Here is a 225,704-nt window from a genome sequence, read left to right as displayed (position 1 = left end):
AGGTCGGTCTTCAGCGCCAGGTGCGACATGCCGATGATGGCGTTCATCGGCGTGCGGATCTCGTGGCTCATGTTGGCGAGAAAGTCCGCCTTGGCCCGCGCCGCCTGCTCGGCCAGGGCCTTGGCGCGCGCCATGGCCTCCTCGACCTCCTTGCGCACGGTGATGTCGCGGCCGGTGCCGACCAGCCCGAGCAACTGCCCGCGGTCGTCGTAGAAGGCCACCCGCAGGGTGTCGTAGAGCACCCGCCGACCGTCGGCGTGGTCCAGCCAGGTCTCGTTTTCCAGCGGCGCGCGGCTGGCCAGGGCGCGGCGGTCGAGGCCGGCACGCTCGCGGCTGAGCGCGGCGTCGAACAGCTGCTCGTCGCGGCAGCCGACCAGGCTCTCCGGGCTGCGCGCGAAGATCGCCGCGAAGGCCTGGTTGCAGCCGCGGTAGACGCCGTCGCTGTCCTTGAACCAGATCGGATCGGGGATCGCATTGACCAGCGCCAGCAAGGTGCTGCGCTGGCGCCTGGCCTCGGCCTCGGCGCGCTGGCGCTCGGCGATCTGCACCGTCAGGCGGCGGTTCCACACCAGCACGAAGACGATCAGCGCCAGCAGGCCGAGGGCGTAGGGCCAGCCCACCTGCAGCGCTTTGCGCCAGTTGAACTCGGTCAGCGGCGGCAGCCAGCGATCGCGGATCGCCTCGCGCTCCTCGCGGCTGAGGCTGGCCAGGGCGCGGTCGAGCAGATCGACCAACTGCGGCAGGTCGCGGCGCACGCCGAAGCGGATCTCGCTGCTGCTCAGCCCCGATTCGCCGCGCAGCTCCAGGTTGGCCAGGTTGTGCCGGCGGATCAGGTAGCTGGCCACTATCATGTCGCCGACGTAGGCCTCGGCGCGCCCGGACGACACCGCGCGCAGGGCCTCCTCGGTGTTCAGGGTCTCGACGAACTCGATGCCGGCCACCTCGTCGCGCAGCAGTTGCTGCAGCACGTAGCCGCGCTCGATGGCCACGCGCTTGCCGGCCAGGTCGGCGACCTGCTGCACGCGCACCTCCGGGCGGCTGAAGATCAGGCTGCTGCTGATCAGATAGGGATCGCTGAAGCGCATCCAGCCCTCGCGCTCGGGAGTGCGCGCCACCGACGGCAGGATCTCGATGCGGCCCTCGCGCAGGGCGGCCAGGGCCTGCTCCCAGTCGTCGAAGTAGACCGCGTCGATCTCCACCCCCAGGCGTTCGCCGAGCAGGCGCAGGTAGTCGGCGCTGATACCCTGATAGCGGCCGTCCTCGACCATGTCGAACGGCGGCCAGCCGGCGCGTTCCACCCCCACCAGCAGCTGCGGGTGCTGCGCCAGCCAGTGCTGCTCAGCCTTACTCAGCGGCAGCGCCGCCAGTGCCGGCGCCAGCGCGCCCCACAGCAGCAACGCCAGCGCCCAACGAGCGTAACGCGCCATGCCTGCATCCCCTTGCCGGCCGTCGATGGGCTGTAAGCCTAGCCCGGCTTTGAAAGCGCATTACGGATTGGCAGCGCACGGCTGCGGGCCGACAATCGAAAGCATCAGGAGGGAGGCCCCATGCTCGACACCGACCACTGCTGGCAAGCCGTCTGCGCCCGTGATGCGGGCCAGGACGGGCGCTTCGTCTTCGCCGTGCGCAGCACCGGCATCTACTGCCGGCCCAGTTGCCCGGCGCGGCGGCCGCGGCGCGACAACGTCAGTTTCCACGGCGATGCGGCCAGCGCCGAGGCCGCCGGCTTCCGCCCGTGCAAGCGCTGCGCGCCGCAGGGGCAGAGCCCGGCGCAGCAGCTCGACTTCCTGGTCGCCGCCGCCTGCCAGCTGCTGCGCGGCGAGCAGCGCCTGAGCCTGGCGCAACTGGCGGCGCGCATCGGCCTGTCGCCCTCGCACCTGGCCCGCGCCTTCAAGGCCCGTACCGGGCTGACGCCCCATGCCTGGGCCGCCGCCCAGCGGCGCCAGCGCCTGGAGGCGCAACTGGGCACGGCGGACAGCGTGCTCGATGCCGCCCTGGCCGCCGGCTATTCCGGCACCCGCGCCCTCTATGAAAAGCCCCAGGCCATGAGCCCGGCGCAGCGCCGCCAGCGCGGCGCCGGCGAACGCCTGCGCTACGCCAGCGCCCCCTGCCCGCTGGGCCAGATGCTGATCGCGGCCAGCGCCAAGGGCGTCTGCGCCCTGCTGTTCGGCGACGACGCGCAGGCGCTGCGCGAGGAGTTGCGGCAGCGCTTCGCCCTGGCCCATCTCGAAGAGGACGACCTAGGGTTGAGGGATTGGCTGCAGCAGGTGCTGCAGCAACTGGACGAGCCCGAGCGGGCCGCCCAGCTGCCCCTGGACATTCGCGGCAGCGCCTTCCAGCAGCGGGTCTGGCAGGCGCTGCAGACGATCCCGCCGGGGCAGACGCGCAGCTACGGCGAACTGGCCGGCCAGCTGCACAGCCACCCGCGCGCGGTGGCCCGCGCCTGCGCCAGCAACGCCATCGGCCTGCTGCTGCCCTGCCACCGCGTGGTGGCCAGCGACGGCAGCCTCAGCGGCTACCGCTGGGGCCTGCAGCGCAAGCGGCGCTTGTTGGAGCAGGAACAGTCGTAGGGCATCGCGGGGTCTCGGTGCGCGCGGCGCACCAATCCTCCCCGGGCGCTACACCAACATCGCCTTGGCCACCTCGTTGCGTGTGCTGCGGCCCACCAGTTGTTCCACCAGGCACAGGGCAAAGGCCAACGCCGTACCTGGCCCCTGGCTGGTGATGCAATTGCCGTCGACCACCACCGCCTCGTCGACGAAGGTGCAGCCGGAAAGACGCTCGCTGAATGCCGGGTAGCAGGTCATTCGCCGCTGCTTGAGCACGCCGTACTGCTGCAGAGCCAGCGCCGGCGCGGCGCAGATGGCGGCAAACAGCTCGCCGGCCTTGGCCTGCTGGCGCACCCGCTCGGCCAGCGGTTCGAAATCCGCCAGGTGCTGGGCGCCGGGCATGCCGCCGGGCAGCACGATCAGGTCGAAATCCTGGGCCAGCACGTCCACCAGCATGGCGTCGGCGGTCAGCCGCGTGCCGCGGGCGCAGGTGATCATGCGGCGTTCCTCGATGCTGGCCACCAGCACCTCGATGTCGGCGCGACGCAGCACGTCGATCAGGGTCACGCATTCGAGGTCTTCGACGCCGTCGGCGACGGCGATCAGCGCACGCTTGCTCATATCTCAACTCCTTCAGGCAGGAAACGAAACTGTCCGCCCGGTCATAAAATGAGACGACAGGCCATAAATTCACCGGGGAAAACCTTGCTGCTATGATGCGCGGCTTTTGCGCAAACGGGCAATTTTCCGGCACGGATATGCTTAGCTTGCTGCACATCACTTTCGGCGCGTTCGCGCCTCGGGGGAGCCCACCATGCTGGAAAAACTGTTCCAACTCAAAGCGCACCACACCAACGTGCGCACCGAGGTCATCGCCGGTCTCACCACCTTCCTGACCATGGCCTACATCCTCTTCGTCAACCCCAACATGCTGGCCGAGACCGGCATGGATCACGGCGCGGTGTTCGTCGCCACCTGCCTGGCGGCGGCCATCGGCTCGGCGGTGATGGGCCTGTTGGCCAACTACCCGATCGCCCTGGCACCGGGCATGGGCCTCAACGCCTTCTTCACCTACACCGTGGTGATGACCATGGGCTACAGCTGGCAGACCGCCCTGGGCGCGGTATTCCTCTCCGGCGCGATCTTCTTTCTGCTGTCGATCTTCAAGATCCGCGAGTGGATCATCAACAGCATCCCGCTGGCCCTGCGCGCCGGCATCGCCGCCGGCATCGGCCTGTTCCTGGCGATCATCGCGCTGAAGAACGCCGGCATCGTGGTCGATCACCCGGCCACCCTGGTCGGCCTCGGCGACCTCAGCCAGGGCGGCGCCCTGCTCGCCTGCCTGGGCTTCTTCGTCATCGCCGCGCTGGCCTATCGCAAGGTCACCGGTGCGGTGATGATCGGCATCCTGCTGGTTACCGGCCTGTCCATCGCCCTGGGCCTTTCGGAGCTGCCGGGCGTGGTGTCGATGCCGCCGTCGCTGATGCCGACCCTGCTGCAGCTGGATATCGCCGGCGCCCTGGACATCGGCCTGATCAGCGTGATCTTCGCCTTCCTCTTCGTCGACCTGTTCGACACCTCCGGCACCCTGGTCGGCGTGGCGCAGAAGGCCGACCTGCTGGACAAGGACGGCAAGATGCCGCGCCTGGGCCGCGCGCTGATGGCCGACAGCACCGCCACCATGGCCGGCGCCGCGCTGGGCACCAGCACCACCACCAGCTATATCGAGTCCGCCGCCGGCATCAGCGCCGGCGGGCGCACCGGCCTGACCGCCTGCGTGGTCGCCGCGCTGTTTCTGCTCAGCCTGTTCTTCGCCCCGCTGGCCGGTTCGGTACCGGCCTACGCCACCGCGCCGGCGCTACTGTTCGTCGCCGTGCTGATGATGAGCAGCCTGGCGCAGATCGACTGGGACGACCTCACCGTCGCCGCCCCGGTGGTGGCCGCCGCCCTGGCCATGCCGCTGACCTTCTCCATCGCCAACGGCATCGCCTTCGGCTTTATCGCCTGGACCGCGGTCAAGGTGCTGTCCGGGCGCTGGCGCGAGCTGAACCCGGCGATGTGGATTCTCTCCGCGCTGTTCGTCGTCAAGCTGGGCCTGTTCGCCTGATCCCCCTTTCGCCGACGACCGGCTGCAACGCCGGTCGCCGACCGCTTTAGAGTGTTGCCATGAGCGCCCCCGTATTCGACCCCGCCACCTACGCCGCCCAGCTCGCCGAGAAAGAGCAGCGCCTGATCGAACTGCTGGCCCCCTTCGCCGCCCCCGCGCCCGAAGTGTTCGACTCGCCGCGCGAGCACTATCGCCTGCGCGCCGAGTTCCGCCTGTGGCGTGAAGCCGGCCAGCGCCACTATGCGATGTTCGCCCCAGGCGACAAGCACACGCCGATCCTGCTCGACGAGTTCCCCATCGCCAGCCTGCGCGTCAACGAGCTGATGCCGCGCCTGCGCGCCGCCTGGCAGGCCAGCGAGGCGCTGTCGTTCAAGCTGTTCCAGGTCGAGTTCCTCACCACCCTGGCCGGCGATGCGCTGATCACCCTGGCCTATCACCGCCCGCTGGACGACGCCTGGCAGGCCGAGGCCGAGCACCTGGCCGCCGAGCTGAACGTCAGCCTGGTCGGCCGCTCGCGTGGCCAGCGCCTGGTGATCGGCCGCGATTACGTCGAGGAAGAACTCACCGTGGCCGGACGAACCTTCCGCTACCGCCAGCCGGAAGGCGCCTTCACCCAGCCCAACGGCGCGGTGTGCCAGAAGATGCTGAACTGGGCCCATGACGCCCTCGGCGAGCGCGACGACGACCTGCTGGAGCTGTACTGCGGCAACGGCAATTTCACCCTGCCGCTGGCCACCCGCGTACGTAAGGTATTGGCCACCGAGATCAGCAAGACCTCGGTGAACGCCGCCCTGGCCAACCTGGCCGATAACGGCGTGGACAACGTCGAACTGGTGCGCCTGTCCGCCGAGGAGCTGACCCAGGCGCTCAACGAGGTGCGCCCGTTCCGCCGTCTGGCCGGCATCGACCTGAAGAGCTACGACTTCGGCAGCGTGTTCGTCGACCCGCCGCGCGCCGGCATGGACCCGGACACCTGCGAGCTGACCCGGCGCTTCGAGCGCATCCTCTATATCTCCTGCAACCCCGAGACCCTGGCCGCCAATATCGCCCAGCTGAGCGACAGCCACCGGGTGACGCGCAGCGCGCTGTTCGACCAGTTCCCCTACACCCACCATATGGAAGCGGGAGTGTTGCTGGAAAGGCGCTGAGTGGTCGTTCGCCCGTAGGGTGGACAACGCGAAGCTTGTCCACCGCCGACACTCGTGGTGGAAAACGCTGCGCGGTTTTCCACCCTACCCGGAGAGCGGCAGCCTAACGCTCGACACCGCGCAGCGCCCACCATGCCAGCCCCGCCGACACCACTTCCAGCAGCAGCGCATAGAGGTTGAAGGTCTGCTGCGCGCCGCCGTCCAGCCACAGGCCGGCGATGCGCGCCAGGGCCAGCACGGCGTAGAGCAGCACCAGCAGCGTCAGCGCCGGGCGCAGCAGCTCGCCGCGCAGCAGCGCCAACAGCAGGTAGGCGGCCAGGCCCAGCTGCAGGCCGCCGTAGTAGGCACGCACCTCGGTCACCGCGGCATTGCTCATCAGCAATGCGCCGCTGTAGCTGGCCATGGTCTCGGGCTGGATGAAATAGGCCAGGCCCAACCCAGCGAGGGCGGCGATCTGGATCAGCAGGACGATGCGGGCGAGCAGCATGGGCAGGCTCCTGATCGTGGACGACTGCAGGCAGGATAGGCGCCACCGGTCGCGACGCCTAGTCGCAGTCGCTTGGGTCAGCCGCGCCATGGCGCTATGCTGGACGCCCGTTTTCCAGGAGTTCTGCCATGCGCCGCTCGCTGCTCGCCCTCTGTCTCTTCACCGGCCTAGCCCAGGCCGGCGACGCGCTGACCATCGACGTGCACCGCGACGCCAACTGCGGTTGCTGCAAGGCCTGGATCGCCCATCTGCAGTACAACGGCTTCACCGTCAACGACCATGTCGAAGCCGACATGAGCGCGGTCAAGCAGCGCCTCGGCGTGCCGCCGCGCCTGGCCTCGTGCCATACCGGGGTGATCGACGGCAAGTTCGTCGAAGGCCATGTGCCGGCCGCCGAGATCCTCAAGCTGCGCCAGCGCCCGGACCTGCTCGGCGCCGCCGTGCCGGGCATGCCGGTCGGCTCGCCCGGCATGGAATACGGCGACCGCGTCGACGCCTATCAGGTGATCGGCCTGGACCGCGAGCGCCGCGACCAGGTGCTCGCCGACTATCCCGGCAACTGAACAGGAGCCGAAGCATGCGCTGGCGCAAGGCGAGACGCAGCGACAACGTGGTGGACGCCCGCGGCCGCCCGGGTGGCATGCGGGTCGGCGGCAAGGGCCTGAGCCTGGGCGGGGTGGCGGTGATCGTCATCGTCGGCCTGCTGATGGGCCAGGACCCGCTGCAGATCCTCGGCCAGATCGCCGGCCAGGCCACCCAGACCAGCCAGGTCGGCCTGCCCCAGGGCGCGCCGCCGGCGGCCAACGACGAGCACAGCGAGTTCGTCCGCGCCATTCTCGGCGACACCGAGGACACCTGGCGCGAGCTGTTCCAGAGCGCCGGCCAGCAGTACCGCGATCCCAAGCTGGTGCTGTTCTCCGGCGGCGTCAACTCGGCCTGTGGCTTCGCCAACTCGGCGGTCGGCCCCTTTTACTGCCCGGGCGACCAGCGGGTCTATCTCGACCTGACGTTCTTCCGCGAGCTGGAACAGCGCTTCGTCGCTGCCGGCGACTTCGCCCAGGCCTACGTCATCGCCCACGAAGTCGGCCACCACGTGCAGACCCTGCTCGGCGTCTCGGCCAGGGTCAACGCGGCGCGCCAGCGCGGCGAACGGGTCGAAGGCGACGGCGGCCTGCTGGTGCGCCAGGAGCTGCAGGCCGACTGCCTGGCCGGGGTCTGGGCACACCACGCCCAGCGCCGCCATGCCTGGCTGGAGGAGGGCGATCTGGAAGAAGCGCTGAACGCCGCCAGCGCCATCGGCGACGACCGCCTGCAGAAACAGGCGCGCGGCCAGGTGGTGCCGGACGCCTTCACCCACGGCACCTCGGCGCAGCGGGTGCGCTGGTTCCGCATGGGCTTCGACAGCGGCCAGCCGGGGCGCTGCGATACCTTCAAGGTGGCGCGGTTGTAGAGATCTCGTGGGAGGCGACCGGCGTCACCGGATCGCGGCTAAAGCCCCTCCCACAGAACATGCCGCTCCCGACCGTGCTACCAATCAGCCAAGATGCGCCAGCAGCTCGGCACAATCACGCGCATGCAGCCCGGTCAGCTCGGGCCAGGGGTTGTCCGGCAGGTTGACCAGCACAGCGCGCGCACCGGCGGCCTGGGCGCATTCCAGGTCGAAGCGGTAGTCGCCGACCATCACCAGCTCGCTCGGCGCCACGCTCCAGCGTTCGGCCAGCTGCAGCAGGCCGCCGGGATGGGGCTTGGGCGGCGCCTCGTCGCGGCCGAGGATATCGGCGTCGGCGAAACAGTCGGCCAGGCCGATGGCGGCCAGCGTCAGCAGCGCCAGGGGATGAGCGTTGCGGGTCAGGATGCCGAGCCGGCAGTCGCGCTCGCGCAGGGCGCGCACCAGCTGCAGCGCGCCCGGCGCCGGCTGCGCGGCCAGGGCCAGTTCACGTTCGTGCTGCAGCAGCCAGGCGTGCTTGGCCGCCGCCACCTCGGCCGGCAGGGCGGCGAGGTGATGGAGGATGTCGTCGTCCTGGGGAATGCCCAGCGCCCGCTTGATCGCCGGGAAGTCGTGCACCGCCAGGGTCAGGGTGCCGTCCATGTCGAACACCCAGTGGCGCGCCGTCGCCAGCTGCCTCATTTCCAGTCTTCCCGCACGCGGGTCAGGCCTTCCTGGGCCGCCGAGGCCACCAGTTCGCCCTGGCGGTTGTAGATGCTGGCGCGGGAGAAGCCGCGGGCGTTGCCGGCCCAGGGGCTGTCCATGGCGTACAGCAGCCAGTCGTCCAGGCGCAGGTTGCGGTGGAACCACAGCGAATGGTCGAGGCTGGCGACCTGCATGAACTTCTGGAACACCGACACGCCATGCGGCTGCATCGAGGTGGTGAGCAGGTTGAAGTCACTGGCGTAGGCCAGCAGGTACTTGTGCAGCTGCGGGTCGTCCGGCAGCTCGCCGGCGGCGCGGAACCACACGTACTTGACCGGCTCGCAGGGCTCGGGGGCGAAGGGATTGATCAGGGTCACCGGGCGGATCTCGATCGGCTTGTCGCTGATGGCGCGCTCGCGCAGGCGCTCGGGGATCATCGGTGCGACCATCCGCGCCAGTTCGGTTTCCGATTTCAGCCCCTCGGGGCCGGGCACCTCGGGCATCGGGCTCTGGTGGTGGAAGCCCTCCTCGTCGGACTGGAACGAGGCGCTGCAGAAGAAGATCGGCTGGCCCTTCTGCACCGCCACCACGCGGCGGGTGCTGAAGCTGCCGCCGTCGCGGGTACGCTCGACCTGATAGACCACCGGCAGGCTGGCATCGCCCGGGCGCAGGAAGTAGCCGTGCATCGAATGCACATGGCGCTCGGCGGCCACCGTCTGGCTGGCCGCGGAGATGCACTGGCCGAGCACCTGGCCACCGAACAGCTGGCGGAAACCCAGGTCCTGGCTGCGCCCGCGGAACAGGTTTTCCTCGATCTGCTCCAGGCTGAGCAGCGCCACCAGATCGTCGAGCACCTGGGTCATGGGGTCTCTCCTTGCACAGGGGGAATACGGGGTTGCGGGTAGGCCGGCAGGGAGGTCAGGCGTTCGTCCCATACGGCGCGGCCAAGGGTGAAATGGTAAAGGCTTTGCCAGCCGCTGTCGGCAGCGCCGAGCAATTCGTGCAGCGCATCGTCGAAATAGCAGCCGATGCCGGTGGCCGACAGCCCGGCCGCCTCGGCTTCCAGATAGAGCAGCTGGCCGATCTGCCCGCACTCCCAGTAGAGCCTGGGATAGCGCCAGGCGCCATCTGTCAGGGCATCCTCCAGCCGCGCCAGCATGGCCAAGGCCAGGCAGCCGTCGGCGGCGATGTCCTGGCCGCAACTCAGGAACCTCGCCAGGCCGCGGGCATCGCCTTGGAGCAGGCGGTACAGCGGCAGCTCGTCGTCCACCCGTTGCCACAGATAGTCCTCGCGCAGCGCCTGCACGCCGCGGCCGCTGCGATCCAGCCAGTACAGCCCCGGTGTCAGCCCCTGCACGCGATGGACGAACAGCAGCAGGTCGATGGCCGGCGGCTCGCCGGTCGCGGCGAAGGGCACCGGCGACTGCGCCGGCAGCAGGCGCCGCAGCCAGGCCAGCAGCAGCTCGGCCTGGATGCCGCTGCGCCCGTCCATGGCCTGCGCGCTGCGCCGCCGGTGCAGGAGCGGCCGTAGCGGCAGACCGGGATTGTCCGCGCGCACGACGGCCGGCTCGGTAGTCCAGGACACCGGCGGCAGCGCCGGCGCCCGGCATAGTTCATGTACCCGTTGCAGCTCGGGCCAGTGGCGATAGTCGCGTGACAGGCGATTGGGCGTGCCCTGCAGTTGCAGCTGCGCGAGGTCATCGAGCAGGGTCTCGGGAACACGGAACTCAGACTCCTGCGCCGGGCCTATCCACAGCAGGCAGTCGCCGCATTCCGCCTCGTGAAAGCCGCTGCGATCCAGCCCCAGCAGGCCGTCGAGCCGCGCCTCGGCCACGCCGCGCAGCAGCCGTACCTGCCAGCCCAGCGCACTGGCGGCGATGGCGATGGCCGCCAGCGCGTGGCCGAGGTCGTGCTGGCAGTAGCGGTAGGCGCGCTCGCCATACTTCCAGGCCTCGCGCCAGGGGATGCTGGCCAGGCCGAGCAACAAGCCACCGGCCGGCAACGCTGCGGCCAGCCGCTTGCCCAGCGCCTCCGACAGCTCGGCGCGCACTTCCAGGCCGTGCCTATCCGGCGCGTAATGCGCCAGCAAGCCGTGCTTATCGAGCGCGCCGGGCGGCAGCAGCAGATAGGCCTCGGTCGGGTGCAGGTTGCCGGACGAGGGGTTGACCCGCAGCGCCCAGCGACTGCCGCCGGCCGCCTTCCAGGCGGAAATGGCCAGGCTGTCGTAGAGCAGTTGCGCGACGCTGGCGTGATCCAGTGGCGCGGGCGGCATCGGCGCCCCGGCGAATGCCGCGTCGTACGCCGGCCCCTCTTCCAGCGGGCGATGCCAGAGTTCGATCAACGGCGCACCGGCGTAGCGGCGAAACGGCGCCGGCTGGGTGGCCCAGTCCAGCTGCCCCGGCCCCGGCGCGAAACGCTCGGGCGCATGCTTGCTGAGTCGGTGATAGGCGAGCACGTCCATCATCGCTGCGCCTCCCACTGCGCGCGGCGGATGCGATAGAGCACATGCGGCTGCAGCGGATGGCCGTCCGGTACGCGCGGATGGCGGAAATCGCCGCTCTCGTCACGTTGCATACCGATGGCGCGCATCACCGCCTGCGACGGCAGATTGGCCGGCACGGTAAAGCTCACCACCTGCTCCAGGCCGAGCCGCTCGAAGGCCACCGCCAGCGCCGCGCGCGCCGCCTCGCTGGCGTAGCCCTGACGCCAGTGGGCGCGGGCCAGGCGCCAGCCGATCTCCACCGCCGGCACGAAAGGCGCATCGAAGCCGACCTGGGCCAGGCCGGTGACACCGATCAGTTCGCCCGTGTCGCGCCGCTCCAGCGCCCAGAAGCCATAGCCATGCGCCTCGAAATGCTCGCGGATGCGCGCCAGCAGCTGCGCGCTCTGCGCGGCGTCCAGCGGTGCGGGAAAGTGGCGCATCACCTCGGCATCGGCATTCAGCGCGGCGAAAACCGGCAGGTCGGCGTCGCGCCAGGCGCGCAGCAGCAGGCGCGGGCTGTGGGTCTCGATAGGCGGCATGGCGGCTCGCTTGAGTAGGGAGGAAGGCTGCGGCCATACTCGGTCGCTCGATTCGTTGATACCTATTCTATGCCGCTACCGCTGGTCTACCACGAGGACTACAGCCCGCCCTTCCCCGCTGGGCACCGTTTCCCCATGGAAAAATTCCGCCTGCTGCGCGATCACCTGATCGCCAGCGGCCTGACCACCGACGCCCAGCTGCAGCGCCCCGCGCTCTGCCCGGTGGACATCCTCGCCCTGGCCCACTGCCCGGACTATATCGCCCGCTACATGGCCGGCGAGCTGGCGCACGAGGAGCAGCGCCGCCTCGGCCTGCCCTGGAGCGAGGCGCTGGCGCAGCGCACGGTGCGCGCCGTGGGCGGCTCGCTGCTGACCGCCGAGCTGGCGCTGCAACACGGCCTGGCCTGCCACCTGGCCGGCGGCACCCACCACGCCCACTACGACTTCCCCTCCGGCTTCTGCATCTTCAACGACCTGGCGGTGATCGCCCGCTACCTGCTGGAAGCCGGGCGGGTGCAGCGGGTGCTGATCTTCGACTGCGACGTGCACCAGGGCGACGGCACCGCGCGGCTGCTGGCCGAGGTGCCGGACGCCGTTACCGTGTCGCTGCACTGCGCGCAGAACTTTCCGGCGCGCAAGGCCGAGAGCGACTGGGACATCCCCCTGCCGCGCGGCATGGGCGACGCCGACTACCTCAGGGTGGTGGACGACAGCCTCAACTACCTGCTGCCGCTGTACCAGCCGGACCTGGTGCTCTACGACGCCGGCGTCGACGTGCACCGCGACGACGCCCTCGGCCATCTGCAGCTCACCGACGCCGGCCTCGCCGCGCGCGACGAGGCAGTGCTGCAGCACTGCCTGGGCCGCGACATCCCGGTGCTCGGCGTGATCGGCGGCGGCTACGCCAAGGACCGCGCCGTCCTGGCCCGCCGCCACGGCATCCTGCATCACAGCGCGCACAAGGTTTGGAACGCGCTGGGGCTGGGCTAGCCGCCGACGTGCCACTGGTCCCCCGGCAACATCCGCTGACACCCTGCGCCACCACGTCGCCTGGGGCCTGGGCGCCAACTTGGGTATGATGCCGGCGAGTCCGTCGTGCGAGTCCACCATGCGCCGTCTGTTGCCCCTGCTTCTGTTGCTGCTCGTCTTCCCGGCCGCCGCCGGCCTGTTCGATCAACGCCCCGCCGCCGCGCCCATCGGCGCCACGCTGAACAACAGCGGCGATTTTCTGCCGGTGCGCGAAGCGTTCAAGCTGAGCCTGATGAGCAGCGACGCCGAGGCGCTGACCCTGCGCTTCGTCGCCGCCGAGGGCTATTACCTCTACCGCCACCGCTTCAACTTCGCCGTCGAGCCAGGCGATCTCGCGCTCGGCCAGGCCGAACTGCCGCCGGGCCAGGCCAAGCACGACGAGTACTTCGGCGACGTCGAGGTCTACTACGGCGTGCTGGATATCCGCCTGCCGCTGGCCAACCCGGAGCAGCGCCCGCTGCGCCTGCAGGTCGGCTACCAGGGCTGCGCCGACAAGGGCCTGTGCTATCCGCCGGAAACCGAATTCATCGAGATCGGCGAGCTGCCCACCGTTGCCGCACCCGACAGCCCCACCAGCGCGCCGGCCGCGGGCTGGAACTGGCAGGAGCTGGCGCTGTTCTTCCTCGGCGGCCTGGCCCTGACCTTCACCCCCTGCGTGCTGCCGATGCTGCCGATCCTCTCCGGCGTGGTGCTGCGCGGCCAGCTCGGCGGCCTGCGCAGCCTGACCCTGTCGCTGGCCTACGTGGTGCCGATGGCCGTCTGCTTCGCCCTGCTCGGCACCCTGATGGGCCTGTTCGGCGCCGGTCTCAACCTGCAGGCGCGGCTGCAATCGGCCTGGGTGTTGGTGCCCTTCGCCGCCTTCTTCGCGCTGTTCGCCCTGGCCATGTTCGGCCTGTTCGAACTGCGTCTGCCGCGCGTGATCAGCGAACCGCTGGACCGCCTGGCGGGCAAGACCCACGGCGGCTCCCACCTCAATGCCGCCCTGCTCGGCGTGCTCTCCAGCCTGCTGGTCAGCCCCTGCGTGTCGGCGCCGCTGGCCGGCGCCCTGCTCTATATCAGTGCCAGCGGCGACGCCCTCGGCGGCGGTCTCAAGCTGCTCGCCCTAGGCCTGGGCATGGGCGCGCCGCTGGTGCTGTTCGCCGTCGGCGGCGGCGCCCTGCTGCCGAAGAGCGGCACCTGGATGGTCACCGTGCGCAACGCCTTCGGCGTGCTGCTGCTGGCGGTCTCGGTGTGGCTGCTCGAACGGGTGCTGCCGGGCAGCCTCAGCCTGGCCTTGTGGGGCCTGCTGGCCGGCGGCGTGGCGGTGTTTCTCGGCGCCCTGGAGTTCGGCCCCAAGACCCACCGGCAGAAGCTCGGCCAGATCGCCGGCCTGGCCCTGCTGGTCTATGCCCTGGCCAGCTGGGTCGGCGCCCTGCAGGGGGCGAGCGATCCGCTCAAGCCGCTCGGCCAGCTGCAGGCCGGCACCGGCGCGGCGAGCGCCAAGGGCGGCGCCTGGCTGACCCTGAGCAGCCCGGCCGAACTGGACGCCGCGCTGGCCGAGGCCAAGGCTGCCGGCCAGCCGCTGCTGCTGGACTGGTACGCCGACTGGTGCATCAGCTGCAAGGTGATCGAACGCGAGGTGTTCGGCTCGGTCGAAGTGGGCAGCAAGCTCGGCGACTGGCGCCTGATCCGCTTCGACATCACCGAGAGCAACGCCGCGCAGCGCGCCCTGCTCGACCGTTATCAGCTGTTCGGCCCGCCGGCGATTCAATTGTTCGCCGGCAACGGTGACGAATGGCTCGATCTGCGTGTCGTAGGTGAGGTCGATGCCGCCAGCTTCGCCGCCCGCCTGGATCAGGCCAGCACGCGCTAGGCACCCTGCTCAGCCTGGCAACGACCGAAACCACCGCTATAGTCATATTTTTGCCGCAAACGCCGGGCATCGTGTCGGCTATTGCTGACATCGGGCCAGCTGCGGCATAGTCCTGCGCAGCTCGAACAACAAGGAACGCGACCATGGCCACCCTACTGGTGCTGCACGGCCCCAACCTCAACCTGCTGGGCACCCGCGAGCCAGACAAATACGGCGCCACCACCCTGGCCGAGATCAACCAGGACCTGGAACGCCGCGCCCGCGACGCCGGCCATCACCTGCTGTACCTGCAGAGCAACGCCGAGTACGAGCTGATCGAGCGGATTCACGCAGCGAAAGGCGAAGGTGTCGACTTTATCCTGATCAATCCCGCCGCTTTTACCCATACCAGCGTCGCATTACGTGACGCGTTGCTGGCGGTGAGCATCCCATTCATCGAAGTGCACCTGTCCAACGTGCACAAACGTGAACCATTCCGCCATCACTCCTACTTCTCCGACGTTGCGGTGGGGGTGATCTGCGGCCTTGGCGCCAGCGGTTATCGGCTGGCCCTGGAGGCCGCGCTAGAACAACTTGAAACTAAACGACCCTGACCTCACCGGGAGTTGAATCGCTATGGATATCCGTAAAGTCAAGAAACTGATCGAGCTGCTGGAAGAATCCGGTATCGACGAGCTGGAGATCAAAGAGGGCGAAGAGTCCGTACGCATCAGCCGCCACAGCAAGCAGCCGGCCTACGCGCCGCAACCGGTCTACGCCCAGGCGCCGGCGCCGGCCGCCGCCCCGGCAGCCGCCGCTCCCACCGCCGAGGCCGCCCCGGCCGCCGCGCCGAAGCTGAACGGCAGCGTGGCCCGCTCGCCGATGGTCGGCACCTTCTACCGCGCCGCCTCGCCGACCTCAGCCAACTTCGTCGAAGTCGGTCAGAGCGTGAAGAAAGGCGACATCCTGTGCATCGTCGAAGCCATGAAGATGATGAACCACATCGAGGCCGAAGCCAGCGGCGTGATCGAGTCCATCCTGGTGGAAAACGGCCAGCCGGTTGAGTACGACCAGCCCCTGTTCACCATCGTTTGATGCGCGGGGAGCCTGCAATGCAGAAGCTGGAAAAAGTCCTGATCGCCAACCGTGGCGAAATCGCCCTGCGCATCCTGCGCGCCTGCAAGGAGCTGGGCATCAAGACGGTGGCCGTGCATTCCACCGCCGACCGTGAATTGATGCACCTGGGCCTGGCCGACGAGTCCGTCTGCATTGGTCCGGCGCCCGGCGCACGGTCCTACCTGAACATCCCGGCGATCATCAGCGCCGCCGAAGTCACCGGCGCCACCGCGATCCACCCGGGCTACGGCTTCCTCGCCGAGAACGCCGACTTCGCCGAACAGGTGGAGAACTCCGGCTTCGCCTTCATCGGCCCGAAAGCCGACACCATTCGCCTGATGGGCGACAAGGTGTCGGCCAAGAACGCCATGATCAAGTCCGGCGTGCCGGTGGTGCCCGGCTCCGACGGCCCGCTGCCGGAAGACGAGGAAGAAGCCCTGCGCATCGCCCGCGAAGTGGGCTACCCGGTGATCATCAAGGCCGCCGGCGGCGGCGGTGGTCGCGGCATGCGCGTGGTGCACAAGGAAGAAGACCTGATCAAGTCGGCCAAGCTGACCCGCACCGAAGCCGGCGCGGCGTTCGGCAACCCGATGGTCTACCTGGAAAAATTCCTCGGCAACCCGCGCCACGTCGAGGTGCAGGTACTGTCGGACGGCCAGGGCAACGCCATCCACCTGTACGACCGCGACTGCTCGCTGCAGCGCCGCCACCAGAAGGTGATCGAGGAGGCCCCAGCCCCCTACATCGACGAGAAGGCCCGTGCCGAGGTGCTCAAGCGCTGCGTCGACGCCTGCATCGAGATCGGCTACCGCGGCGCCGGCACCTTCGAGTTCCTCTACGAAGACGGCCGCTTCTACTTCATCGAGATGAACACCCGCGTGCAGGTCGAGCACCCGGTCACCGAGATGATCACCGGCTTCGACATCGTCAAGGAGATGCTCAGCATCGCCGCCGGCAACAAGCTGTCGATCAAGCAGGAAGACGTGAAGATCCTCGGCCACTCGGTCGAGTGCCGGATCAACGCCGAGGACCCGGACAACTTCATGCCCAGCCCCGGCAAGGTCAAGCACTTCCATGCCCCGGGCGGCAACGGCGTGCGCGTCGACTCGCACCTGTACAGCGGCTACAGCGTGCCGCCGCACTACGACTCGCTGATCGGCAAGCTGATCACCTTCGGCAAGGACCGCGACGAGGCCATGGCGCGCATGCGCAACGCCCTCGACGAGATCGTGGTCGACGGCATCAAGACCAACGTGCCGCTGCACCGCGACCTGACCCGCGACAAGGGTTTCGTCAAGGGTGGCGTGAACATCCACTACCTGGAAAAGAAACTGGGTATGGACAAGCACTGAGACTTGGGTCTGCTGCACCGACAAGGGCTGCCATCTGGCGGCCCTTGTCGTTTCCGGCCGGCGGCCGAACTGGCAGCCCGCCCATCCGTTCAAGTAAGCTGCGCGGCCAAACGCCCCGCCGCATCGTTCATGAGGTTGCCCATGCCCTGGTTACAAGTCCGTCTCGCCATCACCCCGGAGCAGGCGGAGACCTACGAGGACGCCCTGCTCGAGGTCGGCGCCGTGTCGGTGACCTTTATGGACGCCGAGGACCAGCCGATCTTCGAGCCGGACCTGGGCACCACCCCGCTGTGGTCGCACACCCACCTGCTGGCCCTGTTCGAGGCCGATACCGACGAGACCGCGCTGCTCGCCCACCTGCAGCTGCTGTGCGGCGGCGCCCTGCCGGAACACCATGTCGAACGCATCGAGGACCAGGACTGGGAGCGCAGCTGGATGGACGGTTTCCAGCCGATGCGCTTCGGCCAACGCCTGTGGATAGTGCCGAGCTGGCACGCCGCACCGGAGCCGGAGGCGGTCAACCTGCTGCTCGATCCGGGCCTGGCCTTCGGCACCGGCACCCACCCGACCACCGCGCTGTGCCTGGAATGGCTGGACGGCCAGGATCTGGCCGGCTGCAACGTGCTGGATTTCGGCTGCGGCTCGGGCATCCTGGCCATCGCCGCGCTGCTGCTCGGCGCGCCGCAGGCGGTCGGTACCGATATCGACCCGCAGGCGCTGGAGGCCTCGCGCGACAACGCCTCGCGCAACGGCATCGATCCGGCACGCTTCCCGGTCTACCTGCCCGCCGACCTGCCGCAGCAGCCGGCCGAGGTGGTGGTGGCCAATATCCTCGCCGGCCCGCTGGTCTCCCTGGCGCCGCAGATCGGCGCGCTGGTCAAGCCGGGCGGGCGCCTGGCGCTGTCGGGCATCCTCGCCGAGCAGGCCGAGGAAGTGCGCGCCGCCTACGCAGACGCCTTCGATCTGGATCCCACAGCGGAAAAGGACGGCTGGGTGCGCATCAGCGGCGTCAAGCGCTGAACCCCTGACCATTGCGTTAGACTAACCGCCTCGAGTTATCGGACCCGCGCATGAGCGAAAGCCACGTCACCCAGTGCCCCCATTGCCGCACCAGCTTCCGCGTCAGCCAGGCGCAGCTGGCTGCCGCCCATGGCGCGGTGCGCTGCGGGGCCTGCCTGCACGTGTTCAACGCCGCGCAGCAGTTGTTCGGCACGCCCAGCGCTGCGCCCACGACCGCCCCGCCGGCAGCAGCCGGCAAACCACAGCCAGCGGCCGCCGGCAAACCGGCCAAGGCCGCCGACGACACCCTGTGGATTCACGACGACCTCGACCTGGATGGCCTCGATCTGGACGAGGAACTGGCCAAGCTGGAGGAACAGGAACAGCAACTGTCGCAGCAGTTCCTCGCCCTGGAGCGCGCCCCGCGCTACAGCGAACGCTTCGACAGCGATGAAGCGCCGAGCCGCGACGCGCCGCACGACGAGGCCTGGGCCGAAGCCCTGCTGCGTGACGAGCCGGTAGAACGCGAGCGCGACAGCTTCGCACTGCAACCTACCGAAGAGCAGCCAGAGCCCGCCGCCGCTGAGCCCAAAGCAGCCAGCGAATTCGCCGCCCCCGTCACGCCCCGCGAGCAGCAGCCCAGCGCCGACGAGCTCGACGAACCGAGCGAGCCGCGCCTGGGTAGCCTCGACGACGAACCGGACGAGCAAGAGCGACAGGATGAAGACCTGCGCAGCGAGCGCGAAGAACCCAAGGCGGCGCGCAGCGAGCCGGGCCTGCGCGAGGAACGCCTGTTCGAACTGGACGACGAACCGCTGCAACTGGACTGGCGCCAGCCGCAGTCGCGCCCCTGGGGCCGCTGGTTCGCCTGGAGCCTGCTCAACCTGCTGGCGGCCGGCGGCCTGCTGGCGCAGTACGCCGCCTACAACTTCGACGAGCTGGCGCGCCAGGATCGCTACCGGCCCTGGTTCGAGCAACTCTGCCCGAGCATCGGCTGCAGCCTGCCGTCGAAGGTCGACATCAGCCAGATCCGCAGCAGCAACCTGGTGGTGCGCAGCCACCCGGAGTTCTCCGGCGCGCTGATCGTCGACGCCATCCTCTACAACCGCGCGCCCTTCGCCCAACCCTTCCCGCTGCTGGAAATGCGCTTCGCCGACCTCGGTGGCCAGCTGGTCGCCAGCCGCCGTTTCAAGCCCAGCGAATACCTCGCCGGCGAGCTCGCCGGGCAGAGCGAAATGCCGCCGCAGACGCCGATCCACATCTCCCTGGACATCCTCGACCCGGGCACCCGTGCGGTGAACTACAGCCTCAGCTTCCACTCGCCGGAATAGCCTGCAGGCGGCGCGACAACTGGCCGCAGGCCGCCTATCGAACTCTTGGCGATAAGCCCATAGCTGTTCAGAATTTGTTCAAAACAGCCTTTATCCGGTCATCCAGAGCGGGTATCATGCCCACCCTTTTGCGAGCACAGCCCACCATTGTTTCCCCCTGCGGAAACCGTGGAGGACAGCTGTTGATCGCCCCATTGTCTCAACTGCGAACCAACAAGCAGGGACGCCCCATGTCGGCCCCACGTATCGGCCCCTACACATTGCCCAATCGGTTGATCCTGGCCCCCATGGCCGGCGTCACCGATCGCCCGTTCCGCCAGCTGTGCCGCCGCCTCGGCGCTGGCCTGGTGGTGTCGGAGATGGTCACCAGCGATGTGCGCCTGTGGAACAGCCGCAAGTCCAGCCTGCGCCTGCTGCATGCCGGCGATCCCGAGCCGCGTTCGGTGCAGATCGCCGGCGGCGACCCGCAGATGCTCGCCGAAGCCGCGCGCAAGAACGTCGAGCTGGGCGCGCAGATCATCGACATCAACATGGGCTGCCCGGCCAAGAAGGTCTGCAACAAGGCTGCCGGCTCCGCCCTGCTGCGCGACGAGCCGCTGGTGCGCGAGATTCTCGCCGCGGTGGTCGGCGCGGTGGACGTGCCGGTGACCCTGAAGATCCGTACCGGCTGGGATCGCGCGAACAAGAACGGCGTCACCGTGGCGAAGATCGCCGAAGATGCCGGCATCGCCGCGCTGGCCGTGCACGGCCGCACGCGCGCCGACCTCTACACCGGCGAAGCCGAGTACGACACCATCGCCGCGATCAAGCAGGCGGTGTCGATTCCGGTGTTCGCCAACGGCGACATCGACTCGCCGCAAAAAGCCCGCGCCGTACTCGACGCCACCGGCGCCGATGCCCTGCTGATCGGTCGTGCCGCGCAGGGCCGGCCGTGGATCTTCCGTGAGATCGAGCATTATCTGCGCACCGGCGAAAGCCTGCCGGCGCCCGGCCTGCTCGAGGTGGAACGCATTCTGCTAGAACACCTGGCCGCCCTGCACGCCTTCTACGGCGACGAGATGGGTGTGCGCATCGCCCGCAAGCATGTCGGCTGGTATCTCGCAACCCTGCCGGGCGCCAGGGAGTTTCGCGCCCAGTTCAACCGTCTGGACAGTACGGACGCACAGTGCGCCCACGTTCGCGCGTTTTTCCGCGAACGGCACAACGATGGAAACGAGGTGGCCGCATGACGTTGATGACAGAGACCTTAGTGAGTGGAACCGCACCCGTGAGTGACAACACCAGCCTTAAACAGCACCTGAGCACGCCGAGCGACGAGGGCCAGACCCTGCGTGGCGCCGTGGAAAAGGCGCTGCACAACTATTTCGCCCATCTCGAGGGCGCGGACGTCACCGATGTGTACAACCTGGTGCTCACCGAAGTGGAAGCGCCGCTGCTGGAAACCGTCATGAATTACGTGAAAGGTAACCAGACCAAGGCCTCCGAGCTGCTCGGCCTGAACCGCGGCACGCTGCGCAAGAAGCTCAAGCAGTACGACCTGCTGTAAGCGAATCCCCGGAAAAGGGCGGCCGAGTGCCGCCTTTTTTCACTGTTTTCCTGTTCCGATGGACTTTGCCATGACCGACCAGACCACCCGCCTCCCCGTTCGCCGCGCCCTGATCAGCGTCTCCGACAAGACCGGCATCCTCGAGTTCGCCCGCGAACTGGCCACCCTCGGTGTCGAGATCCTCTCCACCGGCGGCACCTACAAGCTGCTCAAGGACAACGGCGTAGCCGCAGTGGAAGTGGCCGACTACACCGGCTTCCCGGAGATGATGGACGGCCGGGTGAAGACCCTGCACCCGAAGATCCACGGCGGCATCCTCGGCCGTCGCGCGCTGGACGGCGCGGTGATGGACGAGCACGGCATCAAGCCGATCGACCTGGTGGCGGTCAACCTCTATCCCTTCGAAGCCACCGTGGCCAAGCCCGATTGCGACCTGGCCGATGCCATCGAGAACATCGACATCGGCGGCCCGACCATGGTCCGTAGCGCGGCGAAGAACCACAAGGACGTCGCCATCGTGGTCAACACCGGCGACTACGCCGGCATCGTCGAGTCCCTCAAGGCCGGCGGCCTGACCTACGCCCAGCGTTTCGACCTGGCGCTCAAGGCCTTCGAGCACACCGCCGCCTACGACGGCATGATCGCCAACTACCTGGGCACCATCGACCAGGCGCGCGACACCCTGTCCACCGAAGGCCGTGGCGCCTTCCCGCGCACCTTCAACAGCCAGTTCATCAAGGCGCAGGAAATGCGCTACGGCGAGAACCCGCACCAGAGCGCGGCGTTCTACGTCGAGGCGAAGAAGGGCGAGGCCAGCGTTTCCACCGCCGTGCAGCTGCAGGGCAAGGAATTGTCGTTCAACAACGTGGCCGACACCGACGCCGCGCTGGAATGCGTGAAGAGCTTCGTCAAGCCGGCCTGCGTCATCGTCAAGCACGCCAACCCCTGCGGCGTGGCCGTGGTCCCGGAAGACGAAGGCGGTATCCGCAAGGCCTACGACCTGGCCTACGCCACCGATACTGAGTCTGCGTTCGGCGGCATCATCGCCTTCAACCGCGAGCTGGATGGCGAGACCGCCAAGACCATCGTCGAGCGCCAGTTCGTCGAAGTGATCATCGCCCCGAGCATCAGCGCTGCCGCCCGTGAAGTGGTGGCCGCCAAGGCCAACGTGCGCCTGCTCGAATGCGGCGAATGGTCGGCCGAACGCGCTGCGGGATGGGACTTCAAGCGCGTCAACGGCGGCCTGCTGGTACAGAGCCGCGACATCGGCATGATCAAGGCCGAAGACCTGAAGATCGTCACCCAGCGCGCGCCGAGCGAACAGGAAATCCACGACCTGATCTTCGCCTGGAAAGTGGCCAAGTTCGTCAAATCCAACGCCATCGTCTATGCCAAGAACCGCCAGACCGTCGGCGTCGGCGCCGGCCAGATGAGCCGCGTCAACTCCGCGCGCATCGCCGCGATCAAGGCCGAGCACGCCGGCCTGCAGGTGCAGGGCGCGGTGATGGCCTCGGACGCCTTCTTCCCGTTCCGCGACGGTATCGACAACGCGGCCAAGGCCGGCATCACCGCGGTGATCCAGCCCGGTGGCTCGATGCGCGACAACGAAGTGATCGCTGCCGCCGACGAAGCCGGCATCGCCATGGTGTTCACCGGCATGCGCCACTTCAGGCACTAAAATCGGCCGCACTGAAGCCGGCATCTGCGTTGTTGCCCCGGGTTCCGCCAATGCTCATTGCCAGTCGGCAACTCCGCTGGTCGAAACCTGGGGCGCCTAGCATCTACCGGCTTCATCGCGACCTCGGAATTCGTAGGGTGGATAACGCTTGGCTTATCCACCAAACGGGCCACCGGCCCGCCTCCATTGGGAGAGAGACATGAACGTACTGATCATTGGCAGCGGCGGTCGTGAACACGCCCTGGCCTGGAAAGTGGCGCAGGATCCGCGCGTCGAGAAGGTCTTCGTCGCCCCGGGCAACGCCGGTACCGCGGTGGAAGCCAAGTGCGAGAACGTGGCCATCGACGTGCTGGCCATCGAGCAGCTCGCCGACTTCGCCGAGCAGAACGTGCAGCTGACCATAGTCGGCCCCGAGGCACCGCTGGTGAAGGGCGTGGTCGATCTGTTCCGCAGCCGCAAACTGGATATCTTCGGCCCCACCGCTGCCGCCGCCCAGCTGGAAGGCTCCAAGGCCTTCACCAAGGATTTCCTGGCCCGCCACCAGATCCCCACCGCCGACTACCAGAACTTCACCGAGATCGAGCCGGCGCTGGCCTACCTGCGCGAGAAGGGCGCGCCCATCGTGATCAAGGCCGACGGCCTGGCCGCCGGCAAGGGCGTGATAGTCGCCATGACCATGCAGGAAGCCGAAGACGCCGTGCGCGACATGCTCGCCGGCAACGCCTTCGGTGAGGCGGGTTCGCGCGTGGTGATCGAAGAGTTCCTCGACGGCGAAGAGGCTTCCTTTATCGTCATGGTCGACGGCGAGCACGTGTTGCCGATGGCCACCAGCCAGGACCACAAGCGCGTCGGCGACGCCGATACCGGCCCGAACACCGGCGGCATGGGCGCCTACTCGCCGGCGCCGGTGGTGACGCCTGAGGTGCACCAGCGGGTGATGGACGAGGTGATCTACCCCACCGTGCGCGGCATGGCCAGCGAAGGCAACGTCTACACCGGGTTCCTCTATGCCGGGCTGATGATCGACAAGGCCGGCAAGCCCAAGGTCATCGAGTTCAACTGCCGCTTCGGCGACCCGGAAACCCAGCCGATCATGTGCCGCCTGGAAAGCTCCCTGGTGCTGCTGGTCGAGGCCGCGCTGGCCAAGGCGCTGGACAAGGTCGAAGCGACCTGGGACCCGCGTCCGACCGTGGGTGTGGTGCTGGCCGCCGGTGGCTACCCCGGCGACTACGCCAAGGGCGATGTGATCGAAGGCCTGGACGACGCCGCCCAGCTCGACGGCAAGGTGTTCCACGCCGGCACCAAGCTTTCGGACGGCCGGATCGTCACCGCCGGCGGCCGCGTGCTGTGCGCCACCGCCATCGGTCGCACGGTGGCCGAGGCCCAGCAGCAGGCCTACCGCCTGGCCGAGAAGATCCGCTGGAACGGCATGTTCCACCGCAACGACATCGGCTACCGCGCCATCGCCCGCGAGCGTGGCGAAGGCTGATCGCCGCCAGGGCATATGACGCAGGCCGGTGGCCGCCAGGGATGGCAGGCCACAAAAATGCCCGCCTACGCCATATTCTCCCGAACAAATGCTTGGCTATAATCCGGCCACTCATTTAGAAGGGATTTGCCCGTGCGCCGGCTCAGGATTGCCATCGGACTATTCGCCAGTTTGCTGCTGCTCGGTGTCAACCTGACAGCCTGCGCCGGCACCGCTCCGACAAGCCCGCAGGGCTGGTCCTACCTGATCGACGCCAGCGCCCGCCTGGGCCTGGAAGAGGTGCGCGCCCAGCGCCAGCAGTTCAAGCCGCTCACTAAACAATCCTTCACCTTCCCGCCCAGCCAGCACGCCGTCTGGTTGCGCGTCGAGCTCGCCGCGCAGCAGCAGCCGACCTGGCTCTGGGTGTTCTCGCCACGGGTGCAGTACCTCGACTACTACCTGCTGCGCGACGGCCAGCTGGAGCAGAACCTGCACACCGGCGAGGCCATGCCGCTGGAGTCGCGCCCGCTGCCCTCGCGTTTCTACCTGATGCCGCTGCCCAACGACGGCCAGGCGCGCGTCGCCTATGTGCGGCTGACCTCCAACCACCCGCTGATGACCTGGTTCAAGGTGATGGACCAGGCCGAACTGGTCAGCCTGGAAAAGCCCGCCTACCTGTTCGGCGCCCTGTTCGGCGCGCTGCTGCTGCTGACCCTGTACAACCTGATCCGCTTCTTCTACAGCCGCAGCGCCAGCAGCCTGTGGCTGGCCGGGGTGAATATCGGCCTGGCGGTGTGCTCCTCGGCCAACCTCGGCATCTTCGCCCAGTGGCTGCCGAGCCTGAGCCACAACCAGTCGCTGATCGCCGACCTCTCGGCGCTGTTCGCCGCCTTCAGCGGCCTGGCCTTCGCCCTCAGTTTCGTCCGCGGCACGCCGGTGCAGGCCAGCCCGCTCAACCGCCTGCTGCAGGGCAACGCCCTGCTGCTGCTGGCCTACGCCGTCACCGTCGCCCTCACCGGGCTGCTCTGGTACAGCTCGCTGGTCTACCTGCTGGTGGCGCTGAGCACCCTCAATCTGCTGCTGGTCAGCACCCTGCACTGGCGCGCCGGTTACCAGCCGGCGCGGCTGATCGCCGTGGGCATGCTGGTGTTCAACCTAGGCTTCGGCTTCTTCATTCCGGTGTTGCTCGGTTACGACCAGCTCAACCCCGGCTGGCTGGTGCTCGGCGTATTCAGCGTCGCCACCCTGGCCGGGCTGATCCTCAGCGTGTCGCTGACCGAGCGCCAGCGGCAGATCCAGCGCGACACCCTGGACGAGCGCACCGCGCTGGCCGCCAGCAGCGCCGAACTGCGCGCCAAGGCCGAGTTCCTGGCCAAGATCAGCCACGAGATCCGTACGCCGATGAACGGCGTGCTGGGCATGACCGAGCTGCTGCTGGGCACGCCGCTGTCGGCCAAGCAACGCGACTACGTGCAGACCATCCACAGTTCGGGCAACGAGCTGCTCACCCTGATCAACGAGATTCTCGACATTTCCAAGCTAGAATCCGGGCAGATCGAGCTGGACGACGTGCAGTTCGACCTCGGCGCGCTGATCGAGGACTGCCTCGACATCTTCCGCGCCAAGGCCGAGCAGCAACGGGTGGAGCTGATCAGTTTCATCCAGCCGCAGGTGCCGCGGGTGATCAGCGGCGATCCGACGCGCCTGCGCCAGGCCCTGCTCAGCCTGCTCGACAACGCCTTCAAGCAGACCGACGAGGGCGAGATCCTGCTGGTCGCCGCGCTGGACAGCAGCGACGGCCAGCATCGCCTGCGCATCGCCGTGCAGGACAGCGGCCGTCCGCTGCTGGCCGAGGAGCGCGACGCCCTGCTCAACGCCGAGCTGCACAGCAAGGACTTCCTCGCCGCCACCCGCCTCGGCGGGCGCCTGGGCCTGATCATCGCCCGTCAGCTGGTGCGCCTGATGGGCGGCGAGTTCGGCATCCAGGGCAGCGGCAACCAGGGCTCGACGCTGTGGCTGACCCTGCCGCTGGACGCCGCCCGCCTGCAGCAGCCCGAAGCCGACCTGGACAGCCCGCTGCAGGGCGCGCGCCTGCTGGTGGTGGACGACAACGACACCTGCCGCAAGGTGCTGGTGCAGCAGTGCAACGCCTGGGGCCTGCAGGTCAGCGCCGTGCCGTCGGGCAAGGAGGCCCTGGCCCTGCTGCGCACCAAGGCGCATATGCGCGAATACTTCGACGCGGTGCTGCTCGATCAGGACATGCCGGGCATGACCGGCATGCAGCTGGCGGCCAAGATCAAGGAAGACCCCAGCCTCAACCACGACATCCTGATCATCATGCTCACCGGCATCAGCAACGCGCCGAGCAAGGTGATCGCGCGCAACGCCGGGATCAAGCGCATCCTGGCCAAGCCGGTGGCCGGCTATACGCTCAAGACCACCCTGGCCGACGAGCTGGCCCAGCGCCCCAACGACAGCCAGGTGCAGGCCGCGCCGACGCCGGTCAGCACGCCGCTCGAGGTGCCCGGCGACTTCCGCATCCTGGTGGCCGAGGACAACAGCATCTCCACCAAGGTGATCCGCGGCATGCTCGGCAAGCTCAACCTGCAGCCGGACACCGCCAGCAACGGTGAGGAAGCCCTCAGCGCGATGAAGGCGCAGCACTACGACCTGGTGCTGATGGACTGCGAGATGCCGGTGCTCGACGGTTTTTCCGCCACCGAACAGCTGCGCGCCTGGGAGGCCGCCGAACATCGCCCGCGCACCCCGGTGGTGGCGCTCACCGCGCATATCCTCAGCGAACACAAGGAACGCGCCCGCGCCGTGGGCATGGACGGCCACATGTCCAAGCCGGTGGAGCTGTCGCAACTGCGCGAGCTGATCGAACACTGGATCGCCGAACGCGAACTGCGCCGCCAGCGTGACGCACTGCCAAACTGATCGTCTCCTTCCCCCAGTTTTCTGCGAGCCTGCCGCCATGGCCTCCGAGTTGTTCAGCCTGTACCTGAAGATGTTGGTGCTCTACAGCCCCTTCTTCGTGCTGTCGTGCTTTATCGGCCTGAGCCGCGGCTACACCCTCAGGGAGCGCAAGCGCCTGGCCTGGAAAGTGGCGCTGGCCACGCTGATCGCCAGCGTGCTGCTGTACCTGTTCGGCAGGCACATCTTCACCCTGTTCGGCATCACCATCGACGCCTTCCGCATCGGCGCAGGCAGCGTGCTGTTCATCTCCGCGCTGGGCATGGCCCAGGGCAAGCCCGCGGTGCAGAGCGACAACGTACAGCAGGACGTGACCATAGTGCCGCTGACCATTCCGCTGACCGTCGGCCCCGGCACCATCGGCGCGCTGCTGCTGATGGGCGCCAGCCAGCCACACTGGGACGACAAGCTGGTGGCGGTGGTGGCGATCTTCTTCGCCAGCCTCACCGTCGGCGTGGTGCTGTACCTGTCCAACCAGTTCGAGCGCCTGCTCGGCGACCAGGGCCTGCAGATCGTCAGCCGCCTGATGGGCCTGTTCGTCTGCGCCCTGGCGGCGCAGATCATCTTTACCGGGGTGAAGAACTACCTGGTGCCGTAATCCGCAGAGCCTGCCCCGGATTTCATCCGGGCTACGCCGCTCTCTTCTGCACCATATGCTTGCAACAACGCTCTGGCTCGGTGCATGCCGCTCACCCGGCAGAGCCTCACGCGCCCTAAAAACTCACTAAGCGACTGAAATTAAAAGCTTTAAAAGAAATGGCACTGACATTGCTCTGCTGATCCCAACTTGGATACAAGATGGAATCTCAGCGCATGTCCGACGCCCCGCTCGCCTTCACCCTCACCGACTGGCAACAGGCCTACCGCGACGGCCAATCCCCCTTTGAGCTGCTGCACGCCCTGCGCCGCGAACTGCGCGCCGGCGACAGCGCCTGGATCGCCCTGGCCAGCGAGGCTCAGCTCGATGCCCAGCTCGATGCCCTGGCCACCGCACTGGACGGTGCAGCCGGCGACCCGAGCAAGCTGCCGCTGTACGGCGTGCCCTTCGCCATCAAGGACAATATCGACGCCGCCGGCTGGCCCACCACCGCCGCCTGCCCCGAGTTCGCCTATAGCGCCGAGGCGGATGCCACAGTGGTGGCGCGCCTGCGCGCCGCCGGCGCCATCCTGATCGGCAAGACCAACCTCGACCAGTTCGCCACCGGCCTGGTCGGCACCCGCTCGCCCTATGGTGCGGTGCCCAATAGCTTCAACCCGGCTTACGTCAGCGGCGGCTCCAGCTCCGGCTCGGCCAGCGTGGTCGCGCGCGGCCTGGTGCCCTTCGCTCTGGGCACCGACACCGCCGGCTCCGGCCGCGTGCCGGCCGGCTTCAACAATATCGTCGGGCTCAAGCCGACCAAGGGCTGGCTGCCCAATACCGGCCTGGTGCCGGCCTGCAAGACCCTGGACTGCATCTCGGTATTCGCCCTGACCGTCGGCGATGCCCTGGCCGTGGCCACTATCGCCGGTGGCTATGACGCCGCCGATCCCTACAGCCGCCAGAACCCTACCAGCGCCAAGGTCGGCATGCCGGCCCAGCCGCGCCTGGCGCTGCCGGCCAACCCGGAATTCTTCGGCGACGCGCAGAACCAGGCCGTCTACGAGGCCGCCCTGGGCAAGCTGCGCGAACTGGGCGCCGAGCTGGTGGAGATCGACTTCGCCCCCTTCCGGCAACTGGCCGAGCAGCTCTACCAGGGTTCCTGGGTCGCCGAGCGCACGGTGGCGGTGGAAGGCGTCGACCCGGCGCATATCAACCCGGTGGTGCGCGGCATAGTCGCGGGCGGCCACAACTACAGCGCCTGCGACGCCTACAAGGCCGAATACATCCGCGCCGAGCTGAGCCGCCGCATCAACGAGGCCCTGGCCGGTTTCGACGCCCTGGTGGTGCCCACCTCGCCGACCATTCGCAGCCTGGCCGAGATGGACGTCGAGCCGGTGCTGTACAACAGCCAGTTCGGCACCTACACCAACTTCACCAACCTCGCCGACCTGTCCGCCCTGGCCGTACCGGCGGGTCTGCGCGCCGACGGCCTGCCGGCCGGCATCACCCTGATCGCCCCGGCCTGGCACGACCAGGCGCTGGCCGCCTTCGGCCAGCGCTGGCAGCAGGCCGTCGCTCTGCCGCTGGGCGCCACCGGCAAGCCGCTGCCGGCGCCAAAACCAAGCGACAAACCGGCGCCGGGTTGCATCCGCGTCGCCGTGGTCGGTGCGCACCTGACCGGCATGCCGCTGAACTTCCAGCTCACCAGCCGCGACGCCGTGCTGGTGGAGCAGACCAGCAGCGCCGCCAGCTACCGCCTCTTTGCCCTGCCCGGCAGCGTGCCGCCCAAGCCGGGCCTGGCGCGGGTCGCCGAGGACGGTGCCGAGATCATCGTCGAGCTGTGGGACGTGCCGCAGGCGCGCTTCGGCGAGTTCGTCGCCGAGATCCCGCCGCCGCTGGGCATCGGCAACCTGCAGCTGGCCGACGGCCGCTGGGTCAAGGGCTTTATCTGCGAGCCGTATGCGCTCGCTGGCGCCCGCGATATCACCAGCTTTGGCGGCTGGCGCGCCTTTATCGCCAGCACCCAGGCCTGAGCACAAGCATGTCGCGCGCCGTTTCACGCCCGCAGAGTCTGGCCGAGCGCATCTACGCCCAGCTCAAGGACGACATCTTCGAGTTCCGCCTGATGCCCGGCGACCGCTTCTCCGAGGGCGAGGTGGCCGAGCGCGTCGCCGCCAGCCGCACGCCGGTGCGCCAGGCTCTGCATCGCCTGCAACGCGAGGGTTTTCTCGAGGTGCACTTTCGCAGCGGCTGGCAGGTACGCCCGCTGGACTTCGCCCACTTCGACGAACTCTACGAGCTGCGCGTCGTCCTCGAACTCGAGGCCGTACGCCGGCTGTGCCAGCGCCCCAACGACGAACAGCCCGCTGCACTGCAGGCGCTCGAGCGCACCTGGTTGGTGCGTAAAGAGGCGCAATTGCAGGACGGCGCCGCCGTTTCACGCCTCGACGAGGCCTTCCATTGCCAATTGCTGGAGGCCGCCGGCAACCGCGAGATGGCCCGCGTGCACCGCGAGGTCAGCGAGAAGATCCGCATTCTAAGGCGCCTGGATTTCACCCAGGCGCAGCGCATCGAGCTGACCTACGCCGAACACGGGCAAATTCTCGAAGCGATCCAGACTCGGCGCCTAGAAGAGGCACAGCAATTGCTCAAGAGCCATATAGAGGTCAGCCAGGCAGAGGTGCACAGCATCACCCTGCACAAGCTGTACGGCGCTCGCCAGCGCGTGCAGCCGATGCCGGAATAGCCGAGCCATGACCTTCACTGCATGACCAATAACAACGCTGTCCACTTACTCACATCTGTGAATGGAGATCGCACCATGCAACGTCGCAGCCTGATCAAGGCCTTTACCCTTTCCGCTTCCATCGCCGCCATGGGCATGACCTGGACCGTACAGGCGGCCGAGACCATCAAGGTCGGCATCCTGCATTCGCTGTCCGGCACCATGGCGATCTCCGAAACTTCGCTGAAAGACATGGCGCTGATGACCATCGACGAGATCAACGCCAAGGGCGGCGTGCTCGGCAAGCAGCTCGAGCCGGTGGTGGTCGACCCGGCCTCCAACTGGCCGCTGTTCGCCGAACGCGGTCGTCAGCTGCTGACCCAGGACAAGGTCGCGGTGACCTTCGGCTGCTGGACCAGCGTGTCGCGCAAATCCGTGCTGCCGGTCTATGAAGAGCTCAACGGCCTGCTGTTCTACCCGGTGCAGTACGAAGGCGAAGAGCTGTCGCCCAACGTCTTCTACACCGGCGCGGCGCCAAACCAGCAGGCCATCCCCGCGGTCGAGTACCTGATGAGCGAGGACGGCGGCGCCGCCAAGCGCTTCTTCCTGCTCGGCACCGACTACGTCTATCCGCGCACCACCAACAAGATCCTGCGCGCCTTCCTGATCAGCAAGGGCGTCGACGAGAAGGATATCGAAGAGGTCTACACCCCCTTCGGCCACAGCGACTATCAAACCATCGTCGCCAACATCAAGAAGTTCTCCGCCGGCGGCAAGACCGCGGTGATCTCCACCGTCAACGGCGACTCCAACGTGCCCTTCTACAAGGAACTGGCCAACCAGGGCCTGGAAGCCACCGACGTGCCGGTGGTGGCCTTCTCGGTGGGCGAGGAAGAACTGCGCGGCATCGACACCAAGCCGCTGGTCGGCCACCTGGCCGCCTGGAACTACTTCCAGTCGGTGGAAAACCCGGTCAACACCGAGTTCGTCAACAAGTGGAAGGCCTATGCCAAGGCCAAGAACCTGCCGGGCGCCGACAAGGCGGTGACCAACGACCCGATGGAAGCCACCTACGTCGGCATCCATATGTGGGCCCAGGCCGTGGAGAAGGCCGGCACCACCGAGGTGGACAAGGTGCGTGAGGCCATCTACGGCCAGACCTTCGAGGCGCCGAGCGGCTACACCCTGACCATGGACAAGAGCAACCACCACCTGCACAAGCCGGTGATGATCGGCGAAATCCAGGAAGACGGGCAGTTCTCCGTGGTCTGGGAAACCGACAGCCCGATCCGCGCCCAGCCGTGGAGCCCCTATATCGAAGGCAACGACAAGAAGCCGGATTACGCGGTGAAGTCGAACTAAGGCAAAAGCCCCTCTCCCCCTGTCCCTCTCCCGCAAGCGGCAGAGGGGCAGCGGCCCGCGCAGGGAGAGGGTCGCTGTAGCCCGGATGCAATCCGGGAAGACCGCGCCCGGATTGCATCCGGGCTACGCCAAGGACACCCCCTTATGCCCACTGCCCTTACCCGAATTCTGCTCGGCCTGTTGCTGCTGCTACCTCTGGTTGCCAGCGCCAATGAGGCCGACGCCTTCGTCGCCGCCAACCCGGCCAAGCAGGCCAAGCTGCTGCAGGACTGGGCCGCCGCGCCCGTGCCTGAACGTCTGCCGCTGCTGCAGGCGCTGCAACAGGGCCGCGTCGCCGGCGACGCCGACAAGCGCGCCTTTATCCACCAGGCCGGCACCTGGCAGGCCGCCGACGGCCAAGCGGAGCCCAACGGCACGCCGCGCAAACTGCGCCTGAACAACCGCCTGCGCGGGCTGATCGCCAGCGCCCTGGCCAGCCATCAGTTGCTCGACAAGGATGCCGCCGTCCGCCTCGAGGCCGCCAAACAGCTGCAACGCAATACCCCGCCGCCCCTGCTGCCGCTGCTGGAAAGCCGCCTGAGCATCGAGGCCGACGAGGCCGTGCGCGACGCCCTGACCCTGGCCCTGGCCAACCTGCAACTGGCAGCCGAGGATCCGGCCGTGCGCCTGGCCGCCGTGGAGCGCCTCGGCCAGACCGGCGACCCGCTGGCGCGCACCCGCCTGGAGGCCCTGCTCGATGGTGAGGAAAGCGACGCCGCCGTGCGCAGCGCCGCAGAAAAGAGCCTGGCCCAGGTGAAGAACAAGCTGCTGGTCGGCGAGCTGCTCGGCCAGGCCTTTAGCGGCCTGTCGCTGGGTTCGATCCTGCTGCTGGCGGCGCTGGGCCTGGCCATCACCTTCGGCCTGCTCGGGGTGATCAATATGGCCCATGGCGAGATGCTGATGCTCGGCGCCTACACCACCTACGTGGTGCAGCTGCTGTTCCAGCGCCTGGCCCCGGAAGCCCTGGCCCTCTATCCGCTGGTCGCCCTGCCCATCGCCTTCCTGGTCACCGCCTGCATCGGCATGGCCCTGGAGCGCACGGTGATCCGCCATCTGTACGGTCGCCCGCTGGAAACCCTGCTGGCCACCTGGGGCATCAGCCTGATCCTGATCCAGCTGGTGCGCGTCACCTTCGGCGCGCAGAACGTCGAAGTGGCCAACCCCTACTGGCTGTCCGGCGGCGTGCAGGTGCTGCCCAACCTGGTGCTGCCCTACAACCGCATCGTGATCATCGGCTTCGCCCTGTTCGTGGTGCTGCTGACCTGGCTGCTGCTGAACAAGACCCGCCTGGGCCTCAACGTCCGTGCCGTCACCCAGAACCGCAATATGGCCGCCTGCTGCGGCGTGCCGACCGGCCGCGTCGATATGCTCGCCTTCGGTTTGGGTTCTGGGATTGCCGGCCTCGGTGGCGTGGCCCTGAGCCAGATCGGCAACGTCGGGCCGGACCTGGGGCAGAGCTACATCATCGACTCCTTCCTGGTGGTGGTGCTCGGCGGCGTCGGCCAGCTGGCCGGCAGCGTCACCGCCGCCTTCGGCCTGGGCGTGCTGAACAAGTTCCTCGAACCGCAGATCGGCGCCGTGCTGGGCAAGATCCTGATCCTCGCGCTGATCATTCTGTTTATCCAGAAGCGGCCCCAAGGGCTCTTCGCACTCAAGGGACGGGTGATCGACTGATGACCATGCCACTCAATCAAACGCTGCTGGCGCGCGCCAGCGCCAAGCTCGGCCCGCAGGTCTCGCTGGCCATCGGCCTGCTGGTGCTGGCCGTGCTGATCGCCATGCCGCTGCTGCACCTGCTGCCGGCCGACCACGCCCTGCATGTCTCGGCCTACAGCCTGACCCTGGTGGGCAAGATCCTCTGCTACGCCATAGTCGCCTTGGCCCTGGACCTGGTCTGGGGCTACGCCGGCATGCTGTCGCTGGGCCACGGCCTGTTCTTCGCCCTCGGCGGCTACGCCATGGGCATGTACCTGATGCGCCAATCGGCGGGCGATGGGCTGCCGGCCTTTATGAGTTTCCTGGCCTGGAGCGAACTGCCCTGGTACTGGTACGGCACCAGCAATTTCCTCTGGGCGCTGTGCCTGGTGGTGCTGGCGCCCGGCCTGCTGGCGCTGGTGTTCGGCTTCTTCGCCTTCCGCTCGCGGATCAAGGGCGTGTACTTCTCGATCATGACCCAGGCGCTGACCTTCGCCGGCATGCTGCTGTTCTTCCGCAACGAAACCGGCTTCGGCGGCAATAACGGCTTTACCGGCTTTACCCGCATCCTCGGCTTCGATATCACCGCTGCCGGCACCCGCGCCGCGCTGTTTATCGCCACCGTGGCCCTGCTGGTCGGCAGCCTGTACCTGGGCTTTCGCCTGGCGCGCAGCAAGTTCGGCCGGGTGCTGACCGCATTGCGCGACGCCGAGAATCGCCTGATGTTCTGCGGCTACGATCCGCGCGGCTACAAGCTGTTTATCTGGGTGCTCTCTGCCGTGCTATGCGGCCTGGCCGGGGCGCTCTATGTGCCGCAGGTGGGCATCATCAACCCCAGCGAGATGGCGCCGACCCAGTCCATCGAAGCCGCCGTCTGGGTCGCCCTGGGCGGGCGCGGCACGCTGATCGGCCCGCTGCTCGGCGCCGGCCTGGTCAACGGCATGAAGAGCTGGTTCACCGTGGCCTTCCCCGAATACTGGCTGTTCGCCCTGGGCGCGCTGTTTATCGTGGTCACCCTGTTTCTGCCGAGGGGCGTCGTCGGCTTACTGAAGAAGGAGAAGGAGCAATGAGAACCGCCCCCGTCCCCGAAGCCATGCTCGAAGCCGCCTTCGATCCCACCGGCCTGGCGCTGGATACCGGCAAGAACGTCGGCAAGGGCGTCAACGTGCGCCACGGCACCATCCTCACCCTGGAAGCGATCAACGTCAGCTTCGACGGCTTCAAGGCGTTGACCGACCTGACCCTGTATATCGGCGTCGGCGAACTGCGCTGCATCATCGGCCCCAACGGCGCCGGCAAGACCACCATGATGGACGTGATCACCGGCAAGACCCGCCCGGACAACGGCGTGGCCTACTTCGGCGAGCAGTACGACCTGACCGCCATGAGCGAGGTGCAGATCGCCCAGGCCGGCATCGGCCGCAAGTTCCAGAAGCCGACGGTGTTCGAGGCGCTCTCGGTGTTCGAAAACCTGGAGCTGGCGCAGAAGACCAACAAGTCGGTGTGGGCCAGCCTGCGCGCGCGCCTGTCCGGCGAGCAGAAGGACCGCATCGACGAGGTGCTCGCCACCATCCGCCTGGACGCCTCGCGCCACCGCCCGGCCGGCCTGCTCTCCCACGGCCAGAAGCAGTTCCTGGAGATCGGCATGCTGCTGATGCAGGAGCCGCACCTGCTGCTGCTCGACGAGCCGGTGGCGGGCATGACCGACGCCGAAACCGAGTTCACCGCCGAGCTGTTCAAGTCGCTGGCGCGCAAGCACTCGCTGATGGTCGTTGAGCACGATATGGGCTTCGTCGGCAGCATCGCCGACCACGTCACCGTGCTGCACCAGGGCCGCGTGCTGGCCGAGGGCTCGCTGGAACAGGTGCAGAACGATGAGCGGGTGATCGAGGTGTATCTCGGTCGATAAGGGATTCGTAGGGTGGATGACGCTTTTTTTCATCCACCAATGGCATCGCACGGTGGATCGATAGCGCGCGAGCTACGCGCCCCGCTCCACCCTACGCAAAGGACATCGACATGCTGCAAGTTGAACAACTCCACCAGTACTACGGCGGCAGCCATATCCTCCGTGGCCTGTCGTTCGACGTGAAGGTCGGCGAAGTCACCTGCCTGCTCGGCCGTAACGGCGTGGGCAAGACCACCCTGCTCAAATGCCTGATGGGCCTGATCCCGGCCAAGGACGGCAGCGTGCAGTGGGAGGGCCAGGCCATCACCGGCCACAAGCCGCACCAGCGCGTACAGGCCGGTATCGCCTACGTGCCGCAGGGCCGCGAAATCTTCGGTCGCCTGACGGTGGAGGAAAACCTGCTGATGGGCCTGTCGCGTTTCCCCGCCGGCCAGGCCAAGGCCGTGCCGGAATTCATCTACGAGCTATTTCCGGTGCTGCGCGAGATGAAGCATCGCCGCGGCGGCGACCTGTCCGGCGGCCAGCAGCAACAGCTGGCCATCGGTCGCGCCCTGGCCAGCCAGCCGCGCCTGTTGATCCTCGACGAACCCACCGAAGGCATCCAGCCCTCGGTGATCAAGGAAATCGGCGCAGTGATCAAGAAACTCGCCGCCCGTGGCGATATGGCCATCCTGCTGGTGGAGCAGTTCTACGACTTCGCCGCAGAGCTGGCCGACCAGTACCTGGTGATGAGCCGCGGCGAGATCGTCCAGCAGGGCCGCGGCGAGAATATGGAAGCCGAGGGCGTACGCGGGCTGGTGGCCATCTAGTAGGGTGCGCCGCGCGCACCGCCGCCCTCTCGGGTCAGCGCAGTCCAGACGCGCACGGCGCCCCCACGCACCGAATTGGTTCGAGGCACGCCTCTTGCTTGCCCACTCGGTCAACTAATGCGCGGAAATCTTTGCCCTGTCATGAACCTGCCTGTCGCCCCGTTCACGCCGAGCTGGCCCGCCGAGCTGGAGCTGGCCTACGCACGCCACGGCGAACGCACCACGCCAGTGCAAAGGCGCCACCTCGGCCCTCTTAGGGTGCAGAAGCACCTCTATGCCGAAGGGCCGCAAGTCTGCCAGCACATCATCGTCCATCCGCCCGGCGGCATCGCCGGCGGCGACCGCCTGGACATTTCCGCCCATGCCGGCGAGGGCACCTGGGTGCAGCTCACCAGCCCCGGCGCCGCCAAGTGGTATCGCGCCGCCGGCGTCGCCCGCCAGGAGCTGCGCCTGAGCGTCGCGGCCGGCGCCACCCTGGAATGGCTGCCGCAGGAGACCATCGTCTACGCCGGCGCCCAGGCCGAGCTGCACACGCAGATCGAGCTGCACGGCGACGCCCGCCTGCTGTACTGGGACATCGTCGCCCTCGGCCGCCCCGCCGCCGCCGAGCGTTTCGCCAGCGGCCACTTCCAGGCCGCCCTGGATATCCGCCGCGACGGCCAGCTGCTGTGGCACGAGCGCCAGCGCGTAACCGGCGGCGACGGCCTGCTCGACTCGCCCGTGGGCCTCGACGGCCAGCCGGTATTCGCCACCCTGCTGGCCAGCGGCGAAGTGGACAGCGAATTGCTGGAACGCTGCCGCGAACTGAAGATCGACGGCGTGCGCGGCGACCTCAGCCAGCTCTCGGGCCTGCTGATCGCCCGCTGCCTGGCCAGCGAGGCGCTGCAGGCGCGCGCCTGGCTGATCGCCCTGTGGCACCTGCTGCGCCCGGCGCTGCTCGGTCGCGAGGCGCTGCTGCCGCGCATCTGGAGTACCTGACGGATGTAGGGCCAAGGCACGCGCCTTGGCTACCCCAATGATTGCGGCGGCTGCGACAGGCGGTCGCCCAGAAACGGAGTCACGAGATGGATCTGAGTCCACGCGAGAAAGACAAGCTGCTGATCTTCACCGCCGGCCTGGTGGCCGAGCGTCGCCTGGCCCGCGGGGTCAAGCTCAACTACCCGGAGGCCATGGCCTATATCTCCGCCGCCCTGCTCGAAGGCGCCCGCGACGGCCGCACCGTGGCCGAGCTGATGCACTTCGGCACCACCCTGCTGAGCCGCGAGCAGGTGATGGAGGGCGTGCCGGAGATGATCCCGGAGATCCAGATCGAGGCCACCTTCCCCGACGGCACCAAGCTGGTGACCGTCCACCAGCCGATTGCCTGAGCCATGAGCTATTCGATACATGACGCCGGCGAGGCCGACCTGCCCGGCATTCTGGCCATCTACAACGATGCGGTGCAGCACACCACGGCGATCTGGAACGAGACCCTGGTGGACCTGGCCAACCGCCGCGCCTGGCTGGCCGAGCGCACGGCGGCGGGCTTTCCCGTGCTGGTGGCGCGCGCTACCAGCGGCGAGGTGCTCGGCTATGCCAGCTACGGCACCTGGCGCAGCATCGAAGGCTTTCGTCAGACCGTCGAGCACTCGGTGTATGTGCGCAGCGACCAGCGCGGCCAGGGCCTGGGACCTGTGCTGATGCAGGCGCTGATCGAACGCGCCCGCGCCGCCGCCCTGCACGTCATGGTCGCCGCCATCGAGTCGCAAAACGCCGCCTCGATCCGCCTGCACCAGCGCCTGGGTTTCGTTACCACCGGGCAGATGCCCCAGGTCGGCCGCAAGTTCGGCCGCTGGCTGGACCTGACCTTTATGCAACTGATTCTGGAGTGAACCGCCCATGATTCCCGGCCAATACCAGATTGCCGACGGCGAGATCGAGCTCAATGCCGGCCGCCGTACCCTGACTCTTTCCGTGGCCAACAGCGGCGACCGGCCGATCCAGGTCGGCTCGCACTACCACTTCTTCGAGACCAACGATGCGCTGATCTTCGATCGAGCATCCACGCGCGGCATGCGCCTGAATATCCCGGCCGGCACCGCGGTGCGTTTCGAGCCGGGGCAGAGCCGCGAGGTGGAGCTGGTCGATCTAGCCGGCGCGCGCCGGGTATTCGGCTTCGCCGGCCGGGTAATGGGCGACCTTTGACGAGTAGGGTGTCGCGGGGCCGCCTGGGCCATGCGCGCCACAAACAACGCGGATAGCGATGGTGCGCACGGCGCACCCAACGGGACGAACCAATGAAGATCAGCAGACAAGCCTACGCCGATATGTTCGGCGCCACGGTCGGCGACAAGGTGCGCCTGGCCGACACCGACCTGTGGATCGAAGTGGAAAAGGACTTCACCACCTATGGCGAGGAAGTGAAGTTCGGCGGCGGCAAGGTGATCCGCGACGGCATGGGCCAGGGCCAGCTGTGCGCCAAAGATGTAGTCGACACCCTGATCACCAACGCGCTGATCATCGACCACTGGGGCATCGTCAAGGCCGACGTCGGTCTCAAGGACGGACGCATCGCCGCCATCGGCAAGGCCGGCAACCCGGATATCCAGCCCGATGTGACCATTGCGATTGGCGCCGGCACCGAGGTGATCGCCGGCGAGGGCATGATCCTCACCGCCGGCGGCATCGACACCCATATCCACTTCATCTGCCCGCAGCAGATCGAAGAGGCGCTGATGAGCGGCGTCACCACCATGATCGGTGGCGGCACGGGACCTGCCACCGGCACCAACGCCACCACCTGCACCTCAGGCCCCTGGCACATGGCGCGCATGCTGCAGGCCGCCGATGCCTTCCCGATGAACCTGGGCTTCACCGGCAAGGGCAACGCCTCGCTGCCCGAGCCCTTGATCGAGCAGGTCAAGGCCGGCGCCATCGGTCTGAAGCTGCACGAGGACTGGGGCACCACCCCGGCGGCCATCGACAACTGCCTATCGGTCGCCGACCAGTACGACGTGCAGGTGGCGATCCACACCGACACGCTGAACGAGTCCGGCTTCGTCGAGACCACCCTCGGCGCCTTCAAGGGCCGCACCATCCACACCTACCACACCGAAGGGGCCGGCGGCGGCCATGCGCCGGATATCATCAAGGCCTGTGGATTTCCGAATGTGCTGCCCAGCTCGACCAACCCGACCCGGCCGTTCACCAAGAACACCATCGACGAGCACCTGGACATGCTGATGGTCTGCCACCACCTCGACCCGAGCATCGCCGAGGACGTGGCCTTTGCCGAGAGCCGTATCCGCCGGGAAACCATTGCGGCGGAGGATATCCTGCATGACCTCGGCGCCTTTTCCATGATCAGCTCCGACAGCCAGGCCATGGGCCGCGTCGGCGAGGTGATCACCCGCACCTGGCAGACCGCCGACAAGATGAAGCAGCAGCGCGGTCCGCTGCCGGAGGACGCGCCGGGCAACGACAACTTCCGCGCCAAGCGCTACATCGCCAAATACACCATCAACCCGGCCATCACCCATGGCATCAGCCACGAGGTGGGTTCCATCGAAGTGGGCAAGTGGGCCGACCTGGTGCTCTGGCGCCCGGCCTTCTTCGGGGTGAAACCGACGCTGATCCTCAAGGGCGGGGCGATTGCCGCCAGCCTGATGGGCGACGCCAACGCCTCGATCCCCACGCCGCAACCGGTGCACTACCGGCCGATGTTCGCCAGCTACGCCGGTAGCCGGCATGCCACCAGCATCACCTTCATCAGCCAGGCCGCGTTCGACGCCGGCGTGCCGCAGCAGCTCGGCCTGCAGAAGAAGATCGGCGTGGTCAAGGGCTGCCGCGAGGTGCAGAAGACCGACCTGATCCACAACGGCTACCTGCCGAACATCGAGGTCGACCCGCAGAACTACCAGGTCAAGGCCGACGGCCAACTGCTCTGGTGCGAGCCGGCCGAGGTGCTGCCGATGGCGCAGCGCTATTTCCTGTTCTAAAGCGGGAGCCAGGCTGGACTCGGCAGGCATGTAGGTTGGCACTGAGGTGGCTGGTGCTGAACGTAGGTTGGCGCTGAGGTAGGTTGGCGCTGAGCGCAGCGAAGCCCAACAGGGAGCACGCAGTGCTCCGCCCGACGGTCTCACCCCCCCGTTGGGTTTCGTCGCAAGCTCCTCAACCCAACCTACCGGATACCCCCCAACCTCGACAACGCAACTACACTGACGCGAACGACAACCACACCAAGGACGGTGAACATGCGTTATCGACGCGCCCGGGTGGCGGGCGGTACCTACTTCTTCACGGTCACGCTGGCCGATCGCTCGCAAGACCTGCTAACCCGTCATATCGACGCCCTGCGTGCGGCATTTCGCGCGGTGCATCAGCGTCATCCCTTTCGCATCCCGGCCATCGTGGTACTTCCGGAGCACCTGCACTGCATTTGGCAACTGCCGCAGGGGGACTGCGCTTACCCGACCCGGTGGGCCCTGATCAAATCCGGCTTCTCCCGAGCCCTCGACGACTGCGAGCCTGTTTCCCTGTCGCGCCACCTCAAACGCGAACGCGGCATCTGGCAGCGACGCTACTGGGAACACTGCATCCGCGATGCCGACGACCTGCAACGGCATATCGATTACATCCACTTCAATCCGGTCAAGCACGGTCACGCCCGATGCCCCGCAGAATGGCCGTTCTCCTCCATTCACCGGCATATCGCCCAAGGCCTGTTACCCGTCGACTGGGCCGGAGGCGGCACCTGAACTGCAAAAAGCGCCGCCTGCCGCCGGACACAGGTTGGTGCTGAGCGTCGGTTGGTGCGTAGGTTGGCGCTGAGCGCAGCGAAGCCCAACAGGGAGCACGCAGTGCTCCGCCCGACGGTCCCAACCCCCGTTGGGCTTCGTCGCAAGCTCCTCAACCCAACCTACCGCTGAAGCGGCCGACAGTCCTGCCCCCGTTGGGCTTGGGCGCAGGCGCCTCGACCCGCCGAATGCGCCACAACCGTATCTAGCCCGCCCGTCGCTGGCTCCAGGCCAGGCACAGGCCGCTGAGGATGATGATGGCCATGCCGGCGATGCCGCCGGCGTCCGGGGTGTGGGCGAAGAAGAGCATGCCCAGCAGGGTGGCGATGACGATCTGGCCGTAGGTGAAGGGCGCCAGGCTGGCCGCGCTGGCGAAGCGGTAGGCGTGGGTCAGCAGCATGTGCCCGGTCATCGCCAGGGCGCCGAGCGCCGCCATCAGCAGGCCGTGGGAGAACTCCGGTAGTTGCCAGACCCAGGGCAGTGCCAGGCTCATCAGCAGCGCGCCGAGCAGGCTGGTGAGAAAGTTGCTGGTGGCCGGATGGTCGGTGGCGCTCAGGCGTCGGGTGAGCAACTGGTAGAGGCCAAAGCACAGCGCCGCCGCGAACGGCAGCAGGATTGCCGGGGTGAACAACGCGCCGCCAGGGCGCACGATGATCAGCACGCCGAGCAGACCGCAGCCCACTGCCAGCCATATCCCGGCGCCGATCTGCTCCTTGAGCACGAAGGCCGATAGCAGGATCACCACCAGCGGCGCCAGGAAGATCACCGCCGTCGCCTCGCCCAGCGGTATGTAGCGCAGTGCACTGAAGAACAGCAGGCTGATCGCCACCAGGCTCAGGCCACGCGTCAGTTGCAGCCAGGGCCGCCGGGTGCGCACCAGGTCCCAGCCCAGGCGCGGGGCGAACAGCACCGCCATCAACAGGGTCTGCGCCAGGTAGCGCGCCCACACCACCAGCAGCACCGGGTAGAGCTGGGTCAGGGATTTCGACAGGGCGTCGTGGCTGGCCAGCAACAGGCCGGCGGCGAGGATCAGCAGGATGCCCAGGCCCGGGCGATGGGAAGTCGGCACGGAACAAACCAAACGAATAGTTAGCAGGCTACCAACTCTAGCGAGCATTCGCCGCTTTGCCCAGGGGCACCACGCCTCCGACCGGACCGTCCATCGAACGCCCGTCGGCAAACCCGAGCGGGCGCCAGCGGCCGTCCATGGCGGGACTATAGTGAAAATCCATCCCTCCGATGGGAGATCGACCTCATGCGCCCGCCCTCGCCGTCTTGCCGCCTACTCGGCGGCCTGTTGCTGCTCAGCCTGCCCCTCGCCCAGGCGGAAACACTGACGCCCCTGCAGGGGCAAAGCCCGGAGCAGATTCAAGCCGATATCGCCAGCTGCCAGGCCCATGCCGGCGGCAGCCAAACGCAGAGCGGCAACGACGGCGTCGGTGGCGAGCGCCTGCGCGGCGCGGCCAAGGGTGCCGCGGTGGGTGCCACGGCGGCGCAGATTCGCGGCAATCGCCACGACGAGGTCTACGACCGGGTGGACGACGATATCAAGCAGGAGTACCGGCAGAATCAGGCGCGCGACGCGGCGGCCGTCGGTATGGCCGTGGGAGGCTCCAGGCAGCGCCAGGAGCGGCGCGAAAACCGTCGCAACGACAGCGCCGGCGACAACGCGCAGCAGGCCTATATCAATTGCATGAGCGGGCGCGGCTACTCCGTCACGCCCTGATCAGCGCAGCTGACTGTCCTTGCTGCCGCGCCTGTTGTAGCCGCTGAAAGCGGCCTGCTCGCGGTCGTGCTCGGCCTGGCAGGCCACGCACAGGCGTACGCCGGGAATGGCCTGGCGGCGCGCCTCGGGAATCGCCGCGCCGCATTCCTCGCAGTGGCGCAGGCTCTCGCCTTTCGGCAGCTGGCTGCGAGCGCGCGCCACGGCGTCCTCGATGCTGCTGTCGATCTGTTCCTGTACCGCCGTGTCGCTCGCCCAACCGCCTGCCATCGTCTGTCTCCTCGCCCCCACCAGACAGATATGCGCCCACGGCGGGCGAAGTTCAAGAGCAGCCCGTCGTCACTCCTTGACTTCCATAAACTCACGGGCCCAGACGATATAGTCCTCGGGCAGGCTGTACTTGTGGGTCAGCTCGGTGGCGTTGAGATCGCCCGGCTCGATGCCGCGCTGCTCGCGCAGGCAGTCGTAGGTGGCCTTGATCGCGGCGAAGTAGGCGCCGTGGCCGTTGACCAGGATGCGCACGCCGAGCCGCGCCAGGCGGGCGTTGTCGCGCAGCTGCGGGTTGCCGTAGGTGACCAGCATCAGCGGCACGCCAAGGCCGCCGGCGATCTGCTCCAGGTGGGCGAAATCCTTGACCCCGACCAGGCAGATGGCGTCGGCGCCGGCGGCCTGGTAGGCGCGGGTGCGGCGGATCACCTCGTCGACCTCGAGCACCCCGGCGTGGCTGCGGGCGATGATCGCCAGCTCCGGATCGATGCGCGCCTCCAGCGCCGCGCGGATCTTGCCGACGCCCTCCTCGACCGAGATGAGGTCGGTGGACTTGCGGCCGAACTGCGCCGGCAGCAGGGTGTCCTCGATGGTCAGCGCGGCCACCCCGGCACGCTCCAGTTCGACCACCGTGCGCATCACGTTGAGCGCGTTGCCGTAGCCATGGTCGGCGTCGGCGATCACCGGCAGGCGCGCGACCCTGCCGATGCGCGTGGCCTGCTCGACGAATTCGCTCAGGCTGATCAGGGCGAAGTCCGGCGCCCCCAGCACCTGCAGCGAGGCCACCGAGCCGCCGAGGATGCCGACCTCGAAATCCAGGTCGGCGGCGATCCGCGCGGACATCGGGTCGAACACCGAGGCGGTGTGGTAACAGCGGTCGGAGGCCAGCAGCGCGCGAAAGGCGCTGCGCAGTTGGTGGTGGGAGGCGCGTTGCAGGATGGGCATGGTGCGTATTCCAGTCAGGTGAATCGCGGATCGGCTGTAGGGTTACCCGGATAGACGCGACGAACCGGGGCGCAGGACACCGACATGCGCCACCGCTGGCCGAGCGGCGTCACTCGGCGCGCTGCGGCAGGAGGCGTGCCGCGCGCTCAGTCGTCGCGCAGCAGCTCGGCCAAGGTCTCGGCATCGACCCAGGGCAACCAGTGCCGGTAGATGCGTTCCAGGCTGCCGTCGCGGCGCATCTCCAGCAGCGCCTGCTGCCAGCGCTCCACGCGCCGCGCATCGGTCTGGCGGGAGAAGGCGATGTAGGAATCGTTGGGCATCAGGTCGAACTGCGCCTGCAGCTGCTCGGCCTGCATGCCCTGTTCGGCCAGCATGCCGTCGAGGGTCAGGCTGTTGGCGAGCAGCAGCTTGACCCGGCCGTGGCGGAACATACGCAGCATGTCCTGCGGCGTCGGCACACCGTAAAGGTTGTCCAGGCCCAGCTCGGTCAGCAGCTCGTAGGAGTACCACTGCTTGGGCACGGCCAGGGGACCGAGACGGCGCACGCCGTCCAGGTCGGCGACGTGCAGGCCGTCCGCCTTGCGGCTGTAGAAGCGCGTATGGCCGCGGGCGATGGGGCCGACCCAGTGGAACAGCGCCTCGCGCGGCGCCGTGCGCACGGTGGAGAACAGCGCCGTATCGGGTAGCCGGCGAACCTGGTGGTAACCGCGCGTCCAGGGCACCACTTCGATGCGCGCCGACTCGCCGGTGCGGCGGATCAGTTCCTCGACCACCGCCACCGCCATGCCGCTCGGCTGGCCGTCCTCGAGGTAGCTGAACGGCCGATAGTCCTCGGTGTACAGGCGCAGCTCGGCGGCCAGGGAGGTGGCCAGGCTGCAGAGCAACAACAGGACACAGGCTTTGCATTTCAGGGTCATCAGCGGCCACCGACTGAGGCGCGCCCCACTGCAGGATTAGGAGCGACCAGGCGCACGATGATAAACGCCTGCCCGGCGCATCACCAAGGCTGCTCGGCGGCGGCGGCGTTGACCAGCTCCGCCGCAGTCAGCACGCGCGGTTCGGGCAGCAGCTGCAGGCGCGACGCCGCCGGTTCGCCCTGCAGCGCCTGTCGCCCAGCTGTCGGCTCATACTTTTTCACATTCCAACCGACGGTCGGGCTAGCCCTGGCGCGCCGGGCAGGCGATCATCGGGCCTCCTACGCAGACTCCAGACGTTATGACCGCTACCACCGACAGCCGCATCCCGACGCACAAGCCCCGCCCGCTGATCGACCTGGCCATCAGCATCCTGATCCCCTCGTTCATCCTGATGAAGCTCAGCGGCGACGAGCGCCTCGGCGCCGACGGCGCGCTGCTGCTGGCGCTGGCCTTCCCGCTGGGCTGGGGCGCGTTCGAGCTGATCAAGTACCGCAAGTTCAACTTCATCGCCCTGCTCGGCCTGATCAGCGTGGCGCTGACCGGCGGCATCGGCCTGCTGCACCTCGACACCCAGTGGCTGGCGGTCAAGGAAGCGGCGATCCCCGGGCTGATCGGCATCGCCGTGCTGGTCTCGACCCGCACCCGCTACCCGCTGATCCGTACCCTGCTGTTCAACAAGTCGGTGCTCAACGTCGACAAGATCCACCAGCGCCTGGAACAGGGCGGCCACCTCGAGCACTTCGAGACCCGGCTGATGCGCGCCACCTACTGGCTCAGCGGCACCTTCTTCTTTTCCTCGCTGATGAACTACGTGCTGGCCAAGTGGATAGTCGTCAGCCCGGCCGGTACCGAGGCGTTCAACGACGAGCTGGGGCGCATGACCCTGCTCAGCTACCCGATGATCGCCATCCCCTCGATGATCATGCTGATGGCGATCTTCTACTACCTGTGGAAGACCATCCACGGCCTCACCGGCCTGAGCCTGGAAGAGATCATGGCCCACCCGGGTCAGGAGTCGCAGTCCTGATTCCCGTCCGCGCCGGCCGCCCGGTCGGCGCAACGCCACGATGCTGAGCCTGTCCGCCTACCCGGCCCTGTTCCTCTCCGCCTTCGGCGCCGCCACCCTGCTGCCGCTGCAGTCGGAGGCCGTGCTGGTGGGCCTGCTGCTGCACGGCGAACACGCCCTCTGGGCCCTGCTGCTGGTGGCCACCTGCGGCAACGTGCTGGGTTCCTGGATCAACTGGCTGCTCGGCCGCTCCATCGAGCGCTACCGGGAACGCCGTTGGTTCCCGGTCAGCCCGGCGCGCCTGCAGCAGGCGCAGGCCTGGTACGCCCGCCATGGGCGCTGGTCGCTGCTGCTGAGCTGGCTGCCGGTGATCGGCGACCCGCTGACCCTGGTCGCCGGGGTGATGCGCGAACGCCTGTGGGTGTTCCTCGCCCTCGTCAGTCTGGCCAAGGCCTCGCGCTACGCGGTGCTGGCCGCGCTGACCCTGCAGCTGAGCTGAACGCGCGCTAAGCCGGCCGCCAGATCGTCTCGGGACCGATGGCGGCCAGGTCGCGGCAGCCGGTCAGGGCCATGGCCACTTCCAGTTCGCCGCGCAGCATCTGCAGCACATGGGCCACGCCCACCGCGCCGGCCGCCGCCAGGCCGAACACATAGGGCCTTCCCACCAGCACCGCATCGGCGCCCAGGGCCAGCGCCTTGAGCACGTCGCTGCCGCGGCGGATGCCGCCGTCGAGCAGCAGCGGCACTTGCTTCTGCACCGCGGCGGCCACTTCCGGCAGCGCCTCGATGGTCGCCGGCAGGCCGTCCAGGCTGCGCCCGCCGTGGTTGGAGACGATCAGCCCATCCATCCCCGCCGCCAGCGCCTGCTCGGCATCGGCGCCGCTCATGATGCCCTTGAGCAGGATCGGCAGACGGGTCAGCCCACGCAGCCAGGCCAGATCGGCCCAGGTCGGCGCCGCCGCCAATAGCGGGCCGCCGAGCAGCAGGCTGCGGGCATCGGGATCCGCCTGGGCCTGCAGCGGGCGCATGCCGCGCAGGTTGACCGCCTCGACACCCGCCGGCAGGGCGAAGCCGGCGCGCTGCTCGCGGTTGCGCACGCCGCTGACCGGCGCATCCACGGTCAGCACCAGCGCCTGGTAGCCGGCCGCCTCGGCGCGGCGCACCAGCGCCGCGGTGAAGTCGCGATCGGGCTGGATATACAGCTGGAACCACAGCGGCGTCTGCGCGGCGGCGGCGATAGTTTCCAGTTCGACGCTGGCCTGGGTGCTGACCAGCATGCCGGCGCGCACCGCGCCGGCCGCCAGCACGCTGGCCAGCTCGCCGTCGGGGTGGGCCAGCTGCTGATAGGCCACCGGGGCGAGGAAGATCGGGTGGTCGAAGTCCTGGCCGAACAGGCGCAGGCGCGTGTTGCCGCCGCTCAGATCCCGCAGTACGCGGCTGCGCAGGCGCAGGCGGTCGAAGGCGGCGCGGTTGTCGGCCAGGGTCAGCTCGTCGGCGGCGCCGCCGGCCAGGTAGGCCCAGGCCTGCTCACTCAGGCGCTCGCGGGCGAAGCGCTCGTAGTCGGCCAGCGCGGCGATTTCTGCGGGTATCTGCTGCAGTTTGGGCAAGGGCATGGGAGCCTCTCCGCGAGTTGTTGGTCGCCCGGATGCCATCCGGGAAATGCGCGCCAGCTATCCCCGGATTGCATCCGGGCTACGGGTCGAACGCTCAGGTCTGCGACCACTGGCGCAGCAGGTTGTGGTAGACGCCGGTCAGGCGCAGCAGCTCGGGGCTGTCCGGCAGTTGCTGGCGCAACGCCTGGATGCTGTCGTCCAGCTCCAGCAGCAGGTTACGCTGCGACTCCTCGCGCACCAGGCTCTGCACCCAGAAGAAGGCGGCCAGGCGCGCGCCGCGGGTCACCGGCTCGACCCGGTGCAGGCTGCCGCTGGAATAGAGCAGCAGATGGCCGGCGGGCAGCTTGACGCGCTTGTCCTGCAGCACCAGCTCGCCGCCGTCGTACTCGTCCGGCTCGCTGAGGAACAGGGTGGCCGACAGGTCGGCGCGGATGCGGTGCGGCGTGCCCGGCACGCTGAACACGGCGCTGTCGATATGCGCGCCGTAGCTGCCGCCCTCGGCGTAGCGGTTGAAGCGCGGCGGCAGCACCTTGAGCGGCAGTGCAGCGGCCATGAAACGCGGGCTCTGGCCGAGCTGGGCGAGGACGAACTCGGCCAGTTGCTGGGCCAGCGGATCGTCCTGGGCCAGTTGCTGGTTGGCCTTGACGCCGACCGCCTGATGCCCGGCGCTGTGCCGACCGTCCTGCCAGTTGGCGGCCTGTAGCGCGGCGCGACACTGGCGCAGCTGCTCGGCGCTCAGCAGATCGGGGATATGCAGCAGCATGGGTGAGGTCTCCAGGGCGGCTCGCCGTTGGCGCAGAATTCTAAAGAGAGCGAGGCCACTATGACAGCCATGCCTGGCGCTCGCTCCTGCTACAGGCAAACGCCCCGGCCGCTGGCGCGGTCGGGGCGTTGCCACAGGCACTTGCGCTTAGAAGCGGAAGTTGGTGCTCAGGGTGAAGGTACGCGGGTCGCCCAGCAGCACGCGGCGACCGTTCCAGTTGCTGGAGACGGCGTATTCCTCGTCGGTCAGGTTGTCGACGTTCAGGCGCACATCGAGGTTCTGGTTGACCTCGTAGCTGGCCATGGCGGCGAAGGTGGTGTAGCTCGGCAGCTTGCCGTACAGGCCGTTGGCGACGATACGGCTGGCATCGTCCGGGCGGCCCAGGTAGGACGAACCGACGTGCTGCGCGCCCAGGCCCAGGGTCAGGCCGACCGGCAGGCGGTAGGTGGTCCACAGGTTGCCAGACACCTTGGGGGTGAAGGCCAGCTCGTCGCCGTCGGTGCGCAGCGCAGTGCCGTAGTCGCCGGCGTTGGCGCGTCGACGCACCTCGTCCAGATAGGCGCTGTGCTTGCGCTCGCTGTCCATGAAGACGATGCCGCCGTAGACGTTCCAGGCCTCGGTGATCTGGCCCGAGGCGCCCAGCTCCAGGCCCTTGACCACCTGCTCGCCGTAGCCCTTGAGGCTGTCGCTGGTCTCGCCGGCGTCGCGGCCGGTGATGGCCACGTCCTTCTTCACCGTGTAGAACAGCGCTGCGGTGGTGGACAGGCGCTTGTCGAAGAAGTCCCACTTGGTGCCGACTTCGTAGTTGTGCGCGCGCACCGGATCGGCGCCCGGGACGAAGCCGGGGAAGGCCTGGCCGTTGACCCGCGAGATGTCCGGGTTGGACAGGTAGGAGCCGGGCGGCTGGGTGGACACGCCGTAGGCGGCATACAGACTGCCGTTCTCTGCCGGCTTGTAGACCAGGCCGAGTTTGCCGCCGATGCTGAACTCGCGGTCGTCGAAGCCGTCGGCGCCCACCGCGGCGCCGGTCTGGACGTTACGGCTGCGGATATCGACGTCGTACTGCTCCAGGCGCAGGCCGCCGGTCAGTTGCCACTGCGGGGTGAACTCCAGGGTGTCGTAGAGGTACAGCGCCACGGTGTCGACGGTCACGTCGCTGCGCTCGCGCAGGCGGCTGTGCTTGGAAGCCGGCCCGCTACGCTCCCAGTCCGGGTCGAAGATATCGACGTTGCCCGGGTTGACCTCGGCATAGGTGCCGGCCTCGGACTCCTCGCGGGTCAGCTCCAGGCCGGCGGCCAGGTTGTGCTTGATCGAACCGGTGGCGAACTGCGCCGAGAGGTTGGTCAGGTTGCTCAGGCTGGTGTTGACCCGGTCGTAGAACTGGGTGTCGGTACGCAGCTGGTCGCCGCCCAGGTACTGGAAGGGCAGGGTGTAGCGCGCCTGGCGGTCGACGCGCGCCCAGCGGGTCTGGTTGCTCAGGGTCATGCCGGTGGACAGGTCGTGTTCCAGACGCACCAGCAGCGCATCGCTGGTGGTGTCGTCGAAGTCCGACTTGAGGCCGTAGAACTCGTCGCGGTCGACCCCGGACAGCGCCGGGTTATAGGGCGTGTCGCCCTTCATGCCCTTGACCGACGCACCGGAAACACCCCAGTCCGGGCGGTCGTTCATCTGCACGTGCTCGTAGGCGAAGATCGCGCGGGTGTCGGTGCCCAGGCCGAAGGCCAGCGACGGCGCCAGGCCCCAGCTGTTCTTCTCGGCGTGCTCGCGACCGGCCACGCCGCTGTCTTCCACCAGCAGGTTGAGGCGGAAGGCGGCGCTGTCGTGGATGATCTGGTTGGTATCCAGGGTGGCGCGGCGGCGCGCCTCGGAATCGTACTGATCGAAGCCGAAGCTGGCGCCACCGGCAATGAAGCTTTCCAGGGTCGGCGTCTTGGTCACCAGATTGACGTAGCCGCCGGCGCCACCGCGGCCGTTGTCGGCGGCCGGGCCCTTGGCCACTTCCACCTGCTCGACGTTGAACACGTCGCGGGTGTAGCTGCCGTTGTCGCGGGCGCCGTCGATGAAGATGCTGCCGCTGGTGTCGAAACCGCGCAGGCTGAAGTTGTTGGTGCCGCTGGCGAAGCCGTTCTCACCGGCGTTGAAACTGATCCCCGGGGTGTTTTTCAGCACCTCGGTGAGGGTGCGCGCGTTCTGCTCGCGAAACAGCGCTTCGGGAATGATGTTGATCGTCTGTGGGGTATCCAGCAGCGCCGCGGTCTGCTTCGGCGAGGACGCCTTGTCGACCTTGTAGCCCTGGTCCTGCTGGCCCTGCACGGTGACGTTGTCCAGCTCCACTGCACTGTCCTGAGCCACGGCGAAGCCGGACGCCAGGGCCAGGCCGACGGCCGAAGCCAGCAGGCGACGCTGGGGAAGAGGTGCACGCTTGTTATGCTTATCGCTCACGAGAATCACTCCAGATAAAAACTGCGCGCGATAGTAGATGAGATTCAGTTGCAATCAATCTTTACGAACGATTTACAAAGGAGAATTTGTAACAAATATGTCACTGACAATCGCGTCTAGCCAACAGCGCGCTCTGGAAAGGGGTTTACAGCCGAACCGGGGGAAAGCGCAGAAGCCCGGCGGCAGAAATGACAACGCCCACACAAGGTGGGCGTTGCTGACCAGGCAGGTCGCTTACAGGTAGTAGGACTTCAGCGGCGGGAAGCCGTTGAACTCCACCGCGCTGTAGCTGGTGGTGTAGGCACCGGTGGACAGCCAGTAGAGGCGGTCGCCGCTGGCCAGGTTGAGCGGCAGGCCGTACTTGTAGTGCTCGTACATGATGTCGGCGCTGTCGCAGGTGGGACCGGCGATCACCACTTCCTCCATCTCGCCCTTCTTCTCGGTCCAGATCGGGAACTTGATCGACTCGTCCATGGTTTCGATCAGGCCGCTGAACTTGCCGACGTCGGCGTAGACCCAGCGCTCCACCGCGGTGCGCGACTTGCGCGCCACCAGCACCACTTCCGAGACCAGCACGCCGGCGTTGGCAATCAGCGAGCGACCCGGTTCGAGGATGATTTCCGGCAGCTCGTCGCCGAAGTCTTCCTTGAGGAAGCGAGTGATCTCTTCGGCGTAGGTTTCCAGGTCGTTGGTGCGCTGGATGTAGTTGGCCGGGAAGCCGCCGCCCATGTTGATCATCTGCAGGGTGATGCCGTCCTCTTCCTTGAGGCGCTCGAAGATCACCTTGACCTTGGCGATGGCCGCGTCCCACACGTCGATGTCGCGCTGCTGCGAACCGACGTGGAAGGAGATGCCGTAGGGCACCAGGCCCAGCTGCTTGGCCAGGATCAGCAGGTCCAGGGCCATGTCCGGCTGGCAGCCGAACTTGCGCGACAGCGGCCAGTCGGCGCTGGTCGAGCCTTCGGTGAGGATGCGCACATAGACCTTGGCGCCCGGTGCGGCCTTGGCGATATTGCGCAGGTCGGCCTCGGAGTCGGTGGCGAACAGGCGCACGCCCTTGTCGAAGAAGTAGCGGATGTCGCGCGCCTTCTTGATGGTGTTGCCGTAGCTGATGCGCTCGGGACCGACGCCAGTGGCCATCACCTTGTCCAGCTCGTAGATCGAGGCGATGTCGAAGCTCGAGCCCTTGTCGCGCAGCAGCTCGATGATCTCGACGGCCGGGTTGGCCTTGACCGCGTAGTAGACCTTGGCGAACGGGAAGCAGTTGCCCAGCTGATCGTAGGCATCGCTGATGATCTGCCGGTCGATCACCACGAAGGGGGTTTCGTGCTGATCGGCGAACGCCTTCATGCGGGCAAAAGTGGCGGGTGCGTAATAGTCTTCGACCTTGATCGACATGCTGGTGACTCCAATGGCAAAACCGGGAACACATTGATTCGGGCAGCAGAACCGCTTACAGGTTCCGCCACGTGTCGGGGCTGGCCGCGCGTTGCTCCGGCCTGAACGTCTGACAGTTTCCCCACTTTGGTTCGCCTACTTCCCAAGGCATGTCGCCGAGCATCACCGGTACCGACCTGGCCGGCCGGCAACCTCTCGTCGTCAGTACTTGAGCCGGATGGATCGTTTCCAGCATGGACGTTCGGGCGCGGACTTTAAGACCATGCGCCCCTCAGATCAACCGGAAATTTCATCGTTCCGGATATCGCACGAAATGCCCGGAAATGCTGAACGGGCGCGGCCTGCAGCCGCTTGCCCGGCAGGCGAACTCCCTGCTGCAAAACAGTCTAGAACAGCCTCAAGTCAGCGCCATGACCAGGCCGGAGGTCGGCTTCGCAAAACCCGATCCGACAATCCGCAGCGGCGCGACAAGCTGCCGGCGGCTCGCCACCGAGGTGCAGGCACCCGCACGGCGCTTGCTGTATACTTCGCGACCAATTTTTCGCCCCATCTTCATCCAGGTTCAGCCCATGACCACCCAGGCCGCCGAAGTCGCCAAGCGCCGTACCTTCGCCATCATTTCCCACCCGGACGCCGGCAAGACCACCATCACCGAGAAGCTGCTGCTGATGGGCAAGGCCATCGAGGTCGCCGGCACGGTGAAGTCGCGCAAATCCGACCGCCACGCCACCAGCGACTGGATGGAGATGGAAAAGCAGCGCGGCATCTCCATCACCACCTCGGTGATGCAGTTCCCCTACCGCGAGCACATGATCAACCTGCTCGACACCCCCGGCCACGAAGACTTCTCCGAAGACACCTACCGCACCCTGACCGCGGTGGACAGTGCGCTGATGGTGCTCGACGGCGGCAAGGGCGTGGAGCCACGCACCATCGCCCTGATGGACGTATGCCGCCTGCGGGATACTCCGATTGTGAGCTTTATCAACAAGCTCGACCGCGACATCCGCGACCCCATCGAACTGCTCGACGAGATCGAGGCGGTGCTGAACATCAAGGCCGCGCCCATCACCTGGCCGATCGGCTGCTACCGCGACTTCAAGGGCGTGTACCACCTGTCCGAAGACAAGATCATCGTCTACACCCCGGGCCACGGCCACGAGCGTACCGAGGTGAAGATCATCGAGCACCTCGACTCCGACGCGGCCCGCGCACACCTGGGCGACCTCTACGACCACTTCGTCGACCAGCTGGAGCTGGTCCAGGGCGCCTGCCACGAATTCGATGCCGAAGCCTTCCTCAAGGGCGAGATGACCCCGGTTTTCTTCGGCACCGCGCTGGGCAACTTCGGCGTCGACCAGGTGCTCGACGCCGTGGTCGACTGGGCCCCGCGCCCGCTGCCGCGCGCCGCCCACGAACGGGTGGTGGAACCGATCGAGGAGAAGTTCAGCGGCTTCGTGTTCAAGATCCAGGCGAACATGGACCCCAAGCACCGCGACCGCATCGCCTTTATGCGTATCTGTTCGGGCAAGTACGAGAAGGGCATGAAGATGCGCCACGTGCGGATCAAGAAGGACCTCAAGGTCGCCGACGCGCTGACCTTCTTCTCCAGCGAGCGCGAGCACCTGGACGAGGCCTTCGCCGGCGACATCATCGGCCTGCACAACCACGGCACCATCCAGATCGGCGACACCTTCACCGAAGGCGAGAGCCTGGGCTTCACCGGTATCCCCCACTTTGCCCCGGAACTGTTCCGCCGCGTGCGCCTGAAGGACCCGCTGAAATCCAAGCAGCTGCGCCAGGGCCTGCAGGAGCTGGCCGAGGAAGGCGCGACCCAGGTGTTCTTCCCCGAGCGCAACAACGACATCATCCTCGGCGCGGTCGGTGTACTGCAGTTCGACGTGGTCGCCAGCCGCCTGAAGGAGGAATACAAGGTGGAATGCGCCTACGAGGCGATCAACGTCTGGTCGGCGCGCTGGATCGACTGCAGCGACGAGAAGAAGCTCAAGGAGTTCAAGGACAAGGCCTACGAGAACCTCGCCGTCGACGGCGGCGGCCACCTCACCTACCTGGCGCCGACCCGGGTCAACCTCAGCCTGATGGAAGAGCGCTGGCCGGAGATCAAGTTCCGCGCGACGCGTGAGCATCACTGATCGGCGGTGAACCCACGACCCTCCCCCCCTCGCCGGGCCCCCATCCCTCTCCCTTATAGGAAGAGGGATGGGGTAAGAGGGGCCTACGCCGCCGCCCCCACCGCCAGCGGCGGGGCATCGGCGCGTTTGATCACGGCATAGACCACCCCGGTGAGCAGGCTGCCGGCGACGATGGCCAGCAGATACGGCAGCGCCTGGTTGATCGCATTGGGGATCAGCAGCACGAACAGCCCGCCGTGCGGCGCCATCAGCTTGCAGCCGAAGTACATCGACAGCGCACCGGTCAGGGCGCCGCCGGCGATGCTGGCCGGGATCACCCGCAGCGGGTCCTTGGCGGCGAAGGGAATCGCCCCCTCGGAGATAAAGCACAGCCCCAGCACCCCGGCCGCCTTGCCGGCCTGGCGTTCGCTCTGGGCGAACTTGCGCCGCGCCAGCAGGGTGGCGATGGCCATGCCGATCGGCGGCACCATGCCGGCGGCCATGGTCGCCGCCATCGGCGCGTAGCTCTGCGAGGCCAGCAGGCCCACGGAGAAGGCGTAGGCGGCCTTGTTGATCGGTCCGCCGAGATCGACGCACATCATGCCGCCGAGCAGCAGGCCGAGCAGAATCGCATTGGTGCTGCCCATACCATCGAGGAAGGCGGTGAGCCCGGCGAGCATGCCGGCCACCGGGCTGCCCACCAGGTAGATCATCACCAGGCCGGTGAACAGGCTGGCGACCAGCGGGATGATCAGGATGGGTTTCAGCGCCTCGATGCTGTCCGGCAGGCGCAGCCAGCGGGCGATGGCCAGGGCCGAGTAACCGGCGAGAAAGCCGGCGATGATGCCGCCGATAAAACCGGCGCCGAGCGAACTGGCCAGCAGCCCGCCGATCATCCCCGGCGCCAGCCCCGGGCGGTCGGCGATGGAGTAGGCGATATAGCCGGCCAGCAGCGGCACCATCAACTGGAACGCCGTCTCGCCGCCGATCTTCATCAGCGCCGCGGCCAGGCTGCCCTCCTCCTTGAACGCCTCGATGCCGAAGACGAAGGACAGGGCGATCAGCAGACCGCCGGCCACCACCATCGGCAGCATATAGGACACGCCGGTGAGCAGGTGCTTGTAGGGCCCGGCCTTGGCACCGGGCTGGGCCGCGGTGGCGCCCTCGGCCGGCGTCGCCTCGCTCAGCGGCCTGGCCTCGGCCAAGGCGCGCTCGAGGGTCTGCTGCGGCTGCTTCAGCGCCACCCCGGTGCCGCAGCGATAGACCTTCTTGCCGGCGAAGCGGGCGGTGTCCACCTCGATATCGGCGGCCAGCAGCACCGCGTCGGCGGCGGCGATGGCAGCCTCGTCCAGCAGGTTGCGCGCGCCCACCGAGCCGCGGGTCTCCACCTGCAGCTCGAGGCCCATGCGCGCGGCCGCCTGCTGCAGCGCCTCGGCGGCCATAAAGGTGTGCGCCACCCCGGTCGGGCAGGCGGTCACCGCCACCAGACGGGGTCGGTCAGCGGCCACGGCCGCGGCCTGCTCGGCGTAGGGCTGGGCGCGCTCGGCCGCCTCGCGCAGGAAACGCTGCGGATCGGCCAGCGCCTCGGCCGGGGTGGATTGCAGCAGGCGTTTGCCGACGAAGCGGCTCAGCGGCAACTCGCCGGTCTTGACCACCAGCACCAGGTCGGCGGCGGCGATATCCGCCTCGCTCAGCGGCGCGCCGATGGCGCGGGCGTCGTGCACCTCGACGCGGGTGCTCCAGCCCAGGCGCTCGGCGGCGGCCTGCAGCAGACGCGAGCAGAGCACGCTGGTGACCTGGCCGTTGGGGCAGGCGGTGACGATCAGCAGGTTCATGGTGAAAGGCCTCTTATTCTTCTAGGGACTGCAGCTGCACCGCCGCTTCCAGGCGCGCCAGCTGTTCGCGATCGTGGATGCCGAAGCCGACCTGGGTCACCGCCTGGGCGGCCACCGCGGTGGCCAGGCGCAGGGTGCGCTCGGCCGGCCAGCCCGACAGCACACCGTGCAGGCTGGCGGCCAGCAGCGAGTCGCCGGCGCCGACCGTGCTGGCCACCGCGACCCGCGGCGGGATGGCGCGCAGGGCGATGCCCGGGCCGTGCCAGTCGACCCCGGCGGCGCCGCGCGACAGCAGCACGTGCTCGATGCCCTGGGCGCGCAGGCCCCGCACCGCCGCGGCGAGGTCGCTGCCGCAGGCTTCGGCCAGTTCCTCCTCGTTGGGCTTGACCAGCCAGGGCGCCACCGCCAGCGCGGCGCTCAATGCCGCGCCGCTGCTGTCGACCGCCAGCGGCACGCCGCTGGCCCTGAGCCGGCGCAGCAGGCCGGCGAACCACTCAGGCGCAACCCCGCGCGGCAGGCTGCCGGCTACGACTATGGCGTCGTGGCCGGCCAGCAGCGGGGCTAGCTCCTCGAGCAACTGCTCCAGGTGCTCGGCCTCGACCTGCGGACCGGGGCCGTTGAGGTCGGTGATGCGCCCGTCGGCCTCGGCCAGCTTGATATTGCTGCGCGTCTCGCCGGGCACGCGGACGAACAGGTCGTGGAAGCCGCGCCGGTGCATCAGGGCCTCGAACGGCGCTGCGTTGGCGCGACCGAGAAAGCCGGCCACGCTCAGGCTGTGGCCGAGGTCGGCGAGCACCTGGGCGACGTTCAGGCCCTTGCCGGCGGCGTGGCTGGCGAAGCCGTGGCAGCGGTTGACCACGCCGGGCTGCAGTTGGTCGAGGCGCAGGGTCAGGTCCAGCGCCGGGTTCAGGGTCAGGGTCAGGATGCGCGCCATCAGTGCACCTCCGCGACCAGCGTGCGCACCGCGGCGGCGCTGTCCAGCGCCAGCGCCTGCTCGGCCAGCGCGCGCGCATGGCGGCTGTCCAGCTCGCGCACGCGCGCCTTGACCAGGGCGATGGCGCGCGGCGACACGCTCAGCTCGTCGACGCCCAGGCCGACCAGCAGCGGCACCGCCAGGCGGTCGCTGGCCAGCTCGCCGCACACGCCGACCCACTTGCCCTCGGCATGCGCCGCCGCCACCGTCATGCCGATCAGCCGCAGCACCGCCGGGTGCAGGCCGTCGGCCTGGGCCGAGAGGGTCGGGTGGCCGCGGTCGATGGCCAGGCAGTACTGGGTCAGGTCGTTGGTGCCGATGCTGAAGAAGTCCACCTCGCGCGCCAGCACCGGCGCCAGCAGGGCCGCCGAGGGCACCTCGACCATGATGCCGAGCTGCAGGTCGGCCAAGGGGATTTCCTCGCGCAGACGCAGGACCATGTCGCGCGCCACCCGCCACTCCTCCACCGCGCCGACCATGGGGAACATGATCCGCAGCGGACGCCCCTCGGCCGCGGCCAGCAGCGCGCGCAGCTGGGTTTCGAGGATATCCGGACGCTGCAGGCTGAGGCGGATGCCGCGCACGCCGAGGAAGGGGTTTTCCTCGGCCGGCATCGGCCAGTAGGGCAGCGGCTTGTCGCCGCCGACATCCAGGGTGCGCACCACCAGCGGGCGACCGCCCAAGGCGTCGAGCACGCGGCGGTACTCGACTTCCTGGGCCGCCTGGCTCGGCGCCTGGGCGTGTTCCATGAACACCAGTTCGGTGCGCAGCAGGCCCACCGCCTCGGCGCCCAGAGCCACCGCCTCGGCGGTCTCGCCGGCGGCGCCGATATTGGCCGCCACCTCGACGCGCACGCCGTCGCTGGTCACGGCCGCCTGCAGGCGCGCGGCATGCGCCTGCTCGCGGCGGCGCTGCGCGGTTTCGCGCTCGCGCAGGGCCTGCTGGCGAGTCGCTTGATCCGGCGCCACGCGCAGCAGGCCGCTGTCGCCGTCCAGCAGCAGCGGCGTGCCCTGGGCCAGCGCCAACACCGCCTCGCCGGCGCCAACCACCGCGGGAATGCCCAGGGCGCGGGCGATGATGGCGCTGTGCGCGGTGGCGCCGCCGCGCGCGGTGAGGATGCCGGCGACGCGCTGACGGTCCAGGCTGGCGACATCGGACGGCGCCACCTCGGCCATCACCAGCACGTAGGGTTCGTCCGGCTCGCCCGGCAGCTCGACGCCGCACAGCCGCGCCAGCACGCGGCGGCCGATGTCACGCAGGTCGGCGGCGCGCTCGGCCAGCAGCGCGTCGTGCAGCGCCTCCTGACGCTGCGCGGCGGCCTCGATCTCGGCCTGCCAGGCGGCCTCGGCGCTGGCGCCGCGGGCCAGACGGGCGTCGACGTCCTCGCGCAGCGCCGGATCGTCGAGCATGGCCAGATGAGCGCTGAAGATCTCGCGGATGCTGGCCACCCCGGCGCCATCGACCATCCGTTGGATCTCGCCGCCGATGGCCGCCAGTACCGCATCCAGCCGGCGCCGCTCGCTAGCGGCGCCCTGGCCCTGCTCGGCGTAGTCGAAGCGCGGCAGCACCCGCACCAGCGCCGGGCCCATGGCGATGCCCGGCGAGGCGGCCACCGCCTGCAGGCGGCTGCCGGCCGGCGGCGCCTGCAGCGGCACCTGCGCGGTTTCGTCGGCTGCTGGCTCCTGCGACGCTACTGGCAACGGCTCGACCGCCTCGCCCAGGCCGCTCTCCAGCGCCGCGCGCAGCGCCGGCAGGGCGTCGTCGGCGATGCCCGGTTCGGCGCTGAATTCGAGGACCTGCCCACGCCGCGCGCCGAGGGCGAGCAGGCGGCTGAGGCTCTTGGCCGAGACGCCGGCGCCGTCGTCGCCGGCCAGGCGCACGCGGATCTCGCCGGCGAAGCCCTGCGCCAGTTCGCTCAGAATCTTGGCCGGCCGCGCATGCAGGCCGTGGGCGTTGGCCAGCGGCAGCTGCACGCTGGGCCAGTCCGGCGCCACCTCGCCGCCGAGGGCCTCGATCACGCTGCGGCTGCTGTGCGCCTCGCACAGCTCGGCGGCGCGCCCGCCGATCAGCACGTCGCACAGCCGTTCCAGCGCCTGACGATGCGCCTCGCCCTGGCTGGCCAGACAGAACAGGCCCTTGAGCGGCTCGCCGCGAAAACTCAGGGGCGCCGCCGGGGTGACGAAGGCCAGCCCCGGCCGCTCCACGCCCCGTTCGCTGTGCAGCCACCACAGGCCCTCGCCCAAGGGCAGCGGCTCGCCGCGGGCCAGGCTGAGGGCGAAGCCGGAGGCCGCACAGCCGGCCTGCTTGAGCAGTCGCGCGCCCTGCCAGAGCAGCTCGTCGAAATCCTCGACCGGCAGGCCCAGGCCCACCAGTTGGCCGTCCAGCGCCAGCGCCTGCGGCGCGCCCTGCAGCAACTCGACGATCTGCTCGGGCGTGCGCGCCGTGCGCAGCGCCTGGCTCAAGTCGCCCTCGCCGAGCGCGCGGGTGAGCAACTGCAGCAGGTGCAGGTGCTCGTCGGACTGCGCGGCGATGGCGATGGCCAGGTACACCTGCTGGCCGTTGCCCCAGTCCACGCCGTCGGGGAACTGGATCAGGCAGACGCCGGTGCGCAGCACCTGGTCGCGGGTCTGTGGCGTGCCGTGGGGGATGGCGATGCCCTGGCCGAGAAAGGTCGAGCCCTGCGCCTCGCGCGCCTGCAGGCCGGCCAGGTAATCCGCGGTGGCCAGGCCGGCGGCGGCCAGGGCCTCGCCGAGCATGGCCAGCGCCGCCTGTTTGTCCGCGGCCTGACGGCCCATCTGGATCTGGCTGGCGTCGAGTTCGAGCATGGAAATGTCCTCCGGCAGGCGAGGTATCCGAGTCATGCGGCCACCCGGATTCGCGATCTTGTTCTAAGCCTAGTTGATGAAAGCGCTTGCTGAAACGTTTCATCTAGCGCTGGCACCTTATCCCAGAATCGGCGATCCTTGAAGCCCGATCGTCGTCGACAGCCTGGAAGCCCCGTGAAACTCAGCGATATCGCCCGCCTGGCGCAGGTCTCGGTGACCACCGCCAGCTACGTGATCAACGGCCAGGCCGAGCGCCGGCGCATCAGCCCGGCCACGGTGGAGCGGGTGCTGGCGGTGGTCGAGCAGCACGGCTATCGCCCCGACCAGCAGGCCGCCGGCCTGCGCCGCGGGCAGAGCCGCTGCCTGGGCTTCATCCTCCCCGACCTGGAAAACCCCAGCTACGCGCGCCTGGCCAAGCTGCTGGAGCAGAAGGCCCGCGCTGCCGGCTATCAATTGCTGATCGCCAGCTCCGACGACGACCCGCACAGCGAGCGGCAGTTGCTCGAACTGTTCCGCTCGCGCCGCTGCGACGCGCTGATCGTCGCCAGCTGCCTGCCGCCGGACGATCCGCTGTACCGTCGCCTGGTGGCCGGCGGGCTGCCGGTGATCGCGGTGGACCGCGCGCTGGACCCGGCGCATATCCGCTCGGTGGTCAGCGACGACGAGCAGGCCGGCGCCCAGCTCACCGCCAGCCTGCTCACGCCGCCGCCGCGGCATATCGCCCTGCTCGGCGCGCGCCCCGAGTTGGTGATCAGCCAGGCCCGCGAGCGCGGCTTTCGCCAGGCGCTGACGGGCTTCGCCGGGCGCATCAGCGTGCTGCACGGCGAGCAGTTCAGCCGCGCCAGCGGCCAGCGGCAGATGCAGGCGCTGCTGGCCGAGGCCGGCGCCCCCGACGCCCTGCTCACCACCGCCTACGTGCTGCTCGAAGGGGTGCTCGACGCCCTGCGCGAACGGGCGCCGCAAGCCTGGCCGGCGCTGCGCCTGGCCACCTTCGGCGACACCCAGTTGCTGGATTTTCTGCCGCTGCGGGTCAACGCCATGAGCCAGCAGCACGAGCGCATCGCCGAACGGGTGCTGGCCTGGGCGCTGCAGGCGGTGGAGCAGGACGACTACCGCCCCGGCATCGAGGCCATCGACCGCAGCTTCAAGGCGCGGCTGTAGAGCCCGGAGAAGGCGCCGGTAGAAGCCCGCTGGCGGGCGATCGAGCACAGATCGCCGGCCAGACCAGGCGTTCCCGCAGCGCCCACGATCAAGCCAGGCCGCTCAATAAACGACCAGCCGAACCAATGCCGCGCCGGCTCTGCGTCGGCGCCATCGGCGCACAACTTATGCACAGCTTGCTGCACCGTTACTGTGGGTTAAGCGATTGAATCGGCTGGCAAATTTCTGCGCGCCTGGCATCTGCCGGACAAATCGCCGATGCTTGCCCCATGCGCCTGATCGACACCCACACCCACCTGGATTTCCCCGACTTCGACGCCGACCGCGCCGAGGTGCTGGCGCGCAGCCGCGCCCTAGGCGTCGAGCGCCTGGTGGTGCTCGGCGTGTACCAGCCCAACTGGCAACGGCTGTGGGATCTGGTGCAGGCGCAGGAGGGCCTGTACGCCGCCTTCGGCCTGCACCCGGTGTATCTGGAGCAACATCTGCCCGAACACCTGGGCGAACTGCGCGCCTGGCTGACGCGCCTGGCCGGCCATCCGCGGCTCTGCGCGCTGGGCGAGTTCGGCCTGGACTACTACCTGGACAGCCTCGACCGCCAGCGCCAGCAGGCGCTGTTCGAGGCGCAGCTGGCGCTGGCCGCCGAGTTCGAACTGCCCGCCCTGCTCCACGTGCGCCGCGCCCATGCGGCGACCATCGCCACCCTCAAGCGCTTTCGCCTCAAGCGCGGTGGCATCGTCCACGCCTTCGCCGGCAGCTACGAGGAGGCGCGCGAATACCTCAAGCTGGGCTTTCGCCTCGGCCTCGGCGGCGCCGCCACCTGGCCGCAGGCCAACCGCCTGCGCAAGGTGCTCACGCAACTGCCGCTGGCGGCCATGGTGCTGGAGACCGACGCCCCGGACATGGCCCCGGCCATGCACCCGAACCAGCGCAACAGCCCCGAGTACCTGGCGGACATCTGCGCCGAGCTGGCGGCGCTGCGCGGCATCACGGCCGAGGAACTGGCCGCAGCCAGCAGCCGCAATGCCTGCGAATTGTTCGGCTGGACTTAAAACGCCGTAGGAGCCAGCGTGCTGGCAAGGCTAGGCGCCCCGCAGCACCCATGGGGGGCACTGTCGTTGTAGCCCGAATGGAATCCGGACTCAGACGCCAAACCATCCCGGATTGCGTCCGGGCTAAGACTGGTCGTGGGTTAGCTCGAATATCCGTAGGAGAGGCTTTAGCCGCGACTACAACCGCTGAAAGCTCGCCGCTAAAGCACCTGCCACACGCGACCCTACACCCGAAACGCACCGATCAGTTGCTTGAGCCGCGAGACCAGCTCGCTCAGCTCGCGACTGGCCTGCTCGGTCTGGCTGGCGCCGGCGGCGGTACGTTCACCGGCGTGGTTGATCTCGACGATGTTCTGGTCGATGTCGTGGGCCACCGCGGTCTGCTGCTCGGCGGCGGCGGCGATCTGCTGGTTCTGGTCGACGATCAAGCCCACCGCGCCAAGGATGTTCTCCAGCGCCTGCTGCACCTTGGCCGACTCGCTGACCGTGCCATCGGCCATCTGGTGGCTGGCGTTCATCGCCTTGACCGCCGCACCGACGCCGCCCTGCAGCTTGGCGATCATCGACTCGATTTCCTCGGTGGACTGCTGGGTGCGCTTGGCCAGGTTGCGCACCTCGTCGGCCACCACGGCGAAGCCGCGGCCCTGCTCGCCGGCACGCGCCGCCTCGATGGCGGCGTTGAGCGCCAGCAGGTTGGTCTGCTCGGCGATGCCCTTGATCACGTCGAGTACCTGGCTGATCGAGGCGCTGTCGCTGGCCAACTGGTTGATCACCGCCACCGACTGGTCGATCTCGCCGGCCAGACGCTGGATGGCGCCGACCTGGGTCTCGACCAGGGCGCGGCCGCTGACCGTTTCCTGGTTGACGCTCTGCGCGCTGCCCACCGCGGCGGCGGCGCTGCGTGCCACTTCCTGGGCAGTGGCGGACATCTGGTTCATCGCCGTGGCCACCTGCTCGATCTGCGCGCGCTGGCCGGCCACCGCCTGGTTGCTCTCGCCGGACACCAGCTCGACGCGGTCGGCCTGGCCTTCGACTTCGCCGACGGTGTGGCCGACCCGTTCGATCAGGTCGTGAATACGCACCACGGTCTGGTTGAACACCTGGCCCAGTTCACCCAGTTCGTCGCGGCTCTGCGCCTGGAAGCTCACGGTCATGTCGCCGGCGGCGACCTTTTCCATCACCTGGCCGAGGGTCTTCAGGGTGGAGCGGGTGGAGACGTAGAAGCCGGCGTAGAGGTAGAGAATCAACAGGAACACCACTACCAGGGCCGCCACCAGCAGCACCATCTGCGCGCGGTTGTCATTCAGGCGCTCGCTCAGCTGGCTGTCGAGGAAGGCCAGCAGGCCGTCGTTGAAGGCGTGGGTCTTGGCCATCTGCTGGCTGACCTGGTCGTAGAATTGCGCCCAGGGCGTGTCCAGACTGTCGGCGATGATCACCTGATCCTCGAACAGCACGGCGCTGTCCTTGAGGGTCTGCCGGCTGGCCTCGGCCAGGCTGCCCAGGCCGTTCTGCGCGGCGACGTTGCCGGCCAGCGCTTCCTGCAGGTTGAGGCCGTACTCGGCGTGCAGCTTTTCCAGTTGCAGCAGCAGGTCGTCGAACTTGGTGCTGGCCGCGGAGTTGAGGAAGCCCTGGCCCAGGGAGTAGGAGCCGATGGCCCGGCCCTGGCTGAGCACATCGGTGACCTGCGGGGTGACGTTGGCGATCAGCTCGGTGATCTGCCGCACCTGCCGCTGCGGGTCCTGGCTGAGGCCGGCCTGGCTGGCCACCAGCTTGATGAACACCTGGGAGGAGCCGAGCAGCTTCTCGACTATCACCGTCTTGCTCTGCAACGAGGTCTCGGCCTCGGCACTCTTCAGTGCGGCGAGCATCTCGTCGCGCTTGGCAACGAACTCGGCGGCCTGCTCGGCATCGCGCACCACCGGCTCGAGACCTTGCAGGCCGGCGTCGAGCGCCTGCTGCAACTGCTTGATGCGCTCCTCCAGATCGCCGGCCTGACCGGACTGGCCGATCATCGCGTTGATCTGCACCAGGTCGTTGAGGCTCTCCAGATCGCGGCGCAACTGCAGGCTGTCGCCGAGCAACTCGAGGCTTTCCAGTGCGCTCTGGGTGCCGACGAACTGACGATAGGAGTCACGCACCAGGTAGAAGTTGGTGACCAGCATGGGCAGGAAGAACAGAACGCTGATCAGGCTGAACTTCATGCCGAAGCTGAGGCGATTCATCAGCGCGATGGCCGGATACAACACGGTCTTCACTAGACGTCTCCAGTTGCCATTATTGTTATGGGTGTTGCCTGGACCGCCGCCGAGCCTCTCATGGGCTGACGACGGCGTCCTGTGCAGCCCGATCTGTATGTGAGTAGGCGCCGTCTATACAGGCAGGCAGTGAGACGGACATCACGAAAACAGGATCGACCACGGCCTCCTATATACCCGTTATCGACGCCGATCTCTGTAACTTAAGGTTAAGCGTCCGCCCCTGGGGGATTAGGCTCGCCATCCGTCGCCTGGATTAGCCGCAGGCGTAATCCGGGCCATGCAAGCGCCGCGGATTTCGGGTTCCGCGTTGATCGCCGATTGCGCTCAGACCAGTAGCACCCACAGGGCGTAGCCGGCGTACCAGACCACCGCGGCGCGGATCAGCAGCTGCCAGAGCTGATCCAGGGTATCGACGCCCGCCTCGCCCAGCACCGGCGCCGGCATTTCCCCGGCGGCCCGCCCGGCCTTGATCACCAGCTGCGCCGCGGAAATGTCCCAGCTGAGCAGCTCGTGCAGCAAGGCACGGCTGACCGCGACGAAATTGCCGACCAGGGCGAAGCTGGAGGCCAGCACCCGCGCAGGCAGCCAGTCGAAGGCGTGCCGCAGCTGCACCGCGCGTTCGCGCAGCGCCGGCTGCTCGGCATGTTCGGCGCAGAGCGCCAGCAGGCGATAGGCCAGGGCGGCCATGGGCCCGAGCAACAGGTACCAGAAGATCACCGCGAAGAAACTCTGGTAGGCCTGCCACAGCAGATGCCCCTGCACCTGCTGCAGGAGTTCGGCGCCCTCCTCCGGCTGCAGCGCCAGGTCACGCTCCACCACGTGGTAGGCCGCCTGCCCGTCACCGCGGCGCCAGGCGTCGCGAAACGGCCCCAGCGCGGTCAGCAGATCGCCCCGTCCTAGGCTGTAGATCAGCACCAGCAGGTGCACCGGCAGCGCCAGCCAGCCGTAGGCCACCGGTTCGAGCACCAGCAACACCAGGCCCAGCGCCAGCACCGGCACCAGCACCAGCGCCGCCAGGCACAACCAGGGCGCCTGCTGCAGGCTGCCCTGCTGCAGCCGCTGCAACTGGGCCAGCCAGGGGCCGTCCTGCTGGATGCGCAGGCGCCAGGCGGAAAACTTCTCGACCCACAGCACCAGCAGAATCACCAGAAAACTCATCGTACTTCTCCTTTAATCCTTGAGCGCTGCGTGCAGACGCGACCAGTCGAAGGCCGGCCCCGGGTCGGTCTTGCGCCCGGGCGCGATATCGCTGTGGCCGCGAATGCGCTGCGCCGAAAGCGCCGGGTAGGCGGCCAGCAACTGGCGCGTCAGCTCGCCCAGACAGGCATACTGGGCATCGGTGTAGGGCTGCTCGTCGGTGCCTTCCAGCTCCACGCCGAGAGAAAAATCGTTGCAGTTGTCGCGCCCCTCGAACCAGGACTGCCCGGCATGCCAGGCGCGATCCAGGCAGGAGACGAACTGGGTCAGCGTACCGTCGCGCTCGATGAAGAAATGCGCGGAGACCCGCAGCGTGGCGATCTCGGCATAGAAGGGATGCTCGTCCAGCGGCAGGCGGTTCTGGAAGAACGCCTGCACCTTGCTGGTGCCGAACTGCCCGGGCGGCAGGCTGATGTTATGCACCACCAGCAGCGATACCTCGCCGCTTGGCCGCGCATTGAAATTCGGCGAAGGGCAATGGCCAATGCCCTGGAACCAGCCGGTGGAGGGATCAAGCTGCATGGGGCGCTCCTGAACGAGGCCCCACTCTAGAGCAGCCAGCCGCAGCGGCCAAGGGCGCGCAAGGATTGGAAAAGATTCGGCCCGGAAATCGGGCACGTGGCTTCGTAGTGGTAGATTGGGCTGAGGAGCCCGCGACGAAGCCCAACATCAGCGCACGCCGCATCAGCATCACCAGGGCCACATGAGTGGCCCGGCAGAACGCCTCAGGCGTTCTTCAGCTTGCGCAGATTGCCGATCACCGACTCCAGGGCGCGGTCGAACAGCAGCGCGTCGTCGAGCAGGCGGATGGCGTTGCGGCGGAACTCCACGGCCAGGCCGGTGCGGGTTTTCTCCAGCACCTTCATGCCGGTGCGGTTGACGAAGACGAACTTGCCGGTGGGCTTGATGATCGCTGCCAGCTTGCAGCGCAGCTTGTGCTCGTCGTCTTCCTGAAGCTCGACCCAGCTGCCCACGCGCAGGTTGTCCACCTGCAGCAGCGCCTCGTCGTCGTCCGGCAGCGCCACCTCCGGCTCCTGCGGGCGGGTCTGGCCAGGCGCCAGGAGCACGATCTCCTCGACCACCTCGACCATCGCCGGTGCGTCGTCGGCCGCCTCGGCCGGCGGCAGTTCCAGCAGTGGCGCCTCGATACCGGCGTCGGCCTGGGTGCTCGGCACCTCGCCGACTTCGACCTCCGCGACCGCGCGCTTGAAACGCTGAAAGGCCTGCACGTGCAGCATCTCCAGCTGGCTGAAGAACTCGCTGGTGGAGAAGGGATCGAAGGCCGCGCTGGCCATCCCCTCGCGCAGCGCCTTGAGCAAGCCGGGCACCAGTTCCAGCAGGCGCAGGCGCGCCTCGGGATCTTCGTGCGGTGCCACGCTCCAGACCAGGTCGTCCATGGTCTGCAGAGCGGCCTGCCATTCCGGCGAATGCACGCCGTGCTTGAGGCAGGTGAGCATCAACACCTTGCTCCAGGCCTCCTGCAGCAAACGCACCACCACCTCGGGCAGGGTCTTGCCCAGCAGCCGCTCGTTCAGTGCATGCTCCACCTCACGGCGGGCCAGCTCGGCCTTGGCGCTGCCTTCCTCGGCATCGCGGGTGCGCTGCTCGAGCAGCTCGCTGCGCCGACGCTCGTCGCCGGTAAAGGCCATGAACTCGGCGAGCAACTCGGAGAAGATCGCCGGATCGTCGACGAAATCGTTGAGCAAACGCTGCACCACCTGCTCGATCTTCTGATACAGGCTGTCGCGCTGGGCGTCGCCCTGATCGCCCCAACCCAGGGCCGCCGAGGCGATCTCGTTGAGCAGCCGGCGTGCCGGGTGGCTGCCGCGGCTGAAGAAGGTCTTGTCCAGCACCGCGACCTTGAGCATGGGAATCTGCAGGCGGCCGATCAGCGCCTTGAGCGAGTCGGGCAGGGTGCGGTCGTCGAGGATGAACTCGAATAGCATGGACACCAGGTTGATCACGTCTTCGTCGACTTCGCCAACCACGCGCGCTTTGCCGCTCTTGGCGCTGGCGCGCACCAGCAGCTGTTCGAGCTGATCGCGCAGGTCGAAATCGGCGACGCCGACCTGCGCCGGCGCGCGCTGCTGCATGTGCGACAGCAGGCGCATCAGGTCGTTGCTGGAAATCGGCAGCGCATCGGTCACCTGGGCGCGCCTGGGCATCGCCGTACCGCGTACCTGGGAGAGCAGCTCCTGCAGGGCGGCGAACACCTCACGCACGCCCTCGTCGGCCCCGTCCAGCAGCGGAATGCTTTCTTCGCCGGCGGCATGCGCGGAGGCGGCCGCACGTTGCGGCCGCCGCGGCAACGCGGACTTGAGTTCAGGTAGTACGCCGACCGCCACCAGGGTCTGATTGGCTTCGGCATAAAGCTGATCACAGCCGCCTAGCACGTACTTTTCGAACAGCTTGAGGATGATCAGCTTGACCTTGATCTCCACACCCAGGCTGCTACAAGCGTCGAGGAAGCAGGCACTGAGCAGGGCTGGCCCGAGCGGGTTGCCCTTGTCGTCGAGTTTCTTGCTGATCACCGCATTGAGGCGCGTGGTGAGGTGCCCGAGGGCGACGCCGTCGCGGCTCATCACCTTGGCCACCATGGCATCCAGGGCCACGGTTTCTTCCAGCTCGTCATCCTGCACCAGGCTCAGGCTGTCGAACGACGCCGTATCCAGCGCCGGCTGCGGCTTGCCGATCTCGTATTGGTTGAGGTTGGAGAAGGCCTCGAAGACCTTCTGCAGGAAACCGCGCTCGATATTCTTGCGCTTCAGGCGCAAGTCGCGCATGGCTTCGAAAAAGGCGTTCTGCTCAACATTGCTGGTCGCCCGGTCGGCCATCTCGAAGAGGCTGTCGTCGGCATTCTCGAACAGGCTCTGCAGGCTCTGCCTGAGCTGTTGCGCGGCTTTGTCACGCACCTGGATCAGCGCCACGGGCAGTCTTCCTACCGGCGATGTTGGCGATTGCGCAGCGGCGGCCTTGTTCAGGGGCACCACCTTCGCGTCGGTTTTCATTTCAATCTCCTGCAGACTGCCCGTACTTGGGCCATCTGGTCTGCACAGCATCAACCGAGCGTCATCCGTAACATCAATAAAATGGCGTCAAAAAATCGAAAAGCAAAGGCATTATAGAGCGCTCGCTCCCCGAACCAAGCCCATTCTTCCACTTCCATGAAACCGCTCACAAATGCGACACCGACACGCCCAACGACCGCCATCGACCGCTGGGCGCATAGAACAGCGTAACTGTCGAAACGCCAGCACGCTGCACCGATGGTCGGCTGCCCCTATAATCGCCGCACCCCTGACCCGGAGCCGACCATGCCCAACCTGACCCTCGCCGACCTCACCGCCGAAATCGAGGCCAATGTTCGCCGCGCCCTGGCCGAGGACATCGGCAGCGGCGACATCACCGCCCAGCTGATTCCCACCGAGCGCCTGGCCAGCGCCCGCGTCATCACCCGCGAGGCGGCGGTGGTCTGCGGCACGGCCTGGATCGACGCGGTGTTCCGCCAGCTCGACCCGCGCGTGGCGGTGCACTGGCAAGTGCAGGACGGCGAGCGGGTCAGCGCCGAGCAGACCCTGTTCAGCCTCGAAGGCCCGGCCCGCGCCCTGCTCAGCGGCGAACGCAGCGCGCTGAACTTCCTGCAGACCCTGTCGGCCGTCGCCACCCGCTGCCGCCACTACGCCGACCTGGTCGAAGGCACCGCGGTGAAACTGCTGGACACTCGCAAGACGCTGCCCGGTCTGCGCCTGGCGCAGAAATACGCGGTGACCTGCGGCGGCTGCCACAACCACCGCATCGGCCTGTACGACGCCTTCCTTATCAAGGAAAACCATATCGCCGCCTGCGGCGGCATCGCCCAGGCCGTGGCCGCCGCCCACCACATCGCTCCGGGCAAGCCAGTGGAGGTGGAAGTGGAAAACCTGGAAGAACTGCGCCAGGCCCTGGCAGCCGGCGCCGATATCGTCATGCTCGACGAACTGTCGCTGGCGGACATGCGCGAAGCCGTGCGCCTGACCGCCGGCCGCGCCAAACTGGAGGCCTCCGGAGGGATCAACGACAGTACCCTGCGCAGCATCGCCGAGACGGGCGTGGACTATATCTCGCTGGGCACGCTGACCAAGGACGTCAAGGCGGTGGATCTGTCGATGCGGTTGGCACTCTGAGCGGCCGCACAAGACCGATGCTGGATTATATGCATCATTTTACAGGAGCCAGCCTGGCGCCAATCAGAGGATCAAAGGCATCGTTAGCAGGCTAGTTCCTACGGCGTTTCGAAAGTGTCCGCGCCAAGGAAGCCCTGAAATAGCCGTCATACCCGCGCAGGCAGAAATCTAGAACCTGCGTAGTCCCTGGGCTCCCACCAAGGGGTAGAACCCCATCACCGTCACTTTAGCCAGAAGTAATCTCTTCACCGTCGACCTCGTCGTGTTCGACCTTGTTACCCACTTCCTCATCATGGGTGCCAGGTACGCCGAATACCTGCGGGTATTGTCTCTGCATCTCCTGCAGTTCGAACATTGCCGGCAAGTGCCTCCTTTGTCCGTAACCGTAAAGCCGATGAAATAGCCTCAACTGCTCACGCGCCGCATTGGTTTCACCGTTGAGCCCTAACGCAAGCACGTAGCGAAGCAAACCGGAGATGCTCGGGTAGCGATATACCACCTTACGCATCGCCTCCAACTCAGATGCACTCATCTCTGATGTTGGCGGGGTTCGCGCAAAACGAATGAACTCGCGCAGCTGACTCAATAGAACAACATCAGGGGCGGACTGCATCGCCTTCAGCTGACCAACACGCGCCAACTCCATTCGCAACAACCGATGATCCTGCTCGACTACTTGATACTCTCGCCAAAACCAGCCAAACAAACCCACACACAGCGATAGAACGACACCAATCAGCAAGCGTGGAACTACAAATTCGAGTACCTGACGCCTCTCGGCTGCAGCCACCCCCAAAAGCAACCCCAACGGAAAAAGCAAATATGCATATTCATATGGAAACTCGACAATGGAGTGCACCAGAACAAAGCCTGCAGCAAGCAAAGCGAACATACTTTCAGCGCTGCGGGCGAACCATCCAACCCTAAGCAACCAAACAGCAATGCCGAGAATGATCAACCCGCCGACTAACGGCCCATTCCAGACCATCAGATCAAGCATTAGATTGTGGCCATTCAGGGAGATAGAAGGCGCCGAGTAATTCAGCGCACCCTGCATTTGCGCAACAGCAACCTGATTCCAGCCATACCCCCACCAAGGCCCGAGCCATATGTCCTGCCAAAGCTGCGACCAGATAATCAGGCGCTCGTTAGCTGAACCCAAACGAACAACACCACCACCGGACTTAGAAAAGAACTCAAGAGCAAATAGATACGATGCATAAACCCCAAACCACCCAAGCAGCCCTCGCATGCTCAAGCGTGGCTTATAGACATAGGTCTTCGCACCCCAAAATATGATTACTGCAACTGAGGCAAGCAGCGGAGCACGCGACTGAGTCAGCGCCACACCAAATAAAAGAAAACTGGCCAACAACCCAGCTGCGAGAGGGCCTACCAGGTGCTTTTCGTAAACATACAACACCCCGGAAATTCCCAGACACAGAAGAGTTGCCAAATTATTGGGCTGCCCAAGGTTGGCAAATGGGCGCGCACCCGGGGGCAAATCAGCCACCCAGACAGTACTCTCAGCACTACCCGACAAGAGCAACCACTGGCGCAAGGCAATCCAAGTAGACAAGACCGCACCAATAGCAAATAACACGGCCAACAACCGTATAAAAAAATCGCGACTCTCTGGGCGTCCCGCCAAGCTGTAACCAACCTGCAGCATCAGTGCAAAACCAAGCAGATACACTGACGCAATCCATGCGTCGCCAGCAAAGTAAATCACTCCAAAGGCCAGCTGAAGCAGTGGTATCACCGGCAACAAAAAGAAACCGAGTAGCGCCAGCGAAAACTTGACCTGACCAGCTTGCAGCATCGCCGCCACTAGCAGCAAGCCGGCAAAAAAGACCAAAAACTCCTGATAAGCGACCGCCCACGGCGAGAAATGTATAGGAAGAAGCCAAGCCACCAGCAAGGTAACAGCAGCCAACATAAGCAACCACTGAGCACCCTTGTACAAACTCATAGCTAGCATCACTGCAATCGCCACTTATAAAAACGCCCCACACTAGGCGGGGCGCTAATTAACAGCTAGATCAAATGCGTCATTCGGCACAACCAAAAAGATCAAGCTTGCCAAATGGCCCACAGCCCAACATCTAGATTACTTGCAGCTACCCGGCATCCACTCAACAGGAGTACCAGTGCAAGCCCAGCTCTGAATAGGGGTGTTGGTATTTGCAGCAGGAGTGGGAGTCAGGGTAACAGTAACAGCCTGACCACTAACAGTCCCCGAAGCAACGACTACACCAGCGGCACTGACAGTGACACCAGTAACAAATTGCGTTGTATTGCTTGAGGCACACCCATCAAAGCTGGTGGCAGTAAAGGTTGAGGCACTCTGATTGACCTCGGACACACAGGTGCGCGCACCACTCGCCGCAAGCACCACCTCAGAGGCCCGAGCACGATTGGTATAGTCCTGGTACGCCGGCAGGGCGATAGCGGCCAGAATACCGATGATCGCTACCACGATCATCAGTTCGATCAAGGTAAAACCTTTCTGAGCTTTCATTGTGTTCTCCTAGTTGATTAAAGGTCAGCGACCTGCCCCTGCCGCAGCATAAGCCGTGCCAACCTCCGCAACCTATCGTTTCCTGGCAGATTCCCAGCCGACGCACCATCAACCCAGACCGAAAGCCACAAAAAGTGACCCAATACGTCACCTCGCCACCCGTGCATGGCCAGCCTCTATAACTCCTGCTATAAGGCAGCGATCAGAAGAGCGAGACGGGCATGAACGAACCCACAGTCATCCTTTCCGGCCTGGCCAGGCAAATGGTCGTCGCCGAACTGCTGGACGAAAAACAGGCCCAGCAGGCTCAGACGCAGGCACAACGTAACAAGGTGCCATTGGTTACCTACGTGGTGCAGAACAAGCTGGTACGCGGCCGTGACCTCGCAGAGCTGGCCGCCGAGCAGTTCGGCGTCGCCTTTCTCGACCTCAACACCATCGACCGGGACAGCCAGCCCCGCGAGCTGGTCAGCGAGAAGCTGATTCGCCAGCACCGCGTACTGCCGCTGTGGCGCCGCGGCAACAAGCTTTTCGTCGGCCTGTCCGACCCGACCAACCACCAAGCCGTCACCGACGTGCAGTTCAGCACGGGCCTCAATACCGAGGCGATCCTGGTCGAGGACGACAAGCTCGGCGAAGCTATCGACAAGTTCTTCGACACCGCAGCCACCGGCCTGGAAGAGCTGGCGGACGTCGACCTGGACGGGGTGGATGTCCAATCGGTCAACGACGACAGGCAAGACGACACCTCCGGCGGCGATGCCGACGACGCCCCGGTGGTGCGCTTCGTCAACAAGATGCTGCTCGACGCCATCCGCGGCGGTTCCTCGGACCTGCACTTCGAGCCCTACGAGAAGGTCTACCGGGTGCGTTTTCGTACCGACGGCATGCTGCATGAGGTGGCCCGCCCGCCGATCCAGCTGGCCCCACGCCTGTCAGCCCGCCTCAAGGTGATGGCGGCGCTGGATATCTCCGAGCGGCGCAAGCCGCAGGATGGCCGGATCAAGATGAAGATCTCCAAGACCAAGGCCATCGACTTTCGCGTCAACACCCTGCCCACCCTGTGGGGCGAAAAGATCGTGATGCGGATTCTCGACCCCACCAGCGCGCAGATGGGCATCGACGCGCTGGGCTACGAGCCGGAGCAGAAAGACCTGTATATGGCCGCGCTCAAGCAGCCGCAAGGCATGATCCTGGTGACCGGCCCCACCGGTTCGGGCAAGACGGTGTCGCTCTACACCGGCCTAAATATCCTCAACACCGCGGACGTGAACATCTCCACCGCCGAAGACCCGGTGGAGATCAACCTGGAGGGCATCAACCAGGTCAACGTCAATCCCAAGCAGGGCATGGACTTTTCCCAGGCGCTGCGCGCCTTTTTGCGCCAGGACCCGGATATCATCATGGTCGGCGAGATCCGCGACCTGGAAACCGCCGAGATCGCCATCAAGGCCGCGCAGACCGGGCATATGGTGATGTCGACCCTGCATACCAACAGCGCCGCGGAAACCCTCACCCGCCTGCGCAACATGGGCGTGCCCTCGTTCAATATCGCCACCTCGGTCAACCTGATCATCGCCCAGCGCCTGGCGCGCAAGCTGTGCACCAGTTGCAAGAAGGAAATCCAGATACCCCGCGAGACGCTACTAGAGGAAGGTTTCCCCGCAGACAAGATCGGCACCTTCAAGCTCTACGCCCCGGTTGGCTGCGACAACTGCAAGGGCGGTTACAAGGGCCGCGTCGGTATTTATGAAGTGGTTAAAAACACGCCCAACCTGCAGCGGATTATCATGGAAGACGGCAACTCCATCGAGATTGCCGCGCAGATGCGCAAAGACGGCTTTAATGATCTACGCACCTCGGCCCTGGTGAAAGCCATGCAAGGCGTGACCAGCCTCGAGGAAGTCAACCGCGTGACCAAGGATTAACCATGGCAGCAAAAGCGCTCAAGACCAGCACCTTCAGCTGGGAAGGCAAAGACAAGAAGGGCGCCACCGTCAAGGGCGAGATCAGCGGCCAGACCCCGGCGCTGGTCAAGGCGCAGCTGCGCAAGCAGGGCATCAACCCGACCAAGGTGCGCAAGAAATCGGCCTCCCTGTTCGGCGGTGCCGGCAAGAAGATCAAGCCGATGGACATCGCCCTGTTCACTCGGCAAATGGCAACCATGATGAAGGCCGGCGTGCCGCTGCTGCAGTCCTTCGACATCATCGGCGAGGGCTTCGACAACCCCAACATGCGCAAGCTGGTGGACGAGGTGAAGCAGGAGGTCGCCGCGGGCAACAGCCTCGCCGCCTCGCTGCGCAAGAAGCCGCAATACTTCGACGAGCTGTACTGCAACCTGGTGGAGTCCGGCGAGCAGGCCGGCGCCTTGGAGAACCTGCTGGACCGTATCGCCACCTACAAGGAAAAGACCGAAGCGCTCAAGGCCAAGATAAAGAAGGCGATGAACTACCCCATCGCAGTGATCGTGGTGGCGGTTATCGTCTCGGCCATTTTGCTGATCAAGGTGGTGCCGCAGTTCCAGCAGGTGTTCGCAAACTTCGGCGCCGAGTTGCCGGCTTTTACCCTGATGGTAATTGGCCTTTCGCAGACGCTGCAGGAATGGTGGTTCATCATTCTGCTGCTGATGTTCGCCGCCGCCTTTGCCTTCAAGGAAGCACATAAACGCTCGCAGAAGCTCCGCGACTCGGTCGACCGCGGCGTGCTGAAGCTGCCGATAGTCGGCGACATACTCTACAAGTCCGCCGTGGCGCGCTTCGCCCGCACTCTTTCGACCACCTTCGCCGCTGGCGTACCGCTGGTCGATGCATTGGACTCGGTGTCCGGCGCCACCGGCAACGTGGTGTTCAAGAACGCCACCAACAAGATCAAGGCCGACGTGTCCAGCGGCATGCAGCTGAACTTCTCCATGCGCAGCACCGGCACCTTCCCCAGCATGGCGGTGCAGATGACCGCCATCGGTGAGGAGTCCGGCGCCCTGGACGAGATGCTCGACAAGGTCGCCAGCTTCTACGAGGAAGAGGTCGACAATATGGTCGACGGCCTCACCAGTCTGATGGAGCCGGTCATCATGTCGGTGCTGGGCGTGCTGGTGGGCGGTTTGATCATTGCCATGTACCTGCCGATCTTCCAGCTGGGCGCCGTGGTCTGATGTCGCTTTTCGAGTTCCTGGCCAGCCATGCGCTGGCCTTTTCTCTGTGTGCCGGCCTGCTGGGGCTGCTGATCGGCAGCTTCCTCAACGTAGTCATCTACCGCCTGCCGCAGATGATGCAGCGCGACTGGCAGAGCCAGGCGCGTGAGGTCCTGGAGTTGCCGCCGGCGCCCAAGGCGCAAACCTTCAACCTGGTTTTGCCCAATTCCAGTTGCCCCAGCTGCGGCCATGAAATCCGCCCCTGGGAGAATATCCCGCTGATCAGCTACCTGTTCCTGCGCGGCAAGTGCTCGAACTGCAAGGCGCCGATCAGCAAACGCTACCCGCTGGTGGAGCTGGCCTGCGGGCTGCTCTCCGGCTATGTCGCCTGGCATTTCGGCTTTACCTGGCAGGCCGGCGCCATGCTGGTGCTGGCCTGGGGGTTGCTGGCGATGAGCCTGATCGACGCCGACCACCAGTTGCTGCCCGATGTGCTGGTGCTGCCGCTGCTGTGGCTGGGACTGATCGTCAATTACTTCGGCCTGTTCACCAGCCTGGAAGACGCGCTGTGGGGGGCGATTGCCGGCTACCTGAGCCTGTGGTCGGTGTACTGGCTGTTCAAGCTGATCACCGGCAAGGAAGGCATGGGCTACGGCGATTTCAAGCTGCTGGCCATGCTCGGCGCCTGGGGCGGTTGGCAGATTCTGCCGCTGACCATCCTGCTGTCGTCGCTGGTCGGCGCGGTGCTCGGAGTAATCATGCTGCGCCTGCGCGGCAGCGACGCCGGCACGCCGATCCCCTTCGGCCCCTACCTGGCCATCGCCGGCTGGATCGCCCTGCTCTGGGGCGATGCGATTACCGGCAGCTATCTGAAGTTCGCCGGGTTCTAGCCTTGGGGTGCGCCGCGCGCACCAACCAGCCGGTTCCGCCAGAAGCCTAGGCTGGACAGGCCGCCAGGCTTGTCCAGCGCGGAACCGGCAATGGTGGACAAGGCGTCGCCATGTCCACCCTACCCATTCATGCAGTTGCCTTCGCTTGTGGCTTGAGGCTTGCCGCTGGCGGCTCCCTACCCCTACCCTTGCGCCACCCGAATCCAAGGACTTGCCCATGTTGCAATGGATGACTCGCCCGGGCTGGCCCGGCCACCTGCTCGCACTCGGCGCCGGCGCCCTCACCCCGCTGGCCCTCGCCCCCTTCGATATCTGGCCCCTGGCCCTGCTGTCGATCGCCCTGCTCTACCTGGGCCTGCGCGAGCTGCGCCCCGGCCAGGCGGCGCTGCGCGGCTGGAGCTATGGCTTCGGCCTGTTCGCCGCCGGCACCAGCTGGGTCTACGTCAGCATCCATGACTACGGTGCTGCCTCGCCGGCGCTGGCCGGTTTCCTCACCCTGGGTTTCGTCGCCGGTCTCGGCCTGTTCTTCGCCCTGGCCGCCGCGCTCTGGGCGCGCTGGCTGCGCCGCAGCGAGGCGCCGCTGGCCGACGCCCTGGCCTTCGCCGCCCTGTGGCTGGCTCAGGAAGTGTTCCGCGGCTGGTTCCTCACCGGCTTTCCCTGGCTCTACGCCGGCTACAGCCAACTGGACGGGCCGCTGGCCGGCCTGGCGCCGCTCGGCGGGGTCTGGCTGATTTCCTTCAGCCTGGCGCTGTCCGCGGCGCTGCTGGTCAACCTGCCGCGCCTGCGGGCGCGCAAGGCCTTCCTCGCCGTCGGCCTGGTGCTGCTGCTGACGCCCTGGGTCGCCGGTCCGGCGTTCAAGGATCGCCCCTGGACTCGTCCGGCCGGCGACAGCCTGACGGTCGCCGCCGTGCAGGGCAACGTCGAACAGAACCTGAAATGGGACCCGGCCCAGCTCAACGCCCAGCTGGCGCTGTACCGCGACCTCAGCTTCAGCGCCGAGCGGGTGGACCTGCTGGTCTGGCCGGAAACCGCCATCCCGGTGCTCAAGGATCTGGCGCAAGGCTATATCGGCGTGATGGATCGCTTCGCCCGCGAGCAGGGCAGCGCGCTGATCACCGGGGTGCCGGTGCGCCAAGCCAATGAACGCGGCGAGCTGCGTTACTACAACGCCATCACCAGCTTCGGCGACGGCCAGGGCACCTACCTCAAGCAGAAGCTGGTGCCCTTCGGCGAGTACGTGCCGCTGCAGGAGGTGCTGCGCGGGCTGATCGCCTTCTTCGACCTGCCGATGTCCGACTTCGCCCGCGGCCCGGCCGAGCAGCCGCCGTTGCTGGCCAAGGGTTATCGGGTGGCGCCCTATATCTGCTACGAGGTGGTCTACCCGGAGTTCGCCGCGGCGCTGGCGGCCGATAGCGAGATCCTGCTGACGGTGAGCAACGACGCCTGGTTCGGCACCTCCATCGGCCCGCTGCAGCACCTGCAGATGGCGCAGATGCGCGCGCTGGAGGCCGGCCGCTGGATGATCCGCGCCACCAACAACGGCATGACGGTGGTGATCGACCCGCAGGGCCGCATCCAGTTCGAGCTGCCGCAGTTCGAACAGGGCGTGCTCTACGGCGAAGTGCTGCCGATGGCCGGGCTGACACCTTACCTGCAGTGGCGCATCTGGCCGCTGGCGATCCTCTGCGCCCTACTGCTGGGCTGGGCGCTGCTGGCCGGGCGCATGGCCAAGACGGTCTAGCCGGCCGTCTCGGGGGATAAGGCTATGCCTGTGTTAAGCGCTGGGAGTGGGCGCAAAGGCCGTAGGGTGGGCTCTAGCCCACGCCAACCACCCTTGGTGGGCTAAAGCCCACCCTACAAGGCCAAAGCGGATCGCCGCGCGGCGCCCCCTACGCCAGCACGCCGGCTCAGGCCAGTTCGACACGGTTACGGCCCTTGCTCTTGGCCTGGTAGAGGGCGTCGTCGACCCGCTTGTAGAAGGCCTCCGGCGAGTCGTCGCACAGCGGCAGGTAGTCGCCGACGCCGATGCTGCAGGTGATCGACAGGCTCAGCGCCGGCAGCTGCAGCGGCTCCTGCTCCAGTTCGCGGCGAAAGCGTTCGGCCAGGTGCAGGGCCTGCTCCAGGCTGGTGTGCGGCATCAGCACGGCGAACTCCTCGCCACCCAGGCGCAGGAGGATGTCGCTGTCGCGGCGAAACACCTTGCGCATGCGTTCGGCGAACAGGTGCAGGCAGAGGTCGCCGGCGCTGTGGCCGTGGTGGTCGTTGACCTGCTTGAACCAGTCGATATCCAGCAGCACCAGGGCCAGCGGGCTGTGCTGGCGCCGCACGTAGACCAGCCAGTTGGCCAGCAGCACGTTGAACTGGTAGCGATTGCCCAGCCCGGTGAGGGCGTCGGTGCGGCTGCGCTGATCGAGTTCCTCGCTGTGCTGGCGCAGGCGCATCTCGCGCTCCAGGCCGATGCGGTACTCGCGGTGCCAGCGGTAGAGAAACAGCATCATGTAGGCCAGGTAGATCAGCAGCGCCACCGATTCGGCCGGCGCGTCGCGCTCCTGCCAGAACTTCACCACGGTGGCCGGCAGGTAGATCAGCAGCATGGCCAGGGCGCAGGGGCCGCGGCGCATCGGGTAGGTGAAGGCCATCGCGGTGGCGAACACCACCACGTTGAGCATCACCATCAGGTGCGAGACGTCCAGCGCCCGGCTCAGCTCCACCCCGGCCAGCATCAGCCCCCAGAGCAGCGCCTGCAGCAGCATCAGCAGCCAGTGCTGGCGCAGCCAAAGCTGCAGGCCGATCTCGCCGCACTGCTCGCGAGGTTCGTGAAGGATGCGCAGAGCGACGAACAGCAACAGCAACAGGCCGCCGGCCAGCCATAGCCAGAGGTTCTGCGTCGGCGAGCGGCTGGTCAGCCACAACAGGCACCAGGCCAGCAGGTAGTAGAAGCCGCCGAAACGCGAGCGCGCGTGCACGTCGTTCGCCTCGCGCCACAGCTTGAAGGCACTGCTGGACATCTTCACTTCAGGCTGCATGACACGCGCTCCGACCACTACAGCATCAGCCTAGTCGAGTGATAGCGTTTTGCCTCGTCTTGACCTCGGCGCCTCTCGAAGGAGCGAGCTGGATTCACGCAAACTACTCGAAGGGTTGCCGTGCTCAGGCGTACACCAGGCGATCGCGCCCCTGGGCCTTGGCGCGATACAAGGCGCGGTCGACCCGACGGAAGAAGGCCTCGGCTTCGGCGTCCTGTTCGACGTCGAAGCTACCGACACCGAGGCTGGCGGTCAGCGGCAGTAGCTGCTCGCCCAGGCGCAGGCCGTCGCGAGCCAACTCCTGGCGGAATTGCTCGGCCATGGCGGCGGCATGCGCCAGGTCGGTGTTCGGCAGCAGCACGCCGAACTCTTCGCCGCCCAGGCGCAGCAGGGCGTCGCCGTCGCGACGGAACACCTCGCGCAGGCGCTCGGCGAAGGCGCTGAGGCAGGCGTCACCACAACTATGGCCATACTCGTCGTTGATCCGCTTGAACCAGTCGATATCCAGCAGCACCAGCGACAACGGCTCACCGCGGCGCTGGGCGCCGGCCACCAGGCTGGGAAACAGGTTGTTGAACTGGTAGCGATTGCCCAGCTGGGTCAGGCTGTCGGTGCGGCTGAGCAGGTCGAGGCGCGCCTGCTGCTCCAGCAGTTTGAGTTCCAGGGCCAGAGTGGCCTGGTATTCGCGGTGACTGCGGCCGAGCACCAGCAGCAGGTAGCTCAGGTAGCAGGCCAGGGTCACCAGCAGCGCGCGCTGCTGCGGCCACTCCAGCGCCAGCACGACCAGACCGGGCAGGTAGAGCAGCGCGATGGCGAGCATGGCGCGGCGCTTGCGCATGGCGAAGTTGAAGGTCATCGCCGTGCTGAAGGCGACGGTGGCCAGGGTGGCGATCAGCGCCGAGTCGGCGAACTCGCTGCGGTACAGCGCCCAGGCGTGGGCCTGGCCCCAGCACAGCGAGGTGAGCAGCAGCAGGCCCCAGTGCTGGTCGAGCCAGCGCTGCAGCTGTTGCGGGTTGTCCAGCGGGCCGGGACGGTGCAGCTGACGCGACAGCAGCAGGACGAAGAACAGCGCACTACCCCCCAGGCCGACGGCGAGCAGGCCAGCGGGGTCGGCGCTGAACAGCCAGGTCAGCAGCCAGGCCAGCAGGTAGTAGAAACCGCCCAGACGGGTCCGAATGCGGGTGTCTTGCACTTCGCGCCAGAGGGCAAAGGCGGCGGGATGGCGCGGTACTTCGGCGTCGGTCATGGCGTTTGTGATCACAGCAACTACTGGCCTGAGCATAGCGCCTTTTGCCGAGCAGCGAGATATCGAACTGCCAGTATCGTTGCGCCGCCCGTCTGCCGGCGCTCAGCGCAACAGCAGCAGCGGGCTGACGCTGGTCTGCAGCATATGGCTGGTGGTGCTGCCGACCAGGAACTGGCGGATGCGCGAATGGCCATAGGCACCCATCACCAGCAGGTCGATGTCCTGCTCGGTCTGGTAGTCGTGCAGGCTCGGCTCGACCTCGCCGGCGCGGATCGCCAGCTGCACCTGATGGCCGCCGGCGACCAGGCGCCGCTCGGCCTGCTGCAACTGGGCGCGAGCGGCGTCGCTGTCGGCGCCGACCATCACCACATGGATCGGCAGGCCCTGGAACAGCGGGCTGGCGGCGAGCAGCTCGACGCCCTTGTCGCAGGTGGCGCTGCCGTCGTAGGCCAGCATCAGGCTGCGCGGCGCCCGGAACTGGCCGGGGCTGACCAGAATCGGCCGATGCAGGGTGCGGATCACGCTTTCCAGCTGGCTGCCCACCAGTTGGCTGACCGCGTCGCTGGTCTCGCCCTGGCGGCCGATCACCAGCAGACGGATGTCGTTCTCCAGCTCGCGCAGACTGTCCACCAGATCGCCATGGCGCTGGCGCAGCTGCGGGTTGGCCACGCCGTCGCGCTGGACGCGTTCCCTGGCCGCCTCCAGGGCCAGGCGACCTTGCTCCAGCCCCAGCTTGCTGCGCCGTTCGTCGAGTTCGGCCAGTTCCTGCAGCAGCTGCTCGCGGCTGCCCAAGGCGATATTGCCGGACAGGTCGCTGCGCGGCGGGTACTGCTTGTGGTCGAGCACATGCAGCAGGGTCAGCGGCGCGCCCAGACGCAGGCTGGCCCAGGCGGCGTAGTCGCACACCGCCGGGGACGACAGGGAACCGTCGATGCAAGCCAGTACCTGGGTCATGGTGGTTGCTCCTCTCGCTCAAGTCCGGCCTCAACGGCTCGCGGCATCACCTTAGCAACCCCGCCCTCGAAGTCAAAGGCGGCGCGCAGCCGCCAGGCCCGGCTAACACCCGGTTACCTTTTGCCCCAGAGCCCCGACCGAACACATGCCGCAGCGCCCGATCGAACGCCAGCCTCTTGCGAGGCCGGCAGGCGCGTTCAACTGCAACACAGGGCCGCCATACTGCCGTTTTCCCACCTGTCTGCGAGCGCTTTAGCGATGCTGTCCGCTGCCAAGGGGGTGCTAGGAAGGCTACCTGTCGTCAGCCCATGGAAATGGGCACTGTTGCTATTCGTCCTGCTGATGGTCTATCAGGTGCGCGCCCTGCATCTGGACGACCGCCTGTACTTCTGGATCAAGACCAGTTGGCACGAAGAGGCCTGGGAACACCGCAGCCTGTGGCTGCCGGAATACCGCGTGAGCATCGAGGCCAAGGCGGTGGCTGGGGTGACGGACAATTTCTCCGGGCTGAGCTACGACGACGACCGCGACCAGCTCTGGGCCGTGGTCAACAACCCCGAACAGTTGCTGCGCCTGAGCCCGGATGGCGAGTTGCTCGCGCGCTACCCGCTGAGCGGTTTCGAGGACGTCGAAGGCGTCACCTACCTGGGCGACGGCCTGTTGCTGCTGGCCGAGGAACGCCAGCACGGCCTGGTGGCGGTTCAGGTGCCGGAAAAGCCGGGGCCGCTGTTTCGCGAGGACTACCGGGCGCTGACCCTGGGCATCGGCCTGGGCGGCAACCAGGGCTTCGAGGGGCTGGGCTACGACCGCGCCGGCGACCGCCTGTTCGTGGTCAAGGAACACTCGCCGCGCAAGCTCTACGAAATCCGCGGCCTGAAAAGCAGCCTGGCCGGCGACTTCAACCTGGAGATCATCGACCGCCAGGCCTGGATCGAACGCAAGGTGTTCGCCACCGACCTGTCGTCCGTGCATTTCGACGAACGCACCGGGCATCTGGTGCTGCTCAGCGACGAATCCCAGCTGCTGATCGAGCTGGACGGCGCGGGCCAGCTGATCAGCTTCCGCTCCCTGCTGCAGGGCTTCGCCGGCCTGGGCAGCAGCGTGCCGCAGGCCGAGGGGGTGACCTTCGACAAGCGCGGCAACCTCTACCTGGCCAGCGAACCCAACCTGTTCTACCGCTTCGAGCGCGACTGACCCAGCCTTGCCGGGTAGGTCGGGCGGCGCTCCGCTCTAGCCCACGCCACCGCCCGTGGTGGGCTGAAGCCCACCCTACGCGTTGTCCCCACTCCCAACTCTTGCCTTTGCAAGCGCCGGCAGGCTCAGCCGCGGCGAATCAGCCAGATGCCGGCGACGATCAGCAACAGGCCGGCAACCTTGCCCAGGCTGATCGGCGCCTGGCGAAAGCCGGCCCAGCCGAAGTGGTCGAGCAGCAGCGCCATGCCCAGCTGGCCGGCGATCACCAGCACCATGAACAGCAGCGCGCCGACCCGCGGTCCGGCGAAGGCGGCGGTGGCGATGAAGAAGGCGCCGAGCAGGCCGCCGCTCCAGTGCCACCAGGTCAGCCCCTTGAGCGCGGCGAAGCTCGGCGCCTCGCGCTGCACCAGCACCATCAGCAGCAGCGCCAGGCCGCCCACGGCGAAGGAGATGAAGGCCGCCGCCAGCACGCTGGAAACCTGCTTGGCCAGCTGGCCGTTGATCCCGGCCTGCAGCGGCAGGAAGGCGCCGGCGACCAGCGGCAGGGCGAGCATCCACCAGGGTATGGCAGGCATGGCGATCTCCAGCAGAACACGAGCGCGCGATTATGCCGCAAATCCTGTCCGCCCCGTCAGCCCACGGAGGCCGGCGGCATCACAGCGGCTTGCTGAACTGCAGCAGGGCGACCCGCTGCTGGCGGTGATCGCGACGCTCCACCAGGGCGCTGAGCGCGTAGCCCAGGCGCGGATAGAGCAGCAGCCCGGCGCTGTTGGCGTTGAAGCAGGACACGCGCATCTCGCGGGCCTTGAAGTGCTGACGGGCGAGCGCCTCCATGGCCTCGATCAGCCGCTGCGCCACGCCCTGGCCGCGCGCCCAGGGCGCCACCATGACGTTGCCCAGGGCGCAATACTCGCCGTGCTGCCACTGGTAGAAGTTGGCGAAGCCGGCGACCCGGTCGTCCAGGCAGACCACCGTGCTGTCGCGGCGCTCGGCCATGGCCGCGGCCAGTTGGCCGACGCTCAGCGGCCAGCTGGCCTTGGGGTAGCAGTAGAAGAGTTCGTCGGCGTTCTGCGGGAAGGTCACCACCGCGGCGAGGTCGGCGGCCTGCGCCGGGCGGACGGTGAAGCTGGAGGTCGTGGGCATGGCGGGACCAGTCGGGGAAGGAGATGCCGAGCCTAGTGGGTCGTCTGGCAATAATCCATCGCGCCGCGATTCTCCGCGACAGCCTGATGACCTCAGCGTGGCGGATACTGCGCCAACACCTTGGCCACGGTCTCGCGGATCGCCGCGGCGCGCTCGGCCGGGCTGGGAGCGTTGTTGCGCAGCACCTGCCGGGCGCTGCCGCGCCAGACCAGCTTGCCGTCGCGGCCGTCGATCAGGTCGATCTGCAGGGTGCCGACCTGGTAATCCAGGGTGCGCGTCTCGGTGTAGGCCGGGCCGCCCCAGTAGCCGCCCCAGGGCCCGCCCCAGAAGCCGCCGTGGTAGGTGCTGACCTGGCTCTGCTTGTTCTCCACGATCAGCGCCGCCCGCACCCGCAAGTCGGCCGGGGTGCCGCCGGCGGCCGGACGCAGGCCGCGCTGGTCGAGCTGTTCGGCGGTGGCGTCGCGGATGCGCTGCTCGGTGAGATCGCTGTGCAGCCGCGGGTCGTTGGGGCTGTAGGTCAGCGCCGGCTCCTGCCAGCTCCAGCTGCGGTAGGCAGCAAAGTCGCGGCTGGTGTCGTAGTCGCGCTCGACCTGGATGCTCTGGCAGGCGGCCAGCAGCGCCAGGGCCGGGAGAATCAGTAGACGCGGGAACATGGTGGTTTTTCCTCAGCCATCAATAGGGCGGGTAACCGCGCAGGGCGGCCTTGACCGCGGCGCGCAGGGCATCGGCGCGCTCGCTCTGGCTGCCGCCGCTGCGCGCCTCGCCGCTGCCGCTCCACACCGGCTGGCCGTCGCGGCCGTCGAAGAACTGCACGTACACCACCGCCACTTCCTCTTCGTAGGTGCGCACCAGCGGCACGCTGCCCCAGGCGCCGTAGCCATCCCAGTGCCGGCCATGGCCGTAGTAGGCGCCATAGTCGTCGTAATACTGGCGCAGGCGCCGCTCCAGGTTGAGCGAGGCGCTGACCTGCAGGTCGCCGGGCTGGCCGGCCGGCGCCGGACGCAGGCCGTGCTGGTCGAGGCCGCTGCCGAGGCTTTCGGCCAGCAGCTCGCTGCCGGCCCAGGCGCTACCCGCCGGCAGCTGGCCGCCCTGCCAGCTCCAGTTGCGGTAGCGTCCGTAGTCGCGCGGCGGCGCCGGGTAGGCGCTGCGGTCGAAGACCTGGGCGGCCTCGGGCGGCGCCGGCGGCATCGGCAGGGATTGCGCCTGGTAGGGATTGGGGCTCTGGCAGGCGACCAGCAACGGCAATGACAGGATGGCGATGGCGGTGCGCATGGTGTTCTCCGTGGTCGCGCGCGGCATACCCAGTGGTTTCAGGCTACGCCCGGCCTGCCGCGGCGTCCATCGCGGCCGATCAGAGCGGCCGGCACAGCCAGTGCAGGTAGCGCCCCAGCCCGGCGAAGCTGGGGTGGCGGCGGTAGGCCAGCTCCATTTCCAGCAGGTCGAGCAGCTCGGCCTTGGCCTGGAATTCCTGCGGCATGTAGTCGTGGAACACGCGCACGCCGCTGCGGCTTTCGACCTGCCACTGCGCACCGAGTTGCGCCGCCAGCTCGCGTGGGTCGAGCGGGCGTTGCGGGGTCAGGCTCTGCCCCTCGCCGGCGAAGCGCTCCTTGCGCAGCTTGCGGAAATGGCCCTTGAGCAGGTTGCGGTAGACCAGCGCGTCCTTGTTGTAGAAGGCCAGCGACAGCCAGCCGTCCGGCGCGACCAGCTGGTGCAGCACCGGCAGGATCGCCGCCGGCTCGGCCAGCCATTCCAGCACGGCGTGGCACAGCACCAGGTCGAAGGGCTGCTCGAGCTGGCCGAGCAACTCCTGCCAGGGCGCCTGGATAAAGGTGGCGGCCTGGCCGGCCTCGGCGAAGCGCTGGCGGGCGCCGTCGAGCATCGGCGCGGCCGGCTCGGCCAGGGTCAGCTGGTGGCCGCGCTGGGCCAGCCACAGGCTCATGTGGCCGAGCCCGGCGCCGACGTCGAGCACCCGTAGCGGACGCTCGGGCAGCGCCTCGGCCAGGTCGGCCTGGAGCACGGCGAGGCGGATGGCGCCCTTGGCGCCGCCGTAGATCTTCTCGGCGAAACGGGTCGCCAGCTCGTCGAAGTGGCGGTCGCTCATTGGCCGAAGCGCCGTTCGCTGTCGGCCAGCTTGGCCCGCACCACCTGCTCCATGTCCAGACCCAGTTCGCTGCACAGCAGCAGCAGGTAGAGCACGATGTCGCCGACTTCCTGGCCGGCGTGGGCGAGCTTGTCCGCCGGCAACTGGCGCGATTCGTCCTCGGACAGCCACTGGAAGATCTCCACCAGCTCGGCCATTTCCACGCTGGCGGCCATGGCCAGGTTCTTCGGGCTGTGGAAGCGCTTCCACTGGTTGCCGTCGCGGATGGCGTGCAGACGGGCGGTGAGTTCGGGCAGGTTCATGACGGGCTCCTTTCGAGCCGCATAGCTTCGGCTCGAACGGGGCGTGCTGCAAGCGGCGCTTGACCGGCGCGTAGCCCGGATGCAACCCGGCAAAGGTGCATCCCGCCCCCCCGGATGGCATCCGGGCTACGTCAGGCTTGCAGCGGCTGCCAGCTGCCGGCCATATGCGCCACGTCGCCCGTGCCGAGCAGGCGGAACTGGCCGCTCGCCGCGGGTTCGCTGGCCTGCAGGGCGACATGCGCCGGCAGCAGCAGCGGCTTCTGAAAACGCACCTCCACCTCGTAACCCGCCAGCGGCAGCCGCCCCTGCAACTCGGCCAGGCAGCGCGCCTTGTTCCACAAGCCATGGGCGATGGCGCGGGGAAAGCCGAACAGCTTGGCGCTGGCCGCATACAGGTGGATCGGGTTGTAGTCGCCGGCCACCCGCGCGTAGCGCCGCCCGGTATCGGCCGGCGCCGCCCAGTCGGCCAGCGGCGCCAGCGGCAGCGGCGCCTGCTCCGTGCGCGGCGGCGGCTGGCCATCCAGGCGCAGGGTGCGGCAGAGGATGCGGCTATCGCCCTCCCAGAGCAGGCCGAGCTGGTCTTCCAAACGGGTGATCAGGCTGAAGCTGGCGCCCTTGTCGTGCGCCTGCAGGTCGGCCAGTTGCACGCCTGCCTGGAACGGCCCCAGGCCGCCGAGCGGGCGCAGCACGCGGATGCGGTTTTCCAGGTGCACCAGGCCGAGCAGTGGGAAGGGAAAGCGGTGGTCGGTGAGCAACTTCATCTGCAGACCGAAGGCGAGGAGATGCGGGTAGACCGGCGGCAAATAGGCGCTCTCGGCGATGCCGCAGACCTGGCGATAGCGCGCCAGGTGCGCCGGGCTGACCTCTACCGGGCAGCGCAGGCCCAGCTGCGGCAGGCGGCGGCCAGTCACCCGGCGCCGCAGGGCGGCGCGCAGGAACAGGCCGGGCAAGGCCGGCGGGGCGTTGAGGTCGAGCCAGTCGACGGCCATGGGCAAACTCCTCGGCAAATGAATGCAGCAGCTTAGCCGCCCCGCTCGTCCCGACATTGGCTGCGCTGCCCGCCTCTGCGGCAAGCCAGTCAATCCGTCTGCCGCGCCGGTTTGCGCCATGGCCTCTGCTGCCCCTAAGATGGCGGCGCCTCACGGATAACAAGAAAACCTAAAAAAATGCGTGATCTGACCGACGATGTGGCGCTGATGCGCCCGGTAATCGATGCCTTGCGTGCCAGCGGAACCGACCCCGACCGGGTGTTGGCGCGCGTCGGCCTGCCGCCCGGCGGCCTGCCTGCCGGACGCTTCCCGCACAGCGCCCAGGCGCTGTTCTGGAAAGCCGCCAGCGAAGAGTGCGGGCAGGAGCATGTCGGCCTGTTCCTGGCCCAGCACCTGCCGGCCTTCCATGGCCTGCTGCTGGAATACCTGTTCCTCTCCAGCGACACCTTCGGCAGCGGCCTGCGCCACGCCCTGCGCTACGTGCGCCTGCTCTCCGACACGCTCAACGCCGGCCTGCAGGTGCAGGGCGAACGCGCCGTGCTCAGCCTGGGCCTGGCGCCCGATACGCCGCGGCACTTTCCGGAGATGCTCGCCGGCGCGGTGATCCGCCTGTTCGACGCCCTGACCGAAGGCGCATTCGTCGCCCGCGAGGTGCGCCTGATGCATGCCGCAGGCGCACCGGCGGCGCGCTACCAGCAGGTCTACGGCTGCCCCGCACGGCTCGGCGCCGAGGACTACGCCCTGGTGTTCGACGCCGCGGTGCTGGACAAGGCCTCGCGCCATGCCGCGCCCGAACTGCTGCGCATGCACGAGTCGCTGGCGCGCCGGCAACTGGCCGAGGTGGAGCGCCTGGACCTGGTGCGCCAGGTGCGCGAGCTGATCGGCGAGCTGCTGGTCGATGGCGGCGCCACCCTGGAGCAGGTGGCGGCGCGGCTGAACATGCCGGCGCGGCGCCTGCGCGAGCGCCTGGCCATGGCCGGGGTGCGCTTCAACGACCTGATCACCGACTACCGCTGCCGCCTGGCCAAGGAGCTGCTGCTGAAGACCGATGAGCGCATCGAAGTGATAGTCGAGCGCACCGGCTTCTCCGAGCCGAGCACCTTCTACCGCGCCTTCAAGCGCTGGGTCGGCGAGACGCCGGTGGAGTTTCGCAAGCGCGGCAAGGCGTAAGGCGACGTTTCGCTCTGGTGGGCTGAAGCCCACCCTACAACCGACGCCCTCCTGGATGGGCCGGGCGGCGCTCCGCTTCAGCCCACCAATTCCACTCAGGCGCCCAGCAGACTCTGCCCGCACACCCGCAGCACCTGCGCGGTCACCGCGCCGGAGCCGGGCTGGGCGAACCAGGCCACCGCTTCGGCGACGTCCTGCGGCAGGCCGCCCTGGCTCATCGAGTTCATCCGCCGTCCGGCCTCGCGGATGCCCAGCGGGATGGCGGCGGTCATCTGCGTCTCGATAAAGCCCGGCGCCACCGCGTTGATGCTGATGCCGCGCTTGGCCAGCGCCGGCGCCCAGGCCTGGGCCAGGCCGATCACCCCGGCCTTGCTCGTCGCATAGTTGGTCTGGCCGAGATTGCCGGCGATGCCGCTGATCGAGGCGATCAGCACCACGCGGCCGTTGTCGTGCAGCTTGCCGGCGTCCAGCAGGGCCTGGGTCAGCAGCTGCGGGGCCTGGAGGTTGACCGCGATCACCGAGTTCCAGAACGCATCGCTCATCTTCGCCAGGGTCTTGTCGCGGGTGATGCCGGCGTTGTGCACGACAATGTCGACGCCGTCGGGCAGCGCCTCGACCAGGCGCTGCGGCGCCTCCTCGGTGCAGATATCCAGGGCCACGCCGCGCCCGCCCAGGCGCGCGGCCAGAGCCTCGAGCGCTGCGGCGGCCGGCGGCACGTCGAGCAGGATCACCTCGGCGCCGTCGCGCGCCAGCACTTCGGCGATGGCCGCGCCGATGCCGCGCGAGGCGCCGGTGACCAGCGCCTTCTTGCCGGCCAGCGGCCGCGTCCAGTCGCGCACCTGCTCGGCGCAGGCCCCCAGGCGCAGCACCTGGCCGGAGACGTAGGCGCTCTTCGGCGACAGGAAGAAGCGCAACGCGCCTTCCAGCTGCTGCTCGCCGCCCTTGCCGACGTAGAGCAGCTGCACGTTGCCGCCGCGGCGGATCTCCTTGCCCAGCGAGCGGCTGAAGCCTTCCAGCGAACGCTGCACGCTGGCGGCGACCGGGTCCTTCAGCGATTCCGGCGCGCGCCCCAGCAGCACCACCCGCGGGCACTGGCCCAGGCCCTTGAACGCCGGCTGGAAGAAGTCGCGCAGCTCGATCAGTTGCTCGAAGCGGGTCAGGCCACTGGCGTCGAACAGCAGCGCCTTGAGCTTGGGGCCGTGCTCGGCGGTCCAGCGTGGCAGCTCCAGCTGGCCTTCGCGGGCGGCGAACAGCTGATCGGTGAGCTTGTTGGCGAAGGGCTGCACGGCCTTGAGCAGGTCACCTTCGCCGCCGAGCAGCAGGGCGCCGTCCACCGGGCGCATGCGGCCGGCCAGCCAGCGCTCCAGGCGCAGCGGCGCCGGCAGGCCGAGGGCGCCGACCAGGCGGCGGCCGGCGGCGGAGTTGGCGAAGGCGAGGTAAGGGTCGGACATGAACGGGCTCCTGTGGGCGAATCAAAGAACGTGTCTACGATTTCGCGAGCTAGAGCCATGCAAGGCGAAAACAGACGAGGACGCGGAGTTTACGAGTTGTAAATGAGCAGTCCGAGCCTGTTTTCAACGCAGCAGGGCCGACGCGCAGCAGATCGTAGACACGTTCTAAAGTCGTGCCACTCTACGCAGTGACGGACCAAGCGCAATTGACCGCACTGCCTGGGGCCGCGGCAAGGCGGCCAATGCAGATGCGGCGGCGCGCGCTAGCCTGTAGTCCAAACTTTATTAGCAAGGAGTCAGCATGGCCCAGCTACGCCGGGTCGCCATAGTCGGCGGCAACCGCATCCCCTTCGCCCGCTCCAACACCGCCTACGCCACGGCGAGCAACCAGGAGATGCTGACCAGCACCCTCGAGGGCCTGGTGGAGCGCTTCAACCTGCACGGCGAGCGCCTCGGCGAGGTGGTGGCCGGCGCCGTGCTCAAGCACTCGCGCGACTTCAACCTGACCCGCGAATGCGTGCTCGGCTCGCGCCTGGCGCCCGAGACCCCGGCCTACGACCTGCAGCAGGCCTGCGGCACCGGCCTGGAGGCGGCGCTGCTGGTGGCCAACAAGATCGCCCTGGGGCAGATCGACTGCGGCATCGCCGGTGGCGTCGACACCACCTCCGACGCGCCGATCGGGGTCAACGAGGGGCTGCGCAAGATTCTGCTGGAGGCCAACCGCGGCAAGCGCACGCTGGACAAGCTCAAGAGCCTGCTGCAGATCCGCCCGCGCCACCTGGCCCCGGCCATCCCGCGCAACGGCGAGCCGCGCACCGGGCTGTCGATGGGCGAGCACTGCGAGCTGATGGCGCAGCGCTGGGCGATTGCGCGCGACGAGCAGGACCAGCTGGCCCTGGCCAGCCACCAGAAACTCGCCGCCGCCTATGCCGAAGGCTGGCACGACGACCTGCTCACGCCGTTCCGCGGCCTGACCCGCGACCAGAACCTGCGCGCCGACATCAGCGCCGAGAAGCTCGCCAGCCTCAAACCCTGCTTCGAGCGCGGCCCGCGCGGCACCCTGACCGCGGCCAACTCCACGCCGCTGACCGACGGCGCCTCGCTGGTGCTGCTGGCCAGCGAGGACTGGGCCAAGGCGCGCGGCCTGCCGGTGCTGGCCTACCTGCGCGACGGCGAGGCGGCGGCGGTGGATTTCGTCCAGGGCCAGGAGGGCCTGCTGATGGCGCCGGTGTACGCCGTGCCGCGGCTGCTGGCGCGCAACGGCCTGAGCCTGCAGGACTTCGACTACTACGAGATCCACGAGGCCTTCGCCGCCCAGGTGCTGTGCACCCTCAAGGCCTGGGAAGACGCCGACTACTGCCGTGAGCGTCTGGGCCTGGACGCGCCGCTGGGCGCCATCGACCGCAGCCGGATGAACGTCAAGGGCAGCTCGCTCGCCGCCGGCCACCCCTTCGCCGCCACCGGCGGGCGCATCGTCGCCAACCTGGCCAAGCTGCTTGCGGCGGCCGGGCAGGGCCGCGGGCTGATCTCCATCTGCGCCGCCGGCGGTCAGGGTGTGACCGCGATCCTGGAAAAGTAATCCAATGTCGGTGAGCGCAAGTCATCGCGCTCACAGGATGTAAGCAACTCCGTGAATTGGGGCGGCCCGCGCGATGCGCGGCCGCCTATTTTTTTGGCCTGCCATTCCTGGTGGCCAGTCTGCGGGCCGTCGCTGCGCGACGGTGAAGGATGCTCCCGGCGTGTTTTTGCCCGGCCGTGCCGCCCACCTGCAGGGTTTCGCGGGGCCGCCTGGGCCGTGCGCACCGCCCATACCCCAGCCTGCGGTGGCCTGCCGCGCGGCAAATCACCACAGCGTCAAGCGCGCCCAGACCCGCTAGTCTTTTCGATGTGGATTGATCCAGGTCAATACAACCTTCGTGGGTTTGCGCCTGCGGGCCATTGGGCCCGACCTCCGCTGCGCCTCGCTCGACAAGAACAATTGCGCCTTGCTGTGACTCCAACGCCTGGAGTCTGTGGCCCGGCAGACCGTGCCGGGTCCGAGATAACCTGTATGAGGATGTGCCATGTTCGGTTTAGAGGCGCTCGATCTCGCCCGAATCCAGTTTGCCTTCACCATTTCCTTTCACATCATCTTCCCCGCCATCACCATCGGTCTGGCCAGCTACCTGGCCGTGCTCGAAGGTCTGTGGCTGAGAAGCGGCGAGACGGTGTACCGCGACCTCTACCACTTCTGGGCGAAGATCTTCGCGGTCAACTTCGGCATGGGCGTGGTCTCCGGCCTGGTCATGGCCTACCAGTTCGGCACCAACTGGAGCGCCTTCTCCGACTTCGCCGGGGCGGTCACCGGCCCCTTGCTGACCTATGAGGTGCTCACCGCCTTCTTCCTCGAGGCGGGCTTCCTCGGCGTCATGCTGTTCGGCTGGAACCGCGTCGGCCCGGGCCTGCACTTCTTCTCCACGCTGATGGTGGCGATAGGCACGCTGATTTCCACCTTCTGGATTCTCGCCTCCAACAGCTGGATGCACACCCCGCAGGGCTTCGAGATAGTCGACGGCCGGGTGATCCCGGTGGACTGGTTCGCCGTGGTGTTCAACCCCTCCTTCCCCTACCGCCTGGCGCATATGGCCACGGCGGCCTTCCTCGCCACCGCCTTCTTCGTCGGCGCCTCGGCGGCCTGGCACCTGCTGCGCGGGCGCGACAACCCGGCGATCCGCAAGATGCTGTCGATGGCGGTGTGGATGGCGCTGATCGTCGCGCCGGTGCAGGCCTTTATCGGCGACCTGCACGGCCTCAACACGCTGAAATACCAGCCGGCCAAGATCGCCGCGATGGAAGGCCACTGGGACAACAGCAGCGGCGAGCCGACCCCGCTGATCCTGTTCGGCTGGCCGGACATGGAACGCGAGGAAACCCGCTTCAAGCTGGAGATTCCCGCGCTGGGCAGCCTGATCCTGACCCACAGCCTGGATAAGCAGGTGCCGGCGCTGAAGGAATTCGCGCCCGAGGATCGGCCCAACTCCACCATAGTGTTCTGGACCTTCCGGGTGATGGTCGCCATGGGCCTGCTGATGATCCTGGTCGGCCTCTGGGGCACCTGGCTGCGCTACCGCGGCCGGCTGTTCGCCTCGCGGCCCTTCCTGCACCTGGCGGTGTGGATGGGCCCGTCCGGCATCCTGGCCATCCTCGCCGGCTGGTACACCACCGAGATCGGCCGTCAGCCGTGGATCGTCCAGGGCCTGATGCGCACCGCCGACGCCTCGTCCGGGCACAGCTTCGCGCAGATGAGCCTGACCCTGGCGCTGTTCGTGGTGGTCTACTTCGCCCTGTTCGGCGCCGGCATCGGCTACATGCTGCGCCTGGTGCGCAAGGGCCCGCGGATCGACGAGGGTCAGGAAGTCACCCAGGGCGGCCCGGGCCAGCCGCGCACGCCGTCGCGGCCGCTGTCGGCGGCGCAAGAGGACTTCGACGACACGCAAACCGATCTGCCGGGCGGGAGGGCCTGAACATGGGTATCGATCTTTCGCTGATCTGGGCAGTGATCATCGCCTTCGGCGTGATGATGTACGTGGTGATGGACGGCTTCGATCTGGGCATCGGCATCCTCTTCCCCTTCGTCCGGGACGAGGGTGAGCGCGACGTGATGATGAACACCGTGGCGCCGGTGTGGGACGGCAACGAGACCTGGTTGGTGCTCGGCGGCGCGGCGCTGTTCGGCGCCTTCCCGCTGGCCTACGCGGTGGTGCTCGACGCCCTCTACCTGCCACTGATCCTGATGCTGCTGGGGCTGATCTTCCGCGGCGTGGCCTTCGAGTTCCGCTTCAAGGCCAAGGCGGCCAAGCGTCATCTGTGGGACAAGGCCTTTATCGGCGGCTCGCTGACCGCGACCTTCTTCCAGGGCGTGGCGCTGGGCGCCTATATCGACGGTTTCGAGGTGGTCGGGCGGACCTATGCCGGCGGCGCCCTGGACTGGCTGACGCCCTTCTCGCTGTTCTGCGGCCTGGCGCTGATCGCCGCCTACGCGCTGCTCGGCTGCACCTGGCTGATCATGAAGACCGAAGGCCGTCTGCAGTTGCAGATGCACGATCTGGCGCGGCCGCTGGTGTTCGTCCTGCTGGCGGTGACCGGCATCGTCAGCCTGTGGACGCCGCTGGCACACCCGGAGATCGCCGAGCGCTGGTTCAGCCTGCCGAACCTGTTCTGGTTCATGCCGGTGCCGGTGCTGGTGCTGGTCTGCACCTGGGCGCTGCTCAAGGCGGTGGCGGAAAACGCCCACTACTCGCCCTTCCTGCTCACCCTGGTGCTGATCTTCCTCGGCTACAGCGGCTTGGGGATAAGCCTGTGGCCCAACGTCATCCCGCCGTCGATCAGCATCTGGGAAGCCGCCGCACCGCCGCAGAGCCAGGGCTTCATCCTGGTCGGCGCGCTGTTCATCATCCCCTTCATCCTGATGTACACCGCCTGGAGCTACTACGTGTTCCGCGGCAAGGTGACCCAGGAAGACGGCTACCACTGAGGGCACGCCATGCACGATGCCGAAAAGAAACCGCTGTGGCAGCGCCTGGGCTGGCTGGTATTGATCTGGGCCGCCAGCGTGCTGGCCCTGGGCGCGCTGTCCTGGTTGCTGCGCCTATTCATGCAGGCGGCGGGGATGGGCACGCCCTAGCTCAGCCGCCGGACTCACCCTGCAACTGCTCGAGCAGCAGTTGCAGCTGGGCCAGGCGCGCGCCGGGGTCGTCCTGCTGCAGCACCTGCAGCTTCTGCCCCGGCTCCAGCGGCAACAGGTAGGCCAGCTGGTTGGCCAGTTGCGCCTGGCCGACGGCCACGCCGCCCATGCCCAGCGAGGCGACCAGCGGGTGTTCGGCCAGCGCCGCCAGCAGCGCGGCGAGGTCGGCATGCTCGGCCAGCAGCGGGCATTCCGCGGCCTCATCCAGCCAGTCCACCTCGGCGATGGTCAGCTGATCCGGCAGCACCTGGGCACTGCGCACCCGGAAACGCCGACCACCTTCGACGCGAATCCCCAGCAGGCCGTTGGGCCGCTGCTGGAAGTCACGCACCAGCGCCTCGCACCCTATGGCGGCAAAGCTGCTGGCGGCCTCGCCGACCTCCTCGCCCTCGACTATGCAGACCACGCCGAAACCACTGCCCTGCTTCATGCAGCGGCTGATCATGTCCAGGTAGCGCGCCTCGAAGATCTGCAGATCGAGCATGCAGCCGGGGAACAGCACGGTGTTGAGCGGAAACAGCGGCAGATTCATCGTCACCTCACAGCAGCAGAACAATCGCCAGCGGCAACAGCACGGCGGTGATCACGCCCATCAGGCTCATGGCCAGGGCGGCGAAGGCGCCGCACTCGTCGCTTTCCTGCAACGCCCGCGCCGTGCCCACCGCATGCGCGGTGATGCCCAGCGCCATGCCCTGCGCCGCCGGATGGTGGACCCCGCACAGGCGCAGCAACGAGGGCCCGACGATGGCACCGATGACCCCGGTGATCATCACGAACACCGCCGCCAGCGCGGCGATGCCGCCGATCTGTTCGGCCACCAGCATGGCGATTGGCGAAGTCACCGATTTCGGCGCCATGCTCATCAGCATCAGCCGCTCGGCGCCGAACAGCCAGGCCAGCCCGGCGCCCAGCACGGTGGCCAGGGTGCCGGCGAGCAGCAGGGTCAGCACGATCGGCCAGAACAGCTGGCGGATGCGTCGCAGGTTGAGGTACAGCGGCACCGCCAGGGCCACGGTGGCCGGGCCGAGCAGCAGGGTCAGGGCCGCGACGCTGCTCCTGTACTCGGCGAAGCTCAGGCCGCAGACCAGCAGGATGCCGATCACCGCCAGCATCGACACCAGCACCGGCTGCAGGAACACCCAGCGGGTGCGCTCGTAGGCGGCGATGGCCAGCTGGTAGGCGCCCAGGGTGATGCCGATACCGAACAATGGGTGGTGGGTCAGCGCCTGCCAGGCGCCCTGCCAGTCCGGACTCATGCCTGCTCCCGGCACTGCTGGCGCTCGATCAGTTTCTGCATCAACCAGCCGGCGAAGGCCACCGACAGCAGCAGCGACAGCAGCAGCGCGCCGACCACCGCCCAGAAGTCGGCGAGGATGTCGCCGGCATAGGCCATCACCCCCACCGCCGGCGGCACCAGGATCAGCGGCAGGTACTTGAGCAGGCTGCTGGAGGCGACGCTGAGCGGCTCGCCCACCTCGCCGCGCAGCATGAGGAAGACGAACAGCAACAGCATGCCGATGATCGGCCCGGGCAGCATGGGCAGCAGCAGGACGTTGAGGGCGGTACCGAGCAACTGGCACAACACCAGCCAGGACAGGCCGCGAAGCAGCATGGGCAAAATCTCCGAAAGGTGCGATGCCGAATGGCGGAAGCTGTTTGCGCTCTCCAACGCAGCAAAGCCGCCGCGCAGCAGATCGCCAACGGGTTCTCAGGGGTATTCGGGCATCTTCAAGGACATGCCGGCCATTATAGGCGCGATGGCCGCGCGATGGCCCCTGTCTTGCTTCGCCTGCCGCGCCTATGCCGCGTCATTCAGTGCGGCGAGCCAGGCTTGACCCGGTGCCGGCCTCGTGATGATCTAGCCGGCAAGGGTTCCACGCAAAAACAACAACACCCGCGTCCTCAAGGAGGAACTATGCCGTTCGTACCCGTAGCAGAGCTCAAGGACTATGTTGGCAAGGAACTCGGCAAGTCCGAGTGGCTGACCATCGACCAGCAGCGCATCAACCAGTTCGCCGAATGCACCGGCGACCACCAGTTCATCCACGTCGACCCGGAAAAGGCCAAGCTGACCCCCTTCGGCACCACCATCGCCCACGGTTTCCTGTCGCTGTCGCTGGTGCCGATGCTGATGGAAGGCATCATGATCATGCCCCAGGGCCTGAAGATGGCGGTGAATTACGGCCTCGACAGCGTGCGCTTCATCCAGCCGGTGAAGGTCGATTCCAAGGTGCGCCTGACGGTGACCCTGACCGACGCCAACGAGAAGAACCCCGGCCAGTGGCTGCTCAAGGCCCGCGCCGTGCTGGAGATCGAAGGCCAGGAAAAACCGGCCTATATCGCCGAACCGCTGACCCTCTGCTTCGTCTGACCCCTCGCGGCGGGCTCCGCCCCGCCCTTCGCCGAAGCGTGCGGCGCAGCAGCGCAAGCGCCCGCGCTTGCGGCATACTGCCGGCAATGCCCCGACCCGGACGTCTGCCATGAAGCCGCTTGCGCTGCGCCTACTGCCCCTCTGCCTGACCCTGCTGCTCGGCGGCTGCGACGAGGCGCGCAGCCTGCTGCCGGCCGATGCCGTGCTGCCCGACGGCGCGCAGTACCGCGGCGAGATAGTCGACGGCCTGCTGCAGGGCCCGGGGCGTCTGGACTACCGCAACGGCAGCTGGTTCGTCGGCCAGTTCAAGGACGGCCAGCTCGACGGCCCCGGCGAATGGCAGGGCCCGGGCGGCGAACATTACCTGGGGGAATTTCGCCAGGGCATGTTCCACGGCCAGGGCACCCTCACCTACAGCGACGGCAGCCGCTACCAGGGCGGTTTCGCGCGCAACCGCTTTGCCGGCGAAGGCCTGCTGGAACAGGGCGACCAGCGCTACCAGGGCGAGTTCGCCGACGACCGTTTCCACGGCCTGGGCAAACTCGAAACGGCCGACGGCAACAGCTTCCAGGGCCAGTTCGTCAACGGCCAGCCGGAAGGCCAGGGGGTCCGCCGCGACGCCTACGGCAACCAGTTCAGCGGGGTGTTCAGCCAGGGCCAGCTCAACGGCCAGGGCAGCTTCAGCAACGCCGAGGGCGACACCTACAGCGGCGGCTTCAAGGACAGCGAGTTCCACGGCAAGGGCCGCTACCAGAGCGCGGCCGGCGACGTCTGGAGCGGCGAATTCAGCGCGGGCGTGCTCGACGGCCCAGGCGAGTACATCGGCAGCGACGGCAGCCGCTATGTCGGCCAGTTCGAGGAGTGGCGCTACCAGGGCGAGGGCCTGCTGACCCTGGCCGACGGCAGCCACTACCAGGGCCAGTTCGTCGCCGGCGACTATGCCGGCAACGGCACCCTGACCCTGGCCGACGGCAGCCGCCAGGCCGGCACCTGGCAACGCGGCCGGCGCGTGCGCGACGAACAGGGCCAGGCCCTGCCGGATGCCCTGGAACTGGGCCTGCTGCAGCAGGGCCGACTGCTCGACGAGGCCATCGCCGCGCTGCCCGCCTCCACCCCCGCGCGCGAGCTGTACGCCCTGACCCTGGCCGGCGACGGCAAGCAGAGCGTGTTCATGCGCGAGGCCGACTACGTCAGCCGCCTGCTGCGCGAGCGCTTCGGCGCCCACGGCAGCATCAGCCTGATCAACCACCGCGACCACCTCGCCGACCGCCCGCTGGCCACCCGCGAGAACCTCAGCCGCGCGGTGCAGGCCCTGGCCGAGCGCAGCGGCGAGGAAGACCTGGTGTTCATCTACCTGACCAGCCACGGCTCGCGCGAGCACGAGCTCAACCTCGACCAGCCGCGCCTGCAGCTGGCCGACCTGCCCGCCAGCGAGCTGGCCGCGCTGCTCGCCCCGCTCAAGCAGCGGCACAAGGTGGTGGTGATCTCGGCCTGCTATTCCGGCGGTTTCATCCCGCCGCTCAAGGACGACAAGACCCTGGTGATGACCGCCGCGCGCGCCGACCGGGTATCCTTCGGCTGCAGCGAAGAGAACGACTTCACCTACTTCGGCCGCGCCCTGTTCGCCGAGGCCCTGGGGGAGACCGACAACCTCGAACGTGCCTTCGAACTGGCCAAGGAACGCGTCGCCGAACGCGAACAGGCCGACGACTATCAACCCTCCGAACCGCAGATCTGGGCCCCGCGCGGCGTGCTCCAGCACTGGCGCAGCCTGCGCCAGAGCCAGGCCGAACGCGCCCTCAGCGCCGTGGCCAGCAACGACGCCAACGACTAAGCTCAGCTGTAACGGACAAGAGACAACTGCATGTACCTGACCCCGCAGCACATCCTGCTCGCCGGCGCCACCGGCCTCACCGGCGAACACCTGCTCGACCGCCTGCTCAGCGAACCCACCGTGGCCCGCGTGCTGGCGCCGACGCGCCGGCCGCTGGCCGCCCACGCCCACCTGGACAACCCGGTGGGCGAGTTGGCCGAGCTGCTGCCGCAGCTGGCCGGGCCCGTTGACACCGCCTTCTGCTGTCTGGGCAGCACGATCAAGCAGGCCGGCTCGCAGGAGGCCTTCCGCGCCATCGATCACGACCTGGTTCTGGCCTTCGCCCGCCGCGCCCGCGAGCTGGGCGCACGGCATCTGCTGGTGGTCAGCGCCCTCGGCGCCGATCCCAATTCCTCGGTGTTCTACAACCGCGTCAAGGGCGAGACCGAACAGGCGCTGAAAGCCATGGACTGGCCGCAACTGACCATCGTCCGCCCCTCGCTGCTGCTCGGCGCGCGCCGCGAGTTCCGCCTCGGCGAACGCCTGGCCGCGCCGCTGCTGCGCTGGCTGCCGGGCAAGTACCGCGGCATCGAGGCCTGCGCCCTGGCCCGCGCGCTGTGGCGCCTGGCCCTGGAGGAAGAGGATGGCGTGCGCGTGATAGAGTCCTCCGACCTGCGCCGCCTGGGGCGCTGACGCCGTGGACGAAGCAATGCAACCGACAAGCCTGATCGAAGCCCTGCAAAACGCCGACATGCTGGAGATCGACGGCCTGCACGCCTGGCAGTTCGACCTCGACACCGAACTGCTGGCCCAGGTCAGCTCCGGCTCCGGCAGCGCCGACAGCGCGACCAAGCCACTGCTGCAGGTGCACTGCATCGACGGTCGCGAGCGCCGCCTGTGGCAGTTCTCCCTGGCCGCGGTGCAGGCCGCCCGGCACGTCGCGGAGGACGACAGCTGGCGCCTCGACGGCAGCGACGCGAGCCACAGCCTCAAGTGCTTCGCCGCCTTTCGCGGCGACAACGAGACCGACGACGCCGACGAGGCCTAACCGTGGGCCTTTACGAGCGCCATATCCTGCCGCACCTGATCGATTTCGCCTGCGGCATGGGCGAGGTGATGAAGGTGCGCGCGCAGCTCGTGCCCCTGGCGCGCGGACGGGTGCTGGAGATCGGCATCGGCAGCGGCCTCAACCTGGGGTTTTATGATCCGCAGCGCGTCGAGAGGGTAGTCGGCGTCGACCCGTCCGCCGCAATGCAGGCCCTGGCCAGAAGCCGCGCCGCCGCCTGCGCGGTGCCGGTGGAAATGATCGCCCTGGAACTGGGGCAGATCCAGGCCGAGGACGCCAGCTTCGACGATATCGTCTGTACTTTCACCCTGTGCACCATCCCCGACGCCGTGGCGGCCCTGCGCGAGATGCGCCGCGTGCTCAAGCCCGGCGGCCGCCTGCTGTTCGGCGAGCACGGCCTGGCCCCGGACCTGCCGGTGCTGCGCTGGCAGAAGCGCCTGACGCCCTGGTGGAAACCGCTGGCCGGCGGCTGCCACCTGGACCGCGACATTCCCGCGCTGATCGAAGCCGGCGGCTTTCATGTCCGCCAGCTGGACAGCGGCTACCTCAAGGGGCCGCGGCCGATGACCCATGTCTATCGCGGCTGGGCCGACTAGCAGGGGCCGTTGAAAAACCACCTACGTTTTTCAACGGCCTGCCAAGCTCGCATCCTCGCCGCGGCAGGCCATACTGCAACTCAGGTTGTTGGACCTCCACCGAAGGGAAGCCGACTCGCGCATGAAGCCCGCCACGCCGTCCATCCGTCTCCGCCCGTTCGCCCTGTGCCTGGCCCTGCTGGCGGGTGCCTGGCCGCTGTTGGCCGAGGCGCGTACGGTGCGCGTCGGCCTGTATGCCAACGAGCCGAAGCTGTTCCAGAACGATGCGGGCCAGCCCGCGGGCATTCTCGGCGAGCTGCTGCTGGCCATCGCCCGCGAGGAGGGCTGGCAGCTGCAGCCCGTGCCCTGCGCCTGGCAGCAGTGTCTGCAGCTGGCCCAGGACGGCGAGATCGACCTGCTGCCGGACGTCGCCTTCAACGAGGAGCGCGCCCGCGTGCTGGACTTCCACCGCGTGCCGTCGCTGTTCAGCTGGTCGCAGCTGTACAGCCACGAGGAAGTGCAGCTGCGCAGCGTGCTCGACCTGCGCGGCCTGCGCATCGCCGCACTGGAGGGTTCGATCCAGTACCAGTACCTGCAGAACCTGCTGTACAGCTTCGGCCTGCAGGCGCAGATGATTCCGCTGCGCGACCTGCGCCAGGGCTTCGAGCTGGTGGTGGCGCGCCAGGCCGATGCGGTGGCGGCCAATCATCTGTTCGGCGACTTCAACGCGCCCAGCTACCGCCTGACCGGCACGCCGATCATGTTCCAGCCGGCGCAGCTGTTCTACGCCACGCGCAAGGGCCGCAACGCCGACCTGCTGAGCGCCATCGACCGGCATCTACAGGTCTGGCAGGACGCGCCCGACTCGATCTACTACCAGGTGCTGCAGCGCTGGGGCGGCGAGCAGGCGCGCTGGCGCGTGCCCACCCTGCTCTGGTGGGGCCTAGCGACGCTCGGCCTGCTGCTGGCGCTGGCCGTCGGCGGTGGCCTGCTGCTGCGCCGCCAGGTGGCGGACAAGACCCGTCACCTCAAGGCCAGCGAAGAGCGCCTGAACACCATCCTCGACAGCGTCGAGGCCTACATCTACATCAAGGACCCGCAATTTCGCTACCAGTACGCCAACCGCAAGGTCTGCGAGCTGTTCGGGCTGCCGCCGGCGCAGGTGATCGGCAAGACCGACGCCGCCTTCTTCGACGCCGAGACCGTGCTGGCGCTGCAGCACAACGACCGCCGCGTGCTGCGCGGCGAGCGCATGGAAACCGAGGAAACCAACCGCTCCTGCAACGGCCGGCGCGAACGCACCTACCTCTCGGTCAAGCTGCCGCTGCGCGCCGCCGACGGCAGCATCTATGCCCTGTGCGGCATCTCCACCGACATCAGCGAACACAAGAAGAACCTCGAGCAGATTCACCAACTGGCCTATTACGACGCGCTGACCGGCCTGCCCAACCGCCGCCTGCTGCTCGAACGCCTGCAGTTCGCCCTGGCGCGCAGCGCGCGCAACCGCCGCGAGGGCGCACTGCTGTTCATCGACCTGGACAACTTCAAGCAGCTCAACGACACCCTCGGCCACGACATGGGCGACCTGCTGCTGCAGCAGGTCGGCGATCGCCTGCTCGATCAGCTGCGCCAGGAAGACAGCCTGGCGCGCCTGGGTGGCGACGAGTTCGTGCTGATGCTGGAGAACCTCGACCCCGAGCCGCAGGCCGCCATCGCCGCCATCGAACAGGTCGCCGACAAGCTCCTGCGCGCCCTGGCCAAGCCCTTCGAGCTGCCCGGACACAGCCACGACAGCAGCGCCAGCATCGGCGTAGCGCTGTTCTCCCAGCCCCACGACCGGCCGGAGGAACTGCTCAAGCACGCCGACCTGGCGATGTACGAAGCCAAGGCCGCCGGGCGCAACACCCTGCGCTTCTTCGACCCGCGCATGCAGCAGGCGCTGACCGCCCGCGCCGCCCTGGAACACGAGCTGCGCCGCGCCCTGGCCGACGGCCAGCTGCTGCTGCACTACCAGCCTCAGGTCGACCAGCACGGCACACTGCTCGGCGTCGAAGCGCTGGTGCGCTGGCAGCACCCGCAACGGGGTCTGGTGCCGCCGGGCGAGTTCATTCCGCTGGCCGAGGGCTGCGGGCTGATCCTGCCGATAGGCCGCTGGATTCTGCATAGCGCCTGCCGCCAACTGGCCAGTTGGGCGCAGGACCCGGGCCAGACCGGGCTGACCCTGGCAATCAACGTCAGCGCGCGCCAGTTCCATCACCCCGATTTCGTCGCCGACGTGCTCGCCGCCCTGACGGAAAGCGGCGCCGACCCGCAGCGCCTGGAGCTGGAGCTGACCGAAAGCCAGCTGGTGCAGGACATCGAGGCGCTGATCGGCAAGATGGGCCAGCTCAAGGCCCACGGCGTGCGCTTCTCGCTGGACGATTTCGGCACCGGCTACTCCTCGCTGAGCTACCTCAAGCGCCTGCCGCTGGACCAGCTGAAGATCGACCGCAGCTTCGTCCACGACCTGCAGGGCAGCGCCAGCGACACCGCCATAGTGCGCACCATCCTGGCCCTGGGCCAGGCCCTGGAGCTGCGGGTGATAGCCGAAGGCGTGGAAAACCAGGCGCAGCGCGACGCCCTGCTGCGCCTGGGCTGCCATTACTTCCAGGGCTACCTCTACGGCGCCCCGCAGCCGGCCGAGCAACTCGGCCTGCACGGCACGACGCCGGCCAGCGTGCGCCAGGGCGCAGGCCTGCAGGGCTGAGGCGTCAGGTCGTCTCGCGCAGCGCCAGGCCGTCCACCAGGCCGGCGGCGATGGCCATGCCCACCAGCTCCGCCAGCGTCTCGGCCTGCATGCGCTTCATCACCCGTGAGCGGTACAGGTCGACGGTCTTCACGCTGATATCGAGCTGCTCGGCGACTTCGCGGTTGGTGTAGCCGCGCACCAGCGGCAACAGCACGTCACGCTCGCGCGGGGTGAGCTGGTCGAGCCGCGCCTGCACCTCGGCCAGACGCGGATCGTGCCGGGGCCGGGACGGACGGCGATCCAGCGCCTGCTGCACGCTGTCGAGCAACAGCTGCTCGTTGTAGGGCTTCTCGATGAAGTCCACCGCGCCGGCCTTGAACGCGCGCACCACGATGGGCACATCGGCATGGCCGCTGACGAAGATCACCGGCAGGTCGATGCCGCGCGCGCGCATCTCCTCCTGCACGTTCAGCCCGCCCATGCCCGGCATGCGCACGTCCAGCAGCACACAGGCGTTGGCGCTGGGATCGCAGGCGTCGAGAAAGGCGCGCCCGCTGGTGAAGGGCACGCCGCTCAGGCCCACCGATTCCAGCAGCCAGAGCGTCGAGTCGAGCATGCCCTGGTCGTCATCGACCACGTAAACCCGTTGTTGCATCCCTGTGCTGCTCCTCTTGTTGTTATGACTCTCGTTGCTCGCGGCTACTCGTCCCTGCCCAAGGGCAAACGACACTCCAGACACAGCCCGCCGCCCTCGGCCGGGAAGGCCTCCAGCGCCCCGCCAAAGCCTTCGACGATGCTGCGGCTCATGGACAGGCCGAGGCCCAGGCCGTCCGCCTTGCTGGTGTAGAAGGGGGTGAACAGCTTGGCCAGTTGCTCGTCGCTGACGCCCGGCCCCTGGTCGATCACCCGGATCATCAGGCTGCCGTCGCCCTCCCCCGCTTCCAGACGAATCTGCGACGGCGCTCCCGGATGCTGATCGCGGTTGGCCTCGATGGCGTTGCGCAACAAATTCAGCAGCACCTGCTCCAGCAGGACGCGGTCGGCGAATACCGGCGGCAGATTGTCCGGCAAGACGTCGCTGACCGCCACCTGCGCCGCGCCGGCCTCCCAGTTGCACAGACGCACCGCCTCGCGCGCCACCTCGGCCAGGTTCAGCGCCTGCATGCGCCGCTGGCCCTTGCGCAGGAAGGCGCGCAGGCGCTTGATCACTGCCGCGGCGTGATTGGCGTGCTCGGTGATGCGCGCCAGGCCCTGGGCCACCTTGTCCGCACCGGCCGGATCGCCACCGACGCCCTGCAGGTAGCGCTGGCTGGCGCTGGCGTAGTTGACCACCGCCGCCAGCGGCTGGTTGATCTCGTGGGCGATGCCCGAAGCCAGTTCGCCCAGGGTGATCAGCCGCGTGGTGTGCGCCAGTTCGTCTTCCAGGCGGCGCTTGTTCTCCTCGGCCTGGATGCGCGCGGTGATGTCGCGCGACACGCTGACCACCTCCACCACCGCGCCGGTGTAGGTTTCGCGAATGGCGCGGCTGGCGGTCTCGAACCACAGGTAGTGGCCGTCGCGGTGGCGGATGCGGTAGGTCATGGTGTGGTAGCCGTCCTGCTCCAGCGCCTCGCGCGCCTGCTTGGCCTGCTGCAGTTGGTCCTGGGGATGCAGCAGGCCGTCGACCGCCAAGCCGCGCAGTTCTTCCGGCCAGTAGCCGAGCAGCGTCCAGCAGGCCGGCGAGGCATCGAGAAACACGCCGTCCGGGGTATGACGGGAAATCAGGTCGGTGGTGTTCTCGGTGATCAGCCGGTACAGCCGCCGCGCCCGCGCGGCCTCGCGCTGCTCGCGAATTTCCTGGGTCGCCTCGCGGCAGCGCGCCAGCACCCGCCGTTCTGCCACATCGGGGATAAAGCTCCAGATCAGGCTGCGCTCGCCGTCCTGCGCCTCCACCGCCTCGATGGCCCGGCATTGCTCCAGGCAGGCGCGCACCAACGGCACATGGTTGACCGGCAACAGCGCGCCGACCTGGGCCAGCGCGCGCTCGCCGAGCAGCGCCTGTAGCGCCTGGTTGAACTCCAGCGGGCGCGCCCGCTCGTCGAGCAGCAGCGCCGGCTGCGGATCGGCCGACAGCAGCGGCGCACTGCGGCTCATGCCACCAGCCAGGCCGACCAGTTGCGCCAGCAGCTCGCGCAGCCAGGGCAGCCACTCCAGGCCGGCGTCTTCGTCCACCTGCAGCAGCAACAGACCGGCGCCCCCCTCCTCCAGGCTCAGCGCCAGCGCCTGACCGTGATGAATGGCGGCACGGCGCAGGCGCCCGGCCAGCCAGCAGGGCAGCTGACGCACAGCCTCCAGGCTGAGGCAGGGCTGCGTCGTCAGCGCGTCGAACAGGGCCTGATCGCTGGCGGCCAGCGGATCCCCCTGCCCCGGTGGCAAACGCGGTCCGCCATCGTCCTGGGCATAGGTGCGACTGGCCGGCTGCCAGGCCAGGTACCAGGCCTGGCGCACCTGCGGGCAGCCCAGCACGGCGCGGCGCAAAGCGGCCGCCCGCTCGTGGAGGGATGGCGCTTCGCGCTGGATACGCAGCCAGGCCTGCAGCGGCACGGCCGCTCGATCGCTTGAAAGACTCATATAGTAATTATTCTATAAAACCTTGGTACATCTTCCATAAAAAATAGAAATGACCTATAAATCATCGCCAGCAAGCTTCGGTAATGCCTGCATCATTACCGGAATAACCAGAGCTAACAATCAGCCAAAGGTGTATCCGCCATGTCGATCTACGAGCAGGGTCTCGGCCGCGCCGCCGTCAACCATGTCGCCCTCAGCCCCCTGAGCTTCATCGAACGTACCGCGGCGGTTTACCCGCACTACCCGGCCGTGGTGCATGGCTCGATCCGTCGCAACTGGGCCGAGACCTACGCGCGCTGCCGGCGCCTGGCCTCGGCGCTGGCCGGCCGTGGCATCGGCCAGGGCGACACGGTGGCGGTGATGCTGCCGAACATCCCGGCCATGCTCGAAGCGCATTTCGGCGTGCCGATGATCGGCGCGGTGCTCAACACCCTCAACGTGCGTCTGGATGCCGAGGCCATCGCCTTCATGCTGCAGCATGGCGAGGCCAAGGTGGTGATCGCCGACCGCGAGTTCCATGAGGTGATCCACGCCGCCATCGGCATGCTCGACCACCCGCCGCTGGTGATCGACGTCGACGACCCCGAGTACGGCGAGGGCCAGGCGGTCAGCGAGCTGGACTACGAGGCCTTCCTCGCAGAGGGCGACCCCGCGTTCGCCTGGCAGTGGCCGACGGACGAGTGGCAGGCCATCAGCCTCAACTACACCTCCGGCACCACCGGCAACCCCAAGGGCGTGGTCTATCACCACCGCGGCGCCTTCCTCAACGCCATGGGCAACCAGATGACCTGGGCCATGGGCAACCACCCGGTCTACCTGTGGACATTGCCGATGTTCCACTGCAACGGCTGGTGCTACCCCTGGACGGTCACCGCGCTGGCGGGCGTGCATGTGTTCCTGCGCCGCGTCGACCCGGCGAAGATCCTCACCCTGATCCGCGACGAGCAGGTCACTCACCTGTGCGGCGCACCCATCGTGCTCAACGCCCTGGTGAACATGCCGGCCGAGGCCAAGGCGGCCATCGATCATCCGGTCAAGGCCATGGTCGCCGGCGCCGCGCCTCCGGCCAAGGTGATCGGCGCGGTGGAGGAAATGGGCATCCATGTCACCCATGTGTACGGCCTGACCGAGGTCTACGGCCCGGTGACGCTGTGCGCCTGGCACGCGGAATGGGACGAACTGCCGCTGGAGGAGCGCGCCACCATCAAGGCGCGCCAGGGCGTGCGCTACCCGACCCTGGAAGGGGTGATGGTGGCCGACCCGAAGACCCTGGAACCGGTGCCGCGTGACGGTCAGACCATCGGCGAGATCTTCATGCGCGGCAACACCGTGATGAAGGGCTACCTGAAGAACCCCAGCGCCACCGCCGAAGCCTTCGAAGGCGGCTGGTTCCACACCGGCGACCTGGGCGTGTGCCACGCCGACGGCTACGTGGAAATCCGCGACCGCCTCAAGGACATCATCATCTCCGGCGGCGAGAACATCTCCACCATCGAGGTCGAGGGCGTGCTCTATCGCCACCCGGCGGTGCTGGAGGCGGCGGTGGTCGCCCGTCCGGACGAGAAATGGGGCGAGACGCCCTGCGCCTTCATCACCCTGAAGACCGGCCAGCAGGCCAGCGACGCCGAGATCATGGCCTTCTGCCGCGAGCACCTGGCCGGCTTCAAGGTGCCCAAGACCGTGGTCTTCACCCAGTTGCCCAAGACCAGCACCGGCAAGATCCAGAAGTTCGTCCTGCGCGATATGGCCAAGGCGCTGTAGAAGCGACCCTCTCCCCCGGCCCCTCTCCCGCTGGGAAGGGGTGAATGAACCGTTTGCACAACAACAAGAACCGGCCCAGGCGGCCGACGGAGACCCCTCATGCAAATCTTCCAGCGCCGTGACGGCGACGAACAACCGTACTGGCCCCTCGGCCCGTTCAAGCTGCGCCTGCCCTTCGTGCATTACCGCTGGGAAACCGCGGAGATGCTGCAGGCGCTGATCATGTTCGTGGTCAGCCTGGCGATGATCCCGCTGCTGGAGAAATACCTCGGCCTGCCCTACGACGTGGCCCTGGCCTACGTGGTGGTGTGCGGTATCGGCTTCATGCTGCCGGCGCTGCTCGGCGTACCGCTGGTGCCCGGCTGGATCACCCCCGGCATTCCGGTGGTGCTGCTGTTTCTCGGCGACTTCGAACCCGGCCCGCAGGCCATCCAGGCGCTGTTCGCCCTGCAGTTCCTGGTGTTCGTGATCTTCCTCTTCCTCGGCGTCACCCGCCTGGGCAGCGCGCTGGTGCGGCTGATCCCCAACTCGATGAAGGGCGGCATCATCATCGGCGCCGGCATCGCCGCGCTGATGGGCGAGATCAGCGCCGGCGGCCGCCTGGCCAACACGCCGATCTCCCTGGTCCTCGGCAGCCTGATCTGCCTGTACCTGATGTTCTCGGTGTCGTTCAAGGGCCTGACCGAGCGCGTGCCGCTGGCGCGCAAGATCGTCAACTACGGCATGGTGCCGGGCATGCTGATCGCCATATTCATCGGCATCGCCGTGGGCGAGTACAAGATGCCGGACGTCAAATGGGGCATCACCGCGCCGGCCTTCGGCGAGATGTGGAACTACCTGCCGTTCAACGTCGGCTTCCCCGGCCTGGACGTGTTCCTGCTGGCCGTGCCCACCGCGGTGATCGCCTACGTGATCGCCTTCGGCGACATCATCGTCGGCCAGTCGCTGATGCAGCGCGCCGATGAACTGCGCACCGACGAGGTGATCGAAAACAACGTCGACCGCATCCACCTGGTGACCGCCATCCGCAACGCCCTGCACGCCCTCTTCGCGCCCTACCCGGGTCTGGCCGGCCCGCTGTGGACGGCGGTGGCGGCGACCATGGCCGAGCGCTACAAGTACGGCCGCAAGGCGATGGACTCGATCTACAGCGGCGCCGGCACCTTCTGGATCACCGGTTTCGCCGCGCTGTTCATGCTGCCGCTGGTCAGTTTCTTCCAGCCGGTACTGCCGATCGCCCTGTCGCTGACGCTGATCCTCACCGGCTACATCTGCCTGATGGTCGGTTTCGAGCAGCTCAACAACAACACCGAGCGCGGCATCGCCGGCACCATGGGTGTGGTGCTCGCCGTCTACGGCGCGGGCTGGGGCCTAGCGGCAGGCGCGGCGCTGTACATCCTGGTCGAGCGTACCCATCTGCTTAAATTCACCAGCATCAAGGACAAACCGAACGAAGCGGCCGAGGCCGACTGAGTTCATTCGTTCACCCAGCGCCGCGCCTGTCGCGGCGCCTCCGCTGTCGAGGTTGCACCATGCCCGAATTCAACGCCCCGCTGCGCGATATGCGCTTCGTCCTCCATGAAGTCTTCCAGGCTCCGAGCCTGTGGGCACGTCTGCCGGCCCTGGCCGAAACCGTCGATGCCGACACCGCCGATGCCATACTCGAAGAAGCGGCCAAGGTCACCGGCAGCCTGATCGCTCCGCTGAATCGCAGCGGCGACGAGGAAGGTGCCCAGTGGGAAGGCGGCGACGTGCGCACCCCGGCCGGTTTCCGCGAGGCCTATGCCACCTACACCGAGGGCGGCTGGGTCGGCCTGTCCGGCAACCCGAATTACGGCGGCATGGGCATGCCCAAGATGCTCGCCGTGGCCTTCGAGGAGATGCTCTACGCCGCCGGCTCCAGCTTCGCGCTGTATTCCGCGCTGAGCTCCGGCGCCTGCCTGGCCATCGACGCCCACGCCAGCGAGGAGCTGAAGTCCACCTACCTGCCACCAATGTACGAAGGCCGCTGGGCCGGCTCCATGTGCCTGACCGAGGCCCATGCCGGCACCGATCTGGGCATCATCCGCACCCGCGCCGAGCCGCAGGCCGACGGCAGCTACAAGGTCACCGGCAGCAAGATCTTTATCACCGGCGGTGAGCAGGATCTGACCGAGAACATCATCCATCTGGTGCTGGCCAAGTTGCCGGACGCACCGGCCGGGCCGAAGGGCATCTCGCTGTTTCTGGTGCCCAAGGTGATGGTGGGTGCCGACGGCAGCCTCGGCGCGCGCAACGCGGTGAGCTGCGGCTCCATCGAGCACAAGATGGGCATCAAGGCCTCGGCTACCTGCGTGATGAATTTCGACGGCGCCACCGGCTATCTGATTGGCGAAGTGAACAAGGGCCTGGCGGCGATGTTCACCATGATGAACTACGAGCGCCTGTCCATCGGCATCCAGGGCATCGGCTGCGCCGAGGCGTCCTATCAGTCGGCGGTGGCCTATGCCCGCGAGCGCATCCAGAGCCGCGCCGCTACCGGCCCGGTGAACCACGACAAGATCGCCGACCCGATCATCGTACACGCCGACGTGCGCCGCATGCTGCTGACCATGAAGGCGCTGAACGAGGGCGGGCGGGCCTTTGCATGCTACGTCGGCCAACAGCTCGACCTGGCCAAGTACACCGAGGACGCCAGCGAGCGGCAGAACGCCGAAGCGCTGGTGGCCCTGCTCACCCCGGTGGCCAAGGCCTTCTTCACCGACACCGGCCTGGAAAGCTGCGTGCACGGCCAGCAGGTGTTCGGCGGCCACGGCTATATCCGTGAATGGGGCCAGGAGCAGCTGGTACGCGACGTGCGCATCGCGCAGATCTACGAAGGCACCAACGGCATCCAGGCGCTCGACCTGCTGGGGCGCAAGGTGGTGGCCAACGGCGGCGCCGCGCTGCGCCTGTTCGCCGCCGAGGTGCGCGACTTCGCCCATGCCCATGAATCGCCCTTCGGCGAGCGCCTGGTCGAAGCGCTGGAACGCCTGGAAGCGGTCAGCGGCTGGCTGCTGGAGCAGGCCAAGAGCGAGCCCAACGCCGTCGGCGCCGCCTCGGTGGAGTACCTGCACCTGTTCGGCTACGTCGCCTACGCCTACATGTGGGCGCGCATGGCCGCCGTGGCGCAGAACAAGCAGGGCGAAGACCAAGCCTTCTACGGCGCCAAGCTGGCCACCGCCGAGTTCTTCTTCGCCCGCCTGCTGCCACGCAGCCTGAGCCTGGAGGCGAGCATTCGTGGCGGCAGCGCCCCGCTCTACGGCCTCGCTGCCGAGCAGTTCTGAAACCTTTGAGCGTGTTGCGCGGCGTCCCTCTGCAAGGCGCCGCGCCTTTTTATTACCCGTAGCCCGGATGCAATCCGGGGACAGTCGGCAGGCCTCTCCCGGATTGCATCCGGCTACAATCTCCGCCGCACCTCGGCCCATAACAAGAGTCCTCCCATGCGAACCCTGACCACCCTGACCGGCAACAGCCAGAAACTCGATGGCGGCGCCATGTTCGGCAACGCGCCCAAGGCGCTGTGGCAGCGCTGGATGCCGGCCGACGACCTCAACCGCATCGACCTCGGCTGCCGCGCCCTGCTGGTGCAGGAGGACGAGCGCAATATCCTGGTGGAAACCGGCATCGGCGCCTTCTTCAGCCCCGAGCTGAAGCAGCGCTTCGGCGTGCAGGAAGAGCGTCACGTGCTGCTCGACAGCCTGGCGGCCGTGGGCCTGAGCGACGCCGACATCGATATCGTCGTGCTCACCCACCTGCACTTCGACCATGCCGGCGGCCTGCTCGCCGCCTGGCAGGAGGGTCAGCCGGCGCGCCTGCTGTTCCCCAACGCCCGCTTCGTCAGCGGCCGCCGCCAATGGCAGCGGGCGCGCCAGCCCCATGCCCGCGACCGCGCCTCCTACATCCCCGAGCTGCTGGACCTGCTGGACGCCAGCGGCCGCCTGCAGCTGATCGACGAAACCGAAAGCTGCGAGCTGCTCGGCCCCGACTGGCGCCTGCACTGGAGCGACGGCCACACCCCGGGCCAGCTGCTGCCGGAGGTGGCCATGCCGGGTGGGCCGGTGGTGTTTCCCGGCGACCTGATCCCCGGCGCGCCCTGGGTGCACCTGCCGATCACCATGGGTTACGACCGCTTTCCCGAAGGCCTGATCGAGGAGAAGGAAGCCCTGCTGGCCGACCTCGTCGCCCGCGGCGGGCGCCTGGTGTTCACCCATGATCCGGAGGTGGCCATGGGCCGGGTAACGCGCGACGAAAAAGGCCGCTACGGGCTCGATGAAGCGGTAAAAGCGGCACATCTGCTGGCAAGTTGAGGCCAAGCGGTCTTGACGGCCTCGGCAGGCGGCGCGAGCATGGCCGCTTCGCTCGGCCGCCCGCCGAAAACCGCCGCGACCATTCGACAGCCCTGGGGAACCGCCTTATGAGCCTGGCCTCCGTTCGTGCCTTCCTCGCTGACAAAGCGCCCGACATCCACATCATCGAGCTGCCCTCCAGCACCGCCACCGTGGCCCTGGCGGCCGAGGCACACGGCGTATCGCCGGGGCAGATCGCCAAGACCCTGGCCTTTCGCATCGCCGAACGCGACGTGCTGATCGTCGCCCGCGGCGATGCGCGCATCGACAACCGCAAGATGAAGGAATGCTTCGGCGCCAAGGCGCGCATGCTCGATGCGCAGACCGTGGTCGAACTGACCAGCCATCCGGTCGGCGGCGTCTGCCCCTTCGGCCTGGCCACGCCGCTCAGCGTCTACTGCGACCGCTCGCTGCTGGCCTTCGCCGAAGTGCTGCCGGCCGCCGGCGCCACCCACAGCGCCGTGCGCATCGCCCCAGAGCGCATGGCCGAGTTGGTCGACGCCGAGTGGATCGATGTGTGTATGGAAGTGGAAACCGAGCCCTGCCTCTGATGGCCAAGCTCAAGGTGTTCTACAACAGCGCCTGCCCGGTGTGCGACGCCGGCATCGCGGCGCAGCGCAAGCGCATGCAGGCCGGCGGCGACTGCCCGGTGGAATGGGTCGACGTGCACCGGCAGCCGCAGACCGTCGAGGAGCTGAACCAGGCTCTGGAGCCGGTGCGCGAGCGCCTGCACCTGCGCGACGAGCAGGGCCAGGTGCTGGTCGGCGTGGACGCCTTCGCCGCGCTGTTCCGCCACACCCGCGGCCAGCGCTGGCTGGCCCGCCTGCTGCGCCTGCCCGGCCTGCATTGGCTGGCGCAGCGCGCCTACAACCTGTTCGCCCGCGCCCTGTATCGCTGGAACCGCTGGCGCCGGCACTGGTAGCGCGGCCCTACAGCCCGCCGCTGACGCCCAGGCTGATCCCCAGCGCGGTGGCCAGGGAGAACGGCAGCAGCAGGGTATCGAGCAGCGCGCTGGCCGGCAGGTCCAGCCCCGGGTAACGCGGCGCCTCGGCGCCGAAGCGGTCCAGCGGGCAGCACCCCCCATTGATGGCATACCAGTCCAGCCGCGTGCCGGCATAGACCACCGGTGCATCGACCTTGGCCGCATCCAGGGTGCGCACCGTGGCGCAGCCGGTCAGGCTCAGCAACGCCAGAGCGAAGACGCTCAGGCGCAGGCCGCTAATCATCCGACACCAGGTGATGCTCGCCCCAGCGCGGCAGCATGTCCTGGGGTATGCCCAGGCAGTTGAGGATGCGCGCGACGACGAAGTCCACCAGATCGTCGAGGGTCTGCGGCTGGTGATAAAAACCGGGCGAGGCCGGCAATATGGTCACGCCCAGGTTCGACAGCTTGAGCATGTTCTCCAGGTGGATGCTCGAATACGGCGCCTCGCGCGGCACCAGGATCAGCTGGCGGCGCTCCTTCAGCGCCACGTCGGCGGCGCGCTCGATCAGGTTATTGCAGGCGCCGCTGGCGATGGCCGACAGGGTGCCGGTGCTGCACGGCACCACCACCATGGCGGTCGGCGCACCGGAGCCGGAGGCCGCCGGCGCCAGCCAGTCCTCCTTGCCGTAGACGCGGATCTGCCCCGGCGCGGCGCCGGTGTATTCGGTGAGGAACTGGGCCATGGCCTGCGGCTTGGCCGGCAGCGCCACGTCGGTCTCGGTGGCCATCACCAGCTGCGCGGCCTTGGAGATCAGAAAGTGCACCTCGCGCTCCTCCTGCACCAGGCAGTCGAGCAGGCGCAGGCCGTATTGCGCGCCGGAGGCGCCGGTCATCGCCAGGGTGATGCGTTCGGGGCCTGACATCTATCCCTCCAGGGCCTTGGCCAGTTTGCCGTGCAGGCCGCCGAAGCCGCCGTTGCTCATGATCACCACCTGGGTGCCGGGACGCACCAATGCTTTGACACCGTCGATGATCGACTCCAGCGAGTCGCATACGCGGGTCGGGTTACGCGCCTGCGCCACGCTGGCGGCCAGATCCCAGCCCAGGTTCGGCGGCGCGTACCAGAACACCGCGTCGGCCTGCTCGGCGGACTCGGCCAGGCCGTCGCGATGGGCACCGAGCTTCATCGAGTTGGAGCGCGGCTCGATCACCGCGATCACCTGGGTCTCGTCCCCCACGCGCTTGCGCAGGCCGTCGAGGGTGGTGGCGATGGCGGTCGGGTGGTGGGCGAAGTCGTCGAAGACGGTCACGCCACCCACTTCGGCGACTTTCTCCATGCGCCGCTTGGCGTTGACGAACCGGCCCAGCGCCTCGATACCCAGCGCCGGCACCACGCCGACGTGACGTGCCGCGGCCAATACAGCCAGCGCATTGGCGACGTTGTGCTGGCCGGTCAGTTGCCAATCCACCACGCCCTCGACCTTGCCATCGAAGCTCACCTCGAAGCGCGAACCGTCGGCGGCGAGCAGGCGCGCCTGCCACTGGCCGCCTTCGCCTGTGGTCTGCACCGGCGTCCAGCAGCCCATCTCGATCACCCGCGCCAGCGCGCTTTCGCCGGCCGGATAGATCACCAGCCCCTCGCCGGGAATGGTTCGCACCAGATGATGGAACTGCCGTTCGATGGCCGCCAGATCGGGGAAGATATCCGCGTGATCGTATTCCAGGTTATTGAGGATGGCGGTGCGCGGGCGGTAGTGGACGAACTTGCTGCGCTTGTCGAAGAAGGCGCTGTCGTACTCGTCGGCCTCGACCACGAAGAAGGGCGTGCCGCCCAGGCGCGCGGAGATGCCGAAGTTCTGCGGCACGCCGCCGATCAAAAAGCCCGGGCTCATGCCGGCATGCTCCAGCACCCAGGCCAGCATGCTGGAACTGCTGGTCTTGCCGTGGGTGCCGGCCACCGCCAGCACCCAGCGCCCTTGCAGGACGTGATCGGCCAGCCACTGCGGGCCGGAGACGTAGGGCAGGCCCTGGTTCAGCACATATTCCACCGCCGGATTGCCGCGGCTCATGGCATTGCCCACCACCACCAGATCGGGCGCCGGCTGCAGGTGCGCCGGATCGTACCCCTGCATCAATTCGATGCCCTGGGCTTCGAGTTGGGTGCTCATGGGCGGGTAGACGTTGGCGTCGGAGCCGGTGACGCGGTGGCCGAGTTCCTTGGCCAGAACGGCCAGCGAGCCCATAAAGGTGCCGCAGATGCCGAGAATATGGATATGCATGAATGCCCTCTGAAGATGGCCACACCGGGCCTGGACGCGATGGCGGCAGGTTAGCACAGCGCCCGCCGGGCGACTGCTGCGCCCTGTTCAGACCGAGGCGCGAAGACCAAGTTGCTCCGCAGCGAAAAATCAAACGCTTGCTTGGATTGCGCTTTCAACTGGCTTTGAGGCAGCATCGCCTGGCCTGCTGGCACAACAGCTGCATCGTCACTCCAGTCCAACCACAGAAGTCGAGGCCCGCCATGCGCATCGTCCAAGCCACCCTGGAGCACCTGGACCTGCTGACCCCGCTGTTCGTCAAATACCGCGAGTTCTACAACGAACTGCCCTTCCCCGAGTCGTCGCGCAAGTTCCTCGAAAAGCGCCTGCGGCGCAAGGAATCGGTGATCTACCTGGCGCTGGCCGACGACGAGGACAAGCTGCTCGGCTTCTGCCAGCTCTACCCCAGCTACTCCTCGCTGTCGCTCAAGCGCGTGTGGATTCTCAACGACATCTATGTCGCCGAGGACGCCCGCCGCCAACTGGTGGCCGATCGCCTGCTGCAGACCGCGAAGAAGATGGCCAAGGACACCAACGCCGTGCGCATGCGCGTGGCCACCAGCCGCGACAACGAGGTGGCGCAGAAGGTCTACGAGTCCATCGGTTTCGTCGAGGACGAGCAGTTCAAGAACTACGTGCTGCCGATCAACGCCGACTGAGCCACCTCAGCCCAGACTGAGCAGCAGACCCAGCAGCAGCGGCAGGGCAAACAGCCCCAGCAACGCCAGGCGCGCCGGGCGCAGCGGCGGACGCGAGCGCCGCGCGCTGCGGCGGCGCTCGAGCGACTGCTGCAACGCCTGCTGCAACTCCGACAGCGCCTCGAAGCGCGCCTGCGGCTGCGGCGCCAGGGCGCGCGCCAGCACGCCATCCCAGCCCGGCGGAATGCGCGCGGCGAAATGCGCCAGCGGCACGTAGCAATGGCCGGGGCCGACCTCGCTGCGCGCCACCTCCGGCCATTGCCCGCACAGCAGCCAGTAGGCCAGCGCCGCCAGCGCCAGTTGATCGGCGCGGCCATCCACCGCCCGCCCAGCGCGCAGTTCCGGTGCCAGCGGCACCGCTTGTGCCGGCAGCGGCTGGCGCGCCACGCCCGGCAGGATGGCGGCGTGTTCCGCCAGCAACAGCACCCGCCCGTCGTCGCCGAGCAGGATTTGCCTGGGGTTCAGCCACAGCCCCTGCATGCCGCGGCGCTGCAGCGCGCGCACGGCGCCGATCAGTTGCGTCAGCAGGGTCAACAGGGTCTGCGCATCCGGCGCGCCATGAGCCGCCGCCCAATCCACCAGGCTGCGCATGCCGGGCGGCGGCGCGGCCAGCGCCAGGTAGGCATGGCTGCGCGCGCGCAGCGGCGACAGCACCTGCGCCAGGGCGCGCTGCGGGCTGCGGCGCAGGGCCCATTCGCGCTGCCAGAAAGCCTCGTCGGCGTCGCGCTCGGCGAACCACAGCAGCGCCTCGCGCCCGACCTCGTCGCGAGCCAGGAACAACCGGCCCGGCGGGCCGTAGGGGCAGCCGCGCAGCAGCGTCCAGCCGTCGATCTGCAGGCCGGGTGCGACATCGACCAGCGCCGTACGCTGCGGCGTCACCGGCGTCGGCGGCAAGCCGCCACCGGCCCCCGGACAGAGCAGCACCGCCGCCCCCGGCGCCTGCAGCAGCGGTCGCAGTGCCTGACCCAGGCCCGCGCCGGCGAGCGTCCCGACGCCCTGGCACAGCGGCTGCAGGTCGCCGACCGCGAGTAGCGGCTGCGGCGCCAGCAGCAACAGCTCATCCGTGCGCAGCGTCAGGCCGTGCTGCACCAGCGCCAGCTCGGCCTGAGCGCCCAGGGCCATGCCGTCGCGGCCGACCAGCGTCTGCACGCCGGCGCCGTGCACTCGCGCCAGGCCGATGCTGCCGGCCTGGAGGAACTGCAACGCGTCGCCCTGCACCAGCAGCAGTCCGGCATACAGCTCGGCAATGCCCTGCCCGGCCTGGCGCCGGCGAAACAGCTGCAGATTGAGCGCCGCCAACACCTGGCGCGCGGCCTGGGGCTCGCTCCAGCCCTCCGGCGTGCAGCGGTAGTCGGCGAACAGGGCATCGAGATGCTGCTCCAGGCTTTGCACCACATCGGGGCAATGGCGCGCCCAAAGCAGCGCCACCAGCAGCAGCGGCGGCCGCCCCTGGCGTCCGGCCAGCCACATGGCCCGGGCCCGCGCCGCCTGCTGCGGCAAGTCCAGCCCGGCGCCGAGGGCCAGGCTGAGCGTGGGGTGTTCGAGCAGTTGCAGCGTCATGGCCGGCCCTCCTGCGCAAGCAGCATCCTGCCCGGTCGTTGCAGGCTTTATGCCGACTTGTGGCAGGCGCCCGCGCCGCTTAAGGTGGCCGCATCTTCCCTGCGAGCCTTTCAGCATGTGGTCCTTCAAGGCCTGGCGCCGCCAACGCACCCTCGAACGCAACCCGATCGATCCGGCCCACTGGGCCGAGGTGCGCCGTCGCCTGCCGATCCTCGACGGCCTGGACGAGGCGGAATTGCAGCGCCTGCGCGAGCGCGCCGCGCTGTTTCTCGCCAGTAAGCGCCTGACCGCCCTGCCCGGCGTCGAGCTGGGCGCGGTCGAGCGCCTGCTGCTGGCCGCGCAGGCACAGCTGCCGCTGCTGCACCTGGGCGATCTGGACTGGTATCAGGGCTTTCACGAGATCGTGCTCTACCCCGATGACTTCCTCAGCCCGCAACGCCACCGCGACGCCAGCGGCATCGAACACGAATGGGACGACGCACGCAGCGGCGAAGCCTGGCAGCAGGGGCCGGTGATCCTCGCCTGGCCCGGTGTCGAGGCCAGCGGCGGCTGGGAAGGCTACAACCTGGTGATCCACGAGCTGGCGCACAAGCTGGACATGCTCGAAGGCAGCGCCAACGGCCTGCCGCCGCTGCACCGCGACATGCGCGTGCAGGACTGGGCCCACGCCATGCAGAGCGCCTATGACGCATTGAACGCCGAGCTGGACGCCAACCCCGAGGCGGAAACCGCCATCGACCCGTACGCCGCCGAAGACCCGGCGGAATTCTTCGCCGTGACCAGCGAATACTTCTTCAGCGCCCCGGATCTGCTGGCCGCGGCCTTTCCCGAGGTCTACCGGCAACTGGCGCTGTTCTACCGCCAGGACACCCTGGCCCGATTGCAGCGCCTGCAGGCGGAACACCCCGACTACGAGACGGTCGAAACCGCGACCAATGGCTGATTCACGTGGCGTAGTAACGCCATGCGAATCCGCCTATAATGCGCCCCACTTTTTTGGCCCTTCCTGGGAGTTCCCCCATGAGCTACAGCAAGATCCCGGCTGGTAAAGACCTGCCGAACGACATCTACGTTGCCATCGAAATCCCGGCCAATCACGCGCCGATCAAATACGAGATCGACCACGATACCGATTGCCTGATGGTCGATCGCTTCATGGCCACCCCGATGTTCTACCCGGCCAACTACGGTTTCATCCCGCACACCCTGGCCGATGACGGCGACCCCCTCGACGTGCTGGTCGTGACCCCTTACCCGGTTGCTCCGGGTTCGGTGATCCGCGCCCGTCCGGTCGGCGTCCTGCACATGAGCGACGAAGCCGGCGGCGACGCCAAGCTGGTTGCCGTACCACACGACAAACTGACCGTTCTGTACAAGGACGTTCAGGAATACACCGACCTGCCCGCACTGCTGATCGAACAGATCAAGCACTTCTTCGAGAACTACAAGGATCTCGAGAAGGGCAAGTGGGTCAAGGTAGAAGGCTGGGGCGGCGCTGAAGAAGCCCGCGGCCTGATCAACAAGGCAGTCGCGGCTTACCAAAAATAAGTCCTGACAACCTCCGAAAAGCCGGCCACAAGCCGGCTTTTTTATTGCCCGAAGAAATCCACCAAGATCCACGAGCCCTAGAAATACAGGGCATTAGGCTTACCACCCATCCCAAGGCGTCCATGAGCAATCCCCAGAATCCGCCGCCAAGGTGTGGGTCGAAGTGTGGGTCCAGAGGTGTGGGTGCTCCTCAGGATGGCGGTCGAACCGTCCCAGAGCTTTGAGCCTAGCGGCGAACGGCAGCCGAACGAGCGCGGGGCCGGATCGACAGCCTGCCGTGTTCATCAGCGCTTGTATTAGCTGGGTTTGCCACATAAAAAGCTGCTTGGCCGCGTACCCCGGTAAAACCGCAAAACCGGCAAAAACGCCAGCAAGAACTGTGTGACCCTCTGGATCCTGCGCTGAGACCCATCCAAGACGAAATTTTTACGATACAGACGGACTAGCGCCTGAGCTTGCTCGCCGATTCGCCACCGATGCCGAAGTGGTTTTTCGGCATTTCGGTGATGATCACGCGCACCCGCTCGATGGGCGCGTCCAGCGAGCGCGACATGGCCTCGCTGACTTCGCGGATCAGGGTTTCCTTTTGTTCGTCGGTGCGGCCTTCGAGGATATAGAGCTGGGCTATAGGCATGGCCTCGTCCTTCAAAAATAGTGGCGGCCGGCACGCAAGCCGGCCGCATGGGGTTTAAACGAAGCGCGCGGACACCGAGCCGAGGCCCTGGTAACGCACGGTGATGTTGTCGCCCGGCGCCACCGGCACCGCCGCGGTGATGCCGCCGGTCATGATGAAACTGCCCGCCGGGATATGTTCGCCGCGTTCGGCCAGCAGGTTGGCCAGCATCGCCACGCTGGAAGCAGGATGGCCAAGCACCGCGGCACCGGCACCGAGCTCCACCACTTCGCCGTTCTTCTCCATCACCACGCCGAGGGTGCGCAGGTCCACGTCGGCCACATCGGCCATCTGCCCGCCGGTAATGAAACGGGTCGAGGAAGCGTTGTCGGCGACCACGCTGATCAGGTCAAACTTGAAGTTCTCGTAGCGCGAGTCGATCACTTCCACCGTCGGCACGACGAAGTCGGTGGCCGCCAGCACCTGGCCGATATGGCAGCCCGGGCCGTGCAGCGGCGCCTTGGTGACGAAGCTGATCTCCGCCTCGATCTTCGGGTGAATCAGTTTGGCGCAATCCACCACGCCGCCGTCGGCGACGCTGAAGTAGTCGGCGAGGAAGCCGTAGATCGGCGTTTCCACGCCCATCTGCGCCATCTTCGCCCAGGAGGTCAGGCCCATCTTCAGGCCGACGATCTTGTTGCCGCGGGCCTCCTTGCGCCGGCGGATTTCCCACTGCACGTCGTAGGCGTCGGCGAAGGTCATGTCCGGGTAATCGTTGGTCACCTTGCTGATGTCATGCGCATGCAGCTCGGCGTTTTCGATGTGCTCGGCCAGGGCCAGCACCTGTTCGCGGGTCAGGGTACGGTTCATCAGTTGCGCTCCTTACGGGCGGCCAATAGGTCGAGGGCGACGTCGACGATCATGTCTTCCTGGCCACCGACCATGCGCCGTTTGCCCAGTTCGACGAGGATGTCCACGGCCTTGAGGCCGTATTTCTGCGCGGCCACTTCGGAATGACGGAGGAAGCTGGAATAGACCCCGGCGTAGCCGAGGGCCAGGGTTTCGCGGTCGACCCGCACCGGGCGATCCTGCAACGGCCGGACGATGTCGTCGGCGGCGTCCATCAGGGTGTAGAGGTCGGTGCCGTGCTCCCAGCCGAGGCGTTCGGCGGCGGCGATGAACACCTCCAGCGGCGCGTTACCGGCACCGGCGCCCATGCCGGCGAGACTGGCGTCGATGCGGTCGCAGCCCTCCTCCACCGCGACGATGGAGTTGGCCACGCCAAGGGACAGGTTGTGGTGGGCGTGCATGCCGGTCTGGGTTTCCGGCTTGAGCACGGCCTTGACCGCGCGGAAGCGCTCGCGCACGTCCTGCATGCTCAGCGCCCCGCCGGAATCGACCACGTAGATGCAGGTCGCGCCATAGTTCTCCATCAGCTTGGCCTGCTTGGCCAGATGCTCGGGGGCGATCATATGGCTCATCATCAAAAAGCCGACGGTGTCCATGCCCAGCTCGCGGGCGTATTCGATGTGTTGCTTGGACACATCCGCCTCGGTGCAGTGGGTGGCCACGCGGACCACCCGCGCGCCGGCGGTGTAGGCCGCCTTGAGGTCGTGCACCGTGCCGATACCGGGCAGCAGCAGGGTGGCGATTTTGGCGTGGCTGATCACGTCGTTGACCGCCTCGATCCACTCCAGGTCGGTGTGCGCGCCGAAGCCGTAGTTGAAGCTGGAGCCTTGCAGGCCGTCGCCGTGGGCCACTTCGATGGAGTCGACCTTGGCCTGGTCCAGGGCGCGGGCGATGTCCTGCACGTTCTGGATCGAGTACTGGTGGCGGATCGCGTGGCTGCCGTCGCGCAGGGTGACGTCGGAGATATAGAGTTTCTTGCCGGGGTTGAAGGTCATGGCGATTCTCCTCAGGCCTTGAGCATCGACTGGGCCATGCGCTCGGCAGTGGCCAGCGCGGCGGAGGTCATGATGTCAAGGTTGCCAGCGTAGGCCGGCAGGTAATGGGCGGCGCCTTCGACTTCGAGGAACACCGAGGTCTTCAACCCGCTGAACCGGCCGAGGCCGGGGATGTTCAGCGGCGCGGACTCGGGAATCAGGTCGAACTGCACCTGCTGCTTCAGGCGATAGCCGGGCACGTAGGCCTGCACCGCCTGAACCATTTCCGCCACCGAGGCCGCGACGGCGGCCTGATCGGCGGCGGCAGACAGCACATACACGGTGTCGCGCATGATCAGCGGCGGCTCAGCCGGGTTCATGATGATGATCGCCTTGCCCTTGGCCGCACCGCCGATCACTTCGATGGCTTTGCTGGTGGTCTCGGTGAACTCGTCGATGTTGGCGCGGGTGCCGGGACCGGCGGACTTGCTGCTGATCGAGGCGACGATCTCGGCGTAATGGACCTTGGCCACGCGGGAGACCGCGGCGACCATCGGGATGGTCGCCTGGCCGCCGCAGGTGACCATGTTGACGTTGAGCTTGCCGAGGTGCTCTTCCAGGTTGACCACCGGCACGCAGTACGGGCCGATGGCCGCCGGGGTCAGGTCGATCAGGCGGATGCCCGGTTTGGCCTGGCGCAGCAGCGCCTCGTTCTGCACGTGGGCACTGGCCGAGGTGGCGTCGAAGACGAAATCGATGTCGGCGAATTCGGGCAGGTTGATCAGCCCTTCGACGCCGGCATGGGTGGTCGCCACGCCCATGCGCTGGGCGCGGGCCAGGCCGTCGGAGGCGGCGTCGATGCCGACCATGGCGCCCATTTCCAGGTACTTGGCGTTGCGCAGCACTTTGATCATCAGGTCAGTGCCGATATTGCCCGGACCGATGATCGCGACTTTGAGTTTCTGGTTCATCTGCAAGCCTCCAATTCAGGTGAAGCGCACCGAGGCGCTGCCGATACCGCCGATGTCGACGCGCATCACGTCGCCGGCCTTGACCGGCTCCAACGGCACCAGCGAGCCGGACAGGATCACCTCGCCGGCTTTCAGCGCGATGCCGAAATGGCCCAGGGTGTTGGCCAGCCAGGCCACGCAGTTGACCGGTGAACCGAGCGCCGCAGCGCCGGCCCCGGTGCTGATGATGTGGCCGTTCTTTTCCACCACCATGCCGCAGGTGACCAGGTCGACCTGGCGCGGCGATACCGCCTGGTCGCCGAGCACGAACAGGCCGCAGGAGGCGTTGTCCGCCACGGTGTCCTGGATCTTGATTTTCCAGTCTCGGATGCGCGAATCGACGATCTCGAAACAGGGCATCACGCACTCGGTGGCGGCCAGTACGTCGGCGTTGGTCACGCCGGGGCCGATCAGGTCCTTCTTGAGGATGAAGGCGATCTCGCCCTCGGCCTTGGGCTGCATCAGTCGCTGGCTGATCGGCACCGCTTCGCCGCTGTTGAACACCATGGCGTCGGTCAGGTAACCGAAGTCCGGCTGGTGCACGCCGAGCATGTTTTGCACCGCCTTGCTGGTCACGCCGATCTTCTTGCCGATGATCTTCTCGCCGGCCGCCAGGCGTCGTTCGAGCAGGCGCAGCGAGATGTGGTAGGCGTCGTCGACGCTGATGTCGAAGCCACGCTCGGTCAGCGGGCTGATCGCCTCGCGGTTGAGCATGGCCTGGTACAGCTCGTCGCCGAGCGCGTTGATCATTATCTGGTCCATGTCGGTCTCTCTCAGGAATGGCGGGCGTCGGCTTCGGCGAGGAAATCCTCGACCAGGCGCGCGAAGCGGGCGGCGTGTTCGATCTGCGTCCAGTGGCCGCACTGGCCGAACACGTGCAATTGCGCGCGAACGATCCACTCGGCCAACGTCAGCGAAGCGGCCAGGGGGATCACCTGATCCTCGCGGCCATGGATCACCAGGGTTTCGTGGGGCAAGGCGCGGATCTGCGCCTCGCTGCTGGCCAGGCCATCGACCCAGCGCTGGCGCGGCGCGGGGAACATCTGCGCGAACGACTCCTGAAAACCGGGGCGGATGCTGGCCTGGTAACGCAGCTCGGCCAACTCGTCGGTGACCAGGCTGCGGTCGTAGGCGAAGGTGTCCATCAGCCGGCGCATGGTGGCGAAGGACGGCTCATAGCCCCACACATCATCCAGGCCGGGGGTGATCGGAAAGCTCACCCCGGCGCTGCCCATCAGCACCAGCCGGCGCACGCGCTCGGGGTGGCGGATGGCCAGGGCCAGGGCCAGGCCGCCACCGAAGGAGTTACCGACCAGATCGGCCTGTTCGATGCCCAGGGCATCCAGCACGCCAAGCGCGTGTTCGACCCAGCGCTGTTGGTGGTACTGACCATCGGCCGGGCGTTCGCTGTAGCCGAAGCCCAGCATGTCCGGGGCGATCACCCGGCGGCGCTTGGCCAGCTCGGGCATCACCAGGCGCCAGTTGGCCCAGGCGGTAACGCCGGGGCCGGAGCCGTGGATCATCATCAGCGGGAAGCCTTCGCCGCTGTCGTGCAGGTTGGTGCGATAGCCGGCGGCGAGGATTTCGCGGCCGATTTCCGGGCTGTTCTGGGGTGCGTTCATCACGGCCTCACAACTTCACGCAGATGTTTTTCAGTTCGGTGTAGAACTCCAGCGAGTGCACACCCCCTTCCCGACCGATCCCGGATTGCTTGCTGCCGCCGAAGGCGGTGCGCAGATCGCGCAGGAACCAACTGTTGACCCAGACGATGCCGGCCTCCAACTGCCCGGCGACACGGTGCGCGCGGCCGACGTTGTCGCTCCAGAGGGTGGCGGACAGGCCATAGGGCAGGCTGTTGGCCAGGGCGATAGCTTCGGCTTCGCTGTCGAACGGACGGATATGGCAGCACGGCCCGAAGATTTCCTCGGTGACCACCGCCGAGTCGTCGGCCAGGCCGGTCCAGATGGTCGGTTGTATCCAGGCGCCGCCCGCCAATGCGTCCGGCATCTGCGGCACGCCGCCGCCGGTGACCACGGTGGCGCCGTCGGCGACGGCTTGCTGGTAGTAGGACAGCACCTTCTCGCGGTGCTTGAGGCTGACCAGCGGGCCGAAGTTGCTCGTCGGGTCGTCCGGCGGGCCGATCACCAGGCTCTCGGCACCGGCCTTCAGACGGGCGACAAACTCCTCGAAAATCGAGCGCTCGACATACAGCCGCTCGGTGCCCAGGCACACCTGACCGCAGTTGGCGAAGGCCGAGCGCAGAGTGCCTTCGATGGCCTTATCCATGTCGCAGTCGGCGAAGACGATGCCGGCGTTCTTGCCGCCCAGCTCCAGCGAGACCTGGCGCACGCCTTTGGCGGCGGCGCGCATGATCAACTCGCCGGTGCCGGTTTCACCCGTGAAGGTGAAGGCATCGACATCCGCGTGTTCGGTGAGGAAGGCCCCGGCGGAATCGCCACCGAAACCATGCACCACGTTGTACACCCCGGCCGGCACGCCGGCGGCCTGCATCACCTCGCCGAGTAGGGTGGTGGTCAGCGGGGTTTCCTCGGAGGGCTTGACCACCACGGTATTGCCGCAGGCCAGGGCCGGGCCGACCTTCCAGGTCATCAGCAACAGCGGCAGGTTCCACGGGCTGATCACCCCGATCACCCCCTTGGGGCGGCGCACCGCGTAGTTGATCGCGCCGCTGCCGTCCGGCGTGGCCATCTCGAAGGCTTCGTTGGGCACGTTCTTCAGCAGGTCGGCGAACACCTTGAAGTTGGCCGCGCCGCGCGGAATATCGATATGCGACGCCAGGGATTTCGGCTTGCCGGTGTCCAGGCATTCGGCCTCGAGGAACTCGTCGAAGCGCGCGGTGATGCCATCGGCCACGCGGTGCAGAATGTCCGCCCGCTCGGCCACGCTCATCGCGCCCCAGGGCCCGCTCAGCGCGGCACGTGCGGCCTGCACCGCGGCATCGACCTCGGCGCGGCCGGCCTCGTGCACGCGGCCGATCACCTGGCCATTGGCCGGGTTGATGTCGTCGAAGGTGCGACCGCTGGCCGATCCGACGAAGGCACCGTTAATGAAGTGCTTGATCTCTTTCATCTGCGCAATCTCTGCAAAAAGGCGAGCCGGGCTTTCAGGTGAGCACGGTCAGGAAACGTTCGTTGAGCACCCGGTCGTGGTAAAAAATGGCCTTGCCCAGGTCCTTGGCCAGCCAGGTCACGGGCTTGTGGTCCTGGTAGTTGTAATCGCCACCGCAGAACACCTCGTTGCGGTTACCCGAGGGGTCGAAGAAGTAGATGGTCTTGCCATGGGTCAGGCCGTGGCGGGTCGGGCCGATGTCGATCGAGGTGTCGGTCATGGAAATCAGGTCGGCGGCGCGCAGCACGTCTTCCCAGGTTTCCAGAAAGAACGAGGCGTGGTGGAACCGGCCCTTCTCCGTGTGCTGGATGAAGGCCACGTCATGGGCCTTGGTCGACAGGCTGAGGAACTGCGCGATGCGCGTGCCGTTGTCGTCGACCACCTGCTCGGCCAGGTAGAAACCGAGCACCTCGGTGAACAGCGCATAGGTCGCCTGCAGCTCGTCGCCATACAACAGGCAGTGGTCGAAACGCACCGCGCGCATGCCCTTGAGGTTGCGCGGCCAGGCTTCCGGATTGATCTCCTCCAGCCCCCATTTGCCGGTGTACTCCTTGTCGGCGTAGAGCTCGAAAAAGTGCCCGGACGGTGCCTGGAAGCGCACCCGCCGCCCGCAACCCTTGAGTTCGCCGGCGGGGATGGTTTCGATCAGGCAGCCATAATTGAGCAGATCCTGGGTCAGGCGGTTCAGGCAGTCCTCGTCGATCACCTTGAAGCCCATGAAATCCATGCCCGGCTGATCGGCCTCGCGCAGCACCACGGAGAATTTGTCGACCTCGGTCCAGGCCTTCAGGTAGACGCGCCCTTGCTCGTCGCGGTCCATTTCGATCAGACCGAGCAGGTCGCGGTAGTGGGCCAGGGCGCTCTCCAGGTTCAGTACGCGAAGCTGGACGTGACCGGGGCGCATTACGCCTTTTTTCATGACGACACCTCTTGCTGGTTCTTGTTGTTGTGGTCGCCTGGGCCTTGGCGGCGCAGGCATTCGATGCTCAGGTCAGTCTGGGGAAACAGTTGGCAGGCCAGGGCCAGGCCCTGCTTGGCCGCCTCCGGCGGCACATGGTTGCAACTCATCTTGTGGCACTGGTAGCTGCCGCTCAGCACGCGCACCTTGCACAGGCCGCAGCCGCCGCCGCGACAACCGACCGGCACGCAGCGCTTGCCCTGTTGCTCCATCGCACTGAGCACCGACTGGTCGGGCAGGCAACGGAAAGTCTGGCCGCTGACCGTTTCGCGAATCTCATAACCGGCACGGTTCATGATTCACCTCAGATGCGCTTGAACAGGGCCGAACGGGTGCTCTCGCCGGCACCATCGGCGGCGGTGTAGAAGCGCTCCATAAAGATGTCGCGCTCGAACAGCCGGCCTTGCATCAGGGTGGTGATGGCCGCGTCGATCATCGGCGGCGGGCCGCACAGGTAGGCTTTTTGCCCGCCGAAGCGGCCGTCGAAATGCGCCTTGGCGGCGTCGTGGACGAAGCCCTTGAAGCCTTGCCACGCCGGGTCGTCATTGGCCTGGTTGAGCGCCGGCACATAGCTGAAGTGCGGGTGCTGCGCGGCCAGCGCCTCGAACAGCTCGCGGTTGTACAGCTCGGCGACATTGCGCGCGCCCTGGAACAGGGTGATCCGCCGCGTATCGCCGCGCTCGAGCAGATCGAGGATCATCGACTGCGGGCTCGATAACCCCGAGCCGCCGGCGATGAAGATCAGGTCGCCGGGCTGCGAGTCGCGCACGAAGAACTGCCCATAAGGCCCGGACAGCTCCACCGAGTCGCCGACTTTCAGTTGCTTGTGGATAAGGCCGGTGGCCGCACCGCCCTCGACCAGGCGCACGTGCAACTCGACTTCGTCGGCCCGGCTCGGCGGGTTGGCCAGCGAGAAGGCACGGGTGCCGTCGATGCCCGGCAACGCCAGGTTGACGTACTGCCCGGCCTGGAACGGCATGGGCCGATCCAGCTTGATATGCAGGCCCTTGATGGTCGGCGACAGGTCAACCAGGGCGCTGACCACCCCGCGGTAATCTTCCACTGGATGACCGAGAAAATCCGGGTCGGCATCGACGTCGGCTTCGATCACCAGGTCGGAGAGCGGAATGGCGCAGCAGGCCAGCACCTTGCGCTCGTCGCGCTCGATGTCCATCAGGGCGAACGGCGAGGCTTCGCCGATATCCACTTCGCCCTCGACCACCTGCACCTTGCAGGTGGCGCAGGTGCCGTGGCCGCAGGCGAACGGCAGCCAGACGCCCTGGCGCAGGGCGGCCTGGAGGATGGTCTGGCCGTCCTCCACTTCGATCACTTCGCCGGTCGGTTCAATGGTGACGTTGTAACTCATGGCACACCTCTCAGCTGCACGAACCCTGAACGCCGTTCAAGCCTGGCGTGCTCAGGCGCAGCAGGCTCTTGTGGTCGATGCCGTTGGCTTCCAGGCTGGCACTGGGATCGGCAGTGAACGGCTGGCCATTGAGCTGCCACACAGCCGCGCTGAAATCGATGCGGGCGCTGTCTGGATGGGCCTTGATCGCCTCCATGAACACCTGCTCGAGGAACGCGCCGAAGGTCATCGCCGGAGCGACGAGAAAGGCGAAGGGCGAGCAGAACATCAGGTGTTTGTCCCAGTAGACGTAGAGCATCTGCATGCCATGGAAATTGGCTTGCAGGTCGCGCGGCGTGGCGCGGTATTCGCTGATCGCGTTAACAGTCATGAGCTGACCCTCTTGTTCTTGGAATCGGGGTGGTCAGGGGCGGCAGCGCCACCCCTGATCCGGGGTGACGCATCAGGCGGCGTCGCGCGCGTTGCCCGTACCGGCGGGTACTGCCGGGGTGCCGAGTTTCTTCCAGGCCAGCCAGCGCAGGTACTCGGGCGAGCCGACGTACTCGAGGTTGTCCACCCCGATTTTCAGGTGGTAGTACTTCTCCACCACGGTCTGCACATCGCCGCCCTCGCAGTTGCCCTGGTAGATCTGGTGCACCGGCAGCCAGGCCTGGATGTACTTCTCCGGTTCGTGCTGGAAGATCTCGCAGCAGCCATCCGAGCAGAAGTGATAGCGCTCGCCCTCGTGCTCGATCTGCCGGTGGCTGAGGGTGGTCGGGTCGTCCGGCTCGGTGAACAGCGCCGGCACCTGGCACACCTGGCACAGCTGCGGCAGGGTGTGGTTGTAGAAGCGCTGGCCTTTGGCATGCTGCTCCTGCCAGTGGTCGAAACGCGGGCGGTAGTACTTGTCGAAGCTGTCCGGGTACTTTTCCGCGAGCCACTGCTGCTCTTCCTGGCTGGGAATCCAGGTGTGGAAGTTGGTGGCCTGGCTGTACTGGTAGAAGGTTGCCCAGATCTGGTGGGTGATGTGCTGCTTGCCGATGGTGGCCTGGTCCTGGTACTTCGGCGGGCGGATGCCGTAGCGCTCGAGGTCCTTGAACAGCGCACCGCCGTTCTGCTCGTAATACACCTCCCAGGCTTCGGCCCAGGACATCACTTTGTTCGGCAGCATGTAGTCCATCATCATGCCGACCAGACTGAGCAGGCGATAACCGCGCCAGAACCACTTGTCGATCCAGCGCTGGATGATCGGCACGTTGTCTTCGTGCTGTTCGAGCATGAACTTGATCACTTCCAGACCGAGGGTCATGTGCCGCGCTTCGTCCGACTGCGCGGAGAAGCCGAAGGTGACCGTGGCCATGTCGCCGTTGTAGGCGGCGCCGGACATGAACGGCACGAACAGCAGGTTGGTCAGCACGTACTCGAAGGAGAACGAGATGGCGGTGAGGAACTCGAACGGGCCGGCCGAGCGCGCGTCGTCGAAGAACGACTTGGGCACCGAGAGAAACCACACCCGGTCGTGCATGTGGGCGAAATCATGCAGGCCGTTGAAGTGCTTGTTGTAGTGGCTCATGGCATGGATCTGCGTCTGCACGTGGCGCAGCTCGTCGATCGCCTGCATCTGGCACGCGACCCGCGCGCCGGCGCCGCTGAACTGCCGGCCAGCCCGCGAGTAGCCCTGGAAGGCGCCGTATTCCAGCGGCGAAACGCCGGTGAGGAACAGCTTCAGGGCATTCACGTACCGTGCATCGGAGATGTTCTGGTGGCCGTTGTTCTGCGCAAAGGCGTCGAAGATTGCGTAGAGCTTCTTCTCTTTCTCGGACTGGTATTTCCAGTAGGCATCCATGGTCAGGCGGAACGGGTCTTCCCACTTGTCCCAGTCGGTGATCTTGATGCCCTCGAAATCCTCGTCGGGGAAGATGTCGGCCTTCTTCTGGTAGCTCGGCTCCCAGGCCATGTCGCGGGTCAGGTACTGGTACTTGTCTTTCAGGCTGAGTTTTTTCTTCTGGGTGGTCATGGTCTGCCTCCTAGTTCTTCCACTCGAGGACGAAACTGTCGTCGTCCTCGGCCACGTTGCCGCCGATGCTGATCACGTCGATGAGCATTTCCTGGACGTCCCACTCGCGACCGATCATTTCCTCCACTGTCGCGCGGCGGATTTCCAGGCGCTTCTCGGCCTGGATGCGGATCATCGCGGGTTGGTACTGGACCTCGGCGTGGGGGTTGTCCTGGGTGATGGCGTCCACCAGGTAACGGGCGTTGTCGTTGTCCTGGAATACGATGAAAGCCAGTTGTTTCATGCTGGTACTCCGGGGCTGCGCAGCCCAAGTTTGTGCAGGCGGGCGGCCAGCGCGGCACGCACGTCGTCGAGGGCGGCCAGGCCGGTGGCCGCTTCGGCCAACGGTTGCAGGGCGGCATAGGCGCGCGGTTCCCAGGCATCCACCCAGGTCTGGATCTGCGCGTGGTTGTCCGCGCTTTCGGCCAGCACCACCTTGAGCATGGCGTCGACCCAGCGGGTGCTTTCGGCGTACCAGTCGCGCATGAATTCGGTGAGCATCGACAGGTCGGCGGCGCCCTCTTCGCCCAGTTGCTGGTCGAAGCGCTGGTACATCAGCGGGTAGCTCATGCCGTCGAGCAGCAGGTTCTGCGCCAGGGTCAGCTCGAACCAGTCCTTGATCACCAGGCTGTCTTCTACGTAGCGCCGCAGGCCTTGCCAGATCGGGTCGTCCATCCAGTAAGCCTTGGCCTGATCCAGCGCACTGCCGCTGCCCTCGCCGAGCAGCAGGCCGATGCGTGACAGGTACTGGCCAATGCCCAGACGATCCATGGCCTGATAGATGTGCAGTTGGGTCATGGTGCCGGCGATGCAGTCGCCGGCAATGCCGCTGTTGTTCATATTGGCGCCCATCTCGGCGTGGCGCAGCGGCACCAGGCAACGCAGGATCTTGTGCTGCAGCGCCTCGGGCAGGCGGCTCAACAGGCCACGTTTTTCACAGAAGCCGTAGGCATGCTCGGTGGCTTCCTGCATGCGCGCCCGGGTCTGCACGTAGGCACCGTAGAAGTACTGGCGCGGGTCGGTGACCGCGTGCCAGTCGGCCATGCGGATCGCCGTACGGCTGGGGTCGTTGAGTTGGCGCTGCGGGTCCCACAGCGGCCGGTAGTGGAAGTTGGTAGTCGCTTCGATGTCGTAGCTGGCTTCCTGATAGCGGCTCGCCGGCTTGTCGCCGAAACGGCGTTGCAGGTTGCCGTAGGTGTGGCGGAGGGTTTCCACCGTATTGGTCTTGATCTCTACGCTCATTTCAACCGTACCGTCTTGTTGTTGTGTGTGTTCGGCTGTCGCTCGTGCTTACTCTCGGTCGTTCGCCTCGCGTCGTCCGACATCGCCGTAGCGCCACTTGGCCGCGTCTTCATCCACCGCTTGGCACATCGCCGCGTCCATCTGCACCACACGCTGGCGCTGGCAGAAGGTGGCGAAGGCTGCCTGTGGCAGTACCAGCTCGACGAACAGCTCCGGATGACCAATGGCGAAATCGAATTCGACGAACCTGGCATCCGGCTCGCTGCGCACCCGGACAAACCGGGTCAGCTGATCGAAGGGAATCTCTGGGTCTTTCATCTCGGCCGGTTCCTGGCTGGTTGCTGGCCAAGGCGCTAACGCAACGCCTGTGCCAAGGCGCCAAAAAAGAACATAGGTATTTGTATTTTAATGATTTTTAATTTATTCACCGACACCTGCGACACGCGGTGAAGGCAGGTGCAACACGGGCTTTTTGAGCATTTGCTCAATTGCCTCGCCGCACTTGAGCAAATGCTCACAGCCCCTGCGCAGGGCAACCGATGGCACACCCCAGAGACTCGCGCCTTTCATCATTTGGTTGACTTTCATCTGCCGAAAAAGGCGAATATGGTGAGTTGGCGTTGCGCCAACACGGCCGGAAAGGCCGCCTGGAGTGTTCGCTGAATACATCGACTGCCGTGTGCTTTCCAGGTGTTTCAGCGCCCCCTACAACAATAAATCAGGGGATTTGAGTTCATGCCGATCCGCTATAAACCCGAGATGCAATACGCAGACTTCAAGGACCTCACCAGCCTCATCCACTTCCAGAGCACGGAAGGCAAGATCTGGCTGGGCGAGCAGCGCATGCTGCTGTTGCAGGTTTCCGCGATGGCCAATTTCCGCCGCGAGATGGTCAGTACCCTGGGCATCGAGCGGGCCAAGGGATTCTTCCTGCGCATGGGTTACCAGTCCGGACTGAAGGACGCCGAACTGGCCTGGAAGCTGCGCCCGAATGCCAGCGAGTACGACATGTTCCTCGCCGGCCCGCAGCTGCATTCGCTCAAGGGCCTGGTCAAGGCCCGCCCCACCGAGGTCGATATCGACAAGGAAAGCGGGCGCTTCTATGTCGAGGTGGAGTGGATCGACTCCTTCGAGGTGGAAATCTGCCAGACCGAGCTGGGGCAGATGCAAGACCCGGTGTGCTGGACTCTGCTCGGCTACGCCTGCGCCTATTCCTCGGCGTTCATGGGCCGGGAAATCATCTTCAAGGAAGTCAGCTGCCGCGGCTGCGGCGGCGACAAGTGCCGGATCATCGGCAAGCCGGCCGAAGAGTGGGACGACGTTGCCAGCTTCAAACAGTATTTCAAGAGCGACCCCATCATCGAGGAACTCTACGAGTTGCAATCGCAACTGGTGTCGCTGCGTACCAACCTCGACAAACAGGAAGGCCAGTACTACGGCATCGGTCAGACCCCGGCCTACCAGAGCGTGCGCAAGATGATGGACAAGGCCGCACAGAGCAAAGTCTCGGTGCTGCTGCTCGGCGAGACCGGGGTCGGCAAGGAGGTCATCGCGCGTAGCGTGCACCTGCGCAGCAAACGCGCCGCCGAGCCCTTTGTCGCAGTGAACTGTGCAGCGATCCCGCCGGACCTGATCGAGTCCGAATTGTTCGGCGTGGAAAAAGGCGCCTTCACCGGCGCCACCCAGTCACGCATGGGCCGCTTCGAGCGTGCCGACAAGGGCACCATCTTCCTTGACGAGGTGATCGAACTCAGCCCGCGCGCTCAGTCCAGTCTGCTGCGCGTGCTGCAAGAAGGCGAGCTGGAGCGAGTGGGCGACAACCGCACGCGCAAGATCGACGTAAGAGTTATCGCCGCCACCCACGAGGACCTGGCCGAAGCGGTCAAGGCCGGGCGTTTTCGCGCCGACCTGTACTACCGGCTGAACGTCTTCCCGGTGGCGATCCCGGCGTTGCGCGAACGCCGCGAGGACATTCCGCTGCTGGCTGAGCACTTCCTGCAGCGCTTCCACGAGGAGTACGGCAAGAGAACCCTCGGCCTTTCGGACAAAGCCCTGGAGGCCTGCCTGCATTACAGCTGGCCGGGCAATATCCGCGAGCTGGAAAACGTCATCGAGCGCGGCATCATCCTCACCGACGCGAACGAAAGCATCAGCGTGCCGGCGCTGTTTCCACGGCCGCCGGAAGAGCCGCAGACCGACAGCGAGCGGGTGTCATCGGACGGCGTGCTGATCCAGCCGGACAATGGCCAGGGCAGCTGGATCAGCCAGTTATTGGGCAGCGGCCTGAGCCTCGACGAGATCGAGGAAAGCCTAATGCGCGAGGCCATGCACCAGGCCAAGCAGAACGTCTCCGGTGCCGCCCGCCTGCTAGGGCTGAGCCGCCCGGCGCTGGCCTACCGGCTGAAGAAGATCGGCATCGAGGACTGAGTCGCCATTTACCAGCGCCAATACTGCTGAGGGTTCACTCGTACAACGACGAAACTTCAGCACCTCGCTCAGTAATAGGTATGCCTCGTAGGCGTCTGCCCAAGTCACCTGGCGCGACTCAGGCAGGCGCCCATTGAGGCGGCTGGAGCAGACTCGCCGCTGTCCGTGTGCCGCGGCGTAGCGCCCCAGCAAACAGCCAGTGCGAGCGGTAGCGGGCGTTCAGACAACGCCTTAGCCGTTCAGCAAATGGCCAACCAAGGCCTGTTGGCGTTGAGCTTGAGTCTTTACCTGTTCGGCAAACTTCAGGGTGTTGCGTAGTTGTTCGCCACTGTGCAACGCCAGCTGATGAATGGCATGCAGCTTGGCGTTAATCTCCTCCGCTGCCAGGCTTTGTTGGTCGCTGGCGCTGGAAATTTGCGTGCTCAACTGGTGAATGCTGGCGGTGCTGTCGAGGATACCCAGTAGCACTGTGGCGGCGCCATCAACCTCGCTAACGCTTGACAGTAGATGACTGCGGCCTTGCTCCATCGTCTGCACCACTTGGCTAGTGCCTTGACGCAGTACCTCGATCATGCCCTGTATCTCGTCGGTAGAACTCTGCGTACGGCGGGCCAACGAGCGCACCTCGTCGGCGACCACTGCGAAGCCACGACCGTTGTCGCCCGCCCGCGCGGCTTCGATGGCGGCGTTGAGCGCAAGCAAGTTGGTTTGTTCGGCGATACTGCGAATCACCTCGGAAATGCGCCCGATATCCTGGCTGTGTTGAGCGAGGGCGGCTACCGCGCTCGCTGAGCTCTCCAGCGTGTCGGAAAGCCGGTTGATGCTCCATCTGGCCTGTTCCATGCGTTGACGACCGTCATTGGTCAATGCTTCGGCTTGCTGGGCCAGGCTGGTTGCGTCGAAGGTGCTTTTGGCGACTTGCTGAGTGGTCGCAGCGAACTCCTCGACGGCCGCAGCGATTCCGGCCAGCTCCTGTTGCTGGTCGTGCGAGGCAGCACTGCTAGCGCCGACCAGACTAGTAGCCTGACCGGCGCCCTCGGCAACCTGGCGGCTGCTGTCGTGAATGCGTGCGAGCAAGGCGGCCAGCCTGAATTCCAGCAGGCGCATGGCCAGCTCTATCTGTCCGATCTGATCCACCCGGCCTGTGTAGATCAACTGTTTGATTGGATGCTGCACCAGACTGCGGCTATTGCGCACGAGCGCAGCGAATGGCCGGGCTTGTCGCTGCAGCAGCAACCAGCAGAGTATTGCCGAACCTAGCGTGGCGAGCCCGCCGAGCATGGGCTGCAGAGTGATGCTTAGCGCCGCCAGAGGGGCGATTGACAGGCAAGCCCACAGGCTCTGGCGAGACGCCTGACTCGGGTTCGGCCAGCGCAGGCAGGCCGGCTGTCGACCTTGAGCCCGCACACGATAGGTTTCACTTGCGCGGGCAATCATCTGCGGGGTCGGCAACTGGTAGATCGCCTGATACTCGAGTACCTCACCGTTTTCGAGGATCGGGCTGATGTAGACGTCGACCCAAAATCCCTGACCATCGGCGCGGCGGTTCTGCAGCATGCCCATCCACGACTGCCCTTTGTTCACCGTGCCCCACAGATCCTTGAACGGGCCGGCGTGCATCTCTGGGTGGCGCAGACAATTGACCGGCTGACCGAGCAATTGCGCAGGGCTGTAGCCGGCAAGGCTGGCGAAAGCAGGGCTGACGTAGGTGATGAGGCCGCTGGCGTCGCACAGCAAGAGCAACTGTTCGGTGGGGTGAGCATGAGTGAGTGTCATATTGCACGTCCTTTTTAATGCACTGGCGATCCTGAGATGAGCAGGGATAAGAGCGCCTCTGTACGAGGGATCAATTCCCGGTTGCACGCAGGTACTGCACGCTGAAAATCTCTGGCTTGCTCTGCTCGGAGTCGACCTGGCCCTTGAACTGTCCGGTGGTGCAGTGCATGGCCTGCATGTCGATCATCGAGAAGCTGTCGTCCAGCGCGACTCCGCTGCCCTTGTTGATCGGCAGGTGATGGTCCGGGTGCGCCTTGCCGATGGTGAAGGTCTTCCACGGCTCGCCCTGGCGGTCGTAGGAGACGGTGCGCGACACGGCGAAGGTCTGTGCATCCACATAATGGACGCGCTTGGACAGCGGGTGGCGGGCGAACGTATTGAGCGGCGTTGCCTGCAACTGATAGACCTTGCGCAGTTGCCAGGTGATGCGCGGGAAGCAGTTGCCTTTGCCGTCGAAGGCCACCATGCGGTAGCCCTCGCTGTCGGTGCTGCCCTCGTCGAGGGCCAGGTCGTTGTGGTTGTAGAAGGGCATCAACATGAAGCGGGTACCCTGATAGCTCCAGCGCATGTCGGCGATGCGCCCGTTGTAGCCCTCGAAATCCTCGATCATCAGATCGGAGCCCAGGAAAGCGTCGGTCATCTGCCCGGTGGCCAGGCGTCTGACGCGGCGTTGAAAGCCCAGATAGAGCCAGGAGTTGTCGCGCTTCAGATCGTTGTTGAAACGATGAATCAGCAGTTGGGTGTTGCGCAGATCCTGCGGCGAGTCGATGTTGAGGTAGATCGCCCGGAACTTGTTCGACGGGTTGGGGGTAATGGCCGGTAGCGGCGGCTGGTTGACCCGATTGGTGAAGTTGAGGAAGTTCATGGTCATGCCGATGGTGCGCTCCACCTCGGCCGTGTCCATGTTGCGGTACTTCCAGATGAACGGGGAGATGATCGCGCTGTCGCCCCAGTTGTAGCCGTACTTGACGTTCCAGGCGAGTTTCTCCCCGGCGCGCGGATCGGCGGCATCCGGCTCCGCGGGAAAGGGCCGGCCGGCAATGGTGCCGCTGATCTCACCGGGGTTGGCGCCTAGTTTGGCGCTGTTCAGGTGTTTGCGGGTGGCCTCGACGTAGTGGGGGTGCAGGTCGAACGAGGTGGTCGGCGCGACCTCGATGCGAGTCCAGCCCTGGCGGATAAAGCCGAGCATGGCGGGGTCGAGCAGCTCCTTGAAGCGCTCGACGTTGTCGGATTCGATGAGCATGCCGGTGTTCAGACCGTCGGCCTCGGGTATTGCCGCGCGGTAAGGGTAGAAGGCCTTGTCGATGAGCTCGTCATCGGCCAGGGCGGACAGCGGGTGCAGGCTGAGGTAGAGCAAGGCACAAAACAGTCTGTTGTTATTATTCATGGCTGAACCTTTGCTGGAGGGATCCCGCTCGACAGGTTCCTGGCCTGCGGGCACGGCTTCTCACAGCGCCGCCCATGCGGACGGCGCTGTTGGCTGGGCTGCTGGTTGGGAGAAAGGCCCGGCCGCGTCTAACCGGCCGGACCGAGTGGCGCGGCTTAGTTACCGGTGGCGCGCATGTGCTGCACGCTGAACATCTCCGGCTTGCTCATCTCCGGATCGACCTGGCCCTTGAACTGCCCCGTGGTGCAGTGCATGGCCTGGATGTCGATCATCGTGAAGCTGTCGTCGATCGACACGCCGGAACCCTTGTTCTTCGGCAGGTGGTGGTCCGGGTGGGCCTGGCCGATGGTGAAGGTCTTCCACATGCTGCCCTTGCGGTCATACGACACGGTGCGCGGCACGGTGAAGGTCTGCGCATCCATGTAGTGCACGCGCTTGGACAGTGGGTGGCTGCCGTCCACCGGCACCGATTCCACCTCGTAGACCTTGCGCAGCTGCCAGGTGATGTTGGGGAAACAGCCGCCCTGACCGCCGAACGCCACCACCTGGTAACCGTCGCTGTCCTTGTGCGTTTCGCTGTCCAGCGTCAGGTCGTTGTGGTTGTAGAACGGCATCAGCATGAAGCGGGTGCCCTTGTAGCTCCACTGCATGTCGGAAATACGCCCGTTGTAGCCCTCGAAGTCCTCGATCATCAAGTCGGAGCCGAGGAAGGCATCGGTCACCTGGCCGGTGGCAAGGCGCCGCACGCGACGCTGGAAGCCCAGGTACAGCCAGGAGTTGTCACGCTTGAGGTCGTCTTCGGCGCGGTGGATCAACAGCTGGGTGTTGCGTACGTCATACGGCTCCAGCACCTTGACGTAGATACCGCGGAACAGCTGCGACGGGTTTGGGGTGATCGCCGGCGTGGGCTCCTGGTTGACCCGGCGGGTGAAGTTGAGGAAGTGGAAGTCGAACTTGATGGTGCGTTCCAACTTGCCCGTGTTCATGTCGCGGAACTTCCAGTAGAACGGCGAGATGGCGGCGCTGTCGCCCCAGTTGTAGCCGTACTTGTAGTTCCAGGCGAGCTTCTCGCCGGCGCGCGGGTCGTTCGCGTCCGGCTCCTGGGGGAACGGCCGGCCGGCCACGGCGCCGCTGATCTCGCCGGGCTTCGCGCCGAGTTTGACCGTGTCCATGTGCTGGCGGGTAGCCTCGACATAGTTGGGGTGCAGGTCGAAGGAGGTGGTGTCGCCGACCTTCAGCTCCGCCCAACCTTTCTCGATAAAGCCGTAGAAGGCCGGGTCGAGAATCTCCTTGAACTGGGCGACGTTGCCCTTGTTGATGGTCATGCCGGCGCTCAGACCGGCGAAGCTCGGCTTGTCGTTCTGGTAGGGGTAGAAGGACTGCTGGATCACCGCCTCGTCGGCGGCGTGCACGCCGCTGGTCGCGCCCAGCGTCAACAGGGCCAGCGCCAGGGCGCGGCTCTGCCGGGATTTCTTGTTGTTCATGGCTATTCCTCGTGATTGATCAGAAGCTGTAACGCAGGGTCAGTTGCAGTTCGTCTTCCTTCTGCGCCATGCCGATGGGGCCGGCGCGGAAGCGGCCCAGCGGCTCGTAGCCGCTCAGACCGGCGGTGGCGCCCTCCGGCAGGCCATAGCTGGTGAAGGGATCCCAGGGGTTGCAGCTGCGGCAGTCGTCGAACTCGCGAGCGCCGCGACCGACCTTGAAGTTGGCGCCGGCGACGATCTTCAAGTTGTCGCTGAACAGGTATTCCACGCTCGGCGCGATGGCCGTGGCCTGGGCCTTGAAGTCATGCGCGACGATTATTTGCGGGCTGAGGCGGTCGTTCATCCACCAGCCTTTCACCAGCAAGGTCCCGATCCAGTTCTGCTCCCAGTCCGGCATGCCGGCCTTGCCCAGTGGGCGATCCTCAAGCTGGTGCTCGTGGATGTGCTGGCCGAACAGCTGGCCGGAGAAGAGGAAGGCGCGGCCCGGGTTGAGGAAGGGGATGAAGATGTTCTTGTCCGCACCGATCACGTAACGGGTGACGTCGGACTCGGAGAACAGCCGTGATTGCAGGGTGTTGGCAAACTCCTCGCCCTCGGTGTGCGCGACTTCGAAGCGGAACACCGTGTCGATCGCTTGCGAGTAGTAGTCCATCGAACCGCCGATCAGGTTGACCCGCGGGAAATGGATATCGAAGGCGATCAGGCCCGGCCATACCGCGGTTTCACCGGTGAAGGCGTTCTGCGCCGGGATGCCGCCACGCAGCGAGGGCAGTTGCGAGCGGTAGGTCAGGGCGTTCAGCGAGAAGCCGAAATCGCCATAGACGCCTTCCAGCTTGATGCCGAACTGGCTGTTGGACAGGCTCCAGGACGGCATGTGCGCCTTGCGGATACCGATCTGGCCGGGGCCGAAGTCGGTGGCGATGTTGCCGCCGGCGAAGTTGGCCACGGTGCCGCCGTTTTCCCACAGGTTGTTCATGCCGCGGAAGAAGCAGCCAGCGTCGAGGATCGAGTTGGGCTGGCCGCACTGCCCGAGGTTGTGCGGACGGAACTTGTCGAAGTTCCACACGAACGACAGGTTGAGGTCGTCGAACACCTCGCCAGCGCCCATGCGCCAGTCGGCCTTGGCGATCCACATGGGAATGCGGATGTCTTCCAGCTCGTCATAGATGTTGTTGCGCGAGAAGTCGACCGGGTTGATCACGTCGAGCACGCGGAACAGGTCGGTGCGGCCCCAGATCACCTGCTGCTTGCCCAGGCGCCAGCTGAGGATGTCGCCGTTGGGCAGATCGTTGTCGAAGTCGACGTAGAGCTCGCGGATGAAGTCCAGCCGTTCGTTGAACTCGGGGAAACGCAGGTCGTTGCTGCTGTAGTCCAGGTAGTCGTCGATGCAGCCGCGGCTGTCCTTGTCGCAGGGCCGTACCGGCACGCCGAAGGCCACGCCGCCACGGGTTTTGTGCAGGTTTTCGCCGAGCACGATCATCCCCTCGTTGGGGTTGCGCGCGTCGTTGAAGCCGAAGAAGGTGCCTGGCGGACGGATGCCACCGCCGTGCGGCACGGTCGAGCCCGCGCCGGCGATGTTGTTCTCCAGGTTGACCGCGCCGCCGGCGCCACTGCCGTACTCGCTGCTGTTGAGGTCGTAGACCCCGTCGTAGGTGCCGCGGAATGTGCCGTGGAAGGCCACGTTGTTGAAGTTCAGCTGGCCCAGGGTGCCGAATTTCTTGTCCGCGTTGACCTGCACGGTGTTGCGGAATTTCGACAATCCGGCGCTATCGCGAACGAAGGTGGCATTCTCGTAGAAACCGGTGAACTGCATTTCTTCCTCGGCCATGACCGAAGTCAGTGGCGTCAGAGCAAGGCTTGAGCCGCCCAGCAGGGCCAGACTCCAGTGTCGCAGGCCCATTTTTGTTGTTGTCGGCATGACAGGTCCTCGTGCGGTTTAAGTGTGGGAAGACATCCGGTTCAGGCCGGATGGCGTTCCTCTTGCGGCAGCCCGACGGTCGCCACGCAGGGCGCGACCGGCAGGGGTTCGGCTGAGGCGGGCACGGCAGCATCGGCGTGCAGAATGCCGTCTGCGTCGGCATAGGCCCCGGTGATGAACTTCGGTTTGAACACCAGCACCCAGGCGGGTACCAGCAACATGGCGGCGATGGCGTTGATGACGATCATCACGCACAGCAGCAGGGCGGCATCGGACTGGAAACGCAGGTCCGAGAGGATCACCCACATGATGATCCCGGCCATCAGGGTCAGTGCGGTGAAGCTGATGGCCATGCCGGTGGTGGCGATGGCCTGGCGCACCGCGTCGGTGAGACGGCCTAACTTGGCCATTTCCTCGCGGATGCGATCCATCATGTAGATCGAGTAGTCGATGCCCACGCCAATGCCGACGGCGATCACCGGCACCGTGTTGATGTCGATACCCATGCCGGCCAGGCCCATATAGGCGTAGGTCAGCGCGGTGGCGAAGGCCATCGCCAGGAGCATCATCAAGCCGGCATGCCAGGAGGTGTAGAACAGCATGACGAAGGCGAAGATCAGCAGGAACACCAGCGGCAGCACCACCAGGTTGGTCTCGAATGCCGACTCGTTCATCGCCGCGGCCACGCCGAGGGTACCGCCAGCCAGGCGGATGCTCAGCCCCGGCACTGCATCGCCGTGCTGCTCGATCCACTGCTTGGCCATGTGGATGGCGCGGCGGATGGTCTCGCCCTGACGATCCTTGTAATAGAACACCAGGTTGGCGATGCGGTCGTCGGTGTCGGTGAACTCGTTGAGCGCCCCTGGGATCGGGCTGGAGGCCATGTAGGTGAACATCAGCCCGCCGACGTAATTGGCGTCGTGGGGAATCTGCAGCCAGCGCGGATCGTCGTTGTGCATCAGCCGGTTGACCTGGGTGATCAGGTCCGGCAAGCCCTTGCTGCCGCCGACCGCGGGGTCGCTGAGCATGTGGTTTTGCAGCGATTGCAGGGCGCGCAGCACCTCGGGCTTCTTGATTCCGCCTTTCTCGGCATGCTCGGCGACGATGTACAGCTCTTCCGAGCCGGGGAAGCGCTGGTTGATCTCCTTGGACGAGACGTTGTAATCGTGTTCCGGGTAGAGGATCGGCGAACCGGGCTCGGAGTCGCCGATGCGCACCTGGGAGGAGGCCCACAGGCTGGCGAGGATGGCCAGCGCGGCCAGGCCCAGCGCCTTGCGCGCGGCGCTCGGGTTGGCCACCGTCCGCGCACAGATCGCGCCGATGTGGCGCAGCGCGGTCTCGCGCATTTCCGGGTTCTTCGGCTTGGGCAGGATCGACAGCAGCAGCGGCACGCCGATCAGCACGCTGAAGATCACCGTGGTCGCCCACAGCGAGGCATAGATGCCCAGCTTGGTGTTCAGGGCGATCGAGCCGATGGCGATCAGCAGCAGGCCGATGGCATCCGAGACGATGCCCAGGGTGCCGGGGCGGAACAGGCTGTCGAAGGTGGCGCGCGCGGCCAGCGGGCCGTCGCCGAGCAGTTTGACCTCGGCGTAATAACGCTCGACCAGCTGCACGCCGTGACTCATGGCGCGGGCGGCGATCAGGAAGGGAATCACCAGGCCCAGCGGGTCGAGGTTGTAGCCCAGCAGGCTGATGATGCCGAGGCCCCAGATGGTCGAGATCAGCACCCCGCCAAGTGGGATCAGCACGCCATAAGCCTTGCGGAAATGCATCACCAGCAGCGCCAGCATGATCAGCACGGTGCAGATGAATATCTGCAAAATCTGGCTCATGTAGGTGTAGGCCCAGCCCACCAGCACCGGCTGGCCGGTGGCGTAGAGGGTCACCCCGTCGATCTTCTCGGCGTCGCGCAGCGCCTGGATCTGCGCGAAGGTCTTGGCGTAGTCGAGCTGGCCTTCGATCAGTTGCGCCTTGACCAACGCCACTTGCAGGTCCGGCGACACCAACGGGCCATAGACCCGCGGGTTGGCCACCACGTCGGCTTTCATCGCCGCCAACTGCTCGGCGGAGAGCTGGCCGAATTCGGGTTGGTAGTAAGGCTCGGAGTTGATGCTGCCGACCTCGGTCAGCCAGACCTTGCGCGAGTTGCGGTGGGTCAGGCTGCTGACCAGGTTGTGGTTGACTCCGGGCAGGCTGTCCACCGCCTGGGTGACCCGATCGATCAAGGCCAGGCGCTCGTTGCTGAACAGGTCGCCTTTGTCGAAGGCCACGCCGATGACCAGCACGTTGGCGCCGCCGAAGCTGTCCTTGATGCTGTTGTGCAGCTGGATGTAGGGGTGTTCCTGCGGCAGCAGGTCGGAGAAGTCGGTGTAGACCTTCAGCCCGGGAATGCGCAGGGCGAAGAACAGGGTCAGCACCGCGATGATCGCCAGCACGGTGCGCGGGTGGTCGAACAACCAGACCTTGGCCTGAGCCAGCTTATGGCTAAACGGATGCAGTATCGGCATGGTGATAGGTCTCAGTCGGTCGTGGTGGCAACGGCGGGCGTAGCGCTGGGCGCGGTGTCGAGGGTCAGCAGCACGCCGCGGCCACCGGCAACGATCAGGCGTTGCGCGCTATCCGCGGTGATGGCGCGCAAGTAGACCGGCGCATCGGGCGTCGGCAGCGTTTGCCACTGTTCACCGGCCAGTTGCAGCACGCTGCTGTGGTCGCCGACGGCGAACAGGCCGTTGTCGCTCGCTAGAAAGCCGAAGATCGGTGCGCTGCTCGGCGTGCTCTGGCGTTGCCAGCTCTGCCCGGCATCCGTGGTGTGGTAGATGAAGCCGTTGAGGCCACCGACCCAGCCCTCCTCGGGGCTGCGGAAGTAGCTGGCGTGCGGGTAGAACTCGTCCGGCAGGGTGCCGGCCAGCTGCCAGTTGGTGCCACCGTCCTGGCTGGCGAAGAGCATGCCGAACTCAGCCACGGCCACCGCATGGTCGCGGTCGATGAACTGCAGGTTGGTCAGCATGGCGTCTTCGTCGAGGCTGGTTTCCTGCCAGCTGGCCCCCAAGTCAGTGCTGCCGAGCAACGTGCTTAGGCCGCCGCCGACCCACCAGGCTCCGCTTGGCGAACAGGACGCCGTTAGCATCTGCTCTTGGGTCGGCAACTGGATCTCTCGCCAGCTCTTGCCCTGATCGTGGCTATGCCAAAGATGGTTGTCGAAACTGAGCGCGATGAAGCTGCCATCGGCGCAGGCATCCAGATCAATCAGACTGCGACCATTTGCGATGATCTGACGCGACCAGTTCTTGCCCTGATCGAGACTGGTCAACAGCACGCCATTGTTACCGGCCAGCAGAGTGGCGCCTGGTGTACTGGCCATGGCCTGGTAAAAATCGGTGCGCTGAACGGCCTTGGAGCTGTCGGCCTCTACACCGGAGAGATTTAGCTGCGCTTCGCAGCCAACCAAGAAAGCAGGGAGGAGTATTGCGCTAAGCAAACAGGGTGCACGGCGGTAGGCACTCAACGGCCAACGGCCATCGAGAGAGTTTCGCGTTTTCATCACGTCTCACCACTTGTGATTGTTGTTGTCTTGAAGCGGTTGATGACGCTAGAGCAACGCCTGTGCCAGCAGTTAACCTCTGGTTTTAATAACGATATAAGTCATTGATATACATTGATTTTTATTGCCTTACCCATACTCCACAGAAGGGCTCGCACCCCAGCTCTTAGACGGTAGAGTTGAGCAAATAATCAAACCAACGAAAGGGTTGTCCATTTGGTGAAGTACAGACGCAAGGATCCGCCAGCGAATGGATTTTGAAGGGCGCCGGGTCAGCCATGGCATGCGCTCAATGGCCAGCGCTGCTCCCGACGGACACGGCTGAGATCCTGAACAGCCATTCGATTCAAAAAACCTCAGCCCTACATAACCGCACTGACATCACCACCAAGCAGGTTCGCCCCCTGTCATTGCCGTGCGCTCGCGGTCACTCCCCCAAAGTCGCTTCCTTCCATCACGCCATGAAAGTCGGTGCGGCCATCGGCCGTGGCGTCAGCGCGGCCCTGGCAGGTGGTCAGGCTGGCGTCGCCGGCCCTGTCTAAAGCAGGCGCCATTTTCGGCGACCTGGCCGGCGGCGTGGGTGGCTGTGCGCTGGGCGAGTCGCTCGACTATCAGGTCCTAGCCCCTCGCCCCAGCGCCTAGCCGGTAATCGCCCAGTTTCGCCGACCGCCCTGGCGCCCCGCCATCTGGCTGCAAGCCCCGCCATTGCTGGCCTGCAGCGTTTCCACCGAGCTTTCCCCGGCTGCCGTTGGCCAGCGCAAGCGATCCGCCCGATTGACCGTATTAACTAGTTAGTACATTTTTCCGAAACGACTTGTCGCCCGTTGCCACAACAACAAGAGATCGCCCCTATGTCTCCCTGCATCCTGGTGCTCAACGGCCCCAACCTGAATCTGCTCGGCACCCGCGAACCGGCCACCTACGGCCATGAGACCCTCGCCGACATCTCCCGGCTGTGCGCCGACACCGCGGCCGAGTGCGGCCTGGCCATCGAGTTTCGCCAGACCAACCACGAAGGCGAGCTGCTCGACTGGATTCACAAGGCGCGCGGGCGCTGCGCCGGCATCCTGATCAACCCGGCGGCCTGGACCCACACCTCAGTGGCGATTCGCGACGCCCTGGTGGCCAGCGAGCTGCCTGTGCTCGAGGTGCACCTGTCCAACGTGCACAAGCGCGAGGCCTTCCGCCATCACTCCTTCGTTTCGCCGATCGCCGTCGGGGTGATCTGCGGCCTCGGCAGCCAGGGCTATCGCCTGGGGCTGCAATACTTCAGCCAGTTGCTCAAGGGATAACGCCATGTCCTCCGCCACATCCAGCATCCTCGCCGGCCTGATCGGGGCCGGCATCCAGGGCTCGCGCACGCCGGCCATGCACGAACGCGAGGGCGACGCCCAGGGCCTGCGCTACCTCTACCGGCTGATCGACCTGGACCAGCTCGGCCTCGACAGCGGCGCCCTGCCCGAGCTGCTCGGCGCCGCCGAGCGCATGGGCTTCACCGGGCTGAACATCACCTTCCCCTGCAAGCAGGCGATCATCCCGCTGCTCGACGAGCTGTCGGACGAGGCGCGCGGCATCGGCGCGGTCAATACCGTGGTGCTCAAGGACGGCAAGCGCGTCGGCCACAACACCGATTGCCTGGGCTTCGCCGAGGGCCTGCGTCGCGGCCTGCCGGGCGTGGCGCGCCAGCGCGTGGTGCAGATGGGCGCCGGCGGCGCCGGTGCCGCGGTGGCCCATGCGCTGCTCAGCGAAGGGGTCGAGCAACTGAGCCTCTTCGACGTCGAGCCGGCGCGCGCGCAGGCCCTGGCGGACAACCTCAACCAGCACTTCGGCGCCGGTCGCGCCCTGGTCGGCAGCGACCTGGCGGCCGCCATGGCGGTGGCCGACGGCCTGGTCAACACCACCCCGATGGGCATGGCCAAGCTGCCCGGCACGCCGGTGCCCAAGGCGCTGCTGCGCCCGGCGCTGTGGGTGGCGGAGATCGTCTACTTCCCGCTGGAGACCGAGCTGCTGCGCGACGCCCGCGCCCTCGGCTGCCAGACCCTGGACGGCGGCAATATGGCGGTGTTCCAGGCGGTCAAGGCGTTCGAGCTGTTCAGCGGCCGGCAGGCCGATGCCCAGCGCATGCTGGCGCATTTCGCCAGTTTCTAGGCGAGCGCCGAACAATAGAAAGGGCCTGCGGGCCCTTTTTTATTGAACGATGCCAAACCGCACGGGGTGTGCCATGTGCGCACCCTGGCAGTGGCGAATTTGGCGCGCACGGCGCCCTCGTCTCAGGCCTGCATATAGCGCAGCACCGATTCGCAGATCACTTGCTTGTGGCGCTGCTTGTTGTCCTCGGCGGACAGGTCGATCTGGAAGATGGTGCCGAAGGTGTGGCGGTTGGACACCCGGTAGAAGCAGAACGAGCTGATCAGCATATGGATGTCCAGCGGGTTCAGGCCACTGCGAAACAGCCCCTCGGCCTCGCCGCGGCGGAGAATGTCGGCGATGGCCTCGAGCACCGAGTTGTTCAGCGTCGGGATCACCTCGGAGCGGGTGATGTGTTCGCCGTGATGGATGTTCTCGATGCTGACGATACGCACGAAGTCGACGTTGCGGTCGTGGTGGTCGAAGGTGAACTCGATCAGCCGGCGGATCGCTTCCGGCGGCGTCAGCTCGCCCAGGTGCAGCCGCGCCTCGGTGTTGCGGATATCGCCGTAGAGCTTCTCCAGCACCGCCAGGTAGAGCTGCTCCTTGCTGGCGAAGTAGTAGTAGATCATCCGCTTGGAGGTGTGGGTGCGCTCGGCGATGGCGTCGACCCGCGCGCCGGACAGACCGTGGCGGACGAACTCGTCGACCGCCGCCAGAAGGATGCTCTCGCGGGTCTTCTCCGGGTTGTTCTTGCGCCCCTTGCGCGCCGCCTCGGTGGCGGGGGTGGCGAGGCTCTCTGCGGTATCGCTCATACGGACTCACGGCTTCTTATTGGAATGGGCGGATTATCCGTGGCAGCCGGGGCGCTGGGAAGTCGCCCCCCTGCGCTCACAGCCGCGGACGCTTGGCCGCGCCGCTGCGCGCCTTGGCCATGGCCGCCAGGCGCACCGCGACGTTGGCCGCACCGTAACCGACATAGCCGTTCTTGCGCTGGATGATCTCGAAGAAGAAGCGCTCCTCGAACGGCTCGGTGTACACGTGGAACAGCTCGCCGCCCTGGGCGTCGCGGTCGTAGAGCACGTTGTAGTAGGCCAGCTCGCTCAAGAACTCATCGTCGAAGTCGAAGCGCGCGGCCAGGTCGTCGTAGTAGTTCAGCGGGATTTCCAGCAGCGGCACGCCGGCCTCCTTGGCCCGCGCCACCTCGGCGAAGATGTCCTCGCAGGAGAAGGCGATATGGTGCACGCCGGAGCCGCGGTAGCTGGACAGCGCGTGGGCGATGGCGGTGTTGCGGTTCTCCGAGATGTTCAGCGGCAGGCGCACCGAGCTGCAGCGGCTGCGCAGCGCGCGGCTCTTGACCAGGCCGTAGGGGTCGGGCAGCACCACCTCGTCGTCGGCCTCGAAGTCCAGCAGGCTCTTGTAGAACAGCACCCAGCTGTCCAGCGACTCGGCCGGCAGCGCCAGGGCCATGTGGTCGATGCGCTGCAGGCCGCCGCCGGCCACGGCGTTCGGGTCCAGCTTGAAGTCGGTGTCGTAGATGGTCTGGCCGGCGCCGGCCTGCTCCACCAGGTAGATCAGGCTGCCGTCGGGGGCGCGCACCGCGGGGATTTCCCGCTCGTTGGGGCCGACCAGGCCGCGATAGGGCTGGCCGCGGTAGTCGCAGGCGCGCTGCAGGGCGGCGGCCTCGTGCTTCACCCGCAGCGCGGTGGCGCACAGCGACGGGCCATGGGCCTCGAAGAAGTTGTGGGCGAAGGAATAGGGCTCGGCGTTGAGCACGATATTGATATCGCCCTGACGCAGCAGGCTGACGTCCTTGGAGCGGTGCTGGCCGGCGCGGGCGAAGCCCAGGCGCTCCAGCCAGCCGGCCAGGCGCGCGCCGACCGCCTCGTCGACGGCGAATTCGAGAAACTCCACGCCGTCGTAACGGCTGGCCGCCGGCGGGGTGAACAGCACGCCGGGCTCGATCGTCAGGCCTTCCTTGTCCAGGCGCTTGGCGGTCTTCTCTTCCAGATAGAGCAGCGAACGCAGGCCGTCGGCGGCGTTCTGCCGCGGCGGCGCGGCGCGGAAGCCGTCGTTGAAGATTTCCAGCGACAGCGGGCCGCGGTAGCCGGTGCGCAGAATCGGCGCGAGAAAGCCGGCCAGGTCGAACTCGCCCTGCCCCGGGAAGCAGCGGAAATGCCGGCTCCACTCCAGCACGTCCATGGCCAGCAGCGGCGCGTCGGCCATCTGCACGAAGAAGATCTTGTCGCCGGGAATCTCGGCGATGGCCGCCGGGTCGCCCTTGAGCGACAGAGTGTGGAAGCTGTCGAGGATCACCCCCAGCGCCGGGTGGTCGGCCTGGCGCACCAGCTTCCATACCTGCTGGTAGGTGTTGACGTGGCGGCCCCAGGCCAGGGCCTCGTAGCCGATGCGCAGGCCGCGCGCGCCGGCGCGCTCGGCGAGCAGGCGCAGGTCGTCGACGAGGATGTCCTCGTCGCCCAGGGAGTCGGCGGCGACGTTGCTGCACACCAGCACCAGGTCGGTGCCGAGTTCCTGCATCAGGTCGAACTTGCGCTCGGCGCGGTCGAGGTTGCGCGCCAGGCGGTCGCGCCGGCAGCCCTCGAAGTCGCGAAACGGCTGGAACAGGGTGATGGCCAGGCCGAGGTCGGCGCAGCGCTTGCGAATCTCGCTGGGGCTGCCGTCGTAGTAGAGCAGGTCGTTCTCGAAGATCTCCACGCCGTCGAAGCCGGCGGCGGCGATGGCTTCGAGTTTTTCCGGCAGGGTACCGCTCAGGGAGACGGTGGCAATCGAACGCTGCATGCTGCAACTCCTGGTTGGGGACGCCGGCGCTCAGCGGCGGCGCGGTGCCGGGGGTTGCGGCGCTGGCCGCACGACCCATGCACCCGCCGACCAGGTGCCAGTCAGGGTGAAAGGATTATTGGCGCAGTCGCACGGCGCGGCAAACCTAAATGTACGAACTGGTTAGTTTTCCGTGCGTTTATCGAACAGAAGCCGGCTTGGCGAATTGACCCTGGGCATGCCCGCTGCGCACCATCTCCAGTGAATCGCCAGCCGGCCGGTGCCAGTCACCCCCCGCGCCTGACGACAGGCATGCCGCCCACGGGCGCACGCCGACAGCGTTGTGCCATAACAATTTCAAGATTCGGGTTCCTACGATGTTCATAGTCACTGCCGTATTCGCCTGCCCTTCCCTGCCTGCCCTCGCGCGCGCCGACAGCGCCCCGCAGCCACGCCTGCGACGCCCAACGGCCCACGGCTGACCGCTCGCCCCTGCCAGACCGGCAATCCCGCGCGCCCCGGTGGCGCCGATACCCGCAGCGTGGCGCCCGCGGCACCCCGTCCGCCCGCCCACATGCCCGACTCCTAGTCCGACTGGCGCACGCCCAGTCATCGAATGGATGGCCATGCCGATGAACCACTCCCCCAGCACCACCCTGCCCGCCGCCGGCCTTGGCCAAGGCGGAATCGGCGACAAGATCCGCGGCGCCATGGCCGTCGGCAAGACGCGCTGGGGCATGCTCGCCCTGGTGTTCTTCGCCACCACCCTGAACTACATCGACCGCGCCGCCCTCGGCATCATGCAGCCGGTACTGGCCGAGGAGATGAGCTGGACGGCGATGGACTACGCCAACATCAACTTCTGGTTCCAGGTCGGCTATGCGGTGGGTTTCCTGCTGCAGGGCCGCTTCATCGACAAGGTCGGGGTGAAGCGCGCGTTCTTCCTCGCGGTGCTGCTCTGGAGCCTGGCCACCGGTGCCCACGGTCTGGCCACTTCGGCGGTCGGCTTCATGATCTGCCGCTTCATCCTCGGTCTGACCGAGGCGGCCAACTACCCGGCCTGCGTCAAGACCACGCGCATCTGGTTCCCGGCCGGCGAGCGCGCCATCGCCACCGGCATCTTCAACGCCGGCACCAACGTCGGCGCCATGGTCACCCCGGCGCTGCTGCCGCTGATCCTGCATGTCTGGGGCTGGCAGGCGGCGTTCGTCAGCATGGGCCTGCTCGGCCTGGTCTGGCTGGTGTTCTGGGCCCTGAAGTACTTCAATCCGGAAGATCACCCCAGCCTCAAGCGCAGCGAGCTGGCGTACATCCAGCAGGAGGTCGAACCCGAGCCGAGCAAGGTCGCCCTGGCGCGTATCCTGCGCATGCGCGGCACCTGGGCCTTCGCCCTGGCCTACGCGATCACCGCCCCGGTGTTCTGGTTCTACCTCTACTGGCTGCCGCCCTTCCTCAACGAGCAGTACGACCTGGGCATCAGCGTCACCCAGATGGGCATCCCGCTGATCCTGATCTGGCTCACCGCCGACTTCGGCAGCATCGGCGGCGGCATCCTCTCGTCCTGGCTGATCGGCCGCGGCATGCGCGCCACCACCGCACGCCTGCTGTCCATGCTGCTGTTCGCCTGCACCATCGTCAGCGTGGTGTTCGCCGCCAACGCCAGCGGCCTGTGGGTCGCGGTGCTGGCCATCGCCCTCGCCGTGGGCGCGCACCAGGCCTGGACCGCGAACATCTGGAGCCTGGTGATGGACTACACGCCCAAGCACATGATGAGCACCGTGTTCGGCTTCGGCGGCATGTGCGCGGCCATCGGCGGCATGTTCATGACGCAGATCGTCGGCTACGTGCTGACGGTGACGCACAACAACTATGCCCTGCTGTTCAGCGCGATCCCGGCGACCTACTTCCTCGCCCTGCTGTGGCTGTACCTGATGGCGCCGCGTCGGCTCAGCAGCGAGTCCGCCGGCTAAACGCGACGTTGCCGGTTCAGCCGCGGCGCTGCTGCCAGGCCGCCGCCAGCCCGCTCAGGCAGATCAGGGCGATGCCTACCAGCCCGGCCAGGTCCGGGACATGGCCGAACAGCAGCGCGCCGAGCAGGCCGGCGAAGACGATCTGGCCGTAGCCGAAGGGCGCCAGCAGCGCCGGCGGCGCGTGGCGAAAGGCCTGGGTGAGGAACAGGTGCGCGGCCATGCCGCAGCCGCCCAGCGCCAGCATCCACAGGGCGTGCGCCAGGCTCGGCAGCTGCCAGAAGAACGGCACCAGGGCGCTTATCAGCAGCGTGTTGCACAGCCCGGCGAAGAAGTTGCTGGTGGTGGCGCTGTCGCTCTCGCTGAGCTTGCGCGTCAGCAACTGGTAGAGGCTGAAGCACAGAGCCGAGGCCAGTGGCAGCAGCACCGCCGGGGTGAACAGCGCACCGCCGGGGTGGACGATGATCAGCACCCCGGCGAAACCGGCCAGCACGGCCGCCCACTGGCCGCGACTGACCGCCTCGCCGAGCAGCGGCACGGACAACGCGGTGACCAGCAGCGGGGCGAGGAAATTCACCGCGGTGGCCTCGGCCAACGGCAGGAACAGCAGGCCGCTGGTGAACAGCAGGCTGGTGGCACCCAGGCACAGCGCGCGCAGCAGCTGCAGGCCGGGACGCCGGCTACGCAGTACGCGCAGCCCCGATTGGGGCAGGAAGATGACCGCCATCAACAGGCTGTGCACCAGGTAGCGCGCCCACACCACCATGACCACCGGGTAGAAGCCGGACAGGTACTTGGACAGCGCGTCGTGGCTGGCGAACAGCAAGGTCGCCAGCAGCACCAGGGCGATACCGGCCAGCGGCCGCGCCGGCGCGCCGTCCAGGCTGGCGGCCACGGCTACAACCGCGCCAGCAGCGTGCGGCTCTTGTCCAGCGCCAGCTGCGCGCGCTCCAGCGCGCCGACGCCCTGCTCCAGCAGCTGGCGGGTGGGAATCTCCAGGCTCAGCGGGATGTTCGCCGGCAGGCTGCGCAGCAGGCCGAGCAGGTCGCCGTCGCCGTCGCCGGGAAAGCGCCGCTCGTTGCGCGCCTGGCGCAGGATCTCGGCCACGTCCGCCGGGCGCGGCCCGGCCACGTCGCACAGCTGGGCGTAGCGCAGGCGCGCGGCCGGCAGCGCGGCGAGATCCGCCAGGCGCGAGGCGCTGCGGTCGAAGTGGAAGGCATCGACCAGCACGCCGCCGTTGGCCCGGTCCGCCGCGGCGACGATGCGCGCCGCCTGGCGCAGGTCGCGGGCGTCGGTCCAGGGCATGAATTCCAGGTGCGGATGCAGGCCGTAGGGCGCGGAAAGGTCGCACAGGGCGGCGAAGTTGGCGGTCAGGCGCGCCTCGTCCGCATCGTTGCCGGCCACCAGCAGCTCGCTGGCGCCCAGCTCGGCGCCGGCGGCGAGGATGGCCTCGAACTCGGCGACGCGGGTCTCGGGTTTCAGCCGCAGGATTTCCACGTCAAGCACGCGGATGCCGGTGTCGCGCAGGCGCTGACGGGTCTGCGCGCGCAGGCCGGCGTCGGCCACCAGGGGGAAGTGCCGCTCCTCCGGGGTGGCCGGCACCAGGCGCAGGCCGACATGGCTGTAACCGGCGCGGGCGGCCACCTCGACCATCTGCGGCGGCGACAGCTCGAGCACGGTGAGGGCGGCCAGGGAGAAAATGCGTTGGCTCATGGACTCTACTCTTCAGACGATCTGCGGGGCGCAGGCGCGGCCGGATTCGGCGGCCTGGCGGATGGCTTCGACCAGCGCCAGGGTGCGCCCGGCGTCCTCGGCGCTGACCAGCGGCGCGGCCTGGCCGCGGGTGACCTCGAGGAAATGCTGCAGCTGACGACGCAGCGCCTCGCCGGCGGCGAACGGCTCCTGCACCTGCAGCAGCGGCTCGTGCCAGCCGGCGCCGGCCTCGGCGTAATGCCAGCGCTTGAGCTGGGGGATGCTCAGCGCGCCCGCGGTGCCGGCCAGCAGATAGCAGGGCTGCTCGGCCTGGCGCGGGTAGACCGGGTTCTCGCCGGAATCCAGCTCCCAGCTCCAGGGTGCGGCCACCGCGTCGGAGCCGGTCAGGCTGCCCAGGGCACCGCTGGCGAACTGCAGCAGGATGGCGGCGCTGTCCTCGTTGGCGAAGCCGCGCACGCCGTTGCTGGTGAAGGCCTGCACCTGGCGCACCTCGCCGCACAGGTGGCGCAGCAGGTCGAGGTCGTGGATCAGGTTGGTCAGCAGCAGCCCGGCGCCGGCCTCGCGGCGCCAGGGGATGGCGTAGTAGCTGTCGGGCTTGCGCAGCTGCCACAGCGCGGTGACGGTGGTCAGGCGGCCGAGCGCGCCCGCCTCGATCAGCTCGCGGGCGCGCACGATCAGCGGGTTGTGCCGGCGGTGATGGCCGACCAGCACCGGCACGCCGCTGGCGCGGCTGGCGGCGACCAGCTCGCGCACCTCGTCCAGGTGTACGCCCACCGGTTTCTCCAGCAGCACCGGCACCCCGGCGGCGAGACAGTCCAGCGCGGTGGCGACGTGCAGGGCATTGGGGTTGGCGATGATCGCCGCCTCGGGGCGCGCCGCGGCGAGCATTTGCCGGTGCTCGGCGAAATGCGCCACGCCGCACTGCGCGGCGAACTCGGCGGCCTGCGGGCCGGGATCGGCGATGGCGCAGAGCTGCGCCTCGGGCAGCTGGCGCAGGTGCTGCAGGTGCTGGCGGCCCATGACGCCAGCGCCGATCAGGGCGATACGCAGGGGAGAAGTCACGCGGGCGATCCTCTTGTCGTCGTCGAAGCGGAAGGCCAGGGGCTGACCTCTTTTTTAATTTAGAACTCAGTTCCAAAAAATTCGCAAGGCGAAAATGGCGGTGGAGGATTGCCTTTGGTCGGTAGTCGGCGGGGAAGATGCGGGGCGATGGTCACTCCCGGATTGCATCCGGGCTACCGATCGGCGGCAGCTCGTGTGGGAGGCGCTTCAGCGGCGACACCAACAGGCGTCCGTCGCGGCTGAAGCCCCTCCCACAGCCTGCCCGATGCCAGTTCGTAGGGCGGATGTCGCTGTTCACATCCGCCAAAACGGTGGATCGGTAAAGCGCGATCCACCCTAGGTCCAGACGAGGCGCAGGGCGGGTATCCCCGCCGCGAGGGGGCTCAGGCGAACAGTTCGGAAGCCGGGCTGGCGGCGGACAGTTCTGCGGCGGCGGCCAGCAGCTGCGGCGCCAGTGCGTGCAGGCGCGCCAGCGGCAGGCGCGCGCTGGGCCCGGCGATGCTGAGCACGCCGATCACCCGGCCGTCCAGCGGATGGCGCACCACCGCGGCCAGCGCCGAGGTGCCCAGCGAAGCGCTCTCCACCACCCAGGCATACCCCTTCTCGCGGGCCAGGGCCAGGCGTTCGAGCAGCTCCTGCTCGCTGCGCGGCGCGTTGGGGCCGAACTCGGCCGGATCGGCGATGCCCTGGCGCGCCACCAGCGCCAGCGCCTGCTCATCGCTCATGCTGGCCAGCCAGGCATGCCCGGAGGCGGTGTAGAACAGCGGCGCGTCGCGGCCCATGTCCGGGTCGTAGCGCAGGCCGGAGCGGGCGCCCTGGCTCTTGGCGATCCAGGTCTGCCGCTCGCCGTCGATCACCCCCAGGCGCACCAGCTCACCGCTGTCCTCGGCCAGGCGGTCGAGGATCGGCTGCACCACGTCGGCGCCGCTGCTGGCCAGGTAGCGAAAGCCCAGCGCCACCAGCTTGGTCGACAGCCGATAGCGGCTGGTCTGCGCGTCCTGGCGCACGTAGCCGAGGCGGATCAGCTCGGCGAGCATGCGGTGGGTGGCGCTCTTGGGGATGTCCAGCTCGTCGGCCAGGCTCTGCATGGGCAGGCCGCGGGCGTCGCGGGTGAGACTTTCGAGGAGGCTGAGCGCGCGTTCGATCTGACTGCCGGCCATGGGAGATCCCTGCTGAATTTGCCGCGATTCTAGGAGACAGCGACCACCGGAGGCGAGCCCCAGGCTGGATGAGAATCGGCAGACGGGCGATACTGCCCGCGCCACGACGAATGTACTAACTGGTTCGTTCTTGTTCGGTTATCGAACAGAACCCGGTTTGGCGAATTGAAATGGCCAGGGGGTCGGCCCACTATTCCGAGCACGCCCTGAAGCGAAGTCGTTTTCTGCCTGCTGCCATCCGACTTCGAAAACTCAGTAGCCAATAAATATAAAAAGGTCGATTGCCATGTCACAGCCCCTGCACCTGCGTGCCCCGGCAACCCCCGCAACCGCGCCGGTCGTTGCCCACTCCTCCAGCCTCGCGCTCGACGGCCGCGCCTCCCCGTCGCCCGCTGCCCTTGCCGTTCTCGCCTGCCTTGGCCGTCAGCTGCCGCCGCGCGCTGCGCTGCGAACGCGACTGGCCCACGCGGCCTGACGACCATCCGTATCCGGACCGCGTCGCGGTTCCCCAGCCTGTCGGAGCAAGCGCATGAACAAGACAGAAAAAATGCTGGTCGGCGAACGCAGCTTCTGCGTGCTGCTGCTGGTCTTCAGCCTGGCCATCCTCTATCTGGCCTACCAGATCGCCGGCTTCAGCTCGGCCAACTCGCCAGGCGCCTTCCCCCTCGGCGTCGGCCTGGTGATGCTGCTGGCGGCGCTGAAGATCGGTGCCGAGACGCTGGCCAAGGCCAGGCCCGATTGCAGCGGCTGGCTGGATGCCTTCGGCCAGTTCCGCCGCGCGCATTTTCCCCGCCGCACGCTGATCTTCGCCGTGCTGGCGGTGGCCTACCTGGCCGCCATCCAGTGGATCAGCTTCTACCTCAGCACCTTCCTGTTCCTGGTGCTGTCGATCGTCTACCTGCGCCGCGGCCGGGTGGTCGCGGCGGTGCTGATCGCCGCCCTGTTGCTGCTGTTGATCTACCTGCTGTTCACCCTGGCCTTCAGCGTTTACCTGCCATAACGAGGCACCCGAGATGAGCGATACCTTTTCCTATCTGCTGATGGCCTGGAGCGACCCGCAGCTGCTGCTGCTGACCGCCCTGGGAACCTTCGCCGGCATCTACATCGGCGCCATCCCGGGTCTGTCGGTGACCATGGCGGTGTCGATCCTGGTGTCCTTCACCTTCTCCTGGGAGGTCAACGACGCCCTCGCCCTGATCGTCGGCATCTTTATCGGCGGCGTCTATGGCGGCTCGCGCAGCGCCATTCTGCTGAACATCCCCGGCGCGCCGTCGTCGGTGGCCACCGCCTTCGACGGCTACCCGCTGGCGCAGCAGGGCGAGGCCGGTCGCGCCATCGGCCTGAGCACGGTGATGTCGGTGATCGGCGGCCTGGTCGGCACCCTGATGCTGGCCAGCGCGGCGCCGCTGATCGGCGATCTGGCGCTGAAATTTGCCCCGCGCGACTACTTCCTGGTGGCCGCCATCGGCCTGCTGCTGGTCGGCAGCCTGGCCGAGGGTTCGCTGGCCAAGGGCATCTTCGCCGCCGCCCTGGGCGCGGTGATCGGCCTGGTCGGCATGGACCCGGTGACCGCCGAGGGACGCTTCACCCTGGGCCAGGTCGAGCTGATGGGCGGCATCCACTACGTGGTGCTGATGATCGGCCTGTTCGGCGTGGCCGAGGCCTTCTACCAGCTGCACAACCTGGACAGCCCGGTGGTGCGGCAGAAGGTCGACAAGATCCTGCCGTCCTTCGCCATGGTGCTGAAGTTCCTGCCGCTGTCGATCCGCACCTCGATCATCGGCGTGGTGGTCGGCGTGCTGCCCGGGGTCGGCGGCGACATCGCCGCGCTGATGGCCTACGACCATGCCAAGCGCACCGTGAAGAATCCCAGCAGACCCTTCGGCAAGGGCGCCTACGAGGGCCTGGTGGCGCCGGAAACCGCCAACAGCGCGGCGGTCGGCGGTGCCTACGTGCCGATGCTGACCCTCGGCATGCCGGGCGATGCGGTGACCGCGGTGATCATCGGCGCGCTGGTGATCCACGGCCTCAACCCCGGCCCGATGCTGATGGTGGAGAACCCGCACATCTTCTACTTCACCGTCGGCAACCTGCTGCTGGCCAACGTCTTCCTGATGATCTTCGGCCTGATGGGCATCAAGCTGTTCGCCAAGTTCGTCGAGATGCCCAAGGCCGTGCTGATCCCGCTGATCCTGGTGCTCTGCGTGGTCGGCACCTACTCGATCAACAGCAGCATGACCGAGGTGTACTGGATGCTCGGCTTCGGCCTGCTCGGCTACCTGCTGAAGATCTTCGGCTTCCAGATGGGCCCGATCATCCTCGGCGCCATCCTCGGCCCGCTGATGGACACCTCCTACCGCCAGGCCATGTCCTCGGCCGGCGACAACCCGCTGGAGCTGCTGCAGGGTCTGGTCACCAGCCCGCTGTCGCTGATCCTCAGCAGCGCCGTGGTGCTGATCCTGCTGGGCAACACCTCGCTGCTGAAGAAACTCAAATCCAAGTTCAAGACCGCGGTCGCTCGCGGCTGACCTGGCAAGGCAAGGTGCGCCCCGGCCGACAGGGGCTTACAACAACAATCCGATGGAGAATCTCCACATGTTCAAAGCTCTACTGACCGGCGCCGCCCTCGGCCTCAGCGCCCTGACCCTGGCCCTGCCGGCCCACGCCGAATACCCCGAGCGCAGCATCCAGGCGGTGATTCCCTGGGGCGCCGGCGGCGCCACCGACAACGTGATGCGCAGCCTGACCCCCTACGTGGAGAAGGAGCTGGGCGGCAAGCTGATCCTCAACAACCGCCCCGGCGGCACTGCGGTGATCGGCAGCACCTTCGTCAAGCAGCAGCGCCCGAACGGCTACACCATCCTGCTCGGCGCCGAGAACCCGCAGCTGTACCCGGTGCTGGGCCTGGCCGACTTCGACTACAGCGACTTCTACCCGGTCAACATCATCGGCCAGAACGTGGTGGTGATCGCCGCCAACGCCGAGGCGCCGTTCAACACCATGGGCGAGCTGCTGGCCGCCGCCAAGGCCAATCCGGACAGCCTGCGCATGGGCTCCACCGGCGCCGGCGGCCTGCCGAGCACGGTCAGCGCGATGATCAACGCGGTGGACGAGCTGAAAGTGCGTGAAGTGACCTTCGGCGGCGACGGCCCCGGCATCACCGCGCTGATGGGCAAGCACATCGACTTCATGCCACTGAGCCTGGCCGCCGCCCGCGAACTGGTACGCAGCGGCAAGCTCAAGGCGCTGGCCGTGTTCGCCACCGAGGAAACCCCGGAACTGCCGGGCGTCGAGCCGATCACCAAGTCCCTGCCGGCCATTGCCGAGTACCTGCCCTGGGGTCCGTTCTGGGGCGCCTTCGTGCACAAGGACACCCCGGACGAGGTCAAGCAGAAGCTGGTCGAGGCCTACGCCAAGGCCGTGGCCAACGAGGAGTTCCAGGGCTTTTTGAAGAACTTCGGCGCGCAGAGCCTGAACCTCAACGGCGCCGAGGCCGAGGACTTCCTCAAGCGCTGGCAGTCGGTCACCACCTGGTCGATGTACAAGGCCAAGGCCATCGAGATCGCCCCGGACTCGGTCGGTATCGCCAAGCCCTGAGACGGCGCTGAAACGAGCCGCCGGCGAACGCCGGCGGTCATTCCCCTCCCCTGCTGCTTTTTCCGCATCCGCTGCGGTGGAGGGATTCGTGCGCCCCGAAAATCAGTCACCACGAGGAACCATAACAATGAAAAACGCCGTCTCCCGTCTGCTCCCCAGCGCCCTGACCCTGGCCGTGATCGCCGCCCTGCCGACCGGCGCCCAGGCCGCCGGCTTCGTCGAGGACGCCAAGGTCTCGCTGAACCTGCGCAACTACTACTTCAACCGCAACTACCTCAACGGCACCGACCCGCTGATCCAGGGTGAGCGCCAGGGCCAGGCCGAAGGCTGGACCCAGAGCTTCATCCTCGACGCCCGCTCCGGCTTCACCCAGGGCACCGTCGGCTTCGGCCTCGACCTGCTCGGCCTGTACAGCGTCAAGCTGGACGGCAACCGCGGCGCGGCCAACAGCCAGTTGCTGCCGATCCACGACGACGGCCAGGCCGCCGACGACTTCGGCCGCACCGCGGTGGCGGCCAAGGCGAAGCTGTCCAAGACCGAGCTGAAGGTCGGCGAGTGGTTCGCCGTGCTGCCGATCCTCCGCGCCGACGACGGCCGCTCGCTGCCGCAGACCTTCCAGGGCGCCCAGCTGACCTCCAACGAGCTCGACGGCCTGACCCTCTACGGCGGCCAGTTCTGGAAGAACAGCCAGCGCCACGACGCCAGCCGCGAAGAGATGAGCTTCGGCGGTATCGAGGGCGACGACTTCAACTTTGCCGGCGGCGAATACCGCTTCAACGCCAACAACACCCTGCTCGGCGTCTGGCACGCGCGCCTGGAAGACGTCTACCAGCAGAGCTACGTGCAGCTGACCCACAGCCAGCCGGTGGGCGACTGGGTGCTGGGCGCCAACCTCGGCTACTTCGACGGCAAGGACGAAGGCGCGGCCAAGGCCGGCAAGCTGGACAACAAGGTCTACCAAGGCGCGTTGACCGCCAAGACCGGCAACAACAGCTTCATGCTCGCCTACCAGCACCTGGACGGCGACAGCAAGTTTCTGCGCATCGACGGCACCAGCGGCGGCACCCTGGTCAACGACGGCTTCACCAACAGCTACGACGCCCCCGAAGAGCGCTCCTGGCAGATCCGCCACGACTACAACTTCGCCGGCCTCGGCATCCCCGGCCTGACCCTGATGAACCGCTACGTCAGCGGCTCCAACATCCACACCGGCGGCCGCACCGATGCCGAGGAGTGGGGGCGCGAGTCCGAGCTGGCCTACACCATCCAGGAAGGCAGCCTGAAGAACCTCAGCGTGCGCTGGCGCAACTCCGACGTGCGTCGCGACGTCGGCCAGGACATCCACGAGAACCGCCTGATCATCAACTACCCGCTGTCGCTGCTGTAGTACCGGGCGCTTGCGTCCACCCGATTGACTCCAAGTGTGTTACGGCACCCTCGGCCCGTCTCCGCGACGGGCTTTTTTTCGCCGAGAAAAAAAGCCAGGCCCGACCGATCCGCGGTGGTCGATCAGCGCTTGAGGCTTGTGGCAGGGGCGAAACCCGCGCCGATCTTGCGCCGCTCCGGCAACCGTGCGCTAAACGCACAGTATCGGCCGCGCTAGCCGGGTAATTGTTCCATTCGCCCTTGGCCCTCGCTCAAGGCAATCATAGAATCCGGAACCAGGTTCCATTAAACCCATTTTGCCCCAGGAGACACCCGCCATGGCCCACGCCGAACTCGACTGCGACCTGCTGATCGTCGGCTCCGGCGCCGCCGGCCTGGCCGCGGCGGTGACCGCCGCCTGGCATGGGCAAAAGGTCATCCTGGTGGAGAAGGATGCGGTGTTCGGCGGCGCCACGGCCTGGTCCGGCGGCTGGATGTGGGTGCCGCGCAATCCGCTGGCGCGCCGCGCCGGCATAGTCGAGGACATCGAGCAGCCGCGCCGCTACCTGCGCCACTGCCTCGGCGAGCATTTCAATGCCGAGCTGGTGGACGCCTTTCTCCAAGCCTGTCCGCAGATGGTCGGCTTCTTCGAGCAGCACAGCCGCCTGCAGTTCGCCGACGGCAACGCCATCCCCGACATGCGCGGCGAGGCGCCGGGCGCCGCCACCGGCGGCCATCAGCTGATCGCCGCACCCTATGACGCACGCGAGGTCGGCGCCTTGCTGCCGCGCCTGCGCAAGACCATGCCCGAGACCTCCTTCCTCGGCATGCCGATCATGGCCGGCGCCGATCTGGCCGCCTTCCTCAGCATGACCCGCTCGGCCAGGGCCGCGCTGCACGTGGCCAAGCGCTTCAGCGCCCACCTCTGGCACCTGGCCCGGCATGGCCGCGCCATGCACCTGGTCAACGGCGTGGCGCTGGTGGCGCGACTGGCCAAGTCCGCCGAGGACCTCGGCGTGCAGCTGCTCGAATCGGCGCCGGCCACCGACCTGCTGCGCGACAACGGCCGGGTCTGCGGCGCCGTGGTGCAACGCGACGGGGCCGAACAGCGCATACGCGCGCGCCGCGGCGTGCTGCTGGCCGCCGGCGGTTTCGCCCACGATATCGAGCGCCGCCGTCAGCTGTTCCCGCGCACGCCCACCGGCCACGAGCACCTGGCCCTGCCGCCGCGCGCCTGCAACGGCGACGGCCTGCGCCTGGGCGAGGCGGCGGGCGCCGCGCTCAACACCGATCTCAAGTCGCCGGTGGCCTGGGCGCCGGTGTCGCGGGTGCCCTACGCAGGCGGCCGCGTCGGCCACTTCCCGCATATCATCGACCGCGGCAAACCGGGAGTGATCGCCGTGCTGCGCAGCGGCCGGCGCTTCGTCAACGAGGCCGAGGGCTACTACGACTATGTCGCCGCCATGCTCGAGGCGGTGCCGCAGGGCGAGGAGGTCTGCTCCTGGCTGATCTGCGACCACCGCTTTATCCGCCGCTACGGCCTGGGCATCGCCCGTCCGGCGCCGGTGCCGCTGTGGTCGGTGCTGCGCAGCGGCTACCTCAAGCGCGGCGGCAGCGTCGAAGCGCTGGCCCGGGCCTGCGGCATCGACCCGCAGGGCCTGGCGCAGACCCTGGCCGAGTACAACCGCCATGCCGCGCAGGGCGAAGACCCAGCCTTCGGTCGCGGCAGTACGCCCTTCAACCAGCGCAGCGGCGACGCCAGCCATGAGGGGCCGAACCCCTGCGTGGCGCCCATCGAGCGCGGGCCCTTCTATGCGGTGAAGGTCGAGCCGGGCAGCTTCGCCACCTTCGCCGGCCTGAAGACCAACGGCCAGGCCCAGGTGCTGGACGCGCAGGACCAGCCCATCCCCGGTCTGTACGCCGCCGGCAGCGACACGGCCAGCGTGATGGGCGGCCACTACCCGTCCGGCGGCATCAACCTCGGCCCGGCCATGACCTTCGGCTATATCGCCGCACGGCATGCGGCGGGTGTCGAAGAGTACGAAACGACGCTGGACTGAGTGCAACGGGGGGCCAGAGGTAGGTTGGCTTGCAGGGCGCAGCCCTGACGCCCAACCCTGCGGGCGCAGCGGAGCCCGCAATAAAAAACCGCCGCGCGGCGCGTGGACCGGCGACGGTCGAGGGGAAACGCGGGTCAGTCCTGCTGGGATTCGACACCCAGCTCGTCCCAGACCTCCTCGGCCAGGTGGAAGGTGGCGTTGGCCGCCGGGATGCCGCAGTAGATCGCGCTGTGCATCAGCACCTCCTTGATCTCGTCGCGGGTCACGCCGTTGTTCTTAGCCGCGCGCAGGTGCAATTTCAGTTCACCCTCGCGGTTCATGCCGATCAGCATGGCGATGGTGATCAGGCTGCGGGTGTGCCGCGGCAGACCGGGGCGGGTCCAGATATCGCCCCAGGCGTGGCGGGTGATCATCTCCTGGAACTCTTCGTTGAACGGCGTGAGCTTGTCCAGGCTGCGATCGACATGGGCGTCGCCCAGCACCGCGCGGCGCACCTGCATGCCGGCTTCGTAGCGTTGTTTTTCGTCCATTTCAAACTCCGAAAGAGATGGTGCGCGCGGCGCACCCCACAGATACCGGCCGTAGGGTGCGCCATGCGCACCGATGGTTTCACTGGTTCAGGAAATCCAGCAGCGCCTGGGTAAAGGCCACGCCGGCCTCGACGTTGGACAGGTGCGCAGCGTGGAACTCCACCAGCTTCGCCCCCTCGATCCGCTGCTGCATCAAGCGGCCGTGCTCGACGGTGGTCACCGGATCGAGGCTGCCGCAGAGGATCAGGGTCGGCGCACGGATCGCACCGAGCTGCTCGCGAAAATCGGCATCGCGCACCGCTGCACAGTTGGCGGCGTAACCTTCGGGCGAAGTCTGCGCCAGCATGCCGACTATGGGCTCGACCTGCTGCGGCTGCGCCGCGGCGAAGCCGGCGGTGAACCAGCGCGAGATCGAGGCATCGCGCAGGTCACGCATGGCCTGCGCGCCGCCGGCCAGCACGGCTTCAATACGCGGGTTCCACACCTCTGGCGCGCCGATCTTGGCGGCGGTATTGCACAGCACCAGGCGTGCGATGCGCTCGGGCGCGTTGAGCGCCAGCCACTGGCCGATCAGCCCGCCCATGGACAGCCCACAGAAATGCGCCTTGGCGATATCCAGCGCATCGAGCAGAGCCAGCACGTCGCGGCCCAGTTGCTCGATGCTGTAGGGCCCCTCAGTCACCAGCGACTGGCCATGGCCGCGGGTGTCGTAGCGCAGCACCCGGAAATGACGGGTCAACGCCGGCAGCTGCACGTCCCACATATGCAGGTCGGTACCCAGGGAGTTGGACAGCACCAGCACCGGCGCGCCGGCCGGGCCTTCGAGCAGGTAGTTGAGGTCGCCATCGGCGAGACGTACGGCAGGCATGGATAACTCCTAACGCGAAAATTGCGTGTGTTCGGCGACGGCCCGCTGCACCCAGCGGCGGGCCTGTCCCAGGTAATGGGCCGGATCGAGCAGGCGCTCGAGCTCGGCGGCGGACAGCTCTGCGCTGACCTCGGCATTGGCGCCGAGCACCGCGCGCAGGTGCACACCCTGCTGCACCGCCTGGCGGCAGCACTGCTCGACCAGATGATGGGCAGCGTCACGGCCGATGCGCTGGGCCAGGGCGATGCTCACCGCCTCGGCCAGCACCAGGCCCTGGGTCAGTTCGAGGTTCGCACGCATGCGCGCGGCGTCCACCTCCAGCCCCGGCACCGCCAGCAGCGCCTGCTGCAGCGCACCGGAGACCAGGCAGCACAGCTCCGGCAGGGTTTCCCACTCGGCGTGCCACAGGCCGAGGCTACGCTCGTGCTCCTGCGGCATGGCGGCCAGCATCGTCGCCACCAGGCCCGGCGCGCGGGTGGCAGCGCCGATCAGCACCGCGGCGCCAACCGGGTTGCGCTTGTGCGGCATGGTCGACGAGCCACCCTTGCCCGGCGCGGAAGGCTCGAACACCTCGCCGGCCTCGGTCTGCATCAGCAGACTGAGGTCGCGGCCGAGCTTGCCCAGGCTGCCGGCGATCAGCCCGAGCAGGCTGGCGAACTCCACCAGGCGGTCGCGCTGGGTGTGCCAGGGTTGCTCGGGCAGGTTCAGCTGCAACTCGGCGGCCAGCACCTCGGCCACCGGCCAGGCCTGCTCGCCGAGCGCCGCCAGGCTGCCCGAGGCGCCGCCGAACTGCAGGCACAGCAGGCGCGGCTTGAGTTCGTTCAAGCGCTGGCGATGGCGGGTGATGGCGCCGAGCACGCCGGCCAGCTTCATGCCCAGGGTCACCGGGGTGGCCTGCTGCAGCCAGGTGCGTCCGGCCAGCGGCGTGTCGGCATGGCGCTCGGCCTGCGCCGCCAGGGCATCGCCCAGGGTGGCGAGGTCGCCTTCGATCAGCTCGATGGCGCCGCGCAGCTGCAGCACCAGGCCGCTGTCCATGGCGTCCTGGCTGGTGGCGCCGAGGTGTACGAAACGCTCGGCCTCCGGGCTGGCGGCGGCGATGCGCTTGCCCAGGGCCTTGACCAGAGGGATGGCAGAATTACCCGCCGTGGCGATGGCCTGGGCCAGCGCCGCATAGTCGTAGAGCTCGGCCCGGCAGGCGGCGGTGATGGGCGCCACCGCCTCAGGCGGGATCAGCCCCACGCGCGCCTCGGCCCGCGCCAGCGCGGCCTCGAAGTCGAGCATGCCCTGCACCCGGCCGGCGTCGCAGAAGATCGCACGCATGGCCGGGGCGGTGAAGTAGGCATCGAAGAGTTGGTTGCTCACGAGCGAAACGCTCCTGGAAGAAATATACGGCTAAGTGTGGCATCAACCGGCGGCCGTGGGAGGGGCGTAGGGTGGGCTTTAGCCCACCGCCGTCAATGGTGGGCTAAAGCCCACCCTACAGGTATCCGTCACACCCGCTCGATAGCCAGCGCCAGGCCCTGGCCGACGCCCACGCACATGGTCGCCAGGCCGAGTTTGCCGCCGGTTTTCTCCAAGTGATGAACCGCAGTCAGTACCAGGCGGTTGCCACTCATGCCCAGCGGGTGGCCGAGGGCGATGGCGCCGCCATTCGGGTTGACCTTGGCGCTATCGTCCGGCAGGCCGAGGTCGCGGGTGACGGCCAGGCCTTGAGCGGCGAAGGCTTCATTCAGCTCGATCACGTCGAACTGCTCGATGCTCAGGTTCAGGCGGGTCAGCAGCTTGCGCACCGCCGGCACCGGGCCGACGCCCATGATGCGTGGCGCGACACCGCCGCTGGCCATGCCCAGCACCTTGGCGCGCGGCTTGAGGCCGTACTTCTCAATGGCTCCGGCAGAGGCCAGGATCATCGCCGAGGCGCCGTCATTGAGGCCCGAGGCGTTACCGGCGGTGACGGTCTTGCCTTCGCCATTGACCGGTTTGAGCTTGGCCAGGCCTTCGGCGGTGGTGTCGGCACGCGGGTGCTCGTCACGGTCGACGACGATCTCGCCCTTCTTGGTCTTGATCACTACCGGGACAATTTCCTCGGCGTAGTAACCGCTCTCCTGAGCGGCTGCCGCACGCTGCTGGCTACGCAGGCCGAAGGCGTCCTGGTCGGCGCGGCTGACGCCGTAGTCCTCGGCGACGTTGTCACCGGTGACCGGCATCGGATCGACGCCGTACTGCTCTTTCATCAGCGGGTTGACGAAGCGCCAGCCCAGGGTGGTGTCTTCCAGCTTCTGGCCACGGCCGAAGGCGCTGTCGGCCTTGCCCATCACGTAGGGTGCGCGGGTCATGGACTCGACGCCAGCGGCGATGGCCAGATCCATTTCGCCAGTGGCGATGGCGCGGAAGGCGGCGCCCACCGCTTCCATGCCCGAAGCGCACAGGCGGTTGAGGGTCACGCCCGGCACCGCTTCCGGCAGACCGGCGAGCAGCAGCGCCATGCGCGCCACGTTGCGGTTGTCCTCGCCGGACTGGTTGGCGCAGCCCATGAACACTTCATCGACTGCCGACCAGTCGACCTGCGGGTTACGCTCGACCAGCGCCTTGAGCGGAATCGCCGCCAAGTCGTCGGCGCGCACCGCCGACAGCGCGCCATTGAGGCGACCAATCGGCGTGCGCACGGCGTCGCAGATGAATACGTCGCGGCTCATTCCTCACCCCCGGCCTGGCCATGGGCGGCGGCGGTGCGCGCTTCCAGGGCGCGCAGCGCTTCCAGCTCGGTGTCGTTCGGCGCCTCGGTCACGGCCAGATTGTCGGCGAAACGGATGGCCCAGCCGGTGCTCTCGATCACCTGCTCGCGGCTTACGCCCGGGTGCAGCGAGGTGACGATGAACTCGTTGGTTCCGGCCTCCGGCTCCATAATGCACAGGTCGGTGATGATGCCCACCGGGCCCTTGCCAGGCAGGCCGAGCTGCTGACGGTGGTCGCCGCCCTCGCCGAAGCCGACCGAGGTGATGAAGGCCAGCTTGTCGACGAAGGTGCGGTGCGACTGCTTGAGGATGATCAGCACTTCCTTGGCCGAACCGGCGATCTCCGGCGCGCCGCCGGCGCCGGGCAGGCGCACCTTGGGGTTGTGGTAGTCGCCGATCACGGTGGTGTTGATATTGCCGAACTTGTCGACCTGGGCCGCGCCGAGGAAACCGACGTCGATGCGCCCGCCCTGCAGCCAGTAGCGGAAGATCTCGCCGGTGGGCACCACGGTGTCGGCGGTTTCGGCCAGTTCGCCGTCGCCGATCGACAGCGGCAGCACGCTGGGCTTGGCGCCGATCGGGCCGGATTCGTAGATCAGCACCACGTCCGGCGAGGAGGTCAGGCGCGCCAGGTTCGCGGCCTTGGACGGCAGGCCGATGCCAACGAAGCAGACGGCGCCGTTCTTCAGGCGACGGGCGGCGGCGACGGTCATCATTTCATTGGTGCTGTAGTGGCTCATCACTTGGCCTCCGCAATCTTTTTCTGGAATGCCGCGAAATCGGCGGTGCCACGGATATAGGTATCGATCCAGGCGGTAAAGGTTTCACGGTCGCGGGCAATCGGGTCCCAGGCCTGGTAGAAGCGGTTGTCACGCTCGTAGTAGCCGTGGGCGTAGGACGGGTGGGCGCCACCGGGCACATGGCAAACGGCGGTCAGCGCCCAGCTCGGCAGCACGCAGGCATTCATCGGCGCCTTGAGGTCATCGACGATCTCCTCGACGGTGACGATGCAACGCTTGGCCGCCAGGGCCGCTTCCTTCTGCACGCCGAGGATGCCCCACAGCAGCACGTTGCCCTTGCGGTCGGCCTTCTGCGCGTGGATCACGGTGACGTCCGGGCGCACCGCCGGGGTGGCGGCCAGCTTCTCGCCGGTGAAGGGGCAGTCGATGAACTTGATGTTCGGGTTGACCTTGGGCAGGTCGGAGCCGGCATAGGCACGCAGCAGGGCGAACGGCAGGCCCGAGGCGCCGGCAACATAGGAGTTGGCCAGGTCGGCGTGGCTGTGCTCGTCGATTTCCAGGGCGTTCGGCCACTGCTTCTCGACCGCGTCGCGCAGGCGGTGCAGCGAGCCGACGCCGGGGTTGCCGCCCCAGGAGAAGGTCAGCTTGCGCGCGCAACCGGCGCCGATCAGCAGGTCGTAGACCAGGTCCGGGGTCATGCGCACCAGGTGCAGGTCTTTCTTGCCCTGGCGGATCAGTTCGTGAGAGGCGGCAGTGGGGATCAAATGGGTGAAACCTTCGAGAGCGACGCAGTCGCCGTCGTTGACGTGGCGCGAAATGGCTTCGCCCAGGGTGATAATGTCGGCCATCGTGTTGTTCTCGCTTGAGTTGCAGGTGCCACCGGGCAGGGGTGGCGGTGAATTCAGATTAGGGCGCGCCATGCAGCGGAACAATCCGATAATCGCCTTATGGTGCGATTATCGAACAATTCCTGATTGATGGTGCCGATAGCGCCTTACAGCAGGTTCCAGCTGTAACTGAGGATCAGCCGGTTCTCGTCGATATCGCTGCGGTAGTTGGAGCGCGCGGTGACGTTGCGCACGCGCATGCCGAGGCCCTTGAGCGCGCCGCTCTGCACCACGTAGCCGATATCCAGATCGCGCTCCCAGTCCTTGCCCTCGTAACGCGCACCGCCACGGTTGGTGGCCTGGGCATCGACGTTGTCGCCGCGGATATAGCGCACCCCGGCCACCAGGCCCGGCACGCCCATGGCGGCGAAGTCGTAGTCGTAACGCGCCTGCCAGGAGCGCTCGTCGGCCGAGGCGAACTCGAATGTGGGCACCTCGTTGCCCAGCGGCGAGACATTGGCAAACACCCGCGGGAAGGCGTCATCGCCGAACATCGCCTGGTAGCCGACATAGAAGGTGTGGCCGCCATGCTTGGCCGAAAGCAGGGCGAAGGCCGCCTGATTGTCGATCTCACCGAGCAGGCTCTGGCCGTCGTCAGCCGAATCGTAGAAACCGAGGTTGGCGCCCAGGGTCCAGGCGCCGACCGGCTCGCTGTGCTTGAGGCCGAGGAAGCGCTGCTGGTAGATGTCCTCCAGCTGCGCATACCAGGCGCCGAGCGAGGTGCGCCCGGCGTTGAAGGCGTAGTCGCCGCCGGCGTAGTTGAAGGCGTCGCTGCTCGCCGCGCGCTGCGGCAGGTGGCCGAGCATGGCCAGCATCTGGTCGTCGCCGGCCTCGTTGCGCAGGCTGGTGGAGTTGAGATGCCCGGCCTGCAGGGTCAGCCCGGCCAGCTCGTTGGAAACCAGGCTGACTCCCTGGTAGCTGGGCGGCAACAGGCGAATGTCCGAGTAGGTCAGCACCGGCAGGTTGGGCTGCAGCTCGCCGACTTTCAGCTCGGTCTTGGACAGGCGCAGCTTCGCCGCCAGGCCCAGACGACTGTAGTCGTCGGCGGCCTTGCCGCTCTCGCGGGTCGGCAACAGGCCGGTGTTGACTCGATCCGGGCTGCTGTCGAGCTTGAGGCCGAGCAGGCCGATGGCATCCACGCCGAAACCCACCGGCCCTGGGGTGTAACCGGATTTCACGTTGAGGATAAAACCCTGCGCCCACTCCTCGGCCTTGGACTGCCGGTTCGGCCCGACTAGGTCGGAGAAGTCGCGGCTGAAGTAGTAGTTGCGCGCCGTCAGCGTGGCGCTGGCGTCGTCGATAAACCCGCCCTCGCCGGCCTGGCTCAGGCTCGGCAGGCAGGCGGCAATGGCGGTGGACAGCAGGCAAAGGCGTGGGCTGTATTTCATCGGTAGCGTGCTCTTGTTGTTATCGAGGTTGCAGAAACCCGCCCGGCAGCCCAGGGGTTGCCGGTTCGGGGGAATGGATTGGGGGTTATTCCCTGGCCGGCTCGCCGGCGGGACTGGCAATGGCGGCCGGCTTGCGCAGGCGCAGCAGCAGGTGCGCGGCGAGACCGAACAGCAGGCCCCAGAAGGCCGCCGACAGGCCGAGGAAACTCACCCCGGAGGCCGTCACCAGGAAGGTGAACAGCCCGGCGTCGCGCTCCTTGGGCTCGCTCAGGCTGCGCGCCAGCGCCTCGCTGAACGCGCCGTACAGCGCCAGCCCGGCCAGGGCGGCGATCAGCGCCGCCGGAAAGGCGGCGAACAGCGACACCAGGGTGGCGCCGGCGATGCCGAGCAGCAGATAGGCCAGGCTGCCGACCACCGCGGCCACGTAGCGCCGTTTGGGGTCTTCATGGGCCTCGCGGCCGGTACAGAGGCTGGCGGTGACCGCCGCCAGGTTCAGGCCGTGGCAGCCGAACGGCGCCAGCAGCGCGCCGCCGATGGCGCTGGCGCCGATCAGCGGGCTGGCCGGGGTTTGGTAACCGGCGCCACGCAGCACCGCCATGCCCGGCATGAATTGCCCGGTCAGCGCCACCAGCACCAGCGGCAGCGCCAGGTTGAGGGTGGCGGTGAGGCTGAATTCGGGGGCGATCCACTGCGGCGTGGCCAGCTCCAACACCAGCGCCTCGCTGCGCAGCTGGCCGCCGAGCAGGGTCAGCACCGCCCCCACGGCCAAAACGCCGGCCACCGCGTAGCGCGGCGCGGCTCGGCGCAGCAGCAGGTAGGTGACGAACATGCTGATGATCAGCAGCGGCTGCTCGGGCAGCGCCTTGAACACCTCGATGCCGAAGGCGAACAGGATGCCGGCCTGCAAACCGGCGGCGATGGAGCCGGGCAGTTTGGCGATCAGCCGGTCGAAGCTGCCGCTGAGGGCGATCAGCAACAGGATCAGGTTGGCCACCAGGTAGGCGCCGATGGCCTGGTTCAGGCCCAGTTCAGGCAGGGCGCCGACCAGCAGCGCGCTGCCGGGGATCGACCAGGCGATCACCACCGGCGTGCGGTAGCGCAGGCTGAGCAAGAGGCCCAGCGCGCCACTGCCGATGGAAATGGCCCAGACCCAGGACGACAGCAGCGCCTGCGACAGGCCGGCGCTTTCCGCGGCATGGAAGATCAGCACCAGCGGCCCGGCGTAAGAGATGGTGGTGGCCAGCAGCCCGGCCACCAGGGCGGGCAGGCTGAAGTCTTTGAGCAGGGCTTTCATGGTCCCTCGCAAGGTCAGGCTGGCGCTTCTTGGGAAACGCTCTTGTTGTTTACGCCCGGGGGCCGTGCCGGCACGGCCCTGGGTGCCGCCCTCACCCGCGAGCGGGCGAGGGCTCGGGGGCTCAGACGCCCTGCAATGCACGCGGCCGCGCGCTGCGGCGTTCAGCCTTGGCCTGCGGGGCCTTCTGCAGTTGGAAGTCGAACGTCAGCTCGGCGAAGCGCTTGGCCGAGATACCGCGGTCGCGGGCGGCGGCCTCATCCTCGACGAACTGGATATCGCCGACCAGGCCCTCGCGGGTGGCGTAGGCGAAGTCGTCCCACAGGTACTGGTCGCCGGCCAGGTTGATCTGGGTGGTCAAGTGGCGATGGCCCGGCGCGGAGATGAAGAAGTGGATATGCGCCGGACGCTGGCCGTGGCGGCCGAGCAGGTCGAGGCATTCCTGGGTTGGGCCCTGCGGGTCGCAGCCGTAGCCGCTGGGCACGATGCTGCGCGCGCGATAGCGGCCCTGGGCGTCGGTGACGATGCGCCGGCGCAGGTTGTAGTCGCTCTGGCTCTTGTCGAAGTAGGAGTAGTTGCCCTTGGTGTTGGCGTGCCACAGGTCGACCACGGCGCCGGCCACCGGTTTGCCCTGGGTGTCGCGCACCACGCCTTCGAGGAACATCACCGTGGCCACGCCGTCTTCGCTGCCGTCGTCCATCCGCCCCTGGCCCTCGGCCAGGGGCGCGCCGGCTACGTACAGCGGGCCTTCGATGGTGCGCGGGGTGCCGCCGCTGAGGCCGGCCTCGGCGTCCTTGGCGTCCTGCAGCAGGTCGAGGAAGTGTTCCAGGCCCAGGCCCGGCACCAGCAGGCCGAACTCGCTGCGCGCGCCGAGGCGGTTGAGGTAGTCCACCGCCTGCCAGAATTCGTCGTCGGTCACTTGCAGGTCTTCGATGATCTTCGCCGCGTCGCCGACGATGCGCAGCATCAGCTGCTTGAGGCGCGGGCTGCCCTGCTCGTTGTTGAGGCCGCAGGCCTCGCGGAACAGGTTCTGCACGTCTTGGGTGTGGGAGATTTTCACGGTCATGGTGGCGTACCTCGTTGTTGTTCTGGGGATCAGCGGTCGTCGGCATGGATCGACGAGGGATGCCGGCACAGCGGCGTGACCTCGATGTCCATGTAGGGGAACAGCGGCAGTTGCAGCAGGGTGTCGTGCAGCGCCTCGACGCTGGCCACGTCGAATACGCTGTAGTTGGCGTAGTGTCCGGCGATGCGCCACAGGTGGCGCCAGGTGCCCTCGCGCATCAGGCGCTGAGCCAGTTCCTTCTCCTCGGCCTTGATCCGCGCGGCCACTGCCGGGTCCATGTCGGCCGGCAGCCTTACGGTCATCTTTACGTGAAACAGCATGGCTTCGATCTCCTGCTTACTTGCGGGCGAAGAACGCCAGGCGCTCTTCGTCCAGGGTCAGGCCCAGGCCGGGGGTACGCGGCACCTGCAGGGCGAAATCGCGGTACAGCGGCGGCTCGCTGACGATCTCCTCGGTCAGCAGCAGCGGGCCGAACAGCTCGGTGCCCCAGGTCAGCTGCTTGAGGGTGAGAAAGGCGTGGGCCGAGGCCAGGGTGCCGATGGCGCCTTCGAGCATGGTGCCGCCGTACAGGGCGATGCCGGCCGCTTCGGCGATGGCCGCAGTGCGCAGCACGGCGCGCGGGCCGCCGTTCTTGGCGATCTTCAGGGCGAACACGCTGGCGGCGCCGTCGGCCGCCAGGCTGAAGGCGTCCTCGACGCTCTCGATGGATTCGTCGGCCATGATCGGTGCCGGGCTGCGCTGGTTGAGGCGCACCTGGCCGGCGCGATTGATGCGCGCGATGGGCTGCTCGATCAGGTCGATGCCGTTGTCACCCAGCACCCGGCAGGCGCGGATGGCCTGGGACTCGTCCCAGCCCTGGTTGACGTCGACCCGCACGCTGGCGCAGTCGCCCAGCGCCTGCTTGATGGCGATGACGTGGTTGAGGTCGCGCTGCAGCTCGCCGGCACCGATCTTCAGCTTGAAGATGCGGTGGCGGCGGATGGCGAGCATCTGCTGCGCCTCGTCGATATCGCGGGCGGTGTCGCCTGAGGCCAGGGTCCAGGCCACCTCCAGGCTGTCGCGCACGCGGCCGCCGAGCAGCTCGCTGACCGCCAGGCCCAGGCGCTTGCCCTGGGCGTCGAGCAGCGCGCTTTCGATGCCCGACTTGGCGAAGGTGTTGCCCTTGGCCAGCTTGTCCAGGCGCTGCATGCAGGCGTTGATATTGGCCGCGTCCTGACCGATCAGCGCCGGCGCCAGATGGCTGTCGATATTCTGCTTGATGCTCTCCGGGCTCTCGTTGCCGTAGGCCAGGCCACCGATGGTGGTGGCTTCGCCTATGCCTTCGACGCCGTCGCTGCAACGCAGGCGGATGATCACCAGCGTCTGGTTCTGCATGGTATGCATGGCCAGCTTGTGCGGGCGGATGGTCGGCAGGTCGACTATGGTCGCCGTCAGGCTTTCGATCAGGACGTGGCTCATTTCAATCTTCCAGGTTCAGGGTGAGGCTCAGGCCTTGGCCGCCGCCAGCGCCGCGGACGCCGCCTGGCGCCGCTGGCCGCTGAGGGTGAACACCGCCATGGCCAGGGCCGCCACGGCCCCGGGTATGGCGAAGGCGATGAAGTTCAGTTGCAGCGGCAGGTTGATCGCCATCAGCGCGCCGCCGAGCAGCGGCCCGACGATGGCGCCGTTGCGGCCGATGCCCGAGGCCCAGCCGAGGCCGGTGGAGCGGATCGACAGGCCGTAGAACTGCGCGGCGCCGGCGTACAGCAGGATCTGCGTGCCGATGGTGGTGGCGCCGGCGATGAAGATCAGGCCGTAGAGCACCGGCGTCGGGCTGTTGAAGCCGAGCAGGCTGATCGAGGCGGCGGCGGCGACGAAGAAGGCCACCATCACCTTGCCCAGGTTGAAGCGATCGCCCAGCCAGCCGCCGAGAATCGCCCCGGCCATGCCGCCGAAATTCAGCGCCAGCAAAAACGACAGGCTCGAGCCCAGGCTGTAGCCGGCGCTGGCCATCAGCTTGGGCAGCCAGGAGCTCAGCGCGTAGACCATCAGCAGGCAGCAGAAGAACGCCAGCCACAGGCACAGGGTGCGCAGCGCGCGGCCGTCGCGGAACAGCTCGAAGACGCCGACGCCCTGGCCCTTGCCATCGCTCATCTGCAACTGGTCGGCGGCGTCGAGGGCCAGGCCCGGCTCGACCTTGGCCAGCACCGCGCGAGCCTGCTCATGGCGACCCTGGCGCACCAGGAAACCCACCGACTCCGGCAGCTTCCACAGGATCAGCGGCAACAGCAGCAGCGGCACGGCGGCGGCGAAGAACATCGACTCCCAGCCGAAGCGCGGCAGCATGTAGATGCCCACGCCGGCGGCGAGCATGCCGCCCAGCGAGTAGCCGCTGAACATCACCGCCACCAGGGTGCTGCGCAGGCGCTTGGGCGCGTACTCGTTCATCAGCGCCACGGCGTTGGGCATCAGCCCGCCACAGCCCAAGCCCGCGATAAAGCGGAAGATGCCGAACTCGGTGGGGCTCGTGGCGAAGCCATTGAGGATGGTCGCCGTGGAGAACAGCACGAAGCAGATGGTGATGCCCTTCTTGCGCCCGATCCGGTCGGCCAGGGTGCCGAAGCCGAGGGCGCCGAACATCATGCCGAACAGCGCGTAGCTGCCCAGGGCACCGGCCTCCAGCGGGGTCAGGTTCCACTCCTGCATGATCGCCGGCAGCACCACGCCGAAGATAAACAGGTCGTAGCCGTCGAAGATCAGCAGCAGCGCGCACAGCGCCATGACCATCCAGTGGAAGCGGGAAAAACGTGCGTTGTCGATAACGGGGTGAACGTCTATCTGTCGCATGGCATCGGTTCTCGGTTTTGTTTTTGTTGTGAACTGCTCGGTTGCTTGTGTAGGAGCGCTCGGCCGGTGTTCCGCTTTAGCCACGATTCGCGGCTAAAGCCGCTCCTACGGGGTCGTGCTCAGCCCAGATCGCCTCCGCCCACCGGCAAGGTCACGCCGGTGATATAGGAGGCCTCGTCCGAGGCAAGGAAGAGGATCGCGCCGACCTGCTCGTCGATGCTGCCGTAGCGTTTCATCAGGCTGCTCTCGACGGTCTGCGTGACGATCTGCTGGTACCAGGCCTGCTCCTGTTCGCTCGGCTCGGCGGCGTTGCGCGGGATGCGCCGCGGCGGCGCCTCGGTGCCGCCGGGGGCGGTGGCGTTGACGCGGATGCCGCGCTCGGCGGTCTCGAAGGCCAGGCAGGCGGTGAGGGCATTGACGCCGCCCTTGGCCGCACCGTAGGGCACGCGGTTGACCCCGCGGGTGGCGATGGAGGAGACGTTGACGATGGCGCCACTGCCCTGCGCCAGCATCTGCGGCAGGGCGGCGTGGCAGCACCACAGGGTGGGGAACAGCGAGCGGCGCACCTCGGCCTCGATCTGCGCCGTTTCGTAATGCTCGAAGGGCTTGGCCCAGATGGTGCCGCCGACGTTGTTGATCAGGATGTCGAGGCGGCCGAAGCGCTCGACGGCTGCCTGCATCACGCTCTGGCAGTCGCCGGCCTGCTCCAGGTCGGCGGTCAGGCACAGCACGCCTTCATGCTCGGCCAGCTCGAACACCAGCTCGGAGCGGTCCACCGCCACCACTTGGGCGCCCTCCTCCAGCAGCCACTCGGCGACGCGGCGGCCGATGCCCTGGGCGGCGCCAGTGACCACGGCGACCTTGTGTTGGAAACGCATTCTCATAGTCCCGTCCTCGTCGAGGGGCCGCGGGCTTGCGCCCGCGCCGCAAATAAAACCGGCCCGCCACCGTGGTGGCGGAGCCAAGGAGCAATCAGGCGCTGGCGGCGAACTTCTCGTAGTAGAAATTGGCCGGTGCTATGCCCTGCTCGCGGATGTACTGGCTGACCGCCTCGACCATGGGCGGCGGGCCGCACAGGTAGATGTCCACCTCGCCGTCGTTGAGGTGCTTGGGCTCGATGTGCTGGGTGACGTAGCCCTTGTGCGGGTAGCTGCTCTCGGGGCTGGCCACGCAGGCGCTGAAGCTGAAACCCGGGATGCGCGCGGCGAAGGCTTCCAGCTTGTCCAGCTCGACCAGGTCATGGTCGTGGGTCACGCCGTAGATCAGGTGCAGCGGGTGCGCGCAGCCTTCGGCGGCGATCTTCTCCAGCATCGCGGTGAAGGGCGCCAGGCCCGTGCCGCCGGCCAGCAGCAGCAGCGGGCGCTTGATCTCGCGCAGGTAGAAACTGCCCAGCGGGCCGGCCAGGCTGATGCTGTCGCCGGTCTTGGCCAGGTTGCTCAGAAAACTGCTCATCAGCCCGCCCGGCACGTTGCGGATCAGGAAGCTGACCTCGCCGTCCTTCTGCAGGCTGCTGAAGGAGTAGGCACGGGTCTGCTCGCTGCCCGGCACCTGCAGGTTGACGTACTGCCCCGGCAGGAAGGCCAGCTGGCTCAGGGCCTCGCCCTTGACCGACAGGGCGATGGTGCTGTCGGAGAGCTTGCGCACCGCGCTGATGGCCGCCTCGAAGCTGGCCTGCTGGGTCTTGCACAGCTGCGAGGAGGCCGGCACGCGGATCACGCAGTCGCTCTCGGCGCGCATCTGGCAGGTCAGCACATAGCCTTGCTCGGCCTCGGCCTGGCTCAGGGCGTCCTCGATATAGTCCTCACCGAGGTCGTACTGGCCGGCTTCGGCGAAGCACTTGCAGGCGCCGCAGGCGCCATCGCGGCAGTCCAGCGGGATATTGATGCCCTGGCGATAGGCGGCGTCAGCCACCGTCTCACCCAGGTTGGCGTCGATAAAGCGGGTCACCCCGTCTTCGAAATTCAGTGCGATCTTGTGGCTCATGGCGCACCTCGCTATGCGGTTGGCGGCGTGCAGCGTCCCGCGACGGGAGCCGAAGGCTCCCGCCGGCAGCGCTGCAGCGGAATCAGATGTGGTAGACGTCGATGATCTGGCGCACGTAATCGTTCTTCAGCACCACCTTCTTGGCCTTGATCAGCGGGTTCTCGCCGCGGGTATCCAGGGTGTAGAAGCTGGTGCCGTAGAAGTGATCGACGGTCTTGTAGCGAAAGCTCAGGGTGTGCCAGTTGAAGCGCACCTTGGTCAGCCCATCGCCCTGCTCGACGATCTCGATGTTGTTGATGTTGTGCGAGGTGCGGGTGTCCGGGATGGTGGCGCTGGAGCGCTCGGTGCGGATGCGGAACACCCGGTCTTCCAGGCCGCTGCGGTTGCCGTACCAGATCAGCGAGATTTCGGTCTGCGGGTTTTCCACCAGCTGGTCGTTATCGTCCCAGGCCGGCATCCAGAACTCGGCGTCCGGGGCGTACAGCTCCAGCCACTGGTCCCACTGCTTGTCATCCAGGTAGCGCGCCTCGCGGTAGAGGAAATCGCGCACGGCGTCATAGGAAAGGCTCATTTACGCACCCTCCACGTGGATCAGTTGGTCTTGCTGTTCTTTCAGCGCCTGGATCATCTGCTGCTGCCAGTAGTGGTGCTGCAGCACGAACAGGCCTTCGTCCTCGGTGCGCGCACCGCTCATCAGCGGGTGCAGGTCGATCTCGCGGGCTGACTCGTCGGCGCCGTCGATCCAGTGCTTGGCGCCGCGGGACATGTCGTTCCAGACCATGGCGCGGCCGGCAAAACCCTGCTGGCAGGCGCGAAACTCCTCCAGGTCATCGGGGGTGGCCATGCCCGAGACGTTGAAGAAGTCCTCGTACTGGCGGATACGCCGCGCGCGCGCCTCGGCACTCTCGCCCTTGGGCGCGATGCAGTAGATGGTCACCTCGGTCTTGTCCACCGACAGCGGGCGGGCGATGCGCAGCTGCGAGCCGAACTGGTCCATCAGGTACAGGTTGGGGTACAGGCAGAGGTTGCGCGAGTGGCCGATCATCCAGTCGGCGCGGGCTTCGCCGAACTCGGCGGCCAGGCGCTCGCGGTCGGCGAACAGCGGGCGATCTTCCGGGTTGTCCCAGCGGGTCCATAGCAGCAGGTGGCCGTTCTCGAAGGAGTAGAAACCGCCGCCCTTCTTGCCCCAGCCGCCGGCGCTCATGGCGCGGATGTCGTCGCCGGCCTCTTTCAGCTTGCGCTGCTGCTGGGTGGCGGCGTAGTTCCAGTGCACGGCGGTGACGTGGTAGCCGTCGGCACCGTTTTCCGCCTGCAGTTTCCAGTTGCCCTCGTAGACATAGGTGCTGGAGCCGCGCAGCACTTCCAGGCCTTCGCTGGACTGGTCGCAGATCATGTCGATGATCTTCTTCGACTCGCCGAGGAAGTCCTCGAGCGGCGCCACGTCCTCGCGCAGGCTGCCGAACAGGAAGCCACGGTAGGACTCGAAGCGGGCGACCCTCTTCAGATCGTGCGAGCCGTCGCAGTTGAAGCTGTCAGGGTAGCCGGCTTCCTTGGGGTCCTTGACCTTGAGCAGCTTGCCGCTGTTGTTGAAGGTCCAGCCGTGGAAGGGGCAGGTGTAGCTGGCCTTGTTGCCGCTCTTGAAGCGGCACAGCATGGCGCCGCGGTGGCTACAGGCGTTGATGAATGCGTTGAGCTCACCCTCCTTGTTGCGCGCGATGAAGATCGGCTGGCGCCCCATGTGGGTGGTGTAGTAGTCGTTGACGTTGGGGATCTGGCTCTCGTGGGCCAGGTACAGCCAGTTGCCCTCGAAGATGTGCTGCATCTCCAGGTCGAACAACCGGGGGTCGGTGAACATCTCGCGCTTGCAGCGGAAAATGCCCTTGTCCTTGTCTTCTTCAAGCAGGCTATTGAGGTAGTCGAGTCCCAGGTTCATGGCCATGGCTCCGTTGTTATTGTTTCAACGGTTCCAAGGCTATGCCGCCTGATTGTCCGACAATATCCAGTTAGTGCAGGACCTTTATCCGTTTTCTGCAGGGTGCGACCAAGGTCGTAGAAGCCGCGTCAGCCGTGGCCTGGGCAGAAACTCGGAAGGTGGAAAACGTAGGGTGGAAAACCGCGAAGCGTTTTCCACCTGTGGCCAACCGGAAGAGATACGGCGCGTGTTTGATCGGTGGACAAGCTACCCGCTCGTAGGGTGTGCCGTGCGCACCGAAAACACGCGGAGCGATCAGGACTCGCGGCGACGCAGGGTATCGGAGGGCAGCTCGCCGAAGGCGCTCTTGTAGCTCTCGGAGAAGCGGCCGAGGTGGAGGAAGCCGTAGTCCAGCGCCACCTCGGTGATATTGCGCACCTTGGCCGAGGGGTCGCTGAGGCAGGCGTGCACCCGCTCCAGCTTGCGCTGGCGGATGTAGTGCTTGGGCGTGGTGCCCAGGTGCTTGTCGAACAGCGCGTAGAGCGAGCGCGGGCTGATATGGGCGAGCTGGGCCAGCTGCTCGAGGCTGATGTCCTGCTTGAGGTTGTCGTCGATGAATTGCACCAGGCGCTCGAACGAGGGGTTGCTCTCGGCCAGCTCCACGCGGCTGACGTTGTTGCCGAGCAGGCCGAGCAGCTTGCTGGCGATGATCCGCGTGTAGTGCTCCTGCACCGAGGGCAGCGACTGCTCGCTCTCGGCCTCGTCGCAGACCAGGCCGAGCAGGTTGGTGAAGCCTTCGAGCTGCTGCAGCTGGTGGCGCGAGGCGAAGCGCACGCCGTCGGCCGGGCGCTGCCAGTGGTTGTCGCTGCAGGCGCGCTCGATCAGCTGGCTCGGCAGCTTGACGATGAACTTCTCGCAGTCGTCGGAATAGGTCAGGTCAACCGGATCGTCCGGGTTGATCAGCAGCAGTTCGCCGGGGGTGAAGTAGTGTTCCTGGCCGTGGCCGCGCCACAGGCAGTGGCCCTGCAGCAGCATCTGCAGGTGATAGATGGTTTCCAGCGCCGGCGAGGTGACGCGCACGCTGCCGCCGTAGCTGATGCGGCACAGGTCGAGGCTGGCGAAGCTGCGGTGGCTGAGGCTGGCGGCCGGGCGGCCGCTGTTGGGCAGGCGAATGCAATGCGAGCCGACATGCTGGTTGACGTAGTCGGATACCGCATAGGGGTCGGCATTGGCGAACAGCCGACTCTTCTCGTTGAGCAGACGACAGTCCATAACTCAGGGCGCTCTTATTGTTATCAACTGGCGAGTGCTGACGGGCCAAGGCTGCCCTCCTCGCTCGAACCATAGATACAGGCAAATGGCCTGCCGCTGATCACGAGCCGATCAACGGTTGACCGGCACAGGTTAGCGGCCTGGCGAGCTTAGGCAATCGGACCTTGGGCGAATATCGCGGCGGGCGATTACCGCCCGCTTTCGTCTGGATCAGGCAGGATCTCCTAGGGTGGATCGCGCTTTATCGATCCACCGTCCTGGTGGATGTAAAAAGCGCCATCCCCCCTAGGATCTGCTCAAGAAGGCCGAAACAGCTGGCTGCTGAGCTCGCGGCTGGCGCTGAGCATCAGCGGCAGGTAGCGCTTTTCCAGCTCGCTGATCGGCACGCGACCGGCGTGGGTGCTGACGTTCATCGCCGCCAGCACGTGGCCGGCGGAGTCGTACACCGGCACCGCCAGCGAGCGCAGGCCCTGCTCCAGCTCCTGGTCGACGATGCACCAGCCCTGGTGGCGCACGCGCTGCAGGCACTCCCACAGCGCCTCGGGGGTGTGCAGGGTGCGACTGGTCTTGGGCTGCAGCTCGGCGTGGGCCAGGTAGTCCTGCAACTGGTCGTCGTCCAGCGCGGCGAGCAGGATGCGGCCCATGGAGGTGCAGTAGGCCGGCAGGCGGCTGCCGACGCTGAGATCCACCGAGATCAGCCGCTGCGGAATCGCCGACCGGGCGATATAGAGCACCTGCTCGCCCTCCAGGGTGGCCAGGTTGCAGGCCTCGTGCAGCTGCTCGCTCAAACGGTCGAGATAGGGCTGGGCGGACACCGCCAACGGCGTCGACGACAGGTAGGCGTGGCCCAGGGTCAGCACCTTGGGCAGCAGCGAATAGGTGCGCCCGTCGGTGGTGACGTAGCCCAGCTTCATCAGGCTGTAGAGGCAGCGGCGCACCGCGGCGCGGGGGATCTCGGTGCGGTGGCTGATCTGCGCGATGGTCAGGTGGCGCTTGCGCTCCTGAAAGGCGTTGATCACCGCCAGGCCGCGGGCCAGGGAGGTCATGAAATTGGGATCGCCGGCGAACTCCTCGATGCGCTTGGCCGGCGACACGTAGGGCGGCGGCGCCAGGCTGGACAGGGGCGGACGGGTATCGCTCATGGAACCTCCGGGGCGGTCGACAGTGCCTGGCGATTATCGAACCCCGGTGCGGTAATCGCAAACCCCCGAAAAACTGATACCCGGTGCTGCACGCCCGCACGACCTGCCCTAGAATGCGCGGCCGTTTTCTCAGGCTGTCCGCACCATGCCCTTCTCCACCCCCGCCCGCGCCTGCGGCATCGACTTCGGCACCTCCAACTCCACCGTCGGCTGGCTGCGCCCCGGCCAGGACAGCCTGCTGGTGCTGGAAGACGGCAAGATCACCCTGCCCTCGGTGATCTTCTTCAACACCGAGGAACGCCGCCCGGTCTACGGCCGTCAGGCCCTGCAAGAGTACCTGGAGGGCTACGAAGGCCGCCTGATGCGCTCGCTGAAGAGCCTGCTGGGCTCCAAGCTGCTGAAAAGCGAGACCACGGTGCTCGGCAGTGCGCTGCCGTTCAAGGCGCTGCTCGGCTTCTTTATCGGCGAGCTGAAGAGCCGCGCCGAACGCCTGGCCGAGCGCAGCTTCGACGAGGTGGTGCTGGGCCGCCCGGTGTTCTTCGTCGACGACGACGCGCAAGCCGACCAGGAGGCGCAGAACACCCTGGTGGCGGTGGCGCACCAGCTCGGCTTCAAGGAGGTGTCGTTCCAGTACGAGCCGATCGCCGCGGCCTTCGACTACGAGTCGAACCTGGACCGCGAGGAGCTGGTGCTGATCGTCGACATCGGCGGCGGCACCTCGGACTTCTCCCTGGTGCGCCTGGCACCCGAGCGCCACCAGCTGGCCGAGCGCCAGGACGACATCCTCGCCACCGGCGGCGTGCATATCGGCGGTACCGATTTCGACAAGCAGCTGTCGCTGGCCGGGGTGATGCCGCTGTTCGGCTACGGCAGCCGGATGAAGAGCGACGCCTTCATGCCCACCAGCTACCACCTCAACCTGGCCACCTGGCACACCATCAACGCGCTGTACGCGCAGAAGACCCAGCTGGCCCTGCAGAACATGCGCTACGACATAGTCGACGCCACCGGCATCGACCGCCTGTTCGGCCTGATCGAACAACGCGCCGGGCACTGGCTGGCGATGCAGGTGGAAGACAGCAAGATCGCCCTGAGCGAGCAGGACGCGCGCGCCATCGACCTGTCGCGCGTGGAGCCGGGGCTGGTCGCCGAACTGAGCCGGCCGCTGTTCGAGAACGCCATCGAGCCGCTGCTGGAACGTATCCGCGCCAGCCTCGGCCAGCTGCTCGCCGATGCCGGCATCGGCGCCGGGCAGGTCGACACGCTGTTCTTCACCGGCGGCTCCAGCGGCGTGCCGGCGCTGCGCCAGAGCGTGGCGGCCATGCTGCCGAATGCGCGCAGCGTGGAAGGCAACACCTTCGGCAGCATCGGCAGCGGCCTGGCCATCGAGGCGAAGAAGCGCTACGGCTAAGGCGCCTTGCGCCCCCTTGGGCTCGGCCCCTAGGTTGGGCTGAGGAGCCCGCGACGAAGCCCAACGAGGTCGTCCGCCGGCCCGCCGTTGGGCTTCACGGCGCGCAGCGACAATCTACCGGGGGCCGGCCGATTCTGTTTCCAAATGCTGCCCGCCCGCCGCGGCGCGGGCTGCAGGGTCTAGGTTTACCCGGTGTCCAACCAGCCACACCGGGTGACCGCCATGCTGAAGAAACTGCTGCTCCTCGCCACCGCGCTCGGCCTGCTGCTGGCCGGCGCCCTCGCCCAGGCCCACCACGGCTGGAGCTCCTACGACGCCGATCGGACCCTGACCCTGGAAGTGCCGCTGCAACAGGTCCACTACCGCAACCCGCACGCCGACGTGAGCATCGAGCACGAGGGGCGCAGCTGGCTGGTGATCCTCGCGCCGCTCAGCCGCCTGCAAGCCCGCGGCCTGCCGGAAGCCGACCTGACGGAGGGCAAGACCGTGACCATCGTCGGCTACCCGCGCAAGGACGGCACCGCGGAGATCCGCGCCGAGCGCATCATCGTCGACGGCCGCACCATCGAACTGCGCTAGATGGACGTGCTGACCGCCTGGGCCGCCTGGCTGGAGGCCTCGGCCCTGGGCGAGCAGATGCGCAGCTCGACGCTGCTCTACCCGGCGCTCAACCTGCTGCATCTGCTCGGCCTGGTGCTGTTGCTCGGCAGCATGCTGCTACTCGATGCACGCCTGCTCGGTGCCGGTCGCGGTTTCCCGCTGGCGGCGGTGTCGCGCGCGCTGACGCCGCTGGCGGTGGCCGGCCTGCTGTTGTTGCTGGGCAGCGGCTTCTGCCTGTTCGCCGCCGACGCCGGGCCACTGCTCGGCAACCGCCTGCTACAGTTCAAGCTGCTGCTGATCGCCCTGGGTATCGGCAACGCCCTGTTGTTTCGGCATCTGTGGAGCGCCCGGCTGAGCGACTGGGACGGGCGCGCACCGTTGCTCGGTCGGCTGCAGGCGGCGCTGTCGCTGCTGGCCTGGCTACTGGTGATGAGCCTCGGCCGCCTGCTGGCCTATTTCTAGCCCGGCGCGCTTTGCCTTATCCTGCGCGCCTTCGCCCCCAACAGGAATGCCCCGATGAAAGCCCAGCTGGAAGAACTGATCGCCAAGATAAGCTCCGGCTGCCTGCCCGAGGACGAGATCGCCCGCATCGCCGACGAAGCGGCGCAGGCCTATGCCGACCCGGTCGCCTTCCTCGCCGCCAACCCCGACGTCAACTACGACGACGACTTCCCCATCCCGCTGGGCGAATGGGTGGTGGTCGGCAGCCTGCCGGATACCGTGCTGTTCCAGGCCGACAGCTACCAGGAGCTGTTCCAGCAGATCACCGAGTCCTTCGGCCCGCAGGTGCCGTTCGTGCTCAAGGCCAAGCAACTAGCCAAGACCGAACCGCTTACCGCGCTCAATCGCATCCAGGTGCAGCTCTCGGCGCTGTCGCCGGAAACCGGCGGCTATGTGCTGGTGGACTTCAGCGAACCGCTGGACGACGAGCTGCAGGCAGTGCTGGTGTACGCCAGCGACCTGCCGCGGGTGATGGAGCTGGCGGTGGAAGTGGGCATCTATGCCGCGCCGGCGCTGGAGGCCTTGAAGGCGGCACAGGCGGGAGAATAAGCCACAGGGCTTGCCCTCTCCCCAGCCCTCTCCCATAAATGGGAGAGGGCGCTAATCGCGCCTATCCCGCGGCCCACTCTTTCTCCGGAGATACCATGCGCCCGATCCGCCTCGCCCTATTGCTCAGCCCCCTGCTGCTCGTCGCTTGCGGCGGTGCCGAGACTGCCACCACCGCCACCCTGCAGGCGCAGAACGCGGCGCAAAAGCAGCAGCAGATGGAACAACTCAAGCAGCAGATCGACCAGGTCAATCAGCAGGCCCAGCAGCGCCTGCAAGAGCAACTGGCCGCCGCCGACCAGTAATCGCCTACAACACCCCGCGCAGCGCCTTCTCGAACAACGCGCTGTACTGCGCGGCGCTGAAGGCGATGGGGTTGGTGCCCGCCGAGGGATCGACCTCGGCCATCCGTCCTACCTGCTCGATGCGCGTATCGTCGATGCCGATCTCGCCCAGGCTGTGGGGAATGCCCACCTCGCTGCGCAGCGCCAGCACCCAGTCCAGTACCGCCTCGAAGCCGCTGCCCGGCAGCGCCAGATAGCGCGCCATCTTCTCCATCTGCGCCTCGATGGCGCCGCGGTTGGCCACCAGCACGTAAGGCATCAGCACTGCGTTGAGCAGGCCATGGTGAGCGTCGTACAGCGCCCCCAGCGGATGGGCCAGCGCGTGCATCGCACCGAGGCCACGCTGGAAGGCGGTAGCGCCCATGCTCGAGGCCACCAGCATCTGCAGCCGCGCCTCGACGTCGGTGCCCTGACTGACCGCCCGCGGCAGGTACTGCTGCACCAGGCGCATGCCCTCCAGGGCGATGCCCTCGGCCATGGGATGGAACAGCGGCGAGCAGAACGCCTCCAGGCTGTGCGACAGCGCGTCCATGCCGGTGGCGGCGGTGATCTTCGCCGGCAGGCCGACCGTCAGTTCCGGGTCGAGAATCACCAGCGCCGGCAGCATCCGCGCGTGGAAGATGATGCGCTTGATATGCGCCGCGTCGTCGGTGATCACCGAGGCGCGGCCGACTTCCGAGCCGGTGCCGGCGGTGGTCGGCACCGCCACCACCGGCGCCATGCCGGCGACCTTGACCCGGCTGGCGTTGTCGCCGACGTCCTCGAAATCCCACAGCGGCCGATCCTGGCCGACCATCAGGGCGATGGCCTTGCCGGCATCCAGCGCCGAGCCGCCGCCAAAGGCGATCACCCCGTCATGCCCGCCGGCCTTGAACGCCGCCACACCGTCCATCACGTTGGCGCCGGTGGGGTTGCCCTTGATCGCCGAGAACAGGCCGGTCTTCAGCCCGGCATCGCGACACTGACGCAGCGCCGCGTCGATCATCGGCAGTGCGGCCAGGCCGGGGTCGGTACAGAGCAGCGGCGCGCGCATGCCGAGCTGGCGGCAGGCCTCGGCCAGTTCGCTGATGCGGCCGACGCCGACGCGCATCGCGGTGGGGTAATTCCAGTTCATGCGGTACTGATTCAGGTCCATTGCGCGCCTCACAGCTGAGTCTTGAAGTGGAAGGATTTCGGCCGGGTCAGCTGCTCGTAGCCGACCCTTGAGAGGGTGCAGCCACGTCCGGAGTGCTTCACGCCGGTCCAGGCCAGCCCGGGGTCGAGGTAGTCGCAACGGTTGAGAAACACCGTGCCGGCCTCCACCCGATCGGCCAGGGCCATGGCGGCATCGACGTCGCGGCTGAAGATCGCTGCGGTCAGGCCGAACTCGCTGTCGTTCATCAGCGCCAGCGCCTCCTCGTCGCTGGCGACCTTCTGGATACCCACCACCGGGCCGAAGGATTCCTCGGTCATCACGCGCATTTCATGGTTGACGTTGGTCAGCACCTGCGGCGCCAGGTAGGGCGTACCTGGCGCATCCAGGGGAAACTCGGCCGGGTCGATATGCGCCTTGGCGCCCTGCTCGACCGCCTCGGCGATCTGCGCGCGGACGAAATCGGCGGCGTCGGCCCGCACCAACGGGCCCAGGGTGGTCTGCGGGTCGTCCGAGCGCCCCAGCTTGTACTGGCGCACCAGCGCCACGGCGCGCTCGACGAACTCATCGAACAGCGACTCGTGCACATAGATGCGCTCGATGCCGCAGCACGATTGGCCGGAGTTGAAGAAGGCGCCGTCGATGGCGGTTTCCACCGCATGGGCCAGGTCGGCGTCGGCGCGCACATAGGCCGGATCCTTGCCGCCCAGCTCCAGGCCGACGCTGATAAAGCGCCCGGCCGCCGCCCGCTCGACCATGACCCCGCCCGGCACTGAGCCGGTGAAGGCGACGTGGGCGATGCTCGGCGCCTGGATCAGCGCCTCGGTGTCGCCGTGGCTCAGGTGCAGGTACTGGAACACGCCCTCGGGCAGTCCGGCCTCGGCGAAGGCCTCGACCATGCGCTCGGCGCACAGCGGGGTCTGCGCCGAATGCTTGAGCAGCACCGCGTTGCCCGCCAGCAGTGCCGGCAGCACCGTATTCACCGCGGTCAGGTAGGGGTAGTTCCAGGGTGCGATGACCAGCGCCACGCCCAGCGGCTCGCGGCGGATAAAGCGGGTGAAGCCGGGCTTATCCGGCAGGCGAATGTCGGCCAGCGAGCCCTCGGCGATATCGGCCATATGGCTGGCGCGCTCGACGAAACCGCGGATCTCGCCGGCGGCGTAACGGATCGGCCGCCCCATCATCCAGCACAGTTCCTCGGCCAGCTGGCTCTCGCGTGCGGCGAAGGCGGCGATGGCGCGCCGGCCGATGGCGATGCGCTCACTCAGCGGCGTGCGTTTCCAGGTCTGCTGCGCCAGCTCGGCCCTGGCCAGCGCGGCCTGGATCTCGGGGTTGGAGGCCAGACGACGCTCGACGTAGACCGAGCCGTCGATGGGAGAAATGCATTGCAGCTTGCTCATAAGGTGCTCCAGAAACCTGCCCGCGTGGCCTGGATGCATGCCGGGGACACTCGGCAACAGCGCCCCGGATTGCATCCAGGCTGGGGGAATGGGGAATCAGATGATTTCGAAGTAGCGATCCAGCTCCCAGTCGCTGACATGGCGGCGGTACTCGCGCTCTTCCCATTCGCGGCTGGCGGCGAAGTGCTCGACGAAGGCGTCGCCGAACAGCTCGCGCGCGGCCTGCGAGCCCTTCAGGCGCTGCGCGGCATCCCACAGGGTGCGCGGCAACGCCAGCTCCTCGGGATGCTTGACCGCGTAGGCGTTACCGCTGACCGGCTCGGTCGGTTCCCACTCCTGCATGACGCCGTACAAGCCCGAACCGATGGCCACCGACAGCGCCAGGAACGGATTGCCGTCGGCGGCGCCGAGGCGATACTCCTGACGCTGCGACTTGTCGCTACCAGGGATCACCCGCAGCGCTGCGGTGCGGTTCTCCACGCCCCAGGTGGCGTCGGTCGGCGCCCAGAAGCCGGGGATCAGGCGCCGATAGCTGTTCAGGGTCGGCGCCACCATGCACAGGAATTCCGGCATCAGGCGCTGCTGGCCGGCGAGGAAATGCCGCTGCAGCTTGCTCATGTTGTGCGCCTGGCTGGGGTCGTAGAAGGCCGACTTGTCGCTCGCGCGGTCGCGCAGCGAGACGTGGATATGCCCGCTCTGCCCCGGGTACTTGCCCGACCACTTGGCCATGAAGGTGGCCATCAGGCCGTTGCGCTGGGCCAGCACCTTCATGAAGGTCTTGAACAGCGCGCCCTTGTCCGCCGCCGCCTCGGCGCGGTCATAGGCGATGGCCGCCTCCAGCACGCCGGGCCCGGTCTCGGTGTGCAGGCCCTCGATGGGAAAATCCATGCTCTCGCCCATCTCGAGGATCTGGTGGTAGAGCTCGGCATGCACCGAGTTACGGATCATCGAGTAGCCGAACCAGTCCGGGGTGAAGGGTTTGAGGTCGCGAAAGCCCTTGGCCCGCGCCGACTCCGGCGTCTCGTCGAACATGAAGAACTCGTACTCCAGCGCCGCATAGGGCTCGAAGCCCATGCCCTGGCAGCGCTCGACCACCCGCCGCAGGGTGCCGCGCGGGCACACCGCCTCGGCCTGCTGGTCGAATTCGGCGAGAAACAGCAGCATGCCGTTCTCGAAGGGAATCTCACGGCAGGTGTGCGGCAGGATGCGCACCGGCGCGTCGGGGTAGCCGGTGTGCCAGCCGGTGTACTGGGCGTTGTCGTAGAGCTGGTCCTTGACGTCCCAGCCGAGCACCACGTCGCAGAAGGCGAAGCCGTGCTCCAGGGCGGAGAAGAACTTGCTGCGGCTCATGTACTTGCCGCGCATCACCCCATCGTTGTCGAACAGGCCGACTTTCACGTGGCTCAGGCCACGCTCCTCGACGATGCGCCGGGCATCGCCAAGGGTCTTTACATCCCGTGGTTTGAACATGCTAACCCCTGTGTCTTGTTGTTATGGCGGGCGGGTTGGGCGAGCGGCTGGGCAGCCATGACCGGCTAGGCCGGCGGCGCATGGGCACAGCGCGACGCCTCTCACAGCGTCCGTTTCAGGCCCATTGAGTGTGGTACAGGATTGCCGGGCTGGCAGGGCTGGGGCGGGAAAAATCTGCGGGGGCGGCGCAAGGATCCAAGGACAACGGGCATTGACCTTGCGGCGACTGCGGTTCGTGGGCGGCCCCGCGACACCTGCAGAGGGCAGCGGTCATCGCCATAAAAAACCGCGCCCGTACCTCGCGGCACGGGCGCATGGCCTCACCTGACAAGCCGCCGGATTCAACCGCGATAAGGCGCCCCCGCCTTGGCCATCAGCGCGTTGTACTTCTTGAAGATGTCCACCACCTTGGCGCAGCGCGGGCTGGTCTTGGCGATCTCGTCCCAGAACTTCAGCGCCTCGGCCTCCACCGTGGCCCACTCCTCGGCCGGGATGGAGGTCAGCTGCAGCTTGCCGCCCTCCACGCGCAGCTGCGCCTCGCCGCCCCAGTACCAGTGCTGACGGTAGTAGTTGGAGCTGTCCATGCACAGCTTGAACAGGGTCTTGAGGTGTTCGGGCACCTCGGCCCACTTGTCCGAGTTGGCGAAGTAGGAACCGATCCAGGCGCCGGAGATGTTGTTGGTGAGGAAGTACTTGGTCACGTTGGCCCAGCCGACGGTGTAGTCCTCGGTGATGCCGGACCAGGCGATGCCGTCCAGCTCACCGGTCTGCACCGCCACCTCGACGTCCTCCCAGGGCAGGGTCACCGGGATCACGCCGAAGCGGGCGAGGAACTTGCCGGCGGTGGGGAAGGTAAAGATGCGCTTGCCCTTGAGGTCGTCGAGCTTGGTGATCGGCTGCACCGTGGCGAAGTGGCAGGGGTCCCAGGCGCCGGCACCGAGCCAGGTGACGCCCTTGACCTCGCCGTAGGCCTCGGCCCAGATGTCGTTGAGGCCGTACTGCTCGAACAGCACCGGCACGTCGAGGCTGTAGCGGGTGGCGAAGGGGAAGTAGCCGCCGAACACCGAGACGTCCACCGGCGCGGCGATGGAGTCGTCGTCGCTCTGCACCGCGTCGATGGTGCCGCGCTGCATGGCGCGGAACAGCTCGCCGGTGGGCACCAACTGGTCGGCGAAGTACAGCTGGATCTCCATCTGGCCGTTGGCGGCCTTGTTGAAGGCGTCGATCGACGGCTTGATCACGTGCTCGGCCAGCGCCGGGCCGGCGTAGGTCTGCAGGCGCCAGGTGATCTTCTTCGGCTCCTGCGCGTAGATGTGCGCCGAACCCAGGGCGGCGGTGCCGACCGCGGCGGTTTTCAGGAAATCGCGTCTCGTACTCATGCTGTTCTCTCCAATAGTGTCGATGCAGATGCAATACAACCGCTCATTGCCGCCGCAGCCGCAGCGGCCTTGCCAGTGACCGGCAGGCGCCGGCTCGACTGCTGGCGCGCCAGGCGCGCCGATTTCCGAAGCTCAGCCGCCGTAGTGCAGCTGCGGCAACCACAGCGCCAGCTGCGGGAAAACCATCACCAGGATCAGGGTCAGGACCATCACCAGCACGAAGGGGGTGACCGAAACGTAGATGTCGCGCAGGCTCACCTCGGGCGGGGCCATGGCGCGCATGAGGAACAGGTTGTAGCCGAACGGCGGAGTCATGTAGGCGATCTGGCAGGTGATGGTGTAGAGCACGCCGTACCACACCAGGTCGAAGCCCAGCGCGCCGACCAGCGGGATGTAGAGCGGCGCGACTATGACCAGCATGGCGGTGTCGTCGAGGAACATGCCCATGATGATGAACGACAGCTGCATCATGATGAGGATCTGCCAGGGCCCCAGGTGCAGGCTGTCGACGAAGAAGGTCTCGATCGCCCGCACCGCACCGAGGCCGTCGAACACCGCGCCGAAACACAGCGCAGCGAGGATGATCCACATGAACATGCAGCTGATGGCCAGGGTCTTGCGCAGCGTCTCCTCCAGCACCTGGCGGTTCAGCCGGCGCTTGACCAGCGCCATCAGCATGGCCGCGGCGGCGCCCACCGCGGAGCTTTCCACCAGGCTGGTGTAGCCCAGCAGGAACAGCCCGGTCATGGCGAAGAAGATGAACAGTGGCGCCAGCCCGGCGCGCAGCAGCAACAGCTTTTCCCGGCGGCTGACCTGCAGCCGCTCGGCCTCGGCCAAGGGCGGGCCGAGCTGTGGCTGCAGACGGCAGCGCACGACGATATAGAGCACGAACAGGCACGCCATCAGCAAGCCGGGAATGGCCCCGGCCAGCCACAGCTGGCCGACCGGCTGACGGGCGATCATGCCGTAGAGCACCAGCACCACGCTGGGCGGAATGAGGATGCCCAGCGAGCTGCCGGCCTGGATCACCCCGGTGACCATGATCTTGTCGTAGCCGCGGCGCAGCAGCTCGGGCAGGGCGATGCTGGCGCCGATGGCCATGCCGGCCACGCTCAGCCCGTTCATCGCCGAGATCACCACCATCAGGCCGATGGTGCCGATGGCCAGCCCGCCCGGCAGCGGCCCCATCCACACGTGGAACATCTTGTACAGGTCTTCGGCCAGGCCGGACTCGGAGAGCATGTAGCCCATGAACACGAACATCGGCAGGGTCAGCAGCGGGTACCACTTCATCAGTTTCATCGCCGCGCTGAAGGCCATCTCCGAGCCGCCGTCGCCCCACAGCAGCAGCGCGGCGGCGGCGGCGACGAACCCGATGGCGCCGAACACGCGCTTGCCGGTGAGCAGCAGCAGCATCATCGAGGAGAACATCAGCAGCGCGATCAGCTCGTAGCTCATCACAGCGTCTCCCCGCGGGCCGCGTAGAGGTCCTTGAAGAAGGTGGCGATGGCCTGCAGCAGCATCAGAGCGATGCCGAAGCACATGACGATCTTGATCGGCGCCATATAGGGCGACCAGGCCGAGTAGCTGGTTTCCTGGTATTCCAGGGCGTATTCGGTGGAGGAGATGCCGCCGATCAGCAGCAGCACCAGGTAGAAGATCAGCATGAACACGGTGATCGCATCGACCACGGCGCGGGTGCGCGGCGACCAGTGGCTGTAGGCCAGGTCCATACGCACGTGGGCGTCGAGCTGCATCGAGTAGGCGCCGCCGAGCAGGAAGTAGGCGACCATGAGGAACTGGGCGCTTTCCAGGGTCCAGATCGAGGGGGTGAAGAAGGTCTTGCTGATCGAGGAATACAGCAGCACCGCCAGCATGGCGAAGATCAGGTACATGGCGAAACGCCCGACCCTCCGGTTGAATGCGTCCACGACCCGGACGAAAGCTCGAATGCCCTTGCGCATGCAGTTTCCTGCTTTTTTGTTCGTTATCTCGTCAGCCTAGACGAAGATTCGCCAAAGCCAACCGCCCCGCCTGGCCATAGCAGGAAACGCGCCAGCCACCCTGGCCGCGCCCTTCCCCGAACAAAATCAACGGCTTGAAAACTACCGGGCTAGAGCCGCAGCGCGCCAGGAAGGCGGCGAGCACCGAGGCGGTGCGCGCCGGTTCCTATTCCGGGGGCATCTGGCCATGATCGGCACACAGCCGCCGGTTATCAGAAGCCCACCGCCAGCATCCACAGCGGCAAGCTGATCGCCGCCAGCAGGGTCGACAGCGAAATCGCCGCGCTGACGCTGCGGCTGTCCTCGGCGTTGCGGGCAAAGGCCATCACGTTGACCCCGCTGGGGCAGGCGGCGAGCAGCACCAGCACCGTGCGCGCCGTGTCGTTCAGCCCCGGCAGCTGGCCGCTGAGCCACCAGACCAGCGCCGGGAACAGCGCCAGCTTGGCCAGCGCCACGCCCCAGGCCTCGCCGGTGGGGCGCAAGCGGTAGCGCGACAGGCTGGCGCCGAGCACGATCAGCGCGCAGGGCAAGGCAGCCTGGCCCAGCCAGGTCACCGCCCGCCACAGGCTCTCCGGCACCACCAGCCCGGACAGGTTGAGCAAGGCGCCGAGCGCCAGGCCGATGATCATCGGGTTGGCCAGGTTGTTCAGCAGCGCGCGGCCGTCGACCCGCTCCTGGCTGCCGAAGGCGGCGTAGAAGCTGTGCAGGGAAAACAGCGTAAGGCTGTGGAACACCAGGATGGCGAAGACGTAGAGCAGACCGTCGTTGCCCATCAGGCTGGCGATCAGCGGGATGCCCACCAGCACGTTGTTGGAGAAGGCCGCTACCAGCCCCAGCGGCGACGCCGTGCCGCGACGCCAGTGAGCCAGTGCGTTGACCGCGGCGAACACCAGCAGCACCGGCAGGTAGTAGGCCAGCAGCAGCATCGGCGACAGGCCCTCGGCCAGCGACGCCTTGGCGATGCCGGCGAACAGCAGCGTCGGCATGAACAGCTTGAAGGTGATATTGGCCAGCCCGGCCGCCGACTCGCTGGTGAGCCACTGGCGCCAGCCCAACAGATAGCCGAGAACGATCAGGGCGAAGATCGGCAGAATCGCCTGTACCGCGAGCATGGGTGCACCTGCCTCCAGAAAATCGCGTCAACCGGAAGCGGCCCGCGCAAGGGGCGCCAAGCATACGCGCGGCAGGCCGAGGATGCGACCCGGCGAGCGCGCGCCGAACACCCCAGCAAAACCGCCTGGCAAGGCCTTGGACACGAGCTGAAAGCCCCATTGCAGAGACTTTGCAGCCTGCATCAACAGGGTCGATGGTCACTATCAGGCCAGTCAAGTTCTTATCTGCGCGCATGTCCCGAACAATTGACCCCGAAGTCACTTATCACTCCCTACGGAGACATCGACATGAAAAGCCAACTGACCCTCGCCGCCCTGGCCCTTAGCCTGCTGACCACCAGCGTTTTCGCCGCGCCGAGCAGCGCGCCCTTCCCTCTGGTGGGCGAAGCCAAGGACAGCCAAGTGCAACAGCAACCCGTCGCGCCGCTGGCCGAGAACGGTGCCGAGCGCACGCCGGGCGCCCAACGTATCCAACTGGCCGAAGACGGCTCCGACCGCACCCCCGGCAGCCAGCGCATCCAGCTGGTGGAAGGCGGCTACGAGCGCACCCCCGGCGCCCAGCGCATCCAACTGGCCGAGGACGGCTCCGACCGCACCCCCGGCAGCCAGCGCATCCAGCTGGTAGAAGGCGGCTACGAGCGCACTCCGGGCGCCCAACGCGTGCAGTTGGCCGAAGGCGGCGCCGATCGTCTGATCGAGCAACGCGGGCGCACGGCCTGAGCCCTATCGCCCCCCCCCAAGCCCGGCGCATGCCGGGCTTTTTTTATGCCCTTTCGCGCGAACCACGCGCGTAAATGGCGAGTCACGCCCTTCCTGCAGCGGGCAAACGGTAGATCCAGATGCGCCGTAGCACGGTTCCGAACTGAGCCCACAGGCTGCCGCAGTTGTAATGCTGGCCATAGCGCGCGGCGATCTGGCGCACCTCGCGCGCCAGTTCGGCATAGCGCCGCGCCGGCAGGTCGGGGAACAGGTGGTGCTCGATCTGGTGGCTGAGGTTGCCGGTGAGAATATGCAGCAGCGGCCCGCCGCTCAGGTTGCTCGAGCCGCGCAGCTGGCGCAGGTACCAGTGGCCGCGCGTCTCGCCCTGCAGCACCGCCGGCGCAAACACCGCCGCCTGCTCGGTGAAGTGGCCGCAGAAGATCACCAGGAAGGTCCACAGGTTGCGCAGCAGGTTGGCCAGCAAATTGCCCGCCAGCACGGCCAGGGCGTTGGCGCCGAGCAGCAAGGCCAGCAGCGGAAACGCCAGGTAGTCCTTGCCCCACTGGCGCGCCAGCTTGGCGCCGAAGCGGCGCGCCAGCGGGCGCACCTCGTCCTGGCCGATACGGCCCTTGAGCAGCTGGTCCAGGCGCAGATGCTGGATGGCCACGGCGTACTGGAACAGCAGCGCCTGGATCGTCACCCACAGCGGCTGCCAGCGGTAGAAGGGCTTCCAGCGCTGCTCGGGAAACAGCCGCACCACGCCGTAGCCGACGTCGTCGTCCATGCCCAGCACATTGGTGTAGCTGTGGTGGACGTGATTATGGGTGTGCCGCCAGAAATCGGCCGGGCCGACTATGTCCCACTCGTACCGGCGACCGGCGAATTCCGGGTCGTTCATCCAGTCGTACTGGCCGTGCATGACGTTGTGGCCCAGCTCCATGTTCTCGAGGATCTTGCCCAGGCCCAGCAGCAGGCTGCCGAGCAGCCAGGTCGGCGGGAACCAGCCGAACATCAGCAGCGCGCGCCCGCTCCAGCAGCACAGGCGCACCGCGCCGCGCACTCGGCGGATATAGCGCGCATCCGCCTCGCCCAGATCGTCCAGGGTACGCCGGCGCAGGGCGTCCAGTTCGGCGCCGAAGGCCTGCAGCTCGGCCGGACTCAGTTCGCGGTCGGGGCGGTTGTTCACAGGTCGATCTCCACATCCCCATGCGGGGCGCTGATGCATAGACGAATGGGTTGCCCCGGCTCGGCGAACAGCGCGCCGCTGCGCAGGTCGCGCACCGCGCCGCTGAGCAGGGTGCAGGTGCAACTGGCGCAGATGCCCTGGCGGCAGCCGTGGGCCGGCCGCAGGCCGTTGGCCTCGGCCTGCTCCAGCAGGCTCTGGCCAGTGTTGCCGGCGGCCTGCTGGCGGCTGCGGGCAAAACCCAGGCGCACCGTGCCGGTGCCGTCGAGCGGCGCCGGCGGACTGAAGCTTTCCCATTGCAGGCTGGCGCCGCGCCCCGCCGCCTGCCACCCGGCCTGCGCCTGCTCGACGAAGCCACGCGGGCCGCACACCAGCAGATGCTCGCCGGGCAACTCGGCCAGGCGCTCGGCGCTCAGCCGACCGGCGAACTCGCCCGGCCGCGCCGGCTCGCCGCTAAGCGCCCAGCGCAGCTGCAGATTCGGGTGGCGTGCGGCCAGCGCCTGCAACTCGTCGACGAAGGCGCGCTGGGCGCGGCGGCGCACCTGGTGCAGCAGCGTCACCGGGGCGGCGTAGCCGCGCGCCAGCGCCTCGCGCAGCAGCCCGAGCAGCGGCGTGATGCCGCTGCCGGCGGCCAGCAGCAGCACCGGCCGGCCATCCGCCGGCCAGCGCAGATCGCCAAAGGCCGCGCCCAGCTCCACCACCTGGCCGACCTCGACGCGCTCCAGCAACAGGCTGGACAGGCGTCCGCCCGGCTGACGCTTGATCGCCAGCTCGACACGCCCGTCCGCCGCCACCGCTGTCAGGCTGTAGCTGCGCCCATGGCGCACGCCGTCCTGCGCCAGGTACAGCTGCACATGCTGGCCGGCGCGCCAGCCGCGGGCGTTGCCGTTGCAGCGCAGGCGCAGGGCGAGCATGTCATCGGCGACCCACTGGCGCGCCTCGACCCGGGCGCACACCCGGTTCAGGCGCAGCGCCGGGTGCAGCAGGCGCAGCCAGCAGTCGACGTCCGCCTCGCGCAGCCAGCCGCCGGCGCACAGCGCGCGCAGCGGCTGCAGCGGGCGGGCCAGGCGGCGCGCCAGGGACAGGGGAATCAGGGCCATCGATGCAGTTCCAGTGAACAGTTGTGCACAAGGCTGCCAGACGCCGCCCAGTTCAGTCAACACTTGTACACTTAAACGCCCGCACCATCCTGGTTCGACGCTCGCCGCGCGCATTTGCTAGAGTGCGGCATCGCTCACCGACCCAGACCCCGCATGACGCCACGCGCCGAACAGAAGCAGCAGACCCGCCAGGCCCTGATGGACGCCGCCCTGAGCCTGATGGAGAGCGGGCGTGGTTTCGGCAGCCTGAGCCTGCGCGAAGTCACCCGGGTCGCCGGCATAGTGCCCACCGGTTTCTACCGCCACTTCGCCGACATGGATGAGCTCGGCCTGGCCCTGGTGGCGGAGGTCGGTGAAACCTTCCGCGCCGCCATTCGCCGCGTACGCCGCCACGAGTTCGAGGTACGCGGGATGATCGACGCCTCGGTGCGCATCTTCCTCGCCGAGGTGGCGGCCAACCGCGCCCAGTTCCTGTTCCTCGCCCGCGAGCAGTACGGCGGCTCGCAGCCGGTGCGCCAGGCCATCGCCGCGCTGCGCGAGCGCATCACCGGCGACCTGGCCGCCGACCTCAAGCTGATGAACCGCATGCCGCACCTCGACGACGCGGCGCGCGAGGTGGTCTCCGACCTGGTGGTGAAAACCGTGTTCGCCACCCTGCCGGAACTCATCGACCCGCCGGCGGACAACCTGCCGGCGCACCTCAGCGCCGAAGCCAAGATCATCCAGCAACTGCGCTTCGTGATGATCGGCGGCAAGCACTGGCAGGGCCTGGGCAAGCCCGCCGGCTGAGCGCACCACCATGGTGCACGCCCAGCCCGGCATGCACCAAATAAAACCTGACTGCCTCGCCAAGTTATCCACAACCCACAGCCGTGCGGCCCAGCAGGCCGTTGAAAAACGTAGGCGAGGCAGCCAGTGCAAGGCAAAAACAGGCGAAAAAGCGGAGTTTACGAGTAGTAAATGAGCATTTTGAGCCTGTTTTTAACGCCGCAATGGCAACGCAGGTAGTTTTTCAACAGCCTGCTAGCGGCGCCTGGCAAGCCCCTTGCACTATTTCCGGGCATCCCCTTTCCGGAATCGATGCATATGCTGGTGATCCACCGCCGAATCGCGCCGCAGCAGGCCCCCGACGCCGAACTGCAGCTGAGCTTCGAGGCGCGCAGCAAGAGCCGCCTGCGCTGCTTCACCACCGCGGGCGAGGAGGTCGGCCTGTTTCTCGAACGCGGCCAGCCGGCGCTGGCCGACGGCGACTGCCTGCAGGCCGAGGACGGCCGCGTGGTGCGCGTGCGGGCCAGGCCCGAGCCGCTGCTGCACGTGACCTGCGCCAGCCCCTTCGAGCTGATGCGCGCCGCCTACCACCTGGGCAACCGCCACGTCGCCCTGCAACTGGGCGACGGCTGGCTGCGCCTGCCCGACGACTACGTGCTCAAGGCCATGCTCGAACAGCTCGGCGCAACGGTCGAAGCCGTGGAGGCGCCCTACCAGCCGGAACAGGGCGCCTATGGCGGCGGCCACCATCATTCGCACCAGGGCGACGCCGAGTTCAACTACGGCCCGCGCCTGCACCAGTTCGGGGTGCGCAAGTGACCCCGAACGCGCCATTTCGCCTGGGGTGCGCCATGAACCCGGCCTGGGCCCTGCTGCGCCTGGCCAGCCCGCAGCTGCCGATCGGCGGCTACAGCTACTCCCAGGGCCTGGAATGGGCGGTGGACAGTGGCCTGATCACGGATGCCGATGGCGCCGAACGCTGGCTGGCCGATCAGCTCGCGCTCAACCTCGCCCGCTTCGAGGCGCCGCTGCTGCTGGCCCACTGCCAAGCCGCGCAGGACGGCGACTGGGTGCAGCTGCAGGCACTGGCCGAGCGGCACCGCGCCAGCCGCGAAACCCGCGAACTGGCCTTGGAGAGCCGGCAGATGGGCTACTCGCTGCGGCAACTGCTCGACGGCCTGCCGGAGCTGGACGACGCGGCGCGCGCCTTTCTCACCGGGCAGCGCGAGCCGGGCCTGGCCCTGGCCTGGGCGCTGGCCGCGCGTGCCTGGCGCATCGCCCCCAACGAGGCCCTGGCCGCCTGGCTCTGGGGCTGGCTGGAGAACCAGCTGGCGGTGCTGATGAAGACCCTGCCGCTGGGCCAGCAGGCCGCCCAGCGCCTGACCAGTAGCCTGCTGCCGCAGCTCGAGGCGGCGCAGCGCCAGGCCGAAACCCTAACCCCCGAACACTGGGGCAGTGCCGCCTTCGGCCTGGCCCTGGCGAGCATGGCGCACGAGCGCCAGTACTCGCGTCTCTTCCGCTCCTGACGAGGAACAACAGATGAACAGCCAACCCCTGCGCGTCGGCATCGGCGGCCCGGTCGGTTCCGGCAAGACCGCCCTGACCCTGGCCCTGTGCCGTGCCCTGCGCGAGCGCTACAACATCGCCGTGGTCACCAACGACATCTACACCCAGGAAGACGCCCAGTTCCTGGTGCGTAACGAGGCCCTGGAGCCCGAACGCATCATCGGCGTGGAAACCGGCGGCTGCCCGCACACGGCGATCCGCGAGGACGCCTCGATCAACCTGGAGGCGGTGGAGCAGCTCAACCGGCGTTTCCCCGGCCTCGACCTGATCATCGTCGAATCCGGCGGCGACAACCTCTCGGCCACCTTCAGCCCCGAGCTGTCCGACCTGACCCTGTACGTGATCGACGTCTCCGCCGGCGACAAGCTGCCGCGCAAGGGCGGCCCGGGCATCTGCAAGTCCGACCTCTTGGTGATCAACAAGGTCGACCTGGCGCCGCTGGTCGGCGCTTCGCTGGAGGTGATGCAGCGCGACACCCTGAAGATGCGCGGCGACAAGCCCTTCGTCTTCAGCAACCAGAAAATCGGCCAGGGCCTCGACGAGATCATCGCCTTTATCGAACGCCAGGGCATGCTCACGGCGGCCTGATTCCACCTCAAGGAGATCCACATGAATCTGCGCAAAACCCTCTATGCCCTCGCCCTGTTCTGCACCCCGGGCCTGGCCTTCGCCCACGCCGGCCACGACCACTCCGGCGTGCTGGCCGGCCTGGCGCACCCGCTGCTGGGCCTCGATCACCTCCTGGCGATGCTCGCCGTCGGCCTGTGGGCCGCGCAGCAGAGCGGTGCGGCGCGCTGGGCGCTGCCGGCCACCTTCGTCGCCAGCATGCTGTTCGGCGGCCTGCTCGGTTTTGCCGGCGTGGCCATCCCGCTGATGGAAACCGGCATCGCCGGCTCGGTGCTGGCCTTCGGCCTGCTGGTGGCGGTGGCCGTGCGCCTGCCGATGGCCCTGTCCATCGCCCTCACCGCCCTGTTCGCCCTGACCCACGGCGTCGCCCACGGCCTGGAGCTGCCGGCGCTGGCCAGCCCGTTCGGCTATGCCGCCGGCTTCGTCGTCGCCACCGCCGCCCTGCACGGCTGCGGCTACGCCCTGGTGCGCGTGCTGCCGCAGGCCGCCGCGCCGCTGGTACGCCTGACCGGCGCCGCCTCGGCACTGGCCGGGATGTGGCTGCTGGCAAGCTGAGTACAGCTCGCCCGGAACAGCTCCCGGATTGCATCCGGGCTAGCGAGCCCCCTCTGCCCGCGGGGAGAGGGGACGGCGCTCCCGGCTTCGCCCTCCTGCACTTGCCAACACCCCCGCCGCTGGGGCACAAAGCCCTGAACCGGTTTCGAGACCCCAGCCCATGTTGCGCTTCGCCCGCTTCCTGCTCGCCCCCCTGCTGCTGCTCGCCGTGGCCCTGCTGGTGCTGGCGCTGACCAGCCGCCCGGCCGCCGTGCCCGAGGTGCTCGCCGACCTCGGCCAGCGCCCGCTGGTGATCGCCCACCGCGGCGGCAAGGGACTGTGGCCGGAGAACACCCTGTTCGCCTTCGAGCGCGCCGTGGCCCTGGGCGTCGACATGCTGGAGATGGACTTGCACCTGAGCCAGGACGCCGAACTGGTGGTGATCCACGACGACACCCTGGAGCGCACCACCAATGGCCAGGGCCCGGTCGCCCACTACAGCCTGGCCGAGCTGCAGGCCCTGGACGCCGGCTACCACTGGAGCGCCGACGGCGGCCAGAGCCATCCCTACCGCGGCCAGGGCACGCGCATCGCCAGTTTCGCAGAGGTGCTGGAACGCTTCCCGCTGGTGCCCAAGGTGGTCGAGATCAAGGTCGCGGACGTCGGCATGGAAGCCCTGCTGTGCGAGACCCTGGCCAGCTACGACCAGCTCGACCGGGTGATAGTCGGCAGCTTCCACGAACGCAGCCTCAAGCGCTTTCGCGAGGTCTGCCCGGAGGTGGCCACCTCCGCCGGACCGGTCTCGGTGCGCCTGCTGCTGGCGCTCAACTGGCTGGGCCTGAGCGACCTGCTGTCGCCGTCCTACCAGGCCCTGCAGATTCCCCAGCGGCACAGCGGCCTGACCCTGGCCACCCCGCGCCTGCTGCGCAACGCCCAGAGCCGTGGCCTGCACGTGCAGCTGTGGACCATCAACGAACAGCCGGCCATGCGTCGCCTGCTGGAGATGGGCGTCGGCGGCCTGATCACCGACTACCCGGATCGCGCCCTGCAGCTGCTGGGCCGCTCCACCCAGCTCGGCGCCCTGCCCGACTGAGGCGCACCCTCCCAAGCGACGCCGCCCATAGGGCGCAGCCGGCCTGGCGACTTATTCGCCAGGCCATGCCACCCCGCGGCCCTGGCAGGCTGGCGACAGCCGCCCGCAGCTTATTCACAGAAACCTCCACAGTTTCCCGGGATAACTGCGCCGACGCACTCGAGCGCTGTGGAAAGGACTGGACAAAACCCGCGTTACCCGGGCGCTTGCGAGCAACCGGCAGCGCCGCTCAAAAACCGTACAACGCCCTGCAAGCCGCGCTATCCGTGGTCTGCAAACAAGCGCACAGAGCTTATCCACAGATCGCCCCACAGAACCCGGGGACAACTGCGCGACCACCCCGCTATATTCCCCAATCACTGTCAAGTGGTTGTGCACAAAGGAAAAACCCTCCTGCTCAAAATTCCACCGAAAGCCTGCAGAGGGCGCAGAATCGGCGCGCCGGGCCACCACCCTCAGCTTACCCACAGAAATGCCCACAGCAGCCGTGGAAAACTTTTTTGCGATGGCCTGGCACGCCATCTGCTAAACACCAGCAAGCCTCCCTTCGCAAGGATTCGTCATGTTCAGCTTCTTTCTCGCCGCCATGCTCCTCGGCTTCGCGTTCAACGCCGCGCCCGGCGCGGTGTTCAGCGAAACCCTGCGGCGCGGCCTGCGCGACGGCTACCGCCCGGCCCTGCTGGTGCAGATCGGCTCGCTGGTGGGCGACGCCACCTGGGCCGCGCTCGGCCTCACCGGCCTGGCCCTGCTGCTCGGCAGCGCCGAGGTGCGCTACCCGCTGACCCTGGCCAGCGCCCTGTACCTGGCCTGGCTCGGCTACCAGTCGCTGCGCGACGCGCACCAGCCGCCGCAACCCGGCGGCGACGGCCAGGGCCGCGACGGCAGCGCCTTCGCCGCCGGCGCCGCGCTGTCGCTGACCAATCCGCAGAACCTGGTGGACTGGTTCCGCCGCGCCGCCTCGCGGCTCTGGCACCGCCTCACCTACCTGGCCTGCGGCCTGGCCCTGCTCGGGCTGTCCGGCATGACCCTGGCCGAGCTGTTGTAAGGCTGGCTTCGTTGGGCTTCGTCGCGGGCTCCTCAGCCCAACCTACGGCCTCCCCTGCCGTGGGCTGGCGCTGAACGCAGCGAAGCCCAACGGCAAGAGCGCGGCTATCGCCCCCATCCAGACAATCAACCGGAGGCGCCGGCGAACGCGTCTAGACTCCAGCCTATCCACCCCTGGAGCACACGGGAGAAACGCCATGCCCCTGCACAGCCTGTTACGCAACCTCCTCGCCGCCTATGCCTGCGGCGCCAGCGGCAGCACCGGCGGGGGCCGTCTCGACTGAGCACCGCCGTCGGAGACGGCCGGCACGGCCCGGGCACTGGGCAAGACCCGACGCTGGCGCGATGATAGGCGCCGCTCATTCCCTCCCCTCAAGGATTGCCCCATGGCCGGAACCAGCCTGCTCGCCCTGCTCGACGATATCGCCGCGGTACTCGACGACGTCGCGGTAATGACCAAGGTCGCCGCGAAGAAGACCGCCGGCGTGCTCGGCGACGACCTCGCCCTGAATGCCCAGCAGGTCACGGGCGTGCGCGCCGAGCGCGAGCTGCCGGTGGTCTGGGCGGTGGCCAAGGGCTCGTTCAAGAACAAGCTGATCCTGGTGCCGGCGGCCCTGCTGATCAGCGCCTTCGCGCCCTGGGCAGTGGTGCCGCTGCTGATGTTCGGCGGCCTGTTCCTCTGCTACGAGGGCTGCGAGAAGCTGGCGCACAAGCTGCTGCACAAGCCGCAGGCGCAGGCCCAGCAGCAGGAACTGCTGGAGGCGGTGGCCGACCCGCAGGTCGACCTGGTCGCCTTCGAGCGCGACAAGATCCGTGGCGCGGTGCGCACCGACTTCATCCTCTCCGCCGAGATCATCGCCATAACCCTCGGCACCGTCGCCGCCGCCAGCTTCGCCAAGCAGGTGGCGGTGCTCAGCGGCATCGCCGTGCTGATGACCGTCGGCGTCTACGGCCTGGTCGCCGCCATCGTCAAACTGGACGACGCCGGCCTCTACCTCAGCCAGCGCGCCAGCCACGCCGCCCAGGCGCTGGGACGCGGCATCCTGCGCCTGGCGCCCTGGCTGATGAAGAGCCTGTCGGTCCTGGGCACCGCCGCCATGTTCATGGTCGGCGGCGGCATCCTGGTCCACGGCCTGCCGCCGGTGGAGGCCTGGGTGCAGCAGATGGCGCAGGGCGCCGCCGCGCTGGGCGCGGCCGGCCCGCTGCTCGCCGCGCTGACCCCGACCCTGCTCAATGCGCTGCTCGGCATCCTCGCCGGCCTCCTCGCCCTGCCGCTGGCGAGCCTTGGCGTGCGTCTGTGGCAAGCCGTACGGCCGACCAAAACGGCCTGACCGATCATTTGCCGAGCAGGCGCCGGCAGCCCTTGCCCGGCGCCGTCTGGCATGACTTCCCCCAAGCTTATCCACAGCTTGCTCCACGCTTTCCGGGGATAACCGCGAGCCGCCTGGCGGAGCCCGCCCGCGCCTCCCGGCACTGCTTGCAAGTCTTCGGATTCGTTGAAGTTTTACCTCGAGCGAGGCCGCCGAGGGCGGCCCTGGCGAAAAGCTGAACAGCCCCGCGCAGGGCCGATGGCGCCTGGCGCGGCGGCTTTGCTGCAGAACTTGTGTACAGACTTACCCACAGATTCCGTGCACAACTCGCCGCGCCCCGCCGGCTGCCGGCCGTTGAAAAACGTAAGCGAGGCAGCCAGCGCAAGGCAAAAACAGGCGAAAAAGCGGAGTTTACGAGTAGTAAATGAGCATTTTGAGCCTGTTTTTAACGCCGCGCTGGCAACGCAGGTAGTTTTTCAGCGCCGGCTAGCCGGCCTGCTGCATGATCACCGTCTGCGCCGGCATCGGCGCCGGGAAACCGCCCTCGCCGAGGGCGTCCTTGATGGTCTTGTTGGTGTCGAAATACACCTGCCAGTAATGGTCGTTGTGGCAGTAAGGGCGCACCGCCAGCACCGGCCCGACCAGATTGAACTCGAGGATTTCCACGTCCACCGCCGGCTCGGCGAGCACGTTGGCGATCGCGCCGACCCGCTCCTTGAGCAAGGCGGCGGCGGCCTTCCAGTCGGCGGCACCGGACAACTGCGCCTTGAGCTCGACGCGGCGGAAGGGGTTGTGGGTGAAGTTCTGGATGTTGTCGGAGAAGATCTTGTTGTTGCCCACCAGGGTCAGCACGTTGTCCGGGGTGTTGATCGCGGTGACGAACAGGCCGATCTCGGTGACCGTACCGACCACCCCGCCGGCGCTGATGAAGTCGCCGACCTTGAACGGCCGCAGGACGATGATAAAGCCGCCGGCGGCGAGGTTGGCCAGCAGCCCCGACCAGGCCATGCCAATGGCCAGGCCGACCGCAGCGATCAGCGCCGCCAGGCTGGTGGTCTGCACGCCGAAGTAACCGAGGATGCCGATCACCAGGATGATGTTGAGGGTCACCGAGATGAAGTTGCCGACGTAGCGCAGCACGGTCGGGTCGACCTTCTGCTGGCTCAGGGCCTTCTGCACCAGGCCGACGGCGACGCCGATCAGCCAGCGGCCGATGACCCAGAAGGCGATGGCGGAGAGGATCTTGATGGCGAAGGCCGCGCCGTATTGCACGACCAGGTCATAGAGGGCGGTGAGTTTTTCCGTGCCGGCGCTAACCAGTTGCGAGGTTTCGTCCATGGCGGTGCTCCAAGATGAGGGGTAACCCCCTCAACGCTAGCAGCGCCCCGGCCGGCCGCCAGGCAGCCGACCAACGGCGCGCCGGCGCCGTGGCAGAGCCGCCCGCGTCGTTCTCAGGCGTCCAGCGGCAGTACCGTCACCTGCACCTCCGGATCGTGGCTGCCGCCGCCGAGTATCACCCCGCGCAGCGGCGAGACGTCGGCGAAATCGCGACCCCAGGCCAGGGTGATGTGCTCCAGCGCCGGACGCAGGTTGTTGGTCGGGTCGAAATCCACCCAGCCCTGGCGCGGGCAGTACAGCGACACCCAGGCGTGCGAGGCGTCGGCGCCGATCAGTCGCGGCTGGCCGGGCGGCGGCTGGGTCAGCAGGTAGCCGCTGACGTAGCGCGCCGCCAGGCCGCGCGAGCGCAGGCAGGCGAGCATCAGGTGGGCGAAGTCCTGGCACACGCCGCGGCGCTCCTCCAGCACCTGCAGCAGCGGGGTGGCCACCTGGGTGGCACCGGCATCGAAGCTGAACTCGCGGAAGATCTTCTCCATCAGCGCCTGCCCGGCCTGCAGCAGCGGCCGGCCGGCGACGAAGCAGTCGGCAGCGTAGTCGACGAAGGCCTGCTTGAGGCGCACGTAGGGCGACTCGAAACGGTAGCGCGCCGCCTCCAGCAGTGCCGGCGCCAACGCCTGGCCGCTGTAACTGAGCGCCGCGCAGGCGGCCTCCCAGGCGGGCGAGTCGTGCAGCTCCAGCGGCGCGCGCGCCAGCACCTCGACGCGCAGCCGCGCGCCGACGCTGAGTGCCTGATGCGGGCGCTCGAACACCAGGCGGGTCAGCGGATTACCGAACACATCGAGGCCGTCGCGGCGCTGGCAGGGCTGCGGCGCGATGCGCAACTCGCGCTCGTGGCAGCGCTGCCAGGGGCAGTCGCGCGGCCACAGGTGCGCCAGCTGCTGGGCCAGCGAGACCGGCGCCGAGTAGCGGTAATGGGTGTCGTGGAGAATCTGGTACAGCGCGCTGCTCATGAGGATTGCGTCCGCTGGCTGGCGTCGACATGGACGAAGAAGCGCAGGCCGAGCTGATCGGACACCGTGCCGGCGGCCTGGCTGATGGCGGTGAGCAGATCGGCCAGGCCGTCGAGCACGGCGCGAATGCTGCCGGGACCGAACAAGGGGTTCTCCAGGCTGGCCAGGTCGAAGCCGGCCAGCTGCGCCTCCAGTTCCTGCAGCGGCAGCTGCGCCGGCAGTTCGAAGCGCTCGTCGAGGCGCTGCAGCGAACGCAGCAGCGTGCGCAACTGGAAGATCACCGCATGCGGGTTCTGTTCGTCCAACAGCAGCAGGTCGAGCACCGGGATCAGCTGCGCCGATGCCAGGTAGCGGGTGCGGTAGGTGATGCTGCTGTTGCCCAGCTCCAGCAGCCATTCCAGCGCCGACTGGTCGGTGGCGGCGCCGCTGCGCAGGAAGCCGGCGAAGGCGTCACAGAGAAACTGCAGGCGCTCGATGCAGCGGCCGAGCATGAGAAAGCGCCAGCCGTCGTCGCGGGTCATGTCGTCGAGGGCGAAGCCGGACAGCGCCGCCAGCGACATCAGCAGGCGGTTGAGGAAATCCAGCAGCTCGCCGAAATCGGCCGGCTGGCCTTCCAGCGCCTGCGCCTCGCGCTGCAGCTCCACCAGCGCCTGCCAGTTGGCCTGGGACAGCTTGCCGCGCACGCTGCCGGCGGCCCACTGCAGGCGCTGCAGGTTGGCGCGCAGGCTGGCCGCCCAGTCGGCGCCGAGCAGCGCCTGCAGCAGGCGCGCCTCCAGTTCGCCGGTCTGTGCCTCGGCCAGCAGGCCCAGCTGCTGCGCCAGGGCCAGGGCGCTGTGCAGCGCCTGCGGGTCGTCGTCATCGTCGACGTAGCGCGCCAGCAGGATGCGCAGCAGGCGCGCGCTGCCCTCGCAACGCTCGCCGTAGCGGCCGAACCAGAACAGGTTCTCCACCACCCGCGAGGGCAGGAAGGGGTCGCTGCGCACCAGGTCGGCGCTGCCCAGCGGGCGCAGCCACTGCCAGGGCTCGCCGCCGCTGTGCCGCGCGCCGAGCACCCAGGTGTCCTTGCTCGCGCCGCCGCGCTGCATCGACACCACCTCGGCGTCGGCGTCGGCGGCCACCCGGGTCAGGCCGCCGGGCATCACCCGGTAGCCGTCGGCGCTGGCCACGGCGAACACGCGCATGCCGATGGCGCGCGGCTGCAGGCCGCGGCCGTCCCACACCGGCGCCTGCGACAGCTGGGCGCGCGCCTGGGCGACGTAGGCGTAGGGGCGCGCCTTGAGCCGTTCGGCCAGGGCGGCGCGCTGCGCGGCGTCCAGATCGCGGCCGAACAGCGGGGCGAAGCTCTGCGAGGGGAAGGCCGGGCGCACCTGCAGCTGCTCGAGTTGTTCCAGCGCCTCGTCCAGCACCGGCGGCTCGCCGCACCACCAGCTGGCGATGGACGGCAACAGCAGTTCCTCGCCCAGCAGCTGCTCGCTGATGGCGGGCAGAAAGCCCGGCAGGCCGGGCGACTCCAGCACGCCGCTGCCCAGGGCATTGGCCACCAGCACCCGGCCGCGGCGCACCGCCTCGAGCAGGCCGGGCACGCCGAGGGCCGAGTCGGTGCGCAGCTCCAGCGGGTCGCAATAGTCGTCGTCGAGGCGGCGCAGCACCGCATGCACCCGGCGCAGGCCGGCCAGGGTCTTGAGGTAGAGGGTGGCGTCGCGCACGGTCAGGTCGCTGCCCTCGACCAGCGGGTAGCCGAGCTGGCGCGCCAGGTACAGGTGCTCGAAATAGCTCTCGTTGAAGCGCCCGGGGGTCAGCAGCACCACCAGCGGCGTCTCGCCGCCGCTCGGCGCCTGGCGCGCCAGGCTGTCCTGCAGGGTGCGGAAGAAGCCGGCCAGGTACTGTACGCGCAGATCGCGGTACAGCTCGGGGAAGGCGCGCGAGACGATCTGCCGGTTCTCCAGCGCGTAGCCGGCGCCAGACGGCGCCTGGGTGCGGTCGGCGGTGACCCACCAGCGTCCGTCCGGCGCACGCGCCAGGTCCACCGCGTAGAGGTGCAGCCAGGTGCCGCCGGGCACCTGCAGGCCCTGGCAGGGCCAGAGGAAGTTGTTGTGGCCGAACACCAGCTCGGCCGGCAGCAGGCCATCGGCGATCAGCTTCTGCGGGCCGTAGATATCGGCCAGCACGCGGTTGAGCAGCGTCGCGCGCTGGGCCACGCCGGCGGCGATCTGCTGCCACTCCTCGGCCGGGATCAGGTTGGGCAGCAGGTCCAGCTCCCAGGGCCGGTCGGCGCCGTCGGGGTCGGCGTAGACGTTGTAGGTCACGCCGTTTTCCTGGATCTGCCGCGCCAGCATGGCCTCGCGTTGCGCCAGCTGCTCCGGGCGGCTGCGTGAGAGCTGCTCGTACAGCCGGCGCCAGTGCGGGCGCACCTTGCCCTGGGCGTCGAGCAGTTCGTGGTAGGCGCCGGCAGGCGGCGGGTAGTCGGCTAGCAGGTCGGGCATGGCAGGCTCGGCAGTGGCAGGGCGGTGCAGCGTGACGCAGGTTGATGATGCCCCTTCCTAGGAGGCGCTTCAGCGGCGGCGATTCGCGGCTAAACCCCCTCCCACGAATGGAGTCGACGTCAGACGCGGCGCAGATCCAGGGTCATCGGCAGTTCATTATTGTCGATCGGTTGCATGACAGGGCGCTTGCCCGGGCTGTGGCCGAGGCGGAAGAAGCGCGCCAGGCGCCGGCTCTCGGCCTCGTAGGCGTTGACCGGCAGGCTGTCGTAGTTGCGCCCGCCGGGATGGGCCACATGGTACTGGCAACCGCCCAGCGAGCGCTGCATCCAGGTGTCGATCAGGTCGAACACCAGCGGCGCGTGCACGCCGATGGTCGGCTGCAGGCAGCTGGCCGGCTGCCAGGCGCGAAAGCGCACGCCGCCGACGAACTCGCCGACCCTGCCGGTGGGCCGCAGCGGCACCGGTACGCCGTTGCAGGTCAGCACGTAGCGATCCGGCGCCATGCCGCCGAGCTTGACCTGCATGCGCTCCAGCGACGAGTCGACGTAGCGCACGGTGCCGCCGCTGGCGCCCTCCTCGCCCAGCACGTGCCAGGGCTCCAGCGCCTGGCGCAGCTCCAACTCGATGCCCTTGACGGCGAAGTCGCCGGCCTTGGGGAAACGGAACTCGAAATGCGGGGCGAACCACTCGCCGCGCAGGCGATAGCCGAAGGCGCCCAGCTCCTGCAGCACGTCGGCAAAGTCCTGCTCGACGAAGTGCGGCAGGAGGAAACGGTCGTGCAGCTCGGTGCCCCAGCGCACCAGCCTGGCCGGGCGGTAGGGTTCCTGCCAGAAGCGGGCGATCAGCGCGCGCAGCAGCAGTTGCTGGGCCAGGCTCATCTGCGCGTGCGGCGGCATCTCGAAGGCGCGCAGTTCGAGCAGGCCGAGGCGGCCGCTGGACGCATCCGGCGAGTACAGCTTGTCGATGCAGAACTCGGCGCGGTGAGTATTGCCGGTGACGTCCACCAGCAGGTTGCGCAGCAGCCGGTCGACCAGCCAGGGTGGGCAGTCGCGGCCCGGCTCGGGCATCTGCGCGAAGGCGATCTCCAGCTCGTACAGCGCGTCGTTGCGCGCCTCGTCCACCCGCGGCGCCTGCGAGGTGGGGCCGATAAACAGGCCGGAAAACAGGTAGGACAGCGACGGGTGGTTGTGCCAGTAGCCAATCAGGCTGCGCAGCAGATCGGGGCGGCGCAGGAAGGGCGAGTCCGCCGGCGTCGCGCCGCCGAGGACGAAGTGGTTGCCGCCGCCGGTACCGGTGTGGCGGCCGTCGAGCATGAATTTCTCGCTACTCAGGCGCGACTGCCGCGCCGCCTCGTAGAGAAACTCGCAACGCTCGACCAGCTCGCTCCAGCTGGCCGCGGGGTGGATATTGACCTCGATCACCCCGGGGTCGGGGGTGACGCGGAAATACTGCAGGCGCGGGTCCTGCGGCGGCTCGTAGCCCTCCAGCAGCACCGGGCAGTTGAGTTCGGCGGCCACCGCCTCGATCGCCGCGACCAGCTCCAGGTACTCTTCGAGATGGCTGAGCGGCGGCATAAACAGATACAGCCGCCCCTCGCGCGGCTCGGCGCACAGCGCGGTGCGCACGATACCGGACGCCGACTGGCCGACCGCCGGGCGCGGCGCCTGGCCGTTGCCGCCGGCGCCGCGCCAGACGCCGCGCAGCTGGCGCTGGATCTGCGCCGGGTTCGGCAGCGGGGCGAAGCGCTGGCCCGGATCGGCCGGGTTGATATAGGGGTAGTCGGCCTGGCTGACCCAGGGCAGCGAGTCCAGCGGCAGGCGGTAGCCTAAGGCCGAGTCGCCCGGCAGCAGGCGGCAGTGCTCGTCGCGCAGGAACCAGCGGCCGCTCTGCCAGCCGGCGCCGTCCACCCGCCGCGCCAGCGGCAGCACCTGGCCGACCACGGCATCGAGGCCCTGGTCGAACACCTTGCGCAGGCGCTCGCGCTCCAGCGCATCGCTCAGCCGCGAATCGTCCGGGGTGACGTTGTCCGGCAGCTTGCGCTCGCGCCACAGGTAATAGAACCAGTCCTCGTAGGCCGGGAAGACGCACTCGCCGTCCACATCCAGGCGCGCCGCCAGGGCCGCGAGAAAGTGCGCGGCGGTGTCGGCGTCGGCGCCGTAGCCGCGCGTTTCGTCGGCCAGCAGCCTGGGTTCGTGCCAGATCGGCTCGCCGTCCTGGCGCCAGAAACAATTCAGCGACCAGCGCGGTAGCTGCTCGCCCGGGTACCACTTGCCCTGGCCGAAGTGCACCAGGGCCTTGGGCGCATAGTGCGCGCGCAGGCGGTGGAACAGCGCGGCGGCCAGGCGCCGCTTGTTCGGCCCCAGCGCGGCGGTGTTCCACTCCTCGTCGTCGGGGTAGTCGAGGGCGACGAAGGTCGGCTCGCCGCCCATGGTCAGGCGCACGTCGTGGCGCTGCAGATCCTCGTCGATCTGCCGGCCAAGGGCATCGATCGCCTGCCACTGCGCCGCGCTGTAGGGCTTGCTGACCCGCGGCGCCTCCCAGATGCGCTCCACCTGCATCTGGTGCTCGAACTCGCATTCGCACTCGTCCAGCGCGCCGGAAATCGGCGCCGCCGAGGACGGCTCGGGGCTGCAGGCCAGCGGGATATGGCCCTCGCCGGCGAACAGCCCGCTGGTGGGATCGAGGCCGATCCAGCCGGCGCCGGGCAGGTACACCTCGCACCAGGCGTGCAGGTCGGTGAAGTCCTGGTCGGTGCCGGAGGGGCCGTCGAGGGCTTTGACGTCGGCGGTCAGCTGGATCAGGTAGCCGGAGACGAAGCGCGCCGCCAGGCCCAGGTGGCGCAGCAGCTGCACCAGCAGCCAGGCCGAGTCGCGGCAGGAGCCGGAGGCCTTCTCCAGGCTCTGCTCGGGCGTCTGCACGCCCGGCTCCAGACGGATCAGGTAGCGGATATCGCCGGACAGCCGCTGATTCAGCGCCACCAGAAAATCCACGCTGGCCGTGGGCGCGCGGTCGATGCCGGCCAGGTACTCGGCGAACTTCGGCGTGGCCGCCAGCTTGACCAGGTAGGGCGCCAGCTCGCGCTGCTCGCCCTCGGTGTAGGCGAAGGGAATGCGCTCGGCATAAGGCTCGAGAAAGAAGTCGAAGGGGTTGAACACCGCCATCTCGGCGACCAGATCCACCTCCACCCTGAGCTCGCGGGTCTTCTCGGGGAACACCAGGCGCGCCAGGTAGTTGCCCTGCGGGTCCTGCTGCCAGTTGACGAAGTGCTCGCCCGGCTCGACCTTCAGCCCGTAGGAAAGGATGCGCGTGCGGCTGTGCGGCGCCGGGCGCAGGCGCACCAGCTGCGGGCCGAGGTTCACCGCACGGTCGTAGCGGTAGTGGGTGACATGGTGCAGCGCGACATGGATCGACACGGCGGCCTCCTGCAAGCCTGGACGACCTGCCAAGCCGCGCAAGACTTATGCCAGGGCCCGGGGCGCCTGTTTCGCGGGCTCGCCAGCGCACCCGGCCCTCAATCGGAGCAAGGCCTGCACCAAGGCCGAATCGACGCACAAGATTGGCGCAGTCTCAGCACTCACCGTCCAGGCTGGCGATCCAGCGGTCGATCAGCTCCAGCCCCTCGCGATGGACACTGGAGCGGCCTAGCTCGGGCATCATGATGCTGGGGTCGGTGCTGTGCAGGCGAAAACTCAGCACCGATTTCTCCGGCGCACCGGGGTGGATATCCACCAGGCGGTCGCCGGAGCCCTTGCCCGCCGCCACCGGTTGCTTGCACAGGCCATAGGCGATGCCCAGCGGTGTATCCGGGTCGAGATAGAGCCCGGAGGTGCGCCCCGGCCCCTCGCGGTTGTGGCAGTGCGCGCAGTTGGCGTCCAGGTAGCTGCGCGCCTGCGCCTGCACCCCCTCCCCCGCACGCGGCTCGCCCCACAGGGCGTTTTGCGGCACCTCGGCCAGGTCGCGCGGCAGCCCCTGCAACAGGCCCGCGGCCTGCCAGCGCTGCAACTGGTTGGCCAGCCCCTCGGCGTAGGCGAAATCCTTGTTCAACTGGCGCGCCTTCGGCCCCAGCGGCGCCACGCCCTTGCCTGCCTGCTCCTCGTGGCAACCGGCGCACTGATTGGCGTCCGGCACCTGGTAGTCGACCGCCAGCACCTCGCCGCGCTCGTCATGCAGCTGCAGATCGAAGCTGGCGCCGGCCCAGTCCAGGGTCGCCTCGCGCTGGGCGGCGTCCCACACATAGGGCAGCGCCACCCAGCCCTGCTCCTGGCGCAGCAGGATGCGCGTCTCGATCAGCCGCACCCGCTTCAGCTCGACCGCCTCGGCGCCCTGCTGCTCGCTGCGCAGCAGACGGCCCTGGGTGTCGCGCGGGTAGTAGAAGGTCTTGCTCAGCACGGTGCCGACGGGATAGTCGAAGCGCGCCTCGGCGTACTGCGCCTGGCTGCCCGCGGGCATCCAGAGGGTGCGCAGCTTGTGCGCGTAGTCGGTGAACAGCGGCGTATTGAGGTTGTAGGGCAGCACGCCAGCGGCCGGCTGCAGCCGGCCGTCGCGTTGCTCCAGTACGCCCCAGGCGCTGAGTCGCTCGGGATAGTCCTCGCCGCTGGGCAGGTGCAGCGGCGCGCGCTGCTGCTCGCAGGCGCCGAGCAGCAGTGCGGCGATCACCAGCCAGCCACGCATCATGCGTCCTCGCCCGCCTCGGCCAGCGCCGCCTGCAGCTCCACGGCCGGCAGGCGCGGCAGCTCGCAGCGATGCGGCGCCATGTCGGTGCTGATGTTGCTGTAGCCGCCAGGGCCGTCGACGTTGACGATGCCGGCGTCGCCGTTGTCGATGCAGATCGCCAGCTGGGCCGGCAGCTTGCCGTCCACCAGCTTGTCCGGGTTGACGTAGCCGTCCCAGAGAATGTCCGGCAGACGGCCGTTGAGGCCGAACTTGGCCAGCTTCAGCGCCTTCAGCTCGAGGTTGTCCGGACTGTTGCCGCCCGGGCCGAAACGGTTACCGTGGATATGGATGGCTTCCGGATAGGGGTCGAAATCCGCCTCGGTGGAGAGATCGCTGTAGCCGGTGCTGAAGTAGCTGCTGACGATGACGTTGGCGGTGCGGTGCTCGCCGATGTCGTTGTCGAAGATCTCCACCTGGTCGTTGGAGTTGATCACCACCCCCGAGCCGGCCGGAATGCTCGCCACCGGCGTGCCCTTGTGCCCGAAGTTCTTGTGGTTGTTGCCCTCGACCCTGTTGCGGTAGACCCGCGTGGTATGCCCCGGCTGCGGCAGGTTGGGCATGTTGAACACCAGGATCCCGCCGGTATTGCCGGTGGCGAGGTTGTCATGGACGTCGGCGCCGATGGTGTTCTCGATCTCGATGCCGGCGACGTTGCGCTCGGCGCGGCTGTTGCGCACCACCACGTTGCGCGACTGGCCGACGTAGATGCCGGCGTCCGAGGCGCCGATGGCCACCACGCCGTCGACCAGCACGTTCTCGGTCTGCACCGGGTAGATGCCGTAGGCGCCGTTCTCGGTGGCCGGGCCGTTGGTCCACTCGGTGCGTACGCGGCGGATGATGATGTTCCGGCCGCCGACCACCTTGAGCGCGTCGCCCTTGCTGTCCTCCAGGGCCAGGTCCTCGATGGTGAAGTCCGAGGCGTTCACCAGCAGCCCCTCGGCGCCGGACTTCTGCCCCTTGAAGTTGAGGATGGTGCGATCCATGCCGGCGCCGCGCAGGGTCACGCCGCTGACCTTGAGGCTCAAGCCGCGATCGAGCTGAAAGGTACCGGCGGGAATCTCGATCACCTCGCCCGGCTTGGCCTTGATCAGCCGGGTCTGCAGCTGCTTCTGGAAATCCAGATCGGCCGCGGGCGGCGGCGACTCGCTGCAGGCGGCGAGCAACAGGGACAGGGCGAGCAGGGCTGGCGCGGCACTACGCATGACGGACTCCGGTGTTGTTCTTATATTTTGGAACTATAGTTCCAAATAGAGCGTAAACCAAGCCCATCGCCCGGATGCAATCCGGGCATATGCCACGAGGATTCCCCGGATTGCATCCGGGCTACGGCACAGCAGAAACGACAACGCCAGCACGAGGCTGGCGTTGCGCTCTAGCGCGGCGCTACCGGGCGTGGCTTCTTCTTGCCGCCGCCACCCGACTTGCCGCCCTTCTTCTGCTCCTGCAGCTTGGCGAAGGCGGCGGCCTTGGCCTGCTCGCGCTTGTCCCAGGGCTTGCCGCCGTCGCTGGCGCGTGGCGGCAGGCCGTTATGCTGGGTCAGAATCTTGCCGCCGGCAGCCCCGCCGACCTTCTTGCTGCCAGCCGGTGTCGAGTTCTTGCGCCGTGCGCTCTGGTACTCGTCGGTCTGCGGCTGATAGGTGGGAATCAGGTGATGCTTACCGTTACCGATCAGATCGCTACGGCCCATGCGCGTCAGGGCCTCACGCAGCAGCGGCCAACCTTTCGGGTCGTGATAGCGCAGGAAGGCCTTGTGCAGGCGACGCTGCTGCTCGCTCTTGACGATGGTCACGCCGTCGCTCTTGTAGGTGACCTTGCGCAGCGGGTTCTTGCCCGAGTGGTACATAGCGGTGGCGGTGGCCATCGGCGAGGGATAGAAGGCCTGTACCTGGTCGGCGCGGAAACCGTTGCGCTTGAGCCACAGGGCGAGGTTGAGCATGTCCTCGTCGGTGGTGCCCGGGTGCGCGGCGATAAAGTAGGGGATCAGGTACTGCTCCTTGCCCGCCTCCTTCGAGTACTTCTCGAACATCTGCTTGAAGCGGTCGTAGCTGCCGATCCCCGGCTTCATCATCTTGTCCAGCGGACCACGCTCGGTGTGCTCCGGGGCGATCTTCAGATAGCCACCGACGTGGTGGGTGACCAGCTCCTTGACGTACTCCGGCGACTCCACCGCCAGGTCGTAGCGCAGGCCGGAGGCGATCAGGATCTTCTTCACCCCGGGCAGGGCGCGGGCCTTGCGGTACAGCTCGATCAACGAGCTGTGGTCGGTATTGAGGTTCTCGCAGATGCCGGGGAACACGCAGGACGGCTTGCGGCAGTGCTTCTCGATCTCCGGATCCTTGCAGGCGATGCGGTACATGTTGGCGGTCGGCCCGCCGAGGTCGGAGACCACGCCGGTGAAGCCCGGCACCTTGTCGCGCATCTCCTCGATCTCGCGGATGATCGACTCGTGCGAGCGGTTCTGGATGATGCGCCCCTCGTGCTCGGTGATCGAGCAGAAGGTGCAGCCGCCGAAGCAGCCACGCATGATGTTCACCGAGAAGCGGATCATCTCGTAGGCCGGGATCTTCTCCTTGCCATAGGCCGGGTGCGGCACGCGCGCATAGGGCATGCCGAACACGTAGTCCATTTCCTCGGTGGTCATGGGGATGGGCGGCGGGTTGAACCAGACGTCCACCTCGCCATGCTTCTGCACCAGGGCGCGGGCGTTGCCCGGGTTGGTCTCCAGGTGCAGCACGCGGTTGGCATGGGCGTAGAGCACCGGGTCGTTGCGCACCTTCTCGAAGGACGGCAGGCGGATCACCGTCTTGTCGCGGGTCATGCGCGGGCTTTCGAGGATCTGCACGACCTTGGCTTCGTTGGGGTCTTCAACAGGCCCCTTCTCCTGCTCGATGGCGCAGGCGGCGGTGTCCTGGGTGTTGACGTAGGGGTTGATGATCTTGTCGATGCGCCCCGGGCGGTCGATGCGGGTGGAGTCGACCTCGAACCAACCCGCGGGGGTGTCGCGACGGACGAAGGCAGTGCCGCGGATATCGGTGATGGTCTCGATCGACTCGCCGCGCGACAGGCGCTGGGCCACCTCGACCACCGCGCGCTCGGCGTTGCCGTAGAGCAGGATGTCGGCGGTGGCGTCCATCAGGATCGAACGGCGCACCTTGTCCTGCCAGTAGTCGTAGTGGGCGATGCGGCGCAAGGATGCCTCGATACCGCCGAGCACCACCGGCACATGGCTGAAGGCCTCCTTGCAGCGCTGGCTATAGACCAGGCTGGCGCGATCCGGGCGCTTGCCGGCCAGGCCACCGGGGGTGTAGGCGTCGTCGCTGCGGACCTTCTTGTCGGCGGTGTAGCGGTTGATCATCGAGTCCATATTGCCCGCCGCCACGCCGAAGAACAGGTTCGGCTCGCCGAGCTTCATGAAGTCGTCTTTGCTGCGCCAGTCCGGCTGCGCGATGATGCCGACGCGAAAGCCCTGGGCCTCGAGCAGGCGGCCGATGATGGCCATGCCGAACGAGGGATGGTCGACGTAGGCATCACCGGTGACGATGATGATGTCGCAGCTGTCCCAGCCGAGCTGATCCATCTCTTCCCGGCTCATCGGCAGGAAGGGTGCGGGCCCGAAACACTCGGCCCAGTACTTGGGATAGTCGAACAGCGGCTTGGCGGCTTGCATGTTTTTTGATCGATCGGGCTCTCGAAGGGGCGCGGATCATAGCATAAAAAGTGATCAACCCACCCACCCCGGCGGCGCCAAATCTTTTGTGATCACGACCCTGGCCAATGGCTATACTCGGAGCCAGAGACCAAATCCGGCGGCCGCCAGACGGCCCGGCACAAGGGGTAAGCGGGTGGGGCGTTTTCTCTCTCCGGGACTGATGATCCTGATCCTGGCCTGTTGCTGCGGTTGGGCCACTGCCGCGCCCATTACCCTGGACGCCGGCAGCAGCGGCCTGTGGCTCAACGACCGGATCGAACTGCTGGAGGACGTCGGTGGCCAGCTGAGCATAGCCGACATGGCCGATCCCGCCGTGCAGGCGCGCTTCGCGCCGGCCGAGGGCCGCGCCACCGTCGGCCAGAGCCGCAACCCCTGGTGGATCAAGGTCAGCCTGCAGCGCAGCGCCGACGCCCCGCGCCAATGGTGGCTGGAAAACGCCGGCATCACCATCTACCGCCTGCAGCTGTACCTGCCGGACGGCCAGGGCGGCTGGCACGAGCGCCAGACCGGCACCGCCGTGCCCTACGCCGAGGGTCGCGATTACCCCTACCGGCGCATGCTGTTCAAGCTGCCGGAGCTCGGCGAACAACCCCTGACCCTGTACTTTCGCAGCCTCGATCCCGGCGGCAACTCCTTTCCGCTCAAGGTCTGGCAGCTGTCCGACCTGGAGCAGCAGGCCAGCCGCGAGAACCTCGGCTTCGGCCTGATCTACGGGGTGATCCTCGCCCTGCTGCTGTACAACCTGTTCATCCTCATCGCCCTGCACGACAAGGCCTACCTCTGGTACGTGCTGGCCACCGCCTGCGTGCTGGTGTTCATCCTCAGCATGACCGGCCACGGCTTCCAGTACCTCTGGCCCGGCAGCGCGGTGCCGTTCTGGCTGGATCGCATCACCCTGCCCTCGCTCTGGGGCATCTTCGTCATGCGCTTCACCCAGGAGCTGCTCTACACCAGGCGCGGCCTGCGCTGGCCGCACCAGTTGCTGAATGCCGGCTGCGCGCTGTACGTCGTCGCCATCCTCGTCAATGCCTTCGGCTACCGCGCCGAAGGCGCGCTGATCATCGCCCTGACCCCCATCGTCACCGTGCCCGCCGCGCTGTTCAGCGCCGCCATGCGCGTCTACCAGGGCTTCTTTCCGGCACGCTTCTACCTCCTCGGCTACGGCGCCGTGCTGGCCAGCACCCTGGTGCTGGTGATGCGCGCCGCCGGGCTGATCGAGCCGGGCAATTTCACCGCCTACCTGTTCCCCATTTCGGTGGCGGCCGAGACCATCCTGTTCTCCTTCGCCCTGGCCTACCGCATCCAGATGCTCAAGCAGGAAAAGGCCGAAGCGCTGCAGCAGGCCGACCGCGAGAAGACCGCGCGCCTGGCCCAGGTGCAGGCCAGCGCCGACGAGCTGCAGGCCGCAGTAGCCGCGCGCACCGCCGAACTGGCCGCGGCCAACGCGCGCCTGTGCCTGCGCGAACGCGAACTGGAACACGCCGCCTTCCACGATCCGCTGACCGAGCTGCCCAACCGTCGCTACCTGGTCGAGCGCTGCGAATCGGCGCTGGCCCATGCCGAGCGGCACGGCGAAAGCGTGGCGCTGCTGCTGATCGACCTGGATCACTTCAAGCCGATCAACGACCGCTTCGGCCATGCCGCCGGCGACCTGATGCTGCAGGTGATCGCCAAGCGCCTGCGCGAGCACGTGCGCGCCGGCGATACCGTGGCGCGCCTGGGCGGCGACGAGTTCGCCGTGCTGATCTGCGGCCAGGACGCGGAAAACCAGGCCCGCGACATCGCCGGGCGCCTGCTGGCCGACCTCTCCGAGCCGGTGCACTACGGCGCCGAGCGCCTGCGGGTGACCATCAGCATCGGCGTGGCGCTCTACCCGCTGCACGCCCGCCACTTCGCCGGGCTGTACAAGGCCGCCGACCAGGCGCTGTATCGAGTCAAGGAACTGGGCCGCTCCGGCTCGCAGGTGCACGGCGAAGGCGGCGAGCTGAGCGAGCAGGCCTGCCTGCAGCTGGATGTGCTCAAGATACCCAGCGGCCTGGCCTGACCCTCAGCCGATATAACGCCGCGGCACGCGCGCGGTGACCTTGGTCAGCAGCTCGTAACCGATGGTGCCGCAGGCCGCCGCCACCTCGTCCACCGGCAGGTTTGCCCCCCACAGCTCCACCGGCGAGTCGATACCGGCCTCGGGCAGGTCGGTGATATCCACCGTCAGCATGTCCATCGACACCCGGCCGGCCAGCGCCGCACGCCGGCCTTCGACCAGCAGCGGCGTGCCGCTGGGGGCATGGCGCGGATAGCCGTCGGCATAACCGCAGCTGACCGTGGCGATGCGCGAGGGGCGCTCGGCCACCCAGGTCGCGCCGTAACCGACGCTCTCGCCCACCGCCACCTCGCGCACGGCGATCACCCGCGCGGCCAGGGTCATGGCCGGTTGCAGGCCCAGCTCAGCGGCGCCGAGCTCGGCGAAGGGGCTGGCGCCATAGAGCATGATGCCGGGGCGCAGCCAGTCCATATGGGCGGCGGGAATGGTCAGCACCGCCGCCGAGTTGGCCAGCGAGCGCTGCTCGAAGTCCAGATCGAGCAACTCGAGGAAGCGCTCGACCTGCAGCTCGGTGAACGGGTGGCCGCGCTCGTCGGCGCAGGCGAAGTGGCTGAGCAGATTGAGCTCGGCCACCTGCGGCGCCGCGCGCAGACGCCCATGCCAGCCGCGCAACTCGGCGGCGGCGAAGCCCAGGCGATGCATGCCGGAGTCCAGCTTGAGCCAGACATTCAGCGGCCACGACGGCTCGCTGGCGAGCAGCGCGCCGGCCTGCGCCGCGTTCTGCACCACCAGATCCAGGCCGAGCTGGGCGGCGATGGGGTATTCGCTGGCCTCGAAGCAGCCCTCCAGCAGCAGGATGCGCGCCTCGCCGTGCATGGCGCGCACCTCGGCGGCCTCCTCCAGGCTGGCCACGGCGAAGCCGTCGGCGACCTCGTGCAGCGCGGTGACCACCTCGCGCACGCCATGTCCGTAGGCGTTGGCCTTGACCACTGCGAAGGCCTGGCGCCCCGGCGCGCAGCGCTTGGCCAGGCGGTAGTTGTGGACGATGGCGGCGAGATCGACGATGGCGGCAAGCGGACGCATGGCAGGGCCTGAACGGAAAACGGGCGCCCATCTTAACCGCTGGGCGCCCGTTTTTATTGATCCAGGCCTTGGCCGCGCGAGGTAGCCCGGATGCAATCCGGGAAATCGGCCCGAGAGCTCCGGCTTATTCGTCGTCGAACTGGTAGCTGCCCGGCGCCAGGTTCTCGAAGCGCGAGTACTTGCCGAGGAAGGCCAGGCGGGCGGTGCCCAGCGGACCGTTACGCTGCTTGCCGATGATGATCTCGGCCACGCCCTTGTACTCGGTCTCCGGGTGGTAGACCTCGTCGCGATAGACGAACAGGATGATGTCGGCGTCCTGCTCGATCGCGCCGGATTCGCGCAGGTCGGAGTTGATCGGGCGCTTGTTGGGGCGCTGTTCGAGACCGCGGTTGAGCTGCGACAGGGCGATCACCGGGCAGTTGAATTCCTTGGCCAGGCCCTTGAGCGAGCGCGAGATCTCGGAAATCTCGTTGACCCGGCTGTCGCCGCTGGAGCCGGGAATCTGCATCAGCTGCAGGTAGTCGACCATGATCAGGCCGATCTCGCCGTGCTCACGGGCCAGGCGGCGCGTACGCGCGCGCATCTCGCTCGGCGAAATACCGGCGGTATCGTCGATAAACAGCTTGCGGTCGTTGAGCAGGTTGACCGCGCTGGTCAGCCGCGGCCAGTCGTCGTCGTCGAGCTGACCGGCACGCACCTTGGTCTGGTCGATGCGCCCCAGCGAGGCGAGCATACGAATGACGATGGATTCCGAAGGCATTTCCAGCGAGTAGACCAGAATCGCCTTGTCGCTGCGCATCAGCGCGTTTTCCACCAGGTTCATGGCGAAGGTGGTCTTACCCATCGACGGACGACCGGCGACGATGATCATGTCGGCCGGCTGCAGGCCGCTGGTCAGGTTGTCCAGATCGTCGAAACCGGTGGACAGGCCGGTGATCGCATCGCCGTTGTTGAACAGCGTGTCGATGCGGTCGATGGCCTTGACCAGGATGTCGTTGATGCCCACCGGGCCGCCGGTCTTCGGCCGGTCTTCGGCGATCTCGAAGATCTTGCGCTCGGCCTCGTCGAGGATTTCCTCGCCGGTACGGCCTTCCGGCGCATAGGCGCTGTCGGCGATCTCGTTGCTGATGCCGATCAGTTTGCGCAGCGTGGCGCGCTCGCGAATGATCTGCGCGTAGGCCTTGATGTTGGCCACCGAGGGGGTGTTCTTCGCCAGCTCACCCAGGTAAGCCAGGCCGCCGACCTGCGACAGCTGGCCTTCCTTGTCCAACTGCTCGGACAGGGTGACCACGTCGAAGGGCTGGTTGCGCTCGGCCAGCTTGAAGATGGCGCGGAAAATCAGCCGGTGGTCATGCCGGTAGAAGTCGCCGTCGGACACCCCATCGAGCACCCGCTCCCAGGCGTTGTTGTCCAGCATCAGGCCGCCCAGCACCGCCTGTTCGGCCTCGATCGAGTGCGGCGGCACCTTCAGCGCGGCGGTCTGCAGGTCGTATTGTTCGGGGATGCTGATGTCGTTCATAGGCTCGGGGAAAAAATACGGCGATAGAAAAACAAAGGGCACGGATCGCCGAGGCGATACCGTGCCCGATTGTCAGCAGACCCGCACCGGAGTGCAAGCCCGCCTGGCAGCTGCCGATTAGGCGGCGACCACGACCACCTTGACGGTGGCTTCGACGTCGGTGTGCAGGTGCAGCGCAACGTCGTACTCGCCAACCTGACGAATGGTGCCGTTGGGCAGACGCACTTCGGCCTTGGCCACTTCCACGCCGGAGGCGGTCAGGGCGTCGGCGATGTCGTGGGTGCCGATGGAACCGAACAGCTTGCCTTCATCGCCCGCGGTGGCGGTGATGGTGACTTCCAGCTCGGCCAGCTGAGCGGCGCGAGCTTCGGCAGCAGCCTTCTTCTCGGCAGCGGCTTTTTCCAGCTCGGCGCGGCGGGCTTCGAACGCAGCCACGTTTGCAGCGGTAGCGGCGGTGGCTTTGCCCTGCGGCAGCAGGAAGTTACGGCCGTAACCGGCCTTGACGTTCACTTTGTCGCCCAGGTTGCCCAGATTGGCGATTTTTTCCAGCAGGATGACTTCCATTTGGGTCTTACCTCTTAACTTTTAACCTTCACCGTTCGCGGAGCCCGGGCCGTTCTTGCGCACCAGGCGACCGCGAAAATCAAACAGACTGTCGACGATGGCCAAGACCACCAGTAACGGATAGATCAGCTGCATGAACAGCAACAGCGTGATGTACAGCCCGACCAGCCAGAAGCGGCCGAGCCCCCCTTTTTCCACCAGGCCGTGCACCAGGGCGATCCCGGCGAACAGCAGCGGCACGCTGCACAGCGGCGTGAGCATGGCCAGCTGCGGGCCCAGGTTGGGACCGAGCAGCATGCCCGCCAGCAGCAACAACGCCTGCGGCAGTGGCAGCCTCAGCGCGCGGAACTCGCGACCGAAACCACCGGGGTTGTACAACAGCGCCTGCCAGTAACGCCCAAGGATCAGGCTCAGCAAGCTGAGGATCTGCAGCAAGGCCGCCAGCAATCCGGTCAGCACCGGTGCGATCAAGGCCTCGAGACGCGCGCGTTCGTCCACCGACATCTGCTGGTGAACCCCATCGAGCATGGTCGGCAAGAGCTTGTGCAGCTCGCCGGCCATGGCCTCTATGGGTTCGCGGAACACCGCCCCGAGAACCAGGCCATACACCAGGCCCAGCGCCACACTGCACAGCAGTATGCGGTTCCAGGTCCAGCCGGCGCGCAACAACAACGCCAGCCCCAGCGCACCGACCAGCACCAGAGCGGTGCGCGGTTCGCCGAAATACCACCAGGCAATCGCCGGCAGCATGGCCCAGGCCAGGATGCCCAGGGCATCGTTGGCTCCGCGCCGCAGCAGCACCAGGCTGCCGGCGGCGGCACTCAACCAGAACAACAGCGGCATCGCTGCCGATCCCACCACCACCAGGGTGGCCTGCATACGGCCGCGCATGATGAATTCAGCCAGGGCGCGCATGCGATCTATTCCTTAACTTTTGTCGACTATCCGATCTCAGCGGCCGTGGCTGTCGGTGTAGGGCAGCAGGGCCAGGAAGCGGGCGCGCTTGATAGCGGTGGCCAGCTGACGCTGATAACGGGCCTTGGTACCGGTGATACGGCTGGGAACGATCTTGCCGGTTTCCGAGATGTAGGCCTTCAGGGTGTTGAGATCTTTGAAATCGATCTCTTTCACGTCTTCAGCGGTGAAGCGGCAGAATTTACGACGACGGAAGAAACGTGCCATGTGATTGGCTCCTCAATAGATCCGTGGATTACTCGTCAGCGTTGTCGCTGTCGTTGCTGTCGCTGTCATCGCCGTCGTTGGACTCGGCGTTTTCAGGACGTTCACGACGCTCACGGCGCTCACTGCGGTTTTCTTCGGCCTTGAGCATCTCGGACTGACCGGTAACGGCTTCGTCGCGGCGGATGACCAGGTTACGGATCACGGCGTCGTTGTAGCGGAAGTTGTCTTCCAGCTCGGCCAGGGCCTTGCCGGTGCACTCTACGTTGAGCATCACGTAGTGGGCCTTGTGGACGTTGTTGATGGCGTAAGCCAGCTGACGACGGCCCCAGTCTTCCAGGCGGTGAATCTTGCCGCCGTCTTCTTCGATCAGCTTGGTGTAACGCTCGACCATGCCGCCGACTTGCTCGCTCTGGTCCGGGTGAACCAGAAAGATGATTTCGTAATGACGCATAAATGCTCCTTACGGGTTGTAGCCTGCCAACTAAGGTGGTCAGGCAAGGAGTGGGTTTTTCTCGTGATGAGCTTGCCGGGCGGTAGGCGCGAAAAGGCCTGCCGTCGCGGCAAGGGGCGCCATTCTAGAGAAGCCCCCTGCCGCGCGCAAGGCGAACTGGCGATTATTTGAACAGCGGCAGGTTGGGGCGGGGCGCGCAGCCTGAGGCGCGCAGCGCCAAAGCCCAACAGGGAGCGCATAGAGCTCCGCACGACGGTCATTGCGTCAGCGTTGGGCTTCGCGGAGCTCAGCCCAACCTACGCCTCGCCGCTTATGGCTTAGCGCTTGCCGCCGCGCCGCTGGCGCACCGCCTCGAACAGGCACACCCCGGCGGCCACCGAGACGTTGAGGCTGCTGACGCTGCCGGCCATGGGCAGCCTGACCAGGTAATCGCAGTGCTCGCGGGTCAGGCGGCGCATGCCCCTGCCTTCGGCGCCCATGACCAGCACGGTCGGTCCGGTCAGGTCGTGCTGGTACAGCTCCTGCTCGGCCTCGCCGGCGGTGCCGACCAGCCACAGGCCGCGCTGCTGGAGCTTCTCCAGGCTGCGCGCAAGGTTGGTCACCGCCACCAGCGGGATCACCTCGGCGGCGCCGCAGGCCACCTTGCGCACCGTGGCGTTGAGGGTGGCCGACTTGTCCTTGGGCACTATCACCGCCAGCGCGCCGGCGGCATCGGCGGTGCGCAGGCAGGCACCGAGGTTGTGCGGATCGGTGACGCCGTCGAGCACCAACAGCAGCGGCGGGCCCTCGGCACGGTCGAGCAGCTCCTCGAGCATGGCCTCGCCCCACACCTGACTGGGGCTGACATCGGCCACCACGCCCTGGTGCACGCCTTCGACCCAGGCATCCATCTCGCGCCGTTCGCACTGACCGATGCTCACCCGCGCCTGCTCGGCCAGGGCCACCAGCGCCTGCACGCGCGGCTCACCGCGGCCCTCGGCGAGCCACAGCTGCTTGACCCGCTTGGGATGGTGACGCAGCAGCGCCTCGACGGCATGCACGCCGTAGACCTTTTCCAGCTGGTTCATGGCTTGGCCTTACGCTTGCGCGGCTTACCGGCCGAGCTCGGCACACTGTCGCTGCGCCCCGCGCCCTTGCGCGCCGCAGCAGGCGGCTTGCCGCTGGGCTTGGCGGCAGCGCCCTTGCCCGACTTGCCACCCTTGGCCCCAGCCAGCAGCGCCTTCTTCACCTCGCGGCTCTTCTGCACGTCAGTGTTGCCCAGGCCCGGCGCCTTGGCCGTACGCCCGGCACGCCCCACCGCCTCGCGTTCGGCGGCCTGGGACAGTTCGAAGTCGATCTTGCGCTCGTCGAGATCGACGCGCATGACCTTGACCTCGACGCTGTCGCCGAGGCGGAAGCTGCGCCCGCTGCGCTCGCCGGACAGGCGATGGTGCACCGGGTCGAAGTGGTAGTAATCGGCCGGCAGCGCGGTGACGTGCACCAGGCCCTCGACATAGATGTCGCGCAGCTCGACGAAGATGCCGAAACCGGTCACCGCGGTGATCACCCCGGCGAAGGTCTCGCCGACGCGATCCTTCATGAACTCGCACTTGAGCCAGTTGACCACGTCGCGGGTGGCCTCGTCGGCACGCCGCTCGGTCATCGAGCACTGCTCGCCCAGCTGCTCCAACGCCGCCTCATCGTAGGGGTAGATGCGCGCCCGCGGCATCGGTACCGCGCCGGCACGCTTGACGTGCGGAGTGTCCACCTTCGAGCGGATCACGCTGCGGATGGCGCGGTGCACCAGCAGGTCCGGATAGCGGCGAATCGGCGAGGTGAAGTGGGTGTAGGCCTCGTAGTTCAGACCGAAGTGGCCGTGATTGTCGGCGCTGTACACCGCCTGACTCAGCGAGCGCAGCATCACGGTCTGGATCAGGTGGAAGTCCGGCCGCTCGCGAATGCTCTCCAGCAGCTTCTGGTAGTCCTTGGGCGACGGCCCCTCCTTGGACTTGCCACGCTGCAGCGACAGCCCCAGCTCGCCGAGGAAGGCCTTGAGCTTCTCCAGGCGCTCTTCCGGCGGACGGTCGTGCACCCGGTACAACGAGGGAATCTCGTGCTTCTGCATGAACTGCGCGGTGGCGACGTTGGCCGCCAGCATGCATTCCTCGATCAGCTTGTGCGCATCGTTGCGCTGGGTCGGACGAATCTCCGCGATCTTGCGCCCTTCGCCGAAGATGATGCGGGTTTCCTGGGTCTCGAAATCGATGGCGCCGCGCTCGTGGCGGGCGGCCAGCAGCACCTGGTACAGCGCGTAGAGCTGCTTGAGGTGCGGCAGGACCTCCTTGTACTCGCCGCGCAGGGCCTTGCCCTCGCTGCCCTTGGGATCTTCCAGCATCAGGCTGACCTTGTTGTAGGTCAGCCGCGCATGGGAGTGGATCACCGCCTCGTAGAACTGGTAGTCCACCAACTGGCCGCTCTTGGACATGCTCATCTCGCAGACCATGGCCAACCGGTCGACGTGCGGGTTGAGCGAGCACAGTCCGTTGGACAGCTCCTCCGGCAGCATCGGCACCACCCGCTCGGGGAAGTACACCGAGTTGCCGCGCTCGGTGGCCTCGACATCCAGTGCCGAGCCGACCTTGACGTAGTGCGACACGTCGGCGATCGCCACATAGAGCTTCCAACCGCCGGAGAACAGTTTCCAGCGGCTGCTGTTCTTCTCGCAAAAGACCGCGTCGTCGAAGTCGCGGGCGTCCTCGCCATCGATGGTGACGAAAGGCAGGTGGCGCAGGTCAATGCGCTTCTCCTTGTCCTTCTCCTCCACCTCGGGCTTGAGCTTGCGCGCTTCCTTGATCACCGCCTCGGGCCAGACGTGCGGGATATCGTAGCTGCGCAGGGCGACGTCGATCTCCATGCCCGGCGCCATGTAGTTGCCGATCACCTCGACGATATCGCCCTGCGGCTGGAAGCGCGGCGTCGGCCAATGGGTGATCTTGATCTCGACGAACTGGCCGATGCGCGCGCCGGCGGTGCGCCCCGGGGTGACCAGCACTTCCTGCTGGATCTTCGGGTTGTCGGCGACCACGAAGCCGATGCCGCTCTCTTCGTAGTAACGCCCGACGATGCTCTCGTGGGCGCGACTGATCACTTCGACTATGCCGCCCTCGCGGCGGCCACGGCGGTCGAAGCCGGCCACCCGCACCAGGGCGCGGTCGCCGTCGAACACCAGGCGCATCTGCGCCGGGCTGAGGAACAGGTCGTCGCTGCCGTCGTCCGGCACCAGGAAACCGAAGCCGTCGCGGTGACCGCTGATACGACCGCGTATCAGGTCGAGCTTGTCCACCGGCGCATAGGTGCCGCGGCGGGTATAGATCAGCTGGCCGTCGCGCTCCATGGCGCGCAGACGGCGGCGCAGGGCCTCGAGCTGGTCTTCGGTATGCAAACCGAATTCCTCGACCAACTGCTCGCGACTGGCCGGCGAACCGCGCTCGGCCAGATGCGAAAGAATCAGTTCACGACTGGGGATGGGGTTTTCGTATTTTTCCGCCTCGCGGGCGGCCTCGGGGTCGAGGGATTGCCAATCGGCCATTGAGTAGGGGCTACCTGTGCGTATGTATATATGTGTGGGCCATATGCCTATTGAAGCGCGAAAAAGCCTTCGGGGTCAGCTTTTCCAGCGACAATAATTTTTTCGGGGTCAGGGGTTTACAAGGTAAATGCTCGCCCGTATAGTTCGCGCCCACAGCGTCGAGCAGACGTTGTAACACGAAGCAGATGAGGAATCATCGGTTTCAGTGCCCAGGTGGCGGAATTGGTAGACGCGCTGGTTTCAGGTATCAGTGGTGGCAACACCGTGGAAGTTCGAGTCTTCTCCTGGGCACCAAATTTCGTGAAGTGGCTTGATAACCCACTTTGCAGATAAACGGATGCAACGCTCCGTGTCGGCAACGACGAACATTGCTGCAGTGCCCAGGTGGCGGAATTGGTAGACGCGCTGGTTTCAGGTATCAGTGGTGGCAACACCGTGGAAGTTCGAGTCTTCTCCTGGGCACCAAATTT

201 protein-coding genes, 2 tRNA genes and 2 pseudogenes (1 of these 205 only partly in view) are annotated in these 225,704 nt (G+C 67.3%); 90 read left to right on the top strand and 115 right to left on the bottom strand.

The genetic code is table 11. The features are described from left to right. Window positions 1-1,427 carry the 5' portion of a response regulator gene (locus tag ACIGFL_RS02555; protein ID WP_397496042.1) on the bottom strand. 2,080 nt of this gene lie to the left of the window's left edge, so only the first 1,427 of its 3,507 coding nucleotides appear in the window; it begins with the start codon at window positions 1,425-1,427; the stop codon falls past the left edge of the window. Window positions 1,428-1,547: 120 nt separating this feature from the next. Here ACIGFL_RS02555 and ada point away from each other — a divergent pair, with 120 nt between their 5' ends. Then, entirely contained in the window at window positions 1,548-2,570 is a 1,023-nt protein-coding gene (ada, locus tag ACIGFL_RS02550; RefSeq protein WP_397496041.1) for a bifunctional DNA-binding transcriptional regulator/O6-methylguanine-DNA methyltransferase Ada, read from the top strand. Between the two features lie 48 nt (window positions 2,571-2,618). Here the strand turns inward: ada and ACIGFL_RS02545 are convergent, their stop codons facing one another. Continuing rightward, the gene (locus ACIGFL_RS02545) at window positions 2,619-3,170 is read right to left on the bottom strand and encodes a DJ-1 family glyoxalase III (RefSeq protein ID WP_021443695.1); all 552 of its coding nucleotides are present in this window, start codon (window positions 3,168-3,170) and stop codon (window positions 2,619-2,621) included. Between the two features lie 193 nt (window positions 3,171-3,363). On the opposite strand from ACIGFL_RS02545, the gene ACIGFL_RS02540 reads away from it, so the two are divergent. Next, the gene (locus ACIGFL_RS02540; RefSeq protein WP_021443694.1) at window positions 3,364-4,656 is read left to right on the top strand and encodes an NCS2 family permease; all 1,293 of its coding nucleotides are present in this window, start codon (window positions 3,364-3,366) and stop codon (window positions 4,654-4,656) included. Window positions 4,657-4,715: 59 nt separating this feature from the next. After that, the gene (gene trmA, locus ACIGFL_RS02535) at window positions 4,716-5,804 is read left to right on the top strand and encodes a tRNA (uridine(54)-C5)-methyltransferase TrmA (protein ID WP_397496040.1); all 1,089 of its coding nucleotides are present in this window, start codon (window positions 4,716-4,718) and stop codon (window positions 5,802-5,804) included. 103 nt (window positions 5,805-5,907) lie between these two features. Here trmA and ACIGFL_RS02530 read toward each other — a convergent pair whose 3' ends face one another. Then, complete coding sequence (locus ACIGFL_RS02530) at window positions 5,908-6,291, bottom strand: DUF4345 family protein (protein ID WP_397496039.1); 384 nt, start codon at window positions 6,289-6,291, stop codon at window positions 5,908-5,910. Between the two features lie 128 nt (window positions 6,292-6,419). Between ACIGFL_RS02530 and ACIGFL_RS02525 the strand changes: the two genes are divergently transcribed. Both ACIGFL_RS02525 and ACIGFL_RS02520 read left to right on the top strand, forming a co-directional pair. Beyond that, window positions 6,420-6,854: a DUF411 domain-containing protein gene (locus tag ACIGFL_RS02525; protein ID WP_397496038.1), complete on the top strand. Its 435-nt coding sequence runs from the start codon at window positions 6,420-6,422 to the stop codon at window positions 6,852-6,854. A gap of 14 nt (window positions 6,855-6,868) precedes the next feature. Continuing rightward, window positions 6,869-7,741, top strand: coding sequence for a neutral zinc metallopeptidase (locus ACIGFL_RS02520; protein ID WP_397496037.1), 873 nt, complete (start codon window positions 6,869-6,871; stop codon window positions 7,739-7,741). A gap of 84 nt (window positions 7,742-7,825) precedes the next feature. On the opposite strand, the gene ACIGFL_RS02515 is transcribed toward ACIGFL_RS02520, so the two are convergent. Genes ACIGFL_RS02515 through ACIGFL_RS02500 form a run of 4 tightly spaced genes read right to left on the bottom strand, consistent with a single transcriptional unit; the run spans window position 7,826 to window position 11,443 of the window. Then, complete coding sequence (locus ACIGFL_RS02515; protein ID WP_397496036.1) at window positions 7,826-8,419, bottom strand: HAD family hydrolase; 594 nt, start codon at window positions 8,417-8,419, stop codon at window positions 7,826-7,828. Continuing rightward, a complete protein-coding gene (gene tesB, locus ACIGFL_RS02510) occupies window positions 8,416-9,285 on the bottom strand; it encodes an acyl-CoA thioesterase II (protein ID WP_021445253.1) in 870 nt (289 codons plus the stop codon). The genes ACIGFL_RS02515 and tesB overlap by 4 nt, the downstream gene beginning before the upstream one ends. After that, window positions 9,282-10,886 carry a nitroreductase family protein gene (locus ACIGFL_RS02505; protein WP_397496035.1) on the bottom strand — a complete coding sequence of 535 codons (1,605 nt, stop codon included), beginning with the start codon at window positions 10,884-10,886 and terminating at the stop codon, window positions 9,282-9,284. The genes tesB and ACIGFL_RS02505 overlap by 4 nt, the downstream gene beginning before the upstream one ends. Further along, entirely contained in the window at window positions 10,883-11,443 is a 561-nt protein-coding gene (locus tag ACIGFL_RS02500; RefSeq protein ID WP_397496034.1) for a GNAT family N-acetyltransferase, read from the bottom strand. The genes ACIGFL_RS02505 and ACIGFL_RS02500 overlap by 4 nt, the downstream gene beginning before the upstream one ends. 69 nt (window positions 11,444-11,512) lie before the next feature. On the opposite strand from ACIGFL_RS02500, the gene ACIGFL_RS02495 reads away from it, so the two are divergent. The 26 genes from ACIGFL_RS02495 (at window position 11,513) to ACIGFL_RS02370 (ending at window position 40,624) form a co-directional block, all read left to right on the top strand. After that, on the top strand, window positions 11,513-12,433 hold the full coding sequence (locus ACIGFL_RS02495; protein WP_397496033.1) for a histone deacetylase: 921 nt from the start codon (window positions 11,513-11,515) through the stop codon (window positions 12,431-12,433). A 118-nt stretch (window positions 12,434-12,551) separates the two neighbouring features. Further along, window positions 12,552-14,324 carry a protein-disulfide reductase DsbD gene (dsbD, locus tag ACIGFL_RS02490; protein ID WP_397496032.1) on the top strand — a complete coding sequence of 591 codons (1,773 nt, stop codon included), beginning with the start codon at window positions 12,552-12,554 and terminating at the stop codon, window positions 14,322-14,324. A 143-nt stretch (window positions 14,325-14,467) separates the two neighbouring features. Next, window positions 14,468-14,917, top strand: coding sequence for a type II 3-dehydroquinate dehydratase (gene aroQ, locus ACIGFL_RS02485; protein WP_021445594.1), 450 nt, complete (start codon window positions 14,468-14,470; stop codon window positions 14,915-14,917). 22 nt (window positions 14,918-14,939) lie between these two features. Then, a complete protein-coding gene (gene accB / locus ACIGFL_RS02480; RefSeq protein WP_397496031.1) occupies window positions 14,940-15,398 on the top strand; it encodes an acetyl-CoA carboxylase biotin carboxyl carrier protein in 459 nt (152 codons plus the stop codon). 17 nt (window positions 15,399-15,415) lie between these two features. Beyond that, window positions 15,416-16,771, top strand: a complete 1,356-nt coding sequence (gene accC / locus ACIGFL_RS02475) for an acetyl-CoA carboxylase biotin carboxylase subunit (protein ID WP_021442645.1) — start codon at window positions 15,416-15,418, stop codon at window positions 16,769-16,771. Window positions 16,772-16,912: 141 nt separating this feature from the next. Continuing rightward, window positions 16,913-17,791 (top strand): 50S ribosomal protein L11 methyltransferase, encoded by an 879-nt coding sequence (gene prmA / locus ACIGFL_RS02470; RefSeq protein ID WP_397496030.1) that lies wholly within the window; start codon window positions 16,913-16,915, stop codon window positions 17,789-17,791. 50 nt (window positions 17,792-17,841) lie between these two features. Further along, on the top strand, window positions 17,842-19,101 hold the full coding sequence (locus ACIGFL_RS02465) for a DUF3426 domain-containing protein (RefSeq protein ID WP_397496029.1): 1,260 nt from the start codon (window positions 17,842-17,844) through the stop codon (window positions 19,099-19,101). A gap of 230 nt (window positions 19,102-19,331) precedes the next feature. Then, window positions 19,332-20,330, top strand: a complete 999-nt coding sequence (gene dusB, locus ACIGFL_RS02460) for a tRNA dihydrouridine synthase DusB (protein ID WP_397496028.1) — start codon at window positions 19,332-19,334, stop codon at window positions 20,328-20,330. Further along, the gene (gene fis / locus ACIGFL_RS02455; protein ID WP_031302786.1) at window positions 20,327-20,647 is read left to right on the top strand and encodes a DNA-binding transcriptional regulator Fis; all 321 of its coding nucleotides are present in this window, start codon (window positions 20,327-20,329) and stop codon (window positions 20,645-20,647) included. The genes dusB and fis overlap by 4 nt, the downstream gene beginning before the upstream one ends. A gap of 70 nt (window positions 20,648-20,717) precedes the next feature. Further along, on the top strand, window positions 20,718-22,325 hold the full coding sequence (gene purH / locus ACIGFL_RS02450) for a bifunctional phosphoribosylaminoimidazolecarboxamide formyltransferase/IMP cyclohydrolase (RefSeq protein WP_397496027.1): 1,608 nt from the start codon (window positions 20,718-20,720) through the stop codon (window positions 22,323-22,325). A gap of 199 nt (window positions 22,326-22,524) precedes the next feature. Beyond that, window positions 22,525-23,814 carry a phosphoribosylamine--glycine ligase gene (purD, locus tag ACIGFL_RS02445; RefSeq protein ID WP_397496026.1) on the top strand — a complete coding sequence of 430 codons (1,290 nt, stop codon included), beginning with the start codon at window positions 22,525-22,527 and terminating at the stop codon, window positions 23,812-23,814. Between the two features lie 174 nt (window positions 23,815-23,988). After that, the gene (locus ACIGFL_RS02440; protein ID WP_397496616.1) at window positions 23,989-26,733 is read left to right on the top strand and encodes a response regulator; all 2,745 of its coding nucleotides are present in this window, start codon (window positions 23,989-23,991) and stop codon (window positions 26,731-26,733) included. Window positions 26,734-26,770: 37 nt separating this feature from the next. Next, window positions 26,771-27,367 (top strand): MarC family protein, encoded by a 597-nt coding sequence (locus ACIGFL_RS02435; protein WP_021442653.1) that lies wholly within the window; start codon window positions 26,771-26,773, stop codon window positions 27,365-27,367. 215 nt (window positions 27,368-27,582) lie between these two features. Further along, a complete protein-coding gene (gene atzF, locus ACIGFL_RS02430) occupies window positions 27,583-29,382 on the top strand; it encodes an allophanate hydrolase (RefSeq protein ID WP_397496025.1) in 1,800 nt (599 codons plus the stop codon). An 8-nt stretch (window positions 29,383-29,390) separates the two neighbouring features. After that, a complete protein-coding gene (locus tag ACIGFL_RS02425) occupies window positions 29,391-30,095 on the top strand; it encodes a GntR family transcriptional regulator (RefSeq protein WP_397496024.1) in 705 nt (234 codons plus the stop codon). Between the two features lie 75 nt (window positions 30,096-30,170). Then, window positions 30,171-31,436 (top strand): urea ABC transporter substrate-binding protein, encoded by a 1,266-nt coding sequence (urtA, locus tag ACIGFL_RS02420; RefSeq protein WP_122108164.1) that lies wholly within the window; start codon window positions 30,171-30,173, stop codon window positions 31,434-31,436. A 144-nt stretch (window positions 31,437-31,580) separates the two neighbouring features. Continuing rightward, window positions 31,581-33,149 (top strand): urea ABC transporter permease subunit UrtB, encoded by a 1,569-nt coding sequence (urtB, locus tag ACIGFL_RS02415; protein WP_397496023.1) that lies wholly within the window; start codon window positions 31,581-31,583, stop codon window positions 33,147-33,149. Beyond that, window positions 33,149-34,240, top strand: coding sequence for an urea ABC transporter permease subunit UrtC (urtC, locus tag ACIGFL_RS02410; RefSeq protein ID WP_397496022.1), 1,092 nt, complete (start codon window positions 33,149-33,151; stop codon window positions 34,238-34,240). The genes urtB and urtC overlap by 1 nt, the downstream gene beginning before the upstream one ends. Then, on the top strand, window positions 34,237-35,079 hold the full coding sequence (gene urtD / locus ACIGFL_RS02405; RefSeq protein WP_397496021.1) for an urea ABC transporter ATP-binding protein UrtD: 843 nt from the start codon (window positions 34,237-34,239) through the stop codon (window positions 35,077-35,079). The genes urtC and urtD overlap by 4 nt, the downstream gene beginning before the upstream one ends. 110 nt (window positions 35,080-35,189) lie before the next feature. Then, a complete protein-coding gene (gene urtE / locus ACIGFL_RS02400) occupies window positions 35,190-35,888 on the top strand; it encodes an urea ABC transporter ATP-binding subunit UrtE (RefSeq protein ID WP_397496020.1) in 699 nt (232 codons plus the stop codon). Between the two features lie 141 nt (window positions 35,889-36,029). Next, entirely contained in the window at window positions 36,030-36,866 is an 837-nt protein-coding gene (locus ACIGFL_RS02395) for an urease accessory protein UreD (protein WP_397496019.1), read from the top strand. Between the two features lie 86 nt (window positions 36,867-36,952). Beyond that, complete coding sequence (gene ureA, locus ACIGFL_RS02390) at window positions 36,953-37,255, top strand: urease subunit gamma (RefSeq protein ID WP_122108158.1); 303 nt, start codon at window positions 36,953-36,955, stop codon at window positions 37,253-37,255. A gap of 3 nt (window positions 37,256-37,258) precedes the next feature. Further along, on the top strand, window positions 37,259-37,759 hold the full coding sequence (locus tag ACIGFL_RS02385; RefSeq protein WP_397496018.1) for a GNAT family N-acetyltransferase: 501 nt from the start codon (window positions 37,259-37,261) through the stop codon (window positions 37,757-37,759). A gap of 7 nt (window positions 37,760-37,766) precedes the next feature. Further along, window positions 37,767-38,072: an urease subunit beta gene (locus ACIGFL_RS02380; protein WP_011920876.1), complete on the top strand. Its 306-nt coding sequence runs from the start codon at window positions 37,767-37,769 to the stop codon at window positions 38,070-38,072. 92 nt (window positions 38,073-38,164) lie between these two features. Further along, complete coding sequence (ureC, locus tag ACIGFL_RS02375; RefSeq protein ID WP_397496017.1) at window positions 38,165-39,865, top strand: urease subunit alpha; 1,701 nt, start codon at window positions 38,165-38,167, stop codon at window positions 39,863-39,865. 255 nt (window positions 39,866-40,120) lie between these two features. Continuing rightward, complete coding sequence (locus ACIGFL_RS02370) at window positions 40,121-40,624, top strand: REP-associated tyrosine transposase (protein ID WP_397496016.1); 504 nt, start codon at window positions 40,121-40,123, stop codon at window positions 40,622-40,624. 244 nt (window positions 40,625-40,868) lie between these two features. Here the strand turns inward: ACIGFL_RS02370 and ACIGFL_RS02365 are convergent, their stop codons facing one another. Continuing rightward, complete coding sequence (locus tag ACIGFL_RS02365; RefSeq protein WP_397496015.1) at window positions 40,869-41,732, bottom strand: DMT family transporter; 864 nt, start codon at window positions 41,730-41,732, stop codon at window positions 40,869-40,871. A 186-nt stretch (window positions 41,733-41,918) separates the two neighbouring features. Here ACIGFL_RS02365 and ACIGFL_RS02360 point away from each other — a divergent pair, with 186 nt between their 5' ends. Further along, on the top strand, window positions 41,919-42,389 hold the full coding sequence (locus ACIGFL_RS02360; RefSeq protein ID WP_397496014.1) for a hypothetical protein: 471 nt from the start codon (window positions 41,919-41,921) through the stop codon (window positions 42,387-42,389). Here the strand turns inward: ACIGFL_RS02360 and ACIGFL_RS02355 are convergent, their stop codons facing one another. The 4 genes from ACIGFL_RS02355 to ACIGFL_RS02340 form a co-directional block, all read right to left on the bottom strand. Beyond that, on the bottom strand, window positions 42,390-42,656 hold the full coding sequence (locus ACIGFL_RS02355) for a DksA/TraR family C4-type zinc finger protein (protein WP_021442668.1): 267 nt from the start codon (window positions 42,654-42,656) through the stop codon (window positions 42,390-42,392). It lies immediately after the preceding gene. A gap of 69 nt (window positions 42,657-42,725) precedes the next feature. After that, window positions 42,726-43,589 carry an oxaloacetate decarboxylase gene (locus tag ACIGFL_RS02350; RefSeq protein ID WP_397496615.1) on the bottom strand — a complete coding sequence of 288 codons (864 nt, stop codon included), beginning with the start codon at window positions 43,587-43,589 and terminating at the stop codon, window positions 42,726-42,728. A gap of 155 nt (window positions 43,590-43,744) precedes the next feature. Then, entirely contained in the window at window positions 43,745-44,515 is a 771-nt protein-coding gene (locus tag ACIGFL_RS02345) for an ABC transporter substrate-binding protein (RefSeq protein ID WP_122108153.1), read from the bottom strand. A gap of 80 nt (window positions 44,516-44,595) precedes the next feature. After that, a complete protein-coding gene (locus tag ACIGFL_RS02340) occupies window positions 44,596-44,736 on the bottom strand; it encodes a hypothetical protein (protein ID WP_397496013.1) in 141 nt (46 codons plus the stop codon). A gap of 77 nt (window positions 44,737-44,813) precedes the next feature. Here ACIGFL_RS02340 and ACIGFL_RS02335 point away from each other — a divergent pair, with 77 nt between their 5' ends. Further along, a complete protein-coding gene (locus ACIGFL_RS02335) occupies window positions 44,814-45,542 on the top strand; it encodes a VC0807 family protein (RefSeq protein ID WP_397496012.1) in 729 nt (242 codons plus the stop codon). Window positions 45,543-45,582: 40 nt separating this feature from the next. Then, a complete protein-coding gene (locus tag ACIGFL_RS02330; protein WP_397496011.1) occupies window positions 45,583-46,020 on the top strand; it encodes a YqaA family protein in 438 nt (145 codons plus the stop codon). A gap of 7 nt (window positions 46,021-46,027) precedes the next feature. On the opposite strand, the gene ACIGFL_RS02325 is transcribed toward ACIGFL_RS02330, so the two are convergent. The 4 genes from ACIGFL_RS02325 to ACIGFL_RS02310 form a co-directional block, all read right to left on the bottom strand. Next, window positions 46,028-47,134, bottom strand: coding sequence for an alpha-hydroxy acid oxidase (locus ACIGFL_RS02325; RefSeq protein ID WP_397496010.1), 1,107 nt, complete (start codon window positions 47,132-47,134; stop codon window positions 46,028-46,030). Between the two features lie 94 nt (window positions 47,135-47,228). Then, window positions 47,229-47,897 (bottom strand): Fe2+-dependent dioxygenase, encoded by a 669-nt coding sequence (locus ACIGFL_RS02320; protein WP_397496009.1) that lies wholly within the window; start codon window positions 47,895-47,897, stop codon window positions 47,229-47,231. A 147-nt stretch (window positions 47,898-48,044) separates the two neighbouring features. Continuing rightward, window positions 48,045-50,339 carry a TonB-dependent receptor gene (locus ACIGFL_RS02315; RefSeq protein WP_397496008.1) on the bottom strand — a complete coding sequence of 765 codons (2,295 nt, stop codon included), beginning with the start codon at window positions 50,337-50,339 and terminating at the stop codon, window positions 48,045-48,047. A gap of 234 nt (window positions 50,340-50,573) precedes the next feature. After that, complete coding sequence (locus ACIGFL_RS02310) at window positions 50,574-51,737, bottom strand: type III PLP-dependent enzyme (protein WP_021442828.1); 1,164 nt, start codon at window positions 51,735-51,737, stop codon at window positions 50,574-50,576. A 569-nt stretch (window positions 51,738-52,306) separates the two neighbouring features. On the opposite strand from ACIGFL_RS02310, the gene ACIGFL_RS02305 reads away from it, so the two are divergent. Further along, window positions 52,307-53,890, top strand: a complete 1,584-nt coding sequence (locus tag ACIGFL_RS02305; RefSeq protein ID WP_397496007.1) for a peptide chain release factor 3 — start codon at window positions 52,307-52,309, stop codon at window positions 53,888-53,890. An 83-nt stretch (window positions 53,891-53,973) separates the two neighbouring features. Here the strand turns inward: ACIGFL_RS02305 and ACIGFL_RS02300 are convergent, their stop codons facing one another. The 3 genes from ACIGFL_RS02300 to ptsP are packed head-to-tail and all read right to left on the bottom strand — an operon-like array spanning window position 53,974 to window position 59,502. After that, entirely contained in the window at window positions 53,974-55,704 is a 1,731-nt protein-coding gene (locus ACIGFL_RS02300; RefSeq protein ID WP_397496006.1) for a fructose-specific PTS transporter subunit EIIC, read from the bottom strand. Window positions 55,705-55,717: 13 nt separating this feature from the next. Next, window positions 55,718-56,638 (bottom strand): 1-phosphofructokinase, encoded by a 921-nt coding sequence (gene pfkB, locus ACIGFL_RS02295; RefSeq protein WP_397496005.1) that lies wholly within the window; start codon window positions 56,636-56,638, stop codon window positions 55,718-55,720. Beyond that, window positions 56,638-59,502: a phosphoenolpyruvate--protein phosphotransferase gene (ptsP, locus tag ACIGFL_RS02290; RefSeq protein WP_397496614.1), complete on the bottom strand. Its 2,865-nt coding sequence runs from the start codon at window positions 59,500-59,502 to the stop codon at window positions 56,638-56,640. Before ptsP ends, pfkB begins: the two co-directional genes overlap by 1 nt. 174 nt (window positions 59,503-59,676) lie before the next feature. Here ptsP and cra point away from each other — a divergent pair, with 174 nt between their 5' ends. Together cra and ACIGFL_RS02280 are read left to right on the top strand one after the other, a co-directional pair. Continuing rightward, the gene (gene cra / locus ACIGFL_RS02285; protein WP_397496004.1) at window positions 59,677-60,663 is read left to right on the top strand and encodes a catabolite repressor/activator; all 987 of its coding nucleotides are present in this window, start codon (window positions 59,677-59,679) and stop codon (window positions 60,661-60,663) included. 269 nt (window positions 60,664-60,932) lie between these two features. Next, complete coding sequence (locus tag ACIGFL_RS02280) at window positions 60,933-61,712, top strand: TatD family hydrolase (RefSeq protein ID WP_397496003.1); 780 nt, start codon at window positions 60,933-60,935, stop codon at window positions 61,710-61,712. Window positions 61,713-61,936: 224 nt separating this feature from the next. On the opposite strand, the gene ACIGFL_RS02275 is transcribed toward ACIGFL_RS02280, so the two are convergent. From ACIGFL_RS02275 to ACIGFL_RS02255, 5 genes and pseudogenes are all read right to left on the bottom strand, one after another. Continuing rightward, window positions 61,937-62,641, bottom strand: coding sequence for a methyl-accepting chemotaxis protein (locus ACIGFL_RS02275; protein ID WP_371921463.1), 705 nt, complete (start codon window positions 62,639-62,641; stop codon window positions 61,937-61,939). 150 nt (window positions 62,642-62,791) lie between these two features. Further along, window positions 62,792-62,998: pseudogene (locus ACIGFL_RS02270) on the bottom strand (HAMP domain-containing protein); the annotation flags it as partial. A 1,296-nt stretch (window positions 62,999-64,294) separates the two neighbouring features. Beyond that, a complete protein-coding gene (ampE, locus tag ACIGFL_RS02265; protein ID WP_122108142.1) occupies window positions 64,295-65,128 on the bottom strand; it encodes a regulatory signaling modulator protein AmpE in 834 nt (277 codons plus the stop codon). Between the two features lie 12 nt (window positions 65,129-65,140). Next, window positions 65,141-65,689 carry a 1,6-anhydro-N-acetylmuramyl-L-alanine amidase AmpD gene (gene ampD, locus ACIGFL_RS02260; protein WP_122108141.1) on the bottom strand — a complete coding sequence of 183 codons (549 nt, stop codon included), beginning with the start codon at window positions 65,687-65,689 and terminating at the stop codon, window positions 65,141-65,143. Between the two features lie 203 nt (window positions 65,690-65,892). After that, window positions 65,893-68,175: a DUF1631 domain-containing protein gene (locus ACIGFL_RS02255; RefSeq protein WP_397496002.1), complete on the bottom strand. Its 2,283-nt coding sequence runs from the start codon at window positions 68,173-68,175 to the stop codon at window positions 65,893-65,895. A gap of 306 nt (window positions 68,176-68,481) precedes the next feature. Between ACIGFL_RS02255 and nadC the strand changes: the two genes are divergently transcribed. Continuing rightward, complete coding sequence (nadC, locus tag ACIGFL_RS02250) at window positions 68,482-69,330, top strand: carboxylating nicotinate-nucleotide diphosphorylase (RefSeq protein ID WP_397496001.1); 849 nt, start codon at window positions 68,482-68,484, stop codon at window positions 69,328-69,330. A 226-nt stretch (window positions 69,331-69,556) separates the two neighbouring features. Here nadC and ACIGFL_RS02245 read toward each other — a convergent pair whose 3' ends face one another. Together ACIGFL_RS02245 and ACIGFL_RS02240 are read right to left on the bottom strand one after the other, a co-directional pair. Next, window positions 69,557-71,302 carry a Wzy polymerase domain-containing protein gene (locus ACIGFL_RS02245; RefSeq protein WP_397496000.1) on the bottom strand — a complete coding sequence of 582 codons (1,746 nt, stop codon included), beginning with the start codon at window positions 71,300-71,302 and terminating at the stop codon, window positions 69,557-69,559. Window positions 71,303-71,440: 138 nt separating this feature from the next. Beyond that, on the bottom strand, window positions 71,441-71,851 hold the full coding sequence (locus ACIGFL_RS02240) for a prepilin-type N-terminal cleavage/methylation domain-containing protein (RefSeq protein WP_397495999.1): 411 nt from the start codon (window positions 71,849-71,851) through the stop codon (window positions 71,441-71,443). 221 nt (window positions 71,852-72,072) lie between these two features. Between ACIGFL_RS02240 and pilB the strand changes: the two genes are divergently transcribed. The 4 genes from pilB (at window position 72,073) to lnt (ending at window position 77,612) form a co-directional block, all read left to right on the top strand. Continuing rightward, window positions 72,073-73,779, top strand: coding sequence for a type IV-A pilus assembly ATPase PilB (gene pilB, locus ACIGFL_RS02235; RefSeq protein ID WP_397495998.1), 1,707 nt, complete (start codon window positions 72,073-72,075; stop codon window positions 73,777-73,779). 2 nt (window positions 73,780-73,781) lie between these two features. Further along, window positions 73,782-75,002, top strand: coding sequence for a type II secretion system F family protein (locus tag ACIGFL_RS02230; RefSeq protein ID WP_397495997.1), 1,221 nt, complete (start codon window positions 73,782-73,784; stop codon window positions 75,000-75,002). Then, a complete protein-coding gene (locus tag ACIGFL_RS02225) occupies window positions 75,002-75,871 on the top strand; it encodes a prepilin peptidase (protein WP_397495996.1) in 870 nt (289 codons plus the stop codon). Before ACIGFL_RS02230 ends, ACIGFL_RS02225 begins: the two co-directional genes overlap by 1 nt. A gap of 217 nt (window positions 75,872-76,088) precedes the next feature. Further along, window positions 76,089-77,612 carry an apolipoprotein N-acyltransferase gene (lnt, locus tag ACIGFL_RS02220; RefSeq protein WP_397495995.1) on the top strand — a complete coding sequence of 508 codons (1,524 nt, stop codon included), beginning with the start codon at window positions 76,089-76,091 and terminating at the stop codon, window positions 77,610-77,612. Window positions 77,613-77,778: 166 nt separating this feature from the next. Here the strand turns inward: lnt and ACIGFL_RS02215 are convergent, their stop codons facing one another. The 3 genes from ACIGFL_RS02215 to ACIGFL_RS02205 form a co-directional block, all read right to left on the bottom strand. Beyond that, a complete protein-coding gene (locus ACIGFL_RS02215) occupies window positions 77,779-78,897 on the bottom strand; it encodes a GGDEF domain-containing protein (protein ID WP_397495994.1) in 1,119 nt (372 codons plus the stop codon). Window positions 78,898-79,021: 124 nt separating this feature from the next. Then, on the bottom strand, window positions 79,022-80,143 hold the full coding sequence (locus tag ACIGFL_RS02210; protein ID WP_397495993.1) for a GGDEF domain-containing protein: 1,122 nt from the start codon (window positions 80,141-80,143) through the stop codon (window positions 79,022-79,024). A 102-nt stretch (window positions 80,144-80,245) separates the two neighbouring features. Next, window positions 80,246-81,097, bottom strand: a complete 852-nt coding sequence (locus ACIGFL_RS02205) for a universal stress protein (RefSeq protein ID WP_397495992.1) — start codon at window positions 81,095-81,097, stop codon at window positions 80,246-80,248. A 258-nt stretch (window positions 81,098-81,355) separates the two neighbouring features. Here ACIGFL_RS02205 and ACIGFL_RS02200 point away from each other — a divergent pair, with 258 nt between their 5' ends. Next, entirely contained in the window at window positions 81,356-82,291 is a 936-nt protein-coding gene (locus ACIGFL_RS02200) for an SdiA-regulated domain-containing protein (protein ID WP_031302759.1), read from the top strand. 125 nt (window positions 82,292-82,416) lie between these two features. Here ACIGFL_RS02200 and ACIGFL_RS02195 read toward each other — a convergent pair whose 3' ends face one another. From ACIGFL_RS02195 to ACIGFL_RS02165, 7 genes are all read right to left on the bottom strand, one after another. Beyond that, a complete protein-coding gene (locus ACIGFL_RS02195; RefSeq protein WP_031302760.1) occupies window positions 82,417-82,866 on the bottom strand; it encodes a DMT family transporter in 450 nt (149 codons plus the stop codon). Window positions 82,867-82,945: 79 nt separating this feature from the next. Beyond that, window positions 82,946-83,434: a GNAT family N-acetyltransferase gene (locus ACIGFL_RS02190; RefSeq protein WP_397495991.1), complete on the bottom strand. Its 489-nt coding sequence runs from the start codon at window positions 83,432-83,434 to the stop codon at window positions 82,946-82,948. A 92-nt stretch (window positions 83,435-83,526) separates the two neighbouring features. Beyond that, window positions 83,527-84,087, bottom strand: coding sequence for a DUF4136 domain-containing protein (locus ACIGFL_RS02185; RefSeq protein WP_397495990.1), 561 nt, complete (start codon window positions 84,085-84,087; stop codon window positions 83,527-83,529). Between the two features lie 19 nt (window positions 84,088-84,106). After that, window positions 84,107-84,706 carry a DUF4136 domain-containing protein gene (locus ACIGFL_RS02180; protein ID WP_397495989.1) on the bottom strand — a complete coding sequence of 200 codons (600 nt, stop codon included), beginning with the start codon at window positions 84,704-84,706 and terminating at the stop codon, window positions 84,107-84,109. Between the two features lie 79 nt (window positions 84,707-84,785). Then, window positions 84,786-85,535, bottom strand: a complete 750-nt coding sequence (locus ACIGFL_RS02175) for a methyltransferase domain-containing protein (RefSeq protein ID WP_397495988.1) — start codon at window positions 85,533-85,535, stop codon at window positions 84,786-84,788. After that, window positions 85,532-85,837, bottom strand: coding sequence for a MazG-like family protein (locus ACIGFL_RS02170; protein WP_021445759.1), 306 nt, complete (start codon window positions 85,835-85,837; stop codon window positions 85,532-85,534). The genes ACIGFL_RS02175 and ACIGFL_RS02170 overlap by 4 nt, the downstream gene beginning before the upstream one ends. Window positions 85,838-85,968: 131 nt before the next feature. Further along, window positions 85,969-86,826 (bottom strand): MaoC family dehydratase, encoded by an 858-nt coding sequence (locus ACIGFL_RS02165; RefSeq protein WP_397495987.1) that lies wholly within the window; start codon window positions 86,824-86,826, stop codon window positions 85,969-85,971. 177 nt (window positions 86,827-87,003) lie between these two features. Here ACIGFL_RS02165 and ACIGFL_RS02160 point away from each other — a divergent pair, with 177 nt between their 5' ends. Next, on the top strand, window positions 87,004-87,996 hold the full coding sequence (locus ACIGFL_RS02160) for an AraC family transcriptional regulator (protein ID WP_122108110.1): 993 nt from the start codon (window positions 87,004-87,006) through the stop codon (window positions 87,994-87,996). Between the two features lie 95 nt (window positions 87,997-88,091). Here the strand turns inward: ACIGFL_RS02160 and ACIGFL_RS02155 are convergent, their stop codons facing one another. Then, window positions 88,092-89,447, bottom strand: a complete 1,356-nt coding sequence (locus ACIGFL_RS02155; protein WP_397495986.1) for a 3-oxoacyl-ACP reductase — start codon at window positions 89,445-89,447, stop codon at window positions 88,092-88,094. A 301-nt stretch (window positions 89,448-89,748) separates the two neighbouring features. Between ACIGFL_RS02155 and ACIGFL_RS02150 the strand changes: the two genes are divergently transcribed. The 4 genes from ACIGFL_RS02150 to ACIGFL_RS02135 all read left to right on the top strand — a co-directional run bounded on the left by ACIGFL_RS02150 (window position 89,749) and on the right by ACIGFL_RS02135 (window position 94,110). Beyond that, window positions 89,749-91,026, top strand: coding sequence for an acetyl-CoA C-acetyltransferase (locus ACIGFL_RS02150; protein WP_397495985.1), 1,278 nt, complete (start codon window positions 89,749-89,751; stop codon window positions 91,024-91,026). Between the two features lie 484 nt (window positions 91,027-91,510). Then, the gene (locus ACIGFL_RS02145) at window positions 91,511-92,950 is read left to right on the top strand and encodes a cytochrome ubiquinol oxidase subunit I (RefSeq protein ID WP_397495984.1); all 1,440 of its coding nucleotides are present in this window, start codon (window positions 91,511-91,513) and stop codon (window positions 92,948-92,950) included. 2 nt (window positions 92,951-92,952) lie between these two features. Next, complete coding sequence (cydB, locus tag ACIGFL_RS02140) at window positions 92,953-93,960, top strand: cytochrome d ubiquinol oxidase subunit II (protein ID WP_397495983.1); 1,008 nt, start codon at window positions 92,953-92,955, stop codon at window positions 93,958-93,960. A 9-nt stretch (window positions 93,961-93,969) separates the two neighbouring features. After that, the gene (locus ACIGFL_RS02135; RefSeq protein WP_021443070.1) at window positions 93,970-94,110 is read left to right on the top strand and encodes a DUF2474 domain-containing protein; all 141 of its coding nucleotides are present in this window, start codon (window positions 93,970-93,972) and stop codon (window positions 94,108-94,110) included. Window position 94,111: 1 nt separating this feature from the next. On the opposite strand, the gene ACIGFL_RS02130 is transcribed toward ACIGFL_RS02135, so the two are convergent. From ACIGFL_RS02130 to ACIGFL_RS02120, 3 genes are read right to left on the bottom strand one after another with little or no spacing between them, the layout of a single operon-like run. Continuing rightward, entirely contained in the window at window positions 94,112-94,702 is a 591-nt protein-coding gene (locus ACIGFL_RS02130) for an LON peptidase substrate-binding domain-containing protein (protein WP_021443071.1), read from the bottom strand. 7 nt (window positions 94,703-94,709) lie between these two features. Next, window positions 94,710-95,426, bottom strand: coding sequence for an LrgB family protein (locus tag ACIGFL_RS02125; RefSeq protein WP_397495982.1), 717 nt, complete (start codon window positions 95,424-95,426; stop codon window positions 94,710-94,712). Then, a complete protein-coding gene (locus tag ACIGFL_RS02120) occupies window positions 95,423-95,782 on the bottom strand; it encodes a CidA/LrgA family protein (RefSeq protein WP_397495981.1) in 360 nt (119 codons plus the stop codon). Before ACIGFL_RS02120 ends, ACIGFL_RS02125 begins: the two co-directional genes overlap by 4 nt. A 303-nt stretch (window positions 95,783-96,085) precedes the next feature. Between ACIGFL_RS02120 and ACIGFL_RS02115 the strand changes: the two genes are divergently transcribed. The 6 genes from ACIGFL_RS02115 (at window position 96,086) to ACIGFL_RS02090 (ending at window position 102,741) form a co-directional block, all read left to right on the top strand. After that, complete coding sequence (locus ACIGFL_RS02115) at window positions 96,086-96,541, top strand: MaoC family dehydratase (protein ID WP_003240173.1); 456 nt, start codon at window positions 96,086-96,088, stop codon at window positions 96,539-96,541. A 109-nt stretch (window positions 96,542-96,650) separates the two neighbouring features. Next, entirely contained in the window at window positions 96,651-98,375 is a 1,725-nt protein-coding gene (locus ACIGFL_RS02110; protein WP_397495980.1) for a C13 family peptidase, read from the top strand. A 30-nt stretch (window positions 98,376-98,405) separates the two neighbouring features. Further along, window positions 98,406-99,047, top strand: a complete 642-nt coding sequence (locus ACIGFL_RS02105) for an oxidoreductase (RefSeq protein WP_397495979.1) — start codon at window positions 98,406-98,408, stop codon at window positions 99,045-99,047. Window positions 99,048-99,063: 16 nt separating this feature from the next. Further along, window positions 99,064-99,402 carry a DUF5629 family protein gene (locus ACIGFL_RS02100; protein WP_021444398.1) on the top strand — a complete coding sequence of 113 codons (339 nt, stop codon included), beginning with the start codon at window positions 99,064-99,066 and terminating at the stop codon, window positions 99,400-99,402. A 2-nt stretch (window positions 99,403-99,404) separates the two neighbouring features. Then, window positions 99,405-100,016, top strand: a complete 612-nt coding sequence (locus ACIGFL_RS02095) for a class I SAM-dependent methyltransferase (RefSeq protein ID WP_122108100.1) — start codon at window positions 99,405-99,407, stop codon at window positions 100,014-100,016. Between the two features lie 121 nt (window positions 100,017-100,137). Next, window positions 100,138-102,741, top strand: coding sequence for an EAL domain-containing protein (locus ACIGFL_RS02090; RefSeq protein WP_397495978.1), 2,604 nt, complete (start codon window positions 100,138-100,140; stop codon window positions 102,739-102,741). A 4-nt stretch (window positions 102,742-102,745) separates the two neighbouring features. Here the strand turns inward: ACIGFL_RS02090 and ACIGFL_RS02085 are convergent, their stop codons facing one another. Together ACIGFL_RS02085 and ACIGFL_RS02080 are read right to left on the bottom strand one after the other, a co-directional pair. Beyond that, the gene (locus ACIGFL_RS02085; protein WP_397495977.1) at window positions 102,746-103,378 is read right to left on the bottom strand and encodes a response regulator transcription factor; all 633 of its coding nucleotides are present in this window, start codon (window positions 103,376-103,378) and stop codon (window positions 102,746-102,748) included. Between the two features lie 44 nt (window positions 103,379-103,422). Beyond that, window positions 103,423-105,333, bottom strand: coding sequence for an ATP-binding protein (locus ACIGFL_RS02080; RefSeq protein WP_397495976.1), 1,911 nt, complete (start codon window positions 105,331-105,333; stop codon window positions 103,423-103,425). A gap of 141 nt (window positions 105,334-105,474) precedes the next feature. On the opposite strand from ACIGFL_RS02080, the gene ACIGFL_RS02075 reads away from it, so the two are divergent. The 6 genes from ACIGFL_RS02075 (at window position 105,475) to ACIGFL_RS02050 (ending at window position 112,383) form a co-directional block, all read left to right on the top strand. Beyond that, a complete protein-coding gene (locus tag ACIGFL_RS02075; protein ID WP_397495975.1) occupies window positions 105,475-107,094 on the top strand; it encodes an acyl-CoA synthetase in 1,620 nt (539 codons plus the stop codon). 99 nt (window positions 107,095-107,193) lie between these two features. Continuing rightward, complete coding sequence (locus tag ACIGFL_RS02070) at window positions 107,194-108,567, top strand: solute carrier family 23 protein (RefSeq protein ID WP_397495974.1); 1,374 nt, start codon at window positions 107,194-107,196, stop codon at window positions 108,565-108,567. A 59-nt stretch (window positions 108,568-108,626) separates the two neighbouring features. After that, window positions 108,627-110,399, top strand: coding sequence for an acyl-CoA dehydrogenase C-terminal domain-containing protein (locus ACIGFL_RS02065; protein ID WP_397495973.1), 1,773 nt, complete (start codon window positions 108,627-108,629; stop codon window positions 110,397-110,399). Window positions 110,400-110,555: 156 nt separating this feature from the next. Continuing rightward, window positions 110,556-111,422, top strand: coding sequence for an MBL fold metallo-hydrolase (locus tag ACIGFL_RS02060; protein ID WP_122108093.1), 867 nt, complete (start codon window positions 110,556-110,558; stop codon window positions 111,420-111,422). 107 nt (window positions 111,423-111,529) lie between these two features. Then, window positions 111,530-112,012 carry a YbaK/EbsC family protein gene (locus ACIGFL_RS02055; protein WP_397495972.1) on the top strand — a complete coding sequence of 161 codons (483 nt, stop codon included), beginning with the start codon at window positions 111,530-111,532 and terminating at the stop codon, window positions 112,010-112,012. Then, complete coding sequence (locus ACIGFL_RS02050) at window positions 112,012-112,383, top strand: thiol-disulfide oxidoreductase DCC family protein (RefSeq protein ID WP_397495971.1); 372 nt, start codon at window positions 112,012-112,014, stop codon at window positions 112,381-112,383. The genes ACIGFL_RS02055 and ACIGFL_RS02050 overlap by 1 nt, the downstream gene beginning before the upstream one ends. Before the next feature lie 7 nt (window positions 112,384-112,390). Here the strand turns inward: ACIGFL_RS02050 and ACIGFL_RS02045 are convergent, their stop codons facing one another. Genes ACIGFL_RS02045 through mpl form a run of 3 tightly spaced genes read right to left on the bottom strand, consistent with a single transcriptional unit; the run spans window position 112,391 to window position 114,665 of the window. After that, a complete protein-coding gene (locus ACIGFL_RS02045; RefSeq protein ID WP_397495970.1) occupies window positions 112,391-112,687 on the bottom strand; it encodes a YceK/YidQ family lipoprotein in 297 nt (98 codons plus the stop codon). Further along, window positions 112,680-113,309: a flavin prenyltransferase UbiX gene (ubiX, locus tag ACIGFL_RS02040; protein WP_397495969.1), complete on the bottom strand. Its 630-nt coding sequence runs from the start codon at window positions 113,307-113,309 to the stop codon at window positions 112,680-112,682. Before ubiX ends, ACIGFL_RS02045 begins: the two co-directional genes overlap by 8 nt. After that, complete coding sequence (gene mpl / locus ACIGFL_RS02035; RefSeq protein WP_397495968.1) at window positions 113,310-114,665, bottom strand: UDP-N-acetylmuramate:L-alanyl-gamma-D-glutamyl-meso-diaminopimelate ligase; 1,356 nt, start codon at window positions 114,663-114,665, stop codon at window positions 113,310-113,312. A 242-nt stretch (window positions 114,666-114,907) separates the two neighbouring features. Between mpl and ACIGFL_RS02030 the strand changes: the two genes are divergently transcribed. Then, on the top strand, window positions 114,908-115,363 hold the full coding sequence (locus ACIGFL_RS02030) for a GNAT family N-acetyltransferase (protein ID WP_021445133.1): 456 nt from the start codon (window positions 114,908-114,910) through the stop codon (window positions 115,361-115,363). A 6-nt stretch (window positions 115,364-115,369) separates the two neighbouring features. On the opposite strand, the gene ACIGFL_RS02025 is transcribed toward ACIGFL_RS02030, so the two are convergent. Continuing rightward, window positions 115,370-116,962 carry a protein kinase gene (locus ACIGFL_RS02025; protein WP_397495967.1) on the bottom strand — a complete coding sequence of 531 codons (1,593 nt, stop codon included), beginning with the start codon at window positions 116,960-116,962 and terminating at the stop codon, window positions 115,370-115,372. A gap of 115 nt (window positions 116,963-117,077) precedes the next feature. Between ACIGFL_RS02025 and ACIGFL_RS02020 the strand changes: the two genes are divergently transcribed. Together ACIGFL_RS02020 and ppa are read left to right on the top strand one after the other, a co-directional pair. Next, window positions 117,078-117,905, top strand: coding sequence for a zinc-dependent peptidase (locus ACIGFL_RS02020; protein ID WP_397495966.1), 828 nt, complete (start codon window positions 117,078-117,080; stop codon window positions 117,903-117,905). Between the two features lie 77 nt (window positions 117,906-117,982). Further along, window positions 117,983-118,510: an inorganic diphosphatase gene (ppa, locus tag ACIGFL_RS02015; protein ID WP_013717208.1), complete on the top strand. Its 528-nt coding sequence runs from the start codon at window positions 117,983-117,985 to the stop codon at window positions 118,508-118,510. A 442-nt stretch (window positions 118,511-118,952) separates the two neighbouring features. Here ppa and ACIGFL_RS02010 read toward each other — a convergent pair whose 3' ends face one another. From ACIGFL_RS02010 to ACIGFL_RS01940, 15 genes are all read right to left on the bottom strand, one after another. After that, window positions 118,953-119,144, bottom strand: a complete 192-nt coding sequence (locus ACIGFL_RS02010) for a 2-hydroxymuconate tautomerase (protein WP_045736217.1) — start codon at window positions 119,142-119,144, stop codon at window positions 118,953-118,955. Window positions 119,145-119,198: 54 nt separating this feature from the next. Next, entirely contained in the window at window positions 119,199-119,993 is a 795-nt protein-coding gene (dmpH, locus tag ACIGFL_RS02005; RefSeq protein ID WP_322318881.1) for a 2-oxo-3-hexenedioate decarboxylase, read from the bottom strand. Beyond that, window positions 119,993-121,027 (bottom strand): 4-hydroxy-2-oxovalerate aldolase, encoded by a 1,035-nt coding sequence (gene dmpG / locus ACIGFL_RS02000; RefSeq protein WP_075749849.1) that lies wholly within the window; start codon window positions 121,025-121,027, stop codon window positions 119,993-119,995. The genes dmpH and dmpG overlap by 1 nt, the downstream gene beginning before the upstream one ends. Window positions 121,028-121,038: 11 nt before the next feature. Next, complete coding sequence (locus ACIGFL_RS01995) at window positions 121,039-121,977, bottom strand: acetaldehyde dehydrogenase (acetylating) (RefSeq protein ID WP_397495965.1); 939 nt, start codon at window positions 121,975-121,977, stop codon at window positions 121,039-121,041. A 15-nt stretch (window positions 121,978-121,992) separates the two neighbouring features. After that, entirely contained in the window at window positions 121,993-122,778 is a 786-nt protein-coding gene (dmpE, locus tag ACIGFL_RS01990) for a 2-oxopent-4-enoate hydratase (RefSeq protein ID WP_090439177.1), read from the bottom strand. A gap of 11 nt (window positions 122,779-122,789) precedes the next feature. Then, entirely contained in the window at window positions 122,790-123,638 is an 849-nt protein-coding gene (locus ACIGFL_RS01985) for an alpha/beta hydrolase (protein WP_349653105.1), read from the bottom strand. Between the two features lie 7 nt (window positions 123,639-123,645). Beyond that, window positions 123,646-125,106: a 2-hydroxymuconic semialdehyde dehydrogenase gene (locus tag ACIGFL_RS01980; RefSeq protein WP_397495964.1), complete on the bottom strand. Its 1,461-nt coding sequence runs from the start codon at window positions 125,104-125,106 to the stop codon at window positions 123,646-123,648. Window positions 125,107-125,140: 34 nt separating this feature from the next. Beyond that, window positions 125,141-126,064 carry a catechol 2,3-dioxygenase gene (locus ACIGFL_RS01975; protein ID WP_090439188.1) on the bottom strand — a complete coding sequence of 308 codons (924 nt, stop codon included), beginning with the start codon at window positions 126,062-126,064 and terminating at the stop codon, window positions 125,141-125,143. Next, window positions 126,061-126,399, bottom strand: coding sequence for a 2Fe-2S iron-sulfur cluster binding domain-containing protein (locus tag ACIGFL_RS01970; protein WP_397495963.1), 339 nt, complete (start codon window positions 126,397-126,399; stop codon window positions 126,061-126,063). The genes ACIGFL_RS01975 and ACIGFL_RS01970 overlap by 4 nt, the downstream gene beginning before the upstream one ends. Before the next feature lie 8 nt (window positions 126,400-126,407). Beyond that, complete coding sequence (gene dmpP, locus ACIGFL_RS01965) at window positions 126,408-127,469, bottom strand: phenol 2-monooxygenase reductase component DmpP (protein ID WP_397495962.1); 1,062 nt, start codon at window positions 127,467-127,469, stop codon at window positions 126,408-126,410. Between the two features lie 10 nt (window positions 127,470-127,479). Then, window positions 127,480-127,839, bottom strand: a complete 360-nt coding sequence (locus ACIGFL_RS01960; protein WP_397495961.1) for a phenol hydroxylase subunit P4 — start codon at window positions 127,837-127,839, stop codon at window positions 127,480-127,482. Window positions 127,840-127,911: 72 nt separating this feature from the next. Next, window positions 127,912-129,465 carry an aromatic/alkene/methane monooxygenase hydroxylase/oxygenase subunit alpha gene (locus ACIGFL_RS01955; RefSeq protein ID WP_397495960.1) on the bottom strand — a complete coding sequence of 518 codons (1,554 nt, stop codon included), beginning with the start codon at window positions 129,463-129,465 and terminating at the stop codon, window positions 127,912-127,914. A gap of 10 nt (window positions 129,466-129,475) precedes the next feature. Beyond that, complete coding sequence (locus ACIGFL_RS01950; protein ID WP_169970789.1) at window positions 129,476-129,748, bottom strand: MmoB/DmpM family protein; 273 nt, start codon at window positions 129,746-129,748, stop codon at window positions 129,476-129,478. Beyond that, the gene (locus ACIGFL_RS01945; protein ID WP_397495959.1) at window positions 129,745-130,746 is read right to left on the bottom strand and encodes an aromatic/alkene monooxygenase hydroxylase subunit beta; all 1,002 of its coding nucleotides are present in this window, start codon (window positions 130,744-130,746) and stop codon (window positions 129,745-129,747) included. The genes ACIGFL_RS01950 and ACIGFL_RS01945 overlap by 4 nt, the downstream gene beginning before the upstream one ends. 48 nt (window positions 130,747-130,794) lie before the next feature. Further along, the gene (locus tag ACIGFL_RS01940) at window positions 130,795-131,064 is read right to left on the bottom strand and encodes a phenol hydroxylase subunit (protein WP_169970791.1); all 270 of its coding nucleotides are present in this window, start codon (window positions 131,062-131,064) and stop codon (window positions 130,795-130,797) included. 417 nt (window positions 131,065-131,481) lie between these two features. Here ACIGFL_RS01940 and ACIGFL_RS01935 point away from each other — a divergent pair, with 417 nt between their 5' ends. Beyond that, window positions 131,482-133,173: a sigma 54-interacting transcriptional regulator gene (locus ACIGFL_RS01935; protein WP_397495958.1), complete on the top strand. Its 1,692-nt coding sequence runs from the start codon at window positions 131,482-131,484 to the stop codon at window positions 133,171-133,173. Window positions 133,174-133,404: 231 nt separating this feature from the next. Here the strand turns inward: ACIGFL_RS01935 and ACIGFL_RS01930 are convergent, their stop codons facing one another. From ACIGFL_RS01930 to ACIGFL_RS01905, 6 genes are all read right to left on the bottom strand, one after another. Further along, window positions 133,405-134,949, bottom strand: a complete 1,545-nt coding sequence (locus tag ACIGFL_RS01930) for a methyl-accepting chemotaxis protein (protein WP_397495956.1) — start codon at window positions 134,947-134,949, stop codon at window positions 133,405-133,407. Between the two features lie 70 nt (window positions 134,950-135,019). Continuing rightward, on the bottom strand, window positions 135,020-136,336 hold the full coding sequence (locus tag ACIGFL_RS01925) for a DUF1329 domain-containing protein (protein WP_090337483.1): 1,317 nt from the start codon (window positions 136,334-136,336) through the stop codon (window positions 135,020-135,022). Between the two features lie 155 nt (window positions 136,337-136,491). Continuing rightward, complete coding sequence (locus tag ACIGFL_RS01920) at window positions 136,492-137,820, bottom strand: DUF1329 domain-containing protein (RefSeq protein ID WP_397495955.1); 1,329 nt, start codon at window positions 137,818-137,820, stop codon at window positions 136,492-136,494. A 19-nt stretch (window positions 137,821-137,839) separates the two neighbouring features. Further along, window positions 137,840-139,648, bottom strand: coding sequence for a DUF1302 family protein (locus tag ACIGFL_RS01915; RefSeq protein WP_397495954.1), 1,809 nt, complete (start codon window positions 139,646-139,648; stop codon window positions 137,840-137,842). Between the two features lie 131 nt (window positions 139,649-139,779). Next, a complete protein-coding gene (locus ACIGFL_RS01910; protein ID WP_397495953.1) occupies window positions 139,780-142,248 on the bottom strand; it encodes an RND family transporter in 2,469 nt (822 codons plus the stop codon). Between the two features lie 11 nt (window positions 142,249-142,259). Then, complete coding sequence (locus ACIGFL_RS01905; RefSeq protein WP_397495952.1) at window positions 142,260-143,102, bottom strand: WD40/YVTN/BNR-like repeat-containing protein; 843 nt, start codon at window positions 143,100-143,102, stop codon at window positions 142,260-142,262. Between the two features lie 641 nt (window positions 143,103-143,743). Between ACIGFL_RS01905 and ACIGFL_RS01900 the strand changes: the two are divergent. The 3 genes and pseudogenes from ACIGFL_RS01900 (at window position 143,744) to ACIGFL_RS01890 (ending at window position 145,430) form a co-directional block, all read left to right on the top strand. Continuing rightward, window positions 143,744-143,924, top strand: a pseudogene (locus ACIGFL_RS01900) (hypothetical protein). A 209-nt stretch (window positions 143,925-144,133) separates the two neighbouring features. Then, the gene (aroQ, locus tag ACIGFL_RS01895; protein ID WP_021444772.1) at window positions 144,134-144,574 is read left to right on the top strand and encodes a type II 3-dehydroquinate dehydratase; all 441 of its coding nucleotides are present in this window, start codon (window positions 144,134-144,136) and stop codon (window positions 144,572-144,574) included. A gap of 4 nt (window positions 144,575-144,578) precedes the next feature. Beyond that, the gene (locus ACIGFL_RS01890; RefSeq protein ID WP_397495951.1) at window positions 144,579-145,430 is read left to right on the top strand and encodes a shikimate dehydrogenase; all 852 of its coding nucleotides are present in this window, start codon (window positions 144,579-144,581) and stop codon (window positions 145,428-145,430) included. Between the two features lie 122 nt (window positions 145,431-145,552). Here the strand turns inward: ACIGFL_RS01890 and ACIGFL_RS01885 are convergent, their stop codons facing one another. Next, window positions 145,553-146,224, bottom strand: coding sequence for a TetR family transcriptional regulator (locus tag ACIGFL_RS01885; RefSeq protein WP_021445556.1), 672 nt, complete (start codon window positions 146,222-146,224; stop codon window positions 145,553-145,555). Window positions 146,225-146,300: 76 nt separating this feature from the next. Continuing rightward, window positions 146,301-148,208, bottom strand: a complete 1,908-nt coding sequence (quiC, locus tag ACIGFL_RS01880) for a 3-dehydroshikimate dehydratase QuiC (protein WP_397495950.1) — start codon at window positions 148,206-148,208, stop codon at window positions 146,301-146,303. Window positions 148,209-148,819: 611 nt separating this feature from the next. Here quiC and ACIGFL_RS01875 point away from each other — a divergent pair. Further along, window positions 148,820-150,157 carry an MFS transporter gene (locus ACIGFL_RS01875; RefSeq protein ID WP_122108024.1) on the top strand — a complete coding sequence of 446 codons (1,338 nt, stop codon included), beginning with the start codon at window positions 148,820-148,822 and terminating at the stop codon, window positions 150,155-150,157. A gap of 16 nt (window positions 150,158-150,173) precedes the next feature. Here ACIGFL_RS01875 and ACIGFL_RS01870 read toward each other — a convergent pair whose 3' ends face one another. The 4 genes from ACIGFL_RS01870 to ACIGFL_RS01855 all read right to left on the bottom strand — a co-directional run bounded on the left by ACIGFL_RS01870 (window position 150,174) and on the right by ACIGFL_RS01855 (window position 154,089). Further along, on the bottom strand, window positions 150,174-151,049 hold the full coding sequence (locus tag ACIGFL_RS01870) for a DMT family transporter (RefSeq protein ID WP_397495949.1): 876 nt from the start codon (window positions 151,047-151,049) through the stop codon (window positions 150,174-150,176). 2 nt (window positions 151,050-151,051) lie between these two features. Further along, window positions 151,052-151,867, bottom strand: coding sequence for a sugar phosphate isomerase/epimerase family protein (locus tag ACIGFL_RS01865; protein ID WP_397495948.1), 816 nt, complete (start codon window positions 151,865-151,867; stop codon window positions 151,052-151,054). 12 nt (window positions 151,868-151,879) lie between these two features. After that, window positions 151,880-152,929, bottom strand: coding sequence for a Gfo/Idh/MocA family protein (locus tag ACIGFL_RS01860; RefSeq protein ID WP_397495947.1), 1,050 nt, complete (start codon window positions 152,927-152,929; stop codon window positions 151,880-151,882). A gap of 383 nt (window positions 152,930-153,312) precedes the next feature. After that, window positions 153,313-154,089 carry an IclR family transcriptional regulator gene (locus tag ACIGFL_RS01855; protein WP_397495946.1) on the bottom strand — a complete coding sequence of 259 codons (777 nt, stop codon included), beginning with the start codon at window positions 154,087-154,089 and terminating at the stop codon, window positions 153,313-153,315. A gap of 529 nt (window positions 154,090-154,618) precedes the next feature. On the opposite strand from ACIGFL_RS01855, the gene ACIGFL_RS01850 reads away from it, so the two are divergent. The 5 genes from ACIGFL_RS01850 to ACIGFL_RS01830 all read left to right on the top strand — a co-directional run bounded on the left by ACIGFL_RS01850 (window position 154,619) and on the right by ACIGFL_RS01830 (window position 161,111). Beyond that, a complete protein-coding gene (locus tag ACIGFL_RS01850; protein ID WP_021444418.1) occupies window positions 154,619-155,089 on the top strand; it encodes a tripartite tricarboxylate transporter TctB family protein in 471 nt (156 codons plus the stop codon). Between the two features lie 13 nt (window positions 155,090-155,102). Further along, window positions 155,103-156,617 (top strand): tripartite tricarboxylate transporter permease, encoded by a 1,515-nt coding sequence (locus tag ACIGFL_RS01845; RefSeq protein WP_122108018.1) that lies wholly within the window; start codon window positions 155,103-155,105, stop codon window positions 156,615-156,617. A gap of 67 nt (window positions 156,618-156,684) precedes the next feature. Then, complete coding sequence (locus tag ACIGFL_RS01840; protein WP_021444420.1) at window positions 156,685-157,686, top strand: tripartite tricarboxylate transporter substrate binding protein; 1,002 nt, start codon at window positions 156,685-156,687, stop codon at window positions 157,684-157,686. A 127-nt stretch (window positions 157,687-157,813) separates the two neighbouring features. Then, complete coding sequence (locus ACIGFL_RS01835; protein WP_397495945.1) at window positions 157,814-159,073, top strand: OprD family porin; 1,260 nt, start codon at window positions 157,814-157,816, stop codon at window positions 159,071-159,073. Window positions 159,074-159,389: 316 nt separating this feature from the next. Then, window positions 159,390-161,111, top strand: a complete 1,722-nt coding sequence (locus ACIGFL_RS01830) for an FAD-dependent oxidoreductase (RefSeq protein WP_397495944.1) — start codon at window positions 159,390-159,392, stop codon at window positions 161,109-161,111. A 134-nt stretch (window positions 161,112-161,245) separates the two neighbouring features. Here the strand turns inward: ACIGFL_RS01830 and pcaC are convergent, their stop codons facing one another. The 18 genes from pcaC to ACIGFL_RS01740 form a co-directional block, all read right to left on the bottom strand. Further along, window positions 161,246-161,641, bottom strand: coding sequence for a 4-carboxymuconolactone decarboxylase (gene pcaC, locus ACIGFL_RS01825; RefSeq protein ID WP_397495943.1), 396 nt, complete (start codon window positions 161,639-161,641; stop codon window positions 161,246-161,248). 79 nt (window positions 161,642-161,720) lie between these two features. Beyond that, a complete protein-coding gene (gene pcaD, locus ACIGFL_RS01820; protein ID WP_397495942.1) occupies window positions 161,721-162,509 on the bottom strand; it encodes a 3-oxoadipate enol-lactonase in 789 nt (262 codons plus the stop codon). 9 nt (window positions 162,510-162,518) lie between these two features. Beyond that, window positions 162,519-163,871: a 3-carboxy-cis,cis-muconate cycloisomerase gene (locus tag ACIGFL_RS01815; protein ID WP_397495941.1), complete on the bottom strand. Its 1,353-nt coding sequence runs from the start codon at window positions 163,869-163,871 to the stop codon at window positions 162,519-162,521. A 128-nt stretch (window positions 163,872-163,999) separates the two neighbouring features. Beyond that, complete coding sequence (pcaF, locus tag ACIGFL_RS01810; RefSeq protein WP_397495940.1) at window positions 164,000-165,205, bottom strand: 3-oxoadipyl-CoA thiolase; 1,206 nt, start codon at window positions 165,203-165,205, stop codon at window positions 164,000-164,002. Next, entirely contained in the window at window positions 165,202-165,984 is a 783-nt protein-coding gene (locus ACIGFL_RS01805) for a CoA-transferase subunit beta (protein WP_397495939.1), read from the bottom strand. Before ACIGFL_RS01805 ends, pcaF begins: the two co-directional genes overlap by 4 nt. Then, window positions 165,984-166,832: a CoA transferase subunit A gene (locus ACIGFL_RS01800; protein WP_397495938.1), complete on the bottom strand. Its 849-nt coding sequence runs from the start codon at window positions 166,830-166,832 to the stop codon at window positions 165,984-165,986. The genes ACIGFL_RS01805 and ACIGFL_RS01800 overlap by 1 nt, the downstream gene beginning before the upstream one ends. A gap of 146 nt (window positions 166,833-166,978) precedes the next feature. After that, the gene (locus ACIGFL_RS01795) at window positions 166,979-168,259 is read right to left on the bottom strand and encodes an OprD family porin (protein WP_397495936.1); all 1,281 of its coding nucleotides are present in this window, start codon (window positions 168,257-168,259) and stop codon (window positions 166,979-166,981) included. Between the two features lie 85 nt (window positions 168,260-168,344). Further along, window positions 168,345-169,553, bottom strand: a complete 1,209-nt coding sequence (locus tag ACIGFL_RS01790) for a benzoate/H(+) symporter BenE family transporter (RefSeq protein WP_397495935.1) — start codon at window positions 169,551-169,553, stop codon at window positions 168,345-168,347. Window positions 169,554-169,674: 121 nt separating this feature from the next. Next, on the bottom strand, window positions 169,675-170,616 hold the full coding sequence (catA, locus tag ACIGFL_RS01785) for a catechol 1,2-dioxygenase (RefSeq protein WP_397495934.1): 942 nt from the start codon (window positions 170,614-170,616) through the stop codon (window positions 169,675-169,677). Window positions 170,617-170,645: 29 nt separating this feature from the next. Beyond that, window positions 170,646-170,936 (bottom strand): muconolactone Delta-isomerase, encoded by a 291-nt coding sequence (gene catC, locus ACIGFL_RS01780; RefSeq protein ID WP_059392700.1) that lies wholly within the window; start codon window positions 170,934-170,936, stop codon window positions 170,646-170,648. A 16-nt stretch (window positions 170,937-170,952) separates the two neighbouring features. Further along, window positions 170,953-172,074 (bottom strand): muconate cycloisomerase family protein, encoded by a 1,122-nt coding sequence (locus tag ACIGFL_RS01775; RefSeq protein ID WP_397495933.1) that lies wholly within the window; start codon window positions 172,072-172,074, stop codon window positions 170,953-170,955. A 27-nt stretch (window positions 172,075-172,101) separates the two neighbouring features. Next, window positions 172,102-173,442 carry an MFS transporter gene (locus tag ACIGFL_RS01770; protein WP_397495932.1) on the bottom strand — a complete coding sequence of 447 codons (1,341 nt, stop codon included), beginning with the start codon at window positions 173,440-173,442 and terminating at the stop codon, window positions 172,102-172,104. Window positions 173,443-173,561: 119 nt separating this feature from the next. Beyond that, window positions 173,562-174,326 (bottom strand): 1,6-dihydroxycyclohexa-2,4-diene-1-carboxylate dehydrogenase, encoded by a 765-nt coding sequence (locus tag ACIGFL_RS01765; protein WP_397495931.1) that lies wholly within the window; start codon window positions 174,324-174,326, stop codon window positions 173,562-173,564. Window positions 174,327-174,414: 88 nt separating this feature from the next. Beyond that, window positions 174,415-175,425 (bottom strand): benzoate 1,2-dioxygenase electron transfer component BenC, encoded by a 1,011-nt coding sequence (gene benC / locus ACIGFL_RS01760; protein ID WP_397495930.1) that lies wholly within the window; start codon window positions 175,423-175,425, stop codon window positions 174,415-174,417. An 82-nt stretch (window positions 175,426-175,507) separates the two neighbouring features. After that, on the bottom strand, window positions 175,508-175,996 hold the full coding sequence (gene benB / locus ACIGFL_RS01755; protein ID WP_397495929.1) for a benzoate 1,2-dioxygenase small subunit: 489 nt from the start codon (window positions 175,994-175,996) through the stop codon (window positions 175,508-175,510). After that, complete coding sequence (benA, locus tag ACIGFL_RS01750) at window positions 175,997-177,358, bottom strand: benzoate 1,2-dioxygenase large subunit (protein ID WP_397495928.1); 1,362 nt, start codon at window positions 177,356-177,358, stop codon at window positions 175,997-175,999. A gap of 294 nt (window positions 177,359-177,652) precedes the next feature. Further along, the gene (locus tag ACIGFL_RS01745) at window positions 177,653-178,609 is read right to left on the bottom strand and encodes an AraC family transcriptional regulator (protein WP_397495927.1); all 957 of its coding nucleotides are present in this window, start codon (window positions 178,607-178,609) and stop codon (window positions 177,653-177,655) included. A 296-nt stretch (window positions 178,610-178,905) separates the two neighbouring features. Then, window positions 178,906-179,751, bottom strand: coding sequence for an IclR family transcriptional regulator (locus tag ACIGFL_RS01740; RefSeq protein WP_397495926.1), 846 nt, complete (start codon window positions 179,749-179,751; stop codon window positions 178,906-178,908). 145 nt (window positions 179,752-179,896) lie between these two features. Between ACIGFL_RS01740 and ACIGFL_RS01735 the strand changes: the two genes are divergently transcribed. The 5 genes from ACIGFL_RS01735 (at window position 179,897) to ACIGFL_RS01715 (ending at window position 183,114) form a co-directional block, all read left to right on the top strand. Then, a complete protein-coding gene (locus ACIGFL_RS01735; RefSeq protein ID WP_397495925.1) occupies window positions 179,897-181,162 on the top strand; it encodes an Hsp70 family protein in 1,266 nt (421 codons plus the stop codon). A gap of 192 nt (window positions 181,163-181,354) precedes the next feature. Continuing rightward, window positions 181,355-181,741 carry a DUF6152 family protein gene (locus ACIGFL_RS01730; protein ID WP_397495924.1) on the top strand — a complete coding sequence of 129 codons (387 nt, stop codon included), beginning with the start codon at window positions 181,355-181,357 and terminating at the stop codon, window positions 181,739-181,741. Continuing rightward, window positions 181,742-182,224, top strand: a complete 483-nt coding sequence (locus tag ACIGFL_RS01725) for a hypothetical protein (protein ID WP_397486552.1) — start codon at window positions 181,742-181,744, stop codon at window positions 182,222-182,224. Between the two features lie 54 nt (window positions 182,225-182,278). Then, entirely contained in the window at window positions 182,279-182,812 is a 534-nt protein-coding gene (locus tag ACIGFL_RS01720) for a hypothetical protein (protein ID WP_122109121.1), read from the top strand. A gap of 95 nt (window positions 182,813-182,907) precedes the next feature. Beyond that, window positions 182,908-183,114: a hypothetical protein gene (locus tag ACIGFL_RS01715; RefSeq protein WP_397495923.1), complete on the top strand. Its 207-nt coding sequence runs from the start codon at window positions 182,908-182,910 to the stop codon at window positions 183,112-183,114. 4 nt (window positions 183,115-183,118) lie between these two features. Here the strand turns inward: ACIGFL_RS01715 and ACIGFL_RS01710 are convergent, their stop codons facing one another. The 7 genes from ACIGFL_RS01710 to ACIGFL_RS01680 form a co-directional block, all read right to left on the bottom strand. Then, complete coding sequence (locus ACIGFL_RS01710) at window positions 183,119-184,288, bottom strand: iron-containing alcohol dehydrogenase (protein WP_397495922.1); 1,170 nt, start codon at window positions 184,286-184,288, stop codon at window positions 183,119-183,121. Window positions 184,289-184,296: 8 nt separating this feature from the next. After that, window positions 184,297-185,685 (bottom strand): aldehyde dehydrogenase family protein, encoded by a 1,389-nt coding sequence (locus ACIGFL_RS01705; RefSeq protein WP_397495921.1) that lies wholly within the window; start codon window positions 185,683-185,685, stop codon window positions 184,297-184,299. Between the two features lie 96 nt (window positions 185,686-185,781). After that, the gene (locus ACIGFL_RS01700; protein WP_397495920.1) at window positions 185,782-187,155 is read right to left on the bottom strand and encodes a glutamine synthetase family protein; all 1,374 of its coding nucleotides are present in this window, start codon (window positions 187,153-187,155) and stop codon (window positions 185,782-185,784) included. 341 nt (window positions 187,156-187,496) lie between these two features. Continuing rightward, window positions 187,497-188,534 (bottom strand): TRAP transporter substrate-binding protein, encoded by a 1,038-nt coding sequence (locus ACIGFL_RS01695; protein WP_021441904.1) that lies wholly within the window; start codon window positions 188,532-188,534, stop codon window positions 187,497-187,499. 132 nt (window positions 188,535-188,666) lie between these two features. After that, window positions 188,667-189,992, bottom strand: a complete 1,326-nt coding sequence (locus ACIGFL_RS01690; RefSeq protein ID WP_021441905.1) for a TRAP transporter large permease subunit — start codon at window positions 189,990-189,992, stop codon at window positions 188,667-188,669. Further along, window positions 189,992-190,498: a TRAP transporter small permease subunit gene (locus tag ACIGFL_RS01685; protein ID WP_031302555.1), complete on the bottom strand. Its 507-nt coding sequence runs from the start codon at window positions 190,496-190,498 to the stop codon at window positions 189,992-189,994. The genes ACIGFL_RS01690 and ACIGFL_RS01685 overlap by 1 nt, the downstream gene beginning before the upstream one ends. 251 nt (window positions 190,499-190,749) lie before the next feature. Further along, window positions 190,750-191,649: an AEC family transporter gene (locus tag ACIGFL_RS01680; protein WP_122109127.1), complete on the bottom strand. Its 900-nt coding sequence runs from the start codon at window positions 191,647-191,649 to the stop codon at window positions 190,750-190,752. A 288-nt stretch (window positions 191,650-191,937) separates the two neighbouring features. Here ACIGFL_RS01680 and ACIGFL_RS01675 point away from each other — a divergent pair, with 288 nt between their 5' ends. Then, window positions 191,938-192,369 carry a hypothetical protein gene (locus tag ACIGFL_RS01675; protein ID WP_397495919.1) on the top strand — a complete coding sequence of 144 codons (432 nt, stop codon included), beginning with the start codon at window positions 191,938-191,940 and terminating at the stop codon, window positions 192,367-192,369. 82 nt (window positions 192,370-192,451) lie between these two features. Here the strand turns inward: ACIGFL_RS01675 and ACIGFL_RS01670 are convergent, their stop codons facing one another. Both ACIGFL_RS01670 and ACIGFL_RS01665 read right to left on the bottom strand, forming a co-directional pair. Further along, a complete protein-coding gene (locus ACIGFL_RS01670; protein WP_397495918.1) occupies window positions 192,452-193,573 on the bottom strand; it encodes a fatty acid desaturase family protein in 1,122 nt (373 codons plus the stop codon). After that, a complete protein-coding gene (locus tag ACIGFL_RS01665; protein WP_397495917.1) occupies window positions 193,531-194,631 on the bottom strand; it encodes a ferredoxin reductase in 1,101 nt (366 codons plus the stop codon). The genes ACIGFL_RS01670 and ACIGFL_RS01665 overlap by 43 nt, the downstream gene beginning before the upstream one ends. A 153-nt stretch (window positions 194,632-194,784) precedes the next feature. On the opposite strand from ACIGFL_RS01665, the gene ACIGFL_RS01660 reads away from it, so the two are divergent. The 8 genes from ACIGFL_RS01660 (at window position 194,785) to ACIGFL_RS01625 (ending at window position 201,594) form a co-directional block, all read left to right on the top strand. Beyond that, entirely contained in the window at window positions 194,785-195,420 is a 636-nt protein-coding gene (locus ACIGFL_RS01660) for a TetR family transcriptional regulator (protein ID WP_021445183.1), read from the top strand. Window positions 195,421-195,717: 297 nt separating this feature from the next. Continuing rightward, a complete protein-coding gene (gene ureE, locus ACIGFL_RS01655) occupies window positions 195,718-196,218 on the top strand; it encodes an urease accessory protein UreE (RefSeq protein WP_397495916.1) in 501 nt (166 codons plus the stop codon). 32 nt (window positions 196,219-196,250) lie between these two features. After that, window positions 196,251-196,925, top strand: a complete 675-nt coding sequence (locus ACIGFL_RS01650; protein ID WP_397495915.1) for an urease accessory protein UreF — start codon at window positions 196,251-196,253, stop codon at window positions 196,923-196,925. A 13-nt stretch (window positions 196,926-196,938) separates the two neighbouring features. Then, window positions 196,939-197,553, top strand: coding sequence for an urease accessory protein UreG (gene ureG, locus ACIGFL_RS01645; RefSeq protein WP_021445446.1), 615 nt, complete (start codon window positions 196,939-196,941; stop codon window positions 197,551-197,553). A gap of 21 nt (window positions 197,554-197,574) precedes the next feature. Continuing rightward, window positions 197,575-198,147 carry a HupE/UreJ family protein gene (locus ACIGFL_RS01640; protein ID WP_397495914.1) on the top strand — a complete coding sequence of 191 codons (573 nt, stop codon included), beginning with the start codon at window positions 197,575-197,577 and terminating at the stop codon, window positions 198,145-198,147. 160 nt (window positions 198,148-198,307) lie between these two features. Then, on the top strand, window positions 198,308-199,219 hold the full coding sequence (locus tag ACIGFL_RS01635) for a glycerophosphodiester phosphodiesterase (RefSeq protein ID WP_397495913.1): 912 nt from the start codon (window positions 198,308-198,310) through the stop codon (window positions 199,217-199,219). A gap of 562 nt (window positions 199,220-199,781) precedes the next feature. After that, window positions 199,782-200,264 (top strand): LysE family transporter, encoded by a 483-nt coding sequence (locus tag ACIGFL_RS01630; RefSeq protein WP_397495912.1) that lies wholly within the window; start codon window positions 199,782-199,784, stop codon window positions 200,262-200,264. A 385-nt stretch (window positions 200,265-200,649) separates the two neighbouring features. Further along, window positions 200,650-201,594 (top strand): DUF808 domain-containing protein, encoded by a 945-nt coding sequence (locus ACIGFL_RS01625; protein ID WP_397495911.1) that lies wholly within the window; start codon window positions 200,650-200,652, stop codon window positions 201,592-201,594. Between the two features lie 465 nt (window positions 201,595-202,059). On the opposite strand, the gene ACIGFL_RS01620 is transcribed toward ACIGFL_RS01625, so the two are convergent. From ACIGFL_RS01620 to ACIGFL_RS01590, 7 genes are all read right to left on the bottom strand, one after another. Continuing rightward, entirely contained in the window at window positions 202,060-202,911 is an 852-nt protein-coding gene (locus ACIGFL_RS01620) for a mechanosensitive ion channel family protein (protein ID WP_021445282.1), read from the bottom strand. A 113-nt stretch (window positions 202,912-203,024) separates the two neighbouring features. Further along, window positions 203,025-203,921 carry a transglutaminase N-terminal domain-containing protein gene (locus tag ACIGFL_RS01615; RefSeq protein ID WP_397495910.1) on the bottom strand — a complete coding sequence of 299 codons (897 nt, stop codon included), beginning with the start codon at window positions 203,919-203,921 and terminating at the stop codon, window positions 203,025-203,027. Beyond that, window positions 203,918-206,404 carry a circularly permuted type 2 ATP-grasp protein gene (locus ACIGFL_RS01610; protein WP_397495909.1) on the bottom strand — a complete coding sequence of 829 codons (2,487 nt, stop codon included), beginning with the start codon at window positions 206,402-206,404 and terminating at the stop codon, window positions 203,918-203,920. The genes ACIGFL_RS01615 and ACIGFL_RS01610 overlap by 4 nt, the downstream gene beginning before the upstream one ends. A 119-nt stretch (window positions 206,405-206,523) precedes the next feature. Beyond that, window positions 206,524-209,817 (bottom strand): DUF2126 domain-containing protein, encoded by a 3,294-nt coding sequence (locus ACIGFL_RS01605; protein ID WP_397495908.1) that lies wholly within the window; start codon window positions 209,815-209,817, stop codon window positions 206,524-206,526. A gap of 154 nt (window positions 209,818-209,971) precedes the next feature. Beyond that, entirely contained in the window at window positions 209,972-211,078 is a 1,107-nt protein-coding gene (locus tag ACIGFL_RS01600) for an SO2930 family diheme c-type cytochrome (RefSeq protein WP_397495907.1), read from the bottom strand. Next, window positions 211,075-212,319 (bottom strand): parallel beta-helix domain-containing protein, encoded by a 1,245-nt coding sequence (locus tag ACIGFL_RS01595; protein WP_397495906.1) that lies wholly within the window; start codon window positions 212,317-212,319, stop codon window positions 211,075-211,077. The genes ACIGFL_RS01600 and ACIGFL_RS01595 overlap by 4 nt, the downstream gene beginning before the upstream one ends. Before the next feature lie 170 nt (window positions 212,320-212,489). After that, window positions 212,490-214,784 carry a YgiQ family radical SAM protein gene (locus ACIGFL_RS01590; protein WP_397495905.1) on the bottom strand — a complete coding sequence of 765 codons (2,295 nt, stop codon included), beginning with the start codon at window positions 214,782-214,784 and terminating at the stop codon, window positions 212,490-212,492. Window positions 214,785-214,986: 202 nt separating this feature from the next. Here ACIGFL_RS01590 and ACIGFL_RS01585 point away from each other — a divergent pair, with 202 nt between their 5' ends. Then, on the top strand, window positions 214,987-216,870 hold the full coding sequence (locus tag ACIGFL_RS01585) for a diguanylate cyclase domain-containing protein (RefSeq protein ID WP_397495904.1): 1,884 nt from the start codon (window positions 214,987-214,989) through the stop codon (window positions 216,868-216,870). A 3-nt stretch (window positions 216,871-216,873) separates the two neighbouring features. Here the strand turns inward: ACIGFL_RS01585 and alr are convergent, their stop codons facing one another. From alr to rnr, 8 genes are all read right to left on the bottom strand, one after another. After that, the gene (alr, locus tag ACIGFL_RS01580) at window positions 216,874-217,950 is read right to left on the bottom strand and encodes an alanine racemase (RefSeq protein ID WP_397495903.1); all 1,077 of its coding nucleotides are present in this window, start codon (window positions 217,948-217,950) and stop codon (window positions 216,874-216,876) included. A gap of 124 nt (window positions 217,951-218,074) precedes the next feature. After that, a complete protein-coding gene (gene dnaB / locus ACIGFL_RS01575; protein WP_021442794.1) occupies window positions 218,075-219,469 on the bottom strand; it encodes a replicative DNA helicase in 1,395 nt (464 codons plus the stop codon). A gap of 117 nt (window positions 219,470-219,586) precedes the next feature. Beyond that, complete coding sequence (gene rplI / locus ACIGFL_RS01570; RefSeq protein WP_021442793.1) at window positions 219,587-220,033, bottom strand: 50S ribosomal protein L9; 447 nt, start codon at window positions 220,031-220,033, stop codon at window positions 219,587-219,589. Window positions 220,034-220,054: 21 nt separating this feature from the next. Continuing rightward, window positions 220,055-220,948: a hypothetical protein gene (locus ACIGFL_RS01565; protein ID WP_021442792.1), complete on the bottom strand. Its 894-nt coding sequence runs from the start codon at window positions 220,946-220,948 to the stop codon at window positions 220,055-220,057. A 36-nt stretch (window positions 220,949-220,984) separates the two neighbouring features. Beyond that, a complete protein-coding gene (gene rpsR / locus ACIGFL_RS01560) occupies window positions 220,985-221,215 on the bottom strand; it encodes a 30S ribosomal protein S18 (RefSeq protein ID WP_003246847.1) in 231 nt (76 codons plus the stop codon). A gap of 28 nt (window positions 221,216-221,243) precedes the next feature. Then, window positions 221,244-221,666 carry a 30S ribosomal protein S6 gene (rpsF, locus tag ACIGFL_RS01555; RefSeq protein WP_003246846.1) on the bottom strand — a complete coding sequence of 141 codons (423 nt, stop codon included), beginning with the start codon at window positions 221,664-221,666 and terminating at the stop codon, window positions 221,244-221,246. A 317-nt stretch (window positions 221,667-221,983) separates the two neighbouring features. Continuing rightward, complete coding sequence (gene rlmB / locus ACIGFL_RS01550) at window positions 221,984-222,733, bottom strand: 23S rRNA (guanosine(2251)-2'-O)-methyltransferase RlmB (RefSeq protein ID WP_122109156.1); 750 nt, start codon at window positions 222,731-222,733, stop codon at window positions 221,984-221,986. Beyond that, complete coding sequence (rnr, locus tag ACIGFL_RS01545; RefSeq protein ID WP_397495902.1) at window positions 222,730-225,234, bottom strand: ribonuclease R; 2,505 nt, start codon at window positions 225,232-225,234, stop codon at window positions 222,730-222,732. Before rnr ends, rlmB begins: the two co-directional genes overlap by 4 nt. Window positions 225,235-225,441: 207 nt before the next feature. Here rnr and ACIGFL_RS01540 point away from each other — a divergent pair. Both ACIGFL_RS01540 and ACIGFL_RS01535 read left to right on the top strand, forming a co-directional pair. Then, a tRNA-Leu gene (locus tag ACIGFL_RS01540) sits at window positions 225,442-225,528 on the top strand. Window positions 225,529-225,612: 84 nt separating this feature from the next. After that, window positions 225,613-225,699: transfer RNA gene (locus ACIGFL_RS01535), tRNA-Leu, on the top strand. The last annotated feature ends 5 nt before the right edge of the window (window positions 225,700-225,704 follow it).

It is taken from the genome of Pseudomonas sp. NPDC077649 (assembly GCF_044542855.1).
Lineage (GTDB): Bacteria > Pseudomonadota > Gammaproteobacteria > Pseudomonadales > Pseudomonadaceae > Aquipseudomonas.
Note: the sequence above shows the minus strand (reverse complement) of the source record. Positions and strands in the feature narration are given on the sequence as shown.

Coding starts and splice junctions, on each gene's coding strand:
- ada (WP_397496041.1), top strand. CDS start 1,548: ATGCTCGACACCGACCACTGCTGGCAAGCCGTCTGCGCCCGTGATGCG.
- ACIGFL_RS02545 (WP_021443695.1), bottom strand. CDS start 3,170: ATGAGCAAGCGTGCGCTGATCGCCGTCGCCGACGGCGTCGAAGACCTC.
- ACIGFL_RS02540 (WP_021443694.1), top strand. CDS start 3,364: ATGCTGGAAAAACTGTTCCAACTCAAAGCGCACCACACCAACGTGCGC.
- trmA (WP_397496040.1), top strand. CDS start 4,716: ATGAGCGCCCCCGTATTCGACCCCGCCACCTACGCCGCCCAGCTCGCC.
- ACIGFL_RS02530 (WP_397496039.1), bottom strand. CDS start 6,291: ATGCTGCTCGCCCGCATCGTCCTGCTGATCCAGATCGCCGCCCTCGCT.
- ACIGFL_RS02525 (WP_397496038.1), top strand. CDS start 6,420: ATGCGCCGCTCGCTGCTCGCCCTCTGTCTCTTCACCGGCCTAGCCCAG.
- ACIGFL_RS02520 (WP_397496037.1), top strand. CDS start 6,869: ATGCGCTGGCGCAAGGCGAGACGCAGCGACAACGTGGTGGACGCCCGC.
- ACIGFL_RS02515 (WP_397496036.1), bottom strand. CDS start 8,419: ATGAGGCAGCTGGCGACGGCGCGCCACTGGGTGTTCGACATGGACGGC.
- tesB (WP_021445253.1), bottom strand. CDS start 9,285: ATGACCCAGGTGCTCGACGATCTGGTGGCGCTGCTCAGCCTGGAGCAG.
- ACIGFL_RS02505 (WP_397496035.1), bottom strand. CDS start 10,886: ATGATGGACGTGCTCGCCTATCACCGACTCAGCAAGCATGCGCCCGAG.
- ACIGFL_RS02500 (WP_397496034.1), bottom strand. CDS start 11,443: ATGCCGCCTATCGAGACCCACAGCCCGCGCCTGCTGCTGCGCGCCTGG.
- ACIGFL_RS02495 (WP_397496033.1), top strand. CDS start 11,513: ATGCCGCTACCGCTGGTCTACCACGAGGACTACAGCCCGCCCTTCCCC.
- dsbD (WP_397496032.1), top strand. CDS start 12,552: ATGCGCCGTCTGTTGCCCCTGCTTCTGTTGCTGCTCGTCTTCCCGGCC.
- aroQ (WP_021445594.1), top strand. CDS start 14,468: ATGGCCACCCTACTGGTGCTGCACGGCCCCAACCTCAACCTGCTGGGC.
- accB (WP_397496031.1), top strand. CDS start 14,940: ATGGATATCCGTAAAGTCAAGAAACTGATCGAGCTGCTGGAAGAATCC.
- accC (WP_021442645.1), top strand. CDS start 15,416: ATGCAGAAGCTGGAAAAAGTCCTGATCGCCAACCGTGGCGAAATCGCC.
- prmA (WP_397496030.1), top strand. CDS start 16,913: ATGCCCTGGTTACAAGTCCGTCTCGCCATCACCCCGGAGCAGGCGGAG.
- ACIGFL_RS02465 (WP_397496029.1), top strand. CDS start 17,842: ATGAGCGAAAGCCACGTCACCCAGTGCCCCCATTGCCGCACCAGCTTC.
- dusB (WP_397496028.1), top strand. CDS start 19,332: ATGTCGGCCCCACGTATCGGCCCCTACACATTGCCCAATCGGTTGATC.
- fis (WP_031302786.1), top strand. CDS start 20,327: ATGACGTTGATGACAGAGACCTTAGTGAGTGGAACCGCACCCGTGAGT.
- purH (WP_397496027.1), top strand. CDS start 20,718: ATGACCGACCAGACCACCCGCCTCCCCGTTCGCCGCGCCCTGATCAGC.
- purD (WP_397496026.1), top strand. CDS start 22,525: ATGAACGTACTGATCATTGGCAGCGGCGGTCGTGAACACGCCCTGGCC.
- ACIGFL_RS02435 (WP_021442653.1), top strand. CDS start 26,771: ATGGCCTCCGAGTTGTTCAGCCTGTACCTGAAGATGTTGGTGCTCTAC.
- atzF (WP_397496025.1), top strand. CDS start 27,583: ATGTCCGACGCCCCGCTCGCCTTCACCCTCACCGACTGGCAACAGGCC.
- ACIGFL_RS02425 (WP_397496024.1), top strand. CDS start 29,391: ATGTCGCGCGCCGTTTCACGCCCGCAGAGTCTGGCCGAGCGCATCTAC.
- urtA (WP_122108164.1), top strand. CDS start 30,171: ATGCAACGTCGCAGCCTGATCAAGGCCTTTACCCTTTCCGCTTCCATC.
- urtB (WP_397496023.1), top strand. CDS start 31,581: ATGCCCACTGCCCTTACCCGAATTCTGCTCGGCCTGTTGCTGCTGCTA.
- urtC (WP_397496022.1), top strand. CDS start 33,149: ATGACCATGCCACTCAATCAAACGCTGCTGGCGCGCGCCAGCGCCAAG.
- urtD (WP_397496021.1), top strand. CDS start 34,237: ATGAGAACCGCCCCCGTCCCCGAAGCCATGCTCGAAGCCGCCTTCGAT.
- urtE (WP_397496020.1), top strand. CDS start 35,190: ATGCTGCAAGTTGAACAACTCCACCAGTACTACGGCGGCAGCCATATC.
- ACIGFL_RS02395 (WP_397496019.1), top strand. CDS start 36,030: ATGAACCTGCCTGTCGCCCCGTTCACGCCGAGCTGGCCCGCCGAGCTG.
- ureA (WP_122108158.1), top strand. CDS start 36,953: ATGGATCTGAGTCCACGCGAGAAAGACAAGCTGCTGATCTTCACCGCC.
- ACIGFL_RS02385 (WP_397496018.1), top strand. CDS start 37,259: ATGAGCTATTCGATACATGACGCCGGCGAGGCCGACCTGCCCGGCATT.
- ACIGFL_RS02380 (WP_011920876.1), top strand. CDS start 37,767: ATGATTCCCGGCCAATACCAGATTGCCGACGGCGAGATCGAGCTCAAT.
- ureC (WP_397496017.1), top strand. CDS start 38,165: ATGAAGATCAGCAGACAAGCCTACGCCGATATGTTCGGCGCCACGGTC.
- ACIGFL_RS02370 (WP_397496016.1), top strand. CDS start 40,121: ATGCGTTATCGACGCGCCCGGGTGGCGGGCGGTACCTACTTCTTCACG.
- ACIGFL_RS02360 (WP_397496014.1), top strand. CDS start 41,919: ATGCGCCCGCCCTCGCCGTCTTGCCGCCTACTCGGCGGCCTGTTGCTG.
- ACIGFL_RS02355 (WP_021442668.1), bottom strand. CDS start 42,656: ATGGCAGGCGGTTGGGCGAGCGACACGGCGGTACAGGAACAGATCGAC.
- ACIGFL_RS02345 (WP_122108153.1), bottom strand. CDS start 44,515: ATGACCCTGAAATGCAAAGCCTGTGTCCTGTTGTTGCTCTGCAGCCTG.
- ACIGFL_RS02335 (WP_397496012.1), top strand. CDS start 44,814: ATGACCGCTACCACCGACAGCCGCATCCCGACGCACAAGCCCCGCCCG.
- ACIGFL_RS02330 (WP_397496011.1), top strand. CDS start 45,583: ATGCTGAGCCTGTCCGCCTACCCGGCCCTGTTCCTCTCCGCCTTCGGC.
- ACIGFL_RS02325 (WP_397496010.1), bottom strand. CDS start 47,134: ATGCCCTTGCCCAAACTGCAGCAGATACCCGCAGAAATCGCCGCGCTG.
- ACIGFL_RS02320 (WP_397496009.1), bottom strand. CDS start 47,897: ATGCTGCTGCATATCCCCGATCTGCTGAGCGCCGAGCAGCTGCGCCAG.
- ACIGFL_RS02310 (WP_021442828.1), bottom strand. CDS start 51,737: ATGTCGATCAAGGTCGAAGACTATTACGCACCCGCCACTTTTGCCCGC.
- ACIGFL_RS02305 (WP_397496007.1), top strand. CDS start 52,307: ATGACCACCCAGGCCGCCGAAGTCGCCAAGCGCCGTACCTTCGCCATC.
- ACIGFL_RS02300 (WP_397496006.1), bottom strand. CDS start 55,704: ATGAACCTGCTGATCGTCACCGCCTGCCCCAACGGCCAGGTCACCAGC.
- pfkB (WP_397496005.1), bottom strand. CDS start 56,638: ATGGCGCGCATCCTGACCCTGACCCTGAACCCGGCGCTGGACCTGACC.
- ptsP (WP_397496614.1), bottom strand. CDS start 59,502: ATGCTCGAACTCGACGCCAGCCAGATCCAGATGGGCCGTCAGGCCGCG.
- ACIGFL_RS02280 (WP_397496003.1), top strand. CDS start 60,933: ATGCGCCTGATCGACACCCACACCCACCTGGATTTCCCCGACTTCGAC.
- ACIGFL_RS02275 (WP_371921463.1), bottom strand. CDS start 62,641: ATGTCCGCCACTGCCCAGGAAGTGGCACGCAGCGCCGCCGCCGCGGTG.
- ampE (WP_122108142.1), bottom strand. CDS start 65,128: ATGAGTTTTCTGGTGATTCTGCTGGTGCTGTGGGTCGAGAAGTTTTCC.
- ampD (WP_122108141.1), bottom strand. CDS start 65,689: ATGCAGCTTGATCCCTCCACCGGCTGGTTCCAGGGCATTGGCCATTGC.
- ACIGFL_RS02255 (WP_397496002.1), bottom strand. CDS start 68,175: ATGAAAACCGACGCGAAGGTGGTGCCCCTGAACAAGGCCGCCGCTGCG.
- nadC (WP_397496001.1), top strand. CDS start 68,482: ATGCCCAACCTGACCCTCGCCGACCTCACCGCCGAAATCGAGGCCAAT.
- ACIGFL_RS02245 (WP_397496000.1), bottom strand. CDS start 71,302: ATGAGTTTGTACAAGGGTGCTCAGTGGTTGCTTATGTTGGCTGCTGTT.
- ACIGFL_RS02240 (WP_397495999.1), bottom strand. CDS start 71,851: ATGAAAGCTCAGAAAGGTTTTACCTTGATCGAACTGATGATCGTGGTA.
- pilB (WP_397495998.1), top strand. CDS start 72,073: ATGAACGAACCCACAGTCATCCTTTCCGGCCTGGCCAGGCAAATGGTC.
- ACIGFL_RS02230 (WP_397495997.1), top strand. CDS start 73,782: ATGGCAGCAAAAGCGCTCAAGACCAGCACCTTCAGCTGGGAAGGCAAA.
- ACIGFL_RS02225 (WP_397495996.1), top strand. CDS start 75,002: ATGTCGCTTTTCGAGTTCCTGGCCAGCCATGCGCTGGCCTTTTCTCTG.
- lnt (WP_397495995.1), top strand. CDS start 76,089: ATGTTGCAATGGATGACTCGCCCGGGCTGGCCCGGCCACCTGCTCGCA.
- ACIGFL_RS02215 (WP_397495994.1), bottom strand. CDS start 78,897: ATGCAGCCTGAAGTGAAGATGTCCAGCAGTGCCTTCAAGCTGTGGCGC.
- ACIGFL_RS02210 (WP_397495993.1), bottom strand. CDS start 80,143: ATGACCGACGCCGAAGTACCGCGCCATCCCGCCGCCTTTGCCCTCTGG.
- ACIGFL_RS02205 (WP_397495992.1), bottom strand. CDS start 81,097: ATGACCCAGGTACTGGCTTGCATCGACGGTTCCCTGTCGTCCCCGGCG.
- ACIGFL_RS02200 (WP_031302759.1), top strand. CDS start 81,356: ATGCTGTCCGCTGCCAAGGGGGTGCTAGGAAGGCTACCTGTCGTCAGC.
- ACIGFL_RS02195 (WP_031302760.1), bottom strand. CDS start 82,866: ATGCCTGCCATACCCTGGTGGATGCTCGCCCTGCCGCTGGTCGCCGGC.
- ACIGFL_RS02190 (WP_397495991.1), bottom strand. CDS start 83,434: ATGCCCACGACCTCCAGCTTCACCGTCCGCCCGGCGCAGGCCGCCGAC.
- ACIGFL_RS02185 (WP_397495990.1), bottom strand. CDS start 84,087: ATGTTCCCGCGTCTACTGATTCTCCCGGCCCTGGCGCTGCTGGCCGCC.
- ACIGFL_RS02180 (WP_397495989.1), bottom strand. CDS start 84,706: ATGCGCACCGCCATCGCCATCCTGTCATTGCCGTTGCTGGTCGCCTGC.
- ACIGFL_RS02175 (WP_397495988.1), bottom strand. CDS start 85,535: ATGAGCGACCGCCACTTCGACGAGCTGGCGACCCGTTTCGCCGAGAAG.
- ACIGFL_RS02170 (WP_021445759.1), bottom strand. CDS start 85,837: ATGAACCTGCCCGAACTCACCGCCCGTCTGCACGCCATCCGCGACGGC.
- ACIGFL_RS02165 (WP_397495987.1), bottom strand. CDS start 86,826: ATGGCCGTCGACTGGCTCGACCTCAACGCCCCGCCGGCCTTGCCCGGC.
- ACIGFL_RS02160 (WP_122108110.1), top strand. CDS start 87,004: ATGCGTGATCTGACCGACGATGTGGCGCTGATGCGCCCGGTAATCGAT.
- ACIGFL_RS02155 (WP_397495986.1), bottom strand. CDS start 89,447: ATGTCCGACCCTTACCTCGCCTTCGCCAACTCCGCCGCCGGCCGCCGC.
- ACIGFL_RS02150 (WP_397495985.1), top strand. CDS start 89,749: ATGGCCCAGCTACGCCGGGTCGCCATAGTCGGCGGCAACCGCATCCCC.
- ACIGFL_RS02145 (WP_397495984.1), top strand. CDS start 91,511: ATGTTCGGTTTAGAGGCGCTCGATCTCGCCCGAATCCAGTTTGCCTTC.
- cydB (WP_397495983.1), top strand. CDS start 92,953: ATGGGTATCGATCTTTCGCTGATCTGGGCAGTGATCATCGCCTTCGGC.
- ACIGFL_RS02135 (WP_021443070.1), top strand. CDS start 93,970: ATGCACGATGCCGAAAAGAAACCGCTGTGGCAGCGCCTGGGCTGGCTG.
- ACIGFL_RS02130 (WP_021443071.1), bottom strand. CDS start 94,702: ATGAATCTGCCGCTGTTTCCGCTCAACACCGTGCTGTTCCCCGGCTGC.
- ACIGFL_RS02125 (WP_397495982.1), bottom strand. CDS start 95,426: ATGAGTCCGGACTGGCAGGGCGCCTGGCAGGCGCTGACCCACCACCCA.
- ACIGFL_RS02120 (WP_397495981.1), bottom strand. CDS start 95,782: ATGCTGCTTCGCGGCCTGTCCTGGCTGGTGTTGTGCCAGTTGCTCGGT.
- ACIGFL_RS02115 (WP_003240173.1), top strand. CDS start 96,086: ATGCCGTTCGTACCCGTAGCAGAGCTCAAGGACTATGTTGGCAAGGAA.
- ACIGFL_RS02110 (WP_397495980.1), top strand. CDS start 96,651: ATGAAGCCGCTTGCGCTGCGCCTACTGCCCCTCTGCCTGACCCTGCTG.
- ACIGFL_RS02105 (WP_397495979.1), top strand. CDS start 98,406: ATGTACCTGACCCCGCAGCACATCCTGCTCGCCGGCGCCACCGGCCTC.
- ACIGFL_RS02100 (WP_021444398.1), top strand. CDS start 99,064: ATGCAACCGACAAGCCTGATCGAAGCCCTGCAAAACGCCGACATGCTG.
- ACIGFL_RS02090 (WP_397495978.1), top strand. CDS start 100,138: ATGAAGCCCGCCACGCCGTCCATCCGTCTCCGCCCGTTCGCCCTGTGC.
- ACIGFL_RS02085 (WP_397495977.1), bottom strand. CDS start 103,378: ATGCAACAACGGGTTTACGTGGTCGATGACGACCAGGGCATGCTCGAC.
- ACIGFL_RS02080 (WP_397495976.1), bottom strand. CDS start 105,333: ATGAGTCTTTCAAGCGATCGAGCGGCCGTGCCGCTGCAGGCCTGGCTG.
- ACIGFL_RS02075 (WP_397495975.1), top strand. CDS start 105,475: ATGTCGATCTACGAGCAGGGTCTCGGCCGCGCCGCCGTCAACCATGTC.
- ACIGFL_RS02070 (WP_397495974.1), top strand. CDS start 107,194: ATGCAAATCTTCCAGCGCCGTGACGGCGACGAACAACCGTACTGGCCC.
- ACIGFL_RS02065 (WP_397495973.1), top strand. CDS start 108,627: ATGCCCGAATTCAACGCCCCGCTGCGCGATATGCGCTTCGTCCTCCAT.
- ACIGFL_RS02060 (WP_122108093.1), top strand. CDS start 110,556: ATGCGAACCCTGACCACCCTGACCGGCAACAGCCAGAAACTCGATGGC.
- ACIGFL_RS02055 (WP_397495972.1), top strand. CDS start 111,530: ATGAGCCTGGCCTCCGTTCGTGCCTTCCTCGCTGACAAAGCGCCCGAC.
- ACIGFL_RS02050 (WP_397495971.1), top strand. CDS start 112,012: ATGGCCAAGCTCAAGGTGTTCTACAACAGCGCCTGCCCGGTGTGCGAC.
- ACIGFL_RS02045 (WP_397495970.1), bottom strand. CDS start 112,687: ATGATTAGCGGCCTGCGCCTGAGCGTCTTCGCTCTGGCGTTGCTGAGC.
- ubiX (WP_397495969.1), bottom strand. CDS start 113,309: ATGTCAGGCCCCGAACGCATCACCCTGGCGATGACCGGCGCCTCCGGC.
- mpl (WP_397495968.1), bottom strand. CDS start 114,665: ATGCATATCCATATTCTCGGCATCTGCGGCACCTTTATGGGCTCGCTG.
- ACIGFL_RS02030 (WP_021445133.1), top strand. CDS start 114,908: ATGCGCATCGTCCAAGCCACCCTGGAGCACCTGGACCTGCTGACCCCG.
- ACIGFL_RS02025 (WP_397495967.1), bottom strand. CDS start 116,962: ATGACGCTGCAACTGCTCGAACACCCCACGCTCAGCCTGGCCCTCGGC.
- ACIGFL_RS02020 (WP_397495966.1), top strand. CDS start 117,078: ATGTGGTCCTTCAAGGCCTGGCGCCGCCAACGCACCCTCGAACGCAAC.
- ppa (WP_013717208.1), top strand. CDS start 117,983: ATGAGCTACAGCAAGATCCCGGCTGGTAAAGACCTGCCGAACGACATC.
- ACIGFL_RS02010 (WP_045736217.1), bottom strand. CDS start 119,144: ATGCCTATAGCCCAGCTCTATATCCTCGAAGGCCGCACCGACGAACAA.
- dmpH (WP_322318881.1), bottom strand. CDS start 119,993: ATGAACCGTACCCTGACCCGCGAACAGGTGCTGGCCCTGGCCGAGCAC.
- dmpG (WP_075749849.1), bottom strand. CDS start 121,027: ATGACCTTCAACCCCGGCAAGAAACTCTATATCTCCGACGTCACCCTG.
- ACIGFL_RS01995 (WP_397495965.1), bottom strand. CDS start 121,977: ATGAACCAGAAACTCAAAGTCGCGATCATCGGTCCGGGCAATATCGGC.
- dmpE (WP_090439177.1), bottom strand. CDS start 122,778: ATGGACCAGATAATGATCAACGCGCTCGGCGACGAGCTGTACCAGGCC.
- ACIGFL_RS01985 (WP_349653105.1), bottom strand. CDS start 123,638: ATGAACGCACCCCAGAACAGCCCGGAAATCGGCCGCGAAATCCTCGCC.
- ACIGFL_RS01980 (WP_397495964.1), bottom strand. CDS start 125,106: ATGAAAGAGATCAAGCACTTCATTAACGGTGCCTTCGTCGGATCGGCC.
- ACIGFL_RS01975 (WP_090439188.1), bottom strand. CDS start 126,064: ATGAAAAAAGGCGTAATGCGCCCCGGTCACGTCCAGCTTCGCGTACTG.
- ACIGFL_RS01970 (WP_397495963.1), bottom strand. CDS start 126,399: ATGAACCGTGCCGGTTATGAGATTCGCGAAACGGTCAGCGGCCAGACT.
- dmpP (WP_397495962.1), bottom strand. CDS start 127,469: ATGAGTTACAACGTCACCATTGAACCGACCGGCGAAGTGATCGAAGTG.
- ACIGFL_RS01960 (WP_397495961.1), bottom strand. CDS start 127,839: ATGACTGTTAACGCGATCAGCGAATACCGCGCCACGCCGCGCGACCTG.
- ACIGFL_RS01955 (WP_397495960.1), bottom strand. CDS start 129,465: ATGACCACCCAGAAGAAAAAACTCAGCCTGAAAGACAAGTACCAGTAC.
- ACIGFL_RS01950 (WP_169970789.1), bottom strand. CDS start 129,748: ATGAAACAACTGGCTTTCATCGTATTCCAGGACAACGACAACGCCCGT.
- ACIGFL_RS01945 (WP_397495959.1), bottom strand. CDS start 130,746: ATGAGCGTAGAGATCAAGACCAATACGGTGGAAACCCTCCGCCACACC.
- ACIGFL_RS01940 (WP_169970791.1), bottom strand. CDS start 131,064: ATGAAAGACCCAGAGATTCCCTTCGATCAGCTGACCCGGTTTGTCCGG.
- ACIGFL_RS01935 (WP_397495958.1), top strand. CDS start 131,482: ATGCCGATCCGCTATAAACCCGAGATGCAATACGCAGACTTCAAGGAC.
- ACIGFL_RS01930 (WP_397495956.1), bottom strand. CDS start 134,949: ATGACACTCACTCATGCTCACCCCACCGAACAGTTGCTCTTGCTGTGC.
- ACIGFL_RS01925 (WP_090337483.1), bottom strand. CDS start 136,336: ATGAATAATAACAACAGACTGTTTTGTGCCTTGCTCTACCTCAGCCTG.
- ACIGFL_RS01920 (WP_397495955.1), bottom strand. CDS start 137,820: ATGAACAACAAGAAATCCCGGCAGAGCCGCGCCCTGGCGCTGGCCCTG.
- ACIGFL_RS01915 (WP_397495954.1), bottom strand. CDS start 139,648: ATGGCCGAGGAAGAAATGCAGTTCACCGGTTTCTACGAGAATGCCACC.
- ACIGFL_RS01910 (WP_397495953.1), bottom strand. CDS start 142,248: ATGCCGATACTGCATCCGTTTAGCCATAAGCTGGCTCAGGCCAAGGTC.
- ACIGFL_RS01905 (WP_397495952.1), bottom strand. CDS start 143,102: ATGGCCAGTACACCAGGCGCCACTCTGCTGGCCGGTAACAATGGCGTG.
- aroQ (WP_021444772.1), top strand. CDS start 144,134: ATGTCTCCCTGCATCCTGGTGCTCAACGGCCCCAACCTGAATCTGCTC.
- ACIGFL_RS01890 (WP_397495951.1), top strand. CDS start 144,579: ATGTCCTCCGCCACATCCAGCATCCTCGCCGGCCTGATCGGGGCCGGC.
- ACIGFL_RS01885 (WP_021445556.1), bottom strand. CDS start 146,224: ATGAGCGATACCGCAGAGAGCCTCGCCACCCCCGCCACCGAGGCGGCG.
- quiC (WP_397495950.1), bottom strand. CDS start 148,208: ATGCAGCGTTCGATTGCCACCGTCTCCCTGAGCGGTACCCTGCCGGAA.
- ACIGFL_RS01875 (WP_122108024.1), top strand. CDS start 148,820: ATGAACCACTCCCCCAGCACCACCCTGCCCGCCGCCGGCCTTGGCCAA.
- ACIGFL_RS01865 (WP_397495948.1), bottom strand. CDS start 151,867: ATGAGCCAACGCATTTTCTCCCTGGCCGCCCTCACCGTGCTCGAGCTG.
- ACIGFL_RS01855 (WP_397495946.1), bottom strand. CDS start 154,089: ATGGCCGGCAGTCAGATCGAACGCGCGCTCAGCCTCCTCGAAAGTCTC.
- ACIGFL_RS01850 (WP_021444418.1), top strand. CDS start 154,619: ATGAACAAGACAGAAAAAATGCTGGTCGGCGAACGCAGCTTCTGCGTG.
- ACIGFL_RS01845 (WP_122108018.1), top strand. CDS start 155,103: ATGAGCGATACCTTTTCCTATCTGCTGATGGCCTGGAGCGACCCGCAG.
- ACIGFL_RS01840 (WP_021444420.1), top strand. CDS start 156,685: ATGTTCAAAGCTCTACTGACCGGCGCCGCCCTCGGCCTCAGCGCCCTG.
- ACIGFL_RS01835 (WP_397495945.1), top strand. CDS start 157,814: ATGAAAAACGCCGTCTCCCGTCTGCTCCCCAGCGCCCTGACCCTGGCC.
- ACIGFL_RS01830 (WP_397495944.1), top strand. CDS start 159,390: ATGGCCCACGCCGAACTCGACTGCGACCTGCTGATCGTCGGCTCCGGC.
- pcaC (WP_397495943.1), bottom strand. CDS start 161,641: ATGGACGAAAAACAACGCTACGAAGCCGGCATGCAGGTGCGCCGCGCG.
- pcaD (WP_397495942.1), bottom strand. CDS start 162,509: ATGCCTGCCGTACGTCTCGCCGATGGCGACCTCAACTACCTGCTCGAA.
- pcaF (WP_397495940.1), bottom strand. CDS start 165,205: ATGAGCCGCGACGTATTCATCTGCGACGCCGTGCGCACGCCGATTGGT.
- ACIGFL_RS01805 (WP_397495939.1), bottom strand. CDS start 165,984: ATGAGCCACTACAGCACCAATGAAATGATGACCGTCGCCGCCGCCCGT.
- ACIGFL_RS01800 (WP_397495938.1), bottom strand. CDS start 166,832: ATGGCCGACATTATCACCCTGGGCGAAGCCATTTCGCGCCACGTCAAC.
- ACIGFL_RS01795 (WP_397495936.1), bottom strand. CDS start 168,259: ATGAAATACAGCCCACGCCTTTGCCTGCTGTCCACCGCCATTGCCGCC.
- ACIGFL_RS01790 (WP_397495935.1), bottom strand. CDS start 169,553: ATGAAAGCCCTGCTCAAAGACTTCAGCCTGCCCGCCCTGGTGGCCGGG.
- catA (WP_397495934.1), bottom strand. CDS start 170,616: ATGACCGTGAAAATCTCCCACACCCAAGACGTGCAGAACCTGTTCCGC.
- catC (WP_059392700.1), bottom strand. CDS start 170,936: ATGCTGTTTCACGTAAAGATGACCGTAAGGCTGCCGGCCGACATGGAC.
- ACIGFL_RS01775 (WP_397495933.1), bottom strand. CDS start 172,074: ATGAGCCACGTCCTGATCGAAAGCCTGACGGCGACCATAGTCGACCTG.
- ACIGFL_RS01770 (WP_397495932.1), bottom strand. CDS start 173,442: ATGCGACAGATAGACGTTCACCCCGTTATCGACAACGCACGTTTTTCC.
- ACIGFL_RS01765 (WP_397495931.1), bottom strand. CDS start 174,326: ATGAGAATGCGTTTCCAACACAAGGTCGCCGTGGTCACTGGCGCCGCC.
- benC (WP_397495930.1), bottom strand. CDS start 175,425: ATGAGCCACAAGATCGCACTGAATTTCGAAGACGGGGTGACCCGCTTT.
- benB (WP_397495929.1), bottom strand. CDS start 175,996: ATGAGCCTTTCCTATGACGCCGTGCGCGATTTCCTCTACCGCGAGGCG.
- benA (WP_397495928.1), bottom strand. CDS start 177,358: ATGAACCTGGGACTCGACTACCTCAATAGCCTGCTTGAAGAAGACAAG.
- ACIGFL_RS01745 (WP_397495927.1), bottom strand. CDS start 178,609: ATGGACTGTCGTCTGCTCAACGAGAAGAGTCGGCTGTTCGCCAATGCC.
- ACIGFL_RS01740 (WP_397495926.1), bottom strand. CDS start 179,751: ATGAGCGATACCCGTCCGCCCCTGTCCAGCCTGGCGCCGCCGCCCTAC.
- ACIGFL_RS01735 (WP_397495925.1), top strand. CDS start 179,897: ATGCCCTTCTCCACCCCCGCCCGCGCCTGCGGCATCGACTTCGGCACC.
- ACIGFL_RS01725 (WP_397486552.1), top strand. CDS start 181,742: ATGGACGTGCTGACCGCCTGGGCCGCCTGGCTGGAGGCCTCGGCCCTG.
- ACIGFL_RS01720 (WP_122109121.1), top strand. CDS start 182,279: ATGAAAGCCCAGCTGGAAGAACTGATCGCCAAGATAAGCTCCGGCTGC.
- ACIGFL_RS01715 (WP_397495923.1), top strand. CDS start 182,908: ATGCGCCCGATCCGCCTCGCCCTATTGCTCAGCCCCCTGCTGCTCGTC.
- ACIGFL_RS01710 (WP_397495922.1), bottom strand. CDS start 184,288: ATGGACCTGAATCAGTACCGCATGAACTGGAATTACCCCACCGCGATG.
- ACIGFL_RS01705 (WP_397495921.1), bottom strand. CDS start 185,685: ATGAGCAAGCTGCAATGCATTTCTCCCATCGACGGCTCGGTCTACGTC.
- ACIGFL_RS01700 (WP_397495920.1), bottom strand. CDS start 187,155: ATGTTCAAACCACGGGATGTAAAGACCCTTGGCGATGCCCGGCGCATC.
- ACIGFL_RS01695 (WP_021441904.1), bottom strand. CDS start 188,534: ATGAGTACGAGACGCGATTTCCTGAAAACCGCCGCGGTCGGCACCGCC.
- ACIGFL_RS01690 (WP_021441905.1), bottom strand. CDS start 189,992: ATGAGCTACGAGCTGATCGCGCTGCTGATGTTCTCCTCGATGATGCTG.
- ACIGFL_RS01685 (WP_031302555.1), bottom strand. CDS start 190,498: ATGCGCAAGGGCATTCGAGCTTTCGTCCGGGTCGTGGACGCATTCAAC.
- ACIGFL_RS01680 (WP_122109127.1), bottom strand. CDS start 191,649: ATGCTCGCGGTACAGGCGATTCTGCCGATCTTCGCCCTGATCGTTCTC.
- ACIGFL_RS01675 (WP_397495919.1), top strand. CDS start 191,938: ATGAAAAGCCAACTGACCCTCGCCGCCCTGGCCCTTAGCCTGCTGACC.
- ACIGFL_RS01670 (WP_397495918.1), bottom strand. CDS start 193,573: ATGCATCAGCGCCCCGCATGGGGATGTGGAGATCGACCTGTGAACAAC.
- ACIGFL_RS01665 (WP_397495917.1), bottom strand. CDS start 194,631: ATGGCCCTGATTCCCCTGTCCCTGGCGCGCCGCCTGGCCCGCCCGCTG.
- ACIGFL_RS01660 (WP_021445183.1), top strand. CDS start 194,785: ATGACGCCACGCGCCGAACAGAAGCAGCAGACCCGCCAGGCCCTGATG.
- ureE (WP_397495916.1), top strand. CDS start 195,718: ATGCTGGTGATCCACCGCCGAATCGCGCCGCAGCAGGCCCCCGACGCC.
- ACIGFL_RS01650 (WP_397495915.1), top strand. CDS start 196,251: ATGAACCCGGCCTGGGCCCTGCTGCGCCTGGCCAGCCCGCAGCTGCCG.
- ureG (WP_021445446.1), top strand. CDS start 196,939: ATGAACAGCCAACCCCTGCGCGTCGGCATCGGCGGCCCGGTCGGTTCC.
- ACIGFL_RS01640 (WP_397495914.1), top strand. CDS start 197,575: ATGAATCTGCGCAAAACCCTCTATGCCCTCGCCCTGTTCTGCACCCCG.
- ACIGFL_RS01635 (WP_397495913.1), top strand. CDS start 198,308: ATGTTGCGCTTCGCCCGCTTCCTGCTCGCCCCCCTGCTGCTGCTCGCC.
- ACIGFL_RS01630 (WP_397495912.1), top strand. CDS start 199,782: ATGTTCAGCTTCTTTCTCGCCGCCATGCTCCTCGGCTTCGCGTTCAAC.
- ACIGFL_RS01625 (WP_397495911.1), top strand. CDS start 200,650: ATGGCCGGAACCAGCCTGCTCGCCCTGCTCGACGATATCGCCGCGGTA.
- ACIGFL_RS01620 (WP_021445282.1), bottom strand. CDS start 202,911: ATGGACGAAACCTCGCAACTGGTTAGCGCCGGCACGGAAAAACTCACC.
- ACIGFL_RS01615 (WP_397495910.1), bottom strand. CDS start 203,921: ATGAGCAGCGCGCTGTACCAGATTCTCCACGACACCCATTACCGCTAC.
- ACIGFL_RS01610 (WP_397495909.1), bottom strand. CDS start 206,404: ATGCCCGACCTGCTAGCCGACTACCCGCCGCCTGCCGGCGCCTACCAC.
- ACIGFL_RS01600 (WP_397495907.1), bottom strand. CDS start 211,078: ATGATGCGTGGCTGGCTGGTGATCGCCGCACTGCTGCTCGGCGCCTGC.
- ACIGFL_RS01595 (WP_397495906.1), bottom strand. CDS start 212,319: ATGCGTAGTGCCGCGCCAGCCCTGCTCGCCCTGTCCCTGTTGCTCGCC.
- ACIGFL_RS01590 (WP_397495905.1), bottom strand. CDS start 214,784: ATGCAAGCCGCCAAGCCGCTGTTCGACTATCCCAAGTACTGGGCCGAG.
- ACIGFL_RS01585 (WP_397495904.1), top strand. CDS start 214,987: ATGATCCTGATCCTGGCCTGTTGCTGCGGTTGGGCCACTGCCGCGCCC.
- alr (WP_397495903.1), bottom strand. CDS start 217,950: ATGCGTCCGCTTGCCGCCATCGTCGATCTCGCCGCCATCGTCCACAAC.
- dnaB (WP_021442794.1), bottom strand. CDS start 219,469: ATGAACGACATCAGCATCCCCGAACAATACGACCTGCAGACCGCCGCG.
- rplI (WP_021442793.1), bottom strand. CDS start 220,033: ATGGAAGTCATCCTGCTGGAAAAAATCGCCAATCTGGGCAACCTGGGC.
- ACIGFL_RS01565 (WP_021442792.1), bottom strand. CDS start 220,948: ATGCGCGCCCTGGCTGAATTCATCATGCGCGGCCGTATGCAGGCCACC.
- rpsR (WP_003246847.1), bottom strand. CDS start 221,215: ATGGCACGTTTCTTCCGTCGTCGTAAATTCTGCCGCTTCACCGCTGAA.
- rpsF (WP_003246846.1), bottom strand. CDS start 221,666: ATGCGTCATTACGAAATCATCTTTCTGGTTCACCCGGACCAGAGCGAG.
- rlmB (WP_122109156.1), bottom strand. CDS start 222,733: ATGAACCAGCTGGAAAAGGTCTACGGCGTGCATGCCGTCGAGGCGCTG.
- rnr (WP_397495902.1), bottom strand. CDS start 225,234: ATGGCCGATTGGCAATCCCTCGACCCCGAGGCCGCCCGCGAGGCGGAA.